Here is a 230,686-nt window from a genome sequence, read left to right on the forward strand (position 1 = left end):
ACTTCAACTTTGATAGAACCATTTGATAATTCAAAGCCACTTAAGTTAACAACTTCTTCATTTGATAATTCTAAAACAGCAGGTTGATCTATTGTAACACTAAATTCATCATTTGATAATGAATCTAATGCCAAACAATTATTTACATCTCTTACTTGGAATGTATAATTTCCGCTCAATAAATCACTAACAACGACATTGTTTCCTGAAATAGTATTCCAATCTGAATAACTTGCTGTTGTTCTATATCTATATTCATAATCTCCGCTTCCTCCTTGAACTGAAATTTGGAAATTACCATCACTAAATCCAAAACAACTTACATCATTCTTTGAAACATTAACTTTTAATTCTTCTGGTTGTGATACTATGAAAATCGAACTCTTTTCTTGAATTCCCTCTGCATTGCTCACAATTACATAATATTCTCCAGCAGGAATATTCTTGAGCTGTTTTTCGGTTCCAATTAATTGGTCATTCGAGGCATTAAACCATTGGTAAGAATTACCTCCAACACCTCCAACAGTAATGACATCTAAAATAGCATTGGAAGAATTGTAACATTTAATCTCCTGAAGTTGTGTAATAGAAACTAAAATCTCTCCAGGATTTGCTAAGTTATATGTCTCATTAATTACACAATTCGTAGCATCAGTAACAACGATGGTATAAGTTCCTTCTCCTAAATTCTCAATTCTATCTACAGTTAAACTACTTGTCTGATTAGAGATTACAGTTCCAATTTCATCTGTCCATAGATAATTGTATGGTGCAACACCTCCTGTTATTTCTACTTCAATAACTCCATCGTTAACAATATCTGATGAAGGACGATCTAATTTTACACTAATAATATCATATTTAGCAGGTTGTTGAATCTCAACATTTTGTTGAATTTCACAACCGTTCAGATCTGAAATAGTAACACTATAATTTCCTGAAGTTAAATTCTCTAATCTATTTATATTATCAGTAGTATGGTTCCAACTATAGGTGTAAGGAGCAACTCCTCCATTAACCGTTATTTCAAGGAAACCATTATTTCCGTTATAACAAGTAACATCTGACGTTTGAACATCCGTAATCTCTAATTTTAATGGTTGCGTTAAATTGTACTCAACAATCGCTTCATTTCCATTAGCATCAATAACTCTAACCTCGTAAACATCAGAATTAATATTCTCTAAAACATTATTATTACCTATTATTAGAGAATTTCCTTTAACTCTCCATTCGAAAGTATAAGGAGCAACTCCACCACTTACATCGGCAAATAAATTACCTGTATTTCCATTACATAAAATAGATGATGTTTCTTGAACATTAACTTCTAATAAATCTGGTTGAGTAATTGTATACTCTTTTGTTAGAGAACATGAATTACCATCAGAAAGTGTAAGTTCATAAACTCCCGCACTTAAGTTTTCAATTACATTTGAACTTCCGATAATTGAAGATTCTCCCTGCACTCTCCACTCATAAGTATAATCTGGAGTACCACCAACGACATCAATAGATATACTACCATTATTGGTTTCAAATCCAGTCAAATTAATTACCGTTTCATTTGCTAAACTTAAGGCTGCTGCAGGCTCTGTTATTGTAAAACTTTGAGAAATCTCGCATAAATTCTTATCTCTTATCGTAACCTCATAAGTTCCCGCTATTAAATTTTCAATTTTATTGGTAGTTTCTCCATTATTCCAACTATAAGAATATGGTGGAATTCCTCCAATAATTGTTACATCAATAAATGCATCATTACCACCAAAACAAGAAACATTCTGTGACTGTACATCTGAAATCATTAAAGCCTCTGGTTCAACTACAGTATATTCTTTTATGGTTTCATTACCATTTGCATCTGATACTTTTAAAACATATGTATTACCTGATGTATTATCTAAAATGTTTGTTGAACTTAATACTGTAGTAGTATTTTTCACAGTCCATTCATAAGTATAAGGAGTTACTCCACCACTTACATTAGCAGTTAATTCTCCATTATCTCCATTACACAAAATAGATGTTGTTTCTTGAACATCAACTTCTAATAAATCAGGTTGAGTAACTGTATACTCTTTTATTAAAGAGCATGAATTACTATCAGAAAGAGTAAGTTCATAAACTCCTGCACTTAAGTTTTCTATTACATTTGAATTTCCTATAATTGAAGACTCCCCTTGAATTCTCCATTCATATGTATAATTAGGAGTTCCTCCAATAACGTTAACAGAAACACTACCATTATCTGTTTCAAAACCAGTTAAATTAACAACAGTATCGCTCGCTATTTTTAATGCTTCAGCAGGCTCTGTTATCGTAAAACTTTGAGAAATCTCACATAGATTCTTGTCTCGTATAGTTACTTCGTAATTTCCAGCAGTTAAATTTTCAATTCTAGAAGTTGTTGCTCCATGCTTCCAACTATATGAATATGGTTCTACTCCTCCAGATATTGTTACATCAATAAAGGCATCATTACCTTCAAAACAAGAAATATTCTGTGATTGAACATCTGCAATCGCTAATATTTCTGGTTCAACTACAGTATACTCTTTTACAGCCTCATTGTTATTAGCATCTGTAACCTTTATAACATAAGTAGCACCAATAGTATTCTCTAATATAGTAGTAGTACTTAAAACTGTAGCATCGTTCTTAAAAGTCCACTCATAAGTATATGGACCTACACCACCTGTTGCACTTGCTTTTAAAGTACCATTATCTCCATTACATAAAATAGTTAGCGTTTCTTGAACATCTACATCTAACAAAGATGGTTGAGTTACTAAAAATTCCTCAACAAAAGAACAAGAATTAGCATCGCTAACAGTTAATTCATAACGGTTAGCACTTAAATTATCAATTAAATTTGAATTTCCAATAACTGCTGTTTCTCCTTTAATTCTCCATTCATAAGAATAGTTTGGTGTACCTCCTAAGACATCTACAGAAATACTACCATTACCAGTTTCAAATCCAGTTAAATTAACCACAGAAATATTGGTTAAACTAATTCTAGAAGAAGGTTGAGAAATAGTAAAACTTTGAGTAAACTCACATAAATTTTTATCACGAATAGTTACTTCGTAAGTACCTTGTCTTAAATTTTCAATCCTTGAAGTTGTTTCTCCATGTTTCCAGCTATATGAATATGGAGCAATCCCACCACTAACTGTTAGATCAATAAAACCATCGTTTCCATCAAAACATGAAACATTTTGAGTCTGTACACTAGAAATTTCTAAAACTTCAGGTTCAAAAACAGTATACTCCGCGCTAGTTTCATTGCCATTTGAATCTATAACCTTAACAACATAAATATTACCAGATGTATTATTTAGGTTACTTGTTGAAGCTAAAACTGTTGTACTGTCTTTTACAAACCATTCATAATTATATGATGCAACTCCACCAATAACATTGGCAACTAAAGTACCATTATCACCGTTACATAAAATTGAAGTATTTTCTTGAATATCAACCTCTAATAAATCTGGCTGAGTAATGACGTAGTCTTCTACTAAAATACATGAGTTTATATCAGTAATTGTTACTTCATAATTACCAGCCGTTAAATCTTTAATTAAATTTGAATTGCCAATAACTGTAGCTTCTCCTTTAACTCTCCATTCGTAAGTATAATTTGGAGTTCCTCCATTGACATCGACAGAAATACTACCATTAGCCGTTTCGAAACCAGTAAGATTAACAACGGTCTCATTCACTATGCTTAATGCTTCTGCAGGTTCTGTTATTGTAAAACTTTGAGAAACCTCACATAAATTTTTATCTCTCACAGTAACTTCGTAAGTACCTGCAATTAAATTTTCAATTCTAGAGGTTGTTGCTCCGTGTTTCCAGCTATATGTATATGGTCCAACTCCGCCCGAAATAGTCAAATCGATAAAAGCATCATTACCATCAAAACATGAAACATTTTGAGATTGAACATCCGAAATCGTTAAAAGCTCAGGCTCGATAACTGTATATTCTTTTACTGCTTGGTTACCGTTTGTGTCTAGAACCTTAATCTCATATACACCAGCTCCAATTCCATTTAATGTTGTAGTTGTACTTAAAACATCAGTTGAGCCTTTTACAACCCATTCATAAGTGTATGGTGAAACTCCTCCAACTACACCTGTTGCTTCCAAATCAACAGTTTCATCTCCATTACAAAGTATACTTCCTGAAGCATTAACTGAACCAACAACTAGTAACTCTGGTTGGCTAATTGTATATTCTTTGATTAACGTACAAGAGTTATTATCAGTAATTGTAACCTCATAAATACCTGCTGCTCTATTTTCGATTAAATTTGTAGTTCCGATAACAGTTGATTCTCCCTTAACTCTCCACTCGTACGTATAATTTGGAGTTCCTCCGTCAACTGTAACAGAAATACTTCCGTTATTGGTTTCGAATCCTGTTAAATTAATAATGGTTTCATCGACAAAAGATAAAGGAGCAGTAGGTTGTTCCATTTTTATATCAGAAATTACTGATTCACATCCATTATCATCCTTCACAACAACTTTGTAATCCCCCTTTTTTAATCCGGCTACATCTTCTGATGAAGCACTAAAACTAACATTAAGAGCATTTGTCCATTCAAAGGTGTAAGGTGCTGTTCCTCCACTAACAGTTATATTTATATCTCCATCATTTCCATCAAAACAACTTACATCATTTTGAGAACTAATGGTAACACTCAAGCGAGGTGGTTCGGTTAAACTAAAATCTTTACTTGTTGAAGTACCTTTAACATCATTCACTACAACACGATAATTACCAGCTTTTAAACTCTGAATATTATCCAATTTTAAATTAGAACCATTTAATAAAGTCGTTGAAGTTCCTTCTACTTTATACCATTTATAATCAAAATCAGAAGGAGTAGAATTAAGAGGGTAACCTCCAGTTACTTGAGCGAAAAGTGCTCCAGTTTCATCTCCAAAACATAAAATATCATTAGTCTGTGTTATGGTTACAGAAAGTGGTAAAGGTTCTTTAACCTCAAAATCTTGAGTTATTTCACAATCATTTGCATCTTTAATAACTACGTTATATGTACTAGCCGGTAAATTTGCTATGTTTTGAGTTACTGCTAAAAAAGTAGGATCGAACTTATCCGTCCATTCGTATGTGTAAGGTGAAGTTCCACCATTAACTGCAATTTGAACTTCACCACTACTATCATTAATCACTTGATTATTGATTACAGTGAAGTTTGAAATTTCCAATTGAGAAGGCCTATTAATTGTTTCACTAACCGCGGTAGCTATCTCACAATTATTTGCATCTTTTACCCAAACATTGAATGTACCATCTGTTAAACCTGTAATTGTAGAATTCGATAAACTTGAAATTGGACTGTATGTTGTTTTATCATCAATCGAATAGTAATACGGAGAAGTACCTCCCGAAACATTCAACTTAATTTGACCATTGTCAAGAGCATTACATGTAATATCTTCTTTAGTTAAACTTAACTGAACTAACGTTGGTTCAGGTAAATTTTTAATTGCACTTGTAGCTGAAGTGAAGCCATCGCTAACTTCTACTTTATAATCACCAGTGATTCCAGTAAATGTAACTGAAGAAGCACCTGAAATCAATGTATTATTTCGATACCATTTATAAGTATAACTTTCTGAACCTCCCGTTGCATTGGCTCTAACGGTTCCGCTTGCACCATTACAATTAAGAGCCTGATCAATTGTTACATTAACTTCTAATTTATCTGGTTGATTTACTATAATATTTCCAGAAGTAGAAACACAATCATTAGCATCTTTTACCGTTGCAATATATGTTCCTGCTAATAAACCAGTAATAGTAGCTCCAGTATTTCCTATACTTGAACCATTCCTTGTCCATGTAACAGTGTATCCAGATGTTCCTCCAGAGATAGGTAATTGTATTTCACCAATATTACCGTTAAAAACAGTGTTGTGTTTAATTGTTGGTGTTCCTAAAGAAATTTCACTTGGTTCACTAATTCTTATAACTGAAGAAGGTTGCGATTTACATGATATTTGGTTTTTATCTCTAGCCACAAAACGATAACCAATCGTAGGACTAGCATCTAAACTAAATACATTACTAGACTGCCAAATCATACCTGTAGGTTTATATTCGGCATATTCATAAGTAACTCCTGTACGATTATTAATACTCACTGTAACAGTTGATTTTCCTCCATTACATTGAATTGCAGTTGCAGTTACATTTGTTACTGTAATTTCATCCGGTTCTGTTACTTCTATACTAGATTCTATTTTTGATCCTGACCTTGTATCAGTAACTGTTACTTTATAAGTTCCAGCTGCAACAGAAAACACTTTCTCTGTATTAGGTGCAACATTGGTAAACTCTTGAGGAATCATTCCTGATTTTTCAAGTTTTATTTTATAATTAGCATAACCACCAGTTATATTAGAAACTTTTATTTGCCCGTTACTACCATTACATGTAGCGTTAACAATGTTATATGTGAAATTAACAGGAGCAGGATCATTTAATATAGGAAGTGTAAACAAGTCAGAAGTACAACCTTTACTATCGGTATATCTAATTTTATGAGTCCCTTTAGGTAAACCACTAATAATTGTAGAAATAGTTCCACTAACTGTTCCAGTTAGAATTGTTGAATTGTTTCCATTTAAAAGTACTTCATAATTATATTGATTACCAGAAGGTGTTCCTCCACTAACACTATTAATTTTAATTGAACCATCGGTTCCGTTAGGACTCCCAGGATGAACTATGTCATTTGTATTAGAAGAAACTACGTGAGTGATTTTTGTTTTTGGAGCTAAATAAACATCTCTGCTTTGATTACTCTGATCTATACAACTATTAGTATCTCTAAGCCAAACTTTGGTTGTTCCCGCTGATAAACCAGTAATTATTGTTGAACTACTAAATGCTGAACTCCAAGTCGCTCTATTATCAATACTATATTGAAAACTATTTGAACCTCCAGAAGCGGTAATTTTAATCTTACCATCACTACCATTAAAACAGGTTACGTCTTGCTCCTTTGTTGCGGTTAAGAAGTTAACTTTCGGTGGAATTGTAATGGTAAAATCATATTGTAAAGTTCCATTATTACAATATGGGTTACCACTTGCTCCTGAAAGAACAATTCTATAATCACCTGCTTCAGGAAGTTCATTTCCGTTACTTGGATTCCAAGTATACTTATATTCGTTTGCAGAAACTTGGACTAAGGAAGATATATTAATATTATTTCCTATGGTTTCGTAAGTATAAGGAGGACTTGTTAATTTCTTTTTTAAATTAATGTTTAGTTTTTCAGTTGATAATAATTGTCTGGTAAAATAGATGACAAAATTATCAATTGGATCATATGAACATGTTGGAGAATCGAACGTTGGTTTTTTCGCAATTGGTGGTGGTTCTGGAGAAAACTGAAGCACTGCAATATTATCAGAGATATCACCTGTACCATTACAACCAGGATTTAATCTAATATTTATCTTTAATTTATTAAGCGCCTTAAATTGATCTTCAGTACTTGAATATAAATCACTTAATTTTAAATCTATTTCAGGTTGACCATCTTTACTAGGTATAGGTCGCCATAATTTTCTCTGATAATACTTTTCACCTGTAAAATTTTGAACGGCATTCCAAGCATCCACATATCTATCATACCACATTCTACAACCTGGAGATGGATCTCCAATTGGTCCTGGTAATGGAATTAAGTTTTTGCTGTTGGTATTTTTATCTTTTGTTACAACTTTATCCGATTGAACATTTTTCTTTTTATCAGTTTTAGTATTAGCAGCTCTAAAAATAGGGTCACCGCCTCCTCCATTAAAGTTTTCACAATCCTGCCAATCTCTGTAAGCATTATCTCTTGTGTTTAATAAAGTTTGATATTGAGAGGTAGTCGTTGTTACTGTATTTACAGGGTCATAAAACTCCCATTTATAAACCGTTGAAGGTGATGGATAAGTTTTAAACGTAGCTGCAATTTTAACCGAACCATTTTGACAAACTGTTCTAGTTAAACCAATATTATAATTATCAGGATATTTTAAGGAAGGTAAAGGGTAAACTGTTATTCTTGACCAACCTTGACGAATATTTCCAACATATATTTGATCCTTTTCAAATCGTTGCTCTTGACATGGAAGTGTAACACTTACTCTTTTTCTAGCTTCATTTCCGGAACGACAATCACCAATCCAAGTCTTATGTCTAGCACGAGTTAAATACTCTACTTGAACTACTGGGTTATCATGAGTAAAAGTATCTGTTAAATTATAGGACTTATTGATATAATAATCTATATCATGAATCTTCTTGGTAGTTCCATTTCTATAAATTAAAATAACCTCTCTTAAACCATTGATAGTACCACAAGACGAATGACCTTGAGAAATATATCCTGTGATATTTATTTTGTAGTTCTGAGATTGAACAGTGTTAAAACTAAAAAATAGTATTCCTAAAATAAATAGTATTTTTCTTTTCATAACTTAGTAATTGACGGTGATTTTTTTTAAGGGAGACTTTGATCCAGAATTAAAAACGGCTTGTAGCAAATACGTATATTTCGTATTAATTAATAATTCTCTATCAGTATAATTTTTGGTTTCAGCATTGAAAATTTTGTATAGTGTTGGTCTATTCTCAGCATCCGATTTATACAACACATATTCTCTAATACCCTTTGCATTGTAGCTCCAGTTTAAACGAATATATTTTGATTCTCTATTAACAATTCCGTTGAATCTTTTGATAGGTTCTTTAGCTTCATTATCGGATATCGAAATTTTCAAAGGTCTAATTGGTTCAGATTCTAAACCAGAATCATCAACTGTTATAACAGTATATAAATAGGTTTTACCTACTTGAACTGAAACATCTTCATATTTATTTATCGGTAGCGGCAACTCGCTAATTAACATCCAATCAGATTGAGTTCCTTGCTCTTTTCTATATAACAATGTAGCCCTGGCATCATCACTTGTACTACAAATCCAGTTTAATTTCACGTTCTTACTATTAGACTCAAAAGAGGTAAAAACAGGAGATGTTGGAGGCACAATATCTGGTCTTTTCAATTCTAAAACTTGCGAAAATTTTGATGGATTATAACGCTTATCGAAAGCTTGAACTTTGTAATACACCTTTTTATTCAAAGTTTTAATATTAATCGTATCGACAATTGAACTATTTGGAATCGGTTTAAAAGTAATCTGAGTGAATTCATCATTTTCTAAGTTCGCTCTAAAAACTCTATATCCCAAAAAATCAATTTCTGTATTCATTTTCCAATTAATTCTAACAACACCGGTAGAATCAATTGTTCCAGATAACGCTGCGGGAATTGCTGGAGGCGTATTATCATCTGGTTGAACCATTTTAGGAAAAGATTCTCTTTTACTTCCATCATAGCCGATTGCAACGATTTTATAGTAATTAATGGCTTGTAGGTTTGAAATATTTATACTTCTTAAGTTTTTAGCAATTGAAGGATTTACCAATAAATAATTACCTTTTGGTGTGTCTGATCGGTACAATTCAAACTTCTTTAACGTGTTTACTCCTTGCGAAGGAAACTCCCAATTTAAAGTTGCGCTTCCATTATCATTAAAAACTAAATCTGTAAGAAATGGATTATAAACTAACGGATCAATTCCTTTACCAGAAACAATGTTAGAAAAAGGTCCTTCAATTCCAAATGGTGAAATTCCTTTTATTCTATATTGGTAGGATTTGTTATTTGAAAATAGACTATCAACATACATCATTCTATTTGAAGGCTTCGATTCTTTTTCTCCAAGAGTTGTAATCGGAGTGTTTCCTAAATTATTAAATGTTTTACCATCGTCTTCAGACTTTTGAATTATGTAATTGGTATAGGTTCTTTTCAATATTTGAAAATTCCAACTTAAAATGGCCGTCTTATCTTTAAAAACTCCTACAAATTCTTGCGGTTTAGGAAGAGGCCTATAATTCATAGTTCCAAGAAAAACACCACCTTTCTTAATCTTGTAGTTTACCGTTTCTGGCAATGCTACTTTAATTGTATACAAATACTTTTCTCCTTCAACTATCGTATCATCTACAAAAGCTAAACCTGAGAATTTTGCAACTTCAAAATCCTGATCAGCAGCATAATAGGCAAATGTAAAACGTTGCTCGTACACTTGAGCTTGGTTTATAACACTCAATACTCCATTACCACCTTCATTCATGGTAACATCGAATTGATCGCCATATAACGCCTGCGCTGCAATGGCTGCATTCATGTTCTTTTCGGTAAACTCTTTCCACTCCATCATTGGTTTAGGTTTTAATGGAGTAGTTGTTAACAATTTAGTTGTAGGTTGTTTAAGAATTATACCGTCTTTAACAACAGTTCTTCTTTCAATGGTGTAACCGTATTTATTAGAATATTTCCATGCTGTTGGTGTAGTTACACCCCAACGGATTAAAATCTTATCCTTTGTTACCGTAGCCATAGCCTTCACTTCAGGAGGTAAATTTCCTATCTCTTTTTGTGCTTGTACCTTTGACAAATTAGTTAAACAAAAGAAAAGGATTAAAACAACAATAGTATTATAACTTCTATTCTTCATCTAAAGGATTTGTATATTTTACAATATTTTCTCTACCGATCTTCACTTGACCTGGTAAAATATATTTATAGGTTGTCTTATAATTATCTTTCCTCATGTAAGGGAAAACTTCAGTAACTATTTTACTGTACTGTGGATTCGTTTCCCATGGGTAATCTGATGTTACTAATTGGTAACTTAAATCTTCAAAATCCTGCAAGTAATAATGAGTTAAGTTATATCTATATGGATTACGAACATTGATTTCACCAGAATCTCCATTTTCTAAATACGTTAAGTACCAAGTCATTGGTTCCACTCCTTCTAGTGGAGGAACTCCTACTTTATCGGTTTCTCTTTGAACTTCAATCTGCTCGTCACCGAATTTAAAAGGATAGTTGTTATATAGTAATGGATAAATATCATTTCTATAATATCTATCTTCCATCGTTGCTCTAACCAGAACTAATGGTTTATTACCAGAATATTCGTTACCTACAAGTTCAACCAAATCAAATGCTTCTTGTTGTTCAATACCGTTTATTAAGGTTAAACCATAAGGTTCTTGAACGTGATCATATAACTCCTTATTCACACTCATATCATTCATTTTTTCTCTGAATGTACTATAGGTGCTCGTTTTAAAGTCGTATGTTAACAGATCTCTTTGTCCGTCTTTGGTTGCAGTTCCATCTAATTCTGTTGACTTTATTTCAGCTGTATTATCATCATCTCCTAAATCTCTCGACTTGTAGTTTGCTGAAACATTATTTCCTATATCAGTTGCTTCAGAAACTAACTGAATATTGATATTGTAATTACTATCAGATTTAATTGATTCTGGAATATCAAAAACAATTTGTTTATTCGCCGCGTTGTAGGTGAAAGCTTGTTTCATTTTCATTCCTGAGCTTTCAGTCATAAGCATTTCTTTGTCCCAATCAGGTACTGCATCAAATAAATAAGATTGACCTCTTTTTAAATTGATGTATCCTTTATCGTACTCATCAATAAAGAAATTTTGTTGCCCCAATACCGGATACATAAATTCTATATTCGTTAATGGAATGGTTTTAGGAGCATCGCCACTAGTAAAATTGACCTCTTTCGTTTCTAATGAAGGCTTCCCGTCTGATTTAATTACTTCCCAAGCTCCATTTTTAAACTCTTCGAAGTGTAATTGTACATAAGCCTTTAGTTTCGAATGAGGTGGTAAAATTTCATGAGAATAGAATGCTGCAACATCATTATTGTTACTCCATCTAACTTCTCCTACTATTTTCTCTCCGTTATTCGTAACAGAAAATTCATCTAATAATATTTTATATTTTCTATCACCAGTTTCATCAGGTAATTCGAAAATTTTATTGATTTGCATATTAAAAGATACCTGAGGTGCTGCAAAAACATCTACATCTGCACTTCCGTCTTTAGGAGTCATATCTCCAATTACTACAATTCCATCTAAAGGACTTCCTCCAATAATTTCACACTTCTCTCCTAGTTCAACTTTAAATCTAAACCTTCCTTTGATCAGTCCACCAAGTAAGTTAAATCTTCCTCCTAAGTATCCTCTAAACCAAGCTGGGTTAGGTAGTCGAGCTTGAAGTAATACTGCTCCACCACCACTTATAATTGGTATTTTTCTTTTAGATCCGAATAGTCTAAATGTTAAACCTAATTCTCCATGCAAGTAGGCATACGCCTGTCCGTTTGCGTACCAACCATTCATTCCAATTGGTTCAGATGATCCTTTACAGTGCGCATCACCATAATCTTTTAACATGATATCAAATCCAACACCTGCATCGAAACGAGCGTAGAAAATAAGGAAAGTTAAATCACCTGTAGAAACACTTAAACTAGCACCAAAGGCCAACCCTTTTCCAGATTCAAGCATGTTAAGGTCTCTCATGTAATCTAATTTGGATACATCTACACCTAAAATATCAGCAACTATTGCTGGAGGTGGTGGACTTCCTGGTAGATCATCTCCAACCATGAAGTAACTATCCATTTTAATTTTCAGAATTCCTAAATCAATTTTGATTCCTACCCTATCTTCAGGAGTACCAATCATTAAATGCCATTCATCCGGAGAAACGTAGAAATCTAACCAACCAGCTCTACCGTTTTCTCCAACTCCTTTTAAAATTCCAAAATTGATATAAATTTCTGAAGTAGAATGGAATATATCATTAACAAAATCAAAACCTATAAATACATTAGCAGAAATTGCTCCAGTTGGCTTCTGAGCTGGAATACCTTTTCCACCAGGATCAGCTATTGCAGTTAAATTACTATCAACAACATCTTGAAATTCTGGAGGTAAAGGAGCTATTAACTCTCCGAAACCTTTAAAATAAATTTCTTGTAGTCCTCCACTCTTCTTAAATGCCATACCAAACTCAACAGTTGCGTGGAATAAATCTTCAGAGTTCTGAGTAATAATACCAACAGATGCTTTCATACCAAAAGCATTGTCTTCATATGGTTCATAAATTACTCCTGAAGTAGAAGCTCCAATTTCATTAAACGCAGCATCCTGAACATTTGTATTACCCGCCATTTTCATTCGGTTATACACTCCTCCTCCAAATGCATTTAATGCAAACCCGGTAAATACAGGAATTCCATTTGGAATGGTAACTTTCGCATCTGCAAACCAATATCTAAAAGTATCTGTTCTACCAAATAAAGCTTTTGCCTCTACTTCCAATTTTAAACCTTTAGAAAATTTGGCTCCTACTGCACCTGCAAATCCAGTTCCGTATTTTGGATCTTCATCAAATATAAAAATCGAACCTTTTAACTCGGTTCCTGCAACTTCCATTTTGATGAATAGTTTTTCAAGATCTATACCATCAAACTTCCATTTGTTACCCGCTTCATCTAATTTTCCTTTAATAGCTAATTTAGAAGAACCTCCGTTACCTCCATCACCTTCAGACATTAGATTTACAGCTAAATCTATGACTAATTCAGCCTTATTACCAGTAGGTGTTTTTAAACCTATTTCGTTGATGGAGACAGGGAAATTGGCCAGTTGTAATTGACCTTCTATACCGAAGTATTCTACAGAAAATTTGGGAGATTCAGTTTGGAGTACCAATTTTTGGAACTTAATTCCTTTAAAATTAACTACACTTTTAGAAGGATCTGCAGGTTTATCATCTTTATTAAGACTTGAAGCAATACTCATGGATCCATTTAGACTTGCCTTGGGTCTAAAATTTCCATCAGTAACTTTCATTTCTACATACGAATCCTTTGTTAGTAGAACATCTGCTTTCCAAACATTGAATTGAATATCTTTTTCAGTTTCAACTCTTAACTTATATTCTCCTGGTTGAAAAACTGCATTATATTTTAAACTATCTAATTGAGAAACAGGTAAAACTAGTTTTCCTTTAAATTCTCCAGCTCTTAAATTATTAGTTTCAACATCTAATAAGAAATAATCTAGAGAAAAATCCCAACCTGAGGCATCACCTTCCTTTAAGCCTATTACATTTTCTCCTATAAATTTACCAGTAACTCCTTGTCCATCAATTATTAAATCTGTTGCTCCAAAAGCTACTCTTTCATCAGATTTTCCTTTTATTTTGAATTCGGGAGGTAAAATTACTTTTAGCGATTTTACATAAACACCTCTCCATAAATTAGGAGCTTCACTGTAATACTTACTTAGGTAACTACTAGGAGTCGCTGGATCGTTTCGTAAATCACTAAAATCAAAAACAGCGGTGTTTAATTTGAAAGTTGTTCCTTCTAAACCTTTCACACCAAATTCTGGTAATGAAATATTTACCACTAAATCATTCCAATCAGAAATGGATGTTTTAAAATCTGCTTCAACATAACCAATTTTCTTTTTCCCATTTTTATCTACAGGATATAATAAACCATTTGCAAACTTTAAATTGGCATCTAAACCCATTTCTTTAAAACCAGAACAATCGATAATTGCATATGTTCCTGGTTCTTCAAAACTTCCTTTAAGAGTTAATAAAACCGTACCACTATTAAAATTGACTGTAAATTGAGAAATTAATTGAAGTTTGGCATCCCCTATTATACCTCCTTCATGAGATAATTTCACATTAGAAGCTCCAAGAATTAAAACTTGCTCACCTCTTTGTTCATTTGTACTTGGTAATTCAACTTTAAGAAAAACAGTTAACTCAGTAAATGCTGGTTTAAAAACAGCTTTGGCTATACCTACAGTGTATTTAACATTACTAATACTTTCTGGTTTAATAGCAACAGGTAGTTCACTTAATCCATCCTTTGTTAAAACATCGATAAAATTACCTGTTTCTTCAATGGTTTTGAAAGTGTTCTCTGCCATATCCAACCATTTTTTGTTTATGATTGAATCTGCAGTATTAAATTTAAAACCTTGATCTGTAAAACTATATTGAGCCTTAGCATTTGATACTAAGGTATTTTCTAAACTTTCAAATTTATCTAAAGAAGAAAATTTACGTAAGGTTTTACTAGTGGTAATTCTAGTGTGCTTTAATACCGACTCTGCTGATAAACTATCTTTAGGATTTTTGGTTAATCCAAATACAGAAACGCTAATACAAAAAATCAGTAATAGACTCAGGGGTAATTTTAATTTCATATTCTTGTTAGTTGATTTTTGTTTTTCTTTCTCTGTTTACAATAATTCATTATTCAATAACGATTTTAAGCTCTCAACAATTTCTTGAGGCTTAATTTTTATATTTTTAATCTCCAAATCATTTTTAAATAGCACTATTGGAGTTGTTCTAACTTCTTCTATTTTTAAACTAAACTCTTTCATTTTTAAATCATCCATAAAAGGTTTAAAAGCAAAACCTACTTCAGGAAAATCACTGGCTATGTTTAGAACTTCTTTTACATATTTTAAATCTGGGCCTGAATAACCAGCAAATAAAACTATTAACCATTTTCCTTTAGAAAAAAAGGAATGATGAATACTGTCTATAGTATCAATTGAATGAGTATTAGTTAAAGAATTAACTATTTCCAAAGTAAATTGATTTACTACTTGACTATTATTGGTCAATTTAATTTCTGGCTTATCTTTTTTTTCTTTGTTCTTATCACTGAAAGTATTTAACTTCCTTTGAATTAACTCTTTTATTTCATCTTCTTTTGCTTCGTTTAAAAGCTCTTTTAAAACATCTATTTTTAGTAAAGTTTCCTGATTAAATAGTGCATAAATTATTTTTCTCTTGTAGGAAACTTTAGATTCATCTATATTATTTATGTAAGAAGGAATATTTAAAAAAGCTCTTTTTAACACTTTAACACTCTCATCATTATCTTTAAATAAGATTTGAAAACCAGAAATTAGTTCTTCGTGCTCATTATGCCATGGTTCAAATAATAATTCTGAATTTATAGTAAACTCTTCTTCTTTTGACATCGAGTTTGGTAAACTATAAAACAAGTTTCTAAATCTTGAGTTATTATTTTCCTTATCTACATTCAAACTTTCAGAAAAAAGAATCTTTTTAAACTCATTATAGTTTGCAACAAAACTAGTCTTACTAGTAAATTCATTTTTACCAATAATTCCTTGTGCTAATTGATCTACTAAATTTAAATCTTTACTATTCATTCTTCTATACTATTTAACTACTTCAAATGCTTTGATATTAGCATTAAAAATATCTATAGCAGGCCCTTTACCTAAACCTATATTTATTTGCTCTAAACCTAATCTAGTTCCTTCTGTTTTAAACATTGCATGCTTTTCAGTCCATTTAGTAACGGTTGTTACAGGAGGCATATCTGGATAAAAACTCATTAACTTATCTTTTCCATCATTCCTAACACCAATTTTTTCTAATTCTTTTAAAGTTCCTCTATCCAAATAAAACTTTATGACATGTCCATCACCTCCATAACCAATAGCCTCTATATATTCTAATGTAGGAGATGTAAATGTTTCTGATGTAAATCTTAATTTTCCATTATCCAATAAATATTTATAATCATGAGCTGAAATACCTCTATAAAACACTTCTACATCATTATGAACAACATAATCTCCTATCTTCCCAATACTAGTTCCTCCTCCATTAGGAACAATATCAATCCAACTACGCGTAGATCCTTTTGATAAAATAGCTGAACTTTCTATTTCTTGGATAATATTATCAGATGATCTTCCACTAGATTTCTTATATCCAAGAATTTTTTCTAAATCATTAACATTAGATCTAATTGATTGCTCAAGACCAGCTTTGTTAGTTATTAACCAAGCATCAAATAACTCAGGCTTTTCACCAATTAATTTGATTGTTTCTGGTGTTGATGAAACAAAATCTGATAAAAAACTGTTTTTAAAGCTTGAGTTATTATTTAAAACGTTAAGTAATTCAGGATAATCTTTAAAAAGATCATCTAAACTTCCTACAGCACCTCTAGTAATCTTTACTCTAGTATATTCTAAACCGTCTTTAACAAGGTTTTCAGAGTTAGTTACAGAACCACCAACTTTATCTGCTATAACATTATAATCGGCAATTGTACCTACTGGATGCTCAAGCTCAATACTACCTCCATCTTTAGTAATTCTTTTAACTTCAGATAATATATCATCGGAATAAGGTGCGCTTTCAATAGTAATTCTATCTACCGATGCTTCTTTAAACTTAGGAGTAAAATCTTGGATCCTTCCATCTAATAGATTTTCTATAGGCTTCCCTGCATAATCAACATCTGAAGTTATAATTTTAACTGCTTCTGGATATCTATTATGGCCTCCTAAATCTAAATGAACTTTATTAGCATCTAAAAACTCTTGATTTACATATTTTAAATTAATTAAAACATCATCATAAGTTTCTGTAAGCTTTTTTAATAAACCTACATCTGTTCTAGAGTTAAAAGCATTATCATGTAAAAAACGATATGCATTTTCATAACTTCTACTTTTAATTGCAGATCTAATATCAGATGATAAATTAACATCATCTATGTCAGTCATGCTTTGTTTAAACCAACACTGCCCTTGTAATAACAGGGGAAATAATAAGGTGATAAGAATACTAGTAAATCTTTTCATAATATTTTTTAGTTACAAATAATAGCATTTGGATTATCAATTCTATATTGCTTCCAATAATTAAATACATCAGAGTTTTTTAATGTATCAAGTATTTCATCTGTAGCATTTAAAAAGTCTTTCTGGAATAATTGTTTTAAGTTATTGCTCAATCCATTATATGAATCAATTATATTTTTCTCTTTCAGAACATTCAAGAAACCTGATAAGTCAGTTTTTATTGGCAGTCTAGATTTAACACTTTCAAAGTAAGTTTCTAGACCTTGCTTATGGTTAACATTGCTAAGCGCATTAATCTCATCATCAATCATCGAAACTATATTATCAATTTTACCAATAGAAGTTGCTACTTGTGGTAAAGAAGCTAAAATTGCTAACATTTGTAAATTAAATCTTGCTTCTTGACTTAATGCACTTTCATTAACAACGTTTGCTAAAATACCAGCCGATGCTCCAACTAAATCACCAACAATAAACGCTTTTCTTAAATAGTTCCCAGCAGTAAATAATATCTTTATTTCTCCATAACCAACAGCTAGTAAAACTACATCAACAGCTGTCCAAGCAATTTTTTCTCCAACAATATTACGGTTACTCCTATGCATTGCAAAAGCCTGAATCAAAGGCATTGTTAATACATCTCCTTTTTTAAATTTTTGACCTAAAAATTCAAAATCATCAGCAGCATACACTACAACCATTTTATTATAGTTATAGTATTTATTATTAATATGGAATCTTCCGTCACTTGTTATTTCATCTACACTAAAGTTATCAAATTGAAACATATTAGATTCTAAACCTAAAAGATTCGAATAATCTTTTATTTCATTATCAGAATTTAAAATTTCACTTGGAGTTAGTGCTTCAAAATGACCAGAATTTTGAATCTGACCACCCATCCAAACTAAAACTTTTGCTAAGGTTTCAAATTTTTCTTTACTCTTAAGTTTCTCGTAAACATTTTTGATTCCTATGTTTTCTAGAACTTCTAGAACTGTTTTGTCATTATCATCAAAACTTGTTAAAAGTGTTAGAATTAATTTTTCTGAATCTTCGTACTCATAATGTTGTTGAGTATAATCATATCCGCAACTTTCAAAGTATAAATTCAATAAAGAAACCCTCGTACTCTTATCTAATTTTTTAAGGGTTTCATCATTTTCATTTAATCTTACTTGATTAAATACCTTTGCTACATTTTCACAATCTATAGTAGTACTTTCCCAGAAATTAGAATTGTATTCCTCTTGATTTTCTATATAATTATTAAGCTCTCTTTTAAAAACTTCTAAATACTCTGATATATTTGAAGTATGAAGACTAAGCATTGCATCATTTTCTTCGTAAATATATTTAGCCCATGCATATTCATCAACTAACATTTTAACTTCCTTTTCTTGATCAGACTGACCATCAAAAGCACTTTGCAAAAGCTTAACGAGAAATACAGAAGAATGACATCTAAGCTCAAATTCTTTAGGTTTAACCCAAGACATGGTAGAAACGTCTTCACAGCCTGGATATTTATTCACAATACTTTTGGTTTGCGTAAAACCATAAAAAGCTTGCTTATTATTATGCCTTGTAAATGCAATATCAAGAACAACTTTGTAATCTTCAAGATTTTTACAGTCCATTATTAACATTTCTGTAAATAAACTTGATACTTGTGTTAATTGGTCTTTTTTACTTGCGTATTCATTGGTAGATAACAATAAACTAAGTACGTAATCATTAAAATAATCTTCACCTGTGAAGTTATATTTCTCTTTTATCAACGTGTTGATTAAATACCATTTATCTTCATCTTTGGTTAGCTGACTAAAATGATGAGCAAATACTTGGTACATAGAAGTCTTGTTATCATCTCCAATGAAAAGTAATAATTCACCATGGAAACTGTTAATCATATTTTCATATACTCCAGTTTCTTTAAGTTTTACAAATAAATCATTTACTCTTTCTCTCTTTACAAATTTTAATAATCGTAAAATTGCTTTTTCTTTACTATTCAGAATTACACTATCCGAACCCAACTTGATAATTAGATCAATAAGGATACTATTTTCAACGTTTTCAAAAACACACTTATAATTAATCTCGTTTATTGCTTCAACAATTTTACTGCTATCTGATTCGTTTACTAAACCTTCAATCTTATCTACATCTGCAGCTGTTAGTAAAGAAATATCAGCAGATGAACAATCAATAGGAATTTCTCTCCAACCGTTATTTGAATTTGATCCAGAACAAGGAATCCCTTTAGATCTTGTAGAAGTATATTCAGAAATAAGATTTAATAAATATTTCTCAGGATCAGGTCCTTGAGTGATATTTTCTTGATGACCAGATATTTCATCATAAGATAAATTAATGTATGACTTTAAACCACAGTTTTTTTCTAAATTATAGAATAAATTAACTCCAGTTTTAGAAGGTAAAACAGTTCTAAATTCAGAAATAGGATATATATCTGTTGAGTCTCTATCATTTACATACTGTTCTTTAGCATAATCCCAAGAAAAAGATTTCTTTAAATTATTGTTATCATCAAGGATTTTAAATCCTGGTAACGTACCTGTAACTGTGTAATTAGTTCCAGTTGTATGTAATGTCTTAGAGTCATTAATGAAAACAAATTTAAAATTAGGAGCTATTGCATAATTTCCTGCAAATTCCCCATCCTCATCTCCTTGGAACCAGTATATTTGAATACCAGGTGCGTGGATTTTCTTCCAATCTAAGTGATTCAGAGTTGTTCCATTTCCATAATCCATTAAATGATCTGTTGCACCTTGTGGGAATTGGTATTCATCCCAAGTGTGCTTTAAGCCAAAAATACCATGACCTAATTCATGCGCCATTGTACGGATTTTCTTGGTAGCTGTATTAGCATTAGCAGTAAACACATAACCAAACTGCCTCTTTAACGGCATAAAACCTTCAACTTCAGTTTTTGTTACAGGTACATTTGTTACAAAAACATAGTAAGTTTTATTATTGTAATAGCTTTGTTGTTTTATGTAACTATTAAACGCTGCTTCTTCATCTGTATAATGTGAAAGTAAATTACTGTCACCTACACTTAATCTATTATCTCCATCTTTATCCCAACCATAAATTTCTTCAGGAGATATTGATTTTACATCTTGTATATTTAAACGTACACCAGCTTTAGCATAAATTTCTTTTACACCGTTTTTAACTTCATCTGAAACTTTATCAATACCTACAGGAACTAATGTTACATTAATTGGTTCTAATTGTTCTGAAGCCAAATGCGCAGTTATAACACTTCCTGCAATGTCGTATTTACCGTTATCTTTAGACTTAACTACTGCAAAGATTTCTTCGTCTGCATAATCGAATTTGCGTTTCAATTGTAATTTTGCAATATCACCACTCCATTCAACTGGAACTTTAGCTCCATCTTTTGTTTTGAATACAATACTATCTTTACTTATTGAAGTATCTGTAATCGTAACTTTAGCATTTATAAAATCTTCTCCTTCATTATCAGAAATTGCTTTATATGGAACTCTATATTTTCCAGATTCAGTATCAAGAATTTTATATTCTTTCTCAAAAGTAGCTGAAGTATTTTCCGGTAACTCATCAAAGTGATAAAAACCAGAAGGTTGAAATTCTATTTTAATTCCTTTAGCAGTTATAGACATAACATTACCATTAGAATCTAGACCATTTGTTGTTGCACTAGACACTGCACCACCAGCTGCTCCTTCTTGTTTTGTAATTGTTCCATCATCACCAACTGCCCAGATATCGCCGTTAGTACTCACAATATTAACATCTCCATCGCCAGGAATTGTAGCCGTTTCTCCATTAGTTCCAGTTACAACGATTGCTCCATTTGCATCAATCACAACAGTTGCTACTTCAAAACCAACTTCAACAGTTTCTTCCAAATCTCCTGGATCTCCTCCTATACCTTCTGAAATGTTGATATTTACATCAACAGTCATAGATGCTCCTTCTCCAAATTCAGGATCATATAATGTTACAATTTCTCCTTCAGCTAATTGAGCATCTGTATTTACTAAAATGTTTGTAAATGTTACTCCGAACTTAGCAAACTTTAAATAAGGAATAGCTACAAATCCTTTTCCTGAAAGAACTCCACTTGATTGACTTTGTATATCGGTTATAGTAATTTTAAAGTCTCCAGCTGTTATTTGATCTCCAATACTTAATCCAGGATGCGGTTCTCTATTTGCAATGGCTATTTCATCTGGTACAATTCCACAATTATAATTAGCATCCTCATTTTGAACAATATCAGTAGTTACATATTGAAGTTCTGAATACTCACTATATTGATATTGACATTTTCCTTTTACTTTATACTCATAGGTCGTTCCAGCTTTTAAATCCCAAATAGTAGCCCAAGCACTATTGGTTTTTTTCGTAAACCAATTTGCATCTGGGTTATTAGCTTCACGGTATGCTATGATATACTCTGAATGTAATGTAGGATCTTGATCCCAAAAAACGTTGATTTTAGAAGTTCCTTTTGGCTCAGCTGATACACCATCAGGAATTTGACAAGGAGCAGTCCTTGAAAACCAAAATATTTCACTGTAACCCTCATTTTTAAACAAACCTATTTCCTCTAAACCTTGTAAGGCTCTTGCTCTAACACGCCAAGCATATTTTCTGCCAGCCAATAATAATGGTTTATCAGGACCATAAAATAAGCTTGTTGTTCTTACCGTTTCCTCATAAATTGGTGCTTGTGATAAAAAAGCGGTTTGTGGATCAACATTTATATCCCAAATTTCTACAATACTAAAATCATATTCAACATTACTAACATTTATGTGTCTTGGTGTCCATTGAAATACTATGTTTTCAAAATCACTTGGCTCAATATTTTTACCATTAAAAGGTAAATTTAAAATTGGAGGCTCATTTTTAAAGATGAAAACCGTTGCACATTTTTTATCTGATAGTTTAGCTCCCGATAAATAGTCATAAACCTCAAAGCAAAAATTATAGGTTCCTTCTGGAATTGACTGTGCATAAACGGTCTGTCCTATTCCTTGGATATTTTCAAACCTATAATATGGAGCTAATTCAGTATTAGTTAATGTTAACGGGATCCCTCCCTCTATAAATAAGTCCTGAGCTCCAATAACAAAATCCTTACTCGTAAAGCTAATATTACCTCCTTCAAAATATGTTTTTAAACGAATTTGTCTACTTGAAACCGTTAAATCATTTAAGAATATTTGTACTGTAATAGGACCATCTAAAGCAGTATCATCGGCATAATTATAGAAATTAACCGGAGCAGGTGCTTTGACCCTTGGTATTATATTGACAGGAAATTGCTGAGCAAATACATTTAAAGACAATACAAATGAAAAAAGGGAAAGGAGGACTTTTCTTTTCATAGTTTTAGGGCAATTATAATTTAATCTTGGTTGATATACCTTAATTCATATTGATTTTCATCAATATAGTTTTCTGATTTATTTGTTAAAAATTTGATGATTGAATGCTGCAAATATAATTTTATTTTTTGATTCTTCTCTTTCATTTTTAGCATTTTATACGCTTCAAATCCAAGTGAATTTTCAAACTCCCTTAGCAAGTCAGAACCTTTATTAACAGCATCGATTTTATTATATTTTTCTAGTTCTTCTAGCACCCAACGGTGAACTAATAACTTTTTAAGACTCTTCTTATAAACGTTCAATTTTCTTCTATATCGTACTCTAGTTTCTTTAGAAAAATCTTTATTTTGCTCTTCAGGTAGATTCCAAAGAGGACTTTTTATAATTTCTTTTCGATTCTTTATAAATGCTTTCTCTACCGAAAAGTCAATTCTATTTACATCTTCCAACAAAGTATTCATACTTTCAAACAACAACTTATTATATTGCGTTTTAGCTTCGTTAGATTCATAAACTTTTTTAAGAAGTTCAATAGCCTTCACTTTGTAAACTCTATTTTTTCTCTCTGAGGCAATTTCTATTCTCTCTTTCTGTAATTCATAAAGAACAGCCTTGGGTAAATGATTAAAAAGATCTGATTTTATTAAGGTCTTAATTTTATTATCTACTTCATAAATACTTCCAGTGTATAATGAATCTTTGTAAACAAATTTTATTGCAGGTCTTGGTTTTTCTACCTTTTTCTCAACTAATTTTTTATTCTCTTCCCGCTGTTTTTTTAGTTTTGCTCTTTTCCTAAATTTAATATCCTTAGAATTAAAGAGTCCGAAACTATAATTGTAGCCAAAGGTTAATGTAAAACTGCTATTATTAACTGTAGTTGTATTCCTTAATTGTAGCAAAGCATTTAAACTAAAGTTGTGCTTTTTTTGATATACATATCTACTACCAATTCTTACATTAGTTACATCACCTTGACTAATACCATTGGTTATACTCTTATTATAACCAAACGAGCCATTAACTTTCAGTTTCTTTTCTAAAAACCCTTTTGTTGCCGAAACTGTTGGCCCGAGTATTACATTTTTCTCAATCCCAAGTGTACTAAAGCTTGTATTTAAAGCTCCTGAAATTCCAAAATCAGCTTGTGGATAATTGATTGTATAAACTGAATTAGCATTGTAGAAAACAGAACTATCTTCACTTCTTTGTTCTTCTCCTATCCTATTTTCTGCATCTTGAAAAGAAAAGCTAACATTTAAGTTTTGATTGTTATACTCAGATTCTTTTAGCTTGTAATTTAAGTTTACATTGGCATTCTGCGAAATTTGAGCAAAATTATCCTGATCTAATTGTTCTTCTATTTGAGATACTCCATTTATAAAATCGAATTGATTTTTAATATTTGTAAATGATTGAAAACTAGAATACCCTCCATTAATACTAATTTTATCATTAGCGTTATACGCAATATTTAGAGCCATTACCAACCTACTTAATTGAGTTGCTTTGGTATTATCTAAATCGTCATTTTGCAAACCTGCATTAAAGCTTACTGTTACTTTGTCCTTGAAAATACGTTGTGTTGCATTAACTGTGATATTCTCCAAATCATTATTAAAAAAATATCCTCCTAAAGTTCTATAATTAGGATCAATTCTTTCGTAGCCTAAACCAATCGAACCTGTTGATACTTGATAGTCAACATTAACATTAAATGCTTTATAATACTGAGTAGTTGGATTATCTGAAACTAAAAATGCTCCAAAATGATCACTAGTTCCGTTAACTCTTAAGTCTTCCGTAAGAGCGGATAAAGCTATTTCTCCTCGAAATTTCAGTTTCTCCCATAACGTTGCATCGACATCAAAACTTATCACAGTGTTGTCTTTAGGTAACACTTCATTTTCCGTAGGAATTGGATTTTTTAAAGATGCTACATCATCCGACGCCCTAAAAAATATGGCTCCTAATCTTATTTTATCTAATTGATATGAAGTTTTAAATCCATATCCCATTCTTCGATAACTTGCAGCACTACTTATATTTTCTGCATCGAACTCTCTAGCCTTTAGCAGACGTCCGTACATTAAGCTAACCTTAATCTTGTCTTTTGGAGTTAAATCTAAACCTAAACCAGTGAATTGATGTCCGTTCAATGTATATGGCGAAAAACTTACGTTTACATCACCTATATGAGCAGTTACCCATTTATAACTTGGGTGCATACTTAATCTATTGAATGTAAAAGGAGTATTTGATTGAAATTTACTATTGGAATACGAAAACGAAAATGGAATATTATAGATATCACTAATATTCAGGTTTACATTTCCTGATAAGAAATATGTAAAAGGTTCCCTATTCGAATTTCCGTTAAAATAAACTGAATTCACACCAATACCACCAGTCAATCTAAAGAGAGGAGCTTTTCCAATCTTTTCTAGATTTTGACTAAATGTAAGGTGGGGAACTAGAAATAATGTTAATAGTAGATTTCTAAGTTTCAATAGTCAATTATTTTCGCGGCAAAAAAACGACTTTTTTTCTAATTATCAAAGAATTATCTAATAGGATATTAACAATCTTTTAACAAACTTTAGTTCTAAGAAATAGAGGGGTTTCTTTCATACTAAGTGAACTAATAAGGAGATAAAATAATAGTTTTACAAAACCTCAAAAAATAAAAAGAATCAAAAGGTCATTTTCTTTTGATTCTTTTTAAATATATGTTTCAATACATTTATGAAACTTATTTATCTTCTACTATAGTTTGGCGCTTCTTTAGTAATAGCCACATCATGAGGGTGACTTTCATTAATACCACTCGCTGTAATTCTTACAAACTTACCGGTTTCCTTTAACGTGTCGATATCCTTCGCTCCACAATATCCCATTCCAGCTCTCAATCCACCAACAAATTGATGAATGCTTTCATATAATTCTCCTTTATATGGAACACGACCAACAATTCCTTCTGGGACTAATTTTTTAATGTCGTCTTCAACATCTTGGAAATAACGATCTTTAGAACCTTGTTTCATAGCTTCAACAGACCCCATTCCTCTATAAGATTTAAACTTTCTGCCCTCGTAGATTATTGTCTCACCTGGACTCTCTTTTGTCCCTGCTAATAACGAACCAAGCATTACACAATCCGCTCCGGCGGCAATCGCTTTAGGTATATCACCTGTATATCGAATTCCACCATCTGCAATAACTGGAACACCAGTACCTTTAATTGCAGCAGCTACCTCAATAACGGCAGAAAATTGAGGAAAACCAACACCGGCAACCACTCGCGTAGTACAAATAGAACCTGGACCAATACCTACTTTTACTGCATCTGCACCTGCTTCCACTAAGTACTTGGCAGCTTCAGGTGTAGCAATATTTCCTACTACAACTTCTAGATTTGGAAACCTTTCTTTTACACTTTTTAATACAGTTACAACACCTTTAGTGTGTCCATGCGCAGTATCGATAATTACGGCATCTACTCCTGCTTTTACTAAGGCTTCCGCTCTATCAACAGCATCATAAGTAACTCCCAATGCAGCAGCAACTCTTAATCGACCTAAACTATCTTTGTTGGCAATTGGTTTTTGAGTTGTTTTTGTAATATCTCTAAATGTAATTAAACCTACTAATTTATATTGCTCGTTAACAACTGGTAATTTCTCAATCTTATTACTTTGTAGAATAATTTCCGCTTGTTGTAAAGAAGTTCCTTCTGCAACAGTAATTAAGTTTTCAGAGGTCATTACTTCTGTTATCGCACGGTCATTTTCTTTTTCAAAGCGTAAATCACGATTTGTAACAATACCAACTAATTTCTTTTCTTCATCTACTACAGGAATCCCACCAATTTTGTGCTCTCTCATGGCTTTTTTAGCATCCAATACAACAGCATCTAATGGTAAAGTAATAGGATCTATAATCATACCGCTTTCCGCTCTTTTTACCTTTCTTACTTCTTGAGCTTGCTGTTCGATAGTCATGTTCTTATGCAAAACACCAATACCACCTTCACGGGCAATAGCAATAGCCATCGCACTTTCTGTAACCGTATCCATAGCGGCAGATACTATTGGTACATTAATGGTGATATTTCTTGTAAACTTTGTTTGAATATTTACTTCTCTAGGAAGTACTTCTGAATAAGCTGGGACTAATAGAACGTCATCGTAAGTTAATCCTTCTCCTACAAATTTAGATGAGTGAGCATTCATGTTGCAATCAATATAAGGTTTCTAATTAATTGCATGCAAATATACTGATTTTATTGGAATTCTAAGTTTATGTTTATGTTAAGCCAAGCATAATATTGATAAAACGCTTATGGTCAATATTTACACGTTTAAGGAATAAATATTAAAAACACCTATTTGATAAAATATCTTTGAGAATGTATACAACAAACAATAATAAAAACAACTCTTAAAACCAAACTATTATGTCTACTTTAAAAGAACCAAAATCATTAATCGACTCAGCCTATTTAGTAAAAGGAACTATTGGTAATGTGGGGATGCCTGGAGCTCCAATTGCACATTTCTCATTAGTTGTAAATGCAGCTTCTGGAACAGTATCAGGAATGGTAGAAATTAACCAAGCTATTGATAGAGCTCCTATTGAAGTAAGAGTTACTGGAAATGTTAGAGCAACTGGATATGGAGAAGTTACTAAAATTGTAAGCTTGAGTGGTGAGTATGTAGTTTCTGTTCCGCCACCAGCGATTGGAAGTTACCTACAAAAATTCAATGCACACATGGATATAAACAATGCATGGAACGGAACAGGAGGTTTCTCTTTTGGAAACCAAAACATTGAAAATGTTCCTGTAAAATCAGAACAATAAGAAAGTCATTTAGGGGATTATAGTGACTTAAGGTAGTTTGAGCTTTTCATGAAGTGATAACTACCTTAAATTTTTATCTAAAAATTGTGTTATCTCTTACGAAAGCATTTTTGTAACGCTCACTAAACGGAATTTGTTCTAGATTATTTAAAATTATCAAGTTATCCTCAAGGTAAATTTCCTTAATACTCTTCATGTTCACTAGATAATTCCTATGTACTTGCCTGAAGTTATCGTTGTTCAACATCTCCTTTAACTTCACTAAAGAAAGTTTTACCAAGTATCTACTTTCTCCACATTTTAAATTACAATATTTCTCTTTTACATCTACATAATCAATTGCATCAACATCAACTTTAACAACACTACGCTTATGCTTTATGAACAAAAATTTAGGGCTTAAAACGGCATTTTCATCATCAAAACTAATACTATTGCTTTGATCATAGCATGATTCAATAGCCAATTCTAGCGTATATAATAGTTCTAACTTATTAAATGGCTTCAGTAAATAAACTAGTGGATTTGTAAGCTTAGCCTCATCAAAAATATCTCGGCTTTGCATACTTGTTAAAAAGAGAAATGGTACATCTATTCCTTCTTTGTTGATTCGTTGAGCAAACGTAATTCCTTCTGGTTTACCATCTATCATGATATCGAGAATCACCAAATCAAAAAAACGATTCTTTATTTCTTTTTCCGCCTCTTCAATATTTTTTACTCTAATTACCTCATATTCATTTTCTTCTAAAAATGATACGATTTCCTTGGCTTCTTCATCTAAATCTTCTAATAACAGTAATCGGAGGTTCTTCATGTAAATTTGGTTTGATACAGTAAATATATAAAAAAGTAATTAGCCCTAAGCTTCGCTTCTTGGTAATTGTATTGTAACCTTAGTTCCTTTCCCTTCTTCACTATCAAAAGATAAAATACCTTGATTCTTTTTTACCAAAGTTTGGCATAAAATTAAACCTAAACCAACACCCTCAGAACGGTTAATCTTATCAATACTAACATCCTTTAAGCTATTGATTCTTTCTAACTTCTCCTTTGATATTCCAATTCCTGTATCTTGAATTGAAACGTATGCATAATCCTGAGAATCTACTCCCATTTCAATCTGAAGCTTTCCTTTTCCATTCATATATTTAACAGCATTATCTAATAAATTTCTTAAAACAATTTTTAAGGATTCTCTATCTGCTTTTATCAATGAGTTTTTAATGAAATTAGTCGAAATTTCAACATCATTAGCTTCTATTAAATTCTCATAATCATATAAAACATGTTCAATAATAGGTTTGAAAGGATATTCTTTCTGTTCAAAAACCATCTGATTGTTTTGTTCCAACGACCAGTGAAGAACATTATTTAGCAAATGACTAGTACTTTCTGTAACTGTTATTGCCGAATTATTTGCTTCTCTAATTCCTTCAATATTATTACTCTCAATATGTTTTTTAAGTTGTAAGTGTTGATGTTTTATAGTGTTCATTGGAGAACGCAAATCATGAGACACAACTGAGAATAAATAGTTCTTTGTTTTATTCGCGATGGCCAAATCCTCTTTCTGCTGGGTTATTAAAGAATTTTTCTTTTGTAGTTTTTTATAGAAAAAACCTAAGAAAACAAGAAATATTAATAATCCAGAAGCACCAAAAATCAAAGCTTTTTGTACTACTTTCTGAGTTTTTAATTTCTCATTTTGAATTGCTATTTCACTTTCTTTCTGAGCTACTGCAAATTGTTTATCCTTTTCAGTAAGCTCCCAAATCTTATCTCTATTAAATAAAGAATCTTTCCATTTTATATGCTCTCTGTAATATGCTACACTTTGCTGATAGTCTTTTCTATTACGCTCAACTACAGCCATATTTAATGATGCATTATGTTTTAGCTCAACATTATCGAATGATTTGGATAGTTCATAAACCTCTTTAAATAATGGAATCGCATCATCATCTAAATATTGATTATAATAAACATTAGCCAAATATGTCTTAGCATCAATTAAAGCAACGGTGTCATTACTATCAATTAAGGATAATTCTTTATCAAAATAATCTCTAGCAGTTTCATAATCTCTTAGATGTATGTACGATAAACCTAAATTCCTTAAAACTGCTTTATTGATAACATTGTTGGTATCCTTATTATTCTTAATCCAAAATTTATAATTATTTACCGCTTTATCATAAGATTTCAAACTCAGATGAACGTTACCAAGTAAATAATTCTTTATCTGGGCATAATTATCAGAATTAGAAATACTATTAAAACTTAGTAACGCTTTTTTATATAATCCTTTGGTGTAGGCGCTATATCCATGAATACAGTGAAAAAAATCCTTTTCCACTTTATCATTTGTCATCATTAACGCTCTATTACTATATGCATAGCAAGAATCGTATTGCTGACTCCTGTAAAACTCTATTGCCTTGCAGAAAACAACATTATTAGATTTATCACAAATAGAATCTCCGATCATCGTCAAGTAATTTTTCTTTTGAGCTGAAAGATTACTTATTGACGATAAAACAACAAGGATTAAAAAGGAAAAATAATATTTCAAAAGTATAAATTACAATGTTGGTGGTGGTGTTGAAGGTCGAGTTACAGTTCCTCTATCTGTTTCTGGATCATCATCTTGGTCTCTCACACAAATTGCATCAACTGAAGGAGTTCCAGCATCTAATTGATAATTAAATTGTATGTAATACAAATCATACTGTGAAGCCTGCTCGTTACAGTTAAACTCAACTCTAAAATCTCTACATAAAACGGTATCCCAACCTCCTTGTTTATTTAAAGTTTGCATCTCAGTAACACCATAATAATTTAAATAAATCTGATTCCCTTGTAAAGAAAGACCTGATGTATTATCAACCGGATTTAAAGGCTGATTACTTGGAATATACGCTAAAACTGTTACGGTATAAGGAGTTGCTCCTCCGCCTTCAGCTCCTGAAATATTTACCAAAGGACCTGTTGCTCTGAATTGAGCATCGATATTTGCGTTGTTAAATTTTTTGAAATCTACAAGAGTAAGTGTTACTCCATTTACATTGACAGGATTACCCATATTTTTATAATTAAGTTTAGTTAGACGTACTAAATTTACAATAAAATTTATCAAAAAAACAAACGATTTTAACTACTCTAAATAAACTTTCGGAATCATTCACCAGTCAACAGATTCATTTTAACCTGTTTATAAAAATAAATAATTATCGAATTTTATCGTGTTCACTTCGCCATGAGTATTCGGTAAAATTTTTACCTATTGAAACACCAAAAAATAAAGCCATTCCAATGACACCTTTTAAAAAGAACAGGAAAACAATAAAGAAATGGGCAATAGTTCCGTTCTCACCAAAAAACAACCTATGACATAAAGCGGTTAACAAAACTGTGGTAAAAAGTAATGTAAAAGCAAAATTATCAAAAGTTCGAACTGGCCAATACTTAATGCGCCTTGTTGCATTAATATCGTTTCCCCATTTATCAATTAAATAGTATAGATTATTTCCTAACGGCGCGAATAATAACGGATCATCCGCTTTTTTTAATTTAAATAAAATTGAAGGAGCAATAATCTTATATCCTTGTATTTGAATACCATGATTTCTCTCTAGCTCATTAATTTTACTTATCGTTTCTTTTGGATAATCACCTTTAAAAAAAGAAGTATCTAAAAATTTTAGTCTGTACTGTACACACGTGTTCTTTATATGAGAAATATGAAATACTCTTTCACTATCAAGTTTTTCAATAGTAAACTTATTAATAAAACCATCTGATTGGGACGTTTTAAGTGTTTTCTCAATTCTTTGATGTTGATTATCGACTTCTTTTAAAAGACTGTTTACCCAATTTATAACACTCTTACCTTTTAATTCTTTGTCTCTGTTTTTAATTAACTCTTCCTGAAGATTTACTAACCTTAACATATTGATAATCGTTTATATAAAAATACAACAAATTACCCTGAAGGTGAAAAACGAAACAAACACTCTCTTATTTAGAATAATTCTAAAGTTTAAATTGTAAAGTAGTATACCAATTTCGAGGAGCTGAAGGAATTATACCTGGACCAGGATAACCGGTAGCTCTTCTTGTAAAATAAGTTTCATCTAAAAGATTGTTTACACCTAATTCTAGCTTAAAAAACTTATATGAATAAGATGCCGAGAAATCTAAGATTCCGTAAGCTGGAATTGGTCCTCTTACTGCATTTGAATTGTCTGGTTGATCTGAATTATTAGCATCATTAAACTGTTCTGATAAATATGAATATTGAAGACTTGTAGTAAAATCCTTATAACCGAATTTTAATCCAGTTTTTAGATTCACATCTGGAACGAATTCAACTTTATTTCCTTTGATATTATTTTCTTTGGAATCTGTATATTCAGAAGTTATAAATGACGTGTTGATAAAAGTATTAAGGCTGTAATCATTTGTTAAATCAAATACTCTTTTCAAATTAAGATCAATCAAAGATTCTAACCCAAGTATACGTGCTTCTCCTACATTTGTTCTTAATTGACCAACTGTATTTAAAGGTGGAATTGTTGTTGTAAAATCACCAATACGATTGTTATAGAATAAAGCAAATCCACTTACATCATAAGAAACAAACTTATTTAAATTACCTCTAATTCCGGCATCAATGGTAAAACCTCTTTCATCGTCTAAGTTAGGATCTACTGCATTTGAAGGGTTCACAATATTTACATCTGAAAATGTAATAGAACGATAATTCTGAGAAACATTACCATATACTTCTAAAACATCACTCGGTTTGTAACTCAATCCTAATCCTAATAAAACGAAAGAACGTTCTTTGGTTAAGTTATCCGATTCTTCTACTGTTCCAATTGGGTTGCCTGCACCATCCGTATTTACCCTTTTTCGAAAACCATTACTTCCAGTATTAATATATTCAAACCTGAAACCTGGAGTTACTGAAAACTTATCGTTTAGATAAAATATATTCTCTCCAAAAATTGCAATGTTTTCATTCGGATTATCGAAATCAGACTGAAAAGTATAATTTGGAAATTGATCCAATGCAGAAGAAAAATTAGCATCACTTTCATCCGTTCCAGGACCTTGAAAAGATGTATTGCTAGCATTGTAGTACTTCCCTCCTATTAAATAGGTAGCGTCTTTTCCAAAAAAAGTATACTTATCTAAAAAGCGAGCTTCAAATCCAAAATTACTAAAATCACTACTTAATAATTCTCGAGCTTCAAAATTATCAGCTACATCTACTCTTCTGTCTCTAAACCCAACAGCATCTCTCGCAGCATTTAAACCAAAAAAACTAAATGTAAACTTTGTGTTTTCAGTAAAATCATGTGTGAATTTTAAATTATACAACAACCAATCTACATTAAACCAGTTTCTAGTTCTATTGCTTTGAAATGGATTATCCGCAAACATATTGTCTGTTAATCCACCCGCTTGTTGTGTTAAATAGGTTAAATATGTTGCTTCTAATTCTAATTTTGTTTTTGTAGTGAAATCGTATCCTAAATACGCATAAGCATTTTTAGAATTGAAACCAGAGTTTGGTCTGAAACCATCTCCTTGCTTGTAATTATAATATCCGTAATAACTTAATTTTCCTGATGTTCCGCCAATACTTGTAAAATTTGTAAACAAATTGAAACTTCCTAATGTAGTTCTAGAAACCACTTCAAAAGCTTTATTTGGATTTGGCTTCTTCATAATAAAATTAATCAACCCTCCAAATTGAGTTCCATATTGTAATGAAGCTGCACCACGAATTACTTGTATTTCTTGAACTCCTTCTGCCGCTGGCGTATAATAACTTTCAGGATAACCTAACACATCAGCACTTATGTCATATCCATTTTGACGAGTATTAAAGTTTGAAGTTCTATTCGGGTCTAAACCACGACCTCCAACATTTAATTGCAATCCAGCATCATCATTTTCAAAAATGTTTAAACCAGCAACTTGATTGTATAACTGACGAGCATTATTTGTTGCTAAGTTTGCAGTAGATTCTGTTACTAAAATCACCTCTGTTTTCTTTCCTGCGTAAATTGCCGTTCCTTCTACATCTTTTAGTCTTTTCAACTCAAATGCCTTACGCTTTTTTGCTTTAATTTCAACCTCTGATAACTCCTCTGAAAAAGCGTTTAAAGTAATATTGTATACAGTCTTAGTATTTGCATCGAATTTAGTTTCAAATAGCTCGTAATCATCCAAATAAAAAACAACTGTAAATGCTTTCTTTGGACTTGTGAATTCAAAGTATCCTTTAGAATCTGTTATAGATAGTACATTTCCTGACACATCAAATAACTGTACTTTTTGAAGTTTTTTATTAGTTTCTGAAGTAACAACTCCAGTAAACTTTGTTTGAGCAGTTAAAACCGTTACAACTAAAAACAATACAAATACAATACTATAATCCTTTAATTTCAATCTCATCGTTAAAAGGTAAAATCCAATCTTTATGTTTAAAACTTTCTTTCTGTTTGTACAAATCAACGTTCGGATCTATATACAGCTTACTTGGTCTTCCATTTAAAGCTACATACGACTCTACATATACTTGAACATTTTGATGACCATCTTTTGTAAAATGATCACCTAAAAAATGTGCATACTCTAATATAAAATCCGGTTGAAAACTCATTTGCTTCTCTTGAAAAGAAGTCAAAAAATCTTTATTATCTACATAGAAAAACTGCTTTGTTTTTCCATCAACTATTTTAAAATTTGAATAGCCTACTTTTTCCATTAACATGACTCTCCACGAAAAACGATAACCTTCTTCGGTCCAAAATAATTCGCCTGGGTATAATAAATACCTCCAAGGAAATAACAACTGTATAAATATAAATACTCCTATAAATGTTGGAACGAAGTTACTTTTATAACAGAAGAAATCTTTGGTTTGAACTTGATAACGAAACATATTGAACTTCTCTTTCAGGAAAGAAATCACCTTTTCATGAAAACTTGGCTCAAAGAAAATCATTGTAGCCACAATCATAATATATGGAAACATTCCGATTGGGAATAAAATCCTGGTAAAGACATGAAAAACTACAACTAAAACAAAACCGATTATTCTGGTTCTTTTAAAAAGTAATAAGAACGGAATGCACAAATCATAAATTGCTCCGCTCCAACTCATGGCAAAATGAAACCAATCTTGTTGCATTAAATTATTTCCAATTAATGGCAAATCGTACTTAGATGGCAACCAAATTTTTAAAGGTTGAGCTCGAAAAAGCCAATCAGAGTTTAATTTTGCTAAACCTGCGTAGAAATAGACTATTCCTAACATAAATTTTATGCTATCAACAGTCCATTTTGGAATTTTTGAATATTCAATTCCTTTTTTAAAACTATCGACTGAAAATGTTGCATTTGCAGGCAAAAAAATCATTAAAAAACTGACAAGACTTACGAAGTAATAATGATTTAAGTAAGTCGTTTTGTCCATTAATTCTATGTAAGTAAAACTTAAAAAGAAAGAAATAATGGCAATTCTATATTTATAGCCAATTGCTACGAAGAAAGCGGATAATCCGCAGAAAATAAAAAGTAAATAAGTATAGATTCCAAAAGGCTTTACCCATTCAAAACCATAAAAAGAAAAAAAGAGTTTTGGTGTAATGTATAGTTTTTCAACCCATCCATTATACCAAAACCTAATAATACTTAAGCACATCAAAACTCCGAAAGCAATTCTAAAAAATGCAAGTGGAGTCGCACTTATTGTTTTATTTATGTAAGTTTTAAAATACAATTATCCTGATACATAAAAAAACTGTCTGAATAACAGACAGTTTTATTATTTTTTCCTCTTAATTTCTAATCTCCGTCAGCATCGACAAAATCAACACTTACATTAAAAGCTTGCAGCATGTCTACTTTTAATAGTACAACTGCTTTTTGTAATTCATCATAAGCCATTAAGGCTTGCTGATTGTTAGTATTAATCTGTTCATATAAACTAGGACTCAAAGAATTAATTTGAGTTCTTGCTGATTCAAATTGAGTGGTAATAGATGTTGCTAAATTAAATCTATCTAAACTATTTAAATAGGTTTGAAAACTTGCTCCAGAGGAAGTTCCTCCATACGGTGTTCCTGAAAAAACACCAACAACTGCAGATAATGCCTCTAAAGCTAAATCACGAGAATATTGTTTCGCATAAAACGCCTCCACTTTTTCTGGTAATGGTGTAGCGGAAAAATTTCCTACTGGAATACCAAATTTATTTGCTCTTAATCTTTTTTCGTAGTGGAAAATAAAATCATTAACAAACTTATTTAATGCGCTAGTCCCTGTATTTCCAGAATTTGAAACAAAATCATCTCTATAACTGCCATTCCAATCATCGGAAATTTGAGTTGCAATATCTGTCATTTTAGCAATTATATCATAAACATATTTTCTGTAATTAGCCGCATTGGAATCAGAAGTATATTTTGCTACAATATCAGTTTCAGTAGCTGCAACACCAAAGAATAAATAATCAAGTGCAGGGAAACCCTGTGCATCGTGATAATTTACGTTGTTTAAATCATACGTTCCAGATGCAATGTTATTTTCAACATCAGCAACTGTAACCGGATAAATATTAAAGTGGTTTACAAACTGTAATTCTTCAGCCTTTCCAATTTCAAAAATTGCAGCATATTGCCAAACTTTATAAGCATTATACCAAGATGTTTTAACTTCAGAAAATGTTAATGTATTTGGATTACTATTAAAACTATCAAACTTTGATTTTAAGTCCTCCAATTTCACTTTTAAATCAGCAAATACAGGCTTTGCCATGTTATCTGCAACATTTGCTAATAATGAAGATCTATCAAAATTATCCGAATTACCACCAGGTCCATTATCCGAATTTGAACATGAAAAAGCAACAATTAAAACTGTAAGTAGTAAGAAAAATCTTTTAATCATAATTATTATTTCTATTTATTCTAAATAAACAGTGCAAATATAAAAAGTAGCTATGAAACATAACTACTTTTTACTTAATTATTTTTATTTAGAATAGATTTAATTAGCAGCTTCCGCTACAGTAAATCCATATGCATTTGCAATTTTAGTTGAGATATCATCTAGCGTATTATTTGTAACATCCCAAAATCCATTATTTTCCATTAAAGTTGTTAAGAAACCTTCAATATCATTGGCAGGTAAGTGTGTCGTATCTGTTGAAGTATTTCTTGTAAAACGCAAAGATTGTATAAATCCAAAACCTTCAGATAAATCATGGAATGCAGAAGCCTTGTCATTCGCTAATGTAGCTTTTGCTTGTTGTAAATAGTAAACTGCTCTAATAGCAATAATTTTTGAAACTGCATTTCTAATAATAGCAGCTTGTGCATTTCTAACATCATAATTTTTAGCTACGATAGCTGCTCTTCCTAATTTAAATGCATCATAAATTTCTTTAGAAATACCAACAAAATCCGCATCATTTTCAACTCTAGCAACATATTTACTTAGGAAGCTATCCGCACCATATTGAGGATTTTCAGCATCATCAGTACCATATAAATATCCAAATGCTTCATCCCATTTGTGCTCCATAGTAGTGTAATTCTTATCAGTTGCCAAAATATCTGAATCATTATCAGAAATATTTGATGCTTCATCTAAAACAGAAATACTTAAATAGTTGTTTAACATTTGATCTACCATTAAAGCACCAATTAATCCTTTATTAATAGCTTGATTATATTCTAACCCTTTTGCGTTAACATAGCGAATTGATCCGCCTCCAGCTTCTTGAATTTGACCTGCAACACCTTCAGATGCTAATGTATTCCAGTTAGGAAAAACCTCAGAAACCTGCGCTGCAATCCAAGTATCAAACTTTCCTTTTAAAGTTGTTGCCTCAGCTGTGTTTGTAGAAAAATAATCTCGTGAAGCTGCAGTCTTACTTCTAATACTTTTATCAGAACTATTTAATTCTGCTTCTGAAAAATCATTATTTCCGGCAACGTGAGCAAACATTCCGTCCAATTGAGCTTCTGTCTTCGTTGGATCCATTAAAGCTGAAACGAACTCCTCACCCATTTTAATACGAGTAGTTTGACCTGAGTAACTTACAGAAGAACTTCCGTTTCTTTCAAATTTATATGTTAGCGGAGCAGTTACTGATGAATTGATATTGTCATCATCTGAACAAGATACAATTGATAATGTTGTGAATGCTAGTGAAGCTACAATTACTTTTTTCATTTTATTTAGATTAATTTCAAATAACGATGCAAAAATAGAAAAGAAAATCAATTCTACAAGTGTTATTTAGATTAAATTTAAATAAATTATTTAGTCTTTAAAAAAGTAATTACAGATTTACGAACATCGGATGCTTGCTCTTCTTTCGTAGGTACATATACCTCAATAACTTGACTATTTGAAGGCTTTAAAAATGGGATATCAAAACCTTTCAATAAATAGTCAGATGTAGCTACAGAGTATATCTTATTTTTGTCTATCGGCTCGTTTTGAACAAACCACATATCATTTTTAAAAGAAATATTATATCGTTGTAAATAAGCTCCAGTACCAGATGACTTTTCACCATAATCTAACACTTCTTTTAACAATTCTCCTTTTAATTTTACTTTTAAAACTGGACCTCCGTAAGGCAAAACTCTGAAAATATCAACTGCTGAAATCTCTCCAGACAAAACATCATCAATACGAATAGAACCTCCATTAACAAAAGCACAATCAACTTTATTATCATAAGCATTGCTCATAGATTCTGCCACTATCTCTCCCATATTTGTTTGAATGGAGCGGACTGGAGTATCTCTAGCTTCTAAAGGAGTTTCAGTTGTGTAAATAATCTCATTAGGATTTTCAATAATCTCTTTAATTTCAGAATTTAATATATTTTCCCATTTAGATACTACAGCGCCAACTTCTTTATCTGCTTTTATCGATTCGTCAATTGTTATTAATTCGGAATTAAAATTTAACTTTTTGGTTGTTGAGTTGAACTCGAACTTATGGACATAAACAGTTTTCGCATTAGCATCGGCCTTTGTAATAAGAGAATTGCCAACCTTTTCATACTTATTTGTATGCTCATGACCTCCCATTATTAAAGGAATATCAGGAAGCATCTCTGCTATTTTAATATCGTCTTCAAGCTTTACGTGGGTTAAACCTAAAACAATATCCGTTTTATCTTTTAATTCAGTGTATGATTTTCTTGCTTCCTCAAAAATATCAGTGTAAGTAACATAACTTTTCGGATTTGAAGGAATGCAAACACTTATAAAACCAACTTTAAAAGTTTTAGAACCAAAATTGAACTCTTTTATAAAAGTTTGATTAATCTCCTTTTTTTTACCTTCTATTATTTTACCAAAAGACTTCTTCTCACCGTTTAGATTATGATAAACATTTGAACATATCCAATCAAATTTACTTTCATTTAGGCGACTTTGTAAATTTTGATAACTCAAATCAAATTCATGATTACCAAAAGCAACTAGGTCGAAGTTCATAGCATTCATTACTTCTACCATTTGTTTGCCTCGAACACGTTCTCCATTTACTTTAATAGTTCCTAAAAGTGATGGATTTAAAAAATCACCAGCTAAAACCAGCATGGTGTTTGGATTCTCCTTTAAGAGTTCTTTGTGTAAGGTTTCTACCCTAGCCATTCCACCGAATTTTCCGCCTTGTATTGGGGAAATTTCATATACATCATTGAGTTGTATTATAGTAAATTTAAAAGTGCTTGTTGAGTCAGATTTACAAGAGGTTAGTATTACTAATACAATTAGAAATACAATATTTTTTAAGTTGTTCATAGCAAGAGAAGCTAATATATATTATTGGTATTTGCGAGTATTTTTACGAATAACTTTTCTGTAGTAAACCAACTCCTCGAATTGATAGAAAAAGTTTATCTTTTTTTCCGCAATGGTTTGTGGATTCTTTATTTTTTCACCTAATACAAATGCTGTCCAGCTTTCAGCTATATCTTCTTCTGGACTTTCAGCAGCGTAATCTGTTAAGAAATCGGTATAATTATCTTTATATAAACCATACAGTTTTTCCAAACAACTCTTTTGTTCTGTAACACAAAAGTTTCTTTGAATGTAATCCCACTCTTTTAACAAACCACCATCCCAAAACTCATCAACAAACTTATTAATATAACTGTTTTTAACCGCTGTACCTTCAATAGTAACATACGGATCTCCTTTTTGTTGTTCGGTCTTTTTGACTGGTTTTATTTGAGTGTGATTTAAGGTCAACAAGTGACCAAACTCATGAACTAAAGTATAAATAGATTGAGAAATTCTTGTTTCGTCTTTACTAGTAAAATCAACATCAATTGGATCTAAGACCAATTGCCATTCATTATTTTTATCATTTAAAGCTCCTAAAGCTCCTGTTTTTTCATCTTCACCATCCGTCATTAAAACTAATTTCTTGATATAACGCTGCGTAATTCGTTTAGGAAACATATTGTAGAAAATATTCCAGTTATATCTGGCAATATTTGTTTCTTCATCATTATTTTCAATAAATATACCATTCTTAATTTCCCACGAACCTAATGTTACACCATCATTATCGGTGTTCGTTGGCGACTCTTTTGGAATCACAGCACTTAAGAAGAATATTATTAAAAATTTAATTTTCATTACACAACAGTATTAAAAACTTCTAAAGCTTTATTATAAGCACTTTCAAAACTCAATGGCTTAATGTTTGTGGTAACCTTGTTCGTGGTGAAATAAGATAGCATCTTTTCAGTAGGCATGTTACCAGTTAATTCATCTTTCGCCATTGGACAACCTCCGTAACCTTTTATTGCTCCGTCAAACCTTCTGCACCCTGCTTTGTATGCACTATCTATTTTTTCAAACCACTTATTTGGAGTTGTATGAAGGTGTGCTCCAAACTCAATTTGTGGGTACTTGGGGATTAAACTAGAAAACAAATATTCTATTACCTCAGGAGTTGAACTACCTATGGTGTCAGACAAAGATACAATTTTAACTCCATATTTTGCAAGTTTTTCAGTCCATTTTGCAACAATTTCTACATTCCAAGGATCACCATAAGGATTTCCAAAGCCCATTGATAAATAAGCAACTACCTCTTTATTGTTTCTGTAAGCTATATTTAAAATATCCTTCAATATGTCGACTGATTCAGCTATAGTTTTATGTGTATTTCTCATTTGAAAATTTTCAGAAATAGAAAATGGGTATCCCAAATAATCAATTTCTTCAAAAACACAAGCATCATTTGCACCTCTTATATTAGCCACTATTGCAAGAAGTTTACTTCTTGTAGAAGAAAGATCAAGTAAATTTAAAACTTTGTCTGTGTCTCTCATTTGGGGAATCGCTTTCGGAGATACAAAGCTTCCAAAATCAATAGTATCAAAACCAACATTTAATAATGAGTTTATATACTTTGCTTTTAATTCTGTAGGAATAAAATGACTTTTAATTCCTTGCATCGCATCTCTAGGACATTCTATTAACTTTACTTCTTCAATCATTATGCCAAATATAGTGGATATTTTAATATTTTTAAATTTATAATTGAGCTCTTTACTAACAATTTTATTAAGTTTTTTAATAAAAAAACAAAAAAGTGTAACAACTTGTAAAAGGGTATGTCTTTATCATAGAAAAGATTTTTTTTGAACGCTGAAAAACTAAATATTAATCAACTAATCGAACGCTGTAAAAAGAATGATAAAACAGCTCAGATGCAACTGTACAAGCAGTATTATAAAGCTATGTATAACACGTCTTACAGAATTTTGAAAGACGAGTTTGAAGCAGAAGACTTAATGCAAGAGGCTTTTTTAACTGCTTTTACTAAGATTAATAGTTTCAAAGGCGAAGTCGCTTTTGGTGCATGGTTAAAAAGAATAGTCATCAATAAAAGTTTAACACAACTCAAAAAGAACAATCGTTATTCAGAAGTTAAAATGGAAGTTGTCTCTGATGAAGAAAGTAATGTTAATATTGAAATTAATTATGAAGACGTTGGTGTTACAAATATTTTAAAAACCATCAATAATTTAAAGGATAATTATCGAATAATTTTAAATCTGAATTTAATCGAAGGTTACGATAATGAAGAAATAGCTGCTATTTTAAATTACAGTAATGAAAACGTTAGAACAACTATTTCAAGAGCTAAGAAAAAATTACAGCAAGTTTTACTTAAAGAGAACCCGAAAATAAGTATGTATGGAAGATAAGTTGAAAGATTTTTTATCAAAAAGTGATGTAGATATTTTTGATCCTCATTCGGGACATGAAGATCGCTTTTTTAGAAAGTTAGAAGGACAAACAAAGTCAAGGGGAATATCATTTAAATGGCTTTCAGTTGTTGCATCAGTGGTATTATTAATAGGGTTTTATTTTGGTACCCTTTTATCTCCAAAATCAGAAAATAATATACACAATATTAGTCCTGAAATGGGAGAAACTCAGATGTTTTTTGTGAATGCTATTAATCATGAATTAAGAGAAATTGAGAAATACAGAAACCTCGATACCGAAACCATTATAGAAGATGCATTAGATGACATTGAGGAACTTGAGGAACATTATCAAACTTATGTGAAAGATCTAGAATTTAAAGGTAATGAAGAGCAAATCATTCAAGCGATGGTTACAAACTATCAACAACGATTAAAAATTTTAAAAAGCTTACAGTCATTATTAGAACGATTAAAAAATCCTGATATTCAAAATATAGAATTCAATGAAACAATTTAAAAAAATATTTGCAGTACTTTTATTTATGCCCCTATTCTTAATAGCACACCCTATTAAAAAGCATGAAAAAACAAAAACTATTAGTAAAAAGTTCAAGGTAAATAGCAATGCAACAGTTTTTATTCAAAATAAATACGGAACGATTAACGTAAGTACTTGGGACAAAAACAATGTTGAAATCGATGTGAAAATTACTGTCAAAGGTAAAAACGAAGATAAAGTTGAGGAAAAATTAAAAGCCATTAACATTGATTTTGAAGCTTCTGAAAGTCTAGTTGAAGCCAGAACTATTATCGAAAGTGTTAAATCAAGCTGGAGTTGGTGGGGAAGCAACAATAATAATCTTAGTTATAAAATCAACTACTACGTAAAAATGCCTGTTACGAACAATGCCGATTTAAACAATAAATATGGTAGTATAGACTTAGACGTACTAGAAGGTAAAGCAAATATAAACTGTGATTATGGTTCTATTCAAATTGATAAGCTTATGAATTCGAATAATACTATTGAATTAGATTATTGTAGTAGTTCGGATATTCGTTATATGAAATCAGGAAGTTTAAATGTAGATTATTCAAAAATAACTATTGATAAAACTGATAATATTAAGGTAAATGCAGATTACAGTGGAGTAAAAATTGGTAATTCAGATTCTGTAGATTTCAATTGTGACTACGGTAGTATTTCAATTAAAGATGCTTACTCTGTTGATGGTAGCTCAGATTATGCGGGCATGAAAATTGGTAAATTGCGTGAGTCTTTAAAAATTGATACAGATTATGGAGGACTAAGAGTATCCGAACTGGTAAAAGGTTTTAAAGAAGTTGTTATTGATGGGAATTACGCTGGAATTAAAATTGGAACAGCTGCTGATAACAATTTTAATTTTTCGGTTGACTTAGGTTATGCTAGTTTTAATTACCCTGAAGAGTACACAGAGACATTTAAGTCTATTAAAAAAAGTACAAAAAAGTATTATGAAGGTGTTTTTGGTAAAGGAAACTCTAAATCTTCTGTAAGAATTCGATCTAATTATGGTGGAGTATCTCTAAAGATTGTTGATTAGTACTTATTTCGATGCATAACCATTGCCCTGTAAATATAAAATCGTCCAACGTAATACATCATGTGGTATATGATTACATAAATCAAATGTGAATCTATATAATACGCGATAGCCATCAATATATCTGCAAAAGGCATTAATGAAGTACCGAAAAAGTAATATCTAGATCTCTTATTATTTTTTTTAAGAAAGTTTAAATACGTCAACGAAAACATAAAAACAGATACAATTCCAAATAAAAACGCAAAAAACTGAATATCTACTAAATACTCGTAAATGAGAAAGTAAATCATCAAAAAAGTTAATAGAAAAGGGATTGAATATAAGAGTATAATTTTTGGAGAATAAGGAAATATTGTTCTTCTGATAATTACAATATATAGAAACCTATTTAAAATCAAAAAAAACAAAGCTGGGTAATAAAACTCATCAAAAATAAATAAGGAATCTGAAATTATTGAAAATAACAAAATAGTAATATACCAATGATTAACCTTTAAAGTAGTTTCTAAGTACAAAAATGACAGTGAAAACAAAGCCACAAGTTTTATTGCAAACTCGAGGTTTATATTTTCAATCACCAAGGCATAGCCTACTAAGATTGATGTAATTATGTACAAAAACTTTAGAAATCGGGTAATTTTGTTATTTATGATTTTGGGTCTCAATGAAAAAATTAATGAATCTTAAAGTTATAATAAAAAATGAAAAATCTATTATTTGCACTATTAATTTTTACTAGTTCAAGCGTTTTCGCTCAAAGCTGGTGGAACTCTAAAAAAGTAAAAGGTAACGGAAATGTTGTTACAGAAAAACGATCTGTCGGTTCTTTTGATGACGTAAGTCTCAGTGGTTCATTCGATGTAGTCTTAATTGATGGCAAAGAAGGAAAAATTACATTAGAAGGTGAAGAAAATATACTTCCTTATATTATAACCGAAGTTAAGGGAGGTACGCTCAAAATAAAAGTTAAGAAAAACACTAATTTAAGGTTTAGAAAAAAATTAACTGTAACTGTTCCATTCGAAGATATAAATGGTCTCGCGCTTGGTGGTTCTGGAAGTATTATTTCTAAAAAAACGATTAAAGGTAATGAAGTAGGTTTAGCAATTGGAGGATCTGGCAATATTAAAGCAAACGTTAAGGCTGAAACAGTGAAAGCATCTATTGGCGGATCAGGAAATATAGATTTAAAAGGAACTAGTGATAAATTAAAATGTTCTGTAGCAGGTTCTGGAAATATTAGAGCTTATGATTTAACAGTATCTACCTTAAGAGTTAGTGTCGCAGGTTCAGGTGATGTTGAGGCTACAGTTACTGAAAGAATCAAGGCAAGCATTGCTGGCTCTGGAAGCGTTTATTATAAAGGTAGCGCAAAATACATCGATACAAGTTCTGTTGGATCTGGTGATGTAGTTAAAAGAGATTAGGAAATAATCGTCCTAAAGGTCAAATTAATTCTAGGACGATGAACTTTCTTTGTAGGAGGCAATCGATGTAACCAATTCGTTTGAGTTTCTCCTTTCATAACTAATAACGAACCATGCTGAAGTACTAATGAAACTACTTCCTTGGTTCGTTTATGTTTAAAAGCAAATTTTCTTTCGGCTCCAAAAGTAACTGAAGCTATTGCTCCATTTTTTTTTAAATCTTTCTCTCCATCACTATGCCAAGCCATTCCCTCTTCCCCATCATGGTATAAATTTAACAAACACGAATTATAAGTTTCATTTGTTTGCTTTTCCACAAGAGATTTTATTTTCAATAACTCCTCAGTAAACTTTAAAGCTACTTTCGTAATATTTGAATAAGAATATTCAAAAGCCTCTTCTGCATACCAGGCAACCTTTCTTTTCGTAGTTATTAACTTTCCAAAAATTACAGCTTGATCATTTTTCCATTCAATTTCATTTAGCAAATACTCATATAATTCATCTGCCTCACTTCTTGAATATACACAACCATAATAATTTACTTCCCCGTCTTGAGGAAGTAAATTTGTGTTTCTATCAAACTGACTAAATAAATCCACTTTAATTTCTGAATTTATTTCTTCTAATAATTCTTTTTAGCTTTTGCTTGATATCGGTTCCAGTATCATAGACCATTTGTTCATTAGTTGGAAAGGGAATCGCTTCCAATCTAATTAAATCCAAATTCGAATTATTTAAAGCTCTTTTATCACCATCATAATCAGCATAACTATGCTCAAAAATAAACTCGCTTGTTAAAGGAAATTGATCGATTAATTGTCTGTTTTTATTATCAATATACTTTACAACTGCACTTACGTTACTACTTTTAAATTGAGTAAACCTGTAAAAGTTACATCGAACAACAACCATATTATCCACTTTCTTTTTATTTCCTAAACTATCTAAAACATAATTTCCTTTTCTATCTCTTAAATACTTGTAACCGTCTTTAATCTCTTTTTCTCTAATAATTTCTTTTTCTCTTATTTGTTCTGGAGAAACTAATATCCTTCTAAAGTTGAGCTCTAAATCAAAATCATAAACTCTGTTTTTCATCTTTTGGGAATGATAAACTGTCCAAAAATCATCCAAATCATAAGTGTCTATTGCTAATAAATCCTCTTCTAATCTTCTTGGGATAATTTGATCTGTTTCGTTAAAAACAGCAACATGAACGTAATCCGTTCCTTTATCATGACATTGTTGCATGTATGAATTTATATCCTTAAAATTAGGATATATTCTCGATACACTTTTGAATTGATCATATGCTAGTCGATACGTCATTTTATCTCCCCTAGCCTTGTTGAATGTATTTTTTGCCTTTTTATACAGATGTAGAGCATATTCCTCTTTTACTGATATAATAGCTTCATCATAATTCACAAAATCAAAGTCAGCATTTTCTCCTGTTGCTAAAATTCTTAACGGAAGAAGTGGTTTTATACGTTCTTGCCTATTCTTTAAACCTTGATACAACTCGAAAATTGAACGTAAGTTCTGAGAATTGTTTTCTTTTTCCAAAAATTCAACACGTTCCAAATCTCTCTCGGAAGCTTTCTTAAAAGCTTCTTGAAGCATAGTTACATAAGGCTGATTTTTTTCTTTGGACTTATCCTTTTCTAAATTCTTAATAGCTATTGAAATAGCTTTATCGTAGTTTCCAGTGTTTATCGCCTTTTGAGTAGATTTAACGCTACTACATGAGGCTAGAATAATAAGACAGACTGTTAAAAAAGTAGGTAATGTTTTATACATAAAAATTAGTTTTATCAATTATGACAAATACAATACCAAAATTAACAATTGTTATGGATTATTCTAATAATCTTCTCATTGCATCTTGAATTATGGCAATATTTTTTATTTCGTTAGGCTTATTAGCTGATTTTTGAGTCTTTACCATTTTTCGCATTAAATCAATTCCTACATTATCAAAACCATATTGCTTATATTGTTTTCCTTTGGTAACAATATCGTTAACTAAATTTTGAATTGCTATGGAATTGTTTCCTTTTGCAATTTTATCATAGGCTCTTTTGTACAAATCTTGTGTACTTTTATCAGAACTTAAAAACATCCCTGAAATAACATTTCCTGCAATAAAAGTTAACTCATCTTCGTCATTTTCTTCTAAATAAATTCTAGTTAGGGGAGTTGCTATAATCTTCTTAACCTGAGCTGGCAATTCTTTTGATTTTGCAACGGCTAATGGTTTATCAACATAATACAGGGCAACTAAAGATTTCCCCACAACTGCATAAGATTTACTTTCTAAACTTTTTACAAAAATTGATTTCAATTCAGGATCTGTTAATTTCCCTAATGTTTCAACAGCTGCAGCCTGTACTAGAGTTTTAGGATCATTGTTGGCCATTACCTTAATTTTCTCAATGACTTGACGCTTAGAAAATTTATTGATTAGATTAATGTTTTCTAATGCCATTTTACGAATTAAATAAAAATCATCGTTTAAGGCTTTAGATATAGCTTCGAAGGCGTTATTATCATCTTGTTTCTGAGCTACTTCAATTAATGCTTCTCGTTTATGAACATAACTTCTAGCATTTTGCAATTGAAAAATATAATCGCTAAGAACTTTATTTTCATTCACATCGCAAAGTAAAACTCCATCAGCATTTATCTGAATTAATTTTGGTTGTTTGGTATAAGGAAGTGTGAAAGAAGACTCCTTTCTGTTTACAAAAACCGAGTGACGAGTTACTTTAGTTCCCTCAAAAACATCAATAGCCAAAGGAAATTTAAATTCTTCGCTTTGAGTTTGAAAAACATTAACAGTAACAGTTTTACGCAATTCATTATAATCATAGGATATATCCAACTTTGGATGTCCATTTCCATAATACCACTGATTGAAAAACCAATTTAAATCTTTACCTGTTATCTCTTCAAAAATCAAACGTAACTGATGAACTTCAGCTGCTTGATATTTATATTGCGTTAGGTATTTATTTAAACCTTCATAAAATGCCTTATCCCCAATGTAATTCCTTAGCATATGTAATATGGCTCCTCCTTTGTTATAACTAACGGCATCGAACATATCTTCCTTGTCATCATAATAAAAACGAACTAAGTGCTTATCATAGTTTTGTCCATTTTTATAACCTTCTATATCCGAAAATAAATGTGCATCAGCATCATCTTTTCCATACTTATATTCTCTCCATAAATATTCGCTGTAATTAGCAAAACTTTCATTCAAAGTTAAATTACTCCAACTCTCTGTTGTTACTAAATCTCCAAACCAATGATGAAATGCCTCATGAGCAATGGTGTTTTCTTGTCTATTTCCATCGATTAATTCTCCAGGAGTTTGATACGCTTGTTCTCCATGAATAACAGCCGTTGTATTCTCCATTGCCCCGCTAACATAGTCTCTTCCCACAATTTGGGCATACTTATTCCATGGATACTCCACACCTGTAATTTTTGAAAAGAACGCTAACATCTCAGGAGTTTTACCAAATATTTCTTTTGCGTAAGGAGCATATTCTTTCTCTACATAATAATCGACAGGAATATTTTTATAAGCATCTTTTACAATTTCATACTCCCCTATTCCCATGAAAAACAAATACGGAGCGTGTTTTTGTGTAAAGTTCCAATAATCCGTTCTTGTCCCATTTTCATTTTCTTTTTGACTTTCTAATTTTCCATTTGACAGCGTTACATATTTCTTAGGAACCGTTATGTAAATTTCTTGTGAAGTTTTTTGATTTGGAGCATCGATTGTTGGAAACCAACAACTGCTTGCTTCTGTTTCTCCTTGAGTCCAAATTTGAGTAGGTTTCGTTTTATCAATTCCTTTTGGATTAATAAAATACAAACCTTTAGCAGAAGTAATAGCCTTACTTCCTTTTTGTTTTACCTTTTCCGGTTGAGCGGTGTATTTTATATAAAATGTAAATTGCTCACCTCTTTTATAACTTTTTGGAAGATTTATAGTGATTTGAAAATCATCATAATTGAAGTTTAATGGTTTATCGTCCATTGTGATATTATGAATCACCATAGCTTTTGCATCAAGGATAATTCTATCGGTTTCATAAAAATGAGGTTTAGCCGTTATCCATGCTTCACCATTCATTGTTTGCTTATCAAAGTTGAAATCAACCTTTAATTTTGTATGAACTAAATCATGAATCTTATCTCTTTCTCCTCTATATTGTGTTCCATTTTGTGAAAACAATTGTGTACAAACAAACACAAACAAAATCAATAATACTTTCCTCATAAACCATTAGATATTTGGCCAAAAATAAGAATTTTAACATTTGGACTTGTTAATGACGAGTTAAAACAAAAAAACCACAATTTTTTAATTGTGGTTTTCATTATAGATATCTGTATTTATTCTTTTATTGCACTGGTTCTACATGTAATTTCTCTTGTTGAAATTGTCCTCCAAAAATATCTTTGATCTTCTCTAGTTCATCTCCTTTATCTTTAGCATTTACATTTTGAACCATCTTCATTATTTTCTCGATATTCATATCATTTCCAAGAATTCTAGCTACACCAAAACCAAAATCTTTAGCATAAATTACAGCCACAATTTCATCAATTGCATCTGCTTCCCCAGCATAATAAATAGTTCCTTTCCCTCTTTTATCATTTACACGAATTAATGATTTATAATCCGTGTCTTTCATTATTCCTTGAATTCTTTTTCTTTCAGTACCAAATTCTTCTTCTGAAGCTTTATTCACAGGTAAAAAGGCGATATTCATCTTTTTTACACTCTGAAAGGTTTTTTGATCTTCTTCAGAAATATTTTCAAAAAATGACCCTAGCATACTTGTTGAAAAATCAAAACGCATATAATCCTGATTATCTTCAGTTTGAATTAAATAACTCTGTAAACTTTCTTGTTTCTTACAAGAAGTAAAGGTTATTGTAAAACATATAATTGCAAATGTGAATAGTTTTTTCATAGTATACTTATTGGTTTTATTGATGAATAAACATAGCCTAAAACTAGGCTATGCTTTTGCTTTTTAAAATTTAAAATCCAAATTATTTATCAGATTTTTTATCATAATCTTTAGCTATTTCAGCTAACTCATTCATATTAATCTCTCCGATTAAAGAGATAATTGTTGAACTTGGTTTATCGTCTTTTCCGTCTTTACTCTTAACAAACATTAATACCTCACTAACAATATCTTTGTTCTTTGTTGACTTAATATAAATCTTAACTCTTGATCCTTTGTCTTTAACACGCATTAACTGAGTCATATTTCCTTTCTTAATGGCTGAATTTGCCATTGACTCCATTTTTGCCGCGATTTCCGAATTCTCGGTAGAAAAAACCTTTAACTCTTCTAATCCTTTAGCCGTGTTAAATACTTTCATATCATCAGATTTAGCATCTGGGAATTTTTTTAATAATTCAAAAGCCGCTTTAGTTACTACAACTGTTGATACATCATCTAAATCTTCTAATGAATCGAATGTTCCTTGAGCAAAAGTTATGTTTGACATAAATACCATTGCTACTAATAATATTACTTTTTTCATGATTTACTTATTTACTTAATACTTGGTTTTACTTTTAATTTTTTTAATAATTTACTTTTTTGAGTACTGTATTTGCAGTGTTCTCATAAATTTTCAATTGGTTTACTGCTTCACTTCCTTTGTTTAAGTTATCTGAAACTGCGTATAACGCATCGTTTCCTTTATTTAAATGAAATGAAACTTTTTCAAGTGCTTCTTTTACTTGAGCAAAGTATACTCTTTGTTGATACCTGTCGTATTGAACCTTGCCTACATAAGCACTTACTAACAAAGCTAAAGACGCTGCTACTGATAACCATTTAAAGTTCTTTTTACTTTTATTCTCAGGTTTTAACTTAATGGTTTTGGTAAACGTTTCACTTTGATTTTGTTTAAAATACCCGAACATAATTGCATAATCTTGCAAATGTGGCGCTACATTATCTGAGGTGAAATACTCTCTTAAAGTATCCTCTTCTTGAAGAGATGTTTCTGCCTCTAGGTATTTTTCGATTAATTTTTCTATGTTAGCTAACTCCATAGTTATGTTGTTTAATTAATGCTTCTCTAATTGTTTTACGTGCTCTTGATAATGCTACTCTAACTGCTGTTGGTTTCATATCTACCATTTCGCAAATCTCATCAAAATCATACTGTTCAATATCTCTTAGTTGAATGATAATTTTTTGTTGTTCTGGTAAATCTTCTATCAGTTTGTGAACATTACTAACACTATCTTTATATTCAATCTTCTTTTCTAAAGAAGTATCCTTCTCTTTATAATTACTATGAACTAACGTTAAATTACTAGCTTGTTTTGATTTTAATCTATCGAAACAATAATTTTTCGTCATTGTCATAGCAAAGGCTTCAACGTTTTTGTACTCAGCCAACTTCTCTTTATTTTTCCATAACTTAAAATAAAGCTCTTGTGTTGCATCTTCTGCTTCTTCTGTAGACACAAGCAAACGTTTGGCTAAACGAAAAACTTTATCTTTAAATGGTAATACAGCTTTTAAAAAGTCTGACTGTTTCATTGTTTGGTTATTGAGTTAGTTGTAATTAATTGATTTATTTTACGTCTTATTTATCAATTTTACACCCTTTCGACGACGCAGAATTTATTTTGTTACAAAGAAAGTTAAAAAAAATACTAAGATTTGTATAAATTGCGTTATTACTTGGATTAAACCTGTACAGATGAGAAAATATTTTCAGTTCAAAAATCTTTTTTTAATTGTTTTTGCATTCACTCTTTTCAATTGTTCAAAAACAGAAGACATACCTCAAGACATTGAGATTAATGATTTTGTTTGGGGAGGAATGAACGCATATTATAAGTGGCAAGGAATTATACCTGATTTATCAGACAATAAATTTTCTACAAGAGAACAATTAAATAGTTATTTAAGCGGATTTGCTGCTCCTGATGAATTGTTTAATAGTTTACTGTCATTACCGAACGAATTTCCAAAAGATCCAAATAGAGTTTTTTCATGGATTACTAGTGATTATATTGCTCTAGAAAACTCATTTCAAGGTGTTCGGTTAACAAGTGGTTTAAAATTAGTAGCTGTTCCATATTCAGATAATTCAGGGAATGCATACCTCGTTGTTCGAGATGTTATTGCTGGTTCTGATGCTGATATAAAAGGTATTACCAGAGGAATGATTTTTTCAGAGGTTAATGGAACACAAATTACTATTGGAAATGTAAATCAATTATTAGCTCCTACTTCTTACACTTTAAGTCAGGCCAATTACAACGGAGGAAATCCTGTAGTAAATGGAACTACTTTCTCTATTGTTGAAACTGAAGTAACTGAAAATCCGATTAAGATTGCAACAATTATTAATGAAGGTGCCAATAGAATTGGGTATCTTATGTATAATCAGTTTTCATCAGACTTTGATGACGAATTAAATCAAGCTTTTGCAGATTTTCAAATTGGTGGTGTGACTGATTTAGTTTTAGACTTAAGATACAATGGTGGAGGATCTGTGGCCTCAGCTGTTTACTTATCTAGTATGATTACAGGACAGTTTAATGGAGAAATCTTTGCTAACAAAATTTGGAATGAAAAAGTAATGGCAAATTTTAGCGCGGATAATTTTATTGAAAGATTTACAGATAGAATTGTAAAGAAAGATAATAATGGAAATACTGTTCTAGACGAAGCTATTAATAGTCTTAACTTAACAACTTTATATATAATTGTTAGTGAGCAAACTGCTTCTGCTTCAGAATTAGTTATTAATAGTTTAAGACCATATATTGATGTAAGATTAATTGGTACCGAAACTGTAGGAAAACAAGTTGCTTCTATAACACTATATGATTCGGATGATTACACAAGAAATGGTCCTAACTTTAATGCATCACACACATGGGCAATGCAACCTATTGTATTAGAAATTCGAAATAGAGATGGTCAAAATGAGCCAAATGGGTTTACGGCAGAAGTTCAAATTGCTGAGGATAATAGCAATCTAGGTGTTTTAGGAGATCCATCTGAACCTTTATTAGCAAGAGCTATTCAATATATCACTACTGGTGCTCGAGGTACAGGTTTTACTTCAACTTCGGACATTGAAAAACCAATATGGAACTCAAATATGAAAAATCCGGACTACAACAATATGTATGTTCAATTTAAATAGAAGAATACCATAATAAAACTCAAAAAACTACCTTTTAATCGAGGTAGTTTTTTAATTGAGCAATTATTACCTTTGAGTGTTAACCAAAAAATTAGCAAAACATGATTACGCATAAATCCGCCATTTGGAGATACATTTCCAACCTCTTTATTTCTATTGATCAACTAGGAAATGTTATTGCAGGAGGATTTGCAGACAATACAATTTCTGCCAGAATCGGTTATTATAATCATCATTATTTTTCGGATAGAAGTTTGGTGCCAATTTATTGGAAAGTTCTTGAACAGATTATCGACTTTGCCTTTAAACCAGTTGATGGTCCGAATCATTGTCATGAAGCTTTTCATACTGACCCTAGTGAAGTTTTTGATAGTAAAGTAACCAATTTTTTAGTTGTGCTTGCATCTATAATTATTATAATACCAAGTTGTGTAATAATTGGCATTCTTTTTTACTCTCTCACTGCAGTTAAACTAGTCAAACAAAAAACGATAGATAGAAACAGGAATATTAATAATCGTTTTACAGGATGTAACAAATATCTTCAAAGTATTAAATATGAAATTATAGAACATCCAAATGAAATTGATAATGAGAATTTAAAAATTCAAATAGAAAAAGTTAAAAAGCAATTAGAAACAATTTGTTAGAACAAACTTTGTTGCTCTTCTTCATTCGGAACTTTTAAATTAGTTCCTAATCTTGAATTCAACTTTTTGATAAAATATGAGGCTAACAAAGGCGATTCAACCTCTAGATTCTGATGCACAAAAAAGTGAATATTACGCAATCCTAAATTAACCCATTCAGATAATCGTTCTACCCAGTCATCTAATCGAGCATAATCTGATTGATGGTTTGCACCCACGTACCTTATAAACGCTTCATTATTCGTTAAACGCATGTGCATCATATCTCTTCTACCAGCAGTATCGACAAGAGTATTTGACACTCCATTACTTTCTAATAAATGGTAAAATTCATTAGACACTGATTCATCAGTAAACCAATCCGTATGTCTACATTCAACAGTTAAAGGAATATCTTTAGGCCAACTTTCTACAAATTTTTTAAGTCTATCAAAGTTTTTGGGTCCAAAATTAGCATGTAACTGCAAGAAAATAGTTCCTAACTTCTCCTCGAGTCGAGTTGCGGCATCTAAGTAATAATTTACTGCATCTGCAACTCCTTGTAATCGCTTCCAATGACTAATCTCCTGAGTTAGTTTTGGGAAAAATTTAAACCCATCAGGAGTTTTATTTTTCCACTTTTCAAATTGTTCAGGAGGAAATTGGCGATAAAAAGTAGCGTTTAGCTCTATGGAATTAAACTGACTTGAATAATAAACTAATTCATCTTTTGTACCTCTCGGATAAAATCCTTTTAAATCTGCTTTATTCCATTTCGCACATCCAACATAAATAGATAAAGGTTTATTTTTATCTAAGCTAGATAATAACTTTATTGTATCCTGGTGTGTATCAGGAAATGAAAAATCAATTAATTCAGGCTGTTCAACTTTACCAAATTTCATGAAGCATCTTTTGTTTTTTTATCAATTAAATCTGGTCTAAAATCATTCATTATAGACAAATCCTTCATTTTGGCATATTCATAACCTTGCAGCCACCAGGAAGACATCTGTTTTTTATCAAATACCAAAGAATTTGTTGTTAAAACAGTTGGTGTGTAATAGAGATTCAACTTGACATCTTGATATTTAGCAGAAAGCTTACCTATAGTAACATTGTGCTTTTCAACATGTTCTAACATAAAACCGAAGACATCTAACATCAAAGAAAAAGGATTTCTAGCAGGTATTCTATTAATTTGATTTACCTCCGTTTCTAAAATAATCGCATCTACCTCTGTCGCACCTCTATCGATTGCTTCTCTAATTGGTACTAAACATCCAAAACCGCCATCAGCATACTGGCAGGAATTTTTCTCCAATAAACTCATAAAAGGAACATAATTACAAGATCCCCAAATCCAATCACAAAAATCATCATAGGAACACTCCAATATCGATTTATATTCTATTTCATTTGCTGTTAAATTTGATACTGTAACAACGACTTCTTTATTACGCTCTCTAATTATTTCATACATTTTAGGAGTTATATTTGCTCTAATAAGCCTCCTTAAATTTTTACTTTCTCCAAAAGTTTTTCTTCCATTTAAAAAATTCCAAAAGGTATTTCTATGTCGAATAGAAACGACTTTAACACCATGTACATTTTTTATTCTAAAAGGATTGTTACTAAAAATGCTTCGTTGATTCACATTGGTATATAACATTTTCAATTCGTCCACCATTCCTACTGCTAGATGAGAAACCATTAAACTACCTGTAGAGGTCCCTAAAAACAAATCATAATCTTTCTTTTTCTCTTTTATCAAAAACTCCACAACACCTCCAGCAAAAGCGCCTTTGCTACCACCTCCTGAAATTACTAGTGCTTTCTTCATGAATATGAAATGTTTTTATATATTTTTAGTTGCATAAAAATAGACAAAAAATGAAACCTTACCTTACAATTATTTCATTATCGCTTTTTTTCTTTTCGTGCAAAGAAGAGCACACAGCAAGAGAAGTTAATAATATTGAATTAGAAATAACAAAAATAGACAGTACAAGCATTAGATCAATACATGCTATTAGCGATAAAAAAGTCTATTTCGCAGGTTCTAACGGAAAAATAGGTTTCACTAATGATGGTGGAAAAACTTGGAATATTGAAACTATTTCTTTTCAAGACTCAATTCAACCTCATTTTAGGAGTATGGTAAAAACAAAAGAAGCTTTATTTACTTTATCTATTGCAAATCCCGCTCTCTTATATAAAATTGACGATTCTCAGAAATTAGTATATACTGAAAATCATGAAAAAGTATTTTATGACTCTATGAAGTTTTTTGATAATGAAATTGATGGAATTGCCGTTGGAGATCCTACAGATAATTGTCCATCTATCTTAATTACGAATGACGGAGGTAATTCATGGTCTAAAGTTTCATGCGAAAAACTTCCTGATTTCGAAGATGGAGAAGCTTTTTTTGCAGCAAGTAATACGAACATTAAAATAATTAATAACACCGTATGGATAGCTTCTGGAGGGAAAAAGGCGCGCATATTAAAATCATCAGATAAAGGTAAAACTTGGAGCATACATGATACTCCTATTGTACAAGGAAATGGACCACAAGGAATCTATTCAATTGATTTTTATGATGAAAATAATGGGATTATCATCGGTGGCGATTATTCTAAACCGAATGACAATTTCAGAAATAAAGCCGTGACTAAAGATGGCGGAAAAACATGGGAGATAATTGCTGACAATGAAAATCCGAATTATAAAAGTTGTGTTAAGTATGTTCCAAAAAGTAATGGAAAGGAAATATTTGCTGTGGGAAAGACGGGAATATCCTACTCAAATGACGCAGGAAAATCATGGAAAAATCTTTCTGATGAAGGATTTTATGCTATTGATTTTGTAAATGAAAATACAGCTTGGTTATCGGGTAATGAAAAAATCGCAAAGTTAAGCGTCCAATAATTCTTAATTTTATGTTAAAGGAAATTCATTGTGGAATTAATTGAATATTTTTAGTCGTTATTTCAATCAATTAATTCTACAATGAAAAAAATAGTACTACTATTTCTCTTCTGTATATCAGTAAGTTTCTCGCAAGAATACTTTCCTACGAATACAGGAGTGAAAACTACTCAAAACACCACAGTTGCTTTTACTAATGCAACTATTTATTTAAGCCCAACTAATAAAATTAGCAAAGGAACTTTACTAATAAAAGATGGTAAAGTTTTAAACGTTGGTAAAAAAATTAGTATTCCAAGCGAAGCCAAAGTCGTAGATGTAAAAGGTAAATTTATTTATCCTTCATTTATTGATATTTATTCAAGTTTTGGAATTGCTCCAGTAAAAAGAAGTCGAGGAGGAAATCAAGGTCCTCAATACGATGCGAACAGAAAAGGATATTACTGGAATGACCATATCAGACCAGAAACAAATCCGTTATCTGATTTTTCATTTGATTCAAAAAAAGCCAAAGAATTAATAAACGCTGGTTTTGGTGTTGTAAATTCTCATTTGGAAGATGGAATTATGCAAGGTAATGGAATATTAGTTGCTTTGAATTCAGATGCTACAAATGCCTACAGGATTTTAGAACAAAAAACTACAAATCATTTGTCTTTTTCTAAAAGTAATAAATCAAGACAATCATATCCTACTTCTAGAATGGGTGCTATGGCTTTAATTAGACAAGCATATATGGATGCTGATTGGTATGCCAATGGAAACTCTAAGAATTCTGACCTATCATTAGAAGCTATTAACAAAAACAAAAGTTTGCCTCAAATTTTTAACGCTGGTGATGCTATGAATGCATTAAGAGCTGATAAAGTTGGTGATGAATTTGGAATTCAATACACCATCCTTGGTGGAGGTGACGAATTTGAAAGAATTCAAGATATTAAAAAAACGAATGCTACATTTATTATTCCTATTAATTTCAGAAAAGCCTATGATGTAAGTAATAAATTCTTAGCAGAAGCTATTTCTTTACGTGATATGAGAAAGTGGAATCAAGAACCTTCTAATCCTGGAATGTTAGCTAAAAATAACGTAAGCTTTGCTTTAACTACTCATAAATTAAAATCAGCAAAAGAGTTTACTAAGAATTTACAAAAAGCTTTAAAATACGGTTTAGATAAAACAAAGGCTCTTGAAGCGTTAACTTCTGTTCCAGCTTCTATTTTAAACAACTCTAGAATCGGAAATTTAAATTCAGGTAGTTATGCAAACTTTTTAATTACTTCTGGTGATATTTTTGATTCTAACACAACTATTTACGAAAATTGGGTTCAAGGAAATAAAAATGTAATTAATGACATGAATATTCCTAATCTTGAAGGAACTTACATGGTAAATGTCAATGGTAGAACTTACGATTTAACCATTTCTGGAAAAGGTGATAAACAAAAAGGTGAAGTTAAATTAGGAGATAAAAAATTAAAATCTACCTTCTCTTTTAAAGATGATTGGATTCAATTGGCGATTAACGATGAAGGAAAGTTTTTAAGGTTAGCTGGTACTGTAGTAAATGATTTAAACGGAATGAAAGGGACAGGAACAGACCATTATGGAAATAATATTACTTGGAATGCCTCAAAACAAGTTAAAAAATCAAACGAGAAGAAAAAATCAAAAGATAAGTCTAAAAGTAAAACTCCAGAAATTGTTCCTGTAAGTTATCCTAACGTTGGTTTTGGAAACACAAGCCGATTAAAACAGGAAACTATCTTAATTAAAAATGCAACAGTATGGACGAGTGAAAATAAAGAAATACTGAATAATACCGATGTTTTAATAAAAGATGGAAAGATTAGTAAAATTGGTAAAAACTTATCCGCTGGCAGAGCTACAATAATTGACGGTACAGGAAAGTATTTAACAGCAGGAATTATCGATGAACACTCTCATATTGCAACATCTGCTGTAAACGAAGCAGGACATAATTCAACAGCAGAAGTAACAATTGAAGATGTAGTTGATCCTGATGATATTAATATTTATAGAAATATTGCCGGTGGAGTTACATCGATTCAAATATTACACGGTTCGGCAAATCCAATCGGTGGTCGTTCTGCTATAATTAAGCTTAAATGGGGAGAGAATGCTGAAAACATGATTTACAATAACTCTCCTAAATTCATCAAATTTGCCTTAGGTGAAAACGTAAAACAATCAAACTGGGGAGATCGTCAAACCATTCGTTTCCCTCAAACTCGTATGGGAGTTGAGCAAGTTTTTATTGATTATTTTCAACGTGCTAAAGAGTACGATGCTAAAAAGAAAAGCGGAAAACCATATAGAAAAGATATTGAGTTAGAAGCTTTAGCTGAAATTATCAATAAAGAGCGCTTTATATCTTGTCACTCTTACGTTCAATCAGAAATAAATATGTTGATGAAAGTTGCAGAAAAATTCAACTTTAATGTAAATACTTTTACTCATATTTTAGAAGGATACAAAGTAGCTGATAAAATGAAAAAACACGGAGCTGGCGGATCTACTTTCGCTGACTGGTGGGCTTACAAATATGAGGTAAATGATGCAATTCCTTATAATGCTGCCATTATGCATGGTCAAGGAGTTACGGTAGCCATTAATTCTGATGATGCTGAAATGTCAAGAAGGTTAAATCAAGAAGCTGCAAAAACAGTTAAATATGGTGGTTTAACAGAACAAGAAGCTTGGGAAACGGTTACTATTAACCCTGCTAAATTATTACACCTAGATAACAGAACAGGTAGCATTAAAGAAGGTAAAGATGCGGATTTAGTATTATGGAGCGATAATCCATTATCTATTTATAGCAAGGCTGAGAAAACGATAATCGATGGAACTATTTATTTCGACATAGAAAAAGACATTCAAAAACGTAAAGCAATAAAAGCTGAAAAAGCTAAACTTGTTGAAATGATGCTAAAGGAAAAAATTGGAGGTGCGCCAACACAAGCTCCTACGAAGAAACAAAAGAAATTATTCCACTGTGATACTGAATAAGAACTTAATACGAAACAAAATGAAAAAACAATTTATATACATATTGCTAAGTTTCTTATTCATCGGGAATCTTAGCGCGCAGCAAACACCTGCTCCAAAGCAAACAGAAGCTTTTAGTATTGAAGGTGCTACTGCTCACCTAGGAAATGGAAAGGTGATAGAAAACTCATTGATAATGTTTTCTAACGGGAAAATAGATTTTGTCGGTAGTGCAAATACTAGAATTGCTCGTAAGGGAACAATTATTAATGCTAAAGGTAAACATGTTTACCCAGGGTTTATTGCAGCAAATACTTCATTAGGACTTGCTGAAATCGACGCTGTACGTGCCACAAGAGATTTTGATGAAGTTGGTGGATATTTACCTCATATTAGAAGTATTATTGCTTATAATGCTGAGAGTAAAGTGATAGAAACTATGCGTCCAAATGGCGTTTTAATGGGCCAAATTACACCAAGAGGTGGAACTATTTCAGGAACATCTTCTATTGTTCAATTTGATGCATGGAATTGGGAAGATGCAGCTATCAAATTTGATGATGCAATTCATATTAATTGGCCTTCAAGCTTTTCAAGAGGTCGTTGGTGGCTTGGTGAAGATCCTGCCTTAAAACCTAATAAAAACTATCCAGGTGCGGTTGATAAAATTGTTAACTATATTAAAGATGCTAAAAAGTATCTAGCTGGTGATAGAACTCCTCAAAATTTACCTTTTGAAGCAATGGAAAAGCTTATTAATGGTGAACAAAAGCTTTTTGTCCATGTTTCTGGTGAAAAACCAATTACTGATGTTATTAAAATCTTTAAAGATTTAAAAATTAAGAATCTTGTATTAGTACATGCTGACGGTGCTCATAAAGTTGCTGATATCATAAAAGCAAATAATGTTAGTGTAGTTGTTAACAGAGCTCATAGATTACCTGGTAGCGAGGATGAAGATTATGATTTACCTTATAGAACTGCTAAAATATTAACAGATAAAGGAATTACAGTTGGTTTAGGAATGGAAGGCGGTATGGAAAGAATGAGTACTCGAAACTTACCTTTTTATGCTGGAACTTATGCCGCATATGGATTAGACAAAGAAGAGGCTTTAAAATTAATCACATCTAATACTGCAAAAATATTAGGAATTAGTGATAAAGTAGGTACTTTAGAAATAGGTAAAGACGCTACATTATTTATTTCCGAAGGAGATGCTTTAGACATGAGAACAAATATATTGTCTGATGCTTTTATTCAAGGAAGAAAAATTAGTTTAGAAACTCATCAAACCAAACTTTGGAAACGTTATACAAATAAGTATAAAAATCAATAAAAAGAAAGCTCGGTTAAACCGAGCTTTTTCTTTAAAATTTAAAGCCTTCTGTTAAACTTGCTCCTTTAGTAAGCTTTGCCTTTAACAAAGTAGCTCCAGTTCTTGTAACTTGTTTAATAGTCCTTGTACTTGGTGTATGAATACCTTCTGCTTTAATACTATAAATAAACTCAAGCATATCTTTATCTACAATAGTTTTAAAAATATCACTTCGACTACTTTTCCCATTAACACCATAAGATGGCGTTTGAACAATGTAAACAGGTTGTCCGTTTTTTGTAAAAAAAGTAAATTTTATGGCTCCTGTAAATCCTTGCCATCTATTTGAAGATGTTCTAACATTACAAATAAACTTTCCGTTTGAATTTAACACTGCTAAACCACAAGCTCTCCATGATTTCCCCCGTATTCTATTACAATTTTCTTTAGCTGTTATTGGAAACCTTGATTGACTGTAAAGTGTAAGCCCTAAAAAAAAGATACTTACAAAAAATATTTTTTTCATAATTAAAGATTTTAAATTAGTAATTGAAAATTTCCCGCGACAAAATTCTATTCAACAAATATTTATAATCTTATATGTGGAAACCATACACATAAATAGGTATTTTTGCCTTAATGAAGAATATATCCAGCATTCAAAATCCATATATTAAAGAACTGATAAAACTCCAAGAGAAGTCAAGAGAACGCAAGAAAAAAGGGCTTTTTCTAGTTGAAGGAGCGAGAGAGATTTCTCTGGTTATGAGTTCTGATTATATAATTAGGACGGTTCTATTTATTAAGGAAAACCAAAGTAGTAATAAAGCTATTTTATCAAAACTTCCTGAATCTGTTGAGTTGATTGAAATATCAAAAGAAGTTTACCAGAAATTGGCGTACAGAGATACCACAGAAGGAATTTTAGCCGTAATTGAAAGTAAGGGTTTTGCTCTATCCAATTTAAACTTTAGTAACCAAACTCCTCTTATTATGGTTATGCAAGGAATCGAAAAACCTGGGAATATTGGAGCTATGTTAAGAACTGCAGATGCAGCAAATGTTGATGCTGTTCTCATTGCTGATGCTAAAACGGATATGTATAATCCTAATATTATTAGATCTAGTGTAGGATGTATATTTACCAATCAAATTGCTGTTGATTCTTCCGAAAATATTATTGATTTTTTACAACAAAACAACATAAATATATACAGTGCTACACTGCAAAATTCAAACGCTTATTACAAAGAAGACTACACTAAATCCAGCGCAATAGTTGTCGGAACTGAAGCAACAGGTTTAACTCAAATTTGGAGAGATAAGGCAACACAAAACATAAATATTCCTATGCAAGGACAAATAGATTCTATGAATGTTTCTGTAGCCTGTGCAATAGCTATTTTTGAAGCCAAAAGGCAACGGAATTTTAGTTAATTACGAAACTTATAATTTTACATTGAATATCAAATAGACTTAAAGTGAAATATTTACGTGCTATTTTTGAAATAACAAAAACTTGTTCATTACAAATCTTTATAGTACTTTCACTTTACAATGTAAGTAGATTAATAAATCCCCTGTAATGATGGAGTACACAGCAACGATAGAAGAAGAAAACAAGGAAATAGCAAATCGCTATAAAGATTTGTTAAAAGGGACTTATCAAACCTTATCTGAAGACGACAAAAAACTTATACGAAAAGCTTTTGAAGTTGCAGTAGAAGCGCATTCTAGTCAGAGAAGAAAATCAGGTGAACCTTATATTTTTCATCCAATCGCAGTAGCAAAAATTGTGGCTTACGAAATTGGTTTAGGTGCTACTTCAATTGCCGCAGCATTATTGCACGATGTTGTTGAGGACACCCAATATACTGTTGAGGATATGCAGCAGTTATTTGGTGAAACAGTTGCTAGAATTGTAAGTGGATTAACTAAAATTTCTCGATTAAAACAAGACCAGGACTATTCGATTCAAGCAGAGAATTTCAGAAAAATGTTACTAACACTTCACGATGATGTACGTGTTATTTTAATAAAAATTGCCGATAGATTGCATAATATGCAAACTATGGATGCGATGCCTCCTCACAAACAGGTAAAGATTGCTTCTGAAACACTATATATTTATGCTCCCCTAGCCCATCGTTTAGGTTTATATAATATTAAAACCGAATTAGAAGATTTAGGTCTAAAATATACCGAACCGGATGTTTACAACGATATTTTATTAAAAATAAAGGAAAACAAAGAGGAGCAACAAAAATATATTGATTCTTTTAATTCTAAAATTCGAGAAGCGTTAGATCAAGTTGGATTTAAATATCAAATTAAAGGACGCTTTAAGTCTATCTATTCCATCAGAAGAAAAATGCGTAAGCAAAATGTATCATTTGATGAAGTATATGACAAATTTGCGATTCGTATTATTTATGAACCAACTTCAGATGATGAAAAATTTGATGCTTGGAAAATTTATTCCATTGTAACAGACTTTTATAAACCTAATCCAGCGCGATTGAGAGATTGGATTTCTCAACCAAAGTCAACTGGTTATGAAGCTTTACATATAACTGTTGTAGGACCAGATGCTAAATGGGTAGAAGTTCAAATTCGTTCAGAAAGAATGGATGAAATTGCAGAAAAAGGTTATGCTGCCCACTTTAAATATAAACAAGGAGACGAGCATGAAAATGGTTTAGATGATTGGCTCAATAGACTAAAAGAAACGTTAGAAAATAATACATTAAATGCGGTTGATTTTGTTGAAGATTTCAAACTGAATTTATACGCCAAAAAAATATATGTATTTACTCCTAAAGGAGACTTAAAATCGTTACCTAAAGGTGCTTCTGCTTTAGATTTTGCATTTGCTATTCACACAGATGTTGGTTTAAAAACGAGAGGAGCTAAAGTAAATGGTAAATTAGTTCCGTTAAGTTATGAATTAAAAAGTGGAGATCAAGTAGATATTTTGACTTCTGCTACAAACAAACCTAACTCTCGTTGGCTCGACTTTGTTATGACAGCCAGAGCTAGAACCAAAATTAAGTCAGCACTAAAAGCTGATGAGAAAAAGATTGCAGAGGAAGGTAAAGCCATTTTAGCAAGAAAATTACGCCATTTGAAAATTAACTACGACGAGAAGTTAATTCATGAAATAGCAAGCTACTTTAACTTACAAACAAGTTTTGACTTATTTTATAGAATTGGTAATGGTGCTATTGACAATACACTTTTAAAAGAGTTTGTTAGTCAGCGATCTAGCCCAATTATGAATTTCCTTAAAAATCCATTTAAAAGAAATTCACATAAAAACATTACTGATACCGAAGAAGTAACGAATAAATTCGATGCCTTAGTTTTTGGTCAAGAAGAGGAAAAGCTTGAATATTCTTTATCCGTTTGTTGTAAGCCTATACCGGGCGACTCTGTTTTTGGGTTTGTAACAATTAATGATGGTATAAAAGTTCATAAGAACAACTGTCCTAATGCTATTTCTCTACAATCAAACTTCGCTTACAGAATCATTAAAGCAAAATGGATAGATTCTACCAAACAAGAATTCTCTGCAATTTTAATGGTAAGTGGAGTTGATAATAAAGGTATTGTAAATAATATTACAAGAATTATTTCTAGCAATATGGATGTGTTCATTAACAGCATTAATATTTCTGGAAATGCAGGTATTTTTGAAGGTAAAATTTCTTTAACCGTTAAAAACAGAAATCAACTTACCAAACTTATAAATAACATTAAAAAAGTAGACGGAGTTCAAAAAGTAACACGTGTTAATAGTTTGTAAATATATTCTTAACCTCTTAGCTTTTTTTATTCATAAATAAACGTAAATTTGCTTTTTGGTAAATATCAACCTATATGAGTAATCCAGCTGAAAATCAAGAAATCGTAAAAAAAGTATTTACTTCGTTTCTAGAAGAAAATAAGCATCGTAAAACCCCAGAACGATATGCTATTTTACAAGAAATTTATGATGCTGATGAGCATTTTGATATTGAATCTTTATATATCAAAATGAAAAATAAAAATTATCGTGTGAGTAGAGCCACGCTTTATAATACGATGGATTTATTGTTAGAATGTGGGCTGGTTCGTAAGCATCAATTCGATGGTCAATCAATGGCTCGTTATGAAAAGAGTTATTTCGACAAGAATCATGATCACGTTATTTTAACCGACTCTGGTGAAGTAAAAGAATTTTGTGATCCAAGAATTCAAATTATCAAAAAAACTATAGAAGAAGTGTTTGACATTGACATACACAATCACTCTTTATATTTCTACGGAACAAAAAGAAATTCAAAATAAACTTTAAACACACATAACAACACACTAAATAATGGCGGTAGATTTATTACTCGGCTTGCAATGGGGAGATGAAGGAAAAGGAAAAATTGTTGATGTTCTTACACAGAACTATGATATAATTGCTCGCTTTCAAGGTGGACCAAACGCTGGACACACCTTAGTATTTGATGGAAACAAATACGTTTTGCACACCATTCCTTCTGGAATTTTTCATAAAACAGCGTTAAACGTTGTAGGAAATGGTGTCGTAATTGATCCTGTAATTTTCAAAAAAGAATTAGAGAATTTAGATCAGCACAACATCAATTACACCGATAAATTATTAATTTCAAGAAAAGCGCATTTAATTTTACCAACTCACCGTTTATTAGACGCTGCTTCTGAAACATCTAAAGGTAAAGCTAAAATCGGTTCTACTTTAAAAGGAATTGGTCCAACTTACATGGACAAAACTGGTAGAAACGGAATGCGAGTTGGTGATTTAGAATTGGATGATTGGAAAGAAAAGTATAAAGCCTTAACAGAAAAGCATATTAAAATGCTAGATTTCTTTGAGGTTGATATTCAATATGATTTAGACGAGTTAGAAGCTGAATTTTGTAGAGGTATCGATAAATTAAAAACATTACAATTTATCGATTCTGAAGAGTTTTTGAATAGCGCTATCAAAGAAGGGAAATCTATTTTAGCTGAAGGAGCTCAAGGTTCTTTATTAGATATTGATTTTGGAACTTATCCATTCGTAACCTCAAGTAACACTACAGCTGCTGGAGCTTGTACTGGATTAGGAATTGCGCCTAACAGAATTAAAGATGTCTTCGGAATTTTTAAAGCTTATACAACCAGAGTTGGTTCGGGGCCATTTCCTACGGAATTATTTGATGAAGTTGGTGAAACAATGGGACGAGTTGGACATGAATTTGGAGCTACAACAGGACGTCGTCGTCGTTGTGGATGGTTAGATTTAGTTGCTTTAAAATATGCTGTTCAAGTAAACGGTGTTACACAATTAATGATGATGAAAGGAGATGTTTTATCTGGATTTGATACTTTAAAAGTTTGTACAGCTTATAAATATAAAGGAGAAACAATTCAACATTTACCATACAATATAGAACCAGAAAATGTAGAGCCAATCTATACTGAATTTAAAGGTTGGGCTGCTGATTTAACTGGAATGACAGAAAAAGACACCTTACCTGAAAACTTAATAAACTACATTAAGTTTATCGAGAAAGAAACAGAAGTTCCTGTGAGTATTGTTTCTGTTGGACCAGACAGAAAACAAACAATAATGATGTAATTCATTAAACTACAATACATAAAAAAAACCTGCTTATTAGCAGGTTTTTTTATTAGTTAGCTTTTAAGCTTTTTAATATTTCGCTTCCATATTGTTCGCAATTACTTAAGGTTTCAAGAACATCTTCAAAAGTTGTTTTAGGATTGATTAAACACATTCTTAAAACAATTTGTTTATTCAATATAGTTGTTACAAACACAGCTTCTCTAGTTTCCATAACTCGTTGAGAAATCTTTTGATTTAACTCGTCAATAACACTTTCCTCCAAATTTTCACTTATTGGATGATATCTAAAATTAATAACCGCTAATGTTGCGGGAGAAACCACTTCCCAAACTTTGCTTTTTCGTAAGTGCTCTTCTACTCTCTCTGTTAAATCGATGTTATAAGTAACGGCATTTCTGAAAGTCTCTAAACCATAGGTTTTGATGGACGTATAAAATTTCAATGCTCTTAATCTCCTCGTTAATTGAACACCATAATCATAAAAATTAATCTCAGATTCATTTCCTTCAACATCCCTTAAATACTCAGGCTTTTCACTAAATGTTCCACTTAACCAAGATGCGTCTTTAACTAATAAACACCCAATTTCATACGGTTGAAAAAACCATTTATGAGGATCGACTGTAAGAGAATCTGCACGTTCAATTCCACGTAGCATTCGTTGTCCTTTTTTCGCTAAAATAGCCGCACCTCCATAAGCTCCATCCACATGTAACCAAATATCTTCATCTTCACAAATGTCTGCAATTTCATGAAGAGGATCTACGGTTCCTGTATTTGTTGTTCCTGCATTTGCAATAAAACAAAATGGTTGTAATCCTTCTAATTTATCTTTAGCAATGGCATTTTTTAATTTGTTAATGCCAATTCTAAATTCAAAATCAGTTGGTATAATTCGAATTTGTTCCTTTTTAAAACCTAAAATGCGAATCGCTTTTATATTCGATGAGTGCGCTTGGTCTGATAAATAAATTACCGCTTTAGAAAAATCATCTCCACATTTAATTCTTCGTGCAGTTACGAGAGCAGTTAAATTTGCCATAGAACCTCCACTTGTGAAAATTCCACCTCCTTTTTTAATCGGAAAATTAAACATATTTAACAGCCAATTAACTGTAACTATTTCTAGTTCAGCAGCCGCAGAGGAAACCAACCATCCTCCTGAAAAAATATTAAATCCTGTTGCTAATGTATCTGACATAGTACTAATGAAATTACTAGGTCCGGGCACAAAAGAATAAAATTTTGGATGCATTGTATACGTACTATTTGGTAATACATTTTCTACAATAAAATCTAAAACCTTGTTAGCATCTGTAGGTTGTTCAGGAGCTGATTGAAGAAATATTTCGTCCAAATCCTCACGTGTTTTTGGCTCAGCAAAAGGTTTTTTAGTTTGAATGTTACTCCAATGTTCTGCTATTAAATCAACAATTTTATATCCATAAGACTTCATGTCTTCTAAAGACATATCGAAGTTATCTTTCATAAATAAAGTATTTGTTACAAAATTACCTTCTTTTTAAAGACCATAAAATTTAAACACAATTTATTTGATCAAAAGGAACAAAAAAAAAGCGAGACTCTCGTCCCGCCCTCTTTTTCAATTTCAGAATTTTTACCAGCTACTATCTTTAATTTCCTAATTCTAATTGATTTTTTACCAAGTGAAAATAATCCGCTTTATTTTCCACTAATTTTTTATGATTACCATATTCGACAATTTCGCCATTCTTCAATACGATAATTTGATCGGCATTTTTTACCGTTGATAATCGATGAGCAATCACTACAGCAGTTCTATCTCTAAAGAATTCTTGTAAATTATCGTGAATAATCTTCTCGTTTTCAGCATCCAACGCACTTGTTGCCTCATCAAAGAAAATGTAATGAGGATTTTTATATACTGCTCTTGCTATTAAGATTCGTTGCTTCTGCCCACCCGATATACCATTACCTGCTGCACCAATTTTAGTTTTAAGTTTTAGCGGTAATGACATGATATATTCTTCTATATTCGCAATTCTTACGGCATTAATAAGTTTATCATAATCTATCTCTTCATCACCCGTTGCTATATTTCTTTCAATGGTATCAGAAAAAATATAGCCATCTTGCATTACTACTCCACAATTTTCTCTAATACTTTTTGGAGATAAACTTAATATGTCATCATAATTATAATGGATGCTTCCTAATGTTGGATCATAAAATCTAAGTAATAATTTAAGTAATGTTGTTTTACCACTTCCACTCGCTCCTACTATTGCTGTTACCTTTCCTTCAGGAATTAACATGCTAATGTCTTTAAGAATAAATGGTGACTTTGGGCCTTCATATTGAAAAGAAACATTCTTTAAACGTATTCCTTTTTCGATTCCATTATTTATAAAAATATTTTCTCCTATTTCTAATGTTTTAAGTGGAGTTTCCTCTCCTTCCTCATTTACATACACCGTTTCTTCCTCTGGATGATTTTGAACTTCATTCAATCGCTCTAAACTTAATTTAGCATCTTGTAACGACCTGAAGAAATCTACCAACTGATTTACTGGAGAATTCATTTGTCCAATAATATAGGAAATACTTAGAAGCTCTCCGATTGTCATTTGTCCTTTTACCACGTATGTTGCGGCTAAAAAAGTGACCAAAATATTCTTCAACTGATTCAAAAATTCATAACCAGAAACCTGAACTTGATCGATTTTAAGGATTCTTAAGTTCGTTTTGAATAATTTATTCTGAATTTTCACCCAAGCTTTTCTTTTAAACTCCTCAAACTGATTCAACTTCATTTCTGATACTCCGTTGATAATTTCCAAAATTGAATCCTGATTTTCAGCACGTTGTTGAAACTTAAAATAATCCAACATGCGTCGCTTCTTCAAAAAGTAATATGACCAGCTAATTGAGAAAACTGTTAAAGCCAAGTACACCGCCAATATAGTAAAGTCGTAATACCAAAGTACTCCAAAGAAAACAGAAAATGTCATTATTGAAAATACAGTAACTAAACTCTGTGAAGTTAAAAACTCCTCAATACGCTCATTGTCATTAATTCGTTGATTAAAATCTCCTACCATTTTAGAATCAAAAAACTTAATGGGTAATTGAAGAGTTTTCTTTAAAAAATCTGAGATAATATTAATACTCAGTTTGGTACCTACATAAAGTGTAAGGGAATTTCGTATAATTTGAATAGTTATTGCTCCTAAAAACAATCCCAATTGCGCTAATAATATTAAAGTTATCATATTCATATCTCCAACTGTAACTCCTTTATCAATAAGATTTTGAGTTAAAAATGGAAATATTAAGGTTAATAAACTTCCTAAAAGAAGCATACTAAACATAAAAGCAACTTGCTTTTTAAATGGTTTTAGGTAGTTTAACAGATAGGAAACCGTTAACTTTTGTGTTTTGGGTGGTTCCATTTCATCAAACTTTTCAGTTGGAGAAAGAAATAACACAATACCTTTATCTTCTTCTGAGCACCAAGATTTCTTGAATTCTTCTTCAGAAAGCGTAATTAAACCATGAGAAGGATCGGCAACTTTAAAACGGTTTTTTCCTGTAAAAATATTTTTCTTTACATCATGTAATACTACAAAATGGTTTTTATTCCAATGAAGAATACACGGCAGCGTACCTTCTTCTAATAAAACCTCCATTGAAAGTAAACTTGGATAGGTTTCAAACCCTATTTTCTCGGCAGCATCTGAAATACTCATTAAACTCACTCCCTCTTTCGATATGTGAGAAATATCTCTTAAATATTGTAATGGATATTCTTTTCCGTACATTCTTGTGATCATTGCAATACAAGCAGGACCACAATCCATTTGATCGTGTTGCGGTATAAATTTCATAGTGTAGCGTGGTTTTGTTTAACAAACTTCATTCTTCCGAGCATCATTTTATAGTATTTCGATAATACTCCATACAATACCAACTCATGCATTCTAGGGTTGGTTATTGAAAATCTGTTTACGTGCATATGTATGTAGCTACTAATATTAGCTTTCATTTCAGGGATTAAAACAGATTTTGATGCTCCTAAATCTTTATAAAAATTTTGATTATGGTTTATTACAAGGTTATATAATTCGGTTGATTGATTTTGGAACAATTCAGAAATAGAATCTTTATGTGCTCTAAATTTTGCTTCTATTTGCTTTTTTAAATGTTTGTCTCCATTAAATTCTTGCAAAAATGCTTCGTACAAATTGTTGATATGATTTAATTTCTCTTGAAGAGTGAAACCGAACAACTCATATACATTATCAATGGTTCTTAACATCGGAATCCAAGAGAATTCATTACTCACTCCTTTTAGTAAATGTTGCATTTGTAAAATTAATTCACTGTCTCTGTGAAACATTGACTCTGATGGAACTATTAAAGAATTTCCATAACGCTCTAATTCTCTATTATACGTCGACAGTTCTACTTTCCAAACAGCATGATTTTCAACATATGGATGTAATACTTCATTTACATATTTTACAACTTGATTGTAAAAAGAGTTATCTGACAGTAAAAAGCGTAATCGAATATGAAAATCTGGATCTCTAAAGCGAACAAAATGCCATTTTTTAATGAGACCTTTAGCTTTCATCTTTTCAATTAACTGCATCATTGCATTTAAAAGAATACTATTTGAAGATTTTGTTCCGGTATAAATTTTAAAATAGATCCAATCATCTCCAGGAATAAAGGTTCTTTTCTCAGTAACCTCATTAAAACTAAAAAGTTTTGCTTTTTTAGCTTCCTTAAAAAATGGAATAATATACTCTGTATTGAAAACCTTTTTTTGACTCTCAATATTATCGACTAAAATTTCTTCTAAAGAGAGATATTTATTTTTCTTTACTGATTCCGCTATGTAAGAATACATAAAATCATTCTCCAAATCAATCCATAAAGTATGATCTTGTTGCTCTCGAATACACACATATCTCGGAACATTATGTTTATATAAAAATGCCCTTAGTGTTTCTATTTCACATTTATTATGATGAAAAAATGCTGTCAATTCTTCTTTAGAGAAGTACCATTTTGCTGGAGAAAGAATGATATCTCCATGTGTAATTCTAGGTCGCGTTTTAAATACCTTGTAATTAACACTACCAATGTTTAAACCTAGTGCGCTTGTACAATCTTGCATTTGAAGTTCACTTAAAAACTGATAAACTGGAAGTGCATTGTATTGAAAGTTATGCGCTGTGGTATTTACTATTTTAAGTTGTTTGTTTAGTTTTTTACTTCGTAAAACAATTCTATTATGTTTAATACTTACAAAGATATCGTCTAAAGAAATCTGTTGCTTTGAATCGTTTCCTTTGGTTAAAAAAGCTATCTCATGAGTTCTTGGTACATTTCTTAATAATATATTTCCGGAGCGATTATCAGGAACATGTAATAATTCAACTAGAATTTCATTTTCATCATTTGTTTCTTGACCATCTGCATCTTGAAACAATTCATTTAAAGATGAATCTAAACTCGAAAAACGTCCGATTAAGTTTAAAGCTCCTGTTCCTCCTACAACTTCGATTGATATATTCTCTTGAAACTTATTAATCATTGTGTAAAATGATTGTGATAAAAGAGATATGTTTGTAGGAAAATCGTTTAAATCAATCTTCTCTAAATCAATTGTTTGCTGTTTATTTTTTTGAGCTTTTAAAAATTGATCAGTCCAAAATTTATGAATCTTATGATGATACTTAATTTTAGATTCCGTTGGTTCTTCATTATTAATTTTAATATCATCAATTAATGATGAAAAGTTACTAGCATCAGAATGGTCTTGGATATAACCAACTCCAAGCTCATTATCTAAAGCAATTAGCAACGGAATTTCTTTATCTTCAAAACGTTTATAAAACGCTGTTTTAAAATTATTTAAATTAGAATTATCATTTTTTAGAGAGAACCTAGATAATGCATAAATTGCTTTTTTAATACTTGATATCTGAGCTGATGATAAATCATACTCCTTTTCAGGTAAATTGTTTCTTAAGTTCGTATTGATTAAATATTTCTTATCAAACCTAATTTCGAAGGCATCTGCTATTTTAAAAATTTCATTGTATTCACTTATTGAATTACCTGTAACATTCGCGTCAATCTCTGATAGTTTATCTTTTAATTGAACTAATAATTTATGGTAACTTAAAACGTCTATATCATTAGTAACTTTAATAATATTTGATTCAAAATAGCTCACTATTTGATGTAACGGGGAAATGCCGTTAATCGTAATATCTAAATCACTAACTAATATTTGAGAATCAATCAGCGAATGTAAATATGCTAGAACTTCTTCTTCAGAAATTTCCTCAATTGCGTATAACAATAATTCAGTTAATTCTTTAAGAGTTTGAACATCTTTCCTAACAACATTCACAATCAACTCTAAAACCTCATCTGCTTCTACTTCTATTAAACTATACGCTCTTTTGTTGTTGGTTATTTGAAATTCAGCATAACGATAATGACTTCCTACTTTATACATTGAAGAATTGATACTGAACTTTGCACAATTTCTGATTTCCTTGTTTTTATTAAACTTGTAAATTAAGGTATAAAAGAACTCTAAATCAATTCCGCTAAATCGTTCTAAAGTTTTATAATTTTTATGTGGAGTCTCTTCTTTATGTTTGATTTCCGTATATCCAGAGAACAAACCAAAAGGAGTACAACGCGTTGTTGATCTGATATAATATTTCGCTATGGAAGTAATAATTTTATCCTGCTTTGTTTCAGACATATCAGCATCAGTAACCATTCTACTCCATTCGTAATATAAATCTGGGGATGCTAAGAAAATTGATTCTTTGAAAACTTCATCATAAAACAATTCTTTGACAAATGAAACTACTTGATTTCTTTCCGAAGGAATTTCAGAAAAGTGATTCACTGTTTGAATTGGTGCTCTTAAAATAAAACGATTGATATGATTAAAGTTTTCCATGATACTTATTAATAAACTGGAGTTAACATTTGAAATTTTTCAGCGATGGCATGAAGGTTTTTAAGCTTTTCTTTATGAGTTCCGGCAACGTCATAAAAAACAAACTCATCTAAACCGTAAGTTTCATTGTATTGTTGAACAATTTCTTGCAGTTTTTCAGGTGTAACTGGTTCAATAATAAACGCCTCTGCCGAAATACTGCGAGCATATGCTGTCATTTCATTTACTTTAAATTCAGCTTCTTCCATTGTATCGGCCATATAAAATGCTAATGAGATAACTATTTTCGGTTCTATCCCATGGGCAGCAAAATATTCTGATTTAAAAGCATCAATTTGACCCTTATCAAACTGCTTAGACTGACCAAAATTGTGAAATAGAGAAACACAATAATTAGTTTTGTATTTAATGGCCTCTTTATAACTATTAAATGTTGTAGATAAATACCAAAGCTCTGGTTTAGAACCTTTAAATGGTGGAATTAAAATTTGATTGTTATTTAGGTTTTCATCTTCATTTTCTAACAAATCAGAAATAACTTCTAAGTTGTTATTAAAAATTTGACGATTTGTTTTTCTACTTAAATCAGGATGCGCCAACTCAGCAATTTTTTTGCTGTCTGGTAAACCTTTCGACAAACCTAAATCGATTCTATTTGGATACAAATTAGCTAATAACTTATAATTACATGTAGTGGCATACGGAGAATATAATGACAAAGAAACTCCCGCTGAACCAACCTTAATTTGATCTGTCATTCCAGCTAAAATGGGTAATAAAATATCTGGATTTGTATATGGATGATTCTTTACATGCGCGTAATGATGTTCTGCTAACCAAAACCTTTTGAATCCCGCCGCATCTGCTTCTACAGCATACTCAATTAATTGCTCGACAATTTCTAAACTTGTAGCATCGTCTCTTTGACCTAAATCGATTAATCCTATTTTAATATTTTCCATTTTTGTGAGTTTTTTAGTTGATTAAAAATGCTTCTTTCCAACCTTGAGGGAATTCTTTTTGGTAAGAATATAATGTTAGTAAAGCACCTATTTTTCCGTAGTATAAAGACATGTCTCTTTCTGTGAGATCATTGAACAAATCTTCTTTTAAATAATTTACAGTTCGCTGAGTCCAATAATTATAGGCTTCGTTATATTTTTTGTCTTTTGTGTATTCGTATAGCTCTCCGAATAATTGAGCTATTCCAGAGGAACCATGACAGAAATGATGATTTTGAACACCGGTAACATGCATTTCTCTTCTTTTAATTAAATGAGAACCGATCTCATCAATCATTTGGTTGTAGTTAGAAGTATTATTAACACTGTCTATTTTTGACAAAAGAAAAACCCAGCTTAAATCGCTATTACACCAAGCAAGTCTGTTATTTTGATGTTCTATTAATTTACCATTATTGATATAGACTTTATGAGGCTTATAAATATGAATGCCATCTACTTCATATTTTTTATCGATGTGCTTCATAATTTTTGAAACACATAAATCAATAACTGAGTAGTATGTTTTATGAGCTCCAAAAGTAATTTTCGCGTCTAAAAGTAGTTTTATAATTGATAAATATCCGTGAGGAAACCCAAAGTTAATATCACTTATATATGGGTCATCGGATTGTGTACTAAAAAGTAATACCGATTCTTTAGATTTTTTTAATAATTGATTTACCAGTTGATTGAATAAGTTTTGGTTTTCAACTTTTAGTAAGAATTTAAGAACACCTATTGATCCATGTAAAAAATCGTAATTATTCTGCTCTAGTTTTTTTGAAGCGTAATCAAAAGCTATTTCGCTCAGTACAGGAATTTGTTCGGCATACTCTTCATCCAAAAGATCATTATTTATTAATTCTGAAATAACAAAACCTAAACCTGAAATTCCTTCAGCAAAAGAAGAATCGTTTAAAAGAGCGTTCTCTTCAGGATTTTGAATGGTATTAAACACATCCATAAGAATATCGGTTATTTTGTCAAAATAAATTACCTTCTGAGTATCTATATACACGTACATTAAATAGTATAATACGCCTAATTTTCCTTGGACAAATCCGTTTGGAAGCTCATGAATTGGATAGGATAAAATTTTTGAGTTATAATCGTTTATAATATTTTCTATTGACATTTTTTCGTTTGTTACCATTTTCTGAAATTTAAAAAGTTGAGATATTCGTTTTTTATATCCAATTCTTTACTTAATAATGTTAATCCTATTCCCAATATTCCTTGAGAAATGCCCAATTGAGCAAATTCATAAACTCCATTGTAATAGGTATTAAATCCAGCCCAAACTGTATCGTTATTTCCCTTTTGAAAAATGTTATTGTACCAATAATCTTTTGCTATTTTAAAATGCTTATTAGCCGTTAACCTGAACATCATATCGAAAAAAGAGTAAAGTCCGGATGCTCCATAAATCATATTTGCATCTCTTATATGAGATTCTTTTTCATCGGTATATTGAGCCGCATTTTCTAAAATTTCAATGCCTATAGATCTCCAATAATTATTTTGAAGTATTTCTCCAGCTTTGTAGAACGTAAATCCAATTCCAAGATCTCCATAAGAAAGATTGTGATAAGGAAGAAAATCGTTTTTATTGGTAGTTTGTGGAAACCAACAAGTATTACTTTTGTTTTGTTGTTTTTCAAGAAAACATAATCCTTTGTTAACTAAAATCTCACTTTCTTCTCTTTTAACGTTATGGATATAACAATCCAATAAAAATGAAATAATTCCTGAAACTCCGTGATTAAAACCTAATTCGACATAAGAGTTTTCCTTTGATCTTAAGTTGAACATCCAGTAGGCTTCCGTTTCATTTACAATTGCATTTTGTTCAACAATTTTGAATACTTGTTCTAATTTTTCAGTACAATTTTTTTCTCTATATAAATAGTATTGTAGAGGAGCAAAAACACCTTTTATTCCATCTAAATCTCCATTAATAATTCTAGCATTAAAAATTTCTTCAATTAAGTCCTCTAAATCATTTAAAATAAATTCTACCTCATTTGATAATACTTGGTTTTTTATTAAAAAACTAATATAAATTGCAGTTTCTATAATATCATTTTGAGGAGAAATACTTGAGTACTCATTAGTTAACATCTCTAGTGCGTCCTCAATTATATTAATTGCTAATTCTAACCATTTTTCTTCCTGTGTATACAAGTAGTTATAATAGTAGAATAACGATTTTCCTAAAATTCCATTACTAATTCCAATACCATTTAAACTGGTATTTTCTTGTAAACAATTTTGTATTTTATCTAGTGTTTTCAATTTTATTTAATGAAGTAGAATTTATGTTTGATTATTCTTCAATTCCACTATTGCATGTTAAATACAAACATGATAATGGCTTTCCTTTTGCGCCTTATACAGCGTTTAGTTGTTCATCTTGAAGTTTTACCAAAGCCTCCTTTTGAATTTGTAGTTTGTTGTTAAGTTTAATTTTTTTCATAATGAATTCTTGTAAAGAGAAGGATAAGGTAAATGTCACCCAACCTTATCCTTATTCTCTAAAGATTAAGCTTCGATGCTCTCGTCTTTACTTCCGTTACAAGATTTCCATAAACAAGATAAAGCTGCTTTACCTCCTTTTACGTCTTGCATTTGATCTTCTTGTAATTTACTTACTGCGTCTTTGTTGATTTGTAATCCCTTAGTTAATTTAATTTTCTTCATTTTTATAAAATTTAAGTGTGAATATTAGTGTGAAAAAAAGGGTAAAGATTGAAATAGTATAATGGGTGATCTTTACCCTAATAAATCCGATAAATTATGCTTCTAACTTATCCTCTTTACTTCCGTTACAAGATCTCCATAAACAAGATAAAGCTGCTTTACCTCCTTTTACATCTTGCATTTGATCTTCTTGTAATTTGCTTACTGCGTCTTTGTTGATCTGTAGTCCTTTAGTTAATTTGATTTTTTTCATTTTTATAAAATTTAATTTATTGATAACGAGCTTTTTTATTTAAAGTCTTAAACTCCTTGAAGACTATGTTTGCAAACAATATTTTTATCCTTTTTTAATCTTTCGTTCTATTTTTTTCATCTTGGTTTCCGAACTTCTTACGTTTCACTCGAATTTTCTTATTTCCGAATTTGTAAAGCAGTGATACTCTAAAGCTTTGTGTGTCGAAATAATTTCGGAAAGCGACGTTTACATCATTTGTAATACCTTCTACTCTTACTCTTTGCCCTCTGAAAACATCATAAGCATTCAGTCCTAATTGTAAATCTTTGTTCAGGAAGAAGAATTTTAAGCTTAAATCTAAGTTTGATGTTGAAGATGTTCTGTAGATATCATAAACTCCCGGAAATGCGTACCAAAAATTAGCACTTGCCATTACGGTTTTTTTACTGTTTAAAACAAAGCTGTTGTTTGTTGCTACATATGTATTCCATCCTTTTTCTCCTGGATTTGTAAAATCTACTAATGAAGTTGCATCACTATAATGAATATCAAGTATGTTAACACTTTCCCACCACTTCCATTTTGTGAATGTGTATGACTCTGTTAAACCGATTTTTGTAGTTTCATAATAATTCAGTGGTGAAATTTCTTGAATGTTTGTATTTGGATCTACTTGCGCCAATTGTTGAAACCCATCGCTAACCTTTGAAAAGTATAATGAACTAACTAATTTTTGTTTATGAATATGAGTTAGAGATAAGTTATCCGAAAATGAAGGTTGTAAAAACGGATTACCTCTTACTATAGTAAATGGATTTTGAACATTTTCAAACGGATTTAAAAATTCAAAAGATGGTCTTGTAATTCTTTTATTATAATCTAAAGAGAAGATATTATTCTGTCCAGCTATGTAATTAATGTTTACCGTTGGAAACAATCTCATGTAATCATTAATATTTACCTCATTTAAAGTTTCTGAATTACCTTCTGTAATTGTATTTTCAAAGCGTAAGCCTCCTTTGAAAATCCATTGCTCACTTAACATTTTCTCAAGTGAAAAGTATAAGGCTTGAGTGTTTTCTTTATAGGTAAACTTGTCTGATCTATTCGTATCTTGCACAGGATTACCATTCGTTAAATCAAAAAAGGCAATGGCGTTATTGGTTTCAGTGAACGATAATTTTCCTCCATAACTTAAACTCGCCCATTTTAGTGGAGATTCAATATCTAATCTTATAGAGTAATTATCGATATCTTGATCTCCTATATTATTTCCAATATCTAAAGAACCTGGTGTAACGCTTCCGTTTTCTTCACTAAATGTTGTGTAAGTTCTATCTTGATTGTTTGTATAATTAAAGTAATCTAGATTCACTTCTACTTTCGAAATACTATCTAACTTAAACTCGGTATGAACGTTTAATGAATGTGACGGTGTTTCCTCTAGATTATTAGAATTTGTACGAATAATCCTTAATAAATCTCTTGTTTGACTATCCAATACATTTACTCTATCATTTGGATTTAAAGTTCTAAACCTTCCATAGGTAGCTAAATACTGTGCTCCTATTAAAAAACTATCGGTTATATCATAATCCATAGATAGTCTTGCACTTAAAGAAGGTTCACTAAAATACCTTCTAGGATAAACTCCATCCCAAGTTTCATTTTGAAAATAAAACTGGTTCGTATCCGTAATTAATTTAGATCCATTGGTATAGTAAAGATTACTTGATAATGAAAAGTCATTTTTTTGATAGTTGAAGTTTCCACTCATACTTCCTCTTCCATAAGTAGCTTGTGTATAAACTCCTCTTATTCTACTTATCCATGAGTTCTTTCTTCCTTTCTTATAAATAATATTAATAAGACCACTATTCCCTTCTGCTTCGTATTTTGCTGGAGGATTAGTTATTACCTCTATACTTTTAATATCATCAGCAGAAATTGAACTCAAATAATTCGATACTTCTTGCTGTGGAATTTGTAAAATTCTACCGTTTACTAATATTCTCAAATTATCCTTTCCGATCATAAAAAGTTCATCGTTCTGAACCTTAATTCCAGGTGTAACCCTTAAAGCATCAAGCATATCACCACCTGTAGAGGATAAAGACTGACTAACATTGAATACTAAACGATCACTTTTTCTGGTAATTAGCCGTTTTCTTGCTTCAACAACAACTTCGTCTAATTTATTACTCAACTCTTTTAAAACTATATCTCCCAAATTTGGCCTAGAATCAAGTGTTTTCTTTGATATTGTTCTCTTTTCAAAGCCTAAAAAACTAATGGTGATGTAAAAGTCTTCGAGTGCATTAACTTCCAATGAAAATGTTCCATCTTCTTCTGTTACAATACCACCTATTATTTTGTCATCTGCGGATTTATGAGCAACAACATTGGCAAAACTTATTGGTTCTTTATTGGAATCAACAACCTTCCCTCTTATTGTTTGTGCGTAAGTGACATTAAAACATATCAATACAAATACTATAAACTGTACTATCTTCATGGTAAAAAATTTCTTAGGTGTTATTAGATTTAGGGGGGTAGTTTATTAAGCAGATTTTTTAGAAGTTAAATCGAATTGATTTGGAGTAATTTCTTTTGTTTCTAGTAACTTTTTATTATCGTTATAAAACTCAACGAGTCCTTCGTAAGTAAAACAGACAGGAATTGTTTCAGAACCTAGATAGTTTATAGATTCACCTATTACTGTAGCTTTTATTCCCATAGCTGTCATTATTCTCAATAACTTACTATCGCATTCGGCAAAAGCCACTGAGTTTTTGCTCTTACATACCGGCTCAATTGCTTGAACCATTAACTTTTTAAATAAATTAATGTTTCTAACGTCTTTTTTGATAGCAAATCGTCCTATATGCCATACAGACTTTAAAACAGTATTACCAATTATATCAGTTGGATTAATTCCAAAAATTTTCTCAATTGGAAGTTCATCTTTATAATTCCACTTTAATACTCTGATAGTTCCTAAAATGTCTCCATAAACATTTCTAGAAATGAAAACCTGAGAATTATCTAAATAATTAATTTCTTCATTATATAAAGCTTCAATGCTTTCATAATAATTAATTGGCAAGCTTCCATTAGAATGATGCTTGTAGTTCTCTAAAACAACGAATTCAGCTAAACTCATTATTTTGTTTTTTTCTTCGGTGATAAAATTATTTTCTAGTAGCATGGTTGATGTTTTTTTACATTGTCAAAGCTACCTAGGAATCAAAGCCTTAACATTACACAAAAGGGTAGTCCTTTGTTTTACAGGGGAAAACTACCCTTTTGTGTAGTTTTTAATTGTTTTATTCAGAAGTTTGTTTAAATTTGGTTGTCACCCGAAATTTAAAAGCTGAATGGATAAGAATGTAAATGATTTCTTTTCCTTGAAAAATAGTATAAATACTATTTCTGAAGAGGATATAAATCAAACTAAAAACTATCTGGCTCCGATTAGGGCATTTGCCAGAACCACTTATAAGAGCATATATATTATAGATTATGAGAAAAAAGGATTTGAATATGTTTCAGAAAACCCTTTATTCCTCTCTGGTCATACTCCCGAAGAAGTTGAAGAAATGGGATATGCTTTTTACTTTAAATATGTTATTGAAGAAGACCTCGATTTATTATTAAAAATTAATACCGTTGGATTTGATTTTTACGATAAACTTCCGGTAGAAGAAAGATTGGATTATACAATTTCCTATGACTTTCATCTCAAGAATAAAGAAGGAAAGAAAATTTTAATCAATCAAAAGCTTACACCGCTTTTCTTAACAAGAACAGGTAAATTATGGAAAGCAATCTGTATAATCTCACTTTCAAACGAACAAAACTCTGGTAATATTAAGGTATATAAAAAAGGAGAAAATAAAATTCTTAAATATAATCTAGAGGATGATTATTGGAAAGAAGAAGAGAAAATTAGTCTCACCACAAGAGAAAAAGAAGTGTTACGATACTCCGTTAGAGGTTTTACTATTAACGATATTGCTAAATCAATATTTGTTTCGCCAGATACGGTAAAGTTTCACAGAAAAAAACTATTCGATAAATTAGAAGTAGCCAACATTTCTGAAGCAATTGTATATGCAACGAATAACAAGCTTATTTAGTTCATATGAATAGAAGAAAAATAAAACTCTGGGAACTTTTTTATATGCTTTCCTGTGGCCACATTATACATTATGTGAACGCACATACTTGCAACAATCCAAGATCCAACAGATAATTGAGGAGGAGACAATTTCTCCTCTTCGTTTAAATATTGCTCTAAAACACTATCTATCCAATCTTGAGGTTCTCTCCAGAATTTCATGTAATTGGTAATATATTTTACAACTTGAATTTCATTAAACTTTTCATTTGGTTTAGCTATAGATTCAAGAGAAAGTCCATCTGGAGTAATCACAGCAACTACTCCACCCCAACCTAAATTATACGGATGAAGTACTGTTATATCATTATCTTGACAGAGCCTATCAAATTTGAGTGGTATATCCGTTGTAAAATCCAGCGCATTGATTGCAATATCATAATTTTTAATGAATGATGTTACATTATTAGCATCTAAAAACTCACTATGAACCTTAATTTTAGCATCAGGATTTATAGATTGTAAACGCCTCTGTAAAGCAATTACTTTGTCCTTTTCAATATCTTCAATAGTATAATTTTGTCGATTCAAGTTAGATAATTCCACCTGATCACCATCAATAATTGTAATATTTTCAAAACCCAAACGCAAAGCACATTCGGCAATAACACTGCCAATTCCAGAACCTCCAAGTAAAATGGGAACATCTTTTATTTGTTGTTGCTCTTCAGGGGATAAATAAATTCGATTTCTAATGTATCTAGGTTCCATCAAAAAGTTTTTTTCAAAGATAAACATACAAATATGCCTTAGCATTAAACTAAAGTGTAGTTTATTTTTTCATAAATATCTTTTTCGGACTATTTTAAGAAATTGGCATAGTCTTTTCATTATTTTTGCCTATAAAATTTATAAAATTTGAGAAAAGTATTTCTTTTTATTGCAATAATTAGTGCATTGAGTATAACTGCTCAGACCAAAAAAATTAAAATTTTATCATCTGAATTATCAACTGCTGATGAAAAAAAATTCCCAGGTGCAACAATTTTAATTGGTAACGTAAAAGTAGCTCATGAAGGAGCCACTTTAGATTGTAAAAGAGCCCTTTTATATAGAGAAAAGAACATTTTTAAGGCTATTGGTGAAGTTGTAATTGAACAAGGAGATAGTATTATTCAATATTCCGATTTTGCAAACTATGATGCAAATACTAAAATAGCAAAGTCTTGGGGAAACGTTGAGGTGAATGACAAAGAAATGAAGCTTTCAACTGACACTTTATATTTCAACAGAACCGAACAAATATTATTTTATCCTACCAAAGGAGTGATAAAAGATAAAGTAAATACCCTAACAAGTAATAAAGGCACTTATTTTTTAGAAAATAAAAAGTTCTCGGCAAAAACAAAAGTAAATGTTGTTAATCCTGATAATATTTTAGACTCTGATCATTTGGATTATTATACATCTACCAAGTTAGCGTATATCTATGGTCCATCTACTGTATTTAATAGGAAGGATAGCACAAAAATATATGCTGAAAAAGGATTCTTTGATACCAATACCGATATCTCTTATTTCGTTAAAAACGCAAAACTATTTTCTAAAGATAAAACCGTAGAAGCCGATAGTTTATACTACGATAAAAAGAGAGGTTTTGCTTCAGCTACTAATAATATCAGAGTTATTGACACAGTTCAAAAAATGGTTGTAAAAGGTAATTATGCTGAAATTTTTGAATTACAAGATTCTTTATTCATCATTAAAAAGCCAGTAGCTATTTCTATTATGGAAAAGGATTCTCTTTATATTCATGGAGATACAATACTAGTTACGGGAAAACCTGAAAAAAGAATTATCAGAACGTATCATAACGTAAAAATATTTAAAGAAAATCTCCAAGGTAAGTGTGATTCAATTCATACAAATCAGGCGACAGGTCTAACTCAAATGTTTGTAGATCCTATTCTTTGGTCAGGTAAAAGTCAAATTACTGGCGATAGTATTCATTTTAAAACAAATAAAACAACCAACGAATTAGATTCACTTAAAGTTTTACGAAACTCATTCATTATTCAAAAGGATTCCTTAGACCCAAATAATTTTAACCAAATTAAGGGTAGAAACATGTTTGGTAAATTCAAGGATAATGATTTACTAACTATGCTCGTCAAAGGAAATGCCGAATCGTTATATTATAATAGAAACGAAGACACGCAAAAATTAGAAACAATAACCAAAGAAATTGCGAGTGATATTGAGTTTACGTTTGAAAACAATGAAGTCGTTCAAACGAAATATTTTAAAGAAACAGAGGGTAAAACATATCCTCCATCTCAGTTTCCTGAAGAGGACAAAAAATTTAGAGGATTTATATGGCGAGAAGATGAACAGCCTAAAAAAATGGAAGACATTTTCATAAAGGATAAAAAAGTAACTCGCAAACCAAATAAAAAACTACAAGAGGTTGAAAATGCAAAGGCTATTTTAAATAATGAGCTGAATAAGAAACGTAAAAAGAAATCTAAAAGAGAATTAGAAGAAGAGTGAAAGAAGATTTTTTGAAATATCAAGCCCAAACAACTCCTCACCCTCTTGCTATTGAAGTTTCTCATGCAAAGGGCAGTTATATATTCGATAAGAACAATAAAGCTTATTTAGATTTTGTTGCTGGAGTTTCAGCCAATAGTTTAGGCCATTCTAATGAACATGTAAATAAAGCAATTACTGAGCAAATTGAACAATACACGCACGTTATGGTGTATGGAGAGTTTATTCAAAAACCTCAGTTAGAATTATGTAAGTCTTTAGCTTCTACTCTACCAAAATCGTTATCTACCGTGTATTTGGTAAATTCTGGAACTGAGGCTACAGAAGGAGCTTTAAAATTAGCCAAAAAGTATACTAAACGATCAGAAATTATTGCAGCATCAAATGCCTATCATGGTAATACAGCGGGTTCAATGAGTGTATGTGGAGCTGAACAGCAAAATCGTGCGTTTCGACCATTAGTACCAGGAACTAAATTTATTCGTTTTAACTCTGAAGAAGATTTACAAAAAATCACCTCTAAAACAGCGGGAGTTATCTTAGAAACTATTCAAGGAGGTGCTGGATTCATTGAACCGAAAAATGACTATTTACTAAAAGTAAAATCAAGATGTGAAGAAGTAGGTGCTTTATTAATTTTAGATGAAATACAGACTGGCGTTGGAAGAACGGGAACTTTTTGGGGCTTTCAAAATTACGACGTCGTTCCGGACATTTTTATAACTGGCAAAGGTTTAGGTGGAGGAATGCCAATTGGCGCTTTTATTTCCTCGTATGAAATCATGAGCTCCTTAAAAGATAATCCGAAACTTGGACACATTACAACGTTCGGTGGACACCCAGTTATTGCAGCAGCAGCAAATGCTACAATTGAAGAAATATTTTCTCAAAACTTGCATCAAGAAGCCCTAAGAAAAGAACAAATTTTAAGAACTCACCTGCAACAACATTCTAAAGTAAAAGAAATTCGAGGTAAAGGATTAATGTTGGCCTTAATCATGGAATCACCAGAAATTGCTGATGAGGTTATATTAAAATCTTTAGATGAAGGTTTAATTCTGTTTTGGTTATTATATGAAAAAAGAGCCGTAAGAATTACTCCTCCATTAACAATATCGGATGATGAGTTAATTGAGGGTTGTCAAACTTTAACAAAAATTTTAAATACCATAAAGTAATATAGGTCATTAATACACGTTCTAATTAAACTTATATAGTTGATTGGGGATTTTATTGACTATTGAAATCGGTTGGAAAGCTTCTTCTAACCGATTTTCTTTTTTTACTTCAAAAAATTCTTATTCCTTTTTTAAGCCCATTCATGATTTATTTCTATGCCTTTATGGAAATATGATTCTCATTTACTAGACAATTATCTTATTTTTAATTATCTAAACCACAAAACTAACTCGATCATGACTTTAAAAAATTTCAACTTCGAATACAAAATAACACTGATGTTATTATTTACAACCTTACTTTTAATAAGTTGTAAACCTAAAAACGAAGGCACTGTTTTGATAACAGAACCTGTTCAAGAAATATCTATTTCCTATAATTTGCCAGTAGATGTTCCTGTAGATGCCACTCAAGAGGAACTTGCCAATTTTGCTTGGGAAGAGTTTTTCGCTTTAAATTGGAAATCATCATGGGAAAAAGACGGTTTAAGAACCAAACCAGATACCTCATGGAATTATACAAGTGATACTGGAGAAAACTTTTTAAGTGTGTGGGAAACTTATATCCACAGAGCAGAATTAAGACCGGCTAATGGAAAAAGATCTAAAGATTTAAGTAAAGGATCTCCTTATTACACGTTTGTTGATTCAACAACAGTAAATGTTACAAACCCGGTACAACTAGATAATTATTGGAATGTATTAGATGAAGATAATGAAATCGGTTCTGCCTATGTTTTTGCTCATAAAAATGAATTTGAAGTGCTATATGCAGCAAAAGCAAATTTAGTTGAGTATAACTACTTAAAACAATACTTCCCAACAGATAAGGATTTATATAAAGCTGTTGATAAAAGTAATGATTCAACAACCTTTAGAGCGCGTTTAAAAGGTTTAAGTCCACAACAAATGTGCGACTCAGATCAAAATACACAAGATGGCTATGTATGCTTACCTTGTTCTACCGATACTCAAAATGAGGGAGCGATAGAAATAAAACTTGCGTTTAGAGAACTTGATGCAACAAAAGACGATGCTTCAAGGTATATGGTAAAAGATGTCGTTTATTTTAAGGACTCAATTGTAGGTAACAAAACCTATTCTAATGCATATACAAAGCAATTCGCCTTAATTGGAATGCATATTATTAGAAAAACCCAAAATCATCCAACCTTTGTATTTGCTTCTTGGGAACAAGTTGATGAAAGAAATAAAGACACACAAACAATTGGAATTGATACTGTAACAGTAAATGGTAATCAGTATGGGGATGAGGACCCTCACAGGTTAAATCCCGTAATAGAAAGATTAATTCCAGAGACGCTACAAAAAGTCAATGCAAATGTTCAACAAATGATTGCAGCTAATAGTAGCAAATCAAAATGGCAATATTACCAATTAATCGGAGTGCAAGGAAAACCAATAGACTACATGGATAGAAACAGTGATAACAACTATTTCATGGCAAATTTTGTGATTGAATCAGACTTAAAATTAACCAATTTCCATGGGTCTTTTGGTGATCCATTTGATACTAAAGTTAAAAATACAATTGCTAATGGTAAAGAATTTAATATGGGAGGTTGTATGGGATGCCACGGACAAGCACAAACAACATTTGGAACTGACTTTAGCTTTCTTTTAGATAGTGGTGCGGGAAAACCAGTTATTCGTCCTGATCCTTATCAAACTTTTGATGAAGCACTTTTATCGGTGCAAAACGAAAAAATAAAGCAATTAATTAAGGAACTAGACAAAAAATAACATTAAAACAAAGTTATAAATAAGCCCTAAAAACAAGATTTTTAGGGCTTATTTGATTGATAAAATAAATCTCATATTTTTAAACGATTTATTAAGTTTTTACGTTTTTCATAACAATTATATTGAAAAACTGTTAAAAAACAGACTTAAAAAGCAGTAATTCAGCAGAAAACATTTTTTGTACAACCAAGTTAATTTGTGTAATTTGGCAACACAAATTAAGGTACATATGTCGATTGAAATTACTCGGCTTTTTGACTTTCCATATTATCAATTGGAAAAATACAATCTTCAAAAAGCATTAACTACAAATTACAACGGTAATTGGGAATCTATTTCTACAAAAGAATACATTGAAAAAGCAAATACCATCAGTAGGGGTTTACTTCGTTTAGGAGTGCAACCAAATGATAAAATTGCTGTTATTTCAACCAATAACCGAACTGAATGGAATATTTGTGATATTGGTATTTTACAAACGGGAGCTCAAAATGTTCCAATTTATCCTACCATATCAAAAGAAGATTACGAATACGTTCTAAACCATTCCGAGGCCACATATTGTTTTGTGTCAGATATTACAATTGTGGAAAAACTAAATCAAATTAAAGGAAATACTAAACTGAAAGAAGTATTCACCTTTGATGATATTAATGGCGAAAAAAGCTGGAATGAAGTTTTAGAACTTGGAAAAGATGACAGTAATCAAAATGAAGTTGAAGCAAGAAAAGATGCAGTAAAACCTGAAGATTTAGCCACCCTTATTTATACTTCAGGTACTACAGGAAGACCTAAAGGTGTAATGCTTTCGCATAATAATATTGTTTCTAATGTATTGGTGAGTTCTAAAAGAGTACCCGTAGATCATGGACAAGGTAAGAGTTTAAGCTTTCTACCTGTGTGTCATATTTTCGAACGTATGATTCTTTACTTATATCAATACTGTGGTATTTCTATATATTTTGCTGAATCGATTGAAAAACTTAGCGAGAATGCACAGGAAATAAAGCCAAACGTTATGACGGCTGTTCCTAGACTTTATGAAAAAATATATGATAAAATTTATGCTAAAGGAACTGAGTTGTCAGGAATAAAAAAGGCATTGTTTTTCTGGGCTATTGATTTAGGATTAAAATATAAACCATATGGTGAAAACGGTTGGTGGTATGAAAAGCAATTAGGCCTTGCTAGAAAACTTATTTTCTCAAAGTGGCAGGCTGCTTTAGGTGGTGAACTTAAGATTATGGTTTCTGGTAGTGCAGCTTTACAACCACGTTTAGCTGGAGTTTTTGCAGCAGCGGGTATGCCTGTAATGGAAGGTTATGGTTTAACTGAAACATCACCAGTTGTTTCGGTCAATGATATTCGTGATGGCGGATTTAAAATTGGAACTGTTGGTAGAATTATTGATGGTGTTGAGGTAAAAATTTCTGAGGATAATGAAATTTTAGTAAAGGGACCAAACGTGATGATGGGATATTATAAAGATCCTGAGCGAACTGCCGAAGTAATAAAAAATGGATATTTCCACACAGGCGATAAAGGTAAAGTTGAAAATGGCTTTCTAAGTATTACTGGTCGTATTAAAGAAATGTTCAAAACTTCAGGAGGTAAATATGTTATACCAACCTTATTAGAAGATAAATTAAAACAATCAAGATTTATTGAGCAAGTAATGGTTGTAGGTGAAGGTGAAAAAATGCCAACTGCCTTAATTCAACCTAGTTTTGAATTTATTGCTGAATGGGCTCGTAGAAATGACATTGACTTCACAGATCCAAAAAAATTAACAAGTAACGAAAAGGTTATAGCTCGTTTACAAGAGGAAGTTGATGATTGCAACTGTAATTTTGGAAAATGGGAACAAATTAAGCGCTTTGAGTTAACACCTGAAGAGTGGACTGTTGATAGTGGACACTTAACTCCAACTATGAAAATGAAACGAAGTGTTATTAAAGAGATTTATAAGGACTTGTACGAAAAAATGTACGGTAGAGCCTAATTTATATTTTACATTACAAAAAAACCAGATGCTATAAACATCTGGTTTTTTATTCTTATATATTGTGTTTTTATTAATCTAAGTCAGGCAATACAAAATCATCAAGAATACTCTTCTTAGCCATCATTTCTTCTATTGCTTTGATAGTCCTAGGAGCTTCTTCTGATAAGTTTTTAGGTTCTCCTTTGGTAATTAAAATATCATCTTCAATTCTAACAGCAATACCCCACCATTTTTTATCGCAGTTACTTCCTTCTGGAATATAAATTCCAGGTTCTACGGTAATCACCATATTCTCCTTTAACTTACCATAAGTTCCTGGGTCATGAACATCTAATCCAATATGATGAGAAGTTCCATGAGGGAAGTAATTATGCTTTTCGTCAACAGATTTAATTATTCCTAAATCAACTAAACCTTGATTAATTACTTTCTTTGTTTCTACACCAGGTTGCCAAAACGCAGTACCTTCTTTACAAACAGCTATACCCGCATCTTGTGCTTTTAAAACTAATTCGTAAATAGCTTTTTGTTCATTATTAAATTTACCGTTAGCAGGAATAGTTCTTGTAACATCAGCAGTGTAACCCCTGTATTCCGCACCTAAATCCATTAAAACTAAGTCATTACCTACTTTAGTTTTATTATTTTCTATATAATGTAAAATACAACCATTGTTTCCAGCTCCAACTATAGAAGGATACCCTTCATACTCTGCACCATATTTTTTGTATACAAACTCATGAATTCCTTGAATTTCTGTTTCAGACATGTTAGGTTTCATAGCTTTCATAACTTCTATCTGTCCAACTGCAGAGATACGAATAGCCTTAGTAAGCAATTTCAATTCAACTGGTGTCTTTATCTCTCGCATTTCGGCTAATTTAGAAGTAAGAAACTCAAAATCAATATTAGTTTTACCATTTAGCTCTTCAAAAGCCTTTTGTTTTAACTCCTTTTTCAATTCTGAATTGTTGGCATTACTTGCATCTTTATAACCTTTTACAATTGCATCCTCTTTTAAACTTGGAAACATAGTTTCTGCTCTTCCTATAATTTGAGCAACATTTGCAGAATTCTCAATTGGTGTAGCCGTTATCAACTCATATACTCTTTTCTGAGGCATTGATAAAAAGTTAATGTCTGTATAATTCGTTTTTTTCTTAAAGCTTTGAACTAAATCGAAAATTTCTCCATTGTTCCTGTCTGAATCTCTATAATCATCCTTAAATCTTTCAATAAAAATTCTATCAAACTTTAAAAAATCTGTTTTGTCTGTAGTAAAGTCTTCCGATATTTTAGCCTTTACAAATCCAAGCTCTTTCTTAGCTCCTTCAACTCCTAACCTTTTTCCATTCCACAATTCAGCTCTAGGATCTTTCTTTGGAACATATATAATCTCATTGTATACAACCCCGTTTTCATCCGTTTGATTATCAGAGAATAAAACTAAAACTGCGTTTGGTTCTCTAAATCCAGTTAAATAATAAAAATTAGGATCTTGATGAAAGACATAGTCAACATCGTTGGCACGATTTCTTATAGGATTTGCAAAAACAACAGCCACAGAATTTTTTGGCATTTTTGCTCTAAAAGATGCTCTTCTTTCTTTGTGAAACTCTTTCGGTAAATAATCAGTTGGAGTTTGAGCAATACTTAAACCGCTCAGGAAAACCGTACAGAGGAATAATACAATTGATTTCATAGTTTTTAAATTAATTTAATCAATAAAACTAAGATATTTAAATCAACAAAAAGAGCAATTATAGTTTATTAACATATTTTTATAACTACTATTTTTAGTATATTAATTGACTCAATAACCAAACTATAATACTACCATGAAATTTTTAAGAATCTTAAAAATTACAATTCTATTTATTTTAATCGGCATTCAAATTCATAGTCAAACAAACTACCAAGCTCCTACTCTTTCAGCTGGTTTAGACAATGTAACTTTTAAAAAAGGAACTTTGGATGTTGAATTGTTAGCTAAAATAATTTCAGAGAAGCAGAAAGAAATAGTTCGTGAAGGAATTAAAAGAATGATATTTGAGTACATTGGAGGCTCTAAACTAGATGATTATTCTCAATTTTACATTGAACGTGTTACTGAAATTTTATTTCAAGAGAAGAATCATAAAGTAATGACTAAAAGAATTTTAGAGGAGACAACGAATTACCTCTTTGTTCTTGGAATTACCAAATTAATTTTAGAAACACAAAACTCGGAGTTAAAAGAAATTTTTAGTCTTCCTGCTCAATCTAGTTTTGATGACATTGATGACATTGATTTAAGAAACAGAATTATTCAGTTTTCGCTTAGTATATGTTCAGAAGTACCATTTGTAAAAAAACTAGGTTTATTAAATAACTTCAACTACTTCGAGCACAGTAAAATTTATTATAAAGGGTTAATTAAAGAAGCCTTAAACGATTTAAAATCAAACAGTATTGATAAACTTTTTACTGGTCTGGGAAAAATAAAACCTGCCGATTTAACAAACATAAATTCCATTAAAGAAAAAATTTATGAGCTAAATAGAAACGCTAAGTTAGATTCTTTACAATACAATCAATGGAAAGAATTAAAGAATAGTTTAAATACAGATATAGACAACTTATTAAAGAAAATAGATTTAAAAAATAACGAGGCGGCTAAAGTTCTCATCACAAAACTTAAATCAGAGCAATTAAAAAACATCAATAAAAATATCTACTCAGTTGCTTTAAAAATAAAAAACCACATTACTAACTTACTGAATAACAGTAACGTTTTAAAAGATATTTTGAATAATAGTGGTATCGATTTTAAACAAACTAAGGAATCTTTTGAAACTATTTTACAGTTGTACGAAAAAAGCTTCAACAACTACTCTTATGAAGATTTAATCTTTAAGAATGTTGTTAAAAAATCAAACGTAATTGATACTGTGTTCATGGATTACATTGATAAAGAAATTGTAAACATCAGAGGTATCAAAGATCAAATAGAAAAGGAGTTTAATATTGAGCAGCTCACAGAAACACAGGAATTGTTAGAAAAACAAATTGACAGTATAAGTGAATATGCTCGTGTTATTAGAAACTTGGATATGCGAATTTCTGCCGAAGTCGGAACCTTCTCTATGTCTAATTTTATTAATCAGGAAAATTACACTTCACTTTTAAAAGGAATAGATACAACAAGCACAGAAACGGTAAAAAATGGTTTAAAGGAGAAACTGAATAACCTCAATGATGTGTTACAAACAGAAAAAAACAACCTTTACATCAAGAATGAAAATCTAAGTACTTTACTCTCTAAAATTGATTCAATAAAAAAAATCGACAAATTCGATTATGCAAAAAACATCTTTTCCGTAATTGAAGTTGAAGCAGAAAATATAAACGAGTTTTTTAACTCTGGAACTATTAAAGAACTTAGAGATAATTATATAAGAGTACGTGATTACTATAAGGTTCAAGAAATTCTACTTGATAATTGGGACAAAACCACAATAACTGTTAACCAAAACGAAAAACAAAAAAATCAGTTTATCGCAACCTTAAACCCTGTTACGAAAGAAGCACTAATGAATATACTCATTTCTGGAGTTAATTTACAGAAATTAGTAGCTAGCAGCAGCCTATCACTAACCCAAATTCAAAAATTAATTAATCATCTAACACTTTTAAAAGGTAAAATTATTGTAAATGGATATTCTAAAACCAATGGAGACGGACTTTTCTATATGTTAAAAGAATATTTAGTTAAGAATAAAATTTCATTGAATGATAATCAGAATTTAACAGATGAAGAACAAGCTACTTTAACTCAGTTAATGAGCTTTTTCCTTGATAGAAATCTAAAAAAGAAATTTTCTGACTTAGAAATCCTAAACACATTTGATAGTAATTTTATCGCAAAATTATTAGTAATATCAAACAAACTAAAAACAGGAACTGGTGATATAAACCTAAACAAATTTGTAGCAAGTTTAGAGTTTTCAATATCAAATTTAATCCTGCAAAAAGTAAATTCATCAAAGGCTTATCTTAAAATTCCAGATTTAGATAAACTTAAAAACTTCTTGAAGTTCATCGGTAATATTAAAGAATTAAACAAGGCAGAAACCTTTACTTTTCTTTTAAAAACTATGAACGATTATGCATATCTATTTGAAAATGCCAATAGTAATATTAAAATTATACCTGATTTAATTAACTCATTACGCGAATATTCTATAGTTGACTTAGATCAAAACATTATTGAAATAGACGTAGCCGCTGTACTAAATCATATTTTAGAGAAATATCAGAAAGAAAGGAAATGGAGTTTTTATGCAACTGTAGGATTAAATCAAAATTGGATTCCTAATGGATTTACAAATGATGGAAAAGAATATACAAACTTTAATTCTGCTTCAGAAAAAATAGGTGCTAAATATGTATTGTGGAATTTCGATGAGAAATATTTAGACCAAAATCGATTATACCACAAAGTAAAAAAGAAATCATTGGTATCTAATATTTACACAATGCCTTATGTTACAGGTCTTTTATACAAGATTGCTAACACCTCAGGAAATGGTTTCGATAGCGCTCAAATTGGTTTGGCAACAGGTTTAACTTTCTTTAATTCTTTAGATTTTAATGTAAGTGTTTCTGTTCCGTTTGAATCACAAGCTTTCGAAAATTACATCCTAGGTTTTTCATTTGACATTCCACTATCAGAATACTTAAAAAGATTATAGGTGTTTACAAAATGATTCAATATTTTTGACACATCATTAAACAAACAAATCAAATGAAAAACACTGCTTTAACGCAAGTTCATGAAGCTTTAGGAGCTAAAATGGTTCCTTTTGCTGGATATAATATGCCTGTTCAATACGAAGGAGTTAATGCTGAACACGAAACCGTAAGAAATGGAGTTGGTGTATTTGATGTAAGTCATATGGGAGAATTCTTCTTGAAAGGAGAAAATGCATTGGCTTTAATTCAAAAAATTACAACTAACGACGCTTCGAAATTAGTTCCAGGTAAAGCACAATACACGTGTATGCCAAATGCTGATGGCGGAATTGTAGATGATTTAATTATTTACATGATTTCTGAAACTGAGTATATGTTAGTGGTAAATGCTTCAAATATTGAAAAAGATTGGAACTGGATTTCTCAACATAACGATTTAAACGTCGAAATGGAAAATCGTTCAGAAGATTGGTCTTTATTAGCTATCCAAGGTCCAAAAGCTGCTGAAGCAATGCAATCGTTAACTTCTGTAGATTTATCGGCAATCAAATTTTACACTTTTGAAATCACTGATTTCGCAGGAATTCCTAATGTTGTAATTTCTGCAACTGGTTATACAGGATCAGGTGGATTTGAAGTATATGTGAAAAATGAAGATGTTGAGCAACTTTGGAAAAATGTTTTTGAAGCTGGTGCTGATTGGGGAATTAAACCAATTGGATTAGCTGCTCGTGATACACTTCGTTTAGAAATGGGATATTGTTTATACGGAAATGATATTAACGATACAACTTCTCCTATTGAAGCTGGATTAGGATGGATTACAAAATTTACCAAAGACTTTGTAAATGCAGAAGCTTTGAAACAACAAAAAGAAGAAGGAGTTTCTCGTAAATTAGTTGCGTTTGAAATGACTGAAAAAGGAATTCCTAGAAAAGATTATGAAATAGTTGATACAGAAGGTTCAGTTATTGGTAATGTAACTTCTGGAACAATGAGCCCTAGTTTAGGTAAAGGAATTGGTTTAGGATATGTAACTATTGAAAATTCGAAAGTAGACTCTGAAATTAAAATTCAAATTCGTAAGAAGCAAGTAGCTGCTAAAGTGGTAAAGCTTCCGTTTTATAAAGGATAAGAGAGAATCAAACTTTATTATAAATAAAAAACCTACTTCTTAAAGTAGGTTTTTTTTGTTATATACTGTAATTAGAATATTACTTTTTTTGTAATAAAGCCTCTAATTTAGCTAATCTTTCTTCTAAAGATTTTAGTTGCTTATTCTCTTCTTTCAACTTCTTAATTTCTTTTTCTTGTTGAATTGTATACAATGTTAATTCTTCTACTTTTTCTAAAAGCTTTTTATTCATATCTCCTAATTCAACACCATTCTCTTGAACTTCTCTAGCAGAAGGAATATTTGCTAAATGACCTTTTTCTTTAATTTGCTTTTCAACTTCTTCTAAAGTTGGTAATTGATAATCGTTGGCAAATACATAATCTGGCCATGCAGATTGTAACTTAACTGTTACTTTCTCTGCTATAATACCTGTTGAACCCGCAACAGCTAAATTATATCCTTTTGTATCTCCAGTTCCAATACCAACATTATTATTTACAAATAACCTATTACTATCTAATTCCATTTTAGCACTTGTGCCTAAGTTAGCATTTGAGTTTAAATACCACCTGTGGTGAGTAACAGCTTTATTATACAACGTACCATCGCTTTCCACTCCAAAACCATACATATTACTTGCGCCAAGCCTATTTCCGTATAAAGAAATAACATCTCTTAACTCGTTTGCAGAACCTGATTTACCTAAACTAATAGTTCCGGATGAAAGAATGTTTCCAGTAACCTCTAATTTTTCAATTGGTGATGTCGTTCCAATACCAAAATTACCACTATCTCCTCTAAGCGTCATTCTAGTATTTGTTCCTCCTGTTCTGAAATGGATAGCATGATTTGTTAAGGTACCAAAATAGAAACTTTGACCTTTTACCATAAATTCATTAGTATCTATTCCAATTCCTAATGAAGAAGTACCAATGAGTAAAGCAGATTTGGTGAGGTCACTACCTCCAATTGTACTAGGACTTACTATTTGTAACTTTGCTTCTGGAGAATTTATACCTATACCTACATTACCTCCAAAATAATTTTTAGCATTTGTAGTACCAGCATATAAGTCGTATCTATTAGTTACGGTTGCCTTATTATAGCCACCTGTATTAATTCTAACCCCATAAATATTATCTATTGAGGTACCTTCTATATTATCCAAAACTTGTGCTTCAACGGCAACAGCATTATTTATACGTGCGCCTGAAGAAGCCTGATAGATACCTGCCCTAGCCCAAATACCGTAATTACTTTTTAAAGTTCCTTGAAATTCTGTCTTTAAAGAATAAGCACTTGCATCAACTCCTATTTTATATCCAGAATCAGTAACACCTGGTGCAACTGAAAAATACCCCGCATGCGCATAAATAGCTTTATCATGACTTGTAACATCTGATGTAGCTGTAGTAGGTCTAGTAATAATGATTCCATTTTTACTTATATCTCCTGCAGAGGTAGGATAATTTACATGTAATTTACCTAAAGGATTCGTAACCCCGACTCCAACATTACCATTAAAAACTGCTTGTTTCGCAGTTAAAGGTAAATTAATTTTAAATCCATTATCAGCTAATATACCTGCTTCCATTATGGTAGTAGCGCTTAATCCAGAACCAAATCTAAGTCTAAAAATATTTTCATCAGCCTCTAAAAAATTTGTAGAATTTGATGAAGAAGAAACTTTTAAAGTTCCATTAACCGTTAAATTTCCGTTTACAGTATCATCTTGAGCTTTCACAGCAAAACTAAGTCCTAGTAGGACAATCATTGCAATTTTTGTTTTCATTTTATAATTATTTAATTCTCTTAAAAGTGGGGCAAAAATAGCGCTTTATTTTAAAAGAAAAAATTAAGATTATAGTAAGTTTTTATTGTTAAATAACTCAGGCTTAGCAGGTACTATGTCTTTATAAAAATCTAAAAAATGATTAAAGTCTTTTTCCATATCATTCGTTAGATAATAAGGATCTGCCACTACAATTTGTTTATTTTTAAAATCAAAGGCAAACATTACAATCGGCACATTTGTACCTTGAGCTATATAGTAAAATCCAGTTTTCCATTTATCTGTATACTTTCTTGTTCCTTCAGGAGACAACGCCAAACGAAACTCATCTTTTTCATTAAAAATAGAAACAATAGCATCTACCAAATTTGTACTCTTACTTCTATCAACAGGAGTTCCTCCCAATTTTCTGAAGATAAAACCAAAAGGTGGTTTAAATAAAGATGCTTTCCCTATATAATTTATCTTAATTCTAGTTACTGTTCTTGCTAAAATTGCAATAGGAAAATCTTTCCAACTTGTATGGGGTGCACCAATTACAATATACTTTTTAAGTTCTGTTGGAAAATTACCTACTAACTTCCAACCTAATAAGGTATGAAAGATAAATTTCGATAAGCTATGCATCATAAATTGACTTTAAAACGGTAAATTTAGGGTTTTAATTTTTTATCGAATGTCAGATCAATTGCTATATATCTTACTTACTGGTTTCTTGGGAATTACTTTAGGTTTTCTTATTGGTTATATCATACAAAAAAACAAAGCAAGTGTTTTAGAAAAGGATAATTCTAGCTTATCTGAAAGAAATAACATTTTACAGGAAAATAAAAAAGAAGCTGAAAATGCTATAAATGAATTGAAGGAAGAATTAAAATTTATTCAATCTGAAAAAGAGAATTTAATAAAGACTAATACCGAACAAGATGTTCAGTTAAAAAACCTGAATACCAAACTTGAAGAAAACAAAAAAGAAATTGAAGGACTTCAAGAAAAATTTACCAAAGAGTTTGAAAATCTTGCCAATAAAATCTTAGAAGAAAAATCAAATAAGTTTACTGTTCAGAATAAGGAAAACATTAAAAATATTCTTGATCCTTTAGAAAAGAAAATAAAGGATTTCGAAGAAAAAGTAGATAAAACACACAAAGAAAGTATTGATTATCACTCAGCACTTCGCCAGCAAATTCTAGGTTTAAAGGAGCTAAATGCACAAATGAGTAAAGAAACTTTAAATCTTACAAAAGCTTTGAAAGGAGATAGTAAAACTCAAGGAAACTGGGGAGAATTGGTGTTAGAACGTGTTTTAGAGAAATCAGGTTTAGAAAAAGATCGTGAGTATTTTGTGCAGCAATCTTTCACAAACGAAGAAGGAAAACGAATTTTACCTGATGTTGTTATTCATTTACCTGATAACAAAAAAATGATTGTTGATAGTAAAGTTTCTTTAACTGCTTACGAACAATTAGTGAACTCAGAAGATGACAACGAAAAAGAACGTTTACTAAAAGAACACACAAATTCTTTAAAACGGCATGTTGACCAACTTTCGGAAAAAAAATATGAAGATATTTATAAAATAGAATCTCCAGACTTTGTTTTGTTATTTGTTCCGATAGAACCAGCATTTGCAGTAGCATTAAATGAAGACAATACACTTTACAACAAAGCATTTGAGAAAAATATTGTAATTGTTACTCCTACTACTCTATTAGCTACTTTACGTACAATTGATACTATGTGGAATAACGAAAAACAACAACGTAACGCTATAGAAATTGCACGCCAAGCCGGAGCTTTATACGATAAGTTTGAAGGTTTATTAAAAGACTTAATCAACATTGGAAAAAAAATAGATGCTACAAAAAGTGACTACAGTTTAGCCATGAACAAACTTGTAGAAGGTAGAGGAAACTTAATTACAAGTGTTGAAAAACTCAAAAAAATGGGAGCTAAAGCTAAGAAGGCACTACCCGAAAGTATAATTGAAAGAGCCAGCGAGGATTAATTCTCTTTCTTATCAAAATCGTAATCTACAACGGTATCGAAATACTAAAAACCACAATTTGGTAGTAAAATTTTACAGTTAATTCAACGAAACTTTACGAAATCGATTTATTTATTAACACGAAATCGATTTAGTTAACTCCACTTTTTTTTCAATTAAACAATTCGCAATAAATTCGTTTTTAATTAATGAATTATTCATTTTTTAACGCTTTAAAAACAAAATTACAACCAAATTAAAAAAAGCGTACCCAATTTTCTTTTAACCTTTCAAACCAAATAACTTAATTACAATGAAACAAACCCTAAAAAGATTTCAATTAGTGTTGCTATTCATTTTATCATTAAATGTAATAGCTCAAGATGAAGATGTGCTCTTCCAAGCCTTTGATTGGAATGTGCAAAATCAACCAGCAGGCCAAACTTGGTTCAATGTTGTTACACAAAATAGTAGCGAACTAAGTAGTGCTGGATTTGATATGATTTGGCTACCTCCAGTTAGCGATTCTGGCGCTCCTCAGGGATATCTTCCTAGAGAATTGTATAATTTTAATAGTGCCTATGGAACTGAAGTACAACTTAGAAATTTGATAGAAACCTATCATAATGCTGGCGTTAAAATTATCGGTGATATTGTTATAAATCACAGAGTTGGTACTAATGACGCCGTGACTTTCACAAATCCTGCTTGGCCAACTACTTTTATTACTGCTGATGATGAAGGTAGAAATTTTGTTAATTTTCCTGTGGAGTTTAGTATCAATGGAGATTATTTTCCCGGAACAGCACTAAAAGCAGATGGTTCAAATGGAACATATGGACCCGCGAGAGATCTTGATCATTACAATCCTGCTGTGCGCGAAGAAATTAAAAACTGGATGAACTTTCTAAAGAATGATTTAGGCTTTGATGGTTGGAGATATGACTTTGTTCATGGTTACGATCCTATATTCAATAAAGAATATAACGACGCTACAAATCCATATTTTGCTGTTGGAGAATTATTAGAAAGTAGCAGAGTTCAAACCAATAACTGGGTTAATTTCACACAACAATCTTCTTCTGCTTTTGACTTCAACACAAAAGTTACATTACAAAATGCTTTTCGAGATAATAACCTTTCTTATTTAAGAGATGGTGGTGGAAATCCCTCAGGAATGATTGGAATCAATCCTACAAAATCAGTAACTTTTTTAGATAACCATGATACTGGAGCTGCACAACAATGTTGCGGGCCTGGATATGTTTTTCCTGGTGGAGAAACTAATTTACGCAAAGGATATGCTTATATTTTAACACATCCGGGAAATCCAATGGTATTCTGGACTCATTATTTCGACACTGGAATAGGTGTAAGAAATGCAATAAAAGATTTAATTGCTATTAGAAAAGATGCGCGAATTTTTGCAGGATCATCTATTAATATTGTTGAGGCGAGAAATGATTTATATGCTGCATACATCGACGGGAGAAATGGGACTATTGCTATGAAATTAGGAAGTGGAAACTGGGCTCCAAACGGAACTGGATGGGTTTTAAGAACATCTGGAACTGATTATGCTGTTTGGACTCAAGGTGGAACTCCTCCTCCACCTCCTACACAAGTTGAACCATTTACTGTGAACTTCAAAAAGCCAAATTCTTGGAGTAATAATGTAAATGTATATTTATTCGACTCTTCTACAAATGCGATTATTCCTGGTACAGCAGGTTGGCCAGGACAGTCAATGACAAATATTGCTGGAACTCCTTGGTATTCATTTAATGTAAATCCTCCTTCTGGAGTTGCTGCACAAAATATAAGAGTGATTTTTAATGATGGTAATAACCAAACTGACGATTTAAGTAGAAGTTCAGACGGTTGGTACAATAATGGAACTTGGACTAATTCTTGCCCTTCAAATTGTACTAGTACCCCTCCGCCTTTATCAGGAAATATTACATATCATTTTAAAAAACCGAGTAGTTGGAATACAAATATAAATGCATATTTCTTTGACGCATCAACAAATTCGACTATTTCAGGAACGCAAGGATGGCCAGGAGAACAAATGTCAAATATTTCTGGAACTCCTTGGTACAAATACACTTTAAATATAACTTCTGGCACTACTCCTAGTAATATTAGAGTCATCTTTAATGATGGATCAAATCAGACAGATGATTTAGCAAGAGGAACAGACGGTTGGTATGATAATGGAACTTGGACAAATGATTGTCCATCTGATTGCACAAATACCCCGCCACCATCTAGCACTACAGCAACAATAAACTTTTTAAGAACATCTTCTTGGGGAAATACTGTAAATGCCTATTTATATAATAAAACTTCGAATACAACACTATCAGGAACTCCTGGTTGGCCAGGACAACAAATGAATAATGGTGTGAATTGGTCTACTTATACATTTACAATTCCAAATGGAGTTGCATCAAATGATATTGGTGTTGTTTTTAATAATGGAAATGGACAGCAAACAGTTGATTTAACAAGAGGAACTGATGGTTGGTTCAGAATTACAGGAAGTAGTAATGGAAAATCTACAGGCGTTTGGTCAGATAATTGCCCAACAAGTTGTACTTCATCAAGAGGATCGATAGACGCTTCTTCTGAGTTGTTAATATTAGATAATGTTTCAATTGCTCCTAACCCAATAAAAAATAGATCAAATCTTTACATTTCGACGAGTAGAAAAGGAATCTTAAAAGTTAGCATCTCGAATATCTTAGGTCAAACTAAAGTAATTTTTAATGGTGAAAAAAACTCAGGAAATCACCATATAGAATTATCTAAAGATGATTTTGGAGCGAAGGGCATTTATATCATAAATTCAACATTAAACGATACTCCAATTTCAAAACCTATAAAAGTTATAAAACAATAAAATAGTTCGTTTTATATTTAAATTAATCCCCAAAAAAACCGGTAGTTTTGAACTACCGGTTTTTTCATTTTTATCTTAATAAGAGTCTTACATAACAAATAATCTTCTTTGGTGCATTAATTCATACACTTTTTCTCCGATTGCATGTAATTTCTCCTCATTATCTGCATTTTGAATTGCTTCATCAATAAGAGCTACAACAGATTCCATATCTTCCTCAACTAAACCTCTAGTTGTAACAGCTGGAGTTCCAACTCTAATACCAGAAGTTACAAATGGTGATTCAGTATCAAAAGGAACCATATTTTTGTTTACTGTAATTTCTGCTTTTCCTAAAGCTATTTCAGCATCTTTTCCTGTAATATTCTTATTTCTAAGGTCGATTAACATCATGTGGTTATCTGTTCCTCCAGAAATAATATCGTATCCTCTTTTTACAAAAGCCTCTGCCATCGCTTGAGCATTTGCTCTTACTTGTATTTGATATTCTAAGAATTCATCCGTTAAAGCTTCACCAAAAGCAACTGCTTTCGCAGCAATTACATGCTCTAAAGGCCCACCTTGATTACCTGGGAAAACTGCTCCGTTTAATAACGTAGACATTTTCTTTAATTTTCCACTCTTTAACTTTAATCCAAATGGATTTTCAAAGTCTTTACCAATCATAATCATACCACCTCTAGGACCTCTTAAAGTCTTGTGTGTAGTTGTTGTTACAATATGACAATGTGGTAACGGATCATTTAAAATTCCTTTAGCAATAAGTCCAGCTGGATGAGAAATATCCGCCATTAAAATAGCTCCAACACTATCTGCAATCTCACGGAAACGTTTAAAATCCATATCTCTTGAATAAGCAGATGCACCCGCAATAATTAATTTTGGTTTGTGCTCTTGCGCTTGTTGGTTTAAGTGATCATAATCAATTAAACCAGTTTCCTTGTTTACACCATAAAATACTGGATTATATAATTTTCCTGAGAAGTTTACTGGTGAACCATGAGTTAAATGTCCACCGTGTGCTAAATCAAAACCTAAAATTGTATCACCTGGTTTTAAACAAGCAGCAAAAACAGCTGTATTTGCCTGACTTCCAGAATGAGGTTGCACGTTTACGTATTCTGCTCCGAATAATTCTTTAGCTCTATCAATTGCGATTTGTTCAACTACATCTACAATCTCACATCCTCCGTAATAGCGTTTACCAGGATATCCTTCTGCATATTTATTAGTTAAAATAGAACCTTGAGCTTCCATTACTTGCTCACTAACAAAATTTTCTGAAGCAATCAACTCTAATCCATTTAGTTGACGCTCTTTTTCATCTCTTATTAAATCAAAAATTTGATGATCTTTTTGCATTGTGTGTTGTGTTTTTGTTCCCAGTTTTACTCTTCTGGGGTATTAAATTTCTCTGAATTATCTTTTCTAAATGAACTTGGTAAAATTGTGGGTATCAATTTTATAAGCAAAGGTAATAAAAGTGCACCTCCTGGTAACATAAAAACTGTAAAAGCAGGAACAGCTTTACAGATATCTAATGTTTGCTCTTTTACCTTAGCTTTTTCTTCCTCTGTTAGATTGGTTGTTATCGATTTTTTCAATAAAAAAACAAGCTCTTTACTTTCTGCTAATTCTTCCAGTAAGCGAGCTTTATTTTTCTGTAATAGTAACTTTATTTCCTCAACAGAGTTCATTATAACTTTCTACGTTTCTTTTCAGTTTTGATAAGGTTTAACTCTCTTGAAGTTTGTCCTTCAACAGAAGTATTCTCCTCTGCTCTACGAATTAAATATGGCATAACATCTCTAACTGGTCCAAATGGAACATACTTAGCAACGTTGTATCCTTCCTCTGCTAAATTGAAACTAATATGATCGCTCATTCCATATAATTGACCAAACCACATTCTTTTGTCATTCTTCTCAATATTATACTTCTCAGCCAATTCCATTAATAAATAAGAACTTTCTTCATTATGAGTTCCTGCAAACAAAGCCATATTTTTATGCTCCATCATATATAATATTGCTTCATTATAATTAGCATCTGTAGCTTGTTTATTTTTACATATTGGTGAAGGATAGCCTTTTTCTTCAGCTCTTTGACGTTCTTTCTCCATGTAGGCTCCTCGAACCACTTTCATTCCTATATGAAAACCTTTTTGATGTGCTCTTTGATGAAGAGATTTTAAATACTCCATACGATCATGGCGATACATTTGAAGTGTATTAAAAACAATGGCTTTTTCCTTGTTGTAAGTCCTCATTAATTCTTCTACCAAATCATCAGCGGCATCTTGCATCCAACTTTCTTCTGCATCAATTAACAAAGGAACGTCTTTATCAAAAGCTAGTTTACATACTCTATGAAAACGTGCCTTTACTCTCTCCCACTCTGCAACTTCATCTGAAGTTAATTCTTTTCCCTCTCCAATTTTTTGATAAAGAGCGAAACGTCCAAAACCAGTTGGTTTAAAAACTGCAAAAGGAATCGAATCTTTTTCCTCTGAAAATTGAATGATTTTTACAATTTTTTCAACAGCACTATCAAAACTCTCCTCTTCTTCTTTACCTTCAACAGAATAGTCTAATACACTATGTACATTTCCCGCCTCATACATTTTCTCGATATTAGGAATACAGTCTTCCTCTGTAACCCCTCCACAGAAATGATCAAAAACTGTAGAACGAATAAGTCCTTCTACAGGTAAATGTGCTTTTAAAGCAAAATTGGTAACAGCCGTACCAATTTTCACCATTGGTTGACTTTGAATTAATCGAAATAAAAAATAAGCCCTTTCTAACTCAGAATCAGACTTTAACTTAAAAGCTACTTCAGTATTCTCAAAAAGTTTCATGAATAATAATTACACGTTTATTCTTGAAAGACAAATATAGAGGAGAACAATGAATTTCTTTTATAATTTCTATTTATTTTTACAGCTTATTTTAAGATTCAATGGAAACCATTCAGGCAATAACATATCCAGTTCATTTTAATGAAAAAGCATACTTGGAATTAGCTACTTTGATAGAAAAGAATTCTTATTCTTCTATTTTTATTTTAGTAGATGATAATACCTTAGAATGTTGTTATCCTCGATTTATTCAAAATTTACGAACTACTACTCCAATTGAAGTAATTCAAATTGAACCTGGAGAAGTTCATAAGAATATTGAGACTTGTGTTGGTGTTTGGAATGTAATGACCGAGTTAGGAGCCGATAGAAAAAGTTTGCTTATAACTTTAGGGGGCGGTGTAATTACAGATTTGGGAGGATTTGTAGCATCAACTTTTAAACGTGGAATTGACTTCGTAAATATTCCTACAACTTTACTTTCTATGGTGGATGCTTCTGTTGGAGGAAAAACAGGTATTGATTTAGGTGTTTTAAAAAATCAGATTGGAGTTTTTGCAAATCCACAAATGGTATTAATTGATCCCGAATATTTACATACGCTTTCTGCTAGAGAAATTAGGTCTGGAACAGCAGAAATTATTAAATATGGAATGACGCATGACATTCATCTATTCAATGAAATTAAAGATAATTCTGAATTGAATATTATTGATTTAATTCATCGTTCAATAGAAATTAAAAACGAAGTAGTAACGGCTGACCCAAAAGAAAAAGGACTACGAAAAGTATTAAATTGGGGACACACAATTGGTCACGGAATTGAGTCTTATTTCTTAGATAATCCTAATAAGGAAAACCTTACCCACGGAGAAGCAATTGCCATTGGGATGGTTTGTGAAGCTTTTATTTCTCATAAAGAACTTGACTTCGACTTAGACAAAGTGGATGAGATAAAACAAGCGATTATTGCTATTTATGGAAATATCGTTATTTCTGAAGAAGATATTAATCCAATAATTGAACTATTAAAGCACGATAAGAAAAACGAAGCTGGAGTTGTTAAGTTCGTTTTATTAAAAGATTATCAAGATTTTGTAATTAATGCAGAAGCTTCTGAAAGTTTAATTCGAGAAAGTATCAAATACTACCTTTCTTAAAAACAGGCATTATAAATATTTTCATACTGCGGTAATACTTTTTCTAGAGAAAAGAGCTTCGTATGTTCTTTCGCATTTCTTTTCATTTGTAGGAGTTTAGTATCATCTTTTAGAATAGCTATTGCATGATTTGCCATACTCTCAACATTTCCTAAATCAGCGAGAAAACCTGTTTCACCATGAATATTTACCTCTGGAAGTCCTCCTCTATTTGAAGAAATAACTACAGTATTTGCCGCCATTGCTTCTAAAGCTGCAAGCCCAAAACTTTCTGTTTCAGATGGTAATAAAAACACGTCTGAATAACATAGTAATTTAGCTACTTCATTACTATTTCCTAAAAATAATACTTTATCAATAATACCTAAATCTTCAACGAGTTTCTCCGCTTTAGATCGTTCTGGTCCATCTCCTACCATTAATAATTTAGCAGGTAATTCTAGCTGAACTCTATTAAAAACTTCAACAACATCTAGTACTCTTTTTACTGGTCGGAAGTTACTTATATGAATTAAAATTCTTTCGCCTGGTGCTGCAATTGCTGCTCTTTGACATTCTTCTTCATCAGCCATTTCGTATTTTTTACCATCAATAAAATTATAAACAACTTTAATATCTTTTTGAATGTTGAATAGACGTAATGTATCTTCTTTTAAACTTGTGGAAACTGTTGTTACTTCATCAGATTGGTTAATACTAAACTCGACTGCTGTTTTATAACTTGGGTGACTTCCTACTAAAGTGATATCTGTACCATGTAAAGTAGTAACTACCTTTACTTTTATTCCTTTTTGAGCAAGCATTTGTTTTGCCATGTAAGCAGCATATGCGTGAGGAATAGCATAATGCACATGTAAAACTTCTAATTGATATCGTTCGACAACTTCAACCATTTTTGTTGATAGTGCCAACTCATAAGGTTGATATTGAAAAAGTGGGTACTCTTCTAGAGCAACTTCATGAAAATGCAAATTGTAAGAAATAAAATCTAAACGAACTGGTTGATTATAAGTAATAAAATGAACCTCATGTCCTTTATTTGCTAATGCCATTCCTAGTTCAGTTGCGACTACTCCGCTACCCCCAAATGTAGGATAACATACAATTCCTATTTTCATTTGTATATTAATTTGTTCGATTTTGACGTAAAAATACGTTTTTGTTTACGCTAGGATGTTAATATTATTAAAAAAAGAAACGCTGTAACATATAAGTAACAGCGTTTCAGAATATTATTTCAATGTTTTTTAATAATCTCCTAAAGTAGCAGGATTTTGCTCTAAGGCAGTAGCTAACTGCTCATCGTTCGGAGCTTTTCCGTGCCATGCATGAGTATGCATCATAAAATCAACACCATTACCCATTTCTGTGTATAATAAAATACAAACTGGCTTTCCTTTACCTGTTCTAGACTTAGCTTCTTTTAAACCATCTAAAATCGATTCTACGTCGTTTCCTTTCTTAACTTCTAAAACATCCCATCCAAAAGCCTCAAACTTGGCTTTTAGACTTCCCATTGCGAGAACATGATCCGTTGTACCATCGATTTGTTTCTCATTAACATCTACAGTAGAGATTAAGTTGTCAACCTTTTTAGCAGCAGCATACATTGCAGCCTCCCAAATTTGACCTTCTTGTAACTCTCCATCACCATGTAACGAGTACACTATTTTATCATCTCCATTAAGTCTTTTCGCTTGAGCAGCACCAATAGCAACACTCATTCCTTGACCTAAAGAACCAGAAGCAATTCTGATACCTGGTAAATGTTCGTGAGTAGTTGGGTGACCTTGTAAACGAGAATCTAATTTTCTGAAAGTAGCTAATTCTTCAACTGGGAAAAATCCACTACGAGATAAAACACTGTAATAAACAGGTGAGATATGTCCGTTTGATAAAAAGAACATATCCTCATTCTTACCATCCATATCAAAATCAGTGCTGTAATCCATGATTTCTTGATATAAACAAGTAAAAAATTCTGCACATCCTAATGATCCTCCTGGGTGACCAGAATTAACAGCATGTACCATACGTAAAATATCTCGGCGAACTTGTTGTGTAAAGTCTTGAAGTTGTTGTGTTGTTGGCATTTTGTTTTGTTTAATACCCGCAAAAATACAAAAGTGTTCGAAATGTAAATATGTAAAACCTGCTTTTAATGAATAGTTATTAACATATTAGGTTTTCTGCTTTTTCTTTTTAGCCGCTGGAAATAATACATTATTCAAAATTAAACGATATCCCGGTGAAGTTGGGTGTAAATCTAACTCGGTTTTTGGGTCACCTACTCGATGTCTATAGTCTTCCGGATCATGACCTCCGTAAAAGGTAAACATACCTTTTCCCTTTGTTCCATGAATATAACGTGCCTCTGAGTTTGTTGTATTTTCTCCTAAAACCATTACTGTTGACTTTACATTACTTCTGTCAAAAGAAGTGGTTTGTCCCATGAAAGCTTTTACTACCTGTGTGTGATTTTGACATAACATTGTTGGAACTTGATCCCATTTTGCCGAAAATTCTTTTAACACAAAATAATCAGATTCTTGTCGGATTCTTCTTTTACGAGTCATATCAATCGAAGAAAACTCATACGTAGTTGGATTTCTAATTAATTCAAAATTGGTAAAAGCAAAGGTTTTATTAAAATCTAATTTAGATTGATAGTTTGGCTCTGATGGATCGCCATCAAACATCGTCTCACAAATGTCAACACCATCAGCAGACAGCGCTATATCAAAACTATCAGTTGCAGAACACATAGCAAACATAAACCCGCCACCTACGACATAATCTCTGATTTTTAAAGTGACGTCTCTTTTGGCTTCTGAAACTTTTGAATACCCTAATTTGGTGGCTAATGCTTCAGCATCTTTCTTTTGTTGAATATACCAAGGAGCAGTTCTAAATGCTCCGTAAAAACGACCATACTGACCTGTAAAGTCTTCATGATGTAAATGCAGCCATTCATAAAGTAATAACTTATCATTTAATACTTCTTCATCATATACAACATCAAATGGAATTTCAGCATAAGTTAAAACCATCGTTACAGCGTCATCCCAAGGCATTTTATCTTTTGGTGAGTACACGGCTATTTTAGGAGCCTTCTCTAAAGTAACAGCCTCTTGATTCTTACTTGGAGAAGAAATCTCTTCTAAAATTAATTGTGATTTAGCATCGGAGATTTCTTGATAAGAAACTCCACGAATTTTACATTCATTAACAACAGCCTCATTGTTTTCAATTAAAAAAGCACCTCCGTCATAGTTCAATAACCATTTTGCCTTTAAACCATTTTGTAATGCATAATAAACAATACCATATGCTTTTAAATGATTCTTTTGATTATCATGACTCATTGGTAAATAAATAAACGACGCCCAAATGGTCTTTGAGAAAAATATAAATGAGAGTAAAAAAATGTATTTCTTCATATTGAAAACTAAAATACACAATTACTAGGAAGCAATTGTGTATTTAATATATTTTTAAGAATAGTTTTATCGATTAAAATGGAACATCATCATTAAAATCATCTTGAGATGGTTCTGGTGATCCGAATGCATCTTCTGCTGAAGGTAAACTATCTGAAGCAAAAGAGTTCATACTAGATTGGAATTCACTGCTAAATCCTTCCTCTAAATCTGAGAATTTTGCTAAGTGACCTGTAAACTTTAAACGAATATTATCCAATCCACCATTACGATGTTTTGCTACGATAAATTCTCCTTGACCTTCACATGGTGTATGATCATCATCATCCCATTCTGTCATTCCATAATATTCTGGACGGAAAATAAACGATACAATATCCGCATCCTGCTCAATCGCTCCAGATTCACGAAGATCGGATAATAAAGGACGTTTACTTCCTCCTCTAGTTTCAACCGAACGTGATAACTGAGATAAAGCAATTACAGGAACATTTAATTCTTTTGCTAAAGCCTTTAGGTTTCGAGAAATCGTAGAAATCTCTTGCTCACGGTTTCCTCCTGCTCCACCTGCAGTCATTAACTGCAAGTAATCAATAATTAAAATTCGAACATTATGTTGAGACACTAAACGACGTGCTTTTGCTCTTAAATCAAAAATAGATAATGCAGGAGTATCATCAATAAAAATAGGTGCGTCAGAAAGCTTTTTCACCTTCACATTTAATTGCTCCCATTCATGTGGTTCTAAGTTTCCTTTACGAAGCTTCTCAGATGTTAAACCTGTTTCAGAAGAAATCATACGTGTAATTAACTGTACAGATGACATCTCTAATGAGAATACAGCTACAGCATGATTAAAATCAATCGCCATATTTTTGGCCATAGAAATTACGAATGCCGTTTTTCCCATACCAGGACGCGCCGCAATAATAATTAAATCCGTTGGTTGCCAACCTGAAGTTAATGCATCTAACTTTGTAAATCCAGTAGCCAAACCACTCATTCCTTCTTGGTTCGAAATTTCCTGAATTTTATTGATTGCTTGTTGAACTAAAGAACCTGCTCCTTCTGCTCCTTTCTTTAAGTTTCCTTGTGTAACTTCAAATAATTTCCCTTCGGCTTCGTCTAATAAATCAAAAACGTCTGTGGTTTCATCATAAGCACTTTCAATAATTTCGGAAGAAATAGAAATCAATCTACGTTGAATATATTTTTGAAGAATAATTCTAGAGTGAAACTCAATATGTGCAGAAGAGGCTACTTTCTGCGTTAAGTTTATAAGGTAAAAATCACCACCAGCTATTTCTAGTTTTCCTTCACTTCGTAATCTGTGCGCTACAGTTTTTAAATCAATAGGTTCTGAATTCTGAAACAATGCATAAATGGCTGCATAAATTTCTTGGTGACGCTTATCATAAAAAGCTTCTGGATGCAAAATATCAATCACTTCATCGATACCTTTTTTATCAATCATCATCGCTCCCAAAACAGCTTCTTCTAAGTCTAATGCCTGTGGTGGTAACTTTCCTTTTTCTAAATTTATTATTCTAGATTTATCGATCCTTGTTCCTCTTAAACTTTGCGTTCTCTCCATATGGGCAAAAGTAAATTTTTCATTGATAATTATACTAGCTTCTTTGGTTTTTCTTTTTTCACAAAAATGTAAACAAAATTGTTATTAGTCTGTTAATAACATTATATCTTCCTATTTTTGGTACAATGAAACCTACTAAAAAAACTGTTTTTATTGCTATTTTATTGCCTTTTCAGGTGGTTTTTGTGAATTTAATTAGTAAAAATCCACAATTTGTTGAGCGTTATTATTCTACTGGGATATATCCTTATGTATCACGCTTCTTTCGCTTAATCTTTGGTTGGTTACCTTTCTCCGTAGGAGATATTATTGGTCTGATTTTAATTTGTTTACTTGTATTTGAAATCTACAAACTATTCAAAAACAGATTTCGTAATTTAACTAAAAAACTGATACGATTAACTGCTTTTTTATCTATTCTTTACTTTTGTTTTTATTCTTTTTGGGGTCTCAATTACTTTCGTGAACCATTAGCTAAAAAATTGCAGTTACAATCTTCTCAATATTCAACTGAACAACTAAAAACTGTTACCGTTTTTTTTCTTAAAAAGCTGAATGATATACAGGTTAAAATTACAGGTAATGACACTATAAAAGTTAATGTTCCTTATTCTAACTCAGAAATTTATGATAATGTAAAGGATGCTTATGATAACTTAAGCAACGAGTTCCCACAACTTAATTATAAAAGCGAATCTATAAAAAGCTCTGTTGTAAGTCTATTTCAATCCTATAACGGAACATCTGGGTATTTAAATCCAATTACAGGAGAAGCACAAATAAATAGTATGATTCCAAAAGCAGGAATGCCCTCAACGGCTTGTCACGAAGTTGCACATCAAATAGGTTGGTCTGCAGAAAACGAAGCTAATTTCGTTGGATTTTTGGCAAGTATTTCAAGTAACGATATTTATTTCAACTATTCTGGCTATCGAATGGCTTTACGCTATTGTATAAGAGAGCTAAGGAAACGAGAACCTGAATTATACAAAGAATTTTGGTTTAAAATTAATAAAGGCATTAGAAAAGAGCTAAAAGATAATTACGATTTCTGGAAACAATATGAAAACCCTATCGAGCCTTATCTTAAAAAAGGTTATAACTCTTATTTAAAAGCAAATAATCAATCTAAAGGAATTGAATCTTACAGCTATGTTGTAGATTTGTTAATCGCTTATACAGAACAAAAGAATTTATGAGATTTTATTACACTTTATTACTAATTGCGTTGCTAACTGTTAGTTCATGTAAATCAAATAAACTTTCAGAAGAATTTAAATGTACTTCTCCAGAATTTACCAATTTGGAAGAGGTAACAGACTTTAAGAAAAACTTTACGTTTGAAGTTCCAAAGCACTGGAAAACAAATTTATATTACGACGATGCTGTTTCTTCAATTTACACAGCAGACACAACAGTTAGTATCAAAGAAACAGTGATTATTGATGCTTCGTTTATTCTAAACCCCATTGAAATTGATAGTGAGTTCATTGCTAAAATTAAAAATGAGAATAAGTCAGGAGAATTGAATGAACTCATTTCTAAACAAATAAAGTTTTTGAATAATGATGCTTTCTACAATTATGTCGAAGGTAAAAAAGGAAAATACACTTATCACCTTTTAAATGTTTTTACAAAAGCTAATCTAGGGTTTATGCATATTAAAACAGAAATATATGGAGATTCCCTTGTCGATCAGCGCTTATGTAAAGCTATAAATTTGATAGACAAAATACGTTTGAAATAACTTATTTTTGAACTTTAAAATTATACAAATGAACAAACAGCATATTATAGACCGATTTGTTAAATATGTAACTATTGATACAGAATCTGACCCGAATAACCCAGCATTTCCTAGTACCGAAAAACAATGGAATTTAGCTCGAGTTCTAGAACAAGAACTAAAAGATATTGGTATGGAAGATGTAGAATTAGATGAAAATTGTTATCTAATGGCAACACTTCCGAGTAATATAGATTATGAAGTTCCTACCATTGGCTTTGTTGCTCATATTGATACAAGTCCAGATTTTACCGGAGCTAATGTGAACCCTCAAATTCATGAAAATTATAATGGTGAGGATATCATTTTAAACAAAGAGGAAAACATCGTTTTATCTCCTTCTTATTTTGAAGATTTATTGCAATATAAGGGTCAAACCATTATTACAACTGATGGAACAACATTACTCGGCGCTGATGATAAGGCTGGTGTAACTGAAATTGTTTCAGCGATGGAGTACTTAATTCAACATCCTGAAATTAAGCACGGAAAGATTCGAATTTGTTTTACACCTGATGAAGAAGTTGGTAAAGGAGCACACTTATTTGATGTTGAAAAATTTGGAGCTCAATGGGCGTATACGATGGATGGAAGTCAAATTGGTGAATTAGAATACGAAAACTTTAATGCAGCTGGAGCTGTTGTTACCATAAATGGAAAAATAGTACATCCAGGATACGCCAAAGGTAAAATGGTAAACTCAATGACCATTGCGAGTGAGTTTATAAAAGCTCTTCCTGAAAACGAAGTTCCAGAAAAAACCTCTGGTTATGAAGGCTTTTTCCATTTACACTCTATGGAAGGAAAAGTTGAGCAAACGATACTGAAGTATATCATTAGAGATCATGATATGAATCTTTTCAATGAACGAAAAGAGTTAATGATAGAAACTGCAAAAAGAATTAATGAGCAAATAGGTAAAGATGCTATTGATGTTGAAATTAAAGATCAATATTTCAATATGAAAGAAAAGGTTGAACCGGTTATGTATATTGTTGACATTGCTGAAGAAGTAATGAAAGATATGGGAATTACTCCATTAATTAAACCAATACGAGGTGGAACCGATGGTTCTCAACTTTCCTACAAAGGCTTACCTTGTCCAAATATATTCGCTGGTGGACATAATTTTCATGGTAGATACGAATATGTTCCTGTAGAATCAATTATGAAGGCAACTGAAGTAATTGTAGGTATTGCAGAAAAGGTGACTGAAAAATTTAAATAAAAAAATCTAAATATCTCAAAATGAAAAAACTCCGGCCTAAGGCCGGAGTTTTTAATTAACCTCCCATTAAAATAAAATCAATAACTAATAACGAATTGATATTCATTTCGTAGCAAATATAACAGTTGTAGCATGAATAAAACAAGTGAATTCGTTGTTTTTTTGTTAATATAATCAAGTCGTATAGTATTTTACACAAATTACAATTGTGTTATATTCTATTATTCAATTTTTTTTCCTTTTAGTATCAACTAAATTTGGCGCTTTAAATTAAAAAATATGAATAGAGATTTACTTTTAGAACTGGCTAAAAAATATGATAGCCCTTTGTATGTGTATGACACCGAAAAAATAACTAGTCAATATAAACGCATCACAAAAGCATTTTCTAAAGTAAAAAATGTAAAGATTAACTATGCGGTTAAAGCCTTATCTAATGTGAATATCTTAAAGGTCTTTAACCAACTAGGTAGTGGTTTAGATACAGTTTCAATACAAGAAGTAAAACTTGGATTAATTGCTGGTTTTGAACCAAAAAACATTATTTATACTCCAAATGGTGTTTCTTTAAAAGAAATTGAAGATGTTGCTAAACTCGGAGTTCAAATAAATATTGATAATCTTTCTATTTTAGAGTTATTTGGACAAAAACATCCTGAAATACCAGTCTGTATTAGAATTAACCCTCACGTAATGGCTGGAGGAAACTCAAAAATATCAGTTGGTCATATAGATTCAAAATTTGGTATTTCAATTCATCAAGTACCTCATATTAAAAGAGTTGTAGAAAACACAGGAATGCATATCAATGGTATTCATATGCATACAGGATCTGATATATTAGATGTAGATACATTTTTAATGGCTACAGAAATCTTATTTGACGTTGCTAAACAGTTTGAAAATATAGATTTTATTGATTTTGGTAGTGGATTTAAAGTTCCATATAAAGAAGGAGATATCTCAACTAATATTGAAGATTTAGGAAAGCATTTATCAAAACGATTTAATGATTTCTGCAAAGAATACGGTAAAGATTTAACTTTGATGTTTGAACCAGGTAAATTCTTAGTAAGTGAAGCTGGTTATTTTCTTGCATCTGTAAATGTTATTAAACAAACAACGTCTACCGTATTCGCAGGAGTTGATAGTGGTTTAAATCATTTAATAAGACCAATGTTTTATGGTTCTTATCACAAAATTGTAAATCTATCGAACCCGAAAGGAAGAGAACGTTTTTATAGTATCGTTGGTTATATATGTGAAACAGATACATTTGGAACAAACAGGAGAATTAATGAAATTAGAGAAGAAGATGTACTTTGCTTCTCCAACGCTGGTGCATATTGTTTCTCAATGGCTTCAAATTATAACTCCAGATATAGGCCAGCAGAAGTTATGATTCATGACGGAAAAGATTATCTTATTCGTAAAAGAGAAACCTTTGATGATATTGTAAAAAATCAAGAAATAGTACTTTAAATAAAAAAACTCTGATTGATAATCAGAGTTTTTTTTATATATAATTTATAATCCCCTAAAAATTATATAAAGTATGTAAGTTGATACAAATATCAATAAATACTAGACTTATCTATCAGGAAAAACACCCTTTATTTAAAATGTATACAGAATAGTCAAATTGTGATACAAAAAAAGCACATCCTAAAGATGTGCTTCTTAATAAAAACAATAATATTGTCTATTATTTTTCAGCTACTACTTCAAAAGTAATATCTGCAACTACAGATCTATGTAAACGAACGGCAGCATTATATTTTCCTAATCTCTTTACAGTACCTCCAGTAACTTTGATAAATTTCTTTTCAATTTCAGTTCCTTGTTTTGCTAAAGCATCAGCAACGTCAGCATTACCAACAGAACCAAATAATTTATCACCAGAACCTACTTTAGAAGCAATTTTTAATTCATAACCTTTAATAGTTTGAGCTACTTTGTTAGCATCTTCAACTAATTTAGCTTCTTTATAAGCACGTTGCTTTAAGTTCTCAGCTAATACTTTCTTAGCAGAAGTAGTAGCTAAAACTGCATATCCTTGAGGAATTAGGTAGTTACGCCCATAACCATTCTTAACAGTTACTACGTCATCTTTGAAACCTAAATTTTCTACGTCTTGTTTTAATATCAATTCCATGTTTCTACTTCTTTATTATTTTAACATATCACCAACGTATGGCATTAAAGCTAAGTGACGAGCTCTTTTAATAGCTTGTGCAACTTTACGTTGATATTTTAATGAAGTTCCTGTTAAGCGTCTTGGTAAAATCTTACCTTGCTCGTTTACTAAGTACATTAAAAAATCAGGATCCTTGTAATCGATATACTTAATACCATTTCTTTTGAAACGACAGTATTTAGCTTCCTTTTTTGTTTCAATGTCAAGCGGAGTTAAGTAACGTACTTCACCTTGCTTGTTTCCTTTTGCTTGTTGTTCAATTGATGACATAATTGATTACTTTTTTGCAGATTTAACTCGTTCTCTTCTCTTTTCAGCCCAAGCAGCAGCATGTTTGTCTAACTTTACAGTTAAATAACGCATAATGCTATCGTCACGTCTAAACTCTAATTCAAACGGAGAGATAACTTCACCAGCTACCTTGTACTCAAATAAGTGATAGAAACCACTTTTTTTCTTTTGGATAGGATACGCTAATTTTTTAAGCCCCCAATCCTCTTTGTGGATCATTTCTGCACCTTTAGAAACCAAATAGTCCTCGAACTTTTTTACTGTTTCCTTTATCTGACCTTCAGATAAAACGGGATTCAAAATGAAAACAGTTTCGTAATGATTCATAATTATTATTTTATTTTTAAGCGTGCAAATATACTAGTTTTTATCATCAAAACATAATAAACTTGCTTTATTTTTCAATTTTAGTATCTTGTCGTTCACAAAACCCTTTCATATGGAAATTCCCGAAATACCTAACTTAATTCATTACGCCATTCCAGTTTTTGTAATTACTGTAATTATTGAAGCTATTTTAACTGTTAAGGTGAAACTCGAAGATTATGAATTTAAGGATGCAATCACCTCTATTACAATGGGATTAGGCAATGTAGCTATTGGCCTTTTTACCAAAGGAATCACTTTAGCTTTATTTCTTTGGCTTTACCAATTTAGAGCATTTACAATTCCTTTTACCTGGTGGGCATGGTTAATTTTATTATTTGCCGAAGACTTTGTGTACTATTGGAATCATAGAATTGCACATGAAAGTAGATTATTTTGGGCGAGCCATGTAGTGCATCACTCATCTCAAAAATATAATTTGAGTACTGCTTTACGTCAAACCTGGACGGGTAGTTTTTATACTTTTATCTTCTGGTTACCATTAATTATTCTTGGTTTTCATCCAGTAATGGTACTCGTACAAATGAGCATCAGCTTACTTTATCAGTATTGGATTCATACAGAATTGATAACTAAGCTACCAAAATGGTTTGAGGCAATATTTAATACTCCAAGTCACCATAGGGTTCATCATGCTACAAACCCACAATACTTGGATAGAAATCATGCTGGTATATTTATTATTTGGGATAAAATTTTCGGAACTTTTGAGCCTGAAGTTGAAAAACCTGTTTATGGATTAGTTAAAAATATTGAAACGCATAACCCTGTAAAAGTGGCTTTTATTGAATGGTATAATATGATAAAGGATGTTGTAAGCAACAAAACATCAATTTATAACCGATTTCAATATTTGATAAAACCTCCAGGTTGGAGACATGATGGAAGCGGAATACTTTCAACTGATTTAAGAAAAGAATGGGAAGAAAAGAAAAAAAGAGAACAATAATTGTTCTCTTTTTTATTAATTCAAATTCTAATTTATATCGAAACGTAAACCAAGTGAAATGTTTCGGATATCAGTATTTTGAAACAACGGGTTTAAATCATATTTAGCATATAATCCAATTCCTTCATAAGCGATGTAAGCACTTAATCCGTAATTAATTGTATTTGTATTGAAATCATTTTTTTGAACCTCCTCTACTCTAACTCCTTGCGGATTAGTATATTCTAAGTATTGTCTTGTTCCTAACTTAAAACCAAAGAAACCTCCTAAACCAATTCTTACATCTTGATGTGTTCTATCAACAACTTCTTCATCTGAATAAATTTTATTTTTCGAAAAATCTAACTCAAAATGCATTGGAAAAGTCATTTGAACATGTCTCAATCTGCTTTCTGTTAAAGGATTAGGGTTTACAACTAAATCTGTTTGATCTCCGTTAACAACATGATATCTATTTTCATCAGCTCTCAAATTATTCCAAAGAAAAGAGAATCCGTACTTGAAATAGGCCTTTGATGGATCTTTAGACAACCGAGTCTTCCAAGTAAAACCAAGTTCATAAAAATGTGATTGCCAAAACCTATAATTGGAGTTGTTTAAGGATCCGAAATCATTATCAACTAAAACGTTATTCACCCCTAAAGCGAAAACAAATTGTGTCGTTGTTCTTTTGTTTCTTCTTCGTCTTTTTTTAAACCAATTATCATCATCGTCTTCGTCGTCATCATCAAACATTCTAAATTTAAATGTTTTTTTTCCGATAGTAAATGTATCGTAATCCTCTTCTTCTTCACTTGCAATTTTTCCATCCGTTTTATCCTGAACTAATTGCTGAAGTTTTTGCTCTTGAACGCTCACAAGTTGTTCAATTTGATTTGCATGATATGCCGCTGCTTCTTTTTTTAACTCATCTGCTTCAACGAAAGAAATTTCTTTAGCATCTAATCTTTTATTAATTTCTTTTACTTTTATTTTAAGCGAATCTTTATGCTTTTTTGTAATTCTGTCAATCTCTTTAGAAATTTTAGCCACTTCTTTTTCAAAAGTTTTTTCTTGAGATTGGACAATAATTGTGCTTAGAAGCACTAATAAAATTAGTATTCTTTTAATCATTTTTTTAATTTTTAAATTTAATGTAAACTTTTTTGGTTGGCCCCCTTTTACTAAGTACTTACTTGTTTCTGTTTGCTACAGCTACTATAATTGTTGAAATTCTTCTACCTAAATTATTTTTGAAATTACCTTGATAAGTATCATCCTCAATGGAGCGTTCTACTTCTGCAAGAATTACCTCTGGTTTGATTTTTAAGTTGGATTTTTTCAGCTTAATTTTAATACTATCTAAAACATCACTTCTTTCTAATTTTAAATTCGCATAATATTCTTTTACTTCATTTGGCGAGTGTGTTACAGCATAAAGTAAATCCTCTCCATTTACGCGTATTCGAGCATTTTTTACTCTATAATTATTCTCCTTCTGATTTTTAACGATTCTTGTATCAGTTTCTGCAACAGCAGCATCATTAATCTCTTTAATAGGAATACTCTTATCTAACATTCTCGTATCTGATACATTTTTGTTCTTTATACTTTTCAAAGTTGATTTCCTTCTAGGAATTTCATTTTTTTCAACTATTGCAACCGCTTGATTCTCTTTTTCAAACTTAATAACAGTTGTCAGTTCTGGCTCTGGCTTTATGGCATCAACAGATGATTCATTCGGAGCTGTAACTATAATTTGATTTTCTACGGGCTTATTATTAATTTCTTTAATTTGCTTTGTATTCATTCCAAAATAAACACCTAAAATCACCACAATACTAGCTGCTACACTGATAAAATAAAAGCGTTTCTTTTTAGAATTACCTTTGCTATCGTCTAGCATGTTTTCCATTCGTTCCCAAGAAGAAATTGAAGGAGTTAACTCTCTATTTTCAAATTTCTCTCTAATAATATTGTCTATCTTATTTTCCTCCATGACTCACTTCATTCATTTTAACATAATTAGTTTGCAACCATTTTCTAGCTTTAAATAACTGCGACTTAGATGTGCTTTCGGAAATATTTAGTTTTACTGCTATTTCTGAATGCTTGTAACCTTCAATTGCATATAAATTGAAAACCATTTTATAACCCTCAGGTAGTTTATCTATTAAACTTTGGATATCTTCTACCGATGTATTTTCTAAATTTTCAATGGCTAGATCTGAAAAAACATATTCTTCATCAGTAAATTGAATTACATTTCTTTTTCTTAAATAACTTATACAAGTATTTACCATAATTCTTCGAATCCAACCTTCAAAACTTCCTTCACCTGAATACATCTTTAAATTGGTAAAAACTTTTAAAAAACCCGATAACATTAATTCTTCCGCATGATGTAAATCTTTAACATACTGTCTGCAAACTCCTAACATCTTAGGAGAATACAAATCAAAAAGCTGCTTTTGAGCCTCTCGATTTTTATTACTAGCTTTTTTAATCAAACTAGCTTGTGAATTATGTAAAGAAATTATTTTCAATTGATTTATTGACTTTTCAAATTGTCTTACAAATATAAAGACGACATAATTTAAAAAAAGGTTGCCTCATAGAAGAAAAAAAACTAAAAACCTTCTAGTGAGGGTCTAGAAGGTTTAATAGTTACTAGTAAAAAGTAACGAAACGGGGGAATAACTTTTAATAGATTAAAAATAGTGAAATTCTGGTTGTTATATACAGGAAAAACCCCTTTTAACTACTTATAAAACAAAGAGTTTGTTTAACCTTTAAGAAAATAAAAAAATAATCAATCAACAACAAAAGTCAACTGATTATCAATTTTTTAAAACTAAAAAAACAAAATTAAATCTTCAAAAAGAATGAATAGCATGTTAAACAATATGGCTCATTCTTATAAACTTTAAAGTTTATTTAATTCTTTTAATATCAAATAACTCAATATCCGAAGAATCTATATTATTCAAGTTTTAGAGTAAATTAATTCAGCATAACTAAAATCGTATTGATGATTCAAATTAAACTTGAATTAGAAGTTAGAAAAAAATACTCATGTTACTAAGCAAATTCTCCAGATAATGATTTTATAACACTTTTATCAGACCTAAGTTTTAATAATAGCATCGCAAAGTCCATTAAAAAATCTTTCTTTGAATATCTAAACAGTTTATCTTGAGAAAATTTAGCTCGCTTATAACTTTTTAAGAATCGGTTACTCCAATCAATTTCATATTGATTTAAATGTGATAAATCATCATTTTGAATAGCATTCACGATAGCATTACTTGCCATGATAGCGGATTCGAAAATGAATTTATAACCTTCTCCTGCGATAGGATTTACTTGAGATACACTATCTCCAACACAGACTAAATTGTTTAAAACAAATTTATCCAGTACTGGAGTTAATGGAATACTTCCACCTTCAACTTTTTCATTATCCTTTTGAACAATTTTTTTAATTTTTGGTGTTTCTAAAATTTCATTTAATCTCTTTTTCAAGTCCTTTACTACCTCGTCGTCAAATGTTCCAAATCCAAAAATTGCTCTTCCATTTTGCAGTGGAAAAATCCATCCATAACCACCTTCATAATCCTTTCCTGCTAGAAGATGTGCTTCTGATGGATTTCCTAAATATTTAACATTGTATTCAACACCAGTAGCAAGTTTTACTTTTTTTTCTTGTAAACCAACTTTCTTACTAATTACACCAGCTGTTCCAGAGGCATCAATAATAATCTTACCTTGATACTTATTACCTTCTTTATCGATAACAGATTTGATAAATTTTTTATCATCCTCTTCTATTGAAACAATATTTATTTCCTTTTGGATGGTAATGTAATTGTAATCTAAAGAAGCTAATAATTCTTCGTGTAATTTTTTCTTATCAAGGATGTATGCATTTCCAGATAATTTTCTTTTGAAGTTTTTTGTGTGCAGAACTGCAGTTGAAATCTTTTGAGCAACTACATTCTCCGTTAGGTCAAAATCATCAAGGTTTATAAAACTTCCTAACGTATTAAACGTAAAGTTTAACAAGTCTTTTCTTCTGTCAAGAACTAATGTTTTTACCTTCTGTTTTCCTAATTCTCTAGATAACATTAGACCAGCTGTACCTGCTCCAACTATCACAACATCATAATTCATTGTAAGTGCTATAAATTCATCGCCGAAAATACTGCTTTTATTTGAAAAACAATTGCTCCTTTCAATAAAACGAATAAGGCTAAATACTTTCTTTCTCTTTAATTAGATGAGTTAATAAGCATCAACATCTAGGATAAAGCGAATTGGTCGAAACTCTTTAACAGCTTCAAACGTTGTTTTTACCTTTTGTAATTGTTCTTTAGTTTTTACCAATGACTGTTTTGGAGGAATTTTGACCATTAAATTTTTGATGTACTGGTTTCTTACTCTAGAAACCGCTGGAGCAGTAGGTCCAAGTACATATTCTCCAAAAACATTTTGTAAAGCTCTGGCTAGCCAATTAACTCCTTCGTTAACCTTGATGTAATCTTTATGTTTTAAAGTAATTTTAATTAATCTATAATAAGGTGGGTAATTATATTGCCAGCGATCCTGTAGTTGTTCAGTATACATTTCTTCATAACTATTCGTAGAAACCTGCTGTAATATTTGATGATAAGGATTGTAGGTTTGAATAGCTACCATACCTTGTGTCTCAGATCGACCAGCTCTACCTGAAACTTGAACCATTAATTGAAAAGCTCTTTCATGAGCACGAAAATCAGGATAATTCAACATGGTATCTGCGCTTAAAATACCAACCAATAAAACATTGCCGAAATCCAGACCTTTTGATAACATTTGAGTTCCGACTAAAATATCGATTTCTTGGGCTTCAAAAGATTCTATAATTTTTTGATAACCAAACTTTCCTCGAGTTGTATCAGAATCCATACGACCAATATTGTGATTTGGGAAAAGTTCTTTCAGTTCCAGTTCTATTTGCTCTGTTCCGAAACCTTTGGTATCGAGAGAAGCATTACCACAAGCTCCGCAACTATTTGGCATGGCTCTTTGATAATGACAATAATGACATTTAAGTTGACTGTTATACTTGTGATAGGTCAAACTAACATCACAGTTTGGACACTGAGGCGAATGTCCACAAGTTGTACATTCTACAATTGGAGAAAATCCACGTCTATTTTGAAATAAAATAATCTGCTTCTTTTCTTCCAACACTTCATTCATTAGTTGAATCAAACGATCAGAAAAATGACCAACCATTTCTTTCTTACGTCTCTTTTCCTTGATATCTATTAGTTCAATTTTAGGCATTTGAACATTTCCATGACGCCTATTTAAATTCACTAGACCATACTTATTCTGTGATGTATTAAACTTTGTTTCTATGGATGGAGTTGCCGAACCCAATAAAATTTTAGCATTGTGTAATTTACCCAAAACTATTGCTGCATCTCTAGCATTATATCTTGGTGATGGCTCAAACTGTTTATAGGAAACTTCATGCTCTTCATCAACAACGATTAGACCTAGATTTGAGAATGGTAGAAAAATAGTAGAACGCGCTCCTAATATTATTTGAGCTTTTACTTTATTATTTAAAACGTTATTCCAAACTTCTACTCTTTCATTCACGGAGTATTTCGAATGAAAAACAGAAATTTGATTTCCAAAGTAATTTTGTAAACGCTTTATTATTTGAGTTGTTAAGGCAATTTCAGGTAATAAAAACAAAACTTGTTGTCCGCTTTCCAAAACCTCTTTTATCAGTTTCGTATACACTTCAGTTTTACCTGAACTTGTTACACCGTGAAGTAAAGTAATATCATGCTCTTTAAAACTCTCCTCAATTTCATCCAGGGCCTTGATTTGATGCTCATTCAAGTTTTTTAGAGGATTTTCATCTCCTTTAAACTCAACTCGATCTGTTTGAATATGATAAAGCTCAAAAATTTCTTTATCAACCAAGGCTTTTATTATTTGTGATGAAACACCTGATTTCTCGGAAAGAGTTTTTGCTTTAATTGGCTTCTTTTCTGTTTTTAGTTGAAAAAATGTGAGTACAACATCTCGTTGTTTTTTAGCTCTTGTTAATTGAGATAACAAATCTTGTAGACTTTCATCCGACTGATAATTTTTTCCAAGTCGCACATATTTTACCAATTTAGGTTTATAGGTTTCGTATATCTCTTCTTTTACATAAAGAACAGACTTATCAATTAGTTGATTTATTATTGGTAATACTTTTTTTCGATCTAAAACTTCACCAACTTCATGTAAAGTCAACTGCGGTTGATGTTGAAGAGCCTCAAAAATGAGATATTCTTGATCCGACAATAACTCTGTATTACTAAACGATTCATTCCTATAAATAATCGTTTCACTTTCTAATAGAAATGCAGATGGCACGGCCGCTCGATATACATCTCCTAAAGAACACATATAATACAAAGAAATCCATTCCCAGTGTTTTAACTGGGTAGGATTTACTATAGGCTTTTCATCTAATATTTGATGAATTTCTTTTGCTTCGTATAATTCAGGAGGTGTTTGATGAATATTAAACACCAATGCCGAATACATTTTTGATTTACCAAAAGATATAGCTACTCTCATTCCTTTTTGTAAGAAAGCAGCTTCTTCTGTAGTAACCGAATACGTAAACGTTTTTCGTATCGGAATTGGTAATATTACATCAATAAAATATATGGCTAAATAATTTAAATTCTACATCAAAACTAAGCAAAATTCACAATATCTTCCCCATACATTTTACTGATATTTCAAATATCTCAGCTCCTGCTTATTTAGGTTCTAATAGTAAAACAATTTTGTTAAAATCAGCAGCACTATTTATTACTGTTCTGTATTCTTCATACAGAGCAACTGGTATAATATTTTTACGGTAGTGCTCATCAGCTTTAATTGTCACAACATTACCATTTACCTCATAAGACGATTTGAAAGCAAAGTATTCCTTGTTCTTTTCCTTGTAGGAATTATCAATATTAATATCGTCTAAATTAGAAATTTTATATCCCTCTGGAATTGTTAATTTGATAGTTCTGTAATAACTTCTTTGGTTTTGTTCTTCAACCTTTAAGGTTCTTTTCTCTTCTTGATACATTTCAATCTGCCTACCAATAATCTCTCCTAATTTGAATAAGTATTTTCTACCTGCATTCTCCACTAATGCCTCAGTATTTAAATCAACGATGAAACGAAGGGGTTTCTCTCCAAATAATTCAGGTTTGTCATTCTCTAACTTTCTATTGGTAACTTCGATTTCCTTATTAATAGTTTCTGCCATTCCATCAATCATTTTTTCTCTATCATCTCCTTTTATCAAATGAATAAAAGGCTGCATTGACAAAGCATAATAACCATAAAACTCTCTTTCATAATGAATTATATTCTTAGTTAAATTGTCAGGATCAAAAGAAATATCAATAGTCATTATATCTTTAGTCTCCTTCGCTTTTATTGGTTTTATATACTTAATTTTCCCAATAGCCGAATTAAATTCTCCAACAGTTACTTCCTTTATAAACAATCCATAATTATCGGTTAAACCCGCTGGAGGAAAACCATATCTAGATTCTAATTTATCTGGTGATAAATACTTTTTAGTTTTTGGAAAGTAAAAAAGAAACTCTTTTAAAAATGTATTTGCTTCGAACTTCTTATCAAATTTAACCTCATCTCTATCACATGTAATTACTAACTCATGCTTAATATTCAATTTTTTAAAGAGCGCTATAAATAACTTAACAATCCCTCTATCATTGGCAACTTTTTTATCTAAAACTTGCTTAATATCTGATAGATTGGGATCAGATGAGTCTGCGATATAATAATTTGTTTTTAAGAAGAAATCGATTCTTCTTAATTTATCATCTAATGTTGTACTCTGTTCTAAATCTAATTCCTTTATTAATTTATCAATAAGTTTAGAAGTTTTATTTTCTATTTCGGCATAATAGTATTTATACAAGTTTTGCGATACTTTACTATAACCAGATATGTCAGATACTCCATTGGCAACGTTAGCATCTAACTTATAAATAATACCACCACGTGATGCGTCATATGCTGCTAGTTTTTCTCTTACAATTTTCTTCAAACTAGGCTTCTTTAAAGTCCAATGACCTTTATCAGCAATTGTAGTATCTCTTTCTACCTCTGGGAAATCGTTAATACTTTTGAATTTAAACACTAAATTTTTAGGAGAAAACAGATCAAATTCAACTAAGTCTTTATCGTAAGAAGATTGAAAACTTAAACGTAAACCTTTATAAATAGGCAGCCTTCTAACGACGTACATATACTCAATATAACTTCCTTTTGTTACACCTTCAAATGCAAAATATTTGTAGGTTCTTCCAGTTTCTTCGTCTGTAGCTGTTAATATTTTAGATTCATCTAAATCAATGACTTCACCTTTAGTGTTAATTACTCTTGCTTTATTAACAACTAATTCAGAATTTGACGAGAATGGTAAATAAACTTTGTTATACTGTTCAATCTTATCATCTGAATTCAACCAAAGAATTTTATGTTCAAGAAAATATTCTACGAAAGAATCACCTTCAAAATAAAACTCTGTGGCAATCTTTTCTTTTACTGCCCCCATTTCTTCATCAGAACCAACATTAATGTTATAAGCAGGAGTTTTATCCCAGTCATAAGTTTTATAAAATGGCTCACTCTGTGCAAACGAAAGTTGAACAGTTATTAAAAATAGTAATAGAATTCTAATTTCTTTTTTCATAATTTTTATTGTTTTTTAAGAACTACAACATCCTTGTAGCTTTTTTCTATTTTCTTAATTAAATCGTTTACTTTTTGTTGTTGTTCAACATTCAGTAATATATAATTCATTGTAATATTTTGACTGTAAAATATTTTATTCCCTTTAACAGAATAATTGATATTACAATTAAGTAAATCATCTGATATTTCGACAGATTCAGGTAAATAATCAATTTTGTATGAGTCTGGAACTTCAAATACCGTATGGTAACTTAAAAACATTTTATTACGGTATTCGATAGGGTTTTTTCTTTTTTTATCAACCCTAAAATCTGACATCGTTTTGTACAAATTCAAGTTAAGATAAATTTCGTCATCCAATTTTTTTGAATAATTATCTATTTCGAAATCGTAGTCAAGAATGAATTCTTTATCATAATCATACTTATTCTTCTCGTCAATCTTCTTTATTAAGAATTTATTATTTCCTTTAGATAACTTACGATTATAATATTCTAGAAGTTTAGTTTCTGTATTAATTCTTTCTAAAGAATTAAAGAAATCAATTTTAGTATAACCAGAAATCCTTGAGTTTGAATTACCAATTATTTTATTACCCTCTAATTTTATGAACGTAGAATCGATAAAAGAATTTACTTTAGCATCTACCACAGGAACTTTTTTAATCTTATAACTGTCTCCATCAGCAATTAAAGCCTCCTTACCTTGAATAAATGAGGTAGGTAGCCCCAATTTCATGTATCTTCCAGTTGCATCTAGAAAGTAAGTTTTTCCATCCTCTTCATAAGAGAGTATCATATGATTATCTACAATTGGTGTTGGAACTTCTTCATAGGTATAAGGAATAGTTCTTGTACCTATCCAAGTTAAACTTCCCTTTAAACCAGCAATTTCAAGCATTTTATAAAGAATACTTGAATTGTCTTTACAATCACCATACTTCTTTCTAAAAACTTCATTAGACTCTCTAGGAATAAAACCACCTAAAGCATATTCAAAAGCGATATATTTTATATTTTGCTGTGCCCAATAATAGATTGCCTTTACTTTTTCTAGATTTGTTTTTTTGTCTTTAGTTATCTGGGCAACTACTTCTTTTAATTCTTTATCTGCCTCTTCAGTGTTAACATTTTTCACCAAAGAATAATACCATTCATATAAGTTAGATACATCATTTAATAAACGTATGTTTTTATCTTCTTTTTTGTAGGAAGTAATAATTGGTATTATATGCGGTAAAACAGTTTTGTAACTTGGAGCCCCGGGTTCAAATTCAAAACTATCCTGGTTTGCTGCTTCCCATGTGTATTCGTTTGTTCTTCTATTATTCTTTTTTGAAAACTTTACTTGATTATCATTCAAGTTAAACTTTTTAAACTCAATTTGGATATCTTTATCTACAACGTAAGTGATTTTATTTTTTGCAATTGGAAAATAATCTCCAAAATAAAAAGGGTTTAAAAACCTAGGATTTTTAATGTTGTAGCTATAATTAATTTCCGAAATTGATCCTTTTTTAAGATTTGGATAAATAAAATTTACAGTTTTCGAACCATCATAAAAAGAATCATCTAAATTGTCTTTATTTTTAAAATTTTCAACTTCAATTTCTTTGTATTTTCCCTTTTCTAAAGAGAAAGAAGAAGCTTCCAATTTTTCTAAGTCATAAAAAAAGGAGTAACTTAAAGAACCCTCAGAATTAAAGGTAACTGATTCATTTAAATATAAATCTCTTTCTTTAGAGTTTTCAGTTATCTGTATCTCTCCTTTATTTAATTCTATTTCTATAACTGTTTCTTTAACCAGTCTTACTTTTACTTCTTCAGGATACTTTGCTGAATACTTTGTAAATTCCTCAGAAAACTGACCAAATAAGTTAGGTACAGCAGCGAAAATAAATACAAAAACTTTGAGTTTAAAAATTTTCGACTGAATACACTTTATCATTTGCATACTTTTTTACCTTGATTAATTTTCCTTCCTCATTATAAAAATTCATATCTCCGTTCAATGATCCATTTATATAATTTTCTTCCTTTTTAACCTTACCGTTTTTGTAATAAAAAACTCTTGATCCATGAAGAACTCCCCAATTATAGTTTCTTAATTCTTTCAATTTTCCATTCTCGAAATACTCTTTATAAGCTCCTATATATTTTCCAGAATTAAAATTTATCTCTTCATGAATTTTTCCTGAGTAGTAGAAAGACTTATAGTTACCTACAATATCTTCATTTTTAAATTGCATTATTAATGAAGGTTTACCATTATCAAAATAAGCTTTTATCTCTCCTGTTTCTTTCGGCATTGCAATCATTTTGACTTCTTTTCCTTCAGCATCAAGATAACTATAACCTATCAGATCACCTCGATTATAAAACCTTATTAATTGTAATTTTCCTGATCTATCATAAAACTCTCTTCTACCATGGACTTGACCTTCCACATAGTCTATAGATCCTTCAATATTACCATTATCATAATACTCTAATTGTTTACCCTCTAATGCATCATACACATAAGTAGCTTTAGTTTCTACTTTTCCATTTTTATGATAACTAACATTCTCACCAACTACTTTACCATTCAAATAGGTTGTTTCAGATTCTTTAGTTCCATCTTCATAATACCAAGTCCAAACACCATCTTGCTGATCGTTTACATATGTTCCTGTAACTTTTTTATTCCCATTGAAATAAAAACTTGTATAAGGTCCATGTTTTACTTGATTAATAGCTGAAACATTAATTTTATCAGAACCATTAAAATGTTTGACATTAAAAGTATCCTTATCAGAACTATAAGTTATTCTTTCGAATTCTTTACCATCTTTATCGTAATAAACATCTGATATCAACTCTCCATATTTATATACTGATGTATACTCTAATTTCCCATTAACACCATATACATTTTGAGTTCCATGTAGTTTACCTTTGTGATAAAAACTAATATTTTGTAGGCTTCCGTCTGTGTAATAATATCTCCATTCACCATGTTCTAAATCATTTTTATACCAACCTTGAACGGAAATCTTTTTATTAATATGATAACCGACGTAATATCCATCTTTTAAATCATTTTTATAAGGCGTTATATAGCTTAGGTTACCGTTGTTATAATATCCATGATAATTTCCTTCAACTTTATTATCGACATAGTTCCCTTTAGATTCTAGTACTCCATTATTAGTGTAGTACTTCCATTCACCTTTTTTAATTCCTGAAATATCATAAAGACCTTCTGAAGTTTTCACACCACCCGGAGAATAATGCTCATAATAAAACTCTCCTCCACTCTTCTTTTCTGATTTAATTATTTCTCCCTTTTTATTGTAAAACTTGTAAGAAATAATCTCTCCTTTTCTGTATTGGTATTCATAATGAAGCTTACCATCTTTATCATAATACTTATAAAGACCATGTAACCTTCCTTTATCATAGGTAAACTCACTTTGTAAATTACCGTTTTGGTAATAAATTTTCCAAGGTCCATGATATTCACCTTCTAAAGTTTGACCATCTTCCTGTAATTGTCCATTAGCGTAATAAGAATGATAAGCGCCATTCATTACCTCTCCAGAATATTCTATTTCATCCAACAACTTTTTGTTGTAGTGGTATTTTTTAATGGTTCCAACAACTTTGTCAGCAGCATAATTTGCTTTAAAGAAAACATCTCCATTAGTATAATACTCAAAAGTCTCACCTTCTTTTAAACCATCCTTATAAGGAATATAAAACTCAAGTAGTTCTTCTCCTACGTTAAAATATGCTTTATAAACTCCATCTAGCTTGTTATCCTTAAAATACTTTTTTTGGATTAACGCTCCTTTGTCATTATAATATTTATACTCACCATGCAATAAGCCTTGCTCATAATTCGCAATCACGTATTTTTTTCCGTTTTCATGGTACATTAAATTTTCTCCATGAAGTTTACCATCAGTATAATTAGCTGTTTCTTTTACTTTATTAATATCATAGTACCAAGTCCAAAGTCCTATTTTCTCTCCTTTATCATCAAAACTACCTTCAGCTACCAAAAGTCCGTTTGAATCATAAAAGTACCATAAGCCTTTTTTTAACTCGTCTTCAATTTTACCAATAGCAGCTACTTTACCTTCATTATTGTATATCACAGAAACATTTTGTTTCTTTTTTCCGTGATTCAATTCGTTATTTGAAATAATAGCCCCCCATTTTTCTCTGACCTTTGCATAGAACTCAACAACATCTTTTTCATTTCTTTTTACAATCTTTTTTAAATCTTCATTTTTTATAGAATAAGAAATTGTGTAAGTAAAATTATTGAAGTGATCATTCTCAGAAATCCATTTATAAAACTGTCCATATTTTTGCTCCCAAAAACCATTCTCTCCTTCAAAATCTTTTAAAAGTTGGATCATGATATGATTTTGTCTTGTAAGCGATATATTCATCTTATTAGGAATTTCATATTCCTCCTTTAAAGACATTTTACTCTCTAAAATTAAATCTATTTCCTCATAAGAATCATCCGCCTCACTTAACTCAAGCTCTTCATCTCTTTCATTTGAGTTTTTGACCTTTACTAACTGATTTAACTTATTAAGAACGGTAAATGACTCTGCAGAGTCTGGATCTAATAAAAGGTAGAAGTTATAACTCATTAAAGCTTGAGTCATTCTTTTTTGCTTATAAAATATATCTCCTAATTGAATATGTGTATTTTTATAATACGGATTTAAAATCATGCTCATTTTAAGGCATTCAACCGCTTCTTCATAATTACCTTGATTTATTAAAGCGACACCTTTATTGTACCATAACAAGAAATTTTTGGGAAATATTTTCAATCCCTTGTTATAATTTTCAATAGCTTCATCAATCTTTTTTAGGTTAGTCAAAGCAACACCCCTGTTTATGTAGGAGTTTAATCTAGAAGACTTTGAACCTTTTTCAATTACATCTTTAGTAAGCTCAATTACATCTTCGTATTTACCAGCATTTAAAAGATAATATACTCTATCTGATAAAGCGTAATAATAAACTGAATCATTCTTACTTACCTTACTAAGATGCTCGGCGGCTTTTAAATAATCATTCTCTGATTCACTTTTTTCTACTAATTTTTGAATTTCTGTAAAATCAACATAAGAAATTTTGTCCTGTGCATAGCAAACTTCAACGACAAGAAGTATAGCAATTATTATTTTTTTCATAAAGCAAAATTATGAAAATATTATGAATGTTAATTATTGTACTAGCACTATATATAATTTTAAAATATTTTTATTTTAAATTCACCACATTATACCTCTAAAGAAAAAATTATGACAGCCAATCAATGGAAACAAAAAGGAAAATTCATTGAAATATTTGATAAGGAAGTTTTTGTGATTGATGAAGGGAAGCACAATGATAAAATCATGGTAATTTTACATGGTTATCCAACTTCATCTTTTGATTATTATAAAGTATTAGATGCACTTACAAAAGAGTATCGAGTTATAATTCATGATCATTTAGGGTTTGGGTTTTCAGACAAACCAAAAGAATATTCTTACTCTTTGATTGAACAAGCTGATGTTGCATTGCAGTTATGGAAAAAGCTTGATGTGAAAAAATTCACCTTACTCGCACATGATTACGGAACGAGTGTTGCAACAGAAATCATAGCTCGGCATAATAAAAATCAAATTGATGTAATAATCGAAGAATTGATCCTTTGTAATGGAAGTATGCATATTGAACTTTCTCAACTACGATTGATTCAAAAGCTTTTAAAGAATAAGTTCACTGGAAAATATGTAGCTAAATTATCAAATGAATTTATTTTTTCTAAAAACATTAGAAACGTGTATTTCAATAAAGAAAAAGTTACTGATGAGGAATTAAAGGAAATGTGGCAACAGTTGATTTACAATAACGGAAAGGAAGTAATTCATCGACTATCCAACTACATTAATGAACGTTACTTTTTTTGGCATCGTTGGATTGGAGCGTTAAAAGAAACCAACTTAAAAACTAAAATTGTTTGGGCAAAAAATGATCCTGTTGCTGTTTTTAAAATTGCTGAATTACTAGCTTCGGAAATAAAAAATAACATTTTACTTCCTATAGAGAATTCAGGGCATTTCCCAATGTTAGAATCACCTAAAGAATGGGCAGAGTTAGTTTTGTCTAACTAATATTGCTCCAAATTCCACTTGTACGTTGCAAGAGCGTTAATCTTTTTAAAATGAGACTATTTTCTGGAGAAGATAAACTCGGGTCATCATTTAATAATTTTATAGCTGCTTGTCGAGCTTGAAATAAAATCGGACTATCCTTAACAACATCTGCAATTTTTAAATTTAAAACACCACTTTGTTGGGTTCCCATAATGTTTCCTGGACCACGAAGTTTCAAATCTACTTCTGCTATTTTAAAACCATCGGAAGTTTCTACCATTGTTTTTAATCTAGTTTTTGCATCAGAAGACAATTCAAAACTAGTTAATAGAATACAGTAACTCTGATCTGCACCCCGTCCTACTCTTCCTCGTAATTGATGTAACTGACTTAAACCGAAACGTTCTGAACTTTCAATTACCATAACCGAAGCATTAGGTACATTTACACCAACTTCGATTACTGTAGTAGCAACCATAATTTGAGTTTCGCCACGAACAAATCGATCCATTTCATATTCCTTGTCAGCAGCTTTCATTTGTCCATGAACAATACTAATTTGATATTTTGGCGAAGGAAATTCTCTAGAAATACTTTCATAACCATCCATTAAATCTTTATAATCCATCGCTTCGGACTCTTGTATTAATGGGTACACCACATATACTTGTCTTCCTTTTTCTATTTCATCTTTTAAAAATTTAAAAACTCCCAAACGATGACTATCATATCGATGTAACGTTTTTACAGCTTTTCTTCCCGGAGGCAATTCATCAATAACAGAAATATCTAAATCTCCATAAACAGACATTGATAAGGTTCGGGGAATTGGAGTCGCTGTCATTACCAAAACATGTGGTGGAATTCCTTCTTCTGAACTCTTTTTCCATAATTTACTTCTCTGCGCCACTCCAAATCGATGTTGCTCATCAATGATAGCCAATCCTAATTTTTTAAACTGAACTTTATCTTCAATAATGGCATGAGTTCCTATTAAAATATGTAAACTTCCGTCTTCTAATCTCTCATGAATTTCTCTTCTTTTTTTCGTTTTAGTTGAACCAGTTAATAGCTCAACATTAATTTTAGTGTCTTTAAGTAATTCTTTTATTCCGTTGTAATGCTGAGTTGCTAAGATTTCAGTTGGAGCCATTATTGTTGCTTGATAACCGTTATCAATTGCCAATAACATTACTAATAACCCAACAATAGTTTTCCCTGATCCTACATCTCCCTGAAGTAAACGATTCATTTGTGCTCCATTTCCTAAATCCTTGCGTATTTCTTTTAACACTCTTTTTTGAGCATTAGTAAGATCAAAAGGTAAATGATTGTTGTAAAAATCCGTAAAGTATTCACCAACATTTTCAAATACAAAACCTTTTATTTTAGATTTATTAATTAGTTTTTTAACCAATAACTGTAATTGAATAAAAAACAATTCTTCAAACTTTAATCGATATTGCGCTTTAGCTAATAACTCTTGGTTTTTAGGAAAATGAATATTTAATAATGATTCTCGTTTATCTAGTAATTTATATTGACTTTTGAACGATTCAGAAAAACTCTCATGAATTCCTTCAAAAACTTGTTGTAATAAATTCTGCATCATACTGCGCATAATTTTATTACTCATTCCTTTATTCGTAAGCTTTTCAGTAGATGAATATACCGGTTGCATTGCTGTTTGCAACTTTTTCTTGTATTCTGTTACCAATTCCATTTCTGGATGCGGCATACTAGCTACATTTTTATACCAGTTTAGTTTTCCATAAATCACATAAGGAACATTTATTTTTAAAGAATCTTTAATCCATTTTGTTCCTTTAAACCAAACTAGCTCAATGCTTCCGGTTGCATCTGAAAATGTAGCCACTAACCTACTTCCTCTTTTCTGCTTTACCGTTTTAATTCCGGTAATCTTTCCAACCACCTGAACTTCAGCTGAGTTTCGATGCAATTCATTAATTGTATAGAACTGAGTTTTATCAATATAACGATACGGAAAAAAATGAAGTAAGTCGTTACAAGTACGAATTCCTAGTTCAGAATATAGTAATTCTGCTCTGGCTACACTAACTCCTTTAACGTATGTAATTGGTTGATTTAAATTCATGCATAACGAAAATACAAAAACCCAATAAATCGTAGTATCTTTGCCGTCCTAAATATTTACAATGAGATTACATAGAAACCTAGTTTTTGCAGTAATTGATAGTCTTAGAGACATATTCAATGAAGGAGTTTATGCTGATAAAGCAGTTGAAACTGCATTGCGTAGAGATAAAAGATGGGGAGCAAGAGATCGTAAGTTTGTTGCAGAAACAATCTATGAAATTGTTCGTTGGAAACGATTGTATTCAGAAATTGCCAATGTAAAAGAACCTTTTTCTCGTCAGGATTTATGGCGCTTATTCTCAGTTTGGTGTGTATTGAGAGGTATTCAATTACCAGATTGGAATCAAATTGAACCAACACCAACTCGACGTATTAAAGGAAAGTTTGATGAGTTATCAAAAATCAGAAAATTTAGAGAATCTATTCCAGATTGGATAGATAATATTGGCTTAGAGGAATTAGGAGAACAAGTTTGGACTAAAGAAATTGCTTCTTTAAACAAACAAGCAGAAGTAATTCTTAGAACGAATACCTTAAATACTTCTAAAGAAATCTTACAAAAGAAGTTACGCGAAGAGGGAATTGATACTGAGTTCATAAAAGGATATCCTGATGCTTTAAAATTAGTAGAACGTGCAAACATCTTTAAAACAGAATGCTTTAAAAAAGGTTTTTTTGAAGTACAAGATGCATCGTCTCAATTAGTAGCAGCGTATTTAGATGTTGAACCAGGAATGAAGGTTGTAGATACGTGTGCTGGTGCTGGTGGTAAAACTTTACACTTAGCCTCTTTAATGCAAAACAAAGGTCAGATAGTTGCCATGGATATTTATGAGAGTAAACTTAAAAAATTAAAAGTTAGAGCTCGTAGAAATAATGTTCATAATATCGACTTAAAAGTTATTGATTCTACAAAACCAATTAAGAAGTTATATAACAAAGCAGATAGAGTGTTAATTGATGCTCCGTGTTCTGGTTTAGGAGTTATTCGAAGAAACCCGGATAGTAAATGGAAATTACAACCTGAGTTTTTAGATAACATTAAAAAAGTGCAGCAAGATGTACTTCAGAGTTATTCAAAAATGGTTAAAAGTGGTGGTAAATTGGTTTACGCTACTTGTTCTGTTTTACCGTCTGAAAATCAAAAGCAAGTTGAGCAATTTTTAGCATCAGAAGCTGGAAAGGATTTTTCTTTTGTTTCAGACAAAAAGGTGCTTTCACATGAATCTGGTTTTGATGGATTTTATATGGCTCTTTTAGAAAAAAAATAAATCATGATTAAAAAATTACTTTTACTTTTTTTAGGTTTAAATGTTCTATTAATAAATGCTCAACAGAGCTATTATAATGATGTTGATTTAACGAAATCAGGATTAGAATTAAAACAAGAACTAGCAACGAAAATTATTAATACACACGGTAATTTCTTAGATTACACTCCAGATGTTTGGGAAGCGTGTAAAGCAACCGATGTAAATCCTGATAACTCTAGTCAAGTTATTTTAATTTACGGATATACAAGTTCTGGAACTACAGCAAGAACAAGAGGAATTAATGACAATGGAGGAAGTGTTGGAGATTGGAATAGAGAGCACGTATATCCAAGAAGTTTAGGAAATCCTAATTTAGGATCCTCAGGACCAGGTTCAGATGCTCACCATTTGCGTCCGTCTGATGTTCAATATAACAGTCAAAGAGGAAATAAAGCCTTTGCAGACGGTTCAGGAAATTCTGGAGATGTAACTGGAGGTTGGTATCCAGGTGATGAATGGAAAGGAGATGTTGCTAGAATGATGATGTATATGTATTTACGTTATGGAGATCGTTGTTTACCATCTGTTGTTGGGGTTGGTAGCTCTGCAAGTACTCCTGATGATATGATTGATTTGTTTTTAGAATGGAATGCGGAAGATCCAGTTTCCACTATTGAAGACAATAGAAACAATTACCACGAAAATGTTGCTAACCAATATGCTCAAGGAAATAGAAATCCGTTTATCGATAATCCTAACTTGGCAACTCAAATTTGGGGAGGTCCAAATGCAGAGAATAGATGGGCTACAGCTAGTGTTAATGATTTAACTAAACTAAGTGATGTTAGAGCTTTTCCTAATCCTTCATTAGATGGAAACATACATGTTATTGCCTCTCAAAGTAAAATTACAGCAATTAAAGTGTATTCTGTTTTAGGAAAACAGGTTTATTCTGTCAAAAATCCTGTTTTTATTAGGAATAAACACGCGATTAAGAATTTAAAAACTGGAATCTATTTGCTCAAAATAATGGGTGAGAATAGTTTTACCACTAAAAAAATCATCATAAATTAATAAAAAAGCGCTCTTTTGGAGCGCTTTTTCATTTTACTCAACAACTATCTTCTTTGTAATAGTTTTTCCTTTTGAGTAAACCTTTATCAAATAAATACCTCGTTGTAAACTAGATAAATCTACCTGTTTACTTTTCGAGTTAAGGAACAGTTTTCCGTATTGATTATATACTTCTACTTTTTCCAGTTCATACTCGTCTGATGTATTAATATTGACAAAAGAGCGGGTTGGGTTAGGGCCTACCTGAACATTAAAACTTGTTTCTGGTAGTTTTTCTATTGATGGAGTTAATTCATTATTACAACCATTTTCATAAGTTACATCATCATCGTTATTTAGTAAGTCTCTAAATGCTCTATATGAAGCAATGTCATTCTTTAATTTATAATCTAACCAGGGAATAACATATCTGAACATAATTTCTTGTTGCTCACTTCTGGTTACTGAAATATTTCTTGAAGAAAAACGCTCTCCAAAATCACAATAACCACTTGGCTTTGCATAATAACAATGAGCTCCACCAGTAATGCTTATAAAGTACTTACATGAAGAACCTAAACTGTTATATAAAGGAATATGGTGCTCATTAGGCTTTGTTACACCATCAGAGCTACCAGAAAAAACTAACGATTCTTCTATCACATTTGAAGCAGGAGTAAAAGTGTCAAATCGTAATTTTGCTGGAGCAAAAGCTACTAATGTATTCACATCTACCTGAGAAGCTGCAACAATTGCTGCTGCCCCACCCATAGAATGTCCTAATAATGCATTAGAATATCCTGCTAAATTAAAAATAGGAGAGTCACTTTTACTTGCCTCATTTCTAACTTCATTAACCATAAAAGCCAAGTCCTCCGAATAGGCTCTATGATTAGCAAAAACTGATCCTTCTGTAGTTACAAAAGCTACTATGTAACCTCTTGCAACCAAGGTATCAAAAAAGTTTTCATAGGCAGCATAATTCATTACGAAACCATGCCCAAAAACAATAACTGGATATTTTTCAATATTCACAGTTTGTTGTTTTGGAAAATAAATTTTAGCAGTTACTCTCCTATTTCCTCGATTAGAATCTGTAAATGTTTTTGTGAAACTATCTATTTCGTAATCCTGTGCGAAAATAGAAAGGACAAAAAACATAGAAAAAATAAATGAAAGGGTAATTTTTTTCATGATCTTTTGATTGATTGTTATTAGGGTTTAAAGTTGATTTATGAATTGAAAGAGTATCAATTCGTTAATACAAAAGAATCATTTTAATTAATAGAAAAAAAGTAAAAACCAAAAAGCGAACAAATTGGTATAAAATCAGAACATTTTTGTAAACACCTAAAAAACAAATATTTAACCCTAATCTCTTTAAAACAAAAAAGCTCGAGACTATTAAAATCTCGAGCTCTTTCAATCAACTATCAAAAACTAACTAATCACTAACTTTTAAGGAAGTAATCTATATAATTGACGAGTTAATTTCAAAGTTGTTACATGTTTAAAATGCTATTAACTTTTTTTTAAGAGTATATACTTTAAATTCATTCATTTTAAACACTTTTTAACGTTTATTGATTACCTAAAATAATTGGCATTCCGCTTTTACCAGAACCAATTAAAACAACTTTACTATTCGGTGATTCAGATAATTTTAAGGTTGCTTCGATTCCTTTCTCTTGAAGAATTTTATCCGTTAAAGAAGCACTTAATATTTTGTTGGCCGCAGCTTTACCTTCTGCATCAATACGTTGACGTTCAGCCTCTTTTTTGGCTTTCGCTAATCTAAACTCATATTCTAAAGCTTCTTGTTCTTGCTTTAACTTTCTTTCAATCGCCTCTTTAATTGTTTTTGGTAATTGAACATCTTCAACCAAAACTTTATTTACTTTGATGTACTGATCTTCCAGTTCTTTGCTAACTTCTTCAAGAATTTCTTTCTCAATTACATCTCTTTTACTAGAATACAACTGCTCTGGTGTATAACGTCCTACAACACTTCTTGCCGCTGCGTTTATAGCTGGATCAAGAATATCTCGGACATAATTTTTTCCTCTTGTTTTATGCAAATATCCTAAGTTCTTGAATTCTGGCTTAAACCAAACTGTTCCATTTACAGTAACTTCTAATCCATTTACAGAAAGCACTTTCATTACATCCGAAATAGACTGCTGCTTCACGTTATATACGAAAACATTATTCCACGGAGCAATTATATGAAAACCTTCCCCTAATGGTTCTTGATCTGGATCTACACCTCCAAAGAAACGCCACACAACACCGGCTTCTCCTGAGTTTATAGTTTCTGTTGATTTTATCAAAAAGATAAAAAAGAATATTAATAATGGAATTAGAAACACTCCTTTCTTTGGAAAATCAAAATTCGCCTGTTTATTCATAATATTATATTTATTGTTTATTTAATCGATCTTTTACGTACTCTATTCTAGTTTTTCCGTGCGGTACAGTAGCTCCATTTTCATCTAAACTAACCATTACGATTTTATCAATTGTAATAATATCTTGTCTTGTTAGTTTATTTCTAACTGTACAATTTAATGTTATTGAAGTTCTTCCGAATTTCACAACATCAATTCCTATTTCAATAATATCTCCTTGTCTTGCCGAACTCACGAAATCTATTTCAGACATAAATTTTGTAACTGTTTTCGGAATTTCTAATTGAATAATTGCATACAAAGCAACTTCTTCATCAATCCACTGTAATAATCGCCCACCAAACAAGGTTCCGTTTGGATTTAAATCTTCAGGTTTTACCCATTTTCTTGTATGAAATCTCATTATTGTTCTATATTTTTTACTTGAAAACCGACTAATTCATTCTGTTCAAATACCGTAGTAATCTCCATCGGATTGCAACATATTTCACAATCTTCAATATATGTTTCTGAAATACTTCGATCTAGTAACATCGAAATCTCTTCCCAACAATAGGGACATTGAAAAAAATGTTCTACCATTATATTTTACCGTAATACTTTCTTAAAAACCATTCTATTGCTAACAACCCAACTATTAAAAATAGTAACCATTGCCATTGAATAATTCCTTCTTCTTTTTCTATTGATTTTTGAACTGTATAATAATTCTTATTTTGGATTAAATCATCTATTAATTCCTTTTGTTGATGATTGTAAAACAATTTACCTTTTGAGCTATTGGCTAATCCTTGTAACTTTTTAATATTCGCATTGGTAAATTGTTCTTCGATTTGGAAATCGGCCACTTTAAATTTACCAGTCTTTTGAACAGATTGTCCTTCAACAGAAACACGATATGAATACTCTCCAGGAGCTAAACCTTCCACCTGAACTCGATATGAATTATTAACTAATGAAAAAGGAAATACTTTTTGCTCTTTGGTTTCTTCATTAGAAATAAACATCTGAATGGAAGCTCTCGAATCAAACTTGAAGTTATTGTCTAAGTACAAAGCAGAAACATCAATAGTTTGATTTGCTAAATACAAATTATCTACTTTTACATCTAATCGGTTTCTTTTCTTGTTCGATGATAAAAATTGAACTAAGTTATTTACAAAAGCATCGAAATCTTGGAAACTAGTTTCCTTGAGATAACTCGCAGCTCTCCACTTCCAGATTCCTTCACCGAATAAAACTCCAAATTTTTGTTCACCTTTTTCAAAAGTAGCTAGAATCGGTTCATCCGTGACAAATCCTTGCAATTTTTGAAATAATAAACTCTGATGATCTTTCGCTGTAATATTTCCAAATTTATCCTTCAACGGAGGAAAATCATTAAAACCGATATCATCTTGTATGAAGGTCAAATAGTTAGTATTGTAAGTCGTTCCGTAATCTTCTGATTGATTAATATAAGACTTATCAAAACCTAGTTCTAAAGAATTTAAAAAACTCCAATCTGTTTTAGTACCTGTAATTACCAAGTAATTCGATTTTCTTTGATTGAAAAATGGTTTGAAATAAATGGAAGGTTGATATACAATAACAAATTGATAATCGTCTGGATTTCCTTTAAAAGATGTGATGTTTTCTATTACAACACTTCTTTGTTTGTTACTTTCGATTGCCTTTTTTAAAGCACCTAAATCGGGATGTAAAATTGATGTAAGAATCAATACTTTTGCTTGTTCATCAATAACTTCAACAGAAAAGTTTTTAATATTATTTCTTGTATTAGTTTCATTGGTTAATTTTCCAATACTTGCGGAATAAAAATGAACACCTTCTTTAGTAGAATTTAAATTAGCTGTTATTGTGACAGAGTTATTCTCTTTTGAAAGCTTTACAGGTTGAGAAAAAATCTTCCTTCCTCCTTTATAAATGCTATACTCAGTACTTATTGATTTATTTCCATCGTAATAGACCAAAGCTTCAACTGGAAACTTATTATTGATATAACTGTACTTATTTACATTTAACTGAGAAATTTTTACATCTTCATATTTTACGGTATCTCCTATTACAATAGGATAAACTGCTTGTTTAGAATTTACATATTCATAATCTTCACCAATCGTTTGATTTCCATCAGAAACTAAAACTACAGCTCCTAATTCATTTTTATTGAGCGAGTTTATTGATTTTACAGCGTTATAAATATTTGTATGAGAATCATTAAAAGATAAACTATCTGCAGTTTGAATGTCTTTTCCAAACTTAAAATATTGAACCTCAAATTTCTTGTTCAGATTTCTTGAACTTTTAAATTGACTTATTAATTCGGTTGTTTTTTGTTCTTCTTTAAAATATGAAGTTGATAATGAATTATCAATAAGTACCGATAATTTAGGTTTTATGTTTTCAGTTTCTTCAATTTTTATCTGAGGATTTATTAGTAACAATAATAAAAAGAAAACACTTAAAGCTCTCAAAACAAATAACAAAATGGTTTGCTTTCCTGCTTTTTGAACCTTAAAAAAGTATTGAAAATAAGCTACTGCAACTCCAATTAATAATGATACTATTATATAGATAAGTACTTCTGTCGACACATTTTTAGATTTGAAATGTGAAGATATAAATAACCTTTAAGAAACAGAAGCTTTTTAACCAATATGACCAAAATCATATTTTAAAAGAGACTTGGAATCTAACTTTGTAGTAAAATTAATAATTATGATTACCGCTAAAAATATTACCGTTACAACCACCGAGAGAAAAAACATTTCATTAATTGAAATGATAAACAATAAAATAAAAAAAGAACAAGAAAATAGTTTTGGAATCACTATGATATTTGTTATGCTTAGTACAATGATTTCTTCTTTATCAATTGGTCTAGCATTACACGATGGATTTTCATTTACAATAGTTGCTTTATCTGCAACAACCGCAATGGGAACAAATGCCGCAGCTTTTAGTCAAAGTCCATTTAAGTATGTAGTATGGTTAGGTTTAATTAGTATTATTCTGAACACCTTATTAGTGTTATTACAATTACCAAAGCTATTTTAATCTATTCTCATAAATTTTAAAGAAGAGCATGGAAGCTATATTTCGTGCTCTTTCTTTTGCTTGGTTTGCTTTATCTCCGTGAAAGTATTCATCTACGGTAGAAAACCATAACTGCAACCATCTTCCAAAATGTTCTTGTTGAATCGCATAATTAAAGTTGGTATCAACATCTTTGTGAGCTTTCATCGGATTTCCTTTAAACTTTCTCACAAAAAACAAATTTGTTTCCCAGAAGTCTGTTAGTTTTTGAATATGCTCATCCCATTCATTTTCAGGGATAGTTTTGGTAAAAAAATCACCAATAACTTCATCGATTTTTATTTTATTGTAAAAAGAATTCACTAATAAAAATACATCGTCTCTGCTTTCAATTTGTTTACGATTCATTCAAACTTAATTTTACCAGTACAAAAGTATACTTTTACCTACTAGGTTAATTATGACTAAAATCACATTATGATACCAACAGAATTACTTCTTAATTATGATGCAGAAATTAAATCATTTGATAAAGATGATATCATTTTTTCTGAAAACAGCAGTGCTAAAAACTATTATCAAGTGAAAAGTGGTATTGTAAAAATGAATAACTATAATGATGATGGAAAGGAATTTATTCAAGGTATTTTTTACAAAGAACAAAGTTTTGGAGAACCACCACTTTTTATTGATATAAATTATCCCGCGAATGCCGTTGCTATAGAAAGTTCAGAACTATATGTTTTGCCTAAGGAAAGATTTTTCACTCTATTAAAAAATCACTCAGATATTCATTTGAACATTACAAAGAATTTAGCAAAACGTTTATACTACAAAGCTATTATTGCATCTGAAATATCGAGTCAAGAACCTAGTCATAGAATACTAAGATTCTTTGATTATTTAAAACATGATGTTCATAAATTGGACGGTAAATTCAGCTTAAAAATCGAACATACACGACAGCAAATCTCAGATTTATTAGGTTTACGAGTTGAAACAGTTATCAGAGCAATTAAACAACTTGAAAAGCAAGGAGAAGTGAAAATTGAGAAACGTAAAGTATATCGATAAATTCATTTAAAATTAGTAAGATAAACTCTAAGTATTTGCTATTTTTGCGGTTTCAACACAACAACAACAAATGAGTTTAACAACATTAAACGCCATCTCTCCTATTGATGGTAGATACAGAAATAAGGTAGATCAATTAACAAACTATTTTTCGGAAGAAGCTTTAATTAAATACAGAGTTAAAGTAGAAATTGAATACTTTATTGCGTTATGCGAAATTCCATTACCTCAATTAAAAGAGGTGAATTCGGAACTTTTTCCTGAATTAAGAAAAATTTACAGTGAATTCTCAACGGAAGATGCTTTAAAAATCAAAGAGATTGAAAGTGTAACGAATCACGATGTAAAAGCAGTTGAATATTTCATCAAAGAGAAATTTGACGCTTTAAATTTATCGTCATATAAAGAATTTATCCATTTCGGATTAACTTCTCAAGATATAAATAATACTGCAATTCCTTTATCTATTAAAGATGCAATTGATGAAGTATATTTTCCAACATTAGACTCTTTGACAGCTAAATTAGCAGAACTATGTGAAGAATGGGAAAACGTTCCAATGTTGGCTCGTACGCATGGACAACCAGCTTCTCCTACTCGATTAGGAAAAGAGCTTTTTGTTTTTGTTGAGCGTATTAATCAACAAGTATTGTTTTTACAACATATTCCAAACGCTGCTAAATTTGGTGGTGCAACAGGAAATTATAATGCTCACAAAGTTGCTTATCCAGATATCGATTGGAAATCTTTCGGAACTTCTTTTGTTGAAGAGCGTTTAGATTTACACCATTCTTTCCCTACAACTCAAATTGAGCATTACGATCACATGGCAAGTTTATTCGACGCTATGAAGCGTATCAATACCATTTTGATTGATTTAGACAGAGATATTTGGACGTATGTTTCTATGGATTATTTCAAACAAAAAATTAAAAAAGGAGAAGTTGGTTCATCAGCAATGCCACATAAAGTTAATCCTATTGATTTTGAAAATTCTGAAGGAAACTTAGGAATTGCAAATGCTATTCTAGAACATTTAGCAGCTAAACTTCCAGTATCAAGATTACAAAGAGATTTAACAGACAGCACCGTTTTAAGAAACGTTGGAGTTCCTTTTGGACATACAATTATTGCTTTTAAAGCAACATTAAAAGGTTTAAATAAACTTCTTTTAAACAAAGAAAAGTTTGAACAAGACCTAGAAAATAATTGGGCTGTAGCTGCGGAAGCTATTCAAACAATATTAAGACGTGAGGCATATCCTAATCCATATGAAGCGTTAAAAGGATTAACACGTACCAATGAAAAGATTACTCAAAAATCTATTGCCGATTTTATTGATACTTTAGAAGTTTCTGATGCTATCAAAAATGAGTTAAAACAAATAACACCTTCAAATTATACAGGTATTTAATATGAGATTAAGTTTCCTTTTTTATATAGTATTTATATCATTCGTTTCTTGCAAAGTTGATACTTCAGGAAATCCAGAACGTTTTAAATTTGGAACATTTGAAATTCCTGCTGGAGATAATTACAGCAAAACTACTATTGTTAGAAAAGATAGTTTACAAATAGAATATTATACAAAAAAGGTAACTATTTCAACTGACAGCTCTGTTATTGAAAAAGAAATTGAAAAAGTGGATACTCTTTTTATAAAATGGAAGAATAACTTTGCTTATCAATTAAAAATGAAAAGTCCGAAAACGGATTTAGACAAAGAGATTATTTTTGTACAAATCACAAAAGTAAAAGACTCTTCATATGATTATACTTCTAGAATAGGTTATTCAAAATTCAAACCTAAAGGAACAGTTTATATCAGTAAGGATTAATTTTAAGCTTTAAATAGTTAAAAAAAGGTTTAAAGCTTGGTATAATAGAAAAAAACTCCTTAATTTGGCGATTGAATTATGCAACTCATTCGCAAATACATATCATTAACACTGCTAATCATCATATTAGCTCCTTCTGTGATTCAATTTTCTCATATAATTGCGGAGGAACATCATGATGTTGAAGTGTGCCTATCTCAAGATGAGCATCATTACCATGATCATGAAGTTGAATGTGAACTTTGTAAATTCAATTTAAACGATTTTTCAGATATCGAAATTGCAGCTTTACCTATAATTACGATAACCGAAATAGCTTCTACTGAAAATTTTTATTACTCTTTTAAGAGTGAAATAACAACTTCTTTTTTTTTAAGAGGTCCGCCTAGCTTAACTTAATTATTTTTGAAAAAATAAATTAGTTAAACTAAAAATCATAATGAAATCAAAGGATCTCTTATTGATTTTATTACTGAACTTTTTTACAAGTATAGTAATAGGTCAAAATTGTACATATACTTTTTCTGGAATAGTAGAGGATTCACACGACAAATCAATTATTGTCGGTGCAACCGTGTATATTAAAAATCAAAATAAGTATACAGCTACTGATGTAAATGGAAAGTTTACAATAACCAATGTTTGTTTAGGCAAATTAATTATCGAAGTATCACATTTAGCATGTAATACTAAATCATTTGAACTAGACTTTACCACAGATACTTATAAAGTAATTGATTTAGAACACCATATAGAAGAACTTGAAGAGATTAATGTGAATGCACAACTCGCAAAAAAAACTAAAACTTCGCAAGAAACACTAATAAAAGCTAAGACATTAGATAATTTTAGCGACGCTAACTTAGGTGATGCTTTAAAAGAAGTTTCTGGTGTATCTTCGATTAATACTGGTAACTCAATTGTAAAACCTGTTATTAATGGTTTACATAGTAGTCGAGTACTTACCTCAGTTAATGGAGTTCGTTTACAAGATCAAGATTGGGGAATTGAACATGCACCAAATGTTGATATCAATGCTGCGAGCAGCATATCTGTTATTAAAGGAGCAAATGCTCTGGAATATGGAGGAGATGCAATTGGAGGTGTAATTGTAATGAATCCTTCTAAATTTGTCAGAAAAGACACGCTACATGGTAAAACAATTTTATCTCAACAAAATAACGGTAGATTGTTCTCCTTCAATACTAGTTTGAGTAAAACAACTAGTAAAGGTTGGTTTGTAAACGGAAATGCCTCGTTTAAAAGAGCAGGTGATTTTAATGCTCCAGATTACAACCTTACGAATACCGGAGTTAAATCTTATGGTATTTCACTAGCTGGGGGATACAAAGAAACAAATAGAGGTTTTGATGTTTATTACAGCTATTTATCTAATGAGATTGGGATTTTAAGGGCTTCTCATATTGGAACTACTAGTGATTTAGTAAACGCAATAAACAGTGGAGAACCTCTTGTGATAAATGACTTCAGTTATACCATTAACAATCCAAAACAAGATGTTACACATCAATTAGTAAAAGCAAAAATGTACAAACGCCTAGAAGGTCTAGGTAAGTTATCTATTCAATATGATTTTCAGAATAACGAAAGATTAGAGTTTGATATAAGAAGAGGCGGTAGAAGTGCTAAAGCAGCAACTGACCTTACTTTAAAAACTCATACGGTTTCAGCAGACATGAAATTTGATTCAGATCCTCATAGGATTTACAAAATTGGGATTTCTGGTGGATACCAAAACAATTTTTCTAACCCTGAAACAGGAGTTCGTAGAATTATACCAGACTATGACAAATTCAATGCAGGAATTTATGCAATTTCTGAATTTAGTTTTAATGGTTTTCTTTTGTCAGCTGGTATACGATACGATTATAACCATATTAACGCAAAAAAGTTTTACTTAAAATCTAGATGGAACTCATTAAACTATGACCAAGATTTTAGTAACATTATCATTGAAGATTTTGGAACACAATATTTAGTTAATCCTAAATTTAATTTTCATAATGTATCAGCCTCAACTGGTTTATTATATCAATTAAATCCAAAAAATTCATTTATATTTAACTATGGTTTATCCAATAGAGCTCCAAATCCATCAGAGCTATTTAGTGATGGATTACATCATTCTGCAGCAAGAATAGAGTTAGGGAATTTGCGTATCCAACCAGAAACATCCCATAGGTTTTCTGGAACTTATAAATTTGAAAGTTCAAAAATAAATCTATCTGTAGAGGCGTTCTTTAATAGAATCAATGATTTTATTTATTTGGAGCCTGCAGGTACAGAAACCACTATAAGGGGTACTTTTGTTGTTTGGGATTATAAGCAAGTAAATGCAAATCTCTTAGGTATAGATACTAACATTACTTACAATATTAATGAAAACTTAATCATATCAAATAAATCTTCATTATTAAAGGGGCAGGATGTCGACAATTCAAGGGCTTTAATCGATATTCCTTCTTTTAAAACTGTAAGTTCTTTACTCTATAAAAAAGACGATTGGAATAACTTTTTTGCTTCCGTTGAAAGTGTGTTCAACGCGAGGCAAAATGAATATCCTGACAACAACTTTACAACATTCGTTGCTACCACTGGTACTAATGAATTAGTAGATATAAGTACCCCACCTAGTGGTTATCATCTTTTGAATTTTTCATCTGGTTTTGACTTTAAATTATCTGAAACCAACATTGCACTACAATTTTCTGTAAACAATTTATTAGATACCTCCTACAGAGATTATCTAAACAGACTACGTTTTTTTGCAGACGATTTAGGTAGAAATTTTAGAATTCAATTAAAAATAAATTATTAACCATTAAACACTTAAATTAAATATTAAATTATGAAAACAATTAAATTATTAGCAATCGCGTGTATTTCTGCTATTACTTTCGCTTCTTGTTCTGATGATAATCCAACTCCTACAAATGAAGAAGAAGTAATTACAACTATGAGAATAACTTTAACACCTGTTGGTGGAGGAAGTGATATTGTTTTAGAAAGTCAAGATTTAGATGGTGACGGACCAAATGCTCCTGTAGTTACTGGAGGTACACTATCAGCTAATACAACTTATAATGCAACAATAGTTTTATTAAATGAAACTGAGGATCCAGCAGAAAACATTACAACTGAAGTAGCAGAAGAAGCAGATGAGCACCAATTCTTTTACTCTGCAAGTGGAATTAATCCAACTTTTACATACACTGGATCAAATGATTCAAATGGAAATCCTGTAGGAATTACGTTTTCATTAGCTTCAGGTTCAGCTGGAACTGGAACTATTACAGTAACATTACGTCACGAGCCTAATAAAGATGCTTCGGGTGTTAGCGATGGGAATATTGCAAACGCAGGAGGAGAAACTGATATTGAAGTTACTTTCGATATTACAATTCAAGGTACAGTAATTGCTGTTTAAGAATTAATCAAACCCTGTACTAAAAAGAGCTTTTTAATTAAAGCTCTTTTTTTTATGATACATATTTAGTTTTCTTTAATCGATTTAAAACAAGTAAAGACGCTAGGAAGAATATTGCCAAAGACAATACACTCCATTGCATTGAATTCGTAATTGCATTTAATAAACCATAAACTAAAGTTCCTGTTACAATTGCAATCTTTTCAGTTACATCATAAAAACTGAAATAAGTGGCATTATCGTCTGTTTCAGGTAGTAATTTGGAATATGTAGAACGTGTTAATGATTGAACTGCTCCTAAAACAAACCCAAGTAAACCTCCTAAACTATAAAAGTAATAACCAACATTTGGAATACCTTTATGCAACATGAAAGCACAAAAGCAAACAAGCATCCAAACAATAATTGTAACGCGCAATGCATAAAAGTTACCTTTCCTTTCAGATAATTTTGAGAAAAAATTTGCTCCAAAAATTGCCACTATTTGAATTAATAAAATAGTTACAATCATGTCTGTACTGGCTAACTCTAATTCAGTAGAACCAAAAAAAGCAGCCATAATAATAATAGTCTGAACACCAACACTGCATAAGAAAAAGGCCACTAAAAATCCTTTTAAAGTATCGTACTGCTGAATCTCCTTATAAACATTTCTCAACTCTTGAAATCCTTTCCATAGATAATTCTTCTCTAATTTATTTTTAACCTTCCTTTTAGGAAGTTTATTCAATGTTACCTGTGCAAAACCAACCCACCAAACACCAACAAGAATGAACGAAATTCTTGATGCTAATCCAGAAGATTCTATTCCAAACATTTCAGGTTTCATAATAAGTGCCAAACACATAATTAATAGTATGATAGATCCTATATAACCATATATAAATCCTTTTGCACTTGCACTATCCTGTTGTTCTGGTAATGCTACTTCTGGTAAATAAGCGTTATAAAACACAATACTCGACCAAAAACCGATACTCGCTAATATGGAAGCTACGATTCCTATCCATGTCGTTTCACAATCTTTAAAAAAGAATAAACTCATCACAGCTAAACTCCCAAACGTGCAGAAGAATCGTAAAAACTTCTTTTTGCTTCCTGTATAATCTGCTATACCCGATAGAACTGGAGACATAAATGCTACAATCAAAAACGAGAATGACATTGCATAACTGTATAAACTTTCAGGATGTTCCCAATCGATTCCTAAAAAATGAACTACTTTATCTTTAGTTACTTCACCATAATAAATAGGAAAAATTGCTGTACTTATTACTAATGAATATACTGAATTGGCCCAATCGTAGAAGGCCCAACTATTTATTAATTTTTTATCTCCAATTTTATACATACCTCTAAAATAAAAAAACCGTTCTAAAAAGAACGGTTTTAATAATATTTATAGTTTTTTATTTTCTTGGTGGAGCAGTTTGTTTATTAAACTTTGCAGCCAACCTTTTTGCTTCAGGTAAATAGTTTCTTAAATCAACAATTCGTGTTTGATTATGCGGGTGTGTACTTAAAAACTCTGGTGGTGCTTGTCTTCCACTCTTTTTGGCATTCTCACTCATACGTACCCAAACATTAACTGCTTCTTCTCCTTTGTAGCCAGCCATAATCATAAATACCAATCCTAACTTATCTGCTTCAGTTTCATGAGTTCTACTAAATTTTAACATTCCTAAAGTTGAACCAACTCCGTAAGCCATATTCCAAAGCTGTGCATTTTTATTATTGCTAGTTCCTACCGCTACTGCTACTCCTCCTAACTGTTGAATTTGAGCCGATGACATACGTTCCTGACCATGTTTTGCAAAAGCATGTGCAACTTCATGTCCCATTACAGCAGCAACTCCGTTTGTATTAGCACATATTGGCATTATTCCTGTATAAAAAACAACTTTCCCACCAGGCATACACCAAGCGTTAATTGTTGGGTCATTAATTAAATTAAACTCCCATTTATAAGAATCTGCTTCGGCCTGCATATTATTAGCTCGCATAAATCTATCTACAGCTGCAGCAATATTTTTACCAATTGTTTTTAATTCTCTAGCCTGCGAAGTATTTGAAATAATTTTACTTTTATTCTCCTCTAAAAAACCATTATACTGCTGAAAACTCATTGGTAAAATTTGTGAATCGCTAACAAAGTTTAAACGTTTTCTTCCAGTAATTGGTACGGTACTACATTCAACTAAAAAAATGGTGATAAATAAAAGGGCTACAATTTTTCTCATTATATTTTGTTTTGGTTCTTCATTTTTTAAGACTCATTTTCTGCGAAAAAGTCACTTTTAGAATACTTTTTTAAAAATACAAATTCTATCTTTACAATGAAAATTTATCATCTTTTATGATTCAAGCTTCAAGAGACAAGTTAATTCCTGCTAGTATTTCAATCCCGAAACCAGTAAAGATTGTTGCTAAATCTATTCAATTTTTTTCGAAAAGAATGGCTACTAGATTTTCTTCTAAGTTATTTTCTACACCAGTTAAATTTGCTACGCCCGAACGCGAAAAAATGATGTGGAAAAGTGCTCAAAAAAGCAAATTAAACATTGAAAAATTAGACTGTGAGATTGAACTATTACGGTATGGATTTTCGCAAAAGAAAGTATTGTTAGTTCATGGTTGGTCAGGAAGAAGTACACAATTATTTATGATTGCGGATAAGTTATTAGAAAACGGTTACATGACTATTTCTTTTGATGCACCAGCACATGGAAACTCTGAGGGAAAAACTTCATCTATGCCTGAATTTGTAGAAGCGATTCATAAAATAAATGAAGAGTTTGGTCCTTTTGATGCTGCTGTTGGTCATTCTTTAGGTGGTATGAGTTTATATACAGCAATTGCACAGGGATTGGATATTAATTCAGTAGTTAGCATTGGTTCTGGCGATACTATTTCAGCTATCATTCAAAACTTCATTAAAAATTTAGAGTTAAAACCTAAAATTGCCTCAAAACTAAAAAAGCGTTTCGATAAAAAACATCAAACGGATATTGATAGTTATTCGAGTTCCAAACAAGCTAAGGAAGTAAATACTCCTGCATTAGTAATTCATGATTCATTTGATGGTGACGTTCCTGTAAGTTGTGCTTATAGCATACGTCAAAACTTAAAAAATGGTTCTATTTTAATTACAAACGGATTGGGACATACCAAAATTTTACGTGATAAAAATACTACCAATAGAGTTGTTTCATTTATTAAACGTCATTCATGAAAAATTTAGTTTTATACGTATCAATTATAGCGTTATTCATAAGCTGTCAAACAACAGCTCAGAATAAAAAATCTCAAAAAAAATATAAAGTTGAGAAATCTGCGGAAGAGTGGAAAAAGGCATTAACACCGATGCAATATTATGTTTTAAGAGAGGCAGGAACGGAGCGTCCAAACTCAAGTGAATATACCTACCTAAAAGATAAAGGAACTTTTGTTTGTGCAGCTTGTAAAACTCCCCTTTATAAATCAGAACGTAAATTTAATTCAGGGACAGGTTGGCCATCTTTTGATAAAGCAATAGAAAAAAACATTGAAACAGATACTGATTATAAAATTGGTTATGCTCGGACAGAATTAAAGTGTAATACTTGTGGTGGTCATTTGGGGCATCGATTTAATGATGGACCTAGAGAAACTACAGGAATTAGAGATTGTATTAATGGCGTAGCGTTAGAATTTATTCCAAGTAAAAAATAATGTATCTTAGAGTTGAACTTTTCAACTCTTTTTTATGTCTTCATATCTTAATAGTGCTAAAAAACAATTCGAATATTACAAAAGCTTAGGCGATAAAACTTTCCTCCAACTTTCTAATGAGCATTTTTTTTGGCATCCGAATGAAGAGAATAATTCGATAGCCGTAATTGTAAAACACATGGGTGGCAATATGCTGTCGAGATGGACAAACTTTTTAACGGAGGATGGGGAAAAAGAATGGCGAAATCGAGATCAGGAATTTATGAATTCCTTTGAAACAAAAGAAGATGTTATTGCATACTGGGAAGAAGGCTGGCATTGTTTATTCAAAGCAATTGAACCACTGAGAGATTCCGATGTTGAGCAAATTATTTACATACGAAATCATGGACACACGATTACAGAGGCTATTAATCGGCAATTATGTCATTATGCTTATCATGTTGGACAAATCGTGTTTCTAGCTAAAATAATGCTTGATAATAAATGGCAATCTCTTTCCATCCCAAAAGGAAAATCAAAAGATTACAATCAAGAAAAGTTCTCTCAAGAAAAATCAAGAAAACATTTTACAGACGATTTATGACTTTTTAAGTGTGGTTTCTCGTTCTCTAAGTGTTGAATCTACAATAATTTGTTCGATATCTTTCGTAGGCCTTTTTAATCTTTCTAACAGTAATTTAGCAGAAGTTCTTCCTACTTTTTTACCGTGTTGATCTACCGTTGTTAAACTAGGACTTAAATGTTCTGATAACGTTTTACCTGCATAACCTATTAAGAATAACTTTCCATTGTCTAATAAATTATTTTTCTTTCCCGCCCTAAAAGACGCCAATGAAGCTTGCTCATCTAAGGCTATAATAGCATCAATATCTCCTTCTTTTAATAATTTATTTAATTTAACTTCAATAAAATCCTCTGGACCTTCAACTAATATTGGATCATGTTTATCTTTAATACTATCGATATAACCTTTTGTTCTTTGCTTACCAACACTCAACTTGCTAATAGTAGAAGCTAATACAATTTTGTTTCTTCCTTTAAACTTTAAATCTCTAACAGCTTTTAAAATAGCATCATAATCATCCACAAAAACTTTATCACACGTAATCGATTTTTCAACTCTATCAAACATTAACACATGAATATCATCTGGGATATCGTGTAAATGAGAAAAATCTTGTAGAACCTGAGTTTCTTCAGCAATTGAAATAATAATCCCATCAACCATTCCATTCGTTAAAGCTTCAATGGAGTTCACTTCCTTTTCATGAGATTCGTTTGTAATAGAGATAACTATATTGTAATTTGTGTTAGCTACAACAGACTCGATACCTCTTAATGCTCTAGCCAAAAAGAAATTATTAATACTAGGTAAAATTACACCAATAGTATTCGTTTTCCCTGATTTTAAATTTAAAGCTGCCCTATTTGGTTTGTAGTTATGAAGTTTTGCAGCCTCCTCTACTTTTCGTTTTGTAGATTCGCTTATTTCGTGACTATCGTTTAAAGCTTTTGATACCGTAGATACAGAAACCTTTAATAGCTTTGCCAGTTCTTTTAGCGTAATACTTTTTTTCATGTAATCAGAAAATTTATCTAAATGGTCTAGCTGTAAATTTATCAATTTAAAATTAGTATAGAAACATTGCAGCGTTTAGTTTTGTCTTTTTTTTTATTATTTTTTCAATGAATGATTATATTTTTTCTTCAGAAAGGTTAGGGTTTAGAAATTGGACTGTGGAAGATACCGATAAACTATTTGAATTAAATTCAAATGAAGAAGTGATGCGTTATTTTCCTACTACGCAAACAAAGAAGCAATGCAAGGATTTTATTGAGCGCATGAAAAATCAGTTTGATAAAAACAATTACTGTTACTTTGCTGTTGAATTAAAAGAAACAAAAGATTTCATTGGATTTATTGGTATATGTGAGCAAACCTATGAAGCAGATTTTAATCCGTCTGTAGATATTGGTTGGAGAATTCTACCAAAATACTGGGGAAAAGGTTATGCCACTGAAGGCACTAAAAGGTGTTTAGAATTTGGATTCATTGATATAAAACTCGATGAAATAGTTTCTGTTGCGCCATCAAAAAATATTGCTTCTATTACCGTTATGAAAAAAATTGGAATGCAAAAAGTACAAACCTTTAATCATCCATTACTAAACGAATTTCCTGAACTCGAGGAATGTGTTTTATATAAGTTAAAAAATCCGAAACGTTAATTACCTTCAAACCAATTTTTAAAAGCAGATACTTTTTCTCGGCTCACAATAATGTCCTTATCAACAGTTATTGTAGACGATATTTTTAAACGACTATTGGAATAGACGACCACATCTTTTATTGCATTGATGTTTATTATAAAACTTCTATTCACTCTGTAAAATACAGAAGGAACTAAAAGTTTGATTAAATCCTCCAATTTAAAATCTACAATGAATTTTTTCCCTTCATTCGTAATTAATTGTACCGTTCTTCCTTCAGCGTAAAATAAGGCAATATCGTTTGTTTTTATAGAATGAATATGATTTCCTAATCGAACTAAAAAACGGTCCTTGGCTTTTCTTTGAACTAACTCCTCTCCTACTTTTGTTAATACTTCATTTGATTTAAACAACTTTTGCATTGACTCAAACTTCGATATTGCATTAGAAATATCTGTAAACGTGATTGGTTTTAAAATGTAATCAATACTGTTTACTTTAAAAGCATCTATAGCAAATTCGTCGAAAGCAGTTATAAAAATAATTGGTTTGTTAATAGTTACTTGTTTAAAAATCTCAAAACTTAAACCATCCGTTAATTGAATATCCATAAATACCAAATCAAAATTTTGGTTATTAGTAAAATAATTTACCGAATCATGAATGCTATCTAGTTTTTCAACAACTTCAATTTTATTGCTGTATTTCATTAAATAACGCTCTAACTTCTCTACTGCTAAAACTTCATCTTCAACAATAACTACTTTCATTATTTTGATTCTTTTGTGGTTAGTTTTGGAATTTTAATTGTTCGTGTACTATCTGTCGTTATTACTTCAATTTTAGTACTGCTATAAATCCCATAAATTCTTTGAATTTCTTTAAAACTGTCTATGGAAAAAACGGTTGTAATTTTATCATTGGTTTGATAGCAAATAGTAAAAGACTTTTTCTCTTCTTCAATTAAAATTGTCAGTTCTACTTTTGATGAAATAATCGTAGTTCTAATAATTTGTTCAACTATGAATAGTAATACCCTTGGAACAATTAAAAAAGGTTCATTTAATTTATTTAGAAGTGACACATTACGATACGGCAAATAATTAAACAATTCTATTAAAGCTTCTGTATTACTGAGCTCTTCTTCCCATAAAACCAATTGCTTTTGCTTACTAGACAATATATAACGATAAATTGTTGCCAAATAGTCAATAAAATCGTCGGCCTTGTCCTTATCTTGTTGAATTAATACCAATAAATTCTCAAGGCTTTCAAATAACAAATTCGGATTAATTCCCTGTTTGAATTCATTAAAATCCTGTTCAAGATGACTCAAATAATCTTGCTCTTCCTTTAATTTTTCATTATTAATTTTATACAAATACTGATGACTAATAAACAATAAAATGTAAATAATATTAATGGCACAAAAAATACTGTTAAACAGCCATAATTCTTCCGAGTTTGGAGAAAAACCAAGTATTTGTTTATAATAAATAGTGATTATCGAAGTAACTAAAACGACACATAGTATCATTGAAATTACAACCTGTAAAAAAAGAGAAAGCAGACTGTTTGAAAATAACGAAACTCTTTTTACCAATAATAAAAGTGCTCTGGAGAATTCCTGTATGATGTAGGACATTCCGATACACACGTACAACTCTTCTCCCAGAAATTCGTTTTGTAATTGCGCCACATTGTTGTTCACTAATAATATTAACAAGTAAACAATGATTCCACTAAAAACAGGACTCAGCAATCGAAATAGCGGTTTGTGTATGAACAGTCTTTTCATCGAATAATAGGTAGTTTAACAAGAAAATTCTGTCCGTTGGTAATTACTATTCCCTTTCCTTTTAAAAGTAAATAGCGTCTGTTTATGTTCTTCAATCCGATTTTAGTTGAGGAAACCTTTGTTTGAGACTTGGTTACATTATTCTTAACTAAAATATATTCTTTATCATTAGTAATTTCAATTTTCAAAGGGTTCTCGATACTTAGGACATTGTGCTTGACAGCATTCTCAACAAGCATTTGCAATGCTAAAGGTGGAATTTTTGTAGGAGTTACATCTAAATCAATAGTAATTTCGCAACTATACTTTTCTCCGTATCTATTTGAAATTAAATAATTATACGATTTTACCAGTTCTAATTCTGCAGAAACTGTTGTCAATTTTTCCGAATAACTGTTCAATACATGGTCGTACATTTGAGCTAACTTCCTTATAAATATTGATGCTTTTCTCTCATCTTTATGAATTAATGATGACACTGTATTTAATCCGTTAAATAGAAAATGTGGACTAATTTGAGATTTTAAAGCATTCAACTGATGTTCGATTTGATTACGTTCTAACTTTACAGTTTCTATTTGTAAAATAGCATAAGAATAATACGAATACAAGACAAAATAAACTACCTGAAACACAATAGAAATTAAGAATAATAATATCCCAAGTTTCAGCACTGATAATTTATACGTTGGATAGAAATCGATGTCAGTTAATAATCTACTTCTTAAGTATAACGCAATATAGATTGCCCCAAACGAAACAATAAAATGAGATAAAACACCTGCTAGAAGACGAGCACCTTCGTGATTTTTCCAAGTCAATTTTGCATCTAAAAATCTTGACAAAAAATAATTTACATAAGAGATAGCTGACCCAAGTGAAATAAAAAGAACAACAAACAAGGATGTAACTTCGTTTTGCTCACTAATTAACATGTAATATCCAACGAGAAACCCGAGAATAACGCCAATACTCGTTATGAGAATGTGTTTTTTCATGTTAATGTAGAGTTTGGTTAGTTGATTTTTAATTTTTGAAACTAAGGTAATTAATATCGATTAGAAATATAATTACCTTAGTTAAGGTATTAGTAAATAGCTTTCATAGCTCTTCCGAAATAAGTATCAGAGTTAATTGATTTTGCTCTTTTCATATAGGCATCTTTTACTCGTTGAGATGAATTCTTTACGCTTGGTGCGAAGGCAATCAGTGCACTCGATAAATAGTTACCTGAATTAATATTTTCTAAAGAGTTTAATACTTTTATCAACTGATCTTCTGTTAATTTTTTTCTTGCCAATTTTTTATACAATGAAGAAGCATAGTAATCAGAACCTACATTTTTATTAATCAAATCTAATAATTGACTTAATGAGGCATTATCTAAGTCCTTTTTTAATAAATCCTCTATAATACTTGAAGAATAATAATCAGAACCGACATCATCTATTGATGAAATAAATGTATTATAATTTTTACTCGATAGGTTCTTATTTTTCAAGGCTTTTTTCAATACTTGACTTTTGTAGTAATCAGAACCAATGCTATTTGAGAGATTCATTATTTTTTCCATGTTAGCTTTATTCAACTCTCTATCGTTCAATATATTTATTAAAATTTGAGATAAATAGTAATCTGAGTCAATATTTTTGGAAATAAGAAGTAACTCTCCCAATTGATTATCGTTAATATCATCACTTTTGATTGCTTTATTCAAAACCTGAGATTGATAATAATCCGATCCTATATTCTTCGTAGCATTAATGTAAGCTGATAATGTTTGAGAATTTCCTAAAAAAGCTTTTTGGTTCTTTTGAAGTATTTGCGCCAAGTAATAATCTGAATCAATTTTTTCTCCAGCAACATTAACAACTTTAGTTAGTTCTGCATTACTCAAATTGTAGCCCATTAAATAAGAAAAATAAGCTGATTTTACATAATCACTATCCATTTGACGAATCTCAGTTAAAACTGAATTCACACCTCCTTTTTTGTAAAAGCGTTTTACTCTAGATTCAGCACCAATCGTTGTATTTCTAATTATTTCTGGTAAAATTTCAGCAAGCCATTCTTTTCCTTCAGGTTCATAATTTTTTTCTGTCCAACCTAAAAAATATCTCTTCTTTAAAGTTCCACTTTCCGCTTCGATGACTATTCTTCGTTTCTTACCAAAACTTGATTTTTTTATATCTATAAATCCACCTCTAGAAATAGACACAATATCTTTATCATCATCTGACAAAACAATATCACCCTCATATTCAATTTTAAAATCTCCCTTTCCTTTTATATCTATGGAAAAATTCCCTACTCTCTTAGAGTTATTGCTGTAAACAACAGTTTGCTGTGCATAAATATTAGTAGTTAGCAATAAGCTAAAAACTGCTATTAATAGTCTAAAAATATATGTTTTTGCTTTCATCAGTACTCGTTTTAGTTTTAAATACATTTCAAATGTAGGTAGGCTTCTCAACCAAAAAAAATGAAATGTAGTCAACTGTAATTTTTATGTAGTCAATTGTAATACTTTCTAAATTTTATATCTTTAAAATGAAATATACTGAAGATATGGAGAAACAAGAGATCAATAATTTACTAGAAGCGAAACATCAAGAATTATTCAATTGGTTAGGAAAACAAGAACAAAATTATTGGGAAAAAGGACCAGAAGATAAATGGACTGCAGGGCAACACGTTCAACATTTAGTTGATTCGATTAAAAAATTAAATCATGCATTAAGTTTTCCATCGTTTCTATTAAAATACAAATTTGGAAAATCTAATAGAGCAGTAAGGTCTTATAAGGAAGTGGTAAAAAAATATCAGGACAAATTGATAGAAAATAAAGAAAGAGCCAAAAAGTACAATTCAAATGTCTTAACTCCCTCTGAAAAAAAATTCAAGCATTTAGTGAGAACACTCAATATCCAGAATAAAAAATTGCAATACAAAACTAATATCATGAGTGATAAGAAGTTGGATAACTTTATTCTACCACATCCTTTAATGGGAAAAATGCCGCTTAGAGAAATTATTATGTGGACCGCCTATCATACTGAACATCACACGAAAGATTTAATTGAAAACTACTCCTGAAATAACTATATTTGTGCCTCTAAAAATGTAGCAGACACCAATGTTTAATAATTTAAGTGAAAAATTAGATCAGGCGTTACATACGCTGAAAGGACACGGAAAGATTAATGAAGTTAACGTTGCTGAAACGTTAAAAGAAGTTCGTAGAGCCTTATTAGATGCCGATGTTAACTTTAAAATAGCGAAACAATTTACCAACACTGTTAAGGATAAAGCTATGGGGCAAAACGTATTAACTACGTTAAACCCAGGACAATTAATGGTAAAAATTGTAAAGGATGAATTAACGGAGTTAATGGGAGGTGATACTGTAGGAATCAATTTAGGTGGTTCTCCAACAGTTATCTTAATGTCTGGATTACAAGGTTCGGGTAAAACTACTTTCTCAGGTAAGCTTGCTAATTACCTTAAAACTAAGAAAACTAAGCAGGTTTTATTAGTTGGTTGTGATGTGTACCGTCCGGCCGCTATTAATCAGTTACAAGTTGTAGGTGAACAAATTGGTGTTGAAGTTTATGCTGAAGTAGGAAACCAAAATCCTGTTGAAATTTCTCAAAATGCAATCAAGCATGCAAAAGCAAACGGAAAGAATGTGGTAATTATTGATACCGCTGGTCGTTTAGCTGTGGATGAAGAAATGATGACGGAGATTTCGAATATTCATAAAGCTGTTACTCCTAATGAAACATTATTCGTTGTAGACTCTATGACGGGGCAAGATGCTGTTAACACAGCTAAAGCCTTTAATGATGTTTTAAATTTTGATGGTGTTGTTCTTACAAAATTAGATGGTGATACTCGTGGTGGCGCTGCTTTATCTATCAAATCTGTTGTAGACAAACCAATCAAGTTTATTGGTACTGGTGAGAAAATGGATGCAATTGATGTTTTCCACCCAGATCGTATGGCTGATCGTATTCTTGGAATGGGAGACGTTGTATCGTTAGTAGAACGTGCCCAAGAACAATACGATGAAGCTGAGGCGAGAAAACTTCAGAAGAAGATTGCTAAAAACCAATTTGGGTTTGATGATTTCTTAAATCAAATTCAGCAAATAAAGAAAATGGGAAGCATGAAAGACTTAGTTGGAATGATTCCTGGTGCTGGAAAGGCTTTAAAAGGTATGGATATAGATGATGATGCATTCAAAGGAATTGAGGCAATTATACATTCTATGACTCCTGATGAAAGAAGTAAACCTTCTATGATTAATGCAAGTAGAAAGAAAAGAATTGCTAAAGGATCTGGAACTTCGGTACAAGAAGTTAACCAGTTAATGAAGCAGTTTGATCAGATGAGCAAAATGATGAAAATGATGCAAGGTGGTGGCGGAAAACGCATGATGCAAATGATGCGAGGTATGAGATAATAAAATGTAAAAAAGAGAAGTGTGCGCTTCTCTTTTTTATTTTGATATACATAAACAACACACTAACACACACAAATGATTTTATTAGACGGAAAGAAGACCTCTGCCGACATCAAAGAAGAGATTGCCTTAGAAGTTGGAGAATTAAAAAGGAGAGAGAAGAAAGTTCCTCATTTAGCTGCAATTATTGTTGGAAATGACGGAGCTAGTTTAACCTATGTAAATGCAAAAGTAAAAGCTTGTGAACGCGTAGGATTTGAGTCTACTTTAATTCAACTACCTGAAGAGACAACAGAAGCTGAATTATTAAACGAAATTGAAATTTTAAATGTTGATAATGACATTGACGGTTTTATAGTACAATTGCCATTGCCTAAACATATTGACGAACAAAAGGTATTATTAGCTGTAGATCCAATAAAAGATGTTGATGGTTTTCATCCTGAAAATGTTGGTAGAATGGCTTTAAACTTGCCAACATTTATTTCTGCAACACCATTTGGTATTTTAGAGCTATTAGATCGTTATAATGTTGAAACCTCAGGAAAGAATGTAGTTGTTATCGGTCGTAGTCATATTGTTGGAAGTCCGATGAGTATTTTACTTTCACAGAAGAGAAAGGTTGGAAACGCCACAGTAACTTTAGCTCACAGTAGAACTCAAAATTTAGAAGAGATTACTAAAAAAGCCGATATTATCGTAGCTGCTATTGGAATTCCTGAGTTTTTGAAAGCAGATATGGTTAAAAAAGGAGTTGTGGTTATCGATGTAGGAATTACAAGAGTTGCTGATCCAACAAAAAAGAATGGATTTAGATTAGTCGGTGATGTTGCTTTTGATGAAGTTGCTGAGAAATCATCATTCATTACTCCTGTTCCTGGAGGAGTTGGACCAATGACAATTGCCATGTTATTGAAAAATACATTAATTGCAAATAAGCGTAGAAATTCTTAAAAAAGAAATTTAAAACATAAAAAAGGGAAGCTAAATACTTCCCTTTTTCTATCTTATTCTCTTTCTAATCTCTATTAAAGAGTCATCGATTAATAATTTACCATCTCTAAATACTTCTCTTAATTCTCCTTTTTGTTCTTCTTCCCAACTCACTTCATCTTCTAATTGATATGTTCCGTTTTCTTTAATGATTTTTAGTAAACCCTTAGCAGACTTTTTAGTCCCATCATCGGTAATCGGATCTTTATAAATAGCTCTTCCTTGTCCATCAACTTCTCCATAAGTCGCTTTCATTGCAAAACCAAAAGTATCTCTTGTGTTATACTGATACGTAAAAGAACCAATTCCTAACACAACATTAGTAGAAGCGAATCCATTTTGCTTTAATCGTTCACAAATTTGTGTTGCTCTTTCTATCGTAATACTATCTCCATATATAGCTCCAATATGTGGATCTAATTCTTTGAACCCTTTCTCATTTATCGATCCACCAAAAACTTCCCAAAGTAATTGGATTACTCCTTTTTGTTCAACTTCTGTTGTACCATTTGGATTACCGCAAATAATATCTACCGGATCACCACTATCTGGCCGAATTACCACTTTCCCATCTCTTTGTAAAACTTCTTCTTTTAAATTCGGTAGATATTCTGTTAGTACTTTCCATAAATCCCAAGTATCAGAAACAATAGAAACGACTCCGTTAGGATATACCTCTGTGATTAATCGTTTAAAAGTTTCTTGTTCTCCACTATTTGTTCCCATACACATCACAGAGTGTTCCGTTGCCGCAACTGATCCGCCGATAAGCTCTTCATTTGCACTAGCATTGTAATACTCTTCTAAAAAATCTATAGCCGGAATTGTATCTGTTCCAGTAAAACTTAATAAATGACCTGAAGCTGATAAAACAGCTGCCTCTAATCCTGCCATTCCACGCATTGAAAAATCGTGTCCTTGCCAATCTACAAATTCAGGAATGCTAGATGTTTCTTCTGCATACGCATCTAATATTTTTCTGTATTGTTTGGCAATTGTAGCTGAATTACATGGCATCCAAATAGTTGTAGATAACAATGTTTCAAAATAATTCGTTAACCAGAAAAACTCTGTTAATGTATTATACATAGTAAACATTGGAACTCGAATTGGAACTGAAACTCCTTCTGGCAATGCTTTTATTACAATTGGTAAGAAACCTAAATCGTGTAAAGCTCCAATATGTTCTACTCCTACTTTATTTTCACCTAAATAGTTATTAATTCTATTAGCATATTTCTTTAGAATTTGTTCTTTAGGTTGTTGAAAAAAGTTTTGATTGAATTCTTGAATCACATATTTCTTAATGAAATATTGTAATCCGAAAAATACTACTTCATTAACTCCTTCTATTCTACTTTTTCTCGGTGTCCAGTTTGAATATACTAAGGTTGTTTTATCTGGATATTGTCTTCTGTGATCTACTTTGTAACCGTCTGTATATAATAATGGATTTATCATGTTAATTTATTTTGTGTAATTATAACGCAAATATAAAAGATAAAACGAAGCCTGCAAATTATTTTGCGTATTTATTACACATATTTAAAAATTTCCTGAAGATTATGATATATTGGTGTATTATATTTAGCACAAATCGTACTCACATAACGGTATTGGTAAAATTCCTTTGGACATACAACTATAAGTTTATTTGATTTCATGTATAACCCTAATTCCACAAGTGAAATTGGTGATTTAGCTTCTGGAAGAAAATTAAGAATGATCATATCCGATAATTCTAAAGCTTCTAATTCCCATTGGATATGCGCCACCATTTCCTGATTACCAAGTGTATCATGATCTTCTCTTGTTGGGTCAAAAAAGATGGTATTCTTAGAACTCCCACTAACTACTAAATCTCTCCAAGATGTAGATTCCTTAAAATCGATACTACCTGCTAGAAAACAAAAAGTTTCATCTTCGTTCTTTACAGGTAGTTTATCTTTTGCAGTAAATACTCTCATACTATTGCAATTGATCACGTACTTCCATCAAAGCATAACCTAATAAATTATGACCTTTCCATAAATTTGGATTCATCACATTTTCATTATCTGCTGCCAATCCAATTCCCCAGATATTATCAACAGGACTTGACTCTACGAGAATACGATCATTTGTTTGAATTAAAAATTTCCTTAATTCATTATTTTGAGAAAACTTAGCTAAATTGCCTTTAACAACAATATCGAACTTATGTTTATCCCAAGTTTTAGGATTAAAATTCAATACTTTTCGTCCCAATTTCTTCGCATCGTGTGGATGTTTGGATTCAATTATTTTCGTCAGACTTTCGTGATCATTAAATAATCGAGCCTTTTCGGCCATCATAAAATGTTCAGCTGATTTATAAATTATTCCATCTATTTCAAAATCTGATTCCCACCATTGACTAAAACAACCTTTACCTACACTTCCATCTTTATTAGGTTGATGTCCCCAAAAAAAAAGAAACTTTAAATTTTCATCGTGATTGTACTTGTCTTGTATTGTTCGATTTGAATATTTCATAATTACTTTTTCTTTCTACTTTTTAAAATCAATATGTAACTAATTCAACTAATTATTTTATGAATTAGATTTTTTTCACTTCTTCCTTATGCGGACGCTCATTCCTACCTGCTTCGTATGGATATAGTAAAAAAACTGGTTCTGTTTGAACAAACTCTTTATTTTCAATATTTAAGGCAGTTAAACTTCCTTTAAACGCAGCACCTGTATCGACATTCCAAACATTACATCCTTGCATTGGCTCTGATACCTTATAATTTGTTGTTGGTGTGTGTCCGATATAAATTTCATTAAACAGTAATAAACGTTTTGGAAATAACAAAGAATCCTTCTTTATTCGTTTATCCATAGTCAACGCCATTTCCCATAAAGTTCTGTCCCAAGTGTAATTTGATTCATATACTTCTTGATATGGACCGTGCATTGATGTAAATCCTGCATGAATGAACAATCTGTTCTCATCATCAATATGAAAAAGTTTCATTCGTTCTAAAAACTGTAAATGCTCATTTTTTTGAGTTTCAGAATATTCCTCGTAACTGATAATCGTATTTTTTCCTCCATGGAACAACCATTTATCAGGTTGAATTCCAGTTTTCAGCCAATTTTCACAGTACACATCATGATTTCCTTTTATGAAAATACATGTATGGTTTTTATCGAGTTCAATTAAATAATCTAAAACCTGAGCAGACTCACTCCAACCATCAACATAATCACCTAAGAAAATTAGCGTATCATTAGCTGTTAAATCTAATTTATCTACAAGTTGTTTCAAGGCTTTTAAACCTCCATGAATGTCTCCTATTGTGAATGTTCTTACTTTCATTTAATTTATCTTACTCCTATTCTTTTTTCTATAACTTCTGGTAAACTATATACACGTTCTTTGGGAACTAATCTTTTTGCTTCACTATACTTCCCCTGTTTACGTAACTGGTTTATTTTCTTTGTTAAAGGAGTTAAATCTATTATCTCTTCAATCCATTCGTTATTATACTCCTCAATTAAAAATCTACTTATACCAACTTGAATTGTTCGCTCTTGTAATTTACTTCCTTTAATACTTCGTTCTGGATCCCATTGAATGTGAACCTTAGCTTCTTTAAATTTTTGCTCCCACTCAAATCCGCTTTTATAAACGTGATGATCAGGGTCTGTTAAAATTCCCATTTGTAAAGCTTTTTCCCAAAAAGCACGTTTTAGTTTTATACCTAAAATATAATCTTGATTACTTTTAGTCCCCCAATTACTTCGTTCCATCAACCATAAATAAGAAGGTTTAATCCATGTCATTCTAGTAAAAGAAAAAGGAGCTTCAAATTTATTGTTTTTTATAGCTGGTAAAGCAATTAACTTATTATAAGCCTGGTATACAGTAATTGTTTTATTATCGTAATGTGCTCTAATTTCTTGATGCTTTGACATTTCTTCTTCATTTTTTTAAGTTCTTTTGTACATAATATCAGTTCTTAAAACATATTTTACACCAGAAATAATTTCTTTTCCTTCATGTCTTAATCGATGTCTAAATATTAGTGCTTTTCCTTTTTCTGGCTTTACTACAAATAAATTCCTAAACTCAGTTTCTCCTCCTTCAAAATCATCATTTAAATAAATAATAAAAGATAAAAAACTCTCTTCTTCTAAATTTCTTTTAAAACTTCCATCTATGTGCATTTTAAATCTTTGTCCTAAAGAATACTTATACACTCTAAACATTTCGTTTAATCCAATTGCTTTATAAAAACCAATCTTGCTAGGTACAAATTCCTTTATTCTATTCCATAATTCTTCTGCCAAAGATTCATCGAAGAACATGTATCTGTCGTTATTTCTAATTCCTTTAAACATAACCTGTTCTCCATCAATTGATACTTTTGCTTCTTCAAAATTTTCATTCTCGAATTTCTGAAGAAAGCTTTCACAATCGTCTTTGCTCAAAAAATCTTCTACTACAAAAATCTCTTTATGTAACTCCTTCTTTCTCATAACTTAGTTTTTAAACTGTATAAATTTACTAGGAACTTTATCTGTTAACCAAACCCCATTTTTAGATTTATAAAATTCATAACCTTCCCGAAACATCAAACCTGAGTTGATAACTAAGATTATTGGTTTTCCTCTTCTGCTTCCTACTTTAGTTGCGGTAATTAAATCCTCACTTAAATGTACATGTTGTCTGTTCATTTTTTGAAGACCACTTGTTTTTATAGATTCTAAAAACTTCTCAACAGTTCCATGATATAAATTTTCTGGTGGTTCAATGGCTTCAAGCTCTAAATTTATATTCTTAATCGAATGACCTTGATTCGCTCTAATTTTAGTTTTATCCTCATTAAAACTAAAACGTTGTTTATCATTTTCTGCTACTACTTTTTCTAATTCAGATATCGAAAAATGCATTCGTCTCTTTTTCGATTTATGAATTAATTCCTCAACATCTGTCCATCCGTTTTCATCTAAATTTAAACCAATTGTTTCTGGTTGATGACGTAACAACAGACTTAGAAATTTACTTATTCTTTTTATTTCTTTTTCGTTCATTTTTTAATTGTTTTTTTTTTTAAAGTCATAGACTATGACCTTAATATTTCTTTACTTAGATTCTTTTGTAAAATTGGCTCTACATGTTCCCACTTTCCTCCTGACAAACCACAACCTATTCTTGGCATATGAACAGATGCATTTAATTCATTTGCCTTTTTCGCCACTTTTTCCATTCCTAAATTAATAGCTTCATATCGAACTGGTGGATTTCCGAATTCATCTTTTCTTATTTTTCGTTGACCAATTAAATTTGCCACCCATAAATTGTCTTCGACTTGTACAAATTGAACTTTACCTAATTCAAAATTCTCTCCGGACTTATACCATTCTCTATACTTTTGTTCGGGTTCTGGCCAACGCTTTGAAATTGCTACAACAAATCCTTTTCCCCAACCCCCTATATCATTACAAACATGAACTATAATTTTATTCTCTTTACCTTGAGGTTGTGTTGCATCTCCTTCTATATATTTTATTTCTTTCATTCTTTTTCTAAATAATTTTTATAAATCTTATAATTCTCATCATCAAAACAGACAAAAATCACCTTTTCTAAAACTACATTCTCTTTGACCGTTTTTATGGCTATTTCAGATGCCAATTCTTTTGGAAACTTATAAATCCCAGTACTTATATTGGGAAACGCGATACTTTTAAAGTCATTACTTTTAGCAAGTTCTAAGCTATTCTTGTAACAGTTAGCCAATAATTCTTTTTCCTTTTCTAAACGTTTACCTCCATTATATACTGGTCCGACTGTATGAATCACTTTTTTTGCCGGTAAATTACCCGCTGTTGTAATAACTGCTTCTCCTGTTTTACATTTTCCTTGTCTATTTCTAATTTCCTGACAATCTTCAAGAATTTTGGATCCACCTGCTCTATGGATTGCTCCGTCTACGCCGCCTCCTCCGAGTAAACTCGCGTTAGCTGCATTGACAATTACATCAACTTCGATTTTAGTGATATCACCTTGTATTACTTCTATTTTCATTTTTTTATTCTTTCAATTTTCCCAATTAATTCTTCAATGATTTTACTATCTGAAGATTTGTATTCTTTTCCTATATATACTTTGACAACTTCTATATTTCCAACAATTGCAGAATTAAAAACATCTAAATCTTTGGATGGTACCCACAATTCATTGTGAATTTTTCCTCCTACATTTTCTATTTGATACTTATTAAATTCCTCTTCTGTAATTGAAAACTTAGTTACAAATCCTAAAAAATTACCAAAAGGATCAGTTGTATTCCATTTTTCAGCTATTTCACTAGCATATTCTTCATTTAATACAGGATAAAAAATTGGTTGTTGTTCCAAACGAGGAGGAAAACTTTTAAATCCACTTTCAGCAATTAATAACATTTCTTTCTCTCCTACTGGTCTATATAATGTTTTCATTTCTTCTTCTTAATTATTTCAACTTCAAAAAGTTATTAACTTCATCATTTGATGACAAATATGGTCTTTCCGCTGGTACGATTAGTTTATCCAAATCTTTAGCTAAAATAAATTGATGTTGCTCTCTTACAAATTCAGATATATCTTCTATTTCTAAAATATCTTCCTTTGCATACTTGATAATCTCTTCATTTCTGATTCCAATTTGAATTGCTCTTCTTTCCAATTTTCCTCCATATGGATTATGATCTGGATCCCATTGTAATCGAATAGATGAATTCTTAACATGATGTTGCCAATCATCCCAATCCTTATATAAATCCGGTTGAAAACTAGAATAAACCGCCTGACTTAAGTACCTTTCGAATGCTTCTCTTTTTAAATGGATTGCCAAAACAACTTCTTGTCCTTCTTTTGTTGCCCAACCATTTCGATACATCATCCAAAGAAAATTCGGTTTAATCCAAGTCATTCTTGTGTATTTGAAAGGTCCTCCAAAAAATTGATTTTTCATAGCAAAATTCCCAATCGCTGGTCTATAAGATTGATATACAATTACTTTTTCCTCATCATACTGCGCCATGATGTGATAGCCACTTTCTGGCCATTCTTTTAATTGTTCTGAATATTTCTTTAATTTCAATTTCATAATTCTTCTTTTTAATTTCTTTACTAATTCAATATATCATTCAACTTTATTTGATTTATTCCTTCTACATCTCTAAAACTATCCGTAGTAAAAATTTGTGTAAAATGTTCCTGTAAACTTTCGACTCCTTTGTTAAAAATTCCGTGACTTACAGCTAAATATAAATCACCAGCATTTTTCTTTTTCAATTCCTCTGCAAGTCCCATAAACGTTCCTCCACCATCACAAATATCATCCACTATTAAACAGTCTTTTCCTTGTAAACCTTCTTCATATACTTTAAAACCTTCTAACTTTCCGTTAGTAACATTCCTCTTTTTAGAACATTCAATCACAGCAATTCCCCCTAAATATTCCGATACCTTGTAAATCTTTTTCAATGCTCCTCCATCAGGAGAAATCAACAACACTTCTTTTCCTATTTTTTGAATAACCTTTTCTATAAACTTATAATTTGTAATTACTTGACAATTATCTAATACTGCTGGCGTAACTTCCGAATGTGGGTCAAAAACTATTACTTTATCCACACATAAGTCATTTAATATCTCTGCATACACTTTCACTGTTAGAGGTTCTCCTGGAATCATAACTCTATCTTGTCTTGCTCCTGGAAAGTAAGGTATGAACACATTAATAATAGAAACACCACTTCTCCTTAGAGCGTCAACAGTACAAATCAATAATCCGAAATCATTAAATGATTTGATTCTTGTTGTAACAGTTACTTCAGAAATATCTCTTACATCTGTTTTAATTTTAATGTGAGGTTCTCCTCCTGAAAAAACAAAAGATTCAAAATCAATTTGATTGGCTCCTAATGGCTGAAAAGATGTATCTAAGTTCAAAATCATTTTTGTGTTATTTTTACGCAAAACTAAAACATAAAAATAGATTAACAAAATATTTTGTGTAAAAATTACACTATCTTAATTTCAAAGTGGAATCCTTCTTTAAGTAATTGGTTGTATTTCTTATTATTAAACTTAAATAGTTTGGCAGGACGACCACTTCCCTTTTGATGAATTTTATCAGTTTCTTCAACAATTTCAAAGCTTAGGATTTTCTTACGAAAATTTCTTCGATCGATTTTATGGTCTAGTATTGTAGTATATAAATTTTCTAAATCGGAAAAAGGAAACTCTTTATTTAAAAGATCAAAACCAATCGGCTGATATTGTAGTTTAGCTTTTAATCTCTCTTTAGCAATATTTAGAATTGTTCCGTGGTCAAAAGCTAAATCAGGAAGTTCTTTCACTGGAAACCACTGCACTTCTTTTGCATCTGTAGCTGCTTTAATTTTAAAATGATTGGGTCTTACTAGTCCAAAATAGCTCACTGAAACGACTCTATTTCTTGGATCTCTTCCTGGTTTTCCGAAGGTATATAACTGCTCTAGATAATCAATTTGAACGCCTGTTTCCTCTTTCAATTCACGAGTCACAGCATTTTCTAACGATTCATTATCCATTACCAAACCACCCGGTAATGCCCAACTATCTCTAAAAGGTTCTACTCCTCTTTTTATTAATAAAACAGAAAGTTGTTTTGCGTCATAACCAAATACAACAGCATCAACAGCTACTTTAATATCTTGAATTGCAGGCATATTTTGTGTTTAGTTTACACAAAATTACAAATAATTTATGAAAATATTTCTTCAGAAATCTTAGAATCCGTTGGTAATTCAATAGCCTCTTTATCTTTTCGGAACAATCTAGCAGATAATTCTCCTTTAAGTTTTATCTCATTATTGCTTACTTCTAACCAACTTCCTTCACGTAAGCCTAAAACTGGAGTTTCATTGAAAACATGGAATTCTTTAATTCTTGTTTCTCTGGTTTCACCCATATGTTTTGAAGTTGGATCTGGATCTAAGTAATGTGCATTGATATTGAACGGTATTAATCCCATTGTGTCAAAACTAGGTGGATACACAATCGGCATATCATTCGTATTCATCATTGTCACTCCGCAGATATTACTACCTGCACTAGTTCCTAAATATGGAGTTCCTGCCTCAACAACTTTCCTCAATGAATCGATTACATCTTTTTTATACAATTGATTGACCAACTCAAATGTATTTCCTCCTCCTGTGAAAATAGCTTCCGCATTTAAAACTGCTTCCTTTGGATTATCATACTGATGAATTCCTTTAACTTCTATATCGATATTACCAAAAACTTCCTTCGCTTTTTCTGTATATATATCATAGGAAATACCGCTTGGCCTTGCATATGGAATAAATAGAATCGTATTTACATTACTAAAAAATGATTTTAATTCTGATAGAATATATTCTAGGTAACCGCTTCCGTGAACTGTTGAGGTACTGGCAATTATTATTTTTTTCAATTGTTTAATGTTTTTATACTAACAAAAGTATTAAAAACACCTATATTTGCAGGAAATTGTTATACTTAAAATTTATTACTATGAAAAAATTATTACTTTCAAAGGTTTTTTTGCTATTCGTATATTGCACCTATGCACAATCTCTACAATTTGTTGATAAAGTTTATCAAAATGATTGTATATCCTCATTAAAAATTAAAGTAGACATTTCAAGTTACTCAAGTACCAATTCCTTTAATTTAAGTATAAAAAACCATGGAATTATACCTTTGAACTTTGATGATAATGGAATTTCTATGATTAATTTGAACAATATTTCAGATAACATTGAAGTCGCTCTAGTAGAAAATAAAATTATAGTTGTTGGAATTTTTCCTACAATTGTGCCTACAATAGTCTCTAATAAAAGTGAATATAAATGTCCTAATGATTATGATTTAGACACTATTCTGAATATTAATGATAATTGTCCTTTTAAACCAAATTCCAATCAAGCTGATACTGATGGAGATGGAATAGGTGATGTGTGTGACTCTATTAACAATATTGATTTCGACAATGATCAAATTCTAAACTCAGATGACAATTGCCCAAATGTTTCAAATCCAAATCAAAGTGATGTTGATGGAGATGGTATTGGTGATGTTTGTGATAACAAGGACAATAGAGATAATGATAATGATGGAATAGAAAACTGGGAAGATAATTGTCCTGAAGATTTCGGACCAATATCAAATTTCGGTTGCCCTCTTGAGGATACAGATGGTGATGGCATATATGACAATGTTGATAATTGTCCGAATAGTTTTGGGCTAGAAGAACTTAATGGTTGTCCTATTTCAGTTGGACCTGATTTTGAGTTTACTGTTATTTACGATATTCACAGTACTGTTGACATAAATATAGATGGTTATGTAAATATTCCTGTTTTTTATGTTGGTGATAATTTGAGCATGAAAGCTACTGTAAGCAATACAGACAGTACATATAGTGATTGGACCTTTACATCTGAGAAATATACAGAAGTCCAGATTTGGATAAGTCGTAATGAGGAATTTGATCCTAATAATGCAACTATGGTATATGACATTTATTATGACCTTACCCAGCCAAATTCAAATTATACAATGGACACTTACTATAATTTCCCAATAGAATCAGATTTATTTCCAGAATCTGGTGTTTATTTTGTTCATTATGTTATTGATATTGAGAATAAGATTAATGAAACAGATGAGGATAATAATATGCATACAGAAGTCATCTACCACGATAAAGAAGGGAAAAAACCTATAAAAGACTCTCCACTTATTATCTTAAATTTTCGAACGGGAGAAGTTGTCAATTCTTCAAATGATGGAATCAATGAAAAAGAGCAAATAAATAAGTTAGAAAAAGGACTATATATCCTTAGATATAAAAATGGAAAATCAAGAAAAATATTAAAACAATAGTTTTTTAAAAAAGCTCACTTAGAAAGTGAGCTTTTTTATTTAACATATATTTAAAAAGCCATTAAAACTTTTTAAGAATTAGACTTCCTTTATTTGTATATCAACTAAATATATGCGAAAACTACTACTTAATATTTTACTTTTTTCTTCTTTTCTAATACATGCTCAAAGAATAGAAATCACAGGTGTACTGACCGATAAACTGGGTAAAGTAGTGGATGCACATATTGTAAACACAACTACTAATAATGGAACTTTTTCATTGCTAAATGGAGAATTTAAGATTAAGGTTCAAACTGATGATATTTTAGAAATTAGTTCTGTTCAACATCACAACATAAAGATAACGATTACCAATACTGAAATAAATACCGGTAAGCTTAAAGTTTTTCTTTACACTAAAGACTATTTGTTAGACGAAGTAGAAGTAAAAAAAACAGACTTAACCGGCCGTTTATTAACCGACTCTAAATCGATTGGTAAAAGTGAGAGACAAGAAGTAATGGAGAATCTTGGATTTAATCCTTTCCCTAAAAAATTATCTAAAATAGACCGTGAAATAAAAACTGCGTATGCAGGTGGAGTTCAAATTGGTTTAGGAGCCATGGTTTCCTTAGACTACATTATTAACTCAATGTCGGGGAGAATTGATATGCTTGAGAAACAAAAAAAATTGCTTGAAAATGAAAAAAAACTGAAGTATATCGAATTGACCTATAAACACTTTATCACCAAATCATTAAATATTGATTCTTCTAATGTTTCGCGATTCATTTACTTTTCTCACTTCGATAAAAAGTTCAATGAATCTTTTAATGGTGAAGATATAAAAATTATCTCCTTCTTAAAAGAACAAGCTGTATTGTTTAAAAAGGATTCATTGTGAAAAAGAACATTTTATTATTCATTTTACTCTTTATTTTAAAGTTTAACTACTTATTGGGGCAAGAAGTGATGATTTATGGAAAGATTGAAGATCAAACTGGTTCTATTGAAAATGCTAATATTTTAAACAAAGAGACCAATGAAGGAGCATTTTCTGATGAAAACGGAATGTTCTCTATCAAAGCTTCGTTTGGACAAAAACTAGAAATAAGCAGCGTACAACATCACACCAAAATCATACGAATTACTAAGGATATACTATTATCAAAAATAGTTACAATACAACTCCGTTTGAAAGATAATCTATTAGAAGAAGTCACTGTATCAAACAAAAAATTATTTGGCACTTACAAGAGAAAAACTAAACAAACGACTCGTGACATTGCTGTGGTAAAATCTCGAAATGCTTTAGACTTTTCTGATGTCAAAATTGAACCTAATAAAAACTACAATAAATCTACTACTTTAAATAGAGAACTTAATAATATAATTGACCCTACACAACGATTCGACGGAGCAAGTTTAGGAGGTACTTTCATACCTTTTAAAAGTTTATTGAAAAAGAGAAAGGAAAGAAAATACTACGAATTTAAACGTAAGTTTCCTGAATTAATCTTAAAAGAGTTCGGAGAGAATTACTTTTTTAATGAACTTAAAATTCCAAAAACTAAATTTTATCATTTTTTAGAATATTGTAATCCGTTAGGTATTGAAAAACTTTTTAAAGATGGCAAAAAATTAGAGGTATTAGAAATTTTAAATTCAGAAGCTAAATCGTATTTGTTAAATAGTAATCATAAATAATTTTAATGAAATTGTAGTTAAAAAAAGTGATAATTTTCGTATTTTAAGAGTGACTAATATGTTCACTTTTTTATCCGTACTTATGAAAAAAATCACATTACTTATTTTACTAATATCAACGGGGATTTTTGCTCAAAGATCATCAATAACCGGAGTAATTTCCGACAACATAGGAATTGTAGCAAATGCCCATGTTATCAATACAACTTCAATGGAAGGAACTTTTTCCAATAAAAAAGGTTACTTCCTAATAGATGCAAAAGTTGGAGACATTCTACAAATAACTTCTATTCAGCACTACAAGAAAAATATAAAAGTTTCCTCTATTTCCATGCAAAGAAAACAGATTAATATTCTACTTGATATTCAGGAGCAAGTTCTAGAAGAGATCGAAGTTAAAAAAACAGAACTGTTGCAATCACTAACTTCAGATGTTAAAAAAACACCTGCAAATGAAAGTGAAGAGAAGTCAAAAACCGCTACAAAGTTTAAAGGAACTCAGGCTTCTGATAATCCTCTTTTAGCTCAAACCAAAGAAAAAAGTATTGCGGAAAGAAATACGGATCCTACACTAGCCTTTGAAGGACTCACATTGGTTCAATTTTCATTGTTTACTTCAAAGGAAGAAAAACTATTAGAACAAAAAATTAAAAGACAAGTCTTTAGAGACCATCTACCAGATCGAATAATTAAAATAGTTGGTAAACAAAACTTTGTTGAAACAATGAAAATCCCAGAAGAACAAGTACTCAACTTCGTTAATTACAGCATTGATAATGAAATTGAGAATAACGTTCAGAGAGAAGAACATTTAAAGGTTATTCAAAACTTAAAAGAAAAAAGTGTTAATTATTTGAAAGAAATGAAAGGATATTAAATCTTGTTATAAAAAATGAGTACTTTGGCTTAGCTTTTGTTTTTTACAAGTCATGAAGAAATTATTAATTCTATTTATCGGGATTTCATTTTTATCTTTTACAGATCATAAATATTATTTAGCGCTAACAGAAATTGAGCATAATACAAAGAGTAATTCAATTCAAATGATTATGAACGTATTTATGGATGATATTGAGCTGGCTATTGAGAAAGACCAAGGAACAAATCTTAAACTCACAACTAAAGACGAACCTAAAAATGTAGATGATTATTTCTTCAATTACTTAAAAGATAATTTTAAAATAAAAGTAAATAACACAATTACTACTTATAATTTTATTGGAAAAGAATATGAAGACAACATTATTTATTTTTATTTAGAAATTGATAATGTAAACGATGTAAATTCAATAGAAATTGAAAATAATGTGCTTACTGCACATTTTCCCGACCAGCAAAATTTAATAAAGGCTAAAATAAACGACACTAAAAAAAGTTTATTCTTAACTAAAGAAAATAATAAAGGTTTGTTAAATTATTAACAAAATCAGTTTCTTTACTTTATTTTTATCAACTAAATCACGTAATAACTACTAATAATGAAAAGAACTCTTTACTCATTTCTTTTGATTTGTTTCGTTTCGACTTTATCAATTAACGGACAAAATCGTGAAAGAAAAACTCAAAAGGGACATACTAACGAAAATAAATTCAAACAACTAGAGGACCTTTTACCTACCCCGAATGATAAACATACAGCTTCTGGAGCTCCTGGTGTTAAATACACTCAGCAGAAAGTTGATTATAAAATGGATATCGTTTTAGACGATGAAAAACAAAGAATTACAGGTAGTGAGAATATTGTATATCATAATAACTCAGAAGATGAACTTCCATATTTATGGGTTCAGTTAGATCAGAATATGCGTGCAGCTGATTCTAAAACTCCAGATATTATGACTTCTAAAGTTCCATCGAAAATTAACAAACAGCGTTTCGAACGTTATTTTCCTAAAAAACCTTTTGATGGAGGTTTTAAAATTATGGAAGTTACCAACACTGATGGTAGTAAACTTGACTATATTATTAACCAAACAATGATGCGCATTGATTTACCTAAAGCAATTCCATCTGGAGGAACCTTCTCTTTTAATATTAAATGGTGGTATAATATCAACAACCATAGAACACAAGGAGGTCGTTCAGGATACGAACATTTCCCTGAGGATAACAATAACAATTATGTAATCGCTCAATTTTACCCAAGATTATGTGTCTATGATAATGTAGAAGGTTGGCAAAATGACCAGTTCTGGGGTCGTAGTGAATTCGCATTAGAATTTGGTGATTTTGATGTAAATATCACTACTCCAGATGATCATATTTTGGGTGCAACCGGAGTTTTATTAAATCCAAATGAAGTTTTATCTAAAAAACAACGTGAGCGTTTTGCTAAAGCAGAAAAAACTTTTGATAAACCAGTTTTAATAGTTTCGCAAGAAGAAGCTACAAAAAAAGAAAAAACAAAATCTAAAAAAACTAAGACTTGGAAGTTTGCAGCAAAGAATGTAAGAGATTATGCGTTTGCAACGTCTAGAAAATTTATTTGGGACGCTATGGCAGTTGATATCAACGGAAAAACTGTAATGGCGCATTCCTTATATTCAAAAGAGGCTAATCCTTTATATGGAGATCATTCTACTAGAGCCGTTGCTCAAACATTAAAGACATATTCTAGATACACTTTTGATTATCCATATCATAAAGCAATTTCTGTTGATGGACAAATGGGAATGGAATATCCTCAAATATGTTTCAACCCAGGAAGACCGAATCCTGATGGAACTTATTCTGATAGAACTAAATACAGAATGATTAAAGTTACTGTTCATGAAGTAGGACATAACTTCTTCCCAATGATTGTAAACTCTGATGAACGCAAATGGACTTGGATGGATGAAGGTCTAAACTCATTTGTTGAGATGATGGCTGAATTAGATTATGATCCAAACTTTCCAATTGTACGAGGATTACCAAAAAACATTATAAAATACATGGATGGAGACCAATCTACTATAGCGCCGATTATGTCTAAAGGAGATAATGTCTATAGTTTTGGGAACAATGCATACGGAAAACCAGCTACAGCATTATATATTTTACGCAATACAGTTATGGGGCCAGAATTATTTGACTATGCATTTAAAACCTATTCTAAAAGATGGAAATTTAAACATCCTACTCCGGCTGATTTCTTTAGAACAATGGAAGACGCTTCTGCCATGGATTTAGATTGGTTTTGGAGAGGTTGGTTTTACACTACTGATGTAACAGATATCGGTATTAAAGGAGTTAAAAAATTCTACACAAAAGAGGACAATCAAGGAAATGTAGAGTTTATTGAAGATCAAACTAAAGGATTAGGTTTTGGAAAGAAAAAGAATCCTAATTCTAAATATCATTACGAAATTACCTACAACAAACCTGGAGGTTTGGTAATGCCTATTATTGTTGAATTCACTTATGCAGACGGAACCAAAGAACGAAAAAAATATCCTGCTCAAATTTGGAGATTAAATGATAACCAAATCACTAAAGTCTTCTCCTCTGATAAAGAAATAAAAAATATTGAACTTGATCCTGATTTGGAAACTGCAGATGTTGATACCACAAACAACAACTGGCCAAAGAAAAAGGAAACCAAATTCGAAAAATTCAAGAATAAAATTAAAGGATAATTTATTATTAGTTTATAATAAAAAGCGATGACTCCATTTTAGTCATCGCTTTTTTTATAAAGGTTTGTTAAAAGTTTTAACATAATCGTAGAAAAACTAAATTAATTAGTACTTTTCAAAAATCATTTTTTAAAACCAACTTATAATTTATAATGAAAAAGCTATTTTATGTACTCTTATCAGTTTTTTTAATCTCTGGAGCAACATTTGCTCAGGAAGCTGATAAAAAGAAAGAACCACAAAAAGGGCATGTTGATGAGAATAAATTCCGTCAGCTAAAAGATGTGTTAGCAACACCAAATGATCAACGAACTGCATCAGGTGCTCCTGGACATCAATACACGCAACAAAAAGTAGATTATGTAATGAATTTACGTATCGATGAAGCAAATGATAAGCTTTATGGAGATGAAACTATTACATATTATAATAATTCAAAAGACAATCTAGAGTATTTATGGTTACAATTAGACCAAAATATGCGTGCTCCAGATTCTCAAACGCCATTAGCGCAATCAAAAGGAGCTTCAGGTTTTCAAAAACCTGAGCAATTTGTTGATGATAATATGGGAAAAAAGAAAGATTTTGGTTTTAAAATTGAAGCGGTAAAATACGAAGATGGTAGAGATTTATCTCATACTATTAATCGTACCATGATGCGAATTAATTTACCGAAACCATTAGCTCCGGGCAATACATTTACTTTTAAGATTAAGTGGAATTACTTAATTAACAACTCGGTTACTGACGGAGGTCGTTCTGGTTTTGAGTTATTTAAAGATGGTAATAAAGCTTATACTATTGCACAGTTTTTCCCAAGATTATGTGTTTATAACAATGTAGAAGGATGGCAAAATATGCAATTCTGGGGACGTAGTGAATTCGCTTTAGAATTTGGTGATTACGATGTAAAAATTACAGTTCCAGCAGATCATATTTTAGATGCCACTGGTGAATTGCAAAATCCTAAAGATGTTCTTACAAAAGAACAACGCAATAGAATGGATAAAGCCAGAAAGTCATATAAAGATCCAGTATTTATTGTAACCCAAAAAGAAGCTGAAGAAAACGAAAAAGAAGGAACAAAGAAAACTAAAACTTGGCATTTTAAAGCGAAAAACGTAAGAGATTACGCTTTTGCTTCTTCTCGAAAATATATTTGGGACGCCATGGCAGTAAATGTAAACGGTAAAGATGTTATGGCTGTTTCATTATACCCAAAAGAAGGAAACCCATTATGGGAAGAACATTCAACAAGAGTTGTAGCGAACACTTTGGAAGAATACTCTAAATTAACGTTTGACTACCCTTATCCTAAAGCTATTTCTGTTCACGCTGATAGACAAGGAATGGAATATCCAATGATTTGTTTTAACTATGGTAGACCGAACCCTGATGGAACTTATTCAGAGAGAACTAAAAACGGAATGATTGGAGTAATTACTCATGAAGTAGGACACAACTTCTTCCCAATGATTGTAAATTCTGATGAACGTCAATGGACTTGGATGGATGAGGGATTAAACTCTTTCGTGCAAATGCTAGCTGAGTTAGATTACGATCCTAATTTCCCAATTAGATCAACTCCTAAAAGAATTGTTCGTTATATGAGCTTTGACCAAAATAACCTATCTCCAATTATGTCACAGGGAGATTATGTTAAAAACTTTGGTCCAAATGCATATACAAAACCAGCTGCTGGATTATACATGCTTAGAAAAACAATTATGGGTCCAGAATTGTTTGACTTTGCGTTCAGAACATATTCACAACGTTGGATGTTTAAGCACCCTACTCCAGCTGACTTTTTCAGAACAATGGAAGATGCTTCAGGTATGGATTTAGATTGGTTCTGGAGGGGTTGGTTCTATACAACAGATTACTGTGATATAGGAATTAAGGAAGTAAAACCATTATACCTTACTGATAAGAAAAGTGAACGCATTAAAAACGCAATAAAAACAAACCCAAGAGCGAAAGCATACTTCGAAGCAAATACTGATATGTTATTCTTAACAACTAATAAGGAAGATGCTAATTCTAAAAATTTAGATGATTATATCAATGGATTACCTAACGATAAAAAATCAGATTTAAAAGATGTTCCTAGATACATGTATCAAGTTGAATTTGAAAAACCTGGTGGTTTAGTGATGCCAATTATCGTTGAATTAACATATGCTGACGGAACTAAAAAACGTGAAGTTTTCCCCGCTCAAATTTGGAATAAAAATGATAATCAAGTATTTAGAGTTTTCTCTTCAACTAAAGAGATTAAAAGTATTGTAGTTGATCCTGATCAAGAAACAGCTGATATTGACACATCTAATAATGCCTGGCCAAAGAAAACTGATAATAAATTTGATAACTTTAAGAATAAGATGAAAAACTAAATTTTCATTTAACAAGTATTAAAGACGCAACGGTAAGTTGCGTCTTTATTTTATTTTTTAATATTCTTTTTTTACTACAACGATATTTTTATCAATTTAATAATTTACATAATACTTTATAAGTCATTAATTTATATTTACAATTAATAAATACTCTATTTTAGGAATAATGAAATAAATTACACTCTTTTTTAACTCCTCTCCCCTTGCCTAAGCTTAAAAGATTTGTTTATATCAAAATTAATACTACTTTTAACACGATGAAAGTAAGCAATTCAAATATTTTTAAGATCGACGTAACTTCTACGTCTGTATTTGCTTACACAACGATCTCTACAATTATTACAACCCTTTAGGGGGTTTTTATTTACATATAATTCTTCGGTATATTTTGTTTTCTGTAAAAACAGATAAACAATAAAATTCAAACATTTTTTTCATCATAATTAATTCAAAATGAAAGTCCTAAAATTCGGAGGTTCATCAGTTCGAGATCATCACAACATTCAAAAAGTAATAGAAATTATTTCAGCCAAGTCAAAAGAAGATAAAATCGCAGTTGTAGTTTCTGCTTTTGGAAAAACAACAGATAAATTATTAAAAAGTGCTGAACTAGCTAAGCAGAAAGATGAAAGCTATTTATCGCTGATAAACGAAGTCGAAAAACATCACTTTGAAACAATAGAAAACCTTCCTTTAAACAACTCTTCCGATATAATTGAAAAGGTAAACCAACAGTTCAACCAATTAAAAACCTTGTACAAAGGTTGTTACTTATTAGAAGAGCTTAGTCCAAAAGCCAAAGCTATAATAAGCAGTTTTGGTGAGCGCTTATCTTCGTATATCATATCCGAAGCTGCTAAAACAACCTTAAATGCTACTTTTAAAAACAGTCAAGATTTAATAGTGACAGATGACAATTTTCTAAAAGCTCAAGTAGATTTTGAAACTACATTTAGTAATTGTTCTTCATATTTTAGTAATAACTCTAATCAAGTTGTAATTCTACCAGGCTTTATTGCTAGATGTTATAACGGACAAACAACAACTTTAGGTCGAGGAGGATCAGATTATACAGCTTCCATTTATGCTGCTGCTATTCATGCTGAAGAATTACAAATTTGGACTGATGTTAGCGGAATGTACACGGCAAATCCTGCAATTGTAAGACAAGCCAAACCAATACAGATAATCTCTTATGAAGAAGCAATGGAGATGTCTCATTTTGGTGCAAAAGTTATTTATCCTCCTACAATTCAACCGGTGCGTGAAATGAAAATTCCTGTTAGAATAAAAAACACCTTTCATCCGGAACAAGAAGGTACTTTAATCACTGCGAACTCAGATAAATCTTCTCCTGTAAAAGGAATTACCTATGTTGAAAAAGTTTCTTTGCTTACTATAGAGGGAAGTGGAATGGTCGGAATGTCTGGTGTTTCAAAGCGATTATTTGAAGCCTTGTCTGACAGCAATATAAATGTAATACTAATTACTCAAGCTTCTTCCGAACACACAATTTGTGTAGGCGCTCTTGAAGATGATGCAGAAAAAGCCGTGAAGAGTATCTCCAAAAAATTCAACGATGAAATTGATCAACATAGAATCGATCCAGTTATTCTTGAGAATGACTTAAGCATTATTGCAATAGTTGGTGACAATATGAAAAACCATCAAGGCTTAAGTGGTAAAATGTTCAGTTCTTTAGGAAAAAATAATGTTAATATTAGAGCAATCGCTCAAGGTGCTTCTGAAAAAAACATATCTGCTGTTATTAAAAGAAATGATGCTAAGAAAGCTTTGAATACGCTTCATGAGCAATTCTTTGGAGATAATATTAAACAATTAAACCTGTTTGTAACTGGTGTTGGAAATGTAGGAAACCGTTTTTTAGCGCAATTACAGCAACAACAAGATTATTTGCAATCTAACTTAAAAATAAATATTCGAGTCATTGGACTATCTAATTCTACCAAAATGTACTTTGATGAGAATGGAATCGATTTAAGTGATTGGAAGAATTTATTGATAAACAAAGGAGAAAAAACCAGTCTAGATAGCTTCTTAGAGCGTTCAAAAAAATACAATATGCGTAATAGTGTTTTTGTTGATAATACAGCTAACGAAGAAGTCTCTAAAATGTATCAACATTATTTACAAAGTAATATTGCCGTTGTAACTTGTAATAAGATAGCTTGTGCTTCTGAATTAAATAACTATAAAACTTTAAAAAAGATTTCTAGTAAATTCAATGCACCATTTTTATTTGAAACAAATGTTGGTGCAGGTTTACCAATTATCGATACGCTTAAAAACTTAATCGCTTCTGGTGATCAAGTTCATAAAATACAAGCAGTTTTATCAGGAAGTCTAAACTTTGTTTTTAACAATTTTAATAGTGATGTTACTTTTCATGATATTGTTAAACAAGCTCAAGAAGAGGGATATACTGAACCAGATCCAAAAATTGACTTAAGTGGTGTTGATGTTGCTCGTAAGATTTTAATTCTCGCAAGAGAAAGCGGATATGAATTGGAACTTAGTGATATTGAAAATAACTCGTTTTTACCGAAAGAGAGTTTAAATACTTCTAACAATGATGATTTCTATGCTAGCTTGACTAAGTTTGAATCTCATTTTCAAGAAATCTATAAAAAGGCTAACTCAGAAAACTGTAAACTTAAATATGTTGCTGAATTCGAAAATGGAAAAGCCAAAGTTGGGTTACAGCATGTTCCATCAAATCATCCTTTCTACAATTTAGAAGGTAGTGACAATATCGTACTGTTTTTTACAGATCGTTATCCTATTCAACCTTTACAGATTAAAGGAGCTGGAGCTGGAGCAGATGTAACAGCTTCTGGTATTTTTGCTGATGTAATTAGAGTTGCAAATAATTAAATTAGAAATGAATCAAATAAAAATATTTTCGCCTGCTACTGTAGCTAATGTTTCTTGTGGATTTGATTGCTTGGGTTTTGCTGTAAACGATTTAGGTGATACAATGACTTTTACAAAAACTTCATCAAAAGAAGTTAAAATCGTAAATATAAAAGGTGCAAATCTACCTTATGATACAGATAAAAACGTGGCAAGTGCAGTTGCTATAAAGATGTTGAAAAAACATCCCGCTGACTTTGGAATCGATATTTCTATTGAAAAAGGATATTCACCAGGAAGTGGTTTAGGTAGTAGTGCCGCAAGTGCTGCTGGTGCTGCTTTTGCGGTGAACAAACTTTTAAATGAACCTTTCACCAATTTAGAGCTTACAAAATTCGCAATGTATGGTGAAAAAGTTGCCTGTGGCTCCGAAATTGCAGATAATGTAGCTGCTGCAATTTATGGAGGTTTTATTTTAGTTCAACAATATGAACCTCTTTCTATTGTAAAAATTCCAGTTCCGAAAGAACTAATATTAGTAGCAATTCATCCTCAAGTTAAAGTGAGAACTAAAGATGCTCGGAATGTATTACCGGAAATGATTCCCTTAGGAGATGCAGTTACTCAATGGGCTAATGTTGGTGGTTTAATTAGCGGACTATATTCTGGAGATTATGATATCATCGCAAATTCTTTAAAAGACATCGTTGTTGAACCTGCAAGAAAACATTTAATTCCACATTTTGATTTAGTGAAAAAGGCTGCAATACACGCCGGAGCTTTAAGTGCCGGAATTTCGGGATCGGGACCGACAATTTTTGCGCTTTGTAAAGGTGAAGAAAATGCAAAAAATGTATATAAAGCTATAGAAGATAGCTACAGCGACAAGAATATAGATTTTACGATGGTATATTCAAAAATAAATACAGAAGGAGTTAAAATCTTAGAACAAAATTAATTATGAACTATTTCAGTCTAAATCAACAATCAGAACCTGTTTCTTTTAAAGATGCCGTAATTAATGGGTTAGCTCCTGATAGAGGATTATATTTCCCTGAAAATATTACACCACTTTCGAAAGACTTTATTGATAATATAAGTAAGTATTCAAATGAAGAAATTGCTTTCGAAGCGATTAAACAATTTGTAGGTAATGAAATTCCAGAAAACATTTTAAAACAAATAGTATCTGAAACTATTTCTTTTGAATTTCCAGTTGTAAAAGTGAAAGAAAACATAGGTAGTTTAGAACTTTTTCATGGTCCAACTCTAGCTTTTAAAGATGTTGGTGCACGCTTTATGGCGAGATGTTTAGGTTACTTTAATAAAGATAATTCAAATGACGTTACTGTATTAGTAGCAACATCAGGAGATACAGGCGGTGCTGTTGCTAATGGTTTTTTAGGTGTAAAAGGTGTCGATGTTGTGATTTTATATCCTAGTGGAAAAGTAAGTGATATTCAAGAAAAACAATTAACAACTCTAGGACAAAACATTACTGCTCTGGAAGTTAATGGAGTTTTTGATGATTGCCAAGATATGGTAAAAACAGCATTTTTAGATGATGAAATTTCAAGAACACTAACATCAGCAAACTCCATAAATGTTGCAAGATGGTTACCTCAAATGTTCTATTATTTCTTTGCTTACAAACAATTGCACGAAAATCATCCTAACATCGTATTCTCTGTTCCTAGTGGAAACTTTGGTAACATTTGCGCAGGTCTTATGGCTCAAAAATTAGGTTTACCTATTCGTCATTTCGTAGCAGCTACAAATGTTAATGATACTGTTCCCGAATTCATGAAAAATGGGGAATATACTCCGAAAGCATCGAAAGCCACGATTTCAAATGCAATGGATGTTGGGAATCCGAGTAATTTTATTAGAATTCAACAACTTTTTAATAATAGTTTTAATTCTTTAAAAAGTGGCTTCTCTTCCTATTCTTTTGATGATAGTTCTACCAAAGAAGTTATGAAAAAAATCTATCAAGAAACTAATTACATTGCTGACCCACACGGAGCAGTTGGTTTTTTAGGTTTAGAGAAACACAAATTACAAAGTAATGAATATGGTGTTTTTCTCGAAACTGCTCATCCTATAAAATTTATAGATGTAGTTGAAAGTACATTAAATTTGAAACTAACTATTCCAGAAGAAATAAAAAGCTTAATAAAAAAAGAAAAGAGGTCTATTAAAATAGACTCTTACAAAGAGTTAAAATCGTTCTTAAACAAATAAAAAGTCCGAGATTAAATCTCGGACTTTCAATTTTATATTTCAAAAAACTCATTACTTCTTAAATAACGAAGTAATATCTTCTGCAGTTAATAATCTTGAAACCTTTACTGTTTCAGCTATTTCAGGATCATCACCGCTTGTCATTTGTATTTGTAAGAAAGCTTCACCATCTTCTCTTGAATACTTTAACCATACAATTTGTCCGTTTGCTTTCATTTTTAATGGATCTCTTGGCACATCTTGAAACCCTTTCATTAATCCATTGTATAATTTATCAATATCGTTGTCTACATTCTTAAAGCTAAAGTTTACGTATTCATGACCAATCGCATTAATGTTTTTGAAAAAGAAATTGTAATCATTTTCTCCAACCTTTTCCAAGTAAACATAGCTCACTTTACCAACAATCTCACTCTGACTAGTTTCTAAAAATTCTATCTGCGCGTAAGCTACTGAAGAAGAAACTACAAACAATAACAACAATAATGCTTTTCTCATAATTTTTAATTTAGGGATTTATAATTTTATTAAATCTATTTTAATAACGCCTAAAAATAGAATTATTATATCAATTTTACTATTTTTCGGCGATTAAAAATGTAAAATGAAAGTTTGTATAGCCGAAAAACCTAGTGTTGCCAGAGAAATTGCTAACATTTTGGGTGCCAATACGAAACATGATGGATATTTTGAAGGAAATGGATATGCTGTTACATATACCTTTGGGCATTTATGTACACTTTTAGAACCAAAAGATTATAAACCTTATTGGAAGAGCTGGGATTTAAACAATTTACCCATGCTTCCTGAAAAGTTTGGAACGAAAGTTACAGAAGATTCTGGAATACAAAAACAATTTAAAATTGTAAAGTCTTTATTTGACAAAGCAGATGTTGTAATAAACTGCGGGGATGCCGGTCAAGAGGGAGAATTAATTCAACGTTGGGTAATTAATCAAGCTGAATATAAAGGTAAAGTCCAGCGACTTTGGATTTCTTCGCTTACTGAAGAAGCTATAAAGGAAGGATTTGAAAATCTTAAAGATGATGAGCATTACAATAATCTATATTATGCAGGTTATTCAAGAGCAATTGGCGATTGGTTACTGGGATTAAATGCTACCAGATTATACACCGTAAAATTTGGGGGTTACAAACAAGTTCTTTCTATTGGTAGAGTTCAAACACCAACACTTGCTATGTTGGTTAATCGATATAACGAAATTAAGCACTTTAAACCTGAACCTTATTGGGAACTACAAACTACCTATCGCAATACAATTTTTAATTGTGAGGAAGGTCGGTTTTTAAAAAAGGAAGAAGGACAAGCTTTTGCTGACAAGGTTAAAGAATCAGATTTTGAAATTGTTTCTGTAAAAAAGAAAAAAGGAAAAGATTACGCTCCTAAACTTTTTGATTTAACCGGATTACAAGTTTATTGCAACAATAAGTTTGGTTTCTCAGCAGATGAGACCCTTAAAATTGTTCAGAAACTTTATGAAATGAAAGTTGTTACCTATCCGAGGGTTGATACAACTTTTTTACCGAATGACATTTATCCTAAAGTCGCAGGCATTTTACAACGATTAACGAACTACAGTGAGTTGACCTCTCCTCTACTCGGTAAGAAAATAAAAAAATCCTCAAGAGTTTTTAACGATAAAAAAGTTACGGATCACCACGCGATCATTCCAACTGGTATTCAAACAAATTTACAATACAATCAGCAACAAGTTTATGACATTATTGTTAGAAGATTTATAGCGGTTTTTTATCCTGATAGTGATATTTCAAATACAGCAGTTATTGGAAAAGCTGATGAAGTTTCTTTTAAAACAACTGGAAAAGAAATTCTCACAAAAGGTTGGCGTGTTGTGTTTGAATACAACGAGGAACCCAAAAAAATAAATACCGAACAAAGTATTTTACCAAACTTTGAGAAAGGCGAAAAAGGCCCTCATGAACCAAGTTTTTTAGAAAAAGAAACAAAACCACCAAGAAACTACACCGAAGCAAGTTTATTACGTGCTATGGAAACTGCTGGTAAACAAGTGGACGATGATGAAATGCGAGAGTTAATGAAAGAAAATGGAATTGGAAGACCATCTACTCGAGCAAGTATTATCGAAACTTTATTTAAAAGAAAATACATTGAGCGTCAAAAAAAATTAGTTGTTCCAACACAAACAGGAATTGATTTAATTGAACTTATTGACAACGAACTTCTGAAATCCGCCGAATTAACTGGACTTTGGGAAAAGCGTTTAAAAGAAATTGAACGTGGTGAATATCATGCAAGTAACTTTATTAAACAGATGAAAAAAATGGTTGATCATTTGGTGTATGAAGTTCGTTCTAGTAAAAAAACAGCCAGACTTTCGGCTGAAAACAACATTCAGGAAAAAGTTAGTCCAAAGAAAAGTTCAAGTACTAAAAAAACAGTAGTTGGAAAAGATTGTCCAAAATGTAAAAAAGGAAATTTATTAAAGGGAAGTTCTGCTTATGGATGTTCTAATTACAAAAATGGGTGCGATTTTACGCTTCCTTTCTCTTTTTTAGAAAAAAAGATTTCAGAAAATCAGCTTATTCGTCTATTAGATAAAGGAAATACAACAAACTTAAAAGGTTGGAATACTGAGAATGGTAAAGTAGAAGGTTTGATTCGTTTTGATGATAATTTTAACTTAAAGCTAGAAACGAAAAAGAGCACTAAAATTCCTGATGTAATTACATGCCCTAGATGTAAAAAAGGAACTGTTTTAAAAGGAAAATCAGCATATGGATGTTCCGAACATAGTAATGGATGTACTTATGTTGTTCCGTTTACAAGAATTAAAGAACTTGCCAAGGGAAAAGATTTAACCAAAGAATTAGTTTATAAAATCTTGTTGTCCCAATAAATGACGAAAGAACAAATCATTATAATAACGCCTTATAGAAATTCATTTATCGATAATGATATTGAAATATTTTCGACTGAATTTCATGTAGTTATAAATGATTATAATTGGAAACGAAAATCTTTATATCCCATATTTGCAATTCGTCAGCTGTTCTTTCTTTTAAAAAATATTAGAAAAACAAAGAAAATATTAATTGAATTTGGTGGATACTGGGCAGTTTTGCCAACTCTACTGGGTAAAATATTCAAAGTACCAACTGCTATAGTATTACATGGCACTGATTGCGCAGTCATTACTCATATTAATTATGGAAGTATGAGAAAGTCCTTAGTTAAAAAGGTTTGCGGTTTTTCATACAGGCAAGCATCTATATTATTACCCGTAAGTGATTCTTTAATTCATACTGAAAGTAAATATACATTACAAGAAAATGTTCAAGGAATTAAACATTACTTTCCTAATTTAAAAACACCACACAAGGTTATATACAATGGTTTAGATATAAAGTTTTGGAGGCGATTAAAGGAGATTAACAAAGAGGAGAAAAGATTTCTAGCAGTATTTTCAGAAAGTCAATTCATTCATAAAGGTGGAGATTTAATTATAGCCGTTGCTAAAAAATTTACTGATTGCAAATTTTATATTGCTGGTTGCGAAAACATCGGTTTTAATAATGTTCCAAAAAACGTCCAATTTCTAGGAAGACTTAGTAATAAAGAATTACTAAACGAGTACAACAAATCTCAATACTATTTTCAATTATCTATTTTCGAAGGATTTGGTCTATCACTTTGCGAGGCAATGTTATGTGAATGCATTCCCATAGTATCATCGGTAAATATATTACCAAAAATCATTGGAGATTCAGGTTATGTGCTCGAAAAAAACGATTCATACCAACTGGAAAAAATTATTTGTAAAGCCATTGAAAATACCAATAAAAATCAATTCGGAGCAAAAGCTAAAAACAGAATTGTTGAGAATTTCAGTCTTGAAAAAAGAGCGAATGAATTAATTAATACGTTAAGAAGTTTATAAACTAAAATATTTATAATGAATAATATTTCTAAATTGTTGCTAGTTGTAGGTTGTCAAAGGAGTGGAACCACTTTATTAGCATCAATGCTTGGTGGTCATTCTGAAATAAATATGCTAATTGAATCTACAAGTAAAGACATTCTTAAACTCGCAGGAAAAAAATATAGTGGTAATAAATTAATTTGTTGGAGACAAATAAGAATGCATCAAAGACCCAGTAAATTTGGCCATTTAATGAATCGTATCTTTAACCTTGACTTTACTATAAAATCGAGTAAATTTCATAACAACAAACGCTATCCTACCTCTAAACTGTCTATTGAAGATTATATAGATCGTAAATCGAAAATAATCACTATTGTAAGAGATGAATCAGAGGTGCTAAATAGTATGCTGAGCAGAACACAAATGAATTTACGTCAAGCTAAAAATGAGTATGATAAAACTATAACGATGATTAATGAAATTAAACAATACGATGATTCGTTTCATATCAGTTTTTCAGACTTAATTCACGATACGGAAAATACGTTACATAAAGTTTGTGAATTTCTCGAGATAGATTTCGAAAAAAGAATGCTTCAAGGTGTCGAATACAATATATTCTATCCTAATAATAAGATTATTAAAGAAAAATCGAAAAGCTAATTACTTTTGATTATAAAATAAGCTTTTATGCTGTTCAACATTTTTTATTGAGCTTTCAACCCAACGAGCATAAATTTCTTTCTGTTCTTTTTCAGTTAATTGCCAATTAACATTGGACTTTCTCAATCGTGTTGTTACATCTTGTAAAACAATAGCAGCAGCAACAGAAATATTTAAACTTTCGGTAAAACCAACCATTGGAATTTTTAAATATCCATCTGCATTTTCCATCATAAAATCAGAAACTCCCTCTCTTTCAACGCCAAAAACAAAGACCGACTTTTTTGAAATATCAAAATCTGACAGATAGCAAGAATCATTATGTGGAGTTGTAACTATTATCTGATAATTTTGCTTTTTTATTTCGTTAAAACATTCCTGAGTATTATTCGTGTCAGATTTATAACGATGAAAATCTAACCATTTTTGACTCCCTTTTGCAATCCTTCTAGAAACTTTATTTACATGGCTATTTTCTATCGTATAAACATCCTGAATGCCAAAGACATCACAACTTCGAACAACTGCGCTAGCATTATGAGATTGAAAAATATTTTCTAACACTACCGAAAAGTGTTTCGTTCTATTTTTTAAAACCTCTTTAAAATTTAGCCTTCTACTCTCAGTAACAAAATTCTCTAAATACTTTAATAACTCCTCATCTATCATATGACAAACATATAAAAATTATTATTTTAGACTAATGAAAAAAATAGTGGTTTTAACAGGCGCTGGCATTAGTGCCGAAAGCGGAATTAACACTTTTAGAGACGCAAATGGTTTGTGGGAAGGACATGAGATTATGAAAGTAGCTTCACCTCAAGGTTTTAAAAACAATCCTAGTGTGGTATTAGATTTTTATAATAAACGCAGACAGCAATTATTTCAAGTAAATCCAAATCAAGCACATCATAATTTAAAAAAATTAGAAGAAAAATACGAAGTTCATATAGTAACCCAAAATGTTGATGATTTGCATGAAAGAGCAAATAGCAAAAACGTTTTGCACTTGCATGGGGAACTTTTAAAAGCAAGAAGTTCTGTTGTAAATGATTTTATATGCTATTGGAATAAAGATATTATGATTGGCGACTTAGCTGATGACGGATCACAATTAAGACCTCACATTGTATGGTTTGGTGAAGACGTTCCTATGTTAGAAAAAGCAATAAATATAACAGAACAAGCAGATATTCTAGTCATCGTAGGTACATCTATGCAAGTTTATCCTGCAGCTAGTTTAATTAATTTCACAAAAGAAGAAACCCCAATATATTTTATTGATCCAAAACCATATGTAAACAAAAACGCCTTTAATAATTTAACTATTATTAAAGACGTTGCTACCTCGGGGACAGATAAGCTATTAAATATACTTATGTATTAACTACTTAATATATGTAATCATAAGATTATCATCTGCTGCTCCCTTAACATCTTCCACAACTTCAACGATAAGTCTGTCGTTTGAAATTTCAATAATTCTGTGGAATATAGTTTCAGAACCTGAAATTTTAATCGTTTTCTTTACCTTATCATAATTCCAAGAAAAAGTTTCTAATTCTCCAAAATGAGATTCTTCGACTTTTCCGTCTTTTGTGAATAATAACCATTCGTCTTGCTTATTAGCTGACATTTCAGGTTCTTCACCTTTCTCTTGAATTGATTCGATAAACCACTTACCAGAAGTTAGTATACCTTCTACATCTTGAGCTTTCACTGTAAAAGACACTAGACCTAAAAATAATGTTAATACTATTTTTTTCATTATATACAGATTGTGTTTCTATTCAAAAATAAGCAAAAGTTAGACCAAAAAATATATTTGTTAATAATTAACTTATAATTTTTTCGAAAAAAGTGAACAAATCGCCGTTAGAAATGGTGCTTCCTTTTTCTATTAAGTCAAAAATTTCAAGATTTCTCTCATTAGAATATTCTTTTCTGCCTTGTAAAAAAGATACTTCTTGAGAATTATAATGCTCTAACAACCAATTATAACCATTTTGTGTTAATAAATCAACCTCTTTATCAACTTTAATAACGATTCTTTTGATTTCTTTATCATCACACTTAAATAAATTAAGTGTTTTCGGTGAAACATGTTCTAAATATTTGGTTCGATTTAATACATCTTCCCAAACTACATCACTGAATAAATTCATCTCCTCTTCAGCTAATGAAGGATTCTCAGACTTAATGGTTGTCCATTCTTTAGCATCAATACTCTGAGTGGCTAAAAACTTTGAAAACTCTTCATGCAAAGACTCGAACTGTTCCTTTGTTAGTTGTCTATATTTCATTTGGCAATTTTAAGAGTAAATTTGGATTTGGACAATTTTGTTTATAGAAATCAAGATCTTTTTTCGAAGCAACTCCAGGATAATCTCCTTTAAAATCTTGTATATCTAAAATAAGTTGGAAGTGAAGATGAGGAGCATAATCGCCATTTATAGTACTTTTCCCTAAAGTCGCGATTACTTGACCTTGTTTTACTTTTTGACCGACTTCGAGGTTTTCTAAAGACTCAAGAGACAAGTGTCCATATAGTGAATAAAATTCTTTTCCTTGCTCATTATGCTTGACGATAATTGTTGGGCCATAATCGCCATGATTCAAATTGTTTTTGAAACTATGAATCTCGCCAGCTAAAACAGAAAGAACTTTAGTACCTGAATCGCACCACAAATCTAAACCAAGATGAATATTTCTTTCTTCATCTTCACTTGAATTGAAGTAAGCACTTCTTTTGTATATATCTCTTTTTTCAATATACCCTCCGAAGGCAACCTTTGCTTTTCTATCTTTCAAAAATTCATCTAAAAAAAATTTCCATTCCTTCGAAGAAGAAACATCGAATGTTTCTAAGGCTTTGTTATCGGACGATATTGAAATTGGTGTGTATTCTTTTAACGAAATATTTTCATCAATTACTTTTAAAGCTTTTGATGAAATGGTATTTAAAAACTCTATCATTTCGTAAAAATAAAGAAGTGCAGCCAGATAAACCAACTGCACTTCGAAAACTCGGAATTATAACTAGTTTCTATTAACTGTTATCGAATTTGAGAGGTCAAAACATCCTTTTAAATCATTGGCGTTTTTACCCATTTCTAGTCCTTCCAATCCATCTTCATATCGGATGTACCAGATTAAACACACTCCTACTCCTGCTCCATCAAAATTTACACCTTCTAATACTGTCATGGTTGGTGGTAAACCTAATATGTTACCCATATCATCCGTTACTATAAAAGAACTATTTGCTCCAACAGAATTTCCTGTCAAAGTTATTCCTGACACATTATCTGCTGTACCATCTACAGTGAAGTTAAAAGGTCCGCCGTTCAAAGTACCAGCTTCTGTTGGCGAACAGCGAAATACTTCAATTGAATTAGATAAACTGAATAAACCTCGTAAATCATTAGCATTTTCACCCACTTCTAATCCTTCCAATCCATCTTCGTAACGGATATACCAGATTAAACAAGTACCTGCTCCAGCTCCATCGAAGTTCACTCCTTCTAGTGCTGACATTGTAGGAGGTAATCCTAAAATATTTCCAGAATCATCTGTAACAATGAACGAACTATTTGTACCAACCGGTGAACCAGTAATTGATACACCTGAAACGTTATCTGCAGTCCCATCAACAGTAAACTTAAATGGACCTCCTGTTAAAGTTCCTGCTACTGGAGCAGCAACTCTATCTACGATAATTTCATTAGATAAATCAAAACATCCAGATAAGTTATTAGCGTTTTGGCCCATAGCTAACCCTTGAATTCCGTCTTCATATCGTAAATACCATATCAAACATCTTCCTTCACCAGCTCCTTCAAAATTTACACCTTCTAAATCTGACATTGTCGCTGGTAATCCTAAGATATTTCCAGAATCATCAGTAACAATGAAAGTACTATTAGATCCTGTTGGCATTCCCGTAACCGCAATTCCAGAAACATTATCTGCAACACCGTCTCCAACTCCAAATTTAAAAGGTCCTCCTGTTAAAGTTCCTGCTTCGGTTTTAGATCTAATTACATCAATTGAATTTGATAAACTAAACACTCCCTCTAAATCATTAGCATTTTTCCCTGCTTCTAAACCAAGTAAACCATCTTCATAGCGGATGTACCAAATCAAACATTTGCCTGCTCCGGCTCCATCAAAATCAACACCTTCTAAATCAGTCATAGTAGTTGGTAATCCTAAGATATTTCCAGTATCATCTGTAATTATAAACGAACTATTTGAACCAACTGGTGATCCAGAAACAGTTACACCAGAAACATTATCAACAGTGCCATCAACACAAAAATTGAATGGACCTCCATTTAACATTCCTGCTACTGGCCCTCCATTTCTATTAACAGTAATAGAATTAGAGAGATCAAAATTTCCTTTCAAATTATTGGCGTTTTGCCCAACTTCAGCTCCTTCGATGCCATCTTCAAATGCTAAATGCCAAATTAAACAAACTCCAACTCCAGCTCCATCAAAGTTTACTCCTTCTACAGCCTCTAAGGTTGGTGGTAATCCTAAAATATTACCAGCATCATCTGTAATTACATACGTAGTATTTGCTCCTTGAATATTACCCGTTAAGGTAATTCCTGATACGTTATCTACTTTTCCATCAACGAAAAAAGTAAAAGGCCCACCACTTAGTGTACCTCCTTCTGTTATAATTACTTTATCATCATCGTCACAAGATGTAAAAGTCAGTGTTAATGCTAAAAATCCTAACAATAATTTTCTCATGGTTATTACTTTATTATGGTTTCTACAAAGTTATTCCGCGAGAATTTCATAAAATGTAAGCTAGCTTACATTTAGGCTATTTTTTTCAATAATCTGATCTCTTTTCTATTAAAATCAATAATTTGATTATGCTTTAATTCGTTTAAAAGTGAATTTAATGTTGGACGTGAAGTTCCAATTAAGGAAGCGATATCTTTTTGTGTATAAGGATGTTTTATGATGTGATCTCCTGTTTGATCACACTCATACCCGTAATCTTCGCACAACTCATCTAAAAACTCTAAAAGTCTGGTTTTAGCATCTTTAAAAAGTAGTAATTCTAATCTACGCTCCAATCGTTTTATTCGTAAACCAATAAACTTATATATTTTAAAGCTTATCGAAACATTATCTCTCATTAATTGAAACATTGTGTCTTTCGATACAGGACAAATTGAAGTAGTATTATCTATAGATTGAGCAAATTCATTTCTTTTATCAATTCCCAACAATGCTTTTTCACCAAAAATTTCACCTTTGGTTAAAATCGCTTTTATTACCTCTTCCCCATCTTCGGTATAATAACCTAATTTAACCTTACCTTTATCAATAAGATAGATTTTATTAGCGTTATCGTCAGTAAAATAAATGTAATCGCTCTTCTTGTAAGTATCAATATCGTGTTCTTTCTTATATGCTGGATATTTATGGGGACACAATATTTTAAAGAGATTTACATCTTCGAAATACCATAAAGCACTCATAGTTTTGCAAGTTTGATAGTATTCAGTCAAGGAGAAACACAAAACCTTACAAAAAAGCCCTGATTTTTTTCAGGGCTTGCATATCTCGGTTAGTTATTTCTATTATCTTAATTCGTAAGTATAATCTTGAGTAAAAGTAGCGCTAACACTACCATCAGGCAAATAAGTTTTCTTTACCATTTTTGTTGGGTACCCGTCGTCATTATAAATATACTCATACGATCGTCTAATAAAATTTATACCAGAATTAAAATTAAAGGTAGAAACATTAACTGGATTGTTTGATTGATACCTAACATCCCAATCAATTCCTGTACCGTCTGTAGCATAAGGTAAAGCTATTTCGTTAATTGCCTCTCCGAAATAAGGTTTATAATAACTATCGTAACTCCAAGTTTCATCATCTAAAGGATCATAAAAATCATTATTCGAGTTATAAACACTTAATAACTTCCCTTCAAAATTATTACCGCTGCCATATCCAGAAACATCGTAATAGCGATTATGATTATTACTGTTATAGTTATCCATCGATGTAAAAACATAAACATTATCTACTTCTCCAGTTGCATAATAATCGTACTTCGTGTAGAAAATAGAACTATTGTAATGATTATCTCTTTTAACTTCAATAATGCGTCCTAAATTATCGTAAACAAAATTAACCGTGTAATATGGAATATTAGGCTTGGTAACACTTTTAATCGTAACTACCTTATTATTTGAGTTATAGATAAACTCCCGGTAATACGCATCAGTTTCATTCTTAATTAAACGATTCTTGCTATCATATGTAAATCGTAATTCGGATGATCCATTCGCACTAGTGTTTACAATTTTACTCACATATAACTCTTTCGTTATGACATCAATAATTGAATCATTATTTGAACATGACACAAAAATTGTCAATAGAACTATTAGAAACGTATTTTTCATTTTCATTGTAATTAAATTTAACAGCTAAATATACTAAGATTTATTGCTTGATGTACACCATAATCTCAGCAATTATTAAACTTACTACCTATTTGTTTTAATTTTTTTTACTGATCTTATCTACTAAATTCTCAATCATTTGAACACCTAGATTTAATTGATCAATAGAGACGAATTCATTTGCTCTATGAGCCTGTTCAATTGAACCAGGACCGCAAATAATACTTTCGAAACCAGCTTCAGCAAATTGACCAGCTTCTGTGGCATATGCCACATAACTTGGAATATTATTTCCTGTAATCTCCGAAACTAAATCTACAATTGATGCTTCTTCATCTGTTTGTAAGCCAGGAACCGGTGGATGTAGTAATTCATTTTCAATTTTAAACTCTGGAAAAAGCTTTCTTTTTTCTTCTTGAAGCTCGTTGCAATACTCTTGAAAATCATTTACAATATCCATAATATTATCTTCTGGAATTGATCTAACATCCCATTGAAATATTGTATTCCCAGCAACAACATTTGTAGCTATCCCTCCTGTTATTTGGCCAACATGTAAAGTTGAATGAGGAGGTAAAAAAGATTCATTTCTTGTTTGGGAAGCTAACTCTTTCATCTTATTTTCTAGCCATAATATTAACCTTGTACTTTCATGAATTGCACTGACTTCTTTCTCAATTCTACTACTATGTCCTTGACTTCCATTTACTTTAGTTTCAACATATAAAATCCCTTTTTGTCCTACGATTGGTTGCATCATTGATGGTTCTCCAATGATTGCATATTTAGGCTTTTCAGAATAATAAGATTTTATATGTTCCGCTAATTCAGGCGCTCTTAAACAACCAATTTCTTCATCATAAGAAATCGCAAAATAGATTGGAATAGACAAATCTACCTGAACCATTTTAGGTAAAACTGATAAAAAACAAGCTAAATAGCCTTTCATATCACAGGCTCCTCGTCCATATAACTTACCTTCTTTTTCAACCAGTTCAAAAGGATTTGTTTCCCAAGGTTGACCTTTTACAGGAACAACATCTGTATGACCAGAGAGAATAACTCCTCCATCTACAGCAGGTCCAATTCTACAATGCAATGAGGCCTGAGTTTTATCTTCATTATAAACATAAACAGTTTCAATATCATATTGCTTTATATAGTCAGCAATCCAATTTACTAAATCAAGATTATTTTGTTTACTTAACACATCAAAACTAACAAGTTTTGCTAATATCTCTTTGGCTGTCATTCTAATAATTTATAAAAGTAGCGATTGTTAAAACCGTCCATGAAAGTACTAATATTATAATCACTAACGGTAAAATAAATTTAAACCATCTATTTAATGGAACTCTGCACATACTTAGCATTCCGATTAATCCACCTAAAGTTGGATTTACCAAATTCGTAACACCATCGCCAATTTGAAATGCTAAAATCGTAGTTTGTCGAGTTAATCCCAAAACTTCTCCTAATGGAATCATTACAGGTAACGTTGCTAAAGCCTGTCCACTTCCTGATGGAATAAATAAATTAATCACACCTTGTGAAATGGACATCCCTACTGCTGCAAAGAACTGAGGTAATCCTTGCAATATATTTGCCATTTCATAAGAAATTGTATCTCCTATATTACTCATATCCATCAATACTTTTATAGTTGTTGCAAAACCAACCATAAATGCACCAGGAGCGGCTTTAGAAACGGACTTTAGAACTGTTTCACTAAAGGTGTTTTGATTCATCCCAGAAACTAAACCAATTAAAATGGCTATCATTAAAAAAATTGCAGATAACTCAATAAAGTACCATTTGTAAGTAAAAACTCCCCAAACTATAATTCCTAGACCAACAATAAAAATTGCTAAAACGATACTATTTACTCTGGAAATTCTATATTCAGCTATTGGTTTTGATAATTGAATTCCACTTTCATCTAATCCTTTTCCAAGAGACTTGGAAGGATTTTCTGAAATTCTTTTTAAATACCTAATATTATAAACAGCCAATATAAAAAGAGCTGCAATACATAATAGACTTCTTAAAACCGCTCCCGAAAATAAGGGTAGTTCTGCCAATTTATGTCCAATTCCAACTGTGTAAGGATTTATAGGTGATAAGCCAAAACCTATCGTAACAGCTGCTACAGAAATTCCCGCAGCTAAAATTAAATCTCCACCAATTGCTATACTTAATACAGCAGCAATGGGAATCATGGCAATATTGTGCTCATAGCCTACGAACACTCCTAAAGCTCCATAAAAAAATGTAATTAAAAATACTATAAGATATCTTTTTTCATTTCCTAGCTTTCTTACTAATGTTCCTGCCGCATTTTCAATAGCTTTTGATTTTTCGATTACTCCGAACATAATTCCACCTGCTAGTACGATAAAAATAATATTCACCGCAGTTTGAAATCCCAGAGGAATAGCTTTGAATATATCAAATACGTTCACAGGAGTGCTTTCAATAACTTGATATGAGTTAGGAATAACCCGATTTCTTCCTTCTATTAAAACTCTTTCAAATTTTCCCGCAGGAATGAAATATGTTAATGCTGATACCAATAAGATTATGATGAATAATAAAGTTAAAGCGTGAGGAATTTTAATGTTTTTCAAGAGTGTGATTTAAAAATGAACATTTCTACCAAAAATAAAAAAGTGCAGTTAAATACTGCACTTTCTTTTATATTATTTGGTATCGAGAAATTTAAGCATTTTCTTTTTTAATTAAATTTAATGCCGAACCTTCGTTATACCATTGAATCTGACCTTCGTTATAAGTGTGATTCACTTTTATTACATCCTTAGAGCCATCTTTATGAACTACTTCAATATGTAATGGTTTGTCTGGAGCGAATTCATTAAGATCTAAGAAATTGAAAGTATCATCTTCTTGAATTAAATCATAATCAGCCTCATTAGCAAAAGTTAAACCTAACATACCTTGTTTTTTAAGGTTCGTTTCGTGAATACGAGCGAACGATTTCACAATTACGGCTACCACTCCTAAATGACGCGGTTCCATAGCTGCATGCTCTCTAGATGATCCTTCACCATAGTTATGGTCTCCAACAACAACTGTAGGTATACCAGCTGCTTTGTAAGCTCTTTGCGTTGCAGGCACTGCGTCGTACTCTCCTGTAATTTGACTCTTAACAAAGTTTGTTTGTTTGTTATAAGCATTTACAGCTCCAATTAAACAGTTATTTGAAATATTATCTAAATGACCACGATAACGTAACCATGGACCAGCCATTGATATGTGGTCTGTTGTACATTTACCATAAGCTTTAATTAATAGCTTAGCTCCTTTAATTTCATTACCAATTGGTTCAAAAGGAGTTAGCAACTCTAAACGATCTGAATTAGGATCTACTACAACCTCTACACTACTTCCGTCTTTAGCTGGACTTATGTATCCATTTTCTTTTACCTCAAATCCCTTAGGTGGTAATTCCCATCCTGTTGGTTCATCAAGCATTACTTCTTCTCCATTCTCATTAATTAACTTATCTGTTAATGGATTAAAATCTAATCTACCTGCAATTGCTATAGCTGCTACTAGCTCTGGTGAAGCTACAAAAGCATGTGTATTTGGATTTCCATCAGCACGTTTTGCAAAGTTTCTGTTGAATGAATGAACAATACTATTTTTAGGTGCATTTTTTGGATCTTCATAACGAGCCCATTGACCAATACATGGTCCGCAAGCATTAGTGAAAATTGTTGCATCTAACTTTTCAAAAACTTGTAAGATACCATCACGTTCTGCTGTATATCGCACTTGTTCAGAACCTGGGTTAATACCAAATTCCGCTTTTGTTTTTAATCCTTTATCTAAAGCTTGTTGAGCAATTGAAGAAGCACGAGATAAATCTTCATAAGAAGAATTTGTACAAGAACCAATTAGTCCCCATTCTACCTTTAAAGGCCAATCATTATCGTTTGCCTTTTTAGTCATATCGCTTCCTACTTCTGTAGATAAATCTGGAGTGAAAGGTCCATTTAATAAAGGCCCTAATTCTGATAAATTAATTTCAATCACCTGATCGAAATACTGCTCTGGATTTGCATATACCTCAGGATCCGCAGTTAAATATTCTTTAACTTTATTAGCTTCATCAGCAACATCTTCTCTATCCGTTGCACGTAAATAACGTTCCATTGATTCATCGTAACCAAAAGTGGATGTTGTTGCTCCAATCTCAGCTCCCATATTACAAATAGTTCCTTTCCCTGTACATGACATAGCTGTTGCACCTGGTCCAAAATATTCTACAATAGCATCAGTTCCTCCTTTAACAGTCAATATTTCTGCTACTTTCAAGATAACATCTTTTGGAGCAGTCCAACCTGATAATTTACCAGTTAACTTTACTCCTATTAATTTAGGAAACTTCAATTCCCAAGGCATTCCCGCCATTACATCTACTGCATCAGCTCCACCAACTCCAATTGCTACCATTCCTAAACCTCCTGCATTTACAGTATGAGAATCAGTACCAATCATCATTCCTCCTGGGAATGCATAATTCTCCAAAACTACTTGGTGAATAATTCCTGCTCCAGGTTTCCAAAATCCAATTCCATATTTATTTGAAACTGACTCTAAAAAGTTAAAAACTTCATTACTTGTATTTAATGCATTTTGTAAATCGCTACTCGCACCATTTTTCGCTTGAATTAAGTGATCACAATGTACTGTAGTTGGCACTGCTACCTTAGGTTTTCCAGCTTGCATAAATTGTAACAATGCCATTTGAGCAGTAGCATCCTGACAAGCCACTCTATCCGGAGCAAAATCAACATAATCTTTTCCTCTACGAAAAGCTTTTGTCGTTTTACCATCCCAAAGATGAGAATATAATATTTTTTCTGCTAAAGTTAGAGGTTTTCCAGTAATCTCACGTGCAGAATCTACTCGTTCAACTACTTTACTATACACCTCTTTAATCATTTCTATATCGAAAGCCATAAGTTTGAGTTGTTTTTAATCTGTTTCACGAATTTAAGAAAAAATGAGTTTAAATTTCCGATGAATTGATTATTAAACTCTATTCCTATATAAACAAAAAAAAGCCCAAGTCTATGACTTGAGCTTTTTTTAATATGATTTTAAACCAATTACATTACCAATTGTTTCTGAGATGGTTTAAACTTAGTCAATTCAATTCCTGCAACCGCAGCTTGATATTCTTCTAATGTTGGAGTTCTTCCCAAAATTGAAGATAATACAACTACAGGCGTTGATGATAATAAAGATTCTCCTTTTTTCTCTTGTGAATCTCTTACAACACGACCTTGGAATAAACGAGTTGAAGTTGCCATTACAGTATCTCCTGGCTCCGCTTTTTCCTGGTTACCCATACAAAGGTTACATCCTGGACGCTCTAAATATAATACGTTTTCATACTTTGTACGAGCAGCTGCTTTTGGTGCATCATCATCAAAAACAAATCCAGAATATTTAGCTAAAACATCCCAGTCACCTTCAGCTTTTAACTCATCAACAATGTTATACGTTGGAGGAGCAACAACTAATGGTGCGTTAAATTTAACTTCACCTTGTTGAGCTTCAATGTTCTTTAACATCTGAGCTAAAATTTTCATATCTCCTTTGTGAATCATACATGACCCCACAAATCCTAAATCAACTTTCTTAGTTCCACCATAGAAAGATAAAGGTTGAATGTTATCGTGAGTATAACGTTTAGAAACATCTTCATTATTTACATCTGGATCGGCAATCATTGGTTCAACAATCTTGTCTAAATCAATTACAACTTCTGCGTAATACTTAGCATCAGCATCTGGTCTTAAAGCCGGTCTTCTACCAGACTCTAATTCAGCAATACGATTATTCGCTTTATCAACTAAACCTTGTAAAACTTGTTTCTCATTATCCATTCCTTTATCAATCATAATTTGAATACGATCTCTAGAAATTTGTAATGATTCAATTAATGTTTCATCTTCTGAAATACAGATAGAAGCTTTCGCTTTCATTTCTGCAGTCCAATCTGTAAAAGTAAATGCTTGATCAGAAGTTAATGTACCGATATGAACTTCGATGATTCTTCCTTGGAATACATTCTCTCCTTCAAACTGATCTAACATTTGTTGTTGTGTAGCGTGAACCACATCACGGAAATCCATATAAGGAACCATATCTCCTTTGAAAGTTACTTTAACTGACTCAGGAATTGGCATTGTTGCTTCACCAGTTGCTAAAGCTAAAGCTACTGTTCCAGAATCCGCTCCGAAAGCAACACCTTTTGCCATTCTTGTATGAGAATCTCCACCAATAATAACATCCCAATCGTCAACTGCAATATCATTTAATACCTTATGAATTACGTCAGTCATTGGATGATATTTTCCTTTTGGATCACGCCCAGTAATTAAACCGAAATCATTCATAAACTTCATTAATCTTGGGATGTTCGCTTTAGACTTGTCATCCCAAACAGAAGCTGTGTGACATCCTGATTGATATCCTGCATCTACTATTGGAGAAATTACAGTAGCTGCCATCATTTCTAACTCTTGAGAAGTCATTAATCCTGTAGTATCTTGAGAACCTACAATATTAACTTCTACACGAGTATTTGAACCTGCATGTAAAGTAACACCTGGAGTATTTCCTACAGCATTTCTGTTGAAAATTTTCTCTACAGCTGTTAATCCCTGACCTTCAATAGAAATTTCTTTAGAAGGAGCATATACTTGAGGAACATCAATTCCTAAAGCTTTACAAGCAAACGTTTGTAATTTCTTTCCAAAAACTACTGCGTAAGAACCTCCAGCTTTGATAAACTCCATTTTTTGAGGAGTTAACGCAGTTGAAATGTCTTTTAATTCTTTATCTCCGTTGTATAATTTCTTTTCTTTTGTATTAATTGTAAGAACTGTACCAGTTTTAACAGAATATACTTCTTTTAAAATTGGGTCTCCTTCTTGATCAACAATAGTATTACCATTCTCGTCTTTTTGCTTAACCCAGTTCTTTAAATCGATTCCAATTCCTCCTGTAACACCAACTGTAGTTAAGAAAATTGGAGCGATTCCGTTTGTTCCAGCAATTACTGGTGCAATATTAATAAAAGGTACATAAGGACTAGAAGGAATACCTGTCCATAACGCAACATTATTAACACCTGACATACGTGAAGAACCAACTCCCATTGTTCCTTTCTCTGCGATTAACATTACACGTTTATCTGGATGTTGTTTCTGTAATGCTAATAATTCATTTTGCATATCTTTATTATGCTCAAACATAGATTGACCGTGTAACTCACGATCTGATCTTGAATGTGCATCTGCACCTGGTGAAAGTAAATCTGTAGAGATATCTCCAACACCTGCTATATATGTTACTACTTCAATCTTTTCATCTATCTCTGGTAACTTTGTAAAGAACTCCGCTTGTGCATAACTTTCTATAATTTCCTTAGCGATGGCACTTCCAGATTTCATTGCTTCTTCTAAGCGTTCAGTATCAGCTTCGTATAAAAACACTTGTGTTTTTAATACTTTAGCTGCTTCATTTGCAATTACATCATCATTTCCTAAAGCTAAATCTAAAAGTACTTCTACTGAAGGACCTCCTTTCATGTGAGATAACTGCTCAAAAGCAAATTCAGAAGAAATTTCCTCAACTATAGTTTCTCCTAAAATGATTTCTTTTAAAAACTTAGCTTTTACGCCAGCAGCACTTGTAGTACCTGGTAAAGTATTATATATAAAAAAGTGAAGAGAATCTTTTCTGTGTGGATTGTTAGCATCTTTAATTTGCGCTATAACCTCACTTAATAATTCTGCTCCGTCGATTGGTTTTGGATGCAAACCTTGACTCTTTCTCTCTTCAATCTCTTGAATGTAATCTTTGTAAGTATTCATAAATCTTTTTAATGTTAAAGGCTGTTATGAAATCGTTTTCGTTAATTTCAATCAAGCAAAAGTACGACTTTAGCCAATATTTTAAAAATAAACAATGAAAGTTGAAAATAACTGATAATTTAATAATTTTAAACTCTAAAAATAAGAATAACACAGTTTTAACAAGCTTAAAAAGTTAAAATTTTACCATATTCACAATCCAACCAATAAACTTCTCAGAACTAAAACTTTATAATTATTCTAAATAAGCAAGTAAAGAAAAAAGCAGATCAATAAGCCGGATTCTGTAACTTAAAAAGTTCTTATCATTTATCTAGGTTTATGATTACTCATAAAATCTATCTGCCTACCCCTTAGAATTGTGCGAGTAGCACTCAAGCTCTAATATACGTGGCATTGCACCGCATAGAGTTTACCTGATTTCACTACAGCATTACCTGTACATTCTTTCTGTTGCACTTGTCCTCAGTTTACACTGGACGGATGTTATCCGCTATGCTTACTCTCTGGTGTCCGGACTTTCCTCTTTGACTTAACTCAAAGCGATAAGACTGATCTGCTAGTTATATTTTCAAAAATGTTTTCATAAAAAAACCCACTCAAAGATTGAGTGGGAAAATTGCTATGAAAAAGAAAAAGTATCTAGGACGTCTCCTAGATGATACAAATATATTATATTTTTTCCATGTAACAATAAAAAAATAAAAAAAACTTTATTTTTTTAAGAGAACATGTCTTTTACCTTTTCGAAAAATGATTTATCTGATTTTTGAGGGTTTGGTGAGAAATTATCATCACTTAACATAGACTCAAAAAATTTCTTCTGCTCTTTATTTAGTTCTTGAGGTGTCCATACATTAATATGAATCAAGAAATCACCATTTCCATATCTCTCGATACTTGGTAATCCTTTTCCTTTAAGTCTTAAAATTTTTCCAGATTGCGTACCCGCATCTATTTTAATTTTCACTTTTCCCGTAACAGTTTCAATTTCTTTTGATGTACCTAAAACCGCTTCAGAAAAATTAATGTATAAGTCGTAATGTATATTACTTCCTTCTCGTTTTAATGTATCATGTTGAACTTCCTCAATTAAAACTAATAAATCTCCAGGAATAGAATTTTTACCAGGAGCTTCGTTCCCTTTACCTCCTACTTTTAATTGAACACCTTCCGTAACTCCCTCTGGGATATTAATCGAAACGGTTTCCTCTTTTACGACCATTCCTTGTGCGTCAGCATTACTTGGCCTGTTGTCAATCATTTCACCAGCACCTTGACAAGTTCCACAAGTAGTTGCTGTTTGCATTCTACCTAAAATAGTGTTCGTAACACGCATTTGCTGCCCAGAACCGTTACAAGTTGAACAGGTTTTATAGGTAACTCCATCAGCTTGAACTTTACGACGAACTTTCACTTTCTTTTCTACTCCTTTAGCTATTTCTTCTAAAGTAAGTTTAACACGAATACGTAAATTCCCTCCTTTTACTCTTGCCTGACGACGACCGCCACCACCAAAACCACCGAAGCCGCCTCCAAAAGCTCCTCCGAAAATATCTCCGAACTGACTGAATATGTCATCCATATTCATTCCGCCGCCACCGAAGCCACCACCACCCTCAAAGGCAGCATGACCGAACTGATCATAACGAGCTTTCTTTTGTTCATCACTAAGCACTTCATATGCCTCTGCACATAATTTGAACTTCTCCTCAGCTTCTTTATTATCAGGATTTTTATCAGGGTGATACTTTATCGCCATTTTACGATATGCTTTCTTAATTTCTGCTTGAGTAGCAGATTTAGAAACTCCTAATACTTCGTAATAATCTTGTTTTGCCATATTCTCTCAATTGACAATTAACAATCAGCAACAAATCATTGGCAATTGATAATTGATAATTATTAATTGTTTTATGATTGCGCCACAACAACTTTTGGGTGACGAATGATTTTATCTCCTAACTTATACCCTTTTTCTACACAATCAATAATTTTACCTTTTAAATCATCAGAAGGTGCAGGAATTTGAGTTATCGCTTCATGAGTATCTGCATCAAAACTATCTCCTTGTTTAACCTCTATTGCTACTAATCCTTTTTGCTCCAAAGTCTTTAGTAGTTTTTGATAAATTAGTAAAACTCCTTTTCTTAATTCTTCGGCCTCTTTATCATCTTCAATATGTGTCAATGCTCTTTCAAAATCATCCAAAATTGGCAGTAAAACTGTCATTAATTCCTGACCTGCCGTTTTAAATAATTCTATTCTTTCTTTAGTTGTGCGTTTTTTATAATTTTCGAACTCTGCAAAAAGACGTAAATATCTATCTTTTTCAACTTGCAATACATCTTCTATTGATTGTTCTTCTTGCTTAGCTTCTTCCTTGTCATTAGTAATATCCTCGGGCTTAATCTTTAATTCATCATTTTCGATTGCATCCCTTATCTCGTCTTCTTTCGTATATTCTCCTTTACTCATTGTAAATAATTTCTTGATATTTTCTGTTACAAAACTAGCAAGAATACTGCCATTACAGAAATTGTGTCATAATGACATTGATGAAATATGGAAAATGTTAATTTTTAAATATAAACTTGATTACCGATTCTTTTTTTTTGCTAAATTACTGAATAGTAACATAAAACATTCCCTAATTATGAAAAAAGCTTTATTAAATTTAGCTGCAGCCAGCTTAATGTTAATTGTAGTTTCTTGTAAAAAAAATCCAGCCGAAAGTCCAGAACACAAAGCTTTGGTAGCTGAGCATGAAACTATGATGAAAACCCATGAAGAAATTGAAAAGAAACATGCTGAGATGACTGATGACCACAGCAAAATGGTATCTTCACACAAGGATCTAGAAAATGATTCCACTCATGTAGCTAATGAAGAAAAACATGCTAGTATTTTAAGTACACATACTGCTCTTATTGAAAAACACAAGAAGCTAGTTGAAGAACATAAAATACTTGAAAAGAAACATGCTACTGGTCAAGTAAACTTAGAAGAAATGACTAAGGATCATGAAAAATTAAAAAAACAACATCTTGAAATGATTGATGAGCATCATAAAATGCTAAAAGAACATGAGATGGTAAAATCCGAAGACACCAAGATGTTAGAAGAACACAAAGAAGAAACTTCTAAAGAATAACACAGTTTAATTGTGATAAATAAAAAAGACATCCAAAATTTAGATGTCTTTTTTTATTCATGTCAGTTTTGTAAGCAAATAGTTTTTTATTTTTAGGGAGTTTAATCAAATATTAATTTTTAAAGTCCCTTTGGAATTATGAAAAAAACAATTTTAAATGTACAAGGTGCTACTCAATTAAGTAAAGCACAACAGCAAGAAGTTAAAGGAGGAATCGATTTAATTGGTTACGGAGATTTAAGTAAATGTGGTTGCGATTGCGCCGGAAGAGTAACTGGACCTCTTTATTGCCACAAGTTGATTGCTTGCCCTCAGGTTTATACTTGTGAAGAAACTATGTAAAATTATTTTTTTTACTAACAAAAAAGGCATCTGTAAAAACAGATGCCTTTTTTATATTCTAAGATTTTACGTTTAGTTAATCTTCTATTCTTTCAATTTTAGCTCCCAGTACTTGAAGTCTTGGAACAATTCGTTCATAACCACGATCAATTTGCTCAATATTATTAATAATACTTGTTCCTTTAGCAGATAAAGCTGCAATTAATAATGAAATTCCTGCTCTAATATCTGGTGATGTCATTTTTGTTGCTTTCAATTGACTCTGGAAATCATGACCAATTACGGTCGCTCTATGTGGGTCACATAAAATCACTTTAGCTCCCATATCAATCAGTTTATCAACAAAGAACAAACGGCTTTCAAACATTTTTTGATGAATTAACACTGTTCCTTTAGCCTGTGTAGCAACCACAAGAACAATACTTAATAAATCAGGAGTAAAACCAGGCCAAGGTGCATCTGCCACAGTTAATACAGAACCATCAATATAATTCTGAATTTCATAGCTTTCTTGTTCCGGAATATAAATATCATCACCTTTTTTCTCTAGAGTGATTCCCAGTTTTCTAAATACATTAGGAATTTGCCCTAAATCTTTCCAGCTAACATCTTTTATAGTTAATTCAGACTTGGTCATTGCAGCCATACCAATCCAACTACCAATCTCTATCATATCAGGAAGAATTCTATGTTCACATCCACCTAAACTCTCAACACCTTCAATAGTTAAAAGGTTGGAACCAACACCTGAAATTTTAGCCCCCATACTATTTAACATTTTAGAAAGTTGTTGAATATACGGTTCACAGGCTGCGTTATAAATTGTAGTCGTTCCCTTTGCTAAAACAGCCGCCATTATAATATTAGCTGTTCCAGTTACAGAAGCTTCATCTAATAGCATGTCAGTTCCTGTTAAGCCGCTTTCAGCTTCTACACCATAAAAATACTCTTCTTTATTATATCTAAATTTAGCTCCAAGATTAATAAATCCTTCGAAATGCGTATCTAAGCGACGTCTTCCAATTTTGTCTCCTCCTGGACGCGGAATATATCCTTTTCCAAAACGAGCTAACAATGGACCAACAATCATGATTGAACCTCTCAAAGAACTTCCATCTCTCTTAAATTCTGGACTCTCTAAATATTTTAAATTGATTTCATCAGATTGAAAACTGTAAGAATTATCTCCTAACTTTTCGATTTTCACACCTAACTCACCTAAAATAAAAATCAACTTATTTACATCAATAATATCGGGAATATTATTAATAATTACTTTTTCTGGAGTTAATAAAACTGCACAAATAATTTGTAAAGCTTCATTTTTCGCTCCTTGTGGAATAATTGTTCCTTTTAGTCTATGTCCTCCTTCAATTTTAAAAGATGCCATTTATTTTTTTCTGTTTTTAGAATTTTTGTTACTTGTTTTTTTCTTTCCTTGAGAACTTCTAGTTCTTTGAACACTTCTTGCATCTACCAATTCTTCATCTCTACCTTTGAAGTTGATTTTACCGTCAGTCAATTCGAACAAATGATCAAAAATTACTTCATCATCAACATTATCTTTGTTCCAATTCAAATAGCACTTCTTCATATGATTTGCAATAGCAAAAGCTAAGGCTTCTTTCATATCACCATCTTCCCAGGTTAACGCAACATCAATCATTGTTTGAATATTCGTTCCATAAAAACGATACTTCGAAGCAGATTTTGGATATGGTAATGGTTCTGGTTTTTCTCTTAACTCTTCTTGAGAAGGCTGCTCATAAGGAGAATCAACATCTAATTTAAAATCAGACATAATATGTAACTGATCCCATAATTTATGCTTAAAATCAGGCACATCTCTTAAATGAGGTTGTAAATTTCCCATTACATCAATGATAGCCTTTGCCATTGTGTTTCTCTCTTCTTTAGAAGGTAAGTTTACACAATGATCTACAAGTTTTTGTATATGTCTCCCATATTCTGGGATAATTAGTTTTGTTCTTCCTGAGTTATATTCTAAATCAAACGTCATATTCATTATATTTATCGCAAAGTAAGGATTAATTGTCAGTTTACAATTATACTTTTTATCCTATCACTTTAAGTTTAGCAAATTGTAATAATAATTTTTTCTTTCCTGCTGTTGCAAATTGTATTTCTGCTTTTTTATTTGGTCCTTTTCCCTCTAATCCAACAACTTCTCCTTTTCCAAATCTATTATGTTCGACAATGTTACCTACAACAACGTCTCCATCAAATAAATTTGTTTTTCCACTTAATTCTGAAACCTTTTTCATTTTTCCTTTCGGAGGAATTAAATCAGTAGACTTTTTCGCCATGAATTCTTTTCTTTTCTTTTGAATAGGTTTTTGAAAACGAATTTTCTTCGGAGCATCATCAAACAAATCAGCGTCAATAAATCTATTTACCGAAGGTTCTGGTAACTTTGGAGAAATATATTCTAAATACTGATCATCTATTTCTTCTAAGAATCTACTTGGTTCTCCATCCGTTAATTTACCCCAGCGATAACGAGTTTGAGCGTATGTTAAGTATGCTTGCTTTTCTGCTCTTGTTAGCGCAACATAAAACAATCTTCTCTCCTCCTCCAATTCACTTCTTGTATTCATGCTCATGGCTGATGGAAATAAGTTTTCTTCTAAACCGACAATATATACGTACGGAAACTCTAATCCTTTTGCCAAATGAATAGTCATTAGAGACACGCGAGGAGTTTCATCTTTTTTATCAGAGTCAAAGTCTGTAGCTAGGGCAACATCTTCCAAGAAAATCGGTAAAGAAGCATCTTCACCAGCTTCAATTTTATCAGTAATAAAATCTTTAATACCGTTTAATAATTCCTGAACATTTTCAACTTTACTTACACCTTCTGGAGTTCCATCTTTTTGTAAATCTTTAACTAATTGCGTTTGTTTTACCACTAAATCAGCAACTTCGAAAGCGTTCTTAGTTTGTGCTTCAATTTGAAAACGCTGAATCATATTCGCAAAATTCTCAAGCTTTGTTTTAGTTCCAGAATTAACATTTACATCAAGTGCGGGTAAATTAAGAATTACCTCAAAAATTGACTTTTTATAATGATTGGCAGCAATTGTTAACTTATCAATTGTTGTTTGTCCTATACCTCTTGCTGGATAATTGATAACTCTTTTTAATGCTTCTTCATCATTTGGGTTTATCAATAATCGTAAATAAGAAAGTAAATCTTTAATTTCTTTTCTTTGGTAGAAAGAAATCCCTCCATAGATTTTATACTTAATATCTTTTTTACGAAGTGCATCTTCTATTGCTCTTGATTGTGCATTTGTTCGATATAAAATTGCAAACTCATCATTTGTGAGTTGATTGTTCATTTTATTATCGAAAATAGATTGCGCTACAAAACGACCTTCTTCTCCATCAGAAATAGTTCGCATTACTTTTATCGAACCTCCATCATCATTTGCTGTCCAAACTTCTTTATCTAATCTTGTTTTGTTTTTAGCAATTACAGAATTAGCTGCATTTACAATGTTCTTTGTTGAACGGTAATTCTGCTCTAACTTGAAAGTTTTTACATCCGGATAATCCTTCTGAAAGTTTAGAATGTTTTGAATATTTGCACCACGAAAGGCATAAATACTTTGAGAATCATCTCCTACCACACAGATATTTTGAAAACGATCTGCTAAGGCTCTTACAATTAAATACTGTGAGTGGTTTGTATCTTGGTACTCATCAACTAAAATGTATCTAAATCTGTTTTGATATTTAGCTAACACGTCTGGAAACCTAGCTAATAATTCGTTAGTTCTAAGTAATAAATCATCGAAATCCATAGCTCCAGATTTAAAACAACGATCTACATATTCTTTATAAATGTCTCCTGTTTTTGGGCGACTTGCCATTAAATCAGCTTCTTGTAAATCTGAATTGTTGAAATACGCTCTAACAGTAATTAAGCTATTCTTGAAAGAAGAAATTCTGCTTAATATTTGTTTGGGTTTATATCTATCTTTATCAAGATTCATTTCCTTAATAATGGAAGTAATTAATCTTACTGAATCTTGTGTATCATAAATTGTAAAATTCGATGGATATCCTAATTTATCAGCCTCTGCTCTTAGAATTCGTGCAAAAACAGAGTGAAAAGTTCCCATCCACAAATTCTTTGCTTCGCTATATCCTACTACTTTTCCAATCCTCTCTTTCATTTCTCGTGCGGCCTTATTGGTAAAGGTTAATGCCAAAATATTAAAAGAATCCACTCCTTGTTCCATTAAATGAGCGATTCTAAAAGTTAATACTCTAGTTTTACCTGAACCTGCACCTGCTATGATAATCATTGGGCCATCTTTTTGTAATACAGCCGCTCTCTGTGGTTCGTTAAGTTGTTCTAAATAAGTACTCAAAGAATATAAATTTGATAAGTATTCAAAAGTGTTAAATTAACCATTATTTCTACTGTAGTCATTATTAAAAGTTACTTTTTATTCACAATTTAGTCTTCAAAAACCTTCAATATATATTCCTTTAAAAAGGAATAAATTAAAATATAACCAAAAAAGGTTATAATTATAAAAATAACTATTAAAGGTTATAAAAAAAATGTATATTTACCTAAAATCAAACTATCATGATTGCAGTAATTACTGGAGATATTATCAACTCAAGAAATGAACCAGTAGATAAATGGTTGTCAAATTTAAAAAAAATACTTGCTTCTGTAAATTCTAATCCCAAATACTGGGAAATTTATAGAGGCGACAGTTTTCAACTTCAAACTAACGCTGAAGATGCTTTATTAGTTTGCTTGAGAATTAAAGCATCTATAAAACAAATTAATGATTTAGACGTTAGGTTAGCAATTGGAATTGGAGAGAAAAGCTTCGATGCTGATAATATTACTGAATCAAATGGAGAAGCTTTCATTAACTCTGGTTATGCATTTGACAAAATGCTAAAAAAACAGAGCATTGCCATTAAAACTCCTTGGAAAGACATTGATGAAACTTTTAATATTTCTTTAAGTTTAGCACTATTAACGATGGATTATTGGACAGCGAACTCTGCTGAATTTGTTAGTACTTCAATTGAAAACCCTGAGTTAACACAAGCGGGATTAGGTGAAATTTTAAAAATATCACAGGCTGGAATTAGTAAAAGAGGAAAAAGATCAGGATTTGAAGAAATCATTAAATTAGAACAATTTTACAGGAAAAAAATCAACGAAAAAATTAATCAACCATAATGCTTTTTATTCAACTATTATTAGTCCATATTTTAGGAGACTTCGTTTTACAACCCTCTTCCTGGGTTAAAAACAAAATGAAGTATAAAATCAAATCTTATAAATTGTATGCACATATTGGTGTGCACGCATTTTTGCTGTTTATCGTTGCTTTAATCAATCAAAATTTCTGGTTAGGATTTCTATTAATACTCATTACTCACTACATAATAGATGTTGCTAAATTATACCTGCAAAAGAAAGTTGCAGCTAACATTTTATTTTTTGGAGATCAGCTATTGCATATTTTCTTTTTGGGTTTAGCTACTTACCTAACAAAACCATTTAAAATAGATTTTTCAAAAATATTTACAGAAAAAGTATTACTTCTAATTACAGCCCTTTTATTCATCGTGTATGTAGCTCCTATTCTCATTCAACTCATCGTAAAACAATGGGAACCTGAAAAGGATAAACTAGATCATAAGCAATCTTTAAAAGAAGCTGGTAAATATATCGGTATTCTTGAACGCTTATTCGTATTTATGTTTGTTATATTTGGTAAATGGGAAGGCGTTGGTTTCTTATTAGCTGCTAAATCTATATTCAGGTTTGGAGATTTAACCACTGCCAAAGACCGAAAATTAACTGAATACATCCTTATAGGAACACTCATAAGCTTTGGTTTAGCTATACTCGCTGGACTAATCTATAATAAAGTAATTCAACTATTTTAATATGAAAAAATTTAAAGCCCTTCTATTTCTTCTAACTTCAATTACATCATTCTCACAAGAATTGAATAAAGATTGTGAAGCCATTGAACAAAAAGTAATTGAATGGAGAAGAGATTTCCATCAAAACCCTGAACTTTCGAATAGAGAATTTGAAACTGCTAAAAAGATTGCGAAACATTTAAAATCTTTGGGAATTGAAACTCAAGAAAATGTTGCTAAAACAGGTGTTGTTGGAATCTTAAATGGAAAAAAACCTGGAAAAGTTTTAGCCTTAAGAGCAGATATTGATGGATTACCTGTTGTAGAAAGAAATGACTTGGCTTTCAAATCAACAGTAAAAACAACTTTTTTAGGTAAAAATGTTGGCGTTATGCATGCCTGTGGACACGACACTCATATTGCAATTTTAATGGGTGTTGCTGAAGTTTTGGCTAAAAACAAAGACAAAATAAAAGGAACTGTAAAATTTATTTTTCAGCCTGCAGAAGAAGGTGCCCCAGAAGGTGAAGAAGGTGGTGCAGAATTAATGGTAAAAGAAGGTGTTTTAAAAAATCCGGATGTGGATGCCATTTTTGGATTGCATATTTCTTCGGGGCAAGATGTAGGTACAATTACTTACAAGCCAGGCGGAATAATGGCTGCCTCACAAAGTTTTAAAATTAAAGTGAAAGGAAAGCAATCTCACGGTTCTAGACCTTGGGCTAGTATAGATCCTATAATGGTTTCAGCTAAAATTATTGATGCTCTTCAAACTATTATTAGTAGAGAAGTTGATTTAACGAACGAAGGTGCCGTTATAACCGTGGGTAAAATCGATGCAGGAGTGCGAAGTAATATCATTCCTGAATCTGCAGTTATGATAGGAACTATTAGAACTTTAGATTATGATATGCAAAAACAAATTAACGATCGAATGAAAGAAATGGTTCCTGCTATAGCAAAGTCATACCGAGCAGAAGCGACTATTGAAATAGCAAAAGGATACCCTATTACCTATAACAATATTGAATTAACAAAACAGGTCCTTCCAACTCTTCAGAATGTTGCCGGTAAAGACAATGTAAAATTAATAAAAGCTATTACAGGAGCAGAAGATTTCTCTTTTTTCCAAAAGGAAGTACCAGGTTTCTATTTCTTTCTAGGAGGAAAAACTGTTGGAAATAAAAACCCGTATCCACATCATACCCCAGATTTTAAAATTGATGAAAGTGGAATGTTATTAGGTGTAAAAACGATGACACAATTAACTCTAGATTATTTGAACAATTAATTATTGAATTGAATACATGCAAGATCAAATTATTGAAGGATTAGCCTTCGCATTACCGGCTTTAGTTACTGGTGGTGTAGCTTATTTTATGTTTAGTGCTTTTTTAGAACGAGATGAGAATGAGAAAAAATTCGAGGTACTAATTCAAAAGAAAAAAGAGAGTTTACCAACAAAACTTCAAGCGTATGAACGTTTGTTGCTATTCTGTGAACGAATCAATCCAGCGAAACTTTTAACAAGAGTAGGTCCAATTGGGAATGACTCTGATAGTTATGCACATTTATTAATAGCTAATATCGAACAAGAGTATGAACATAATCTTGTACAACAAATTTATGTACATGATGATGCTTGGAAAGCTGTTGTAGGCTCAAAACTATCTATTATTAATAAAATTAGAACAACAGCAGAATCTAGTGATAATGCAAAAGAGCTCAGAGAAAATTTATTAATAGATTACTCACAAATTGAAAGTCCAACAGAAACGGCTATAGCAATTATAAAACAACAAGTTAAAAGATTAATATAAAAGTAAAGAGGTTACCAAATAGGTAACCTCTTCGTTTTAACAATAAATAGAAAATAGTATTTAAAACTTAAGTTTTAAACCTAGATTAAAGTTTCTACCTCTAGTGGTAAAACCAGCAATTTCTTGATAGTCTTCGTTTAAAATATTAGTTAAACTACCAAAAAGCACTACTTTATCTTTTAAAATACTGTGATTCACAAATAAATCTAATACACTGTAAGCATCTAAAGCTACACCTCCAAAATCACTTGTTTCGCTCACATATCTGTAAACTAAAGAAGCATTGGTATTTTTAATTGGAGAATAATCTATAAAACCAGCTATTTTATGTTGTGGTATTTTTAATAATAAACTTTCGTCTCTATCAATATATCCATAATTAGCTCTTAACTGTAAATTTTTCATTGCCTTATATGATACTTCCGTTTCAATACCTCTCGCTATAAAAGTCCCAAAATCGTTTGTAGTAATTGAAGCAAAAGTAACTGGATCAAAACCAAATGCAATTTTATCCGTTTCTTCTCTGTAGAAATAAGTAGCATTAAAGGTTAGATCTTCAAATAAACTAACTTCAAAACCACCTTCAATAGTAATGTCTTTTTCAGGCTCTAATTCTTCAACTGCTGGAGATTTAGTAAAGATTTCTGACAAAGTTGGCGCTACAAAAGCTGTACTATATGAAGCAAATACTTTTACAGATTTATCATCAGCAATATCAAAGTTATAAGAAGGATTCACATTAAACACGAAGTTACTTCCGTATTCGTTATGAATATTCATTCTTCCTCCTACATTTAAGTTAAAGTTATATTTTGAATTATAGTTTACAGAAACATATGGATCAATAAAATGTTGTTTCCCTTCTCCTTCAGGAATTACGCTAAACGAAGTGTTTTGTAACATATCTTGAAATTGAGAAGCTACTCCAACGATAAAAGATACTTCTTCATTAATTTGATAGTTATTAAACACATCAAAACCAAAAACTTCACCTTTATAAGTATCACCTGATGGTGTATTATCTCTTCTAATATCAATAAAAGAAGTTCTAACTTTTAACTCTCCCTTATTGTATTTAAAGTCTGTAGTAAAACCAGCTCTTTTTTGAATACTTTTAAAGCTATTATTCTGATCAACAGCAGTACTAGCAAATGTAACAGGATCAAAACTGAAACCATCATACTCCGTAAAAACTTCATCAAAATTTGCAAAAACACCAAATCTCAACTTATTAGTATGGTTATACCCTAATTTCAACATTACATTCTGACGATAGAACTTATCTTCTTCAAACAACGTGTTTTCATCAGTATTTTCAGCAGCAGATAATCCACTAGAATTATTCGTGTTTAAAGACAACAAATAATCTACTTTATCAACAGTTCCATTAAAATTGAAGTTTGCAGCAAACTCATCAGCAGCAAATTTAGTGTCTTGGTTTGCTCTATTACTTCCAACGGAAGTTGTAAAACTCCCTCTGAATGAATCTTTAGATGCTTTTTTTAAGATGATATTAATTACACCAGTTGCAGCTCCAGTTCCATATAAAGTTGAAGAAGCACCTTTCATTACTTCAATACGCTCTACTTGGTTAATATCTATCTGACGTAAATCAAAATCTCCATTAAAAGAAGATGGGTCGTTTACATTAATTCCATCAATTAAAATGGCAACTTGTCTATTTCTACCTCCACGGATATAATATCCTAAATTTTGACCTCTTGTACTGAAATTACCATTGATTTCAATTCCAGGAAGGTCATTCAAAAAGTCTACAACTGTTTTACCTTGATTTTTCTCAATAGTTTCAGCAGTAATTTGGTGAATAATTTTACCAATATTCTTTTTACTGGTTTTAAATTTAGTAGCAGTTACCACTACTTCATTTAATTTTTCGTCTTGTTGCGCAGATACGACTGTACTAGAAAAAGCACATACCAATGCACCAACAATTACTAATTGTTTTTTCATTAAAATGTTTTGTTTGATTTACAATAAATCAGGTATCAGATTTTTATGTATTATAAAAAACTTTTATCCCGAAAGTTTATTACCCCGTGAAATTTGGCAGGTCTCCTGACTTGCGTCTTGTAACTCACCTTCCCGCTTACGCAGTGGTAAAAGTTTTAGTTACAAGCTTACTAGCTTACAGTTGCGGGAACAGTCTCGGATTCTCACCGAATTCCCTTTTAATTCACTACAATGAAATTGTAGCAAAACCAAAATTCTCGGCAAATGTAGTTTTAAATACGAGAATACCAAAACATTTTTGTAATCTTGCTGCAAATCAAACTTCACATGGAAAAACGTTTCTTACTACATTTTATATTAGTAAATATCTTTTTACTTACTGCTTGTAAACAAAACCCTAAAAAAGAAACTGTTACACCTACAAAAAGCTACGTAAAATATGCTAAGGGATTTGATATTATTAATGTAAATGAAGAGACTAAAAAACTCATTATTAAAAATCCTTATTTGAATGCGAACGAAAGTTTTGAATACATTTTAAGTAAAAACAATCAAAAGGATGCTATTCATATTCCGATTGAAAAATTAGTAGTCACTTCTACTACGCATATTCCGATGTTGGAAATTTTAAATGGTGAAGGAACATTAGTTGGTTTTCCTAATACCAAATACATATCTTCTGAGAAAACAAGAAAATTAATTTCCAACGGAAAGATAAAGGAACTTGGTATTGAAGCTGATTTAAACACAGAAATTTTATTGGATTTACAACCTGATGCTGTTGTTGCTTTTTCAATGAACAAAACCAATAAATCATTACAATTCATTGAGAAAAATGGTATTCCAGTTGTATTAAATGGAGATTGGCTAGAAGAAACTCCGCTAGGAAGAGCAGAATGGATTAAATTATTTGGCGTTTTACTCAACAAAGAAAAAGAAGCAGACAGCATTTTTAACGTTATTGAAAAAAACTATTTAGAAGCGAAAAAATTAGCCTTAAAAGGTACATCGAAACCTTCCATTTTATCGGGAGCGTTTATGCAAAAAGATGTATGGAATTTACCTGCTGGAGAAAGTTTTGTTGCTCAGTTTTTACAGGATGCAAACACCAATTATTTATGGAAAGATACCAAAGGAAAAGGAAGCTTATCGTTAAGTTTAGAAAGTGTTTTAGATAAAGCACAAGATGCAAATTATTGGATTGCTCCTGGTTATTTTAACACCAAAGAGGAAATGCTCCAAAAGAATAAGATTTATAGTGATTTTACGGCTTTTAAAGAAAATAAACTATATACACCAAATATGAAAAAAGGGCCTACTGGTGGAGTTATTTATTTTGAACTCGGACCTAGTAGACCTGATTTAGTTTTAAAAGATATTATTAAAATCACACATCCTGAATTGCTTGAGGACTATGAATTTACTTTTTTCGAAGTAATGAAATAGCTCTGCTTAATGACCTTTTTTTAAAAGCTCAGGAAATTTTTTCTTAAATCTATTCAACCTCGGAATAGAAACATTTCTTACATAAGGATTATTTGGGTTTAATCGCTCATAGTTTTGATGATACGCTTCAGCTTCATAAAACTTTGTAAATTTAGTTACCTCAGTTACTATTTTTCCTTTGTAAACTTCAGTATTTAGTTTTTTAATGTAATCATCAATAATCTTCTTTTCTGATGCATTACTATAAAAAGCAATAGAGCGATATTGAGTTCCATAATCTGGATGTTGCCCATTAACAGTTGTTGGATCATGAGAACCAAAAAATACTTTTACCAAAGTTGCAAAACTTACTTTCTTCGGATTGTAATAAACCGCAACCGTTTCAGCATGACCTGTTGTTCCTGTTCCAATTTTTTGATACGTTGGGTTACTTGTATGTCCGCCAGCATAACCTGAAACAGCTTCATTCACTCCTTCTACACTCTCGAAAATTGCTTCAACACACCAAAAACATCCACTTGCAAAATAAGCAACCTCTTGTTTCTTTTGTGCATTTAAAAAAGTTGATAATCCAATAAAAATAATTGCAATAAGTTTCTTCATTTTAATTCGTTTTGAGCTTCGTCGTTACACTTTTTAATTTCTTTCATTAAGATAACGAAAAAAAGCTACTCGAACGAATCGAATAGCTTTTCAGATTAAAAACTAACAAATTTCAACATTTACGACTATTGAAAATCTTTCTCTCCTTTATTGGGATTATATATATAATTAAACGAATAATGTCTTGCATTTTCTTCCTTAGATGCATCGTTGTTTTTGTAATAACTTATAATTTCCACCTTAGCATAATTTCCATCGATGGTTCTAATCACCAAAACTTTTCCTGCAATCGGGTTAATCATGTGTGTTGGTGGACCTGCATACGTATACCAACCATTTCCACTTCCAGTAGTTAATGCATATTCACCAGAAGCATCTTGTTTAAATTCACTATCCGCAGGAGCTTCTGTAATACTCGACAATGTTCCTGTTACTAAGGCTAAAGCAGCTGTTCCCGTTCTTTGAGGTTCTTCTGAAATCCCTCCAATTTGTGCTCCTCCATTTATTAAAATTGTAGTTCCTCTAAACGCTATATCCCAATTATCGCCGCTAACTTGACTTCCTTCTTTAAAACTGAACTTGGTAAAACTTCCAGAAGTAACTGGTGGATTTTGAGTAAAATCAGTGCTTTGCAAAGCTGCTAAATTTGTGATTGATTTTGATTCAACAGGTAATGTCGTAACTCCTTCGTTGTCTTCACAAGAAGCAAATAGTACAGAAATTGTAAAGAGTATTATTAATTTTAAGTTTCTCATTGTATAAATATTTAATTGAATTTTAATTTTTCTGGTTGATATATAATTGATTTTAACAACTTTCTTTCTTTAAACAATAACCAAGTATTGATTAGTAATAAACCTCCTGTTTGAAGCAATTCTCCTACTTCATCAAACTCTAAAAACAGATGGAAAAAGAAAATATTAATCACGATTGGAAAAGCCATAATCGCTCCGAATGTTGTAAATACTTGACTTATTAATAAAAGTCCGCACACAATTTGCATGATGCCTAAGAACTGCCATAAGTATCCCGTTTGTTTCATTCCATTTATGTAAAGGATCTTTTGAAGTGTCAATTCTTTGTCAACAGCCTGAAATTTTTCCGCTTTTTTGACAACTTCAACTGGTGAAGGATTCTCTTTTGAGAACTTCCCTATTCCTCCGTAAATAAGCATTCCTCCTAAAACAATGCTAAGTACTAGTGTTATTATTTTGATTGTTTTCATATATGTATTAAATATTAAATTGAATTCTTGTAAAAAATGTTCTTCCTAATCGTCGAGCTGCATCAATATTTTCGAAGCGATTACGGTTCTCCTCTCCATTTGAATTGAATACATTATCAACTCCAAATTGAAGGTTGATGAAACCATAAAATCTCTTTTGAAATGCAAGATTTATGAGTGTATTTCCTGCAACAAAATCATCGTATTTATCAATAATTTCGTTGTTATTATTGGTATCAAATAAGGCAAAACGACTTCGATACAATAGTCTAAGGTTTACTGAAAAATCATGTTGAAAGTTTTCATAGAAGAGTTTAAAATTTGCTGTATGTCTAGATCTATTCGCAAGTCCGAAATAATCGTTAATTGATAATAGTTCTGAAGGAGATGTTGGTGTTCTTCTAAAAAAGACTTCTCCCCTTTTTATTTGATTGATTTCTTCTTTATCGCCTGTATCCAAAAATTGATATCCAGCTGAAAATCGAAGATTTGTATTGATTCTATAATCGGTTTCTAACTCAAGACCTTGGGTAAATACACGATTTCGATTTTCGTAAGAAAAAACAGATGTGTTTGGTAAGTCTGGGAAATTTCTCGACACTACAAACGTGTTAATTAAATCACGAATATCATTTCTAAAAAAGTTTAGATTGATTTTCAGCTTTGTAGTCGGTTTTAACTGAAATCCGAAATTGTATCCTATTGAACTTTCCGGTTTTAATTCTTTTTCTAAGGAACTAACTTCTGGTAAATATCCATATAACTCATGTAAAACTTGAGTTCCTAAAACCACATAGCCTCCCGCAGTATTTCTGAAATTAAAGAATAATTGTCTGAAGTCTGGAACTTTATACCCAAATCCAACTGATGATTTTGCTGTTATCCAATCATTAATTTTATAATTTGCTGACAATTTAGGGCTAAAAGCAGATTTGAATTTATTAAACGCATCGAATCGTAAACCAGCGACAACATTTACCTTATCTGTAAGATTTGTATCAAATTGGGTAAAAGCGTAATATCCATTAAACCGTTCTTTACCATCAAAAAAAGTTCTTTCTAAACCATCAAAGTTTGCTCCCAGTCCACTTACGAGATTTCCCTCATCAAAATTAACATCAAGCTTTATCTCTGGCCTAAATAATGTTTGATTAAATGCAGATGTTTCTCCATTAAAAATACTTTCAGTTTTAAATCGTGTTCCATAGAATAAATAATCGATTTTGAAAGAATCACTTAACTTTTGTGTGGTCTTTAGAGAGCCTCCAAAATCTAAACGACTAGCATCTCCTGAATTGTTAAAAATGGTTTCTTTAAAATACCTGCCTTCAATTACGGTCTTAACTTTGTCATTAAAACTATAGTTCAACAATAAATTACCCGATCCATTTTGATACGCCTGAGCGGTATTGATGTCATCTCCGGGAGATACATCATAAGCTCCTCCAGAATTCAAATTCAAACCTACATTAACTCCAAAGTTCTCTTTTCCATATGAATAACTCGTATTTATATCTAACTCTTCTCTCGCTGCAAATCGAGACATATAAGAAACTGTTCCTTTAGAAACTCCGTCTTTAGGATTTTCGGTGATGATATTAATTACACCGCCTAAAGCTTCGGAACCATATAACGAAGAAGATGGACCTTTAACAATCTCAATCTGTTTAATATTATTAATAGACAAGCGGTTTAAGTCAATATTCCCAGAAGTTCTACCAATTAACGGAAGTCCATTTACTAAAATCAATGTATACTCTGCATCCACACCTTGCATTTGTACTCCTTCAGAACTTCCAAAATCAGAAACCATAATCAAACCCGTTTGTTCCAAAATAATATCTCGTAATCGTGTAGCACCAGTTTCTATAATTTGTTTTTTACTAATTAAAGTAACTGGCATTGGTACCGAAGACAATTGACGTTTAGTTCGAGTTGCTGTAATTATTACTTCATCTAACTTATTTGGAATAGAATCTTTTTTCTCCTTATTCTCTTGGCTATTAACATGAATTACCATGCCTAAAATGACTGTTCTGAAAACCTTATTTAGAAACATTCTTAATAATTTTGATGCAAATATAAATTTTATTTTTATTCAATCTAAATTAATATTATAAATTTGCATCGTAGTAATTTTAAAAACATAGAAATGAAAAAACTAGGATTAGCACTAACTATCACGCTATCATTATTTTACACTGTTAACGCTCAAAAAGACAAGAAACAAGAGGATATTAAAGCTATCAAAGCCATGAGTGGATGCTTTAAAGTAGGTTTTAATTTTAGCGAAACATTTAATTATTCAACTGATAGCTTGTACAAACCATCAGCAGTTAAACACGATAAAGCATTAGAATGGGTTGAAGTAATTACGGATAAAAACAACAAGATTCAATTACAACACTTACTTATTGTCGGACCAAAATCGAAACCACATATTGTTAAGCATTGGAGACAAGATTGGTTGTATGAAAATCAAGCCCTTTATATGTTCCATAAAGGAACACATTGGAAATATGTTGAACTTCCTAAAGAAGCCGTAGAAGGTCAATGGACACAAAAAGTTTATCAAGTAGATGATAGTCCGAGATATGAAGGAACAGCAACTTGGGTTCATGTTGACGGTAAAAGCTATTGGGAAAATGGAACAGATGCTCCTTTAGCAAGACGTGAACATACTAAACGTTCTGACTACAATGTAATACACAGACGTAATCGTCATGAAATCACCAACACTGGTTGGGTGCACAATCAGGATAATGACAAAATTATCAGAGAAGATAATAAAGAAGATTTCGTTTTAGCTCAGGAAAAAGGATATAACACATATGAAAAAGTAGCCGATAATGAATGTGAAGCTGCTCAGAAATGGTGGAAAGAAAACAAATCACTATGGAAAAAAATACGTAAAAAGTGGGACAAAGCATTTGATATGAAAAAAGATATTACCCTACAACCTAAAGTAAATGACAAAAAATTATTTTCTCATTTATTCGCTTTAAAAGCAGATGCTTCAAAGAAAGAAATCAATACTATAATTGACCAATTTCTAAATTAATATCCTTAATTTGTGTTGTTTTAAATCTCACTTTTAATTACTTAGAAGTGGGATTTTTTATTGTTTAAAACTTTGTTTGTCAATACTAACTGGGTTTGCTACTTTTGCTATAGAATTTAATAGTATTAATGGAGCACTTTATAGTATCAGCACGTAAATATCGCCCTCAAAATTTTGAGGATGTTGTTGGGCAACAAGCCATAACAAACACGTTAGAAAATGCTATAAAAAATAATCATTTAGCACAAGCTTTACTATTTACAGGACCTCGTGGTGTTGGTAAAACATCTTGTGCTCGTATTCTGGCTAAACGCATTAACCAAGAGAGCTCAGAAAATACTACAGAAGAAGATTTTGCTTTTAATATTTTTGAATTAGATGCGGCTTCGAACAACTCTGTTGATGACATTAGAAATTTAACAGATCAAGTACGAATTCCTCCTCAAACTGGAAAATATAAAGTATACATTATTGATGAGGTTCACATGCTTTCCCAAGCAGCTTTTAACGCTTTCTTAAAAACATTAGAAGAACCACCAGCGCATGCAATTTTCATCTTAGCGACAACGGAAAAACATAAAATTATTCCGACGATTTTATCAAGATGTCAAATTTTTGATTTCAAAAGAATCGGTGTTTTAGATGCTAAAAACTATTTGAAAGTTATTTGTGAACGAGAGAGCATTACTGCTGAAGACGACGCACTTCATATTATTGCTCAAAAAGCTGATGGAGCTATGCGTGATGCTTTATCTATTTTTGATAGAGTCGTTAGTTTCTCTGGAAATAACTTAACACGTGAAGCTGTTACTCAAAACTTAAATGTATTAGATTACGAAGTATACTTTAATATGACGGATCTTTTACTTGAGAATAAAATTCCTGAGGCTTTAATGGCTTATAATGAGGTTTTATCAAAAGGTTTTGAAGGTCAACATTTCATAAGTGGATTAGCATCTCATTTTAGAGATTTATTGGTAGCAAAAGATACTGCAACTATCTCGTTGTTAGAAGTTGGAGATACAGTAAAAAAGAAATATTTAGAGCAAGCAACAAAAGCTTCAATGTCGTTTTTATTACCTGCTATTGATAAAGCCAACGATTGTGACTTAAAATATAAATCGAGTAAAAACCAGCGCTTACTTGTTGAATTATGCTTAATGCAAATCGCCTCTATCAATTTTGATGGAGAAAAAAAAAAAGGTAGTAACTACATAATCCCCGCAACATTTTTCACAGCTCTTTCGCCAGTCATCAAAAAGATTGAAAAAGTAGCTACAGCGGCTAAACCTCAAGCTACAACAGAGAAGATTGTTCAAACTCCTAAGCAAGAAGTTCCTGAGAATAAAAAACCTTCTATTAAGAATATCAAAAGAAGAACCTCCGCTCTTTCTTTAAAAAGTTTGACTGAAAAACGTGTTGTAAAAGTAGTTACTGATGAAGAAGAAAACTTTGACAATCATCCTAGAACACCATTTAACGAAGAACAACTAAATGAAGCTTGGAAAAAATATTATTTCAAATTACAGGAACTTGGTGAAAAAAATATGGCATCCATCTTACTAGCGGGACAACCAAAACTACTACCAAATTTTGAAATTGGTGTAACTTTACCTAATAAATTAATGAAAAGCCAGCTTGGTAAAGGAAGACCTGCTTTGTTAAAATTTCTTCGAGAAAAACTTAATAATTATGGTATTGCCATTAAAATTGAAGTTAGTGAAACCGTAGAAAAGAAATTTGCTTACACTCCGCAAGAGAAGTATCAAAAACTTAAAGAAAAGAACCCTCTACTAGAGAAACTAAAAAACACCTTTGGTTTGGATATTTAAGCCACACACAAAGATCTTCTTCTTTTAAGCCAAGGAGAAACCCCACCAATTTCTAAAGCTTCAAAAAAATTATCTTCTTTAATAATACAGTTTGTTTCATTTGAATTATCAACCTTGATAAAACGATATAAAATTAACTTAAGAACAGATTCTTTTACCTCATTAAAAGTTACCTCTTCATTATAACTGTTCTCAACAATATGACTAATAAGACTATCGATATTACTAAATTCTATATCCTCCGCTAAAGTTTTGAATACTAATTCTTCCATAATTCCCCTGTTTATAAAACAAAGCTAATTCAATCACTTCTTTTAAAAAATGGAATTACTGCATGGAAAAATGTGGATTTCCGTAGGTATTAATTAAGCGACCTTTTCTCCTACGTAAACAATCGTATCATTTTCTTTAATATCCTGATCTTTTACTTCAGATAAAACTTTAATTTTCGTGTTCGATTTAAAGAAAAGAGGAATTGCTCTATTGTGCTTGGTAATTAATTCAACTTTTTCTTTGAAATCTTTTGAAGATTTAACTTTTAATTCATTTATCTCAGGATAATCTCTAATTGTTTCCGTTAAATTGATGAAGTCGTCGTTTTGGGTGAATAAAATATCTGAATTTTCCGGCTTCTTAGAAGTTACCTCTCTGGAAGTGGCTAATCTGTAGGATCCCATTTCTCCAAAAACATCTGAAAAACGTTCTAAGGCATATTTATTTACCACATCACTACCTGTCATGGCAATTAAATAACCAACATCATTTAATTCAACATTGCTATCAATATTATCATTATATATATCAATATTAAAAGCTTCGATTCCCATTTCTTTGGCATCGTTCACGTAATCTTTATTACTATCTAATAAAATTACTCTCCTGTTATTATCTATCAAAAACTTAGCTATCAATCTTGCTGATCTAGATGCTCCAACGAATACAATCGCTTCCGATTTTTTAAGGAATACTCCAATCATTTTTGCAACCATTCTCGCTGTTGTTGCATTCAACAAAACCGTTCCTAAAACCATTGTAAACACAAGTGGTGTAATGTAATTTGCTCCCTCGACACCTAACTTCATTAATTTTGTTCCAAATAATGAAGCAATACCAGCTGCCACAATACCTCTTGGTCCTACCCAACTGATGAATAGCTTTTCATTTAATTTCAAGGTGGAATTATGAGTACTTAAGAAAACTCCCAGTGGACGAACTACAAAAACTACCAAAGCGAAAAGCAACGCTGTCTTCCAATTATAAATTAAAATTAATTGCTCCATATCCATATTTGCAGCAAGTAAAATGAATAAAATAGAAATTAATAAAACAGTTAATGATTCTTTAAAATACAACAACTCATCAAAGCTTTTTAATTTACTATTTGCTATCACCATTCCCATTACTACAACGGCTAGAAGTCCAGATTCATGAGCTAATATATCTGACAAAACAAAAACCAATAATACCATTGATAATGATACTACATTCAATAAATAATGTGGAACAAACTTTCTATTAATAAAGAAGATTAATGCTTTTGCAAAAACAAAACCTAAAGATGAACCAAATAAGATGATTTTAAAAAATTCAATTAATGCAGTTTGTGTAAAACCGCCTTCTCCTCCAACACTAATAAATTCGAAAACCAAGACTGCCACTAAAGCACCAATTGGATCAATTAAAATTCCTTCCCATTTTAACACTGCTGCAACATCTTTCTTTAAAGGAATATTCCTTAAAATAGGAGAAATCACAGTTGGGCCAGTTACAATAATTAAAGACGAAAACAATAACGACAGTTCCCAACCAAGGTTAAAAATATAATGCGCAAAAATTCCGGCTAAAAAGAAAGTAACTACAGACCCTAGTGTAACTAACTTGGTAATTACAGGACCAACATTATTAATTTCACTTTTTTTAAGTGTTAATCCTCCTTCGAAAAGTATAATACTAATAGCTAAAGACACAAAGTAAAATAAACCTTCTCCTGGGAAAAGACCTTTTTCTCCATTCCAAATTGGCTCAATCCATTTGCTACCATTATCACTAAGATATTCTGCTGCAATTGGCCCCACCAATAATCCTATTAAAATAAGTGGCAAAATAGCTGGGATTTTAAACTTCCAAGCTACCCATTGTGCTAAAATTCCTAATATAATTATACCTGCTAGTTCTAACATCTTTTGAAATTAATAACTGTAAATGTAGAGCTTTTATTCTAAATAAAATTTATATGACTAAGCTGTTTAATGAATTATTAACTTTCTTTTTAATTCGTTGCCATTATCATCAATTACAGTTACAACATGCTCTCCTTTTGAAGGTTTAATTGGTAGTTCATGATAATCAGTAGTTTCCTTTACAAAATCGCTATTCAAATACCAATAAATTTTCGCATTAGGGTTTGTATGAGTCAATTTTAAAATAATCTCATTCAACTTTCCATCGTTTCCTTTAGTTAACGAAAGCTTTGTTTTATACTTAACAGGAAAAATAAAATCAATTACCTTTTTTTCAGATTTATTACAACCTTCTAGGTATTCAGGTATTTTGGTATAATTAGAGTTCTTTTGCTTGTAAAAATATGCCATTAACGGAGGAAGCTCAAACCAAATTTTTGTCTTCATTTGGTTCGTTGGATAACAATTAGAATTCACTCTAAATGTTTCTGTATGATCCAAGTGAACCTCTTTGTGATACGGACAAGATTGAGCTCTATTTCCGTTTTTTGCAACTCTTTTAGATACTTTTTCGCATATAGCCAAAGCTAAAAATCCACTTTCAGCACAAACATTCTCTTCAATTAAATCTTCGAAAGGCTCTAAAAACCATTTTGATTTTGGTAAAATATCAAAAACTTTAAACATTAAAGGAGCAGCACTTCCTACTCCAGTTACATCAGGTCTTCCTTCTCCATCCGAATTTCCTACCCATACACCAACAACGTACTTGGAAGTTGCACCAATTGCCCACGCATCTTTATTCCCAAAACTCGTACCTGTTTTCCAGGCTATTTTTTGCGATGAATCATAGTATTTCCACGCTTGATCTGATAATGGTCTGTTAACCTCAGTTAAGGTATTTAAAGTTAAGTACGCTGAACCTGCATCTATGTTTTTGGATTGATTCTGCACTTTTCCATAATCTACCTTAGAATTTAAGAGATAACTCGGCTCTTGAAATTCTTTCGAGTAATACTTATGCTTTAAAATTTCGTAATGATTTACAGTCCCAGCATAACCAGCAAATACCTTACATAAATCCCAAAGAGTAGCTTCTCCTCCACCTAAAACTAATGACAATCCGTAATAATCAGCGGTTTGATTAATATTTTTAATATTATAATCTTTTAAATCGGCTAAAAACTTCTGCAGACCATACTTTTGTAGTAAACGAACCGCAGGAATATTTAAGGATCTCGTTAAAGCTTCATTAGCAGGCACAGCACCGTCATATCTTAAATCAAAATTCTTTGGAATATAACCTGCAATATCGGTAGGAACATCCTTGACTAATTGACTTGGAAGTAAATCTCCAGATTGAAGCATATGTGCATATAAAAAAGGCTTTAAAGTACTTCCTGTACTTCTAGGAGCAATTACATTATTAACATCTTTTTGATGTTTTGCATCAGTAGGAGAATTTCCTACATATGCTACTACTTTTTTCGTCTCGACATCTAAAACCAAAACTGCTAAATTATGAACCTCATTTTGTTTCATTAATTTATAATGCTGTTTCGATAAATGATTCACTTGTTTTTGATAAAAATTATCAATAGAACTAATTACTCGTTTCCCTTCATACTCTTTTTTTACTTCTTGTAAAAAATGCTGTGCTAATGTTGGTAACTGATAAGGTTTTTGAGGTAATTCTTCCTCGGATGCCAAAACATAAGTTATACTATCGATAATTTCCTCTTTATACAGTTTTTTTAATAGTCGATTTCGCTTTTGTTTTAATTTAATTTGATTTTTACCTGGGTATATTAACGAAGGAGCATTTGGTAAAACGGCTAGAGTAGCACTTTCTGCCCAAGAAAGTTGTTCTGGTCTCAAACCGTAATATCTCCACGCAGCCATTTCTAAACCAACAACATTGCCTCCGAAAGGAGCATGAGAACTATAAAGATTCAATATTTTTTCTTTTGAATAACGAAACTCTAATCTCGTAGCCAATATTAACTCCTTAAGTTTCTCGATGTACGTTCGTCTCTTGTTTTTTCTGGAAAGACGAATTACTTGTTGCGTAATTGTACTTCCTCCTCTAACGACTCTTTTAG

At 31.3% G+C, this 230,686-nt stretch carries 185 protein-coding genes, 1 other RNA gene and 1 riboswitch (1 of these 187 cut by a window edge); of the genes, 69 read left to right on the forward strand and 117 right to left on the reverse strand.

The genetic code is table 11. The features are described 5' to 3' along the window. The 8 genes from ACOSP6_RS07070 to guaB form a co-directional block, all read right to left on the reverse strand. Positions 1-8,519: SprB repeat-containing protein (locus ACOSP6_RS07070; protein WP_422095711.1), on the reverse strand; the 8,519-nt coding region annotated here is incomplete at its 3' end. A 3-nt stretch (positions 8,520-8,522) separates the two neighbouring features. Continuing rightward, positions 8,523-10,631, reverse strand: coding sequence for a hypothetical protein (locus tag ACOSP6_RS07075; RefSeq protein ID WP_422093712.1), 2,109 nt, complete (start codon positions 10,629-10,631; stop codon positions 8,523-8,525). Next, positions 10,621-15,240, reverse strand: coding sequence for a hypothetical protein (locus tag ACOSP6_RS07080; protein WP_422093711.1), 4,620 nt, complete (start codon positions 15,238-15,240; stop codon positions 10,621-10,623). Before ACOSP6_RS07080 ends, ACOSP6_RS07075 begins: the two co-directional genes overlap by 11 nt. Before the next feature lie 36 nt (positions 15,241-15,276). Next, the gene (locus ACOSP6_RS07085) at positions 15,277-16,227 is read right to left on the reverse strand and encodes a hypothetical protein (protein WP_422093710.1); all 951 of its coding nucleotides are present in this window, start codon (positions 16,225-16,227) and stop codon (positions 15,277-15,279) included. 9 nt (positions 16,228-16,236) lie between these two features. Further along, positions 16,237-17,679: a hypothetical protein gene (locus ACOSP6_RS07090; protein ID WP_422095712.1), complete on the reverse strand. Its 1,443-nt coding sequence runs from the start codon at positions 17,677-17,679 to the stop codon at positions 16,237-16,239. Positions 17,680-17,687: 8 nt separating this feature from the next. Continuing rightward, a complete protein-coding gene (locus ACOSP6_RS07095) occupies positions 17,688-23,096 on the reverse strand; it encodes a hypothetical protein (RefSeq protein ID WP_422093708.1) in 5,409 nt (1,802 codons plus the stop codon). A 20-nt stretch (positions 23,097-23,116) separates the two neighbouring features. Then, on the reverse strand, positions 23,117-25,609 hold the full coding sequence (locus ACOSP6_RS07100; RefSeq protein WP_422093707.1) for a hypothetical protein: 2,493 nt from the start codon (positions 25,607-25,609) through the stop codon (positions 23,117-23,119). 246 nt (positions 25,610-25,855) lie between these two features. After that, on the reverse strand, positions 25,856-27,331 hold the full coding sequence (gene guaB, locus ACOSP6_RS07105; RefSeq protein WP_422093706.1) for an IMP dehydrogenase: 1,476 nt from the start codon (positions 27,329-27,331) through the stop codon (positions 25,856-25,858). Between the two features lie 224 nt (positions 27,332-27,555). Between guaB and ACOSP6_RS07110 the strand changes: the two genes are divergently transcribed. Continuing rightward, a complete protein-coding gene (locus tag ACOSP6_RS07110) occupies positions 27,556-27,960 on the forward strand; it encodes a DUF1842 domain-containing protein (RefSeq protein ID WP_422093705.1) in 405 nt (134 codons plus the stop codon). Between the two features lie 73 nt (positions 27,961-28,033). Here ACOSP6_RS07110 and ACOSP6_RS07115 read toward each other — a convergent pair whose 3' ends face one another. From ACOSP6_RS07115 to ACOSP6_RS07165, 11 genes are all read right to left on the reverse strand, one after another. Beyond that, positions 28,034-28,777, reverse strand: a complete 744-nt coding sequence (locus tag ACOSP6_RS07115; RefSeq protein WP_422093704.1) for a LytR/AlgR family response regulator transcription factor — start codon at positions 28,775-28,777, stop codon at positions 28,034-28,036. A 45-nt stretch (positions 28,778-28,822) separates the two neighbouring features. Further along, the gene (locus tag ACOSP6_RS07120) at positions 28,823-30,451 is read right to left on the reverse strand and encodes a tetratricopeptide repeat-containing sensor histidine kinase (protein WP_422093703.1); all 1,629 of its coding nucleotides are present in this window, start codon (positions 30,449-30,451) and stop codon (positions 28,823-28,825) included. 93 nt (positions 30,452-30,544) lie between these two features. Continuing rightward, entirely contained in the window at positions 30,545-31,045 is a 501-nt protein-coding gene (locus ACOSP6_RS07125) for a hypothetical protein (protein WP_422093702.1), read from the reverse strand. A 145-nt stretch (positions 31,046-31,190) separates the two neighbouring features. Continuing rightward, the gene (locus tag ACOSP6_RS07130) at positions 31,191-31,913 is read right to left on the reverse strand and encodes a hypothetical protein (protein WP_422093701.1); all 723 of its coding nucleotides are present in this window, start codon (positions 31,911-31,913) and stop codon (positions 31,191-31,193) included. 82 nt (positions 31,914-31,995) lie between these two features. Next, entirely contained in the window at positions 31,996-34,431 is a 2,436-nt protein-coding gene (locus ACOSP6_RS07135; protein WP_422093700.1) for a TonB-dependent receptor family protein, read from the reverse strand. Beyond that, entirely contained in the window at positions 34,406-35,683 is a 1,278-nt protein-coding gene (locus ACOSP6_RS07140; RefSeq protein ID WP_422095713.1) for an HTTM domain-containing protein, read from the reverse strand. The genes ACOSP6_RS07135 and ACOSP6_RS07140 overlap by 26 nt, the downstream gene beginning before the upstream one ends. Before the next feature lie 143 nt (positions 35,684-35,826). Further along, the gene (locus ACOSP6_RS07145; protein ID WP_422093698.1) at positions 35,827-36,930 is read right to left on the reverse strand and encodes an imelysin family protein; all 1,104 of its coding nucleotides are present in this window, start codon (positions 36,928-36,930) and stop codon (positions 35,827-35,829) included. 99 nt (positions 36,931-37,029) lie between these two features. Beyond that, the gene (locus ACOSP6_RS07150) at positions 37,030-38,220 is read right to left on the reverse strand and encodes a DUF4856 domain-containing protein (RefSeq protein ID WP_422093697.1); all 1,191 of its coding nucleotides are present in this window, start codon (positions 38,218-38,220) and stop codon (positions 37,030-37,032) included. 86 nt (positions 38,221-38,306) lie between these two features. Further along, positions 38,307-39,812, reverse strand: coding sequence for a bifunctional metallophosphatase/5'-nucleotidase (locus ACOSP6_RS07155; RefSeq protein ID WP_422093696.1), 1,506 nt, complete (start codon positions 39,810-39,812; stop codon positions 38,307-38,309). A gap of 21 nt (positions 39,813-39,833) precedes the next feature. Then, positions 39,834-40,655 carry a hypothetical protein gene (locus ACOSP6_RS07160; RefSeq protein ID WP_422093695.1) on the reverse strand — a complete coding sequence of 274 codons (822 nt, stop codon included), beginning with the start codon at positions 40,653-40,655 and terminating at the stop codon, positions 39,834-39,836. Next, positions 40,655-41,521, reverse strand: a complete 867-nt coding sequence (locus ACOSP6_RS07165) for a hydroxymethylglutaryl-CoA lyase (RefSeq protein WP_422093718.1) — start codon at positions 41,519-41,521, stop codon at positions 40,655-40,657. The genes ACOSP6_RS07160 and ACOSP6_RS07165 overlap by 1 nt, the downstream gene beginning before the upstream one ends. Before the next feature lie 147 nt (positions 41,522-41,668). Here ACOSP6_RS07165 and ACOSP6_RS07170 point away from each other — a divergent pair, with 147 nt between their 5' ends. From ACOSP6_RS07170 to ACOSP6_RS07180, 3 genes are read left to right on the forward strand one after another with little or no spacing between them, the layout of a single operon-like run. Continuing rightward, positions 41,669-42,238 (forward strand): RNA polymerase sigma factor, encoded by a 570-nt coding sequence (locus ACOSP6_RS07170; RefSeq protein ID WP_422093694.1) that lies wholly within the window; start codon positions 41,669-41,671, stop codon positions 42,236-42,238. Beyond that, positions 42,228-42,761 carry a hypothetical protein gene (locus tag ACOSP6_RS07175; RefSeq protein WP_422093693.1) on the forward strand — a complete coding sequence of 178 codons (534 nt, stop codon included), beginning with the start codon at positions 42,228-42,230 and terminating at the stop codon, positions 42,759-42,761. Before ACOSP6_RS07170 ends, ACOSP6_RS07175 begins: the two co-directional genes overlap by 11 nt. Then, complete coding sequence (locus ACOSP6_RS07180) at positions 42,748-43,830, forward strand: hypothetical protein (protein WP_422093692.1); 1,083 nt, start codon at positions 42,748-42,750, stop codon at positions 43,828-43,830. The genes ACOSP6_RS07175 and ACOSP6_RS07180 overlap by 14 nt, the downstream gene beginning before the upstream one ends. On the opposite strand, the gene ACOSP6_RS07185 is transcribed toward ACOSP6_RS07180, so the two are convergent. After that, positions 43,827-44,123: a hypothetical protein gene (locus ACOSP6_RS07185; RefSeq protein ID WP_422093691.1), complete on the reverse strand. Its 297-nt coding sequence runs from the start codon at positions 44,121-44,123 to the stop codon at positions 43,827-43,829. The two genes, ACOSP6_RS07180 and ACOSP6_RS07185, sit on opposite strands and share 4 nt — an antisense overlap. Positions 44,124-44,534: 411 nt before the next feature. Here ACOSP6_RS07185 and ACOSP6_RS07190 point away from each other — a divergent pair, with 411 nt between their 5' ends. Continuing rightward, the gene (locus tag ACOSP6_RS07190; RefSeq protein ID WP_422093690.1) at positions 44,535-45,260 is read left to right on the forward strand and encodes a head GIN domain-containing protein; all 726 of its coding nucleotides are present in this window, start codon (positions 44,535-44,537) and stop codon (positions 45,258-45,260) included. Here the strand turns inward: ACOSP6_RS07190 and ACOSP6_RS07195 are convergent. From ACOSP6_RS07195 to ACOSP6_RS07225, 7 genes are all read right to left on the reverse strand, one after another. Continuing rightward, on the reverse strand, positions 45,257-45,862 hold the full coding sequence (locus ACOSP6_RS07195; RefSeq protein WP_422093689.1) for an alpha-ketoglutarate-dependent dioxygenase AlkB family protein: 606 nt from the start codon (positions 45,860-45,862) through the stop codon (positions 45,257-45,259). The genes ACOSP6_RS07190 and ACOSP6_RS07195 overlap by 4 nt on opposite strands. A gap of 1 nt (position 45,863) precedes the next feature. Next, positions 45,864-47,063, reverse strand: coding sequence for a hypothetical protein (locus ACOSP6_RS07200; RefSeq protein WP_422093688.1), 1,200 nt, complete (start codon positions 47,061-47,063; stop codon positions 45,864-45,866). 58 nt (positions 47,064-47,121) lie between these two features. Further along, positions 47,122-49,563, reverse strand: a complete 2,442-nt coding sequence (locus tag ACOSP6_RS07205) for a M1 family aminopeptidase (protein ID WP_422093687.1) — start codon at positions 49,561-49,563, stop codon at positions 47,122-47,124. 124 nt (positions 49,564-49,687) lie between these two features. Then, the gene (locus ACOSP6_RS07210; RefSeq protein WP_422093686.1) at positions 49,688-50,263 is read right to left on the reverse strand and encodes a DUF4252 domain-containing protein; all 576 of its coding nucleotides are present in this window, start codon (positions 50,261-50,263) and stop codon (positions 49,688-49,690) included. 82 nt (positions 50,264-50,345) lie between these two features. Then, positions 50,346-50,849 carry a DUF4252 domain-containing protein gene (locus ACOSP6_RS07215; protein ID WP_422093685.1) on the reverse strand — a complete coding sequence of 168 codons (504 nt, stop codon included), beginning with the start codon at positions 50,847-50,849 and terminating at the stop codon, positions 50,346-50,348. A gap of 43 nt (positions 50,850-50,892) precedes the next feature. Continuing rightward, a complete protein-coding gene (locus tag ACOSP6_RS07220) occupies positions 50,893-51,369 on the reverse strand; it encodes a hypothetical protein (protein ID WP_422093684.1) in 477 nt (158 codons plus the stop codon). Then, a complete protein-coding gene (locus ACOSP6_RS07225; protein ID WP_422093683.1) occupies positions 51,356-51,865 on the reverse strand; it encodes an RNA polymerase sigma factor in 510 nt (169 codons plus the stop codon). The genes ACOSP6_RS07220 and ACOSP6_RS07225 overlap by 14 nt, the downstream gene beginning before the upstream one ends. Before the next feature lie 163 nt (positions 51,866-52,028). Between ACOSP6_RS07225 and ACOSP6_RS07230 the strand changes: the two genes are divergently transcribed. Both ACOSP6_RS07230 and ACOSP6_RS07235 read left to right on the forward strand, forming a co-directional pair. Then, on the forward strand, positions 52,029-53,489 hold the full coding sequence (locus ACOSP6_RS07230) for a S41 family peptidase (RefSeq protein ID WP_422093682.1): 1,461 nt from the start codon (positions 52,029-52,031) through the stop codon (positions 53,487-53,489). Positions 53,490-53,590: 101 nt separating this feature from the next. Then, positions 53,591-54,139: a hypothetical protein gene (locus ACOSP6_RS07235; RefSeq protein WP_422093681.1), complete on the forward strand. Its 549-nt coding sequence runs from the start codon at positions 53,591-53,593 to the stop codon at positions 54,137-54,139. On the opposite strand, the gene ACOSP6_RS07240 is transcribed toward ACOSP6_RS07235, so the two are convergent. Both ACOSP6_RS07240 and ACOSP6_RS07245 read right to left on the reverse strand, forming a co-directional pair. Beyond that, a complete protein-coding gene (locus tag ACOSP6_RS07240; RefSeq protein WP_422093680.1) occupies positions 54,136-55,023 on the reverse strand; it encodes a DUF72 domain-containing protein in 888 nt (295 codons plus the stop codon). The genes ACOSP6_RS07235 and ACOSP6_RS07240 overlap by 4 nt on opposite strands. Further along, entirely contained in the window at positions 55,020-55,961 is a 942-nt protein-coding gene (locus tag ACOSP6_RS07245) for a patatin-like phospholipase family protein (RefSeq protein WP_422093679.1), read from the reverse strand. Before ACOSP6_RS07245 ends, ACOSP6_RS07240 begins: the two co-directional genes overlap by 4 nt. Before the next feature lie 50 nt (positions 55,962-56,011). On the opposite strand from ACOSP6_RS07245, the gene ACOSP6_RS07250 reads away from it, so the two are divergent. From ACOSP6_RS07250 to ACOSP6_RS07260, 3 genes are all read left to right on the forward strand, one after another. Then, positions 56,012-57,052: an oxidoreductase gene (locus ACOSP6_RS07250; RefSeq protein ID WP_422093678.1), complete on the forward strand. Its 1,041-nt coding sequence runs from the start codon at positions 56,012-56,014 to the stop codon at positions 57,050-57,052. Between the two features lie 81 nt (positions 57,053-57,133). After that, on the forward strand, positions 57,134-60,085 hold the full coding sequence (locus tag ACOSP6_RS07255) for an amidohydrolase family protein (RefSeq protein ID WP_422093677.1): 2,952 nt from the start codon (positions 57,134-57,136) through the stop codon (positions 60,083-60,085). A gap of 19 nt (positions 60,086-60,104) precedes the next feature. Beyond that, the gene (locus ACOSP6_RS07260; protein ID WP_422093676.1) at positions 60,105-61,403 is read left to right on the forward strand and encodes an amidohydrolase family protein; all 1,299 of its coding nucleotides are present in this window, start codon (positions 60,105-60,107) and stop codon (positions 61,401-61,403) included. Between the two features lie 31 nt (positions 61,404-61,434). On the opposite strand, the gene ACOSP6_RS07265 is transcribed toward ACOSP6_RS07260, so the two are convergent. Further along, positions 61,435-61,908, reverse strand: a complete 474-nt coding sequence (locus ACOSP6_RS07265; RefSeq protein ID WP_422093675.1) for a hypothetical protein — start codon at positions 61,906-61,908, stop codon at positions 61,435-61,437. 113 nt (positions 61,909-62,021) lie between these two features. Here ACOSP6_RS07265 and ACOSP6_RS07270 point away from each other — a divergent pair, with 113 nt between their 5' ends. From ACOSP6_RS07270 to ACOSP6_RS07285, 4 genes are all read left to right on the forward strand, one after another. After that, on the forward strand, positions 62,022-62,819 hold the full coding sequence (locus ACOSP6_RS07270; protein ID WP_422093674.1) for a TrmH family RNA methyltransferase: 798 nt from the start codon (positions 62,022-62,024) through the stop codon (positions 62,817-62,819). A 151-nt stretch (positions 62,820-62,970) separates the two neighbouring features. After that, positions 62,971-65,187 carry a RelA/SpoT family protein gene (locus ACOSP6_RS07275; protein ID WP_422093717.1) on the forward strand — a complete coding sequence of 739 codons (2,217 nt, stop codon included), beginning with the start codon at positions 62,971-62,973 and terminating at the stop codon, positions 65,185-65,187. Positions 65,188-65,261: 74 nt separating this feature from the next. After that, a complete protein-coding gene (locus tag ACOSP6_RS07280) occupies positions 65,262-65,711 on the forward strand; it encodes a Fur family transcriptional regulator (RefSeq protein WP_422093673.1) in 450 nt (149 codons plus the stop codon). Positions 65,712-65,742: 31 nt separating this feature from the next. Beyond that, complete coding sequence (locus tag ACOSP6_RS07285; protein WP_422093672.1) at positions 65,743-67,014, forward strand: adenylosuccinate synthase; 1,272 nt, start codon at positions 65,743-65,745, stop codon at positions 67,012-67,014. 52 nt (positions 67,015-67,066) lie between these two features. On the opposite strand, the gene ACOSP6_RS07290 is transcribed toward ACOSP6_RS07285, so the two are convergent. The 11 genes from ACOSP6_RS07290 to ACOSP6_RS07340 all read right to left on the reverse strand — a co-directional run bounded on the left by ACOSP6_RS07290 (position 67,067) and on the right by ACOSP6_RS07340 (position 81,101). Further along, positions 67,067-68,509 carry a pyridoxal phosphate-dependent decarboxylase family protein gene (locus ACOSP6_RS07290; RefSeq protein WP_422093671.1) on the reverse strand — a complete coding sequence of 481 codons (1,443 nt, stop codon included), beginning with the start codon at positions 68,507-68,509 and terminating at the stop codon, positions 67,067-67,069. 145 nt (positions 68,510-68,654) lie between these two features. After that, a complete protein-coding gene (locus tag ACOSP6_RS07295) occupies positions 68,655-70,889 on the reverse strand; it encodes a peptidase domain-containing ABC transporter (protein ID WP_422093670.1) in 2,235 nt (744 codons plus the stop codon). Beyond that, the gene (locus tag ACOSP6_RS07300) at positions 70,886-73,999 is read right to left on the reverse strand and encodes a lantibiotic dehydratase (protein WP_422093669.1); all 3,114 of its coding nucleotides are present in this window, start codon (positions 73,997-73,999) and stop codon (positions 70,886-70,888) included. The genes ACOSP6_RS07295 and ACOSP6_RS07300 overlap by 4 nt, the downstream gene beginning before the upstream one ends. A gap of 8 nt (positions 74,000-74,007) precedes the next feature. After that, positions 74,008-74,961 (reverse strand): LLM class flavin-dependent oxidoreductase, encoded by a 954-nt coding sequence (locus tag ACOSP6_RS07305; protein ID WP_422093668.1) that lies wholly within the window; start codon positions 74,959-74,961, stop codon positions 74,008-74,010. A 13-nt stretch (positions 74,962-74,974) separates the two neighbouring features. Continuing rightward, positions 74,975-76,156 carry a lanthionine synthetase LanC family protein gene (locus ACOSP6_RS07310; protein WP_422093667.1) on the reverse strand — a complete coding sequence of 394 codons (1,182 nt, stop codon included), beginning with the start codon at positions 76,154-76,156 and terminating at the stop codon, positions 74,975-74,977. Further along, positions 76,150-77,298, reverse strand: a complete 1,149-nt coding sequence (locus ACOSP6_RS07315) for a lanthionine synthetase LanC family protein (RefSeq protein ID WP_422093666.1) — start codon at positions 77,296-77,298, stop codon at positions 76,150-76,152. Before ACOSP6_RS07315 ends, ACOSP6_RS07310 begins: the two co-directional genes overlap by 7 nt. A gap of 94 nt (positions 77,299-77,392) precedes the next feature. After that, complete coding sequence (locus tag ACOSP6_RS07320; protein WP_422093716.1) at positions 77,393-77,479, reverse strand: class I lanthipeptide; 87 nt, start codon at positions 77,477-77,479, stop codon at positions 77,393-77,395. Positions 77,480-77,544: 65 nt separating this feature from the next. Next, a complete protein-coding gene (locus tag ACOSP6_RS07325) occupies positions 77,545-77,703 on the reverse strand; it encodes a class I lanthipeptide (RefSeq protein WP_422093665.1) in 159 nt (52 codons plus the stop codon). 94 nt (positions 77,704-77,797) lie between these two features. Further along, entirely contained in the window at positions 77,798-77,956 is a 159-nt protein-coding gene (locus tag ACOSP6_RS07330; protein ID WP_422093664.1) for a class I lanthipeptide, read from the reverse strand. A 94-nt stretch (positions 77,957-78,050) separates the two neighbouring features. Then, positions 78,051-80,453 (reverse strand): outer membrane beta-barrel protein, encoded by a 2,403-nt coding sequence (locus ACOSP6_RS07335; protein ID WP_422093663.1) that lies wholly within the window; start codon positions 80,451-80,453, stop codon positions 78,051-78,053. A gap of 45 nt (positions 80,454-80,498) precedes the next feature. Continuing rightward, positions 80,499-81,101 carry a hypothetical protein gene (locus tag ACOSP6_RS07340; RefSeq protein ID WP_422093662.1) on the reverse strand — a complete coding sequence of 201 codons (603 nt, stop codon included), beginning with the start codon at positions 81,099-81,101 and terminating at the stop codon, positions 80,499-80,501. Between the two features lie 214 nt (positions 81,102-81,315). Between ACOSP6_RS07340 and ACOSP6_RS07345 the strand changes: the two genes are divergently transcribed. After that, entirely contained in the window at positions 81,316-82,077 is a 762-nt protein-coding gene (locus tag ACOSP6_RS07345) for a response regulator transcription factor (protein ID WP_422093661.1), read from the forward strand. Here the strand turns inward: ACOSP6_RS07345 and ACOSP6_RS07350 are convergent. Next, positions 82,074-82,829: a ThiF family adenylyltransferase gene (locus tag ACOSP6_RS07350; RefSeq protein WP_422093660.1), complete on the reverse strand. Its 756-nt coding sequence runs from the start codon at positions 82,827-82,829 to the stop codon at positions 82,074-82,076. The two genes, ACOSP6_RS07345 and ACOSP6_RS07350, sit on opposite strands and share 4 nt — an antisense overlap. A gap of 147 nt (positions 82,830-82,976) precedes the next feature. Between ACOSP6_RS07350 and ACOSP6_RS07355 the strand changes: the two genes are divergently transcribed. From ACOSP6_RS07355 to ACOSP6_RS07370, 4 genes are all read left to right on the forward strand, one after another. After that, a complete protein-coding gene (locus ACOSP6_RS07355) occupies positions 82,977-84,608 on the forward strand; it encodes an OstA-like protein (RefSeq protein ID WP_422093659.1) in 1,632 nt (543 codons plus the stop codon). Beyond that, a complete protein-coding gene (locus ACOSP6_RS07360) occupies positions 84,605-85,786 on the forward strand; it encodes an aspartate aminotransferase family protein (protein ID WP_422093658.1) in 1,182 nt (393 codons plus the stop codon). Before ACOSP6_RS07355 ends, ACOSP6_RS07360 begins: the two co-directional genes overlap by 4 nt. Before the next feature lie 279 nt (positions 85,787-86,065). After that, entirely contained in the window at positions 86,066-87,550 is a 1,485-nt protein-coding gene (locus ACOSP6_RS07365) for a hypothetical protein (RefSeq protein WP_422093657.1), read from the forward strand. 229 nt (positions 87,551-87,779) lie between these two features. After that, positions 87,780-89,552, forward strand: a complete 1,773-nt coding sequence (locus ACOSP6_RS07370) for an AMP-dependent synthetase/ligase (RefSeq protein ID WP_422093656.1) — start codon at positions 87,780-87,782, stop codon at positions 89,550-89,552. A gap of 73 nt (positions 89,553-89,625) precedes the next feature. On the opposite strand, the gene ACOSP6_RS07375 is transcribed toward ACOSP6_RS07370, so the two are convergent. Then, a complete protein-coding gene (locus tag ACOSP6_RS07375) occupies positions 89,626-91,257 on the reverse strand; it encodes an aminopeptidase P N-terminal domain-containing protein (protein ID WP_422093655.1) in 1,632 nt (543 codons plus the stop codon). A 136-nt stretch (positions 91,258-91,393) separates the two neighbouring features. On the opposite strand from ACOSP6_RS07375, the gene ACOSP6_RS07380 reads away from it, so the two are divergent. Then, the gene (locus tag ACOSP6_RS07380; protein ID WP_422093654.1) at positions 91,394-94,288 is read left to right on the forward strand and encodes a hypothetical protein; all 2,895 of its coding nucleotides are present in this window, start codon (positions 91,394-91,396) and stop codon (positions 94,286-94,288) included. 53 nt (positions 94,289-94,341) lie between these two features. Then, positions 94,342-95,424, forward strand: a complete 1,083-nt coding sequence (gene gcvT / locus ACOSP6_RS07385) for a glycine cleavage system aminomethyltransferase GcvT (protein WP_422093653.1) — start codon at positions 94,342-94,344, stop codon at positions 95,422-95,424. Between the two features lie 79 nt (positions 95,425-95,503). Here gcvT and ACOSP6_RS07390 read toward each other — a convergent pair whose 3' ends face one another. Further along, positions 95,504-97,198 (reverse strand): hypothetical protein, encoded by a 1,695-nt coding sequence (locus ACOSP6_RS07390; RefSeq protein ID WP_422093652.1) that lies wholly within the window; start codon positions 97,196-97,198, stop codon positions 95,504-95,506. A gap of 69 nt (positions 97,199-97,267) precedes the next feature. Continuing rightward, positions 97,268-97,828 (reverse strand): 1-acyl-sn-glycerol-3-phosphate acyltransferase, encoded by a 561-nt coding sequence (locus ACOSP6_RS07395; RefSeq protein ID WP_422093651.1) that lies wholly within the window; start codon positions 97,826-97,828, stop codon positions 97,268-97,270. Positions 97,829-97,874: 46 nt separating this feature from the next. Between ACOSP6_RS07395 and rmuC the strand changes: the two genes are divergently transcribed. Both rmuC and ACOSP6_RS07405 read left to right on the forward strand, forming a co-directional pair. Beyond that, positions 97,875-99,206, forward strand: coding sequence for a DNA recombination protein RmuC (gene rmuC / locus ACOSP6_RS07400; protein WP_422093650.1), 1,332 nt, complete (start codon positions 97,875-97,877; stop codon positions 99,204-99,206). A 292-nt stretch (positions 99,207-99,498) separates the two neighbouring features. After that, entirely contained in the window at positions 99,499-102,090 is a 2,592-nt protein-coding gene (locus tag ACOSP6_RS07405; protein WP_422093649.1) for a starch-binding protein, read from the forward strand. An 87-nt stretch (positions 102,091-102,177) separates the two neighbouring features. Here ACOSP6_RS07405 and glyA read toward each other — a convergent pair whose 3' ends face one another. The 3 genes from glyA to ACOSP6_RS07420 are packed head-to-tail and all read right to left on the reverse strand — an operon-like array spanning position 102,178 to position 104,950. After that, the gene (gene glyA, locus ACOSP6_RS07410; RefSeq protein ID WP_422093648.1) at positions 102,178-103,452 is read right to left on the reverse strand and encodes a serine hydroxymethyltransferase; all 1,275 of its coding nucleotides are present in this window, start codon (positions 103,450-103,452) and stop codon (positions 102,178-102,180) included. A gap of 26 nt (positions 103,453-103,478) precedes the next feature. Further along, positions 103,479-103,787, reverse strand: coding sequence for an LETM1 domain-containing protein (locus ACOSP6_RS07415; protein WP_422093647.1), 309 nt, complete (start codon positions 103,785-103,787; stop codon positions 103,479-103,481). After that, positions 103,787-104,950: a proline dehydrogenase family protein gene (locus tag ACOSP6_RS07420; RefSeq protein WP_422093646.1), complete on the reverse strand. Its 1,164-nt coding sequence runs from the start codon at positions 104,948-104,950 to the stop codon at positions 103,787-103,789. Before ACOSP6_RS07420 ends, ACOSP6_RS07415 begins: the two co-directional genes overlap by 1 nt. 101 nt (positions 104,951-105,051) lie before the next feature. On the opposite strand from ACOSP6_RS07420, the gene aroB reads away from it, so the two are divergent. Beyond that, positions 105,052-106,110, forward strand: coding sequence for a 3-dehydroquinate synthase (gene aroB, locus ACOSP6_RS07425; RefSeq protein WP_422093645.1), 1,059 nt, complete (start codon positions 105,052-105,054; stop codon positions 106,108-106,110). Here the strand turns inward: aroB and bshA are convergent. From bshA to dnaB, 4 genes are all read right to left on the reverse strand, one after another. Further along, the gene (gene bshA / locus ACOSP6_RS07430; protein WP_422093644.1) at positions 106,107-107,228 is read right to left on the reverse strand and encodes an N-acetyl-alpha-D-glucosaminyl L-malate synthase BshA; all 1,122 of its coding nucleotides are present in this window, start codon (positions 107,226-107,228) and stop codon (positions 106,107-106,109) included. The two genes, aroB and bshA, sit on opposite strands and share 4 nt — an antisense overlap. A gap of 129 nt (positions 107,229-107,357) precedes the next feature. Next, positions 107,358-108,203 carry a transketolase gene (locus ACOSP6_RS07435; protein WP_422093643.1) on the reverse strand — a complete coding sequence of 282 codons (846 nt, stop codon included), beginning with the start codon at positions 108,201-108,203 and terminating at the stop codon, positions 107,358-107,360. An 87-nt stretch (positions 108,204-108,290) separates the two neighbouring features. Further along, positions 108,291-109,550: an asparagine synthetase B gene (locus ACOSP6_RS07440; RefSeq protein WP_422093642.1), complete on the reverse strand. Its 1,260-nt coding sequence runs from the start codon at positions 109,548-109,550 to the stop codon at positions 108,291-108,293. A gap of 73 nt (positions 109,551-109,623) precedes the next feature. After that, entirely contained in the window at positions 109,624-111,144 is a 1,521-nt protein-coding gene (gene dnaB / locus ACOSP6_RS07445; RefSeq protein ID WP_422093641.1) for a replicative DNA helicase, read from the reverse strand. Between the two features lie 125 nt (positions 111,145-111,269). Here dnaB and ACOSP6_RS07450 point away from each other — a divergent pair, with 125 nt between their 5' ends. The 4 genes from ACOSP6_RS07450 to lysA all read left to right on the forward strand — a co-directional run bounded on the left by ACOSP6_RS07450 (position 111,270) and on the right by lysA (position 115,640). After that, positions 111,270-112,343, forward strand: coding sequence for a DUF3810 domain-containing protein (locus ACOSP6_RS07450; RefSeq protein ID WP_422093640.1), 1,074 nt, complete (start codon positions 111,270-111,272; stop codon positions 112,341-112,343). Continuing rightward, a complete protein-coding gene (locus tag ACOSP6_RS07455) occupies positions 112,340-112,891 on the forward strand; it encodes a hypothetical protein (RefSeq protein WP_422093639.1) in 552 nt (183 codons plus the stop codon). Before ACOSP6_RS07450 ends, ACOSP6_RS07455 begins: the two co-directional genes overlap by 4 nt. Positions 112,892-112,919: 28 nt before the next feature. Beyond that, positions 112,920-114,158 (forward strand): peptidase T, encoded by a 1,239-nt coding sequence (gene pepT, locus ACOSP6_RS07460; RefSeq protein ID WP_422093638.1) that lies wholly within the window; start codon positions 112,920-112,922, stop codon positions 114,156-114,158. Between the two features lie 279 nt (positions 114,159-114,437). Next, positions 114,438-115,640: a diaminopimelate decarboxylase gene (lysA, locus tag ACOSP6_RS07465; protein WP_422093637.1), complete on the forward strand. Its 1,203-nt coding sequence runs from the start codon at positions 114,438-114,440 to the stop codon at positions 115,638-115,640. A 223-nt stretch (positions 115,641-115,863) separates the two neighbouring features. On the opposite strand, the gene rplI is transcribed toward lysA, so the two are convergent. The 3 genes from rplI to rpsF are packed head-to-tail and all read right to left on the reverse strand — an operon-like array spanning position 115,864 to position 116,973. Continuing rightward, a complete protein-coding gene (gene rplI / locus ACOSP6_RS07470) occupies positions 115,864-116,313 on the reverse strand; it encodes a 50S ribosomal protein L9 (RefSeq protein ID WP_422093636.1) in 450 nt (149 codons plus the stop codon). A gap of 15 nt (positions 116,314-116,328) precedes the next feature. Next, positions 116,329-116,628 (reverse strand): 30S ribosomal protein S18, encoded by a 300-nt coding sequence (gene rpsR / locus ACOSP6_RS07475; RefSeq protein ID WP_198517162.1) that lies wholly within the window; start codon positions 116,626-116,628, stop codon positions 116,329-116,331. A 3-nt stretch (positions 116,629-116,631) separates the two neighbouring features. After that, positions 116,632-116,973: a 30S ribosomal protein S6 gene (gene rpsF / locus ACOSP6_RS07480; RefSeq protein WP_100924834.1), complete on the reverse strand. Its 342-nt coding sequence runs from the start codon at positions 116,971-116,973 to the stop codon at positions 116,632-116,634. A 112-nt stretch (positions 116,974-117,085) separates the two neighbouring features. On the opposite strand from rpsF, the gene ACOSP6_RS07485 reads away from it, so the two are divergent. Continuing rightward, positions 117,086-117,982 carry a sterol desaturase family protein gene (locus ACOSP6_RS07485; protein ID WP_422093635.1) on the forward strand — a complete coding sequence of 299 codons (897 nt, stop codon included), beginning with the start codon at positions 117,086-117,088 and terminating at the stop codon, positions 117,980-117,982. A 27-nt stretch (positions 117,983-118,009) separates the two neighbouring features. Here ACOSP6_RS07485 and ACOSP6_RS07490 read toward each other — a convergent pair whose 3' ends face one another. The 8 genes from ACOSP6_RS07490 to ACOSP6_RS07525 form a co-directional block, all read right to left on the reverse strand. Further along, the gene (locus tag ACOSP6_RS07490; RefSeq protein WP_422093634.1) at positions 118,010-119,095 is read right to left on the reverse strand and encodes a hypothetical protein; all 1,086 of its coding nucleotides are present in this window, start codon (positions 119,093-119,095) and stop codon (positions 118,010-118,012) included. Between the two features lie 58 nt (positions 119,096-119,153). Beyond that, positions 119,154-119,960, reverse strand: coding sequence for a hypothetical protein (locus ACOSP6_RS07495; protein WP_422093633.1), 807 nt, complete (start codon positions 119,958-119,960; stop codon positions 119,154-119,156). Then, positions 119,947-120,507 carry an RNA polymerase sigma factor gene (locus tag ACOSP6_RS07500; RefSeq protein WP_422093632.1) on the reverse strand — a complete coding sequence of 187 codons (561 nt, stop codon included), beginning with the start codon at positions 120,505-120,507 and terminating at the stop codon, positions 119,947-119,949. Before ACOSP6_RS07500 ends, ACOSP6_RS07495 begins: the two co-directional genes overlap by 14 nt. Before the next feature lie 535 nt (positions 120,508-121,042). Next, the gene (locus tag ACOSP6_RS07505) at positions 121,043-122,134 is read right to left on the reverse strand and encodes a lycopene cyclase family protein (protein WP_422093631.1); all 1,092 of its coding nucleotides are present in this window, start codon (positions 122,132-122,134) and stop codon (positions 121,043-121,045) included. Positions 122,135-122,245: 111 nt separating this feature from the next. Next, positions 122,246-124,687 carry a replication restart helicase PriA gene (gene priA, locus ACOSP6_RS07510; protein WP_422093715.1) on the reverse strand — a complete coding sequence of 814 codons (2,442 nt, stop codon included), beginning with the start codon at positions 124,685-124,687 and terminating at the stop codon, positions 122,246-122,248. A gap of 94 nt (positions 124,688-124,781) precedes the next feature. Further along, a complete protein-coding gene (locus ACOSP6_RS07515; protein WP_422093630.1) occupies positions 124,782-126,749 on the reverse strand; it encodes a DUF3857 domain-containing protein in 1,968 nt (655 codons plus the stop codon). A 5-nt stretch (positions 126,750-126,754) separates the two neighbouring features. Beyond that, positions 126,755-128,698, reverse strand: coding sequence for a DUF3857 domain-containing protein (locus ACOSP6_RS07520; protein WP_422093629.1), 1,944 nt, complete (start codon positions 128,696-128,698; stop codon positions 126,755-126,757). Continuing rightward, on the reverse strand, positions 128,667-131,954 hold the full coding sequence (locus ACOSP6_RS07525; RefSeq protein WP_422093628.1) for a tetratricopeptide repeat protein: 3,288 nt from the start codon (positions 131,952-131,954) through the stop codon (positions 128,667-128,669). Before ACOSP6_RS07525 ends, ACOSP6_RS07520 begins: the two co-directional genes overlap by 32 nt. Before the next feature lie 111 nt (positions 131,955-132,065). Here ACOSP6_RS07525 and ACOSP6_RS07530 point away from each other — a divergent pair, with 111 nt between their 5' ends. After that, positions 132,066-132,923 carry an alpha/beta fold hydrolase gene (locus ACOSP6_RS07530; RefSeq protein WP_422093627.1) on the forward strand — a complete coding sequence of 286 codons (858 nt, stop codon included), beginning with the start codon at positions 132,066-132,068 and terminating at the stop codon, positions 132,921-132,923. Here the strand turns inward: ACOSP6_RS07530 and recG are convergent. Then, entirely contained in the window at positions 132,916-135,021 is a 2,106-nt protein-coding gene (gene recG / locus ACOSP6_RS07535) for an ATP-dependent DNA helicase RecG (RefSeq protein WP_422093626.1), read from the reverse strand. The two genes, ACOSP6_RS07530 and recG, sit on opposite strands and share 8 nt — an antisense overlap. Positions 135,022-135,082: 61 nt before the next feature. On the opposite strand from recG, the gene ACOSP6_RS07540 reads away from it, so the two are divergent. Next, the gene (locus tag ACOSP6_RS07540) at positions 135,083-136,294 is read left to right on the forward strand and encodes an RsmB/NOP family class I SAM-dependent RNA methyltransferase (protein ID WP_422093625.1); all 1,212 of its coding nucleotides are present in this window, start codon (positions 135,083-135,085) and stop codon (positions 136,292-136,294) included. Positions 136,295-136,297: 3 nt separating this feature from the next. After that, a complete protein-coding gene (locus ACOSP6_RS07545) occupies positions 136,298-137,350 on the forward strand; it encodes an endonuclease (protein WP_422093624.1) in 1,053 nt (350 codons plus the stop codon). Positions 137,351-137,383: 33 nt separating this feature from the next. On the opposite strand, the gene ACOSP6_RS07550 is transcribed toward ACOSP6_RS07545, so the two are convergent. From ACOSP6_RS07550 to ACOSP6_RS07570, 5 genes are all read right to left on the reverse strand, one after another. Next, positions 137,384-138,523 (reverse strand): T9SS type A sorting domain-containing protein, encoded by a 1,140-nt coding sequence (locus ACOSP6_RS07550; protein WP_422093623.1) that lies wholly within the window; start codon positions 138,521-138,523, stop codon positions 137,384-137,386. 386 nt (positions 138,524-138,909) lie between these two features. Continuing rightward, complete coding sequence (locus ACOSP6_RS07555) at positions 138,910-139,737, reverse strand: prohibitin family protein (RefSeq protein ID WP_422093622.1); 828 nt, start codon at positions 139,735-139,737, stop codon at positions 138,910-138,912. 10 nt (positions 139,738-139,747) lie between these two features. Further along, positions 139,748-140,140, reverse strand: coding sequence for an acyl-CoA thioesterase (locus tag ACOSP6_RS07560; RefSeq protein ID WP_422093621.1), 393 nt, complete (start codon positions 140,138-140,140; stop codon positions 139,748-139,750). Beyond that, positions 140,140-140,319 carry a CPXCG motif-containing cysteine-rich protein gene (locus tag ACOSP6_RS07565; RefSeq protein ID WP_422093620.1) on the reverse strand — a complete coding sequence of 60 codons (180 nt, stop codon included), beginning with the start codon at positions 140,317-140,319 and terminating at the stop codon, positions 140,140-140,142. The genes ACOSP6_RS07560 and ACOSP6_RS07565 overlap by 1 nt, the downstream gene beginning before the upstream one ends. Continuing rightward, complete coding sequence (locus ACOSP6_RS07570) at positions 140,319-142,334, reverse strand: VWA domain-containing protein (protein ID WP_422093619.1); 2,016 nt, start codon at positions 142,332-142,334, stop codon at positions 140,319-140,321. The genes ACOSP6_RS07565 and ACOSP6_RS07570 overlap by 1 nt, the downstream gene beginning before the upstream one ends. 124 nt (positions 142,335-142,458) lie before the next feature. Here ACOSP6_RS07570 and ACOSP6_RS07575 point away from each other — a divergent pair, with 124 nt between their 5' ends. After that, complete coding sequence (locus tag ACOSP6_RS07575) at positions 142,459-142,797, forward strand: hypothetical protein (protein WP_422093618.1); 339 nt, start codon at positions 142,459-142,461, stop codon at positions 142,795-142,797. On the opposite strand, the gene ACOSP6_RS07580 is transcribed toward ACOSP6_RS07575, so the two are convergent. Beyond that, positions 142,789-143,184, reverse strand: a complete 396-nt coding sequence (locus ACOSP6_RS07580) for a group III truncated hemoglobin (protein WP_422093617.1) — start codon at positions 143,182-143,184, stop codon at positions 142,789-142,791. The two genes, ACOSP6_RS07575 and ACOSP6_RS07580, sit on opposite strands and share 9 nt — an antisense overlap. A 69-nt stretch (positions 143,185-143,253) precedes the next feature. On the opposite strand from ACOSP6_RS07580, the gene ACOSP6_RS07585 reads away from it, so the two are divergent. The 6 genes from ACOSP6_RS07585 (at position 143,254) to ACOSP6_RS07610 (ending at position 149,136) form a co-directional block, all read left to right on the forward strand. Then, positions 143,254-143,850 carry a Crp/Fnr family transcriptional regulator gene (locus tag ACOSP6_RS07585; protein WP_422093616.1) on the forward strand — a complete coding sequence of 199 codons (597 nt, stop codon included), beginning with the start codon at positions 143,254-143,256 and terminating at the stop codon, positions 143,848-143,850. Between the two features lie 70 nt (positions 143,851-143,920). Beyond that, positions 143,921-145,264, forward strand: a complete 1,344-nt coding sequence (purB, locus tag ACOSP6_RS07590) for an adenylosuccinate lyase (protein WP_422093615.1) — start codon at positions 143,921-143,923, stop codon at positions 145,262-145,264. A 1-nt stretch (position 145,265) separates the two neighbouring features. Further along, complete coding sequence (locus ACOSP6_RS07595; RefSeq protein WP_422093614.1) at positions 145,266-145,688, forward strand: hypothetical protein; 423 nt, start codon at positions 145,266-145,268, stop codon at positions 145,686-145,688. A 78-nt stretch (positions 145,689-145,766) separates the two neighbouring features. Next, the gene (locus tag ACOSP6_RS07600) at positions 145,767-146,087 is read left to right on the forward strand and encodes a hypothetical protein (RefSeq protein WP_422093613.1); all 321 of its coding nucleotides are present in this window, start codon (positions 145,767-145,769) and stop codon (positions 146,085-146,087) included. A 40-nt stretch (positions 146,088-146,127) separates the two neighbouring features. Then, the gene (locus ACOSP6_RS07605; RefSeq protein WP_422093612.1) at positions 146,128-148,527 is read left to right on the forward strand and encodes a TonB-dependent receptor; all 2,400 of its coding nucleotides are present in this window, start codon (positions 146,128-146,130) and stop codon (positions 148,525-148,527) included. Positions 148,528-148,557: 30 nt separating this feature from the next. Then, complete coding sequence (locus ACOSP6_RS07610) at positions 148,558-149,136, forward strand: type 1 periplasmic binding fold superfamily protein (RefSeq protein ID WP_422093611.1); 579 nt, start codon at positions 148,558-148,560, stop codon at positions 149,134-149,136. Positions 149,137-149,188: 52 nt separating this feature from the next. Here ACOSP6_RS07610 and ACOSP6_RS07615 read toward each other — a convergent pair whose 3' ends face one another. Beyond that, positions 149,189-150,487 (reverse strand): MFS transporter, encoded by a 1,299-nt coding sequence (locus tag ACOSP6_RS07615; protein WP_422093610.1) that lies wholly within the window; start codon positions 150,485-150,487, stop codon positions 149,189-149,191. Positions 150,488-150,545: 58 nt separating this feature from the next. Continuing rightward, complete coding sequence (locus tag ACOSP6_RS07620) at positions 150,546-151,376, reverse strand: M48 family metallopeptidase (protein WP_422093609.1); 831 nt, start codon at positions 151,374-151,376, stop codon at positions 150,546-150,548. Positions 151,377-151,492: 116 nt separating this feature from the next. Here ACOSP6_RS07620 and ACOSP6_RS07625 point away from each other — a divergent pair, with 116 nt between their 5' ends. From ACOSP6_RS07625 to ACOSP6_RS07635, 3 genes are read left to right on the forward strand one after another with little or no spacing between them, the layout of a single operon-like run. After that, positions 151,493-152,368 (forward strand): alpha/beta fold hydrolase, encoded by an 876-nt coding sequence (locus tag ACOSP6_RS07625; protein WP_422093608.1) that lies wholly within the window; start codon positions 151,493-151,495, stop codon positions 152,366-152,368. Further along, entirely contained in the window at positions 152,365-152,847 is a 483-nt protein-coding gene (gene msrB / locus ACOSP6_RS07630; RefSeq protein WP_422093607.1) for a peptide-methionine (R)-S-oxide reductase MsrB, read from the forward strand. Before ACOSP6_RS07625 ends, msrB begins: the two co-directional genes overlap by 4 nt. A gap of 34 nt (positions 152,848-152,881) precedes the next feature. After that, positions 152,882-153,433: a DUF1572 family protein gene (locus ACOSP6_RS07635; protein WP_422093606.1), complete on the forward strand. Its 552-nt coding sequence runs from the start codon at positions 152,882-152,884 to the stop codon at positions 153,431-153,433. Here ACOSP6_RS07635 and ACOSP6_RS07640 read toward each other — a convergent pair. Further along, positions 153,428-154,429, reverse strand: a complete 1,002-nt coding sequence (locus ACOSP6_RS07640) for a LacI family DNA-binding transcriptional regulator (protein WP_422093605.1) — start codon at positions 154,427-154,429, stop codon at positions 153,428-153,430. The two genes, ACOSP6_RS07635 and ACOSP6_RS07640, sit on opposite strands and share 6 nt — an antisense overlap. Before the next feature lie 107 nt (positions 154,430-154,536). Between ACOSP6_RS07640 and ACOSP6_RS07645 the strand changes: the two genes are divergently transcribed. Further along, on the forward strand, positions 154,537-155,079 hold the full coding sequence (locus ACOSP6_RS07645) for a GNAT family N-acetyltransferase (RefSeq protein WP_422093604.1): 543 nt from the start codon (positions 154,537-154,539) through the stop codon (positions 155,077-155,079). Here the strand turns inward: ACOSP6_RS07645 and ACOSP6_RS07650 are convergent. From ACOSP6_RS07650 to ACOSP6_RS07665, 4 genes are all read right to left on the reverse strand, one after another. Then, entirely contained in the window at positions 155,076-155,831 is a 756-nt protein-coding gene (locus ACOSP6_RS07650) for a LytR/AlgR family response regulator transcription factor (RefSeq protein ID WP_422093603.1), read from the reverse strand. The genes ACOSP6_RS07645 and ACOSP6_RS07650 overlap by 4 nt on opposite strands. After that, positions 155,831-156,859 carry a histidine kinase gene (locus tag ACOSP6_RS07655; protein WP_422093602.1) on the reverse strand — a complete coding sequence of 343 codons (1,029 nt, stop codon included), beginning with the start codon at positions 156,857-156,859 and terminating at the stop codon, positions 155,831-155,833. Before ACOSP6_RS07655 ends, ACOSP6_RS07650 begins: the two co-directional genes overlap by 1 nt. Continuing rightward, positions 156,856-157,857 carry a sensor histidine kinase gene (locus tag ACOSP6_RS07660; RefSeq protein WP_422093601.1) on the reverse strand — a complete coding sequence of 334 codons (1,002 nt, stop codon included), beginning with the start codon at positions 157,855-157,857 and terminating at the stop codon, positions 156,856-156,858. Before ACOSP6_RS07660 ends, ACOSP6_RS07655 begins: the two co-directional genes overlap by 4 nt. A gap of 89 nt (positions 157,858-157,946) precedes the next feature. Continuing rightward, positions 157,947-159,281 (reverse strand): hypothetical protein, encoded by a 1,335-nt coding sequence (locus ACOSP6_RS07665; RefSeq protein WP_422093600.1) that lies wholly within the window; start codon positions 159,279-159,281, stop codon positions 157,947-157,949. Positions 159,282-159,409: 128 nt separating this feature from the next. Between ACOSP6_RS07665 and ACOSP6_RS07670 the strand changes: the two genes are divergently transcribed. The 3 genes from ACOSP6_RS07670 (at position 159,410) to folD (ending at position 162,278) form a co-directional block, all read left to right on the forward strand. Next, the gene (locus tag ACOSP6_RS07670; RefSeq protein WP_422093599.1) at positions 159,410-159,955 is read left to right on the forward strand and encodes a DinB family protein; all 546 of its coding nucleotides are present in this window, start codon (positions 159,410-159,412) and stop codon (positions 159,953-159,955) included. Positions 159,956-159,995: 40 nt separating this feature from the next. Continuing rightward, positions 159,996-161,324 carry a signal recognition particle protein gene (ffh, locus tag ACOSP6_RS07675; RefSeq protein ID WP_422093598.1) on the forward strand — a complete coding sequence of 443 codons (1,329 nt, stop codon included), beginning with the start codon at positions 159,996-159,998 and terminating at the stop codon, positions 161,322-161,324. A gap of 75 nt (positions 161,325-161,399) precedes the next feature. Beyond that, on the forward strand, positions 161,400-162,278 hold the full coding sequence (gene folD, locus ACOSP6_RS07680) for a bifunctional methylenetetrahydrofolate dehydrogenase/methenyltetrahydrofolate cyclohydrolase FolD (RefSeq protein WP_422093597.1): 879 nt from the start codon (positions 161,400-161,402) through the stop codon (positions 162,276-162,278). 48 nt (positions 162,279-162,326) lie between these two features. Here the strand turns inward: folD and ACOSP6_RS07685 are convergent, their stop codons facing one another. From ACOSP6_RS07685 to pepE, 14 genes are all read right to left on the reverse strand, one after another. After that, the gene (locus ACOSP6_RS07685) at positions 162,327-163,775 is read right to left on the reverse strand and encodes a nicotinate phosphoribosyltransferase (RefSeq protein WP_422093714.1); all 1,449 of its coding nucleotides are present in this window, start codon (positions 163,773-163,775) and stop codon (positions 162,327-162,329) included. Between the two features lie 77 nt (positions 163,776-163,852). Then, the gene (locus ACOSP6_RS07690; RefSeq protein ID WP_422093596.1) at positions 163,853-164,284 is read right to left on the reverse strand and encodes a nucleoside 2-deoxyribosyltransferase domain-containing protein; all 432 of its coding nucleotides are present in this window, start codon (positions 164,282-164,284) and stop codon (positions 163,853-163,855) included. Position 164,285: 1 nt separating this feature from the next. Then, positions 164,286-164,831 carry an NADAR family protein gene (locus ACOSP6_RS07695; protein ID WP_422093595.1) on the reverse strand — a complete coding sequence of 182 codons (546 nt, stop codon included), beginning with the start codon at positions 164,829-164,831 and terminating at the stop codon, positions 164,286-164,288. A gap of 64 nt (positions 164,832-164,895) precedes the next feature. Next, positions 164,896-165,660: a metallophosphoesterase family protein gene (locus ACOSP6_RS07700; RefSeq protein ID WP_422093594.1), complete on the reverse strand. Its 765-nt coding sequence runs from the start codon at positions 165,658-165,660 to the stop codon at positions 164,896-164,898. Between the two features lie 5 nt (positions 165,661-165,665). Then, on the reverse strand, positions 165,666-166,259 hold the full coding sequence (locus ACOSP6_RS07705; protein ID WP_422093593.1) for a DUF4291 domain-containing protein: 594 nt from the start codon (positions 166,257-166,259) through the stop codon (positions 165,666-165,668). 15 nt (positions 166,260-166,274) lie between these two features. Then, positions 166,275-166,823 (reverse strand): prolyl hydroxylase family protein, encoded by a 549-nt coding sequence (locus ACOSP6_RS07710; protein WP_422093592.1) that lies wholly within the window; start codon positions 166,821-166,823, stop codon positions 166,275-166,277. Positions 166,824-166,826: 3 nt separating this feature from the next. Further along, positions 166,827-167,378 (reverse strand): RNA 2'-phosphotransferase, encoded by a 552-nt coding sequence (locus ACOSP6_RS07715; protein WP_422093591.1) that lies wholly within the window; start codon positions 167,376-167,378, stop codon positions 166,827-166,829. 32 nt (positions 167,379-167,410) lie between these two features. Beyond that, entirely contained in the window at positions 167,411-167,866 is a 456-nt protein-coding gene (locus tag ACOSP6_RS07720; protein ID WP_422093590.1) for a macro domain-containing protein, read from the reverse strand. Further along, positions 167,863-168,375, reverse strand: coding sequence for an O-acetyl-ADP-ribose deacetylase (locus tag ACOSP6_RS07725; protein ID WP_422093589.1), 513 nt, complete (start codon positions 168,373-168,375; stop codon positions 167,863-167,865). The genes ACOSP6_RS07720 and ACOSP6_RS07725 overlap by 4 nt, the downstream gene beginning before the upstream one ends. Next, a complete protein-coding gene (locus ACOSP6_RS07730) occupies positions 168,372-168,788 on the reverse strand; it encodes an ADP-ribosylation/crystallin J1 (protein ID WP_422093588.1) in 417 nt (138 codons plus the stop codon). The genes ACOSP6_RS07725 and ACOSP6_RS07730 overlap by 4 nt, the downstream gene beginning before the upstream one ends. A gap of 13 nt (positions 168,789-168,801) precedes the next feature. Next, complete coding sequence (locus tag ACOSP6_RS07735; protein ID WP_422093587.1) at positions 168,802-169,437, reverse strand: DUF4291 domain-containing protein; 636 nt, start codon at positions 169,435-169,437, stop codon at positions 168,802-168,804. A 23-nt stretch (positions 169,438-169,460) separates the two neighbouring features. Then, complete coding sequence (gene prs / locus ACOSP6_RS07740; RefSeq protein ID WP_422093586.1) at positions 169,461-170,291, reverse strand: ribose-phosphate diphosphokinase; 831 nt, start codon at positions 170,289-170,291, stop codon at positions 169,461-169,463. A gap of 65 nt (positions 170,292-170,356) precedes the next feature. Then, positions 170,357-171,046 carry an NUDIX hydrolase gene (locus ACOSP6_RS07745; RefSeq protein ID WP_422093585.1) on the reverse strand — a complete coding sequence of 230 codons (690 nt, stop codon included), beginning with the start codon at positions 171,044-171,046 and terminating at the stop codon, positions 170,357-170,359. A 35-nt stretch (positions 171,047-171,081) separates the two neighbouring features. Continuing rightward, positions 171,082-171,795 carry a dipeptidase PepE gene (gene pepE, locus ACOSP6_RS07750; RefSeq protein ID WP_422093584.1) on the reverse strand — a complete coding sequence of 238 codons (714 nt, stop codon included), beginning with the start codon at positions 171,793-171,795 and terminating at the stop codon, positions 171,082-171,084. Between the two features lie 80 nt (positions 171,796-171,875). Between pepE and ACOSP6_RS07755 the strand changes: the two genes are divergently transcribed. The 10 genes from ACOSP6_RS07755 (at position 171,876) to thrC (ending at position 186,069) form a co-directional block, all read left to right on the forward strand. Further along, positions 171,876-173,249 carry a thrombospondin type 3 repeat-containing protein gene (locus ACOSP6_RS07755; protein WP_422093583.1) on the forward strand — a complete coding sequence of 458 codons (1,374 nt, stop codon included), beginning with the start codon at positions 171,876-171,878 and terminating at the stop codon, positions 173,247-173,249. A gap of 112 nt (positions 173,250-173,361) precedes the next feature. Beyond that, positions 173,362-174,135 carry a hypothetical protein gene (locus ACOSP6_RS07760; RefSeq protein ID WP_422093582.1) on the forward strand — a complete coding sequence of 258 codons (774 nt, stop codon included), beginning with the start codon at positions 173,362-173,364 and terminating at the stop codon, positions 174,133-174,135. After that, the gene (locus ACOSP6_RS07765; protein ID WP_422093581.1) at positions 174,132-174,938 is read left to right on the forward strand and encodes a carboxypeptidase-like regulatory domain-containing protein; all 807 of its coding nucleotides are present in this window, start codon (positions 174,132-174,134) and stop codon (positions 174,936-174,938) included. The genes ACOSP6_RS07760 and ACOSP6_RS07765 overlap by 4 nt, the downstream gene beginning before the upstream one ends. An 82-nt stretch (positions 174,939-175,020) precedes the next feature. Then, positions 175,021-175,815 (forward strand): hypothetical protein, encoded by a 795-nt coding sequence (locus ACOSP6_RS07770; protein WP_422093580.1) that lies wholly within the window; start codon positions 175,021-175,023, stop codon positions 175,813-175,815. 52 nt (positions 175,816-175,867) lie between these two features. Continuing rightward, positions 175,868-176,359: a DUF6702 family protein gene (locus ACOSP6_RS07775; protein ID WP_422093579.1), complete on the forward strand. Its 492-nt coding sequence runs from the start codon at positions 175,868-175,870 to the stop codon at positions 176,357-176,359. 57 nt (positions 176,360-176,416) lie between these two features. Continuing rightward, positions 176,417-178,555, forward strand: coding sequence for a M1 family metallopeptidase (locus tag ACOSP6_RS07780; protein WP_422093578.1), 2,139 nt, complete (start codon positions 176,417-176,419; stop codon positions 178,553-178,555). A gap of 152 nt (positions 178,556-178,707) precedes the next feature. Further along, positions 178,708-180,948, forward strand: coding sequence for a M1 family metallopeptidase (locus ACOSP6_RS07785; RefSeq protein WP_422093577.1), 2,241 nt, complete (start codon positions 178,708-178,710; stop codon positions 180,946-180,948). Between the two features lie 456 nt (positions 180,949-181,404). Then, positions 181,405-183,846, forward strand: coding sequence for a bifunctional aspartate kinase/homoserine dehydrogenase I (gene thrA / locus ACOSP6_RS07790; RefSeq protein WP_422093576.1), 2,442 nt, complete (start codon positions 181,405-181,407; stop codon positions 183,844-183,846). Positions 183,847-183,853: 7 nt separating this feature from the next. After that, on the forward strand, positions 183,854-184,783 hold the full coding sequence (locus ACOSP6_RS07795) for a homoserine kinase (protein ID WP_422093575.1): 930 nt from the start codon (positions 183,854-183,856) through the stop codon (positions 184,781-184,783). 2 nt (positions 184,784-184,785) lie between these two features. Continuing rightward, positions 184,786-186,069, forward strand: coding sequence for a threonine synthase (gene thrC / locus ACOSP6_RS07800; RefSeq protein ID WP_422093574.1), 1,284 nt, complete (start codon positions 184,786-184,788; stop codon positions 186,067-186,069). Between the two features lie 51 nt (positions 186,070-186,120). Here thrC and ACOSP6_RS07805 read toward each other — a convergent pair whose 3' ends face one another. Continuing rightward, on the reverse strand, positions 186,121-186,567 hold the full coding sequence (locus ACOSP6_RS07805) for a hypothetical protein (RefSeq protein WP_422093573.1): 447 nt from the start codon (positions 186,565-186,567) through the stop codon (positions 186,121-186,123). Positions 186,568-186,673: 106 nt separating this feature from the next. Here ACOSP6_RS07805 and ACOSP6_RS07810 point away from each other — a divergent pair, with 106 nt between their 5' ends. From ACOSP6_RS07810 to ACOSP6_RS07820, 3 genes are read left to right on the forward strand one after another with little or no spacing between them, the layout of a single operon-like run. Then, complete coding sequence (locus ACOSP6_RS07810) at positions 186,674-188,968, forward strand: DNA topoisomerase 3 (protein WP_422093572.1); 2,295 nt, start codon at positions 186,674-186,676, stop codon at positions 188,966-188,968. After that, the gene (locus ACOSP6_RS07815) at positions 188,969-190,009 is read left to right on the forward strand and encodes a glycosyltransferase family 4 protein (RefSeq protein ID WP_422093571.1); all 1,041 of its coding nucleotides are present in this window, start codon (positions 188,969-188,971) and stop codon (positions 190,007-190,009) included. It abuts the gene before it with no gap. 15 nt (positions 190,010-190,024) lie between these two features. Next, positions 190,025-190,657 carry a sulfotransferase family protein gene (locus tag ACOSP6_RS07820; protein WP_422093570.1) on the forward strand — a complete coding sequence of 211 codons (633 nt, stop codon included), beginning with the start codon at positions 190,025-190,027 and terminating at the stop codon, positions 190,655-190,657. Here ACOSP6_RS07820 and ACOSP6_RS07825 read toward each other — a convergent pair whose 3' ends face one another. Beyond that, positions 190,658-191,326 (reverse strand): TrmH family RNA methyltransferase, encoded by a 669-nt coding sequence (locus ACOSP6_RS07825; protein ID WP_422093569.1) that lies wholly within the window; start codon positions 191,324-191,326, stop codon positions 190,658-190,660. It abuts the gene before it with no gap. Positions 191,327-191,360: 34 nt separating this feature from the next. Between ACOSP6_RS07825 and ACOSP6_RS07830 the strand changes: the two genes are divergently transcribed. Further along, positions 191,361-192,044: an SIR2 family NAD-dependent protein deacylase gene (locus ACOSP6_RS07830; RefSeq protein ID WP_422093568.1), complete on the forward strand. Its 684-nt coding sequence runs from the start codon at positions 191,361-191,363 to the stop codon at positions 192,042-192,044. Here the strand turns inward: ACOSP6_RS07830 and ACOSP6_RS07835 are convergent, their stop codons facing one another. The 13 genes from ACOSP6_RS07835 to ACOSP6_RS07895 form a co-directional block, all read right to left on the reverse strand. Continuing rightward, entirely contained in the window at positions 192,045-192,425 is a 381-nt protein-coding gene (locus ACOSP6_RS07835) for a lipocalin family protein (RefSeq protein ID WP_422093567.1), read from the reverse strand. 67 nt (positions 192,426-192,492) lie between these two features. Then, positions 192,493-192,960: a DUF6495 family protein gene (locus tag ACOSP6_RS07840; RefSeq protein ID WP_422093566.1), complete on the reverse strand. Its 468-nt coding sequence runs from the start codon at positions 192,958-192,960 to the stop codon at positions 192,493-192,495. Next, positions 192,950-193,633, reverse strand: a complete 684-nt coding sequence (locus ACOSP6_RS07845) for a peptidoglycan DD-metalloendopeptidase family protein (RefSeq protein ID WP_422093565.1) — start codon at positions 193,631-193,633, stop codon at positions 192,950-192,952. Before ACOSP6_RS07845 ends, ACOSP6_RS07840 begins: the two co-directional genes overlap by 11 nt. 63 nt (positions 193,634-193,696) lie before the next feature. Continuing rightward, positions 193,697-195,421, reverse strand: coding sequence for a hypothetical protein (locus ACOSP6_RS07850; RefSeq protein WP_422093564.1), 1,725 nt, complete (start codon positions 195,419-195,421; stop codon positions 193,697-193,699). Positions 195,422-195,492: 71 nt separating this feature from the next. Then, positions 195,493-196,164, reverse strand: coding sequence for a Crp/Fnr family transcriptional regulator (locus ACOSP6_RS07855; RefSeq protein ID WP_422093563.1), 672 nt, complete (start codon positions 196,162-196,164; stop codon positions 195,493-195,495). Between the two features lie 102 nt (positions 196,165-196,266). Beyond that, a complete protein-coding gene (locus ACOSP6_RS07860; RefSeq protein WP_422093562.1) occupies positions 196,267-197,103 on the reverse strand; it encodes a hypothetical protein in 837 nt (278 codons plus the stop codon). Positions 197,104-197,200: 97 nt separating this feature from the next. Then, positions 197,201-198,355: an acetylornithine deacetylase gene (argE, locus tag ACOSP6_RS07865; RefSeq protein ID WP_422093561.1), complete on the reverse strand. Its 1,155-nt coding sequence runs from the start codon at positions 198,353-198,355 to the stop codon at positions 197,201-197,203. Between the two features lies 1 nt (position 198,356). Beyond that, positions 198,357-199,730: a YfcC family protein gene (locus ACOSP6_RS07870; RefSeq protein WP_422093560.1), complete on the reverse strand. Its 1,374-nt coding sequence runs from the start codon at positions 199,728-199,730 to the stop codon at positions 198,357-198,359. Positions 199,731-199,821: 91 nt separating this feature from the next. Beyond that, positions 199,822-202,089: an aconitate hydratase gene (locus ACOSP6_RS07875; RefSeq protein ID WP_422093559.1), complete on the reverse strand. Its 2,268-nt coding sequence runs from the start codon at positions 202,087-202,089 to the stop codon at positions 199,822-199,824. A gap of 149 nt (positions 202,090-202,238) precedes the next feature. After that, positions 202,239-205,016 carry a bifunctional aconitate hydratase 2/2-methylisocitrate dehydratase gene (locus ACOSP6_RS07880; RefSeq protein ID WP_422093558.1) on the reverse strand — a complete coding sequence of 926 codons (2,778 nt, stop codon included), beginning with the start codon at positions 205,014-205,016 and terminating at the stop codon, positions 202,239-202,241. Positions 205,017-205,273: 257 nt separating this feature from the next. Beyond that, an RNA gene (rnpB, locus tag ACOSP6_RS07885) (RNase P RNA component class A) lies at positions 205,274-205,579 on the reverse strand. 158 nt (positions 205,580-205,737) lie between these two features. Beyond that, positions 205,738-206,859 (reverse strand): molecular chaperone DnaJ, encoded by a 1,122-nt coding sequence (gene dnaJ / locus ACOSP6_RS07890; protein ID WP_422093557.1) that lies wholly within the window; start codon positions 206,857-206,859, stop codon positions 205,738-205,740. A 71-nt stretch (positions 206,860-206,930) separates the two neighbouring features. Next, positions 206,931-207,494, reverse strand: coding sequence for a nucleotide exchange factor GrpE (locus tag ACOSP6_RS07895; RefSeq protein WP_422093556.1), 564 nt, complete (start codon positions 207,492-207,494; stop codon positions 206,931-206,933). Between the two features lie 178 nt (positions 207,495-207,672). Here ACOSP6_RS07895 and ACOSP6_RS07900 point away from each other — a divergent pair, with 178 nt between their 5' ends. After that, positions 207,673-208,170, forward strand: coding sequence for a hypothetical protein (locus ACOSP6_RS07900; protein WP_422093555.1), 498 nt, complete (start codon positions 207,673-207,675; stop codon positions 208,168-208,170). A gap of 138 nt (positions 208,171-208,308) precedes the next feature. Further along, entirely contained in the window at positions 208,309-208,512 is a 204-nt protein-coding gene (locus tag ACOSP6_RS07905) for a hypothetical protein (protein WP_422093554.1), read from the forward strand. Positions 208,513-208,588: 76 nt separating this feature from the next. Here ACOSP6_RS07905 and murA read toward each other — a convergent pair whose 3' ends face one another. Genes murA through ACOSP6_RS07920 form a run of 3 tightly spaced genes read right to left on the reverse strand, consistent with a single transcriptional unit; the run spans position 208,589 to position 212,912 of the window. Then, positions 208,589-209,902, reverse strand: coding sequence for a UDP-N-acetylglucosamine 1-carboxyvinyltransferase (gene murA, locus ACOSP6_RS07910; protein WP_422093553.1), 1,314 nt, complete (start codon positions 209,900-209,902; stop codon positions 208,589-208,591). Continuing rightward, the gene (locus tag ACOSP6_RS07915) at positions 209,903-210,532 is read right to left on the reverse strand and encodes a DUF4290 domain-containing protein (RefSeq protein WP_422093552.1); all 630 of its coding nucleotides are present in this window, start codon (positions 210,530-210,532) and stop codon (positions 209,903-209,905) included. It lies immediately after the preceding gene. Positions 210,533-210,587: 55 nt separating this feature from the next. Then, complete coding sequence (locus ACOSP6_RS07920) at positions 210,588-212,912, reverse strand: ATP-dependent helicase (RefSeq protein ID WP_422093551.1); 2,325 nt, start codon at positions 212,910-212,912, stop codon at positions 210,588-210,590. Positions 212,913-213,136: 224 nt separating this feature from the next. On the opposite strand from ACOSP6_RS07920, the gene ACOSP6_RS07925 reads away from it, so the two are divergent. From ACOSP6_RS07925 to ACOSP6_RS07940, 4 genes are read left to right on the forward strand one after another with little or no spacing between them, the layout of a single operon-like run. Continuing rightward, positions 213,137-213,751: a SatD family protein gene (locus ACOSP6_RS07925; protein WP_422093550.1), complete on the forward strand. Its 615-nt coding sequence runs from the start codon at positions 213,137-213,139 to the stop codon at positions 213,749-213,751. Continuing rightward, positions 213,751-214,467 (forward strand): DUF3307 domain-containing protein, encoded by a 717-nt coding sequence (locus ACOSP6_RS07930; protein WP_422093549.1) that lies wholly within the window; start codon positions 213,751-213,753, stop codon positions 214,465-214,467. The genes ACOSP6_RS07925 and ACOSP6_RS07930 overlap by 1 nt, the downstream gene beginning before the upstream one ends. Before the next feature lies 1 nt (position 214,468). Then, positions 214,469-215,737 (forward strand): amidohydrolase, encoded by a 1,269-nt coding sequence (locus tag ACOSP6_RS07935; RefSeq protein WP_422093548.1) that lies wholly within the window; start codon positions 214,469-214,471, stop codon positions 215,735-215,737. Between the two features lie 16 nt (positions 215,738-215,753). After that, positions 215,754-216,266 (forward strand): hypothetical protein, encoded by a 513-nt coding sequence (locus tag ACOSP6_RS07940; RefSeq protein ID WP_422093547.1) that lies wholly within the window; start codon positions 215,754-215,756, stop codon positions 216,264-216,266. Positions 216,267-216,326: 60 nt separating this feature from the next. Here the strand turns inward: ACOSP6_RS07940 and ACOSP6_RS07945 are convergent, their stop codons facing one another. Then, positions 216,327-218,237, reverse strand: a complete 1,911-nt coding sequence (locus ACOSP6_RS07945) for a TonB-dependent receptor plug domain-containing protein (protein ID WP_422093546.1) — start codon at positions 218,235-218,237, stop codon at positions 216,327-216,329. A 78-nt stretch (positions 218,238-218,315) separates the two neighbouring features. Continuing rightward, positions 218,316-218,505: riboswitch (cobalamin riboswitch) on the reverse strand. A 59-nt stretch (positions 218,506-218,564) separates the two neighbouring features. Between ACOSP6_RS07945 and ACOSP6_RS07950 the strand changes: the two genes are divergently transcribed. Then, positions 218,565-219,683, forward strand: a complete 1,119-nt coding sequence (locus tag ACOSP6_RS07950; protein ID WP_422093545.1) for an ABC transporter substrate-binding protein — start codon at positions 218,565-218,567, stop codon at positions 219,681-219,683. 6 nt (positions 219,684-219,689) lie between these two features. Here ACOSP6_RS07950 and msrA read toward each other — a convergent pair whose 3' ends face one another. The 4 genes from msrA to ACOSP6_RS07970 form a co-directional block, all read right to left on the reverse strand. Then, positions 219,690-220,286 (reverse strand): peptide-methionine (S)-S-oxide reductase MsrA, encoded by a 597-nt coding sequence (msrA, locus tag ACOSP6_RS07955; protein WP_422093544.1) that lies wholly within the window; start codon positions 220,284-220,286, stop codon positions 219,690-219,692. Between the two features lie 125 nt (positions 220,287-220,411). Continuing rightward, on the reverse strand, positions 220,412-221,041 hold the full coding sequence (locus ACOSP6_RS07960; protein WP_422093543.1) for an HmuY family protein: 630 nt from the start codon (positions 221,039-221,041) through the stop codon (positions 220,412-220,414). Positions 221,042-221,052: 11 nt separating this feature from the next. Continuing rightward, positions 221,053-221,511, reverse strand: a complete 459-nt coding sequence (locus ACOSP6_RS07965) for a DoxX family membrane protein (RefSeq protein WP_422093542.1) — start codon at positions 221,509-221,511, stop codon at positions 221,053-221,055. A gap of 7 nt (positions 221,512-221,518) precedes the next feature. Then, a complete protein-coding gene (locus ACOSP6_RS07970) occupies positions 221,519-223,570 on the reverse strand; it encodes a TonB-dependent receptor plug domain-containing protein (RefSeq protein ID WP_422093541.1) in 2,052 nt (683 codons plus the stop codon). A gap of 93 nt (positions 223,571-223,663) precedes the next feature. On the opposite strand from ACOSP6_RS07970, the gene ACOSP6_RS07975 reads away from it, so the two are divergent. Both ACOSP6_RS07975 and dnaX read left to right on the forward strand, forming a co-directional pair. Then, positions 223,664-224,572, forward strand: a complete 909-nt coding sequence (locus ACOSP6_RS07975) for a DUF6607 family protein (RefSeq protein ID WP_422093540.1) — start codon at positions 223,664-223,666, stop codon at positions 224,570-224,572. A gap of 128 nt (positions 224,573-224,700) precedes the next feature. Next, on the forward strand, positions 224,701-226,404 hold the full coding sequence (gene dnaX / locus ACOSP6_RS07980) for a DNA polymerase III subunit gamma/tau (protein WP_422093539.1): 1,704 nt from the start codon (positions 224,701-224,703) through the stop codon (positions 226,402-226,404). Here dnaX and ACOSP6_RS07985 read toward each other — a convergent pair. From ACOSP6_RS07985 to pbpC, 3 genes are all read right to left on the reverse strand, one after another. Further along, entirely contained in the window at positions 226,401-226,676 is a 276-nt protein-coding gene (locus tag ACOSP6_RS07985; RefSeq protein ID WP_422093538.1) for a hypothetical protein, read from the reverse strand. The two genes, dnaX and ACOSP6_RS07985, sit on opposite strands and share 4 nt — an antisense overlap. A gap of 93 nt (positions 226,677-226,769) precedes the next feature. Continuing rightward, positions 226,770-228,584, reverse strand: a complete 1,815-nt coding sequence (locus tag ACOSP6_RS07990) for a cation:proton antiporter (RefSeq protein WP_422093537.1) — start codon at positions 228,582-228,584, stop codon at positions 226,770-226,772. A 66-nt stretch (positions 228,585-228,650) separates the two neighbouring features. Beyond that, positions 228,651-230,686, reverse strand: the 3' portion of a protein-coding gene (gene pbpC / locus ACOSP6_RS07995; RefSeq protein ID WP_422093536.1) for a penicillin-binding protein 1C. The gene runs 244 nt beyond the window's last position; only the last 2,036 of its 2,280 coding nucleotides appear in the window; its start codon lies beyond the right edge, outside the window; its stop codon occupies positions 228,651-228,653.

This window comes from Tenacibaculum sp. MEBiC06402, from assembly GCF_049239625.1.
Taxonomy (GTDB): Bacteria; Bacteroidota; Bacteroidia; order Flavobacteriales; family Flavobacteriaceae; genus Polaribacter.

Bases quoted from the DNA above. Each gene is read 5' to 3' on its own strand.
- ACOSP6_RS07075 (WP_422093712.1), bottom strand. From the start codon at position 10,631: ATGAAGAATAGAAGTTATAATACTATTGTTGTTTTAATCCTTTTCTTT.
- ACOSP6_RS07080 (WP_422093711.1), bottom strand. From the start codon at position 15,240: ATGAAATTAAAATTACCCCTGAGTCTATTACTGATTTTTTGTATTAGC.
- ACOSP6_RS07085 (WP_422093710.1), bottom strand. From the start codon at position 16,227: ATGAATAGTAAAGATTTAAATTTAGTAGATCAATTAGCACAAGGAATT.
- ACOSP6_RS07090 (WP_422095712.1), bottom strand. From the start codon at position 17,679: ATGAAAAGATTTACTAGTATTCTTATCACCTTATTATTTCCCCTGTTA.
- ACOSP6_RS07095 (WP_422093708.1), bottom strand. From the start codon at position 23,096: ATGAAAAGAAAAGTCCTCCTTTCCCTTTTTTCATTTGTATTGTCTTTA.
- guaB (WP_422093706.1), bottom strand. From the start codon at position 27,331: ATGAATGCTCACTCATCTAAATTTGTAGGAGAAGGATTAACTTACGAT.
- ACOSP6_RS07110 (WP_422093705.1), top strand. From the start codon at position 27,556: ATGTCTACTTTAAAAGAACCAAAATCATTAATCGACTCAGCCTATTTA.
- ACOSP6_RS07115 (WP_422093704.1), bottom strand. From the start codon at position 28,777: ATGAAGAACCTCCGATTACTGTTATTAGAAGATTTAGATGAAGAAGCC.
- ACOSP6_RS07120 (WP_422093703.1), bottom strand. From the start codon at position 30,451: ATGATCGGAGATTCTATTTGTGATAAATCTAATAATGTTGTTTTCTGC.
- ACOSP6_RS07125 (WP_422093702.1), bottom strand. From the start codon at position 31,045: ATGGGTAATCCTGTCAATGTAAATGGAGTAACACTTACTCTTGTAGAT.
- ACOSP6_RS07130 (WP_422093701.1), bottom strand. From the start codon at position 31,913: ATGTTAAGGTTAGTAAATCTTCAGGAAGAGTTAATTAAAAACAGAGAC.
- ACOSP6_RS07135 (WP_422093700.1), bottom strand. From the start codon at position 34,431: ATGAGATTGAAATTAAAGGATTATAGTATTGTATTTGTATTGTTTTTA.
- ACOSP6_RS07140 (WP_422095713.1), bottom strand. From the start codon at position 35,683: ATGTGCTTAAGTATTATTAGGTTTTGGTATAATGGATGGGTTGAAAAA.
- ACOSP6_RS07145 (WP_422093698.1), bottom strand. From the start codon at position 36,930: ATGATTAAAAGATTTTTCTTACTACTTACAGTTTTAATTGTTGCTTTT.
- ACOSP6_RS07150 (WP_422093697.1), bottom strand. From the start codon at position 38,220: ATGAAAAAAGTAATTGTAGCTTCACTAGCATTCACAACATTATCAATT.
- ACOSP6_RS07155 (WP_422093696.1), bottom strand. From the start codon at position 39,812: ATGAACAACTTAAAAAATATTGTATTTCTAATTGTATTAGTAATACTA.
- ACOSP6_RS07160 (WP_422093695.1), bottom strand. From the start codon at position 40,655: ATGAAAATTAAATTTTTAATAATATTCTTCTTAAGTGCTGTGATTCCA.
- ACOSP6_RS07175 (WP_422093693.1), top strand. From the start codon at position 42,228: ATGGAAGATAAGTTGAAAGATTTTTTATCAAAAAGTGATGTAGATATT.
- ACOSP6_RS07180 (WP_422093692.1), top strand. From the start codon at position 42,748: ATGAAACAATTTAAAAAAATATTTGCAGTACTTTTATTTATGCCCCTA.
- ACOSP6_RS07185 (WP_422093691.1), bottom strand. From the start codon at position 44,123: ATGATTTACTTTCTCATTTACGAGTATTTAGTAGATATTCAGTTTTTT.
- ACOSP6_RS07190 (WP_422093690.1), top strand. From the start codon at position 44,535: ATGAAAAATCTATTATTTGCACTATTAATTTTTACTAGTTCAAGCGTT.
- ACOSP6_RS07200 (WP_422093688.1), bottom strand. From the start codon at position 47,063: ATGTATAAAACATTACCTACTTTTTTAACAGTCTGTCTTATTATTCTA.
- ACOSP6_RS07205 (WP_422093687.1), bottom strand. From the start codon at position 49,563: ATGAGGAAAGTATTATTGATTTTGTTTGTGTTTGTTTGTACACAATTG.
- ACOSP6_RS07210 (WP_422093686.1), bottom strand. From the start codon at position 50,263: ATGAAAAAACTATTCACATTTGCAATTATATGTTTTACAATAACCTTT.
- ACOSP6_RS07215 (WP_422093685.1), bottom strand. From the start codon at position 50,849: ATGAAAAAAGTAATATTATTAGTAGCAATGGTATTTATGTCAAACATA.
- ACOSP6_RS07220 (WP_422093684.1), bottom strand. From the start codon at position 51,369: ATGGAGTTAGCTAACATAGAAAAATTAATCGAAAAATACCTAGAGGCA.
- ACOSP6_RS07225 (WP_422093683.1), bottom strand. From the start codon at position 51,865: ATGAAACAGTCAGACTTTTTAAAAGCTGTATTACCATTTAAAGATAAA.
- ACOSP6_RS07230 (WP_422093682.1), top strand. From the start codon at position 52,029: ATGAGAAAATATTTTCAGTTCAAAAATCTTTTTTTAATTGTTTTTGCA.
- ACOSP6_RS07235 (WP_422093681.1), top strand. From the start codon at position 53,591: ATGATTACGCATAAATCCGCCATTTGGAGATACATTTCCAACCTCTTT.
- ACOSP6_RS07240 (WP_422093680.1), bottom strand. From the start codon at position 55,023: ATGAAATTTGGTAAAGTTGAACAGCCTGAATTAATTGATTTTTCATTT.
- ACOSP6_RS07245 (WP_422093679.1), bottom strand. From the start codon at position 55,961: ATGAAGAAAGCACTAGTAATTTCAGGAGGTGGTAGCAAAGGCGCTTTT.
- ACOSP6_RS07250 (WP_422093678.1), top strand. From the start codon at position 56,012: ATGAAACCTTACCTTACAATTATTTCATTATCGCTTTTTTTCTTTTCG.
- ACOSP6_RS07255 (WP_422093677.1), top strand. From the start codon at position 57,134: ATGAAAAAAATAGTACTACTATTTCTCTTCTGTATATCAGTAAGTTTC.
- ACOSP6_RS07260 (WP_422093676.1), top strand. From the start codon at position 60,105: ATGAAAAAACAATTTATATACATATTGCTAAGTTTCTTATTCATCGGG.
- ACOSP6_RS07265 (WP_422093675.1), bottom strand. From the start codon at position 61,908: ATGAAAAAAATATTTTTTGTAAGTATCTTTTTTTTAGGGCTTACACTT.
- ACOSP6_RS07270 (WP_422093674.1), top strand. From the start codon at position 62,022: ATGAAGAATATATCCAGCATTCAAAATCCATATATTAAAGAACTGATA.
- ACOSP6_RS07275 (WP_422093717.1), top strand. From the start codon at position 62,971: ATGGAGTACACAGCAACGATAGAAGAAGAAAACAAGGAAATAGCAAAT.
- ACOSP6_RS07280 (WP_422093673.1), top strand. From the start codon at position 65,262: ATGAGTAATCCAGCTGAAAATCAAGAAATCGTAAAAAAAGTATTTACT.
- ACOSP6_RS07285 (WP_422093672.1), top strand. From the start codon at position 65,743: ATGGCGGTAGATTTATTACTCGGCTTGCAATGGGGAGATGAAGGAAAA.
- ACOSP6_RS07290 (WP_422093671.1), bottom strand. From the start codon at position 68,509: ATGAAAGATAACTTCGATATGTCTTTAGAAGACATGAAGTCTTATGGA.
- ACOSP6_RS07295 (WP_422093670.1), bottom strand. From the start codon at position 70,889: ATGAAATTTATACCGCAACACGATCAAATGGATTGTGGTCCTGCTTGT.
- ACOSP6_RS07300 (WP_422093669.1), bottom strand. From the start codon at position 73,999: ATGGAAAACTTTAATCATATCAATCGTTTTATTTTAAGAGCACCAATT.
- ACOSP6_RS07305 (WP_422093668.1), bottom strand. From the start codon at position 74,961: ATGGAAAATATTAAAATAGGATTAATCGATTTAGGTCAAAGAGACGAT.
- ACOSP6_RS07310 (WP_422093667.1), bottom strand. From the start codon at position 76,156: ATGGTAACAAACGAAAAAATGTCAATAGAAAATATTATAAACGATTAT.
- ACOSP6_RS07320 (WP_422093716.1), bottom strand. From the start codon at position 77,479: ATGAAAAAAATTAAACTTAACAACAAACTACAAATTCAAAAGGAGGCT.
- ACOSP6_RS07325 (WP_422093665.1), bottom strand. From the start codon at position 77,703: ATGAAGAAAATTAAATTAACTAAGGGATTACAAATCAACAAAGACGCA.
- ACOSP6_RS07330 (WP_422093664.1), bottom strand. From the start codon at position 77,956: ATGAAAAAAATCAAATTAACTAAAGGACTACAGATCAACAAAGACGCA.
- ACOSP6_RS07335 (WP_422093663.1), bottom strand. From the start codon at position 80,453: ATGAAGATAGTACAGTTTATAGTATTTGTATTGATATGTTTTAATGTC.
- ACOSP6_RS07340 (WP_422093662.1), bottom strand. From the start codon at position 81,101: ATGAGTTTAGCTGAATTCGTTGTTTTAGAGAACTACAAGCATCATTCT.
- ACOSP6_RS07345 (WP_422093661.1), top strand. From the start codon at position 81,316: ATGGATAAGAATGTAAATGATTTCTTTTCCTTGAAAAATAGTATAAAT.
- ACOSP6_RS07350 (WP_422093660.1), bottom strand. From the start codon at position 82,829: ATGGAACCTAGATACATTAGAAATCGAATTTATTTATCCCCTGAAGAG.
- ACOSP6_RS07365 (WP_422093657.1), top strand. From the start codon at position 86,066: ATGTTATTATTTACAACCTTACTTTTAATAAGTTGTAAACCTAAAAAC.
- ACOSP6_RS07370 (WP_422093656.1), top strand. From the start codon at position 87,780: ATGTCGATTGAAATTACTCGGCTTTTTGACTTTCCATATTATCAATTG.
- ACOSP6_RS07375 (WP_422093655.1), bottom strand. From the start codon at position 91,257: ATGAAATCAATTGTATTATTCCTCTGTACGGTTTTCCTGAGCGGTTTA.
- ACOSP6_RS07380 (WP_422093654.1), top strand. From the start codon at position 91,394: ATGAAATTTTTAAGAATCTTAAAAATTACAATTCTATTTATTTTAATC.
- gcvT (WP_422093653.1), top strand. From the start codon at position 94,342: ATGAAAAACACTGCTTTAACGCAAGTTCATGAAGCTTTAGGAGCTAAA.
- ACOSP6_RS07390 (WP_422093652.1), bottom strand. From the start codon at position 97,198: ATGAAAACAAAAATTGCAATGATTGTCCTACTAGGACTTAGTTTTGCT.
- ACOSP6_RS07395 (WP_422093651.1), bottom strand. From the start codon at position 97,828: ATGATGCATAGCTTATCGAAATTTATCTTTCATACCTTATTAGGTTGG.
- rmuC (WP_422093650.1), top strand. From the start codon at position 97,875: ATGTCAGATCAATTGCTATATATCTTACTTACTGGTTTCTTGGGAATT.
- ACOSP6_RS07405 (WP_422093649.1), top strand. From the start codon at position 99,499: ATGAAACAAACCCTAAAAAGATTTCAATTAGTGTTGCTATTCATTTTA.
- glyA (WP_422093648.1), bottom strand. From the start codon at position 103,452: ATGCAAAAAGATCATCAAATTTTTGATTTAATAAGAGATGAAAAAGAG.
- ACOSP6_RS07415 (WP_422093647.1), bottom strand. From the start codon at position 103,787: ATGAACTCTGTTGAGGAAATAAAGTTACTATTACAGAAAAATAAAGCT.
- ACOSP6_RS07420 (WP_422093646.1), bottom strand. From the start codon at position 104,950: ATGAAACTTTTTGAGAATACTGAAGTAGCTTTTAAGTTAAAGTCTGAT.
- aroB (WP_422093645.1), top strand. From the start codon at position 105,052: ATGGAAACCATTCAGGCAATAACATATCCAGTTCATTTTAATGAAAAA.
- bshA (WP_422093644.1), bottom strand. From the start codon at position 107,228: ATGAAAATAGGAATTGTATGTTATCCTACATTTGGGGGTAGCGGAGTA.
- ACOSP6_RS07435 (WP_422093643.1), bottom strand. From the start codon at position 108,203: ATGCCAACAACACAACAACTTCAAGACTTTACACAACAAGTTCGCCGA.
- ACOSP6_RS07440 (WP_422093642.1), bottom strand. From the start codon at position 109,550: ATGAAGAAATACATTTTTTTACTCTCATTTATATTTTTCTCAAAGACC.
- dnaB (WP_422093641.1), bottom strand. From the start codon at position 111,144: ATGGAGAGAACGCAAAGTTTAAGAGGAACAAGGATCGATAAATCTAGA.
- ACOSP6_RS07450 (WP_422093640.1), top strand. From the start codon at position 111,270: ATGAAACCTACTAAAAAAACTGTTTTTATTGCTATTTTATTGCCTTTT.
- ACOSP6_RS07455 (WP_422093639.1), top strand. From the start codon at position 112,340: ATGAGATTTTATTACACTTTATTACTAATTGCGTTGCTAACTGTTAGT.
- pepT (WP_422093638.1), top strand. From the start codon at position 112,920: ATGAACAAACAGCATATTATAGACCGATTTGTTAAATATGTAACTATT.
- lysA (WP_422093637.1), top strand. From the start codon at position 114,438: ATGAATAGAGATTTACTTTTAGAACTGGCTAAAAAATATGATAGCCCT.
- rplI (WP_422093636.1), bottom strand. From the start codon at position 116,313: ATGGAATTGATATTAAAACAAGACGTAGAAAATTTAGGTTTCAAAGAT.
- rpsF (WP_100924834.1), bottom strand. From the start codon at position 116,973: ATGAATCATTACGAAACTGTTTTCATTTTGAATCCCGTTTTATCTGAA.
- ACOSP6_RS07485 (WP_422093635.1), top strand. From the start codon at position 117,086: ATGGAAATTCCCGAAATACCTAACTTAATTCATTACGCCATTCCAGTT.
- ACOSP6_RS07490 (WP_422093634.1), bottom strand. From the start codon at position 119,095: ATGATTAAAAGAATACTAATTTTATTAGTGCTTCTAAGCACAATTATT.
- ACOSP6_RS07495 (WP_422093633.1), bottom strand. From the start codon at position 119,960: ATGGAGGAAAATAAGATAGACAATATTATTAGAGAGAAATTTGAAAAT.
- ACOSP6_RS07505 (WP_422093631.1), bottom strand. From the start codon at position 122,134: ATGAATTATGATGTTGTGATAGTTGGAGCAGGTACAGCTGGTCTAATG.
- ACOSP6_RS07515 (WP_422093630.1), bottom strand. From the start codon at position 126,749: ATGAAAAAAGAAATTAGAATTCTATTACTATTTTTAATAACTGTTCAA.
- ACOSP6_RS07520 (WP_422093629.1), bottom strand. From the start codon at position 128,698: ATGATAAAGTGTATTCAGTCGAAAATTTTTAAACTCAAAGTTTTTGTA.
- ACOSP6_RS07525 (WP_422093628.1), bottom strand. From the start codon at position 131,954: ATGAAAAAAATAATAATTGCTATACTTCTTGTCGTTGAAGTTTGCTAT.
- ACOSP6_RS07530 (WP_422093627.1), top strand. From the start codon at position 132,066: ATGACAGCCAATCAATGGAAACAAAAAGGAAAATTCATTGAAATATTT.
- recG (WP_422093626.1), bottom strand. From the start codon at position 135,021: ATGAATTTAAATCAACCAATTACATACGTTAAAGGAGTTAGTGTAGCC.
- ACOSP6_RS07540 (WP_422093625.1), top strand. From the start codon at position 135,083: ATGAGATTACATAGAAACCTAGTTTTTGCAGTAATTGATAGTCTTAGA.
- ACOSP6_RS07545 (WP_422093624.1), top strand. From the start codon at position 136,298: ATGATTAAAAAATTACTTTTACTTTTTTTAGGTTTAAATGTTCTATTA.
- ACOSP6_RS07550 (WP_422093623.1), bottom strand. From the start codon at position 138,523: ATGAAAAAAATTACCCTTTCATTTATTTTTTCTATGTTTTTTGTCCTT.
- ACOSP6_RS07555 (WP_422093622.1), bottom strand. From the start codon at position 139,737: ATGAATAAACAGGCGAATTTTGATTTTCCAAAGAAAGGAGTGTTTCTA.
- ACOSP6_RS07560 (WP_422093621.1), bottom strand. From the start codon at position 140,140: ATGAGATTTCATACAAGAAAATGGGTAAAACCTGAAGATTTAAATCCA.
- ACOSP6_RS07565 (WP_422093620.1), bottom strand. From the start codon at position 140,319: ATGGTAGAACATTTTTTTCAATGTCCCTATTGTTGGGAAGAGATTTCG.
- ACOSP6_RS07575 (WP_422093618.1), top strand. From the start codon at position 142,459: ATGATTACCGCTAAAAATATTACCGTTACAACCACCGAGAGAAAAAAC.
- ACOSP6_RS07580 (WP_422093617.1), bottom strand. From the start codon at position 143,184: ATGAATCGTAAACAAATTGAAAGCAGAGACGATGTATTTTTATTAGTG.
- ACOSP6_RS07585 (WP_422093616.1), top strand. From the start codon at position 143,254: ATGATACCAACAGAATTACTTCTTAATTATGATGCAGAAATTAAATCA.
- purB (WP_422093615.1), top strand. From the start codon at position 143,921: ATGAGTTTAACAACATTAAACGCCATCTCTCCTATTGATGGTAGATAC.
- ACOSP6_RS07595 (WP_422093614.1), top strand. From the start codon at position 145,266: ATGAGATTAAGTTTCCTTTTTTATATAGTATTTATATCATTCGTTTCT.
- ACOSP6_RS07600 (WP_422093613.1), top strand. From the start codon at position 145,767: ATGCAACTCATTCGCAAATACATATCATTAACACTGCTAATCATCATA.
- ACOSP6_RS07605 (WP_422093612.1), top strand. From the start codon at position 146,128: ATGAAATCAAAGGATCTCTTATTGATTTTATTACTGAACTTTTTTACA.
- ACOSP6_RS07610 (WP_422093611.1), top strand. From the start codon at position 148,558: ATGAAAACAATTAAATTATTAGCAATCGCGTGTATTTCTGCTATTACT.
- ACOSP6_RS07615 (WP_422093610.1), bottom strand. From the start codon at position 150,487: ATGTATAAAATTGGAGATAAAAAATTAATAAATAGTTGGGCCTTCTAC.
- ACOSP6_RS07620 (WP_422093609.1), bottom strand. From the start codon at position 151,376: ATGAGAAAAATTGTAGCCCTTTTATTTATCACCATTTTTTTAGTTGAA.
- ACOSP6_RS07625 (WP_422093608.1), top strand. From the start codon at position 151,493: ATGATTCAAGCTTCAAGAGACAAGTTAATTCCTGCTAGTATTTCAATC.
- msrB (WP_422093607.1), top strand. From the start codon at position 152,365: ATGAAAAATTTAGTTTTATACGTATCAATTATAGCGTTATTCATAAGC.
- ACOSP6_RS07635 (WP_422093606.1), top strand. From the start codon at position 152,882: ATGTCTTCATATCTTAATAGTGCTAAAAAACAATTCGAATATTACAAA.
- ACOSP6_RS07640 (WP_422093605.1), bottom strand. From the start codon at position 154,429: ATGAAAAAAAGTATTACGCTAAAAGAACTGGCAAAGCTATTAAAGGTT.
- ACOSP6_RS07645 (WP_422093604.1), top strand. From the start codon at position 154,537: ATGAATGATTATATTTTTTCTTCAGAAAGGTTAGGGTTTAGAAATTGG.
- ACOSP6_RS07650 (WP_422093603.1), bottom strand. From the start codon at position 155,831: ATGAAAGTAGTTATTGTTGAAGATGAAGTTTTAGCAGTAGAGAAGTTA.
- ACOSP6_RS07655 (WP_422093602.1), bottom strand. From the start codon at position 156,859: ATGAAAAGACTGTTCATACACAAACCGCTATTTCGATTGCTGAGTCCT.
- ACOSP6_RS07660 (WP_422093601.1), bottom strand. From the start codon at position 157,857: ATGAAAAAACACATTCTCATAACGAGTATTGGCGTTATTCTCGGGTTT.
- ACOSP6_RS07665 (WP_422093600.1), bottom strand. From the start codon at position 159,281: ATGAAAGCAAAAACATATATTTTTAGACTATTAATAGCAGTTTTTAGC.
- ACOSP6_RS07670 (WP_422093599.1), top strand. From the start codon at position 159,410: ATGAAATATACTGAAGATATGGAGAAACAAGAGATCAATAATTTACTA.
- ffh (WP_422093598.1), top strand. From the start codon at position 159,996: ATGTTTAATAATTTAAGTGAAAAATTAGATCAGGCGTTACATACGCTG.
- folD (WP_422093597.1), top strand. From the start codon at position 161,400: ATGATTTTATTAGACGGAAAGAAGACCTCTGCCGACATCAAAGAAGAG.
- ACOSP6_RS07690 (WP_422093596.1), bottom strand. From the start codon at position 164,284: ATGAGAGTATTTACTGCAAAAGATAAACTACCTGTAAAGAACGAAGAT.
- ACOSP6_RS07695 (WP_422093595.1), bottom strand. From the start codon at position 164,831: ATGAAATATTCAAATCGAACAATACAAGACAAGTACAATCACGATGAA.
- ACOSP6_RS07700 (WP_422093594.1), bottom strand. From the start codon at position 165,660: ATGAAAGTAAGAACATTCACAATAGGAGACATTCATGGAGGTTTAAAA.
- ACOSP6_RS07705 (WP_422093593.1), bottom strand. From the start codon at position 166,259: ATGTCAAAGCATCAAGAAATTAGAGCACATTACGATAATAAAACAATT.
- ACOSP6_RS07710 (WP_422093592.1), bottom strand. From the start codon at position 166,823: ATGAGAAAGAAGGAGTTACATAAAGAGATTTTTGTAGTAGAAGATTTT.
- ACOSP6_RS07715 (WP_422093591.1), bottom strand. From the start codon at position 167,378: ATGAACGAAAAAGAAATAAAAAGAATAAGTAAATTTCTAAGTCTGTTG.
- ACOSP6_RS07720 (WP_422093590.1), bottom strand. From the start codon at position 167,866: ATGAAAGAAATAAAATATATAGAAGGAGATGCAACACAACCTCAAGGT.
- ACOSP6_RS07725 (WP_422093589.1), bottom strand. From the start codon at position 168,375: ATGAAAATAGAAGTAATACAAGGTGATATCACTAAAATCGAAGTTGAT.
- ACOSP6_RS07730 (WP_422093588.1), bottom strand. From the start codon at position 168,788: ATGAAAACATTATATAGACCAGTAGGAGAGAAAGAAATGTTATTAATT.
- ACOSP6_RS07735 (WP_422093587.1), bottom strand. From the start codon at position 169,437: ATGAAATTGAAATTAAAGAAATATTCAGAACAATTAAAAGAATGGCCA.
- prs (WP_422093586.1), bottom strand. From the start codon at position 170,291: ATGATTTTGAACTTAGATACATCTTTTCAGCCATTAGGAGCCAATCAA.
- ACOSP6_RS07745 (WP_422093585.1), bottom strand. From the start codon at position 171,046: ATGCCTGCAATTCAAGATATTAAAGTAGCTGTTGATGCTGTTGTATTT.
- ACOSP6_RS07755 (WP_422093583.1), top strand. From the start codon at position 171,876: ATGAAAAAATTATTACTTTCAAAGGTTTTTTTGCTATTCGTATATTGC.
- ACOSP6_RS07760 (WP_422093582.1), top strand. From the start codon at position 173,362: ATGCGAAAACTACTACTTAATATTTTACTTTTTTCTTCTTTTCTAATA.
- ACOSP6_RS07770 (WP_422093580.1), top strand. From the start codon at position 175,021: ATGAAAAAAATCACATTACTTATTTTACTAATATCAACGGGGATTTTT.
- ACOSP6_RS07775 (WP_422093579.1), top strand. From the start codon at position 175,868: ATGAAGAAATTATTAATTCTATTTATCGGGATTTCATTTTTATCTTTT.
- ACOSP6_RS07780 (WP_422093578.1), top strand. From the start codon at position 176,417: ATGAAAAGAACTCTTTACTCATTTCTTTTGATTTGTTTCGTTTCGACT.
- ACOSP6_RS07785 (WP_422093577.1), top strand. From the start codon at position 178,708: ATGAAAAAGCTATTTTATGTACTCTTATCAGTTTTTTTAATCTCTGGA.
- thrA (WP_422093576.1), top strand. From the start codon at position 181,405: ATGAAAGTCCTAAAATTCGGAGGTTCATCAGTTCGAGATCATCACAAC.
- ACOSP6_RS07795 (WP_422093575.1), top strand. From the start codon at position 183,854: ATGAATCAAATAAAAATATTTTCGCCTGCTACTGTAGCTAATGTTTCT.
- thrC (WP_422093574.1), top strand. From the start codon at position 184,786: ATGAACTATTTCAGTCTAAATCAACAATCAGAACCTGTTTCTTTTAAA.
- ACOSP6_RS07805 (WP_422093573.1), bottom strand. From the start codon at position 186,567: ATGAGAAAAGCATTATTGTTGTTATTGTTTGTAGTTTCTTCTTCAGTA.
- ACOSP6_RS07810 (WP_422093572.1), top strand. From the start codon at position 186,674: ATGAAAGTTTGTATAGCCGAAAAACCTAGTGTTGCCAGAGAAATTGCT.
- ACOSP6_RS07815 (WP_422093571.1), top strand. From the start codon at position 188,969: ATGACGAAAGAACAAATCATTATAATAACGCCTTATAGAAATTCATTT.
- ACOSP6_RS07820 (WP_422093570.1), top strand. From the start codon at position 190,025: ATGAATAATATTTCTAAATTGTTGCTAGTTGTAGGTTGTCAAAGGAGT.
- ACOSP6_RS07825 (WP_422093569.1), bottom strand. From the start codon at position 191,326: ATGATAGATGAGGAGTTATTAAAGTATTTAGAGAATTTTGTTACTGAG.
- ACOSP6_RS07830 (WP_422093568.1), top strand. From the start codon at position 191,361: ATGAAAAAAATAGTGGTTTTAACAGGCGCTGGCATTAGTGCCGAAAGC.
- ACOSP6_RS07835 (WP_422093567.1), bottom strand. From the start codon at position 192,425: ATGAAAAAAATAGTATTAACATTATTTTTAGGTCTAGTGTCTTTTACA.
- ACOSP6_RS07840 (WP_422093566.1), bottom strand. From the start codon at position 192,960: ATGAAATATAGACAACTAACAAAGGAACAGTTCGAGTCTTTGCATGAA.
- ACOSP6_RS07845 (WP_422093565.1), bottom strand. From the start codon at position 193,633: ATGATAGAGTTTTTAAATACCATTTCATCAAAAGCTTTAAAAGTAATT.
- ACOSP6_RS07850 (WP_422093564.1), bottom strand. From the start codon at position 195,421: ATGAGAAAATTATTGTTAGGATTTTTAGCATTAACACTGACTTTTACA.
- ACOSP6_RS07855 (WP_422093563.1), bottom strand. From the start codon at position 196,164: ATGAGTGCTTTATGGTATTTCGAAGATGTAAATCTCTTTAAAATATTG.
- ACOSP6_RS07860 (WP_422093562.1), bottom strand. From the start codon at position 197,103: ATGAAAAATACGTTTCTAATAGTTCTATTGACAATTTTTGTGTCATGT.
- argE (WP_422093561.1), bottom strand. From the start codon at position 198,355: ATGACAGCCAAAGAGATATTAGCAAAACTTGTTAGTTTTGATGTGTTA.
- ACOSP6_RS07875 (WP_422093559.1), bottom strand. From the start codon at position 202,089: ATGGCTTTCGATATAGAAATGATTAAAGAGGTGTATAGTAAAGTAGTT.
- ACOSP6_RS07880 (WP_422093558.1), bottom strand. From the start codon at position 205,016: ATGAATACTTACAAAGATTACATTCAAGAGATTGAAGAGAGAAAGAGT.
- dnaJ (WP_422093557.1), bottom strand. From the start codon at position 206,859: ATGGCAAAACAAGATTATTACGAAGTATTAGGAGTTTCTAAATCTGCT.
- ACOSP6_RS07895 (WP_422093556.1), bottom strand. From the start codon at position 207,494: ATGAGTAAAGGAGAATATACGAAAGAAGACGAGATAAGGGATGCAATC.
- ACOSP6_RS07900 (WP_422093555.1), top strand. From the start codon at position 207,673: ATGAAAAAAGCTTTATTAAATTTAGCTGCAGCCAGCTTAATGTTAATT.
- ACOSP6_RS07905 (WP_422093554.1), top strand. From the start codon at position 208,309: ATGAAAAAAACAATTTTAAATGTACAAGGTGCTACTCAATTAAGTAAA.
- murA (WP_422093553.1), bottom strand. From the start codon at position 209,902: ATGGCATCTTTTAAAATTGAAGGAGGACATAGACTAAAAGGAACAATT.
- ACOSP6_RS07915 (WP_422093552.1), bottom strand. From the start codon at position 210,532: ATGACGTTTGATTTAGAATATAACTCAGGAAGAACAAAACTAATTATC.
- ACOSP6_RS07925 (WP_422093550.1), top strand. From the start codon at position 213,137: ATGATTGCAGTAATTACTGGAGATATTATCAACTCAAGAAATGAACCA.
- ACOSP6_RS07930 (WP_422093549.1), top strand. From the start codon at position 213,751: ATGCTTTTTATTCAACTATTATTAGTCCATATTTTAGGAGACTTCGTT.
- ACOSP6_RS07935 (WP_422093548.1), top strand. From the start codon at position 214,469: ATGAAAAAATTTAAAGCCCTTCTATTTCTTCTAACTTCAATTACATCA.
- ACOSP6_RS07940 (WP_422093547.1), top strand. From the start codon at position 215,754: ATGCAAGATCAAATTATTGAAGGATTAGCCTTCGCATTACCGGCTTTA.
- ACOSP6_RS07945 (WP_422093546.1), bottom strand. From the start codon at position 218,237: ATGAAAAAACAATTAGTAATTGTTGGTGCATTGGTATGTGCTTTTTCT.
- ACOSP6_RS07950 (WP_422093545.1), top strand. From the start codon at position 218,565: ATGGAAAAACGTTTCTTACTACATTTTATATTAGTAAATATCTTTTTA.
- msrA (WP_422093544.1), bottom strand. From the start codon at position 220,286: ATGAAGAAACTTATTGCAATTATTTTTATTGGATTATCAACTTTTTTA.
- ACOSP6_RS07960 (WP_422093543.1), bottom strand. From the start codon at position 221,041: ATGAGAAACTTAAAATTAATAATACTCTTTACAATTTCTGTACTATTT.
- ACOSP6_RS07965 (WP_422093542.1), bottom strand. From the start codon at position 221,511: ATGAAAACAATCAAAATAATAACACTAGTACTTAGCATTGTTTTAGGA.
- ACOSP6_RS07970 (WP_422093541.1), bottom strand. From the start codon at position 223,570: ATGTTTCTAAATAAGGTTTTCAGAACAGTCATTTTAGGCATGGTAATT.
- ACOSP6_RS07975 (WP_422093540.1), top strand. From the start codon at position 223,664: ATGAAAAAACTAGGATTAGCACTAACTATCACGCTATCATTATTTTAC.
- dnaX (WP_422093539.1), top strand. From the start codon at position 224,701: ATGGAGCACTTTATAGTATCAGCACGTAAATATCGCCCTCAAAATTTT.
- ACOSP6_RS07985 (WP_422093538.1), bottom strand. From the start codon at position 226,676: ATGGAAGAATTAGTATTCAAAACTTTAGCGGAGGATATAGAATTTAGT.
- ACOSP6_RS07990 (WP_422093537.1), bottom strand. From the start codon at position 228,584: ATGTTAGAACTAGCAGGTATAATTATATTAGGAATTTTAGCACAATGG.